This window comes from Lacinutrix sp. Hel_I_90, assembly GCF_000934685.1.
Lineage (GTDB): Bacteria > Bacteroidota > Bacteroidia > Flavobacteriales > Flavobacteriaceae > Lacinutrix.
In genome coordinates this window covers 1,734,557-1,965,242 of sequence record NZ_JYNQ01000001.1, presented here as the reverse complement: position 1 = coordinate 1,965,242, position 230,686 = coordinate 1,734,557, and the positions used below count along the sequence as shown (strand labels likewise).

The 230,686-nt window shown below is 35.0% G+C and carries 183 protein-coding genes, 2 tRNA genes and 1 pseudogene (1 of these 186 only partly in view); 79 read left to right on the top strand and 107 right to left on the bottom strand.

What is annotated here, in order from left to right:
- The 3 genes from GQ46_RS08710 to GQ46_RS08700 form a co-directional block, all read left to right on the top strand.
- Positions 1 to 1,037, top strand: the 3' end of a protein-coding gene (locus GQ46_RS08710; RefSeq protein ID WP_044400637.1) for a carboxypeptidase regulatory-like domain-containing protein. The gene continues 1,789 nt to the left of window position 1, outside the view; the window shows 1,037 of its 2,826 coding nt (coding positions 1,790-2,826); its start codon lies off the left edge, out of view; the stop codon is at positions 1,035 to 1,037.
- A 38-nt stretch (positions 1,038 to 1,075) separates the two neighbouring features.
- Entirely contained in the window at positions 1,076 to 2,524 is a 1,449-nt protein-coding gene (locus tag GQ46_RS08705) for a DUF5689 domain-containing protein (protein WP_044400635.1), read from the top strand.
- A 66-nt stretch (positions 2,525 to 2,590) separates the two neighbouring features.
- Positions 2,591 to 2,968 carry a hypothetical protein gene (locus GQ46_RS08700; RefSeq protein WP_044400632.1) on the top strand — a complete coding sequence of 126 codons (378 nt, stop codon included), beginning with the start codon at positions 2,591 to 2,593 and terminating at the stop codon, positions 2,966 to 2,968.
- Between the two features lie 722 nt (positions 2,969 to 3,690).
- Here GQ46_RS08700 and GQ46_RS08695 read toward each other — a convergent pair.
- From GQ46_RS08695 to metG, 6 genes are all read right to left on the bottom strand, one after another.
- The gene (locus GQ46_RS08695; RefSeq protein ID WP_044400628.1) at positions 3,691 to 4,596 is read right to left on the bottom strand and encodes a histone deacetylase; all 906 of its coding nucleotides are present in this window, start codon (positions 4,594 to 4,596) and stop codon (positions 3,691 to 3,693) included.
- Entirely contained in the window at positions 4,597 to 6,717 is a 2,121-nt protein-coding gene (locus tag GQ46_RS08690; RefSeq protein ID WP_044400625.1) for a Tex family protein, read from the bottom strand. It lies immediately after the preceding gene.
- A gap of 84 nt (positions 6,718 to 6,801) precedes the next feature.
- Positions 6,802 to 7,509, bottom strand: a complete 708-nt coding sequence (locus GQ46_RS08685; protein WP_044400622.1) for an OmpA family protein — start codon at positions 7,507 to 7,509, stop codon at positions 6,802 to 6,804.
- A gap of 4 nt (positions 7,510 to 7,513) precedes the next feature.
- The gene (locus GQ46_RS08680) at positions 7,514 to 7,984 is read right to left on the bottom strand and encodes a lipocalin family protein (RefSeq protein ID WP_044400619.1); all 471 of its coding nucleotides are present in this window, start codon (positions 7,982 to 7,984) and stop codon (positions 7,514 to 7,516) included.
- A 252-nt stretch (positions 7,985 to 8,236) separates the two neighbouring features.
- On the bottom strand, positions 8,237 to 9,652 hold the full coding sequence (locus GQ46_RS08675; protein ID WP_156133131.1) for a hypothetical protein: 1,416 nt from the start codon (positions 9,650 to 9,652) through the stop codon (positions 8,237 to 8,239).
- A 1-nt stretch (position 9,653) separates the two neighbouring features.
- Positions 9,654 to 11,714 carry a methionine--tRNA ligase gene (metG, locus tag GQ46_RS08670; RefSeq protein WP_044400612.1) on the bottom strand — a complete coding sequence of 687 codons (2,061 nt, stop codon included), beginning with the start codon at positions 11,712 to 11,714 and terminating at the stop codon, positions 9,654 to 9,656.
- Between the two features lie 256 nt (positions 11,715 to 11,970).
- Here metG and GQ46_RS08665 point away from each other — a divergent pair, with 256 nt between their 5' ends.
- Entirely contained in the window at positions 11,971 to 12,987 is a 1,017-nt protein-coding gene (locus GQ46_RS08665; RefSeq protein WP_082041731.1) for an LD-carboxypeptidase, read from the top strand.
- Positions 12,988 to 13,044: 57 nt separating this feature from the next.
- Entirely contained in the window at positions 13,045 to 13,404 is a 360-nt protein-coding gene (locus tag GQ46_RS08660; RefSeq protein WP_044404777.1) for a YraN family protein, read from the top strand.
- Positions 13,405 to 13,528: 124 nt separating this feature from the next.
- On the opposite strand, the gene GQ46_RS08655 is transcribed toward GQ46_RS08660, so the two are convergent.
- The 4 genes from GQ46_RS08655 to GQ46_RS08640 all read right to left on the bottom strand — a co-directional run bounded on the left by GQ46_RS08655 (position 13,529) and on the right by GQ46_RS08640 (position 19,232).
- Positions 13,529 to 13,933: a hypothetical protein gene (locus GQ46_RS08655; RefSeq protein ID WP_044400609.1), complete on the bottom strand. Its 405-nt coding sequence runs from the start codon at positions 13,931 to 13,933 to the stop codon at positions 13,529 to 13,531.
- An 18-nt stretch (positions 13,934 to 13,951) separates the two neighbouring features.
- Positions 13,952 to 15,307 carry a TlpA disulfide reductase family protein gene (locus tag GQ46_RS08650; RefSeq protein WP_044400606.1) on the bottom strand — a complete coding sequence of 452 codons (1,356 nt, stop codon included), beginning with the start codon at positions 15,305 to 15,307 and terminating at the stop codon, positions 13,952 to 13,954.
- 32 nt (positions 15,308 to 15,339) lie between these two features.
- Positions 15,340 to 18,678: a transcription-repair coupling factor gene (gene mfd, locus GQ46_RS08645; protein WP_044400604.1), complete on the bottom strand. Its 3,339-nt coding sequence runs from the start codon at positions 18,676 to 18,678 to the stop codon at positions 15,340 to 15,342.
- Positions 18,679 to 18,812: 134 nt separating this feature from the next.
- On the bottom strand, positions 18,813 to 19,232 hold the full coding sequence (locus tag GQ46_RS08640) for a hotdog fold thioesterase (protein WP_044400602.1): 420 nt from the start codon (positions 19,230 to 19,232) through the stop codon (positions 18,813 to 18,815).
- Positions 19,233 to 19,561: 329 nt separating this feature from the next.
- On the opposite strand from GQ46_RS08640, the gene GQ46_RS08635 reads away from it, so the two are divergent.
- Entirely contained in the window at positions 19,562 to 19,993 is a 432-nt protein-coding gene (locus GQ46_RS08635; RefSeq protein ID WP_044400600.1) for a fructose 1,6-bisphosphatase, read from the top strand.
- A gap of 149 nt (positions 19,994 to 20,142) precedes the next feature.
- On the opposite strand, the gene fbp is transcribed toward GQ46_RS08635, so the two are convergent.
- Complete coding sequence (gene fbp / locus GQ46_RS08630; RefSeq protein ID WP_044400598.1) at positions 20,143 to 21,147, bottom strand: class 1 fructose-bisphosphatase; 1,005 nt, start codon at positions 21,145 to 21,147, stop codon at positions 20,143 to 20,145.
- A 119-nt stretch (positions 21,148 to 21,266) separates the two neighbouring features.
- Between fbp and GQ46_RS08625 the strand changes: the two genes are divergently transcribed.
- From GQ46_RS08625 to GQ46_RS08610, 4 genes are read left to right on the top strand one after another with little or no spacing between them, the layout of a single operon-like run.
- A complete protein-coding gene (locus tag GQ46_RS08625; protein WP_044400596.1) occupies positions 21,267 to 21,746 on the top strand; it encodes a GNAT family N-acetyltransferase in 480 nt (159 codons plus the stop codon).
- The gene (locus tag GQ46_RS08620; RefSeq protein WP_044400593.1) at positions 21,746 to 22,996 is read left to right on the top strand and encodes an aspartate kinase; all 1,251 of its coding nucleotides are present in this window, start codon (positions 21,746 to 21,748) and stop codon (positions 22,994 to 22,996) included. Before GQ46_RS08625 ends, GQ46_RS08620 begins: the two co-directional genes overlap by 1 nt.
- Before the next feature lie 40 nt (positions 22,997 to 23,036).
- The gene (locus GQ46_RS08615) at positions 23,037 to 24,857 is read left to right on the top strand and encodes a lysophospholipid acyltransferase family protein (RefSeq protein ID WP_044400590.1); all 1,821 of its coding nucleotides are present in this window, start codon (positions 23,037 to 23,039) and stop codon (positions 24,855 to 24,857) included.
- A 26-nt stretch (positions 24,858 to 24,883) separates the two neighbouring features.
- Positions 24,884 to 25,909, top strand: coding sequence for a carboxypeptidase-like regulatory domain-containing protein (locus GQ46_RS08610; RefSeq protein ID WP_044400587.1), 1,026 nt, complete (start codon positions 24,884 to 24,886; stop codon positions 25,907 to 25,909).
- Between the two features lie 181 nt (positions 25,910 to 26,090).
- On the opposite strand, the gene GQ46_RS08605 is transcribed toward GQ46_RS08610, so the two are convergent.
- The 12 genes from GQ46_RS08605 to GQ46_RS08545 all read right to left on the bottom strand — a co-directional run bounded on the left by GQ46_RS08605 (position 26,091) and on the right by GQ46_RS08545 (position 37,800).
- Positions 26,091 to 26,504 (bottom strand): TM2 domain-containing protein, encoded by a 414-nt coding sequence (locus GQ46_RS08605; protein WP_044400582.1) that lies wholly within the window; start codon positions 26,502 to 26,504, stop codon positions 26,091 to 26,093.
- Between the two features lie 56 nt (positions 26,505 to 26,560).
- Entirely contained in the window at positions 26,561 to 26,947 is a 387-nt protein-coding gene (locus tag GQ46_RS08600) for a VOC family protein (RefSeq protein WP_044400579.1), read from the bottom strand.
- A 37-nt stretch (positions 26,948 to 26,984) separates the two neighbouring features.
- Entirely contained in the window at positions 26,985 to 27,443 is a 459-nt protein-coding gene (locus GQ46_RS08595) for a DUF1801 domain-containing protein (RefSeq protein ID WP_044400576.1), read from the bottom strand.
- Positions 27,444 to 27,472: 29 nt separating this feature from the next.
- Positions 27,473 to 28,411, bottom strand: a complete 939-nt coding sequence (locus GQ46_RS08590; protein ID WP_044400573.1) for a 2-hydroxyacid dehydrogenase — start codon at positions 28,409 to 28,411, stop codon at positions 27,473 to 27,475.
- Positions 28,412 to 28,635: 224 nt separating this feature from the next.
- Positions 28,636 to 28,854 (bottom strand): hypothetical protein, encoded by a 219-nt coding sequence (locus GQ46_RS18130; protein ID WP_369793434.1) that lies wholly within the window; start codon positions 28,852 to 28,854, stop codon positions 28,636 to 28,638.
- 202 nt (positions 28,855 to 29,056) lie between these two features.
- Positions 29,057 to 30,427: a magnesium transporter gene (mgtE, locus tag GQ46_RS08580; protein WP_044400569.1), complete on the bottom strand. Its 1,371-nt coding sequence runs from the start codon at positions 30,425 to 30,427 to the stop codon at positions 29,057 to 29,059.
- Positions 30,428 to 30,434: 7 nt separating this feature from the next.
- Positions 30,435 to 31,235, bottom strand: coding sequence for a 16S rRNA (adenine(1518)-N(6)/adenine(1519)-N(6))-dimethyltransferase RsmA (rsmA, locus tag GQ46_RS08575; protein WP_044400566.1), 801 nt, complete (start codon positions 31,233 to 31,235; stop codon positions 30,435 to 30,437).
- 94 nt (positions 31,236 to 31,329) lie between these two features.
- Positions 31,330 to 31,659 (bottom strand): DUF4286 family protein, encoded by a 330-nt coding sequence (locus GQ46_RS08570; RefSeq protein WP_044400563.1) that lies wholly within the window; start codon positions 31,657 to 31,659, stop codon positions 31,330 to 31,332.
- A 109-nt stretch (positions 31,660 to 31,768) separates the two neighbouring features.
- Positions 31,769 to 33,547 carry a tetratricopeptide repeat protein gene (locus GQ46_RS08565; protein ID WP_044400560.1) on the bottom strand — a complete coding sequence of 593 codons (1,779 nt, stop codon included), beginning with the start codon at positions 33,545 to 33,547 and terminating at the stop codon, positions 31,769 to 31,771.
- A 577-nt stretch (positions 33,548 to 34,124) separates the two neighbouring features.
- Positions 34,125 to 35,396: a serine--tRNA ligase gene (serS, locus tag GQ46_RS08555; RefSeq protein WP_044400556.1), complete on the bottom strand. Its 1,272-nt coding sequence runs from the start codon at positions 35,394 to 35,396 to the stop codon at positions 34,125 to 34,127.
- Between the two features lie 183 nt (positions 35,397 to 35,579).
- Entirely contained in the window at positions 35,580 to 36,890 is a 1,311-nt protein-coding gene (locus GQ46_RS08550; RefSeq protein ID WP_044400554.1) for an HTTM domain-containing protein, read from the bottom strand.
- Positions 36,883 to 37,800 (bottom strand): bifunctional riboflavin kinase/FAD synthetase, encoded by a 918-nt coding sequence (locus GQ46_RS08545; RefSeq protein WP_044400552.1) that lies wholly within the window; start codon positions 37,798 to 37,800, stop codon positions 36,883 to 36,885. The genes GQ46_RS08550 and GQ46_RS08545 overlap by 8 nt, the downstream gene beginning before the upstream one ends.
- A gap of 523 nt (positions 37,801 to 38,323) precedes the next feature.
- On the opposite strand from GQ46_RS08545, the gene GQ46_RS08540 reads away from it, so the two are divergent.
- Positions 38,324 to 41,659 carry a reprolysin-like metallopeptidase gene (locus GQ46_RS08540; RefSeq protein WP_052503436.1) on the top strand — a complete coding sequence of 1,112 codons (3,336 nt, stop codon included), beginning with the start codon at positions 38,324 to 38,326 and terminating at the stop codon, positions 41,657 to 41,659.
- 56 nt (positions 41,660 to 41,715) lie between these two features.
- Here the strand turns inward: GQ46_RS08540 and pth are convergent, their stop codons facing one another.
- The 3 genes from pth to GQ46_RS08525 form a co-directional block, all read right to left on the bottom strand.
- Positions 41,716 to 42,282, bottom strand: coding sequence for an aminoacyl-tRNA hydrolase (pth, locus tag GQ46_RS08535; protein ID WP_231567373.1), 567 nt, complete (start codon positions 42,280 to 42,282; stop codon positions 41,716 to 41,718).
- Between the two features lie 149 nt (positions 42,283 to 42,431).
- Positions 42,432 to 43,079 (bottom strand): 50S ribosomal protein L25/general stress protein Ctc, encoded by a 648-nt coding sequence (locus GQ46_RS08530; RefSeq protein ID WP_044400548.1) that lies wholly within the window; start codon positions 43,077 to 43,079, stop codon positions 42,432 to 42,434.
- A gap of 84 nt (positions 43,080 to 43,163) precedes the next feature.
- Positions 43,164 to 44,105, bottom strand: coding sequence for a ribose-phosphate pyrophosphokinase (locus GQ46_RS08525; RefSeq protein WP_044400546.1), 942 nt, complete (start codon positions 44,103 to 44,105; stop codon positions 43,164 to 43,166).
- A 143-nt stretch (positions 44,106 to 44,248) separates the two neighbouring features.
- Here GQ46_RS08525 and GQ46_RS08520 point away from each other — a divergent pair.
- The 4 genes from GQ46_RS08520 to GQ46_RS08505 all read left to right on the top strand — a co-directional run bounded on the left by GQ46_RS08520 (position 44,249) and on the right by GQ46_RS08505 (position 47,218).
- A tRNA-Leu gene (locus GQ46_RS08520) sits at positions 44,249 to 44,328 on the top strand.
- A gap of 72 nt (positions 44,329 to 44,400) precedes the next feature.
- Complete coding sequence (locus GQ46_RS08515; RefSeq protein ID WP_044404771.1) at positions 44,401 to 44,988, top strand: HupE/UreJ family protein; 588 nt, start codon at positions 44,401 to 44,403, stop codon at positions 44,986 to 44,988.
- Positions 44,989 to 45,190: 202 nt separating this feature from the next.
- Positions 45,191 to 45,622 (top strand): dCMP deaminase family protein, encoded by a 432-nt coding sequence (locus GQ46_RS08510; RefSeq protein ID WP_044400543.1) that lies wholly within the window; start codon positions 45,191 to 45,193, stop codon positions 45,620 to 45,622.
- 3 nt (positions 45,623 to 45,625) lie between these two features.
- On the top strand, positions 45,626 to 47,218 hold the full coding sequence (locus tag GQ46_RS08505) for a S41 family peptidase (RefSeq protein ID WP_044400540.1): 1,593 nt from the start codon (positions 45,626 to 45,628) through the stop codon (positions 47,216 to 47,218).
- 268 nt (positions 47,219 to 47,486) lie between these two features.
- Here the strand turns inward: GQ46_RS08505 and GQ46_RS08495 are convergent, their stop codons facing one another.
- Genes GQ46_RS08495 through GQ46_RS08485 form a run of 3 tightly spaced genes read right to left on the bottom strand, consistent with a single transcriptional unit; the run spans position 47,487 to position 48,880 of the window.
- Positions 47,487 to 48,089: an FAD-dependent oxidoreductase gene (locus GQ46_RS08495; RefSeq protein WP_044404768.1), complete on the bottom strand. Its 603-nt coding sequence runs from the start codon at positions 48,087 to 48,089 to the stop codon at positions 47,487 to 47,489.
- Positions 48,089 to 48,289: a hypothetical protein gene (locus tag GQ46_RS08490; protein WP_044400534.1), complete on the bottom strand. Its 201-nt coding sequence runs from the start codon at positions 48,287 to 48,289 to the stop codon at positions 48,089 to 48,091. The genes GQ46_RS08495 and GQ46_RS08490 overlap by 1 nt, the downstream gene beginning before the upstream one ends.
- Before the next feature lie 9 nt (positions 48,290 to 48,298).
- Positions 48,299 to 48,880 (bottom strand): MarC family protein, encoded by a 582-nt coding sequence (locus tag GQ46_RS08485; protein ID WP_044400531.1) that lies wholly within the window; start codon positions 48,878 to 48,880, stop codon positions 48,299 to 48,301.
- A 134-nt stretch (positions 48,881 to 49,014) separates the two neighbouring features.
- On the opposite strand from GQ46_RS08485, the gene GQ46_RS08480 reads away from it, so the two are divergent.
- The 5 genes from GQ46_RS08480 to GQ46_RS08460 all read left to right on the top strand — a co-directional run bounded on the left by GQ46_RS08480 (position 49,015) and on the right by GQ46_RS08460 (position 55,554).
- Entirely contained in the window at positions 49,015 to 49,581 is a 567-nt protein-coding gene (locus GQ46_RS08480) for a DUF3109 family protein (protein ID WP_044400528.1), read from the top strand.
- Between the two features lie 802 nt (positions 49,582 to 50,383).
- Positions 50,384 to 51,364, top strand: a complete 981-nt coding sequence (locus GQ46_RS08475) for a ribonucleotide-diphosphate reductase subunit beta (protein ID WP_044400525.1) — start codon at positions 50,384 to 50,386, stop codon at positions 51,362 to 51,364.
- A 218-nt stretch (positions 51,365 to 51,582) separates the two neighbouring features.
- Positions 51,583 to 54,060, top strand: coding sequence for a ribonucleoside-diphosphate reductase subunit alpha (locus tag GQ46_RS08470; RefSeq protein WP_044400522.1), 2,478 nt, complete (start codon positions 51,583 to 51,585; stop codon positions 54,058 to 54,060).
- A 196-nt stretch (positions 54,061 to 54,256) separates the two neighbouring features.
- Entirely contained in the window at positions 54,257 to 54,805 is a 549-nt protein-coding gene (locus GQ46_RS08465; RefSeq protein ID WP_044400519.1) for a zinc ribbon domain-containing protein, read from the top strand.
- Complete coding sequence (locus GQ46_RS08460) at positions 54,802 to 55,554, top strand: CPBP family intramembrane glutamic endopeptidase (RefSeq protein ID WP_044400516.1); 753 nt, start codon at positions 54,802 to 54,804, stop codon at positions 55,552 to 55,554. Before GQ46_RS08465 ends, GQ46_RS08460 begins: the two co-directional genes overlap by 4 nt.
- A 51-nt stretch (positions 55,555 to 55,605) precedes the next feature.
- Here the strand turns inward: GQ46_RS08460 and GQ46_RS08455 are convergent, their stop codons facing one another.
- On the bottom strand, positions 55,606 to 56,472 hold the full coding sequence (locus tag GQ46_RS08455; protein WP_044404766.1) for an OmpA family protein: 867 nt from the start codon (positions 56,470 to 56,472) through the stop codon (positions 55,606 to 55,608).
- 129 nt (positions 56,473 to 56,601) lie between these two features.
- On the opposite strand from GQ46_RS08455, the gene chrA reads away from it, so the two are divergent.
- The gene (chrA, locus tag GQ46_RS08450; protein ID WP_044400513.1) at positions 56,602 to 57,729 is read left to right on the top strand and encodes a chromate efflux transporter; all 1,128 of its coding nucleotides are present in this window, start codon (positions 56,602 to 56,604) and stop codon (positions 57,727 to 57,729) included.
- Positions 57,730 to 57,890: 161 nt separating this feature from the next.
- Here the strand turns inward: chrA and GQ46_RS08445 are convergent, their stop codons facing one another.
- Both GQ46_RS08445 and GQ46_RS08440 read right to left on the bottom strand, forming a co-directional pair.
- The gene (locus GQ46_RS08445; protein WP_044400510.1) at positions 57,891 to 60,164 is read right to left on the bottom strand and encodes an inorganic phosphate transporter; all 2,274 of its coding nucleotides are present in this window, start codon (positions 60,162 to 60,164) and stop codon (positions 57,891 to 57,893) included.
- A 79-nt stretch (positions 60,165 to 60,243) separates the two neighbouring features.
- Complete coding sequence (locus GQ46_RS08440) at positions 60,244 to 61,473, bottom strand: porin (RefSeq protein ID WP_044400508.1); 1,230 nt, start codon at positions 61,471 to 61,473, stop codon at positions 60,244 to 60,246.
- A 392-nt stretch (positions 61,474 to 61,865) separates the two neighbouring features.
- Between GQ46_RS08440 and GQ46_RS08435 the strand changes: the two genes are divergently transcribed.
- The gene (locus GQ46_RS08435) at positions 61,866 to 62,225 is read left to right on the top strand and encodes a toxin-antitoxin system YwqK family antitoxin (protein WP_044404765.1); all 360 of its coding nucleotides are present in this window, start codon (positions 61,866 to 61,868) and stop codon (positions 62,223 to 62,225) included.
- 77 nt (positions 62,226 to 62,302) lie between these two features.
- On the opposite strand, the gene GQ46_RS08430 is transcribed toward GQ46_RS08435, so the two are convergent.
- Positions 62,303 to 63,463: a hypothetical protein gene (locus GQ46_RS08430; protein WP_044400505.1), complete on the bottom strand. Its 1,161-nt coding sequence runs from the start codon at positions 63,461 to 63,463 to the stop codon at positions 62,303 to 62,305.
- A gap of 38 nt (positions 63,464 to 63,501) precedes the next feature.
- Positions 63,502 to 66,327: a TonB-dependent receptor gene (locus GQ46_RS08425; protein ID WP_044400502.1), complete on the bottom strand. Its 2,826-nt coding sequence runs from the start codon at positions 66,325 to 66,327 to the stop codon at positions 63,502 to 63,504.
- 182 nt (positions 66,328 to 66,509) lie between these two features.
- Between GQ46_RS08425 and GQ46_RS08420 the strand changes: the two genes are divergently transcribed.
- Positions 66,510 to 67,850 carry a deoxyguanosinetriphosphate triphosphohydrolase gene (locus GQ46_RS08420; RefSeq protein WP_044400499.1) on the top strand — a complete coding sequence of 447 codons (1,341 nt, stop codon included), beginning with the start codon at positions 66,510 to 66,512 and terminating at the stop codon, positions 67,848 to 67,850.
- Here GQ46_RS08420 and dxs read toward each other — a convergent pair.
- Positions 67,847 to 69,619, bottom strand: coding sequence for a 1-deoxy-D-xylulose-5-phosphate synthase (dxs, locus tag GQ46_RS08415; RefSeq protein ID WP_044400495.1), 1,773 nt, complete (start codon positions 69,617 to 69,619; stop codon positions 67,847 to 67,849). The two genes, GQ46_RS08420 and dxs, sit on opposite strands and share 4 nt — an antisense overlap.
- Before the next feature lie 149 nt (positions 69,620 to 69,768).
- Between dxs and GQ46_RS08410 the strand changes: the two genes are divergently transcribed.
- Entirely contained in the window at positions 69,769 to 72,405 is a 2,637-nt protein-coding gene (locus tag GQ46_RS08410) for a T9SS-dependent M36 family metallopeptidase (RefSeq protein ID WP_044400492.1), read from the top strand.
- Positions 72,406 to 72,472: 67 nt separating this feature from the next.
- A complete protein-coding gene (locus GQ46_RS08405) occupies positions 72,473 to 72,922 on the top strand; it encodes a nucleoside deaminase (protein ID WP_044400489.1) in 450 nt (149 codons plus the stop codon).
- Between the two features lie 3 nt (positions 72,923 to 72,925).
- On the opposite strand, the gene GQ46_RS08400 is transcribed toward GQ46_RS08405, so the two are convergent.
- The 9 genes from GQ46_RS08400 to GQ46_RS08365 form a co-directional block, all read right to left on the bottom strand.
- Positions 72,926 to 73,165: a hypothetical protein gene (locus GQ46_RS08400; RefSeq protein ID WP_044400486.1), complete on the bottom strand. Its 240-nt coding sequence runs from the start codon at positions 73,163 to 73,165 to the stop codon at positions 72,926 to 72,928.
- 111 nt (positions 73,166 to 73,276) lie between these two features.
- A complete protein-coding gene (locus tag GQ46_RS08395; protein ID WP_044400483.1) occupies positions 73,277 to 75,055 on the bottom strand; it encodes a chloride channel protein in 1,779 nt (592 codons plus the stop codon).
- A gap of 73 nt (positions 75,056 to 75,128) precedes the next feature.
- Positions 75,129 to 75,932: a tetratricopeptide repeat protein gene (locus GQ46_RS08390; RefSeq protein ID WP_044400481.1), complete on the bottom strand. Its 804-nt coding sequence runs from the start codon at positions 75,930 to 75,932 to the stop codon at positions 75,129 to 75,131.
- Positions 75,904 to 76,458, bottom strand: a complete 555-nt coding sequence (locus GQ46_RS17600) for a hypothetical protein (RefSeq protein WP_156133129.1) — start codon at positions 76,456 to 76,458, stop codon at positions 75,904 to 75,906. The genes GQ46_RS08390 and GQ46_RS17600 overlap by 29 nt, the downstream gene beginning before the upstream one ends.
- Before the next feature lie 45 nt (positions 76,459 to 76,503).
- Positions 76,504 to 78,258: an aspartate--tRNA ligase gene (gene aspS, locus GQ46_RS08385; RefSeq protein ID WP_044400478.1), complete on the bottom strand. Its 1,755-nt coding sequence runs from the start codon at positions 78,256 to 78,258 to the stop codon at positions 76,504 to 76,506.
- Between the two features lie 70 nt (positions 78,259 to 78,328).
- Positions 78,329 to 81,874 carry an efflux RND transporter permease subunit gene (locus tag GQ46_RS08380; protein WP_044400475.1) on the bottom strand — a complete coding sequence of 1,182 codons (3,546 nt, stop codon included), beginning with the start codon at positions 81,872 to 81,874 and terminating at the stop codon, positions 78,329 to 78,331.
- Positions 81,874 to 83,052: an efflux RND transporter periplasmic adaptor subunit gene (locus GQ46_RS08375; RefSeq protein ID WP_044400472.1), complete on the bottom strand. Its 1,179-nt coding sequence runs from the start codon at positions 83,050 to 83,052 to the stop codon at positions 81,874 to 81,876. The genes GQ46_RS08380 and GQ46_RS08375 overlap by 1 nt, the downstream gene beginning before the upstream one ends.
- Positions 83,053 to 83,074: 22 nt before the next feature.
- A complete protein-coding gene (locus tag GQ46_RS08370) occupies positions 83,075 to 84,418 on the bottom strand; it encodes a TolC family protein (RefSeq protein WP_044400469.1) in 1,344 nt (447 codons plus the stop codon).
- Between the two features lie 5 nt (positions 84,419 to 84,423).
- Entirely contained in the window at positions 84,424 to 85,029 is a 606-nt protein-coding gene (locus tag GQ46_RS08365) for a TetR/AcrR family transcriptional regulator (protein ID WP_044404763.1), read from the bottom strand.
- Positions 85,030 to 85,156: 127 nt separating this feature from the next.
- On the opposite strand from GQ46_RS08365, the gene GQ46_RS08360 reads away from it, so the two are divergent.
- Together GQ46_RS08360 and GQ46_RS08355 are read left to right on the top strand one after the other, a co-directional pair.
- Entirely contained in the window at positions 85,157 to 86,131 is a 975-nt protein-coding gene (locus GQ46_RS08360; RefSeq protein WP_044400466.1) for a polyprenyl synthetase family protein, read from the top strand.
- 18 nt (positions 86,132 to 86,149) lie between these two features.
- The gene (locus tag GQ46_RS08355) at positions 86,150 to 86,503 is read left to right on the top strand and encodes a hypothetical protein (protein ID WP_044404760.1); all 354 of its coding nucleotides are present in this window, start codon (positions 86,150 to 86,152) and stop codon (positions 86,501 to 86,503) included.
- Positions 86,504 to 86,547: 44 nt separating this feature from the next.
- Here GQ46_RS08355 and GQ46_RS08350 read toward each other — a convergent pair whose 3' ends face one another.
- On the bottom strand, positions 86,548 to 87,087 hold the full coding sequence (locus tag GQ46_RS08350) for a hypothetical protein (protein WP_044400463.1): 540 nt from the start codon (positions 87,085 to 87,087) through the stop codon (positions 86,548 to 86,550).
- A 117-nt stretch (positions 87,088 to 87,204) separates the two neighbouring features.
- Here GQ46_RS08350 and GQ46_RS08345 point away from each other — a divergent pair, with 117 nt between their 5' ends.
- Entirely contained in the window at positions 87,205 to 89,964 is a 2,760-nt protein-coding gene (locus GQ46_RS08345) for a 2-oxoglutarate dehydrogenase E1 component (RefSeq protein ID WP_044400460.1), read from the top strand.
- 127 nt (positions 89,965 to 90,091) lie between these two features.
- Positions 90,092 to 91,345: a 2-oxoglutarate dehydrogenase complex dihydrolipoyllysine-residue succinyltransferase gene (odhB, locus tag GQ46_RS08340; protein WP_044400457.1), complete on the top strand. Its 1,254-nt coding sequence runs from the start codon at positions 90,092 to 90,094 to the stop codon at positions 91,343 to 91,345.
- 1,028 nt (positions 91,346 to 92,373) lie between these two features.
- Here odhB and GQ46_RS08335 read toward each other — a convergent pair.
- The 7 genes from GQ46_RS08335 to GQ46_RS08305 form a co-directional block, all read right to left on the bottom strand.
- Positions 92,374 to 93,015 carry a response regulator transcription factor gene (locus tag GQ46_RS08335; RefSeq protein ID WP_044400454.1) on the bottom strand — a complete coding sequence of 214 codons (642 nt, stop codon included), beginning with the start codon at positions 93,013 to 93,015 and terminating at the stop codon, positions 92,374 to 92,376.
- 46 nt (positions 93,016 to 93,061) lie between these two features.
- On the bottom strand, positions 93,062 to 93,511 hold the full coding sequence (locus GQ46_RS08330) for a retropepsin-like aspartic protease (protein WP_044400451.1): 450 nt from the start codon (positions 93,509 to 93,511) through the stop codon (positions 93,062 to 93,064).
- Positions 93,501 to 96,065: a CHAT domain-containing protein gene (locus GQ46_RS08325; protein WP_044400449.1), complete on the bottom strand. Its 2,565-nt coding sequence runs from the start codon at positions 96,063 to 96,065 to the stop codon at positions 93,501 to 93,503. Before GQ46_RS08325 ends, GQ46_RS08330 begins: the two co-directional genes overlap by 11 nt.
- A gap of 58 nt (positions 96,066 to 96,123) precedes the next feature.
- Complete coding sequence (locus tag GQ46_RS08320) at positions 96,124 to 98,082, bottom strand: PKD domain-containing protein (RefSeq protein WP_044400447.1); 1,959 nt, start codon at positions 98,080 to 98,082, stop codon at positions 96,124 to 96,126.
- Between the two features lie 393 nt (positions 98,083 to 98,475).
- Entirely contained in the window at positions 98,476 to 99,504 is a 1,029-nt protein-coding gene (locus GQ46_RS08315) for a hypothetical protein (protein WP_044400445.1), read from the bottom strand.
- 76 nt (positions 99,505 to 99,580) lie between these two features.
- The gene (locus tag GQ46_RS08310) at positions 99,581 to 100,600 is read right to left on the bottom strand and encodes a hypothetical protein (RefSeq protein WP_044400443.1); all 1,020 of its coding nucleotides are present in this window, start codon (positions 100,598 to 100,600) and stop codon (positions 99,581 to 99,583) included.
- Positions 100,601 to 100,675: 75 nt separating this feature from the next.
- Positions 100,676 to 102,538, bottom strand: coding sequence for a T9SS type A sorting domain-containing protein (locus GQ46_RS08305; protein WP_082041730.1), 1,863 nt, complete (start codon positions 102,536 to 102,538; stop codon positions 100,676 to 100,678).
- A gap of 150 nt (positions 102,539 to 102,688) precedes the next feature.
- Here GQ46_RS08305 and GQ46_RS08300 point away from each other — a divergent pair, with 150 nt between their 5' ends.
- The 9 genes from GQ46_RS08300 (at position 102,689) to GQ46_RS08260 (ending at position 109,327) form a co-directional block, all read left to right on the top strand.
- Positions 102,689 to 103,270, top strand: coding sequence for an RNA polymerase sigma factor (locus tag GQ46_RS08300; RefSeq protein ID WP_044400439.1), 582 nt, complete (start codon positions 102,689 to 102,691; stop codon positions 103,268 to 103,270).
- Between the two features lie 4 nt (positions 103,271 to 103,274).
- Complete coding sequence (locus GQ46_RS08295; protein ID WP_044400437.1) at positions 103,275 to 104,021, top strand: hypothetical protein; 747 nt, start codon at positions 103,275 to 103,277, stop codon at positions 104,019 to 104,021.
- 98 nt (positions 104,022 to 104,119) lie between these two features.
- Entirely contained in the window at positions 104,120 to 104,887 is a 768-nt protein-coding gene (locus GQ46_RS08290; protein WP_044400435.1) for a TatD family hydrolase, read from the top strand.
- 31 nt (positions 104,888 to 104,918) lie between these two features.
- On the top strand, positions 104,919 to 105,950 hold the full coding sequence (locus tag GQ46_RS08285; RefSeq protein ID WP_044400432.1) for an asparaginase: 1,032 nt from the start codon (positions 104,919 to 104,921) through the stop codon (positions 105,948 to 105,950).
- Between the two features lie 179 nt (positions 105,951 to 106,129).
- A complete protein-coding gene (locus tag GQ46_RS08280) occupies positions 106,130 to 106,909 on the top strand; it encodes a MotA/TolQ/ExbB proton channel family protein (RefSeq protein ID WP_044400430.1) in 780 nt (259 codons plus the stop codon).
- Positions 106,910 to 106,939: 30 nt separating this feature from the next.
- Positions 106,940 to 107,383, top strand: coding sequence for a membrane protein (locus GQ46_RS08275; protein ID WP_044400427.1), 444 nt, complete (start codon positions 106,940 to 106,942; stop codon positions 107,381 to 107,383).
- 2 nt (positions 107,384 to 107,385) lie between these two features.
- Entirely contained in the window at positions 107,386 to 108,018 is a 633-nt protein-coding gene (locus GQ46_RS08270) for a biopolymer transporter ExbD (RefSeq protein ID WP_044400424.1), read from the top strand.
- Between the two features lie 25 nt (positions 108,019 to 108,043).
- Entirely contained in the window at positions 108,044 to 108,529 is a 486-nt protein-coding gene (locus GQ46_RS08265; RefSeq protein ID WP_044400421.1) for a biopolymer transporter ExbD, read from the top strand.
- Positions 108,530 to 108,673: 144 nt separating this feature from the next.
- The gene (locus tag GQ46_RS08260) at positions 108,674 to 109,327 is read left to right on the top strand and encodes a porin family protein (RefSeq protein ID WP_231567339.1); all 654 of its coding nucleotides are present in this window, start codon (positions 108,674 to 108,676) and stop codon (positions 109,325 to 109,327) included.
- Positions 109,328 to 109,452: 125 nt separating this feature from the next.
- Here the strand turns inward: GQ46_RS08260 and GQ46_RS08255 are convergent, their stop codons facing one another.
- From GQ46_RS08255 to rplM, 12 genes are all read right to left on the bottom strand, one after another.
- Entirely contained in the window at positions 109,453 to 110,058 is a 606-nt protein-coding gene (locus GQ46_RS08255; protein WP_044400415.1) for a hypothetical protein, read from the bottom strand.
- Entirely contained in the window at positions 110,058 to 111,515 is a 1,458-nt protein-coding gene (rpoN, locus tag GQ46_RS08250) for an RNA polymerase factor sigma-54 (RefSeq protein WP_044400413.1), read from the bottom strand. The genes GQ46_RS08255 and rpoN overlap by 1 nt, the downstream gene beginning before the upstream one ends.
- A gap of 83 nt (positions 111,516 to 111,598) precedes the next feature.
- Complete coding sequence (gene asnS / locus GQ46_RS08245; protein ID WP_044400410.1) at positions 111,599 to 113,029, bottom strand: asparagine--tRNA ligase; 1,431 nt, start codon at positions 113,027 to 113,029, stop codon at positions 111,599 to 111,601.
- A 36-nt stretch (positions 113,030 to 113,065) separates the two neighbouring features.
- On the bottom strand, positions 113,066 to 115,483 hold the full coding sequence (locus GQ46_RS08240) for an RND family transporter (RefSeq protein ID WP_044400407.1): 2,418 nt from the start codon (positions 115,481 to 115,483) through the stop codon (positions 113,066 to 113,068).
- A 64-nt stretch (positions 115,484 to 115,547) separates the two neighbouring features.
- Positions 115,548 to 116,807, bottom strand: a complete 1,260-nt coding sequence (locus GQ46_RS08235; RefSeq protein ID WP_044400403.1) for a DUF5686 family protein — start codon at positions 116,805 to 116,807, stop codon at positions 115,548 to 115,550.
- A 1-nt stretch (position 116,808) separates the two neighbouring features.
- Positions 116,809 to 117,567, bottom strand: coding sequence for a peroxiredoxin (locus GQ46_RS17130; RefSeq protein WP_052503435.1), 759 nt, complete (start codon positions 117,565 to 117,567; stop codon positions 116,809 to 116,811).
- A 53-nt stretch (positions 117,568 to 117,620) separates the two neighbouring features.
- A complete protein-coding gene (gene frr / locus GQ46_RS08225; protein ID WP_044400400.1) occupies positions 117,621 to 118,178 on the bottom strand; it encodes a ribosome recycling factor in 558 nt (185 codons plus the stop codon).
- A gap of 282 nt (positions 118,179 to 118,460) precedes the next feature.
- A complete protein-coding gene (gene pyrH, locus GQ46_RS08220) occupies positions 118,461 to 119,168 on the bottom strand; it encodes a UMP kinase (RefSeq protein WP_044400396.1) in 708 nt (235 codons plus the stop codon).
- Positions 119,169 to 119,355: 187 nt separating this feature from the next.
- Entirely contained in the window at positions 119,356 to 120,315 is a 960-nt protein-coding gene (gene tsf, locus GQ46_RS08215; protein WP_044400393.1) for a translation elongation factor Ts, read from the bottom strand.
- 82 nt (positions 120,316 to 120,397) lie between these two features.
- Complete coding sequence (gene rpsB, locus GQ46_RS08210; RefSeq protein ID WP_044400390.1) at positions 120,398 to 121,213, bottom strand: 30S ribosomal protein S2; 816 nt, start codon at positions 121,211 to 121,213, stop codon at positions 120,398 to 120,400.
- Between the two features lie 190 nt (positions 121,214 to 121,403).
- Complete coding sequence (gene rpsI, locus GQ46_RS08205; RefSeq protein WP_044400387.1) at positions 121,404 to 121,790, bottom strand: 30S ribosomal protein S9; 387 nt, start codon at positions 121,788 to 121,790, stop codon at positions 121,404 to 121,406.
- Complete coding sequence (gene rplM, locus GQ46_RS08200) at positions 121,790 to 122,245, bottom strand: 50S ribosomal protein L13 (RefSeq protein WP_044400384.1); 456 nt, start codon at positions 122,243 to 122,245, stop codon at positions 121,790 to 121,792. The genes rpsI and rplM overlap by 1 nt, the downstream gene beginning before the upstream one ends.
- A gap of 380 nt (positions 122,246 to 122,625) precedes the next feature.
- Between rplM and GQ46_RS08195 the strand changes: the two genes are divergently transcribed.
- The 5 genes from GQ46_RS08195 (at position 122,626) to GQ46_RS08180 (ending at position 127,979) form a co-directional block, all read left to right on the top strand.
- On the top strand, positions 122,626 to 124,578 hold the full coding sequence (locus GQ46_RS08195) for a YgiQ family radical SAM protein (RefSeq protein ID WP_044400380.1): 1,953 nt from the start codon (positions 122,626 to 122,628) through the stop codon (positions 124,576 to 124,578).
- Positions 124,579 to 124,652: 74 nt separating this feature from the next.
- Positions 124,653 to 126,404, top strand: a complete 1,752-nt coding sequence (locus GQ46_RS08190; protein WP_044400377.1) for a carbamoyltransferase — start codon at positions 124,653 to 124,655, stop codon at positions 126,402 to 126,404.
- Entirely contained in the window at positions 126,391 to 126,801 is a 411-nt protein-coding gene (locus GQ46_RS08185; RefSeq protein WP_044400374.1) for a hypothetical protein, read from the top strand. The genes GQ46_RS08190 and GQ46_RS08185 overlap by 14 nt, the downstream gene beginning before the upstream one ends.
- Before the next feature lie 2 nt (positions 126,802 to 126,803).
- Entirely contained in the window at positions 126,804 to 126,962 is a 159-nt protein-coding gene (locus GQ46_RS17870; protein ID WP_197077346.1) for a DUF5989 family protein, read from the top strand.
- A gap of 18 nt (positions 126,963 to 126,980) precedes the next feature.
- Positions 126,981 to 127,979: a hypothetical protein gene (locus tag GQ46_RS08180; protein WP_156133128.1), complete on the top strand. Its 999-nt coding sequence runs from the start codon at positions 126,981 to 126,983 to the stop codon at positions 127,977 to 127,979.
- 13 nt (positions 127,980 to 127,992) lie between these two features.
- On the opposite strand, the gene GQ46_RS08175 is transcribed toward GQ46_RS08180, so the two are convergent.
- The 5 genes from GQ46_RS08175 to GQ46_RS08155 are packed head-to-tail and all read right to left on the bottom strand — an operon-like array spanning position 127,993 to position 133,326.
- On the bottom strand, positions 127,993 to 129,180 hold the full coding sequence (locus GQ46_RS08175) for an SGNH/GDSL hydrolase family protein (protein ID WP_044400366.1): 1,188 nt from the start codon (positions 129,178 to 129,180) through the stop codon (positions 127,993 to 127,995).
- Between the two features lie 12 nt (positions 129,181 to 129,192).
- Entirely contained in the window at positions 129,193 to 130,158 is a 966-nt protein-coding gene (locus tag GQ46_RS08170) for an acyltransferase family protein (protein WP_082041729.1), read from the bottom strand.
- A 5-nt stretch (positions 130,159 to 130,163) separates the two neighbouring features.
- Positions 130,164 to 130,820, bottom strand: a complete 657-nt coding sequence (locus GQ46_RS08165) for a methyltransferase (protein WP_044400360.1) — start codon at positions 130,818 to 130,820, stop codon at positions 130,164 to 130,166.
- Positions 130,821 to 130,831: 11 nt separating this feature from the next.
- On the bottom strand, positions 130,832 to 132,352 hold the full coding sequence (locus GQ46_RS08160; protein WP_044400357.1) for a B12-binding domain-containing radical SAM protein: 1,521 nt from the start codon (positions 132,350 to 132,352) through the stop codon (positions 130,832 to 130,834).
- 2 nt (positions 132,353 to 132,354) lie between these two features.
- Positions 132,355 to 133,326 (bottom strand): SGNH/GDSL hydrolase family protein, encoded by a 972-nt coding sequence (locus GQ46_RS08155; protein WP_044400354.1) that lies wholly within the window; start codon positions 133,324 to 133,326, stop codon positions 132,355 to 132,357.
- A gap of 131 nt (positions 133,327 to 133,457) precedes the next feature.
- Between GQ46_RS08155 and GQ46_RS08150 the strand changes: the two genes are divergently transcribed.
- Together GQ46_RS08150 and GQ46_RS08145 are read left to right on the top strand one after the other, a co-directional pair.
- A complete protein-coding gene (locus tag GQ46_RS08150; RefSeq protein ID WP_156133127.1) occupies positions 133,458 to 134,579 on the top strand; it encodes a hypothetical protein in 1,122 nt (373 codons plus the stop codon).
- Positions 134,576 to 136,198, top strand: a complete 1,623-nt coding sequence (locus tag GQ46_RS08145; RefSeq protein ID WP_044400348.1) for a glycosyltransferase family 39 protein — start codon at positions 134,576 to 134,578, stop codon at positions 136,196 to 136,198. The genes GQ46_RS08150 and GQ46_RS08145 overlap by 4 nt, the downstream gene beginning before the upstream one ends.
- 85 nt (positions 136,199 to 136,283) lie before the next feature.
- On the opposite strand, the gene GQ46_RS08140 is transcribed toward GQ46_RS08145, so the two are convergent.
- Positions 136,284 to 137,288, bottom strand: a complete 1,005-nt coding sequence (locus tag GQ46_RS08140; protein WP_044400345.1) for an SGNH/GDSL hydrolase family protein — start codon at positions 137,286 to 137,288, stop codon at positions 136,284 to 136,286.
- Positions 137,289 to 137,508: 220 nt separating this feature from the next.
- Between GQ46_RS08140 and GQ46_RS08135 the strand changes: the two genes are divergently transcribed.
- On the top strand, positions 137,509 to 138,342 hold the full coding sequence (locus tag GQ46_RS08135) for a 2OG-Fe(II) oxygenase (RefSeq protein ID WP_044400342.1): 834 nt from the start codon (positions 137,509 to 137,511) through the stop codon (positions 138,340 to 138,342).
- 54 nt (positions 138,343 to 138,396) lie between these two features.
- Here the strand turns inward: GQ46_RS08135 and GQ46_RS08130 are convergent, their stop codons facing one another.
- From GQ46_RS08130 to GQ46_RS08105, 6 genes and pseudogenes are all read right to left on the bottom strand, one after another.
- Positions 138,397 to 139,560 carry a lipopolysaccharide biosynthesis protein gene (locus tag GQ46_RS08130; RefSeq protein ID WP_044400339.1) on the bottom strand — a complete coding sequence of 388 codons (1,164 nt, stop codon included), beginning with the start codon at positions 139,558 to 139,560 and terminating at the stop codon, positions 138,397 to 138,399.
- A pseudogene (locus GQ46_RS18125) lies at positions 139,553 to 140,083 on the bottom strand (glycosyltransferase); the annotation flags it as partial. The gene GQ46_RS08130 and the pseudogene GQ46_RS18125, both read right to left, overlap by 8 nt.
- A gap of 609 nt (positions 140,084 to 140,692) precedes the next feature.
- Positions 140,693 to 141,538: an FkbM family methyltransferase gene (locus GQ46_RS08120; RefSeq protein ID WP_052503434.1), complete on the bottom strand. Its 846-nt coding sequence runs from the start codon at positions 141,536 to 141,538 to the stop codon at positions 140,693 to 140,695.
- A gap of 2 nt (positions 141,539 to 141,540) precedes the next feature.
- Complete coding sequence (locus GQ46_RS08115; RefSeq protein ID WP_044400333.1) at positions 141,541 to 142,467, bottom strand: GNAT family N-acetyltransferase; 927 nt, start codon at positions 142,465 to 142,467, stop codon at positions 141,541 to 141,543.
- 3 nt (positions 142,468 to 142,470) lie between these two features.
- Positions 142,471 to 143,484, bottom strand: coding sequence for a polysaccharide deacetylase family protein (locus GQ46_RS08110; protein WP_044400330.1), 1,014 nt, complete (start codon positions 143,482 to 143,484; stop codon positions 142,471 to 142,473).
- Positions 143,460 to 144,884 (bottom strand): glycosyltransferase family 39 protein, encoded by a 1,425-nt coding sequence (locus tag GQ46_RS08105; protein ID WP_156133126.1) that lies wholly within the window; start codon positions 144,882 to 144,884, stop codon positions 143,460 to 143,462. Before GQ46_RS08105 ends, GQ46_RS08110 begins: the two co-directional genes overlap by 25 nt.
- Positions 144,885 to 144,983: 99 nt before the next feature.
- Here GQ46_RS08105 and GQ46_RS08100 point away from each other — a divergent pair, with 99 nt between their 5' ends.
- Positions 144,984 to 145,724, top strand: coding sequence for a glycosyltransferase family 2 protein (locus GQ46_RS08100; RefSeq protein ID WP_044400325.1), 741 nt, complete (start codon positions 144,984 to 144,986; stop codon positions 145,722 to 145,724).
- Positions 145,725 to 145,752: 28 nt separating this feature from the next.
- Entirely contained in the window at positions 145,753 to 147,171 is a 1,419-nt protein-coding gene (locus tag GQ46_RS08095) for a B12-binding domain-containing radical SAM protein (RefSeq protein WP_044400322.1), read from the top strand.
- A 36-nt stretch (positions 147,172 to 147,207) separates the two neighbouring features.
- Here the strand turns inward: GQ46_RS08095 and GQ46_RS08090 are convergent, their stop codons facing one another.
- The 14 genes from GQ46_RS08090 to GQ46_RS08035 form a co-directional block, all read right to left on the bottom strand.
- Positions 147,208 to 148,326, bottom strand: a complete 1,119-nt coding sequence (locus GQ46_RS08090) for an SGNH/GDSL hydrolase family protein (RefSeq protein ID WP_044400319.1) — start codon at positions 148,324 to 148,326, stop codon at positions 147,208 to 147,210.
- Positions 148,319 to 149,428: a GDSL-type esterase/lipase family protein gene (locus tag GQ46_RS08085; protein ID WP_044400316.1), complete on the bottom strand. Its 1,110-nt coding sequence runs from the start codon at positions 149,426 to 149,428 to the stop codon at positions 148,319 to 148,321. The genes GQ46_RS08090 and GQ46_RS08085 overlap by 8 nt, the downstream gene beginning before the upstream one ends.
- A 28-nt stretch (positions 149,429 to 149,456) precedes the next feature.
- Positions 149,457 to 150,200: a bifunctional 2-polyprenyl-6-hydroxyphenol methylase/3-demethylubiquinol 3-O-methyltransferase UbiG gene (locus tag GQ46_RS08080; RefSeq protein WP_052503433.1), complete on the bottom strand. Its 744-nt coding sequence runs from the start codon at positions 150,198 to 150,200 to the stop codon at positions 149,457 to 149,459.
- Positions 150,200 to 151,588: a radical SAM protein gene (locus GQ46_RS08075; RefSeq protein ID WP_044400313.1), complete on the bottom strand. Its 1,389-nt coding sequence runs from the start codon at positions 151,586 to 151,588 to the stop codon at positions 150,200 to 150,202. Before GQ46_RS08075 ends, GQ46_RS08080 begins: the two co-directional genes overlap by 1 nt.
- 39 nt (positions 151,589 to 151,627) lie before the next feature.
- Entirely contained in the window at positions 151,628 to 152,413 is a 786-nt protein-coding gene (locus GQ46_RS08070) for a bifunctional 2-polyprenyl-6-hydroxyphenol methylase/3-demethylubiquinol 3-O-methyltransferase UbiG (RefSeq protein ID WP_044400310.1), read from the bottom strand.
- A complete protein-coding gene (locus GQ46_RS08065) occupies positions 152,414 to 153,355 on the bottom strand; it encodes a hypothetical protein (RefSeq protein WP_044400307.1) in 942 nt (313 codons plus the stop codon).
- A gap of 7 nt (positions 153,356 to 153,362) precedes the next feature.
- The gene (locus GQ46_RS08060; protein ID WP_044400304.1) at positions 153,363 to 154,796 is read right to left on the bottom strand and encodes a radical SAM protein; all 1,434 of its coding nucleotides are present in this window, start codon (positions 154,794 to 154,796) and stop codon (positions 153,363 to 153,365) included.
- A gap of 1 nt (position 154,797) precedes the next feature.
- Positions 154,798 to 155,691 (bottom strand): hypothetical protein, encoded by an 894-nt coding sequence (locus GQ46_RS08055; RefSeq protein ID WP_044400301.1) that lies wholly within the window; start codon positions 155,689 to 155,691, stop codon positions 154,798 to 154,800.
- 141 nt (positions 155,692 to 155,832) lie between these two features.
- A complete protein-coding gene (locus tag GQ46_RS17595; RefSeq protein WP_156133125.1) occupies positions 155,833 to 155,991 on the bottom strand; it encodes a hypothetical protein in 159 nt (52 codons plus the stop codon).
- 139 nt (positions 155,992 to 156,130) lie between these two features.
- Positions 156,131 to 156,280 (bottom strand): hypothetical protein, encoded by a 150-nt coding sequence (locus tag GQ46_RS17590; protein ID WP_156133124.1) that lies wholly within the window; start codon positions 156,278 to 156,280, stop codon positions 156,131 to 156,133.
- 242 nt (positions 156,281 to 156,522) lie between these two features.
- Positions 156,523 to 157,968, bottom strand: coding sequence for a transporter substrate-binding domain-containing protein (locus tag GQ46_RS08050; RefSeq protein WP_044400297.1), 1,446 nt, complete (start codon positions 157,966 to 157,968; stop codon positions 156,523 to 156,525).
- Between the two features lie 237 nt (positions 157,969 to 158,205).
- Positions 158,206 to 158,604 carry a (deoxy)nucleoside triphosphate pyrophosphohydrolase gene (locus GQ46_RS08045; protein ID WP_044404748.1) on the bottom strand — a complete coding sequence of 133 codons (399 nt, stop codon included), beginning with the start codon at positions 158,602 to 158,604 and terminating at the stop codon, positions 158,206 to 158,208.
- Positions 158,605 to 158,612: 8 nt separating this feature from the next.
- The gene (gene polA / locus GQ46_RS08040; protein WP_044400294.1) at positions 158,613 to 161,468 is read right to left on the bottom strand and encodes a DNA polymerase I; all 2,856 of its coding nucleotides are present in this window, start codon (positions 161,466 to 161,468) and stop codon (positions 158,613 to 158,615) included.
- A gap of 170 nt (positions 161,469 to 161,638) precedes the next feature.
- Positions 161,639 to 162,646 carry an isoaspartyl peptidase/L-asparaginase family protein gene (locus GQ46_RS08035; RefSeq protein WP_044400291.1) on the bottom strand — a complete coding sequence of 336 codons (1,008 nt, stop codon included), beginning with the start codon at positions 162,644 to 162,646 and terminating at the stop codon, positions 161,639 to 161,641.
- Between the two features lie 276 nt (positions 162,647 to 162,922).
- Between GQ46_RS08035 and GQ46_RS08030 the strand changes: the two genes are divergently transcribed.
- Complete coding sequence (locus GQ46_RS08030) at positions 162,923 to 163,270, top strand: hypothetical protein (RefSeq protein ID WP_044400288.1); 348 nt, start codon at positions 162,923 to 162,925, stop codon at positions 163,268 to 163,270.
- A gap of 543 nt (positions 163,271 to 163,813) precedes the next feature.
- On the opposite strand, the gene GQ46_RS08025 is transcribed toward GQ46_RS08030, so the two are convergent.
- From GQ46_RS08025 to GQ46_RS08000, 6 genes are all read right to left on the bottom strand, one after another.
- Positions 163,814 to 164,455, bottom strand: coding sequence for a response regulator transcription factor (locus tag GQ46_RS08025; RefSeq protein WP_044400285.1), 642 nt, complete (start codon positions 164,453 to 164,455; stop codon positions 163,814 to 163,816).
- Positions 164,452 to 165,231 carry a sensor histidine kinase gene (locus GQ46_RS08020; protein ID WP_044400282.1) on the bottom strand — a complete coding sequence of 260 codons (780 nt, stop codon included), beginning with the start codon at positions 165,229 to 165,231 and terminating at the stop codon, positions 164,452 to 164,454. The genes GQ46_RS08025 and GQ46_RS08020 overlap by 4 nt, the downstream gene beginning before the upstream one ends.
- A complete protein-coding gene (locus GQ46_RS08015; protein ID WP_156133123.1) occupies positions 165,210 to 165,680 on the bottom strand; it encodes a hypothetical protein in 471 nt (156 codons plus the stop codon). Before GQ46_RS08015 ends, GQ46_RS08020 begins: the two co-directional genes overlap by 22 nt.
- Positions 165,681 to 165,882: 202 nt before the next feature.
- Positions 165,883 to 166,434: a hypothetical protein gene (locus GQ46_RS08010; protein WP_156133122.1), complete on the bottom strand. Its 552-nt coding sequence runs from the start codon at positions 166,432 to 166,434 to the stop codon at positions 165,883 to 165,885.
- A gap of 302 nt (positions 166,435 to 166,736) precedes the next feature.
- Positions 166,737 to 168,404, bottom strand: a complete 1,668-nt coding sequence (locus GQ46_RS08005; protein ID WP_044400273.1) for an MFS transporter — start codon at positions 168,402 to 168,404, stop codon at positions 166,737 to 166,739.
- Between the two features lie 86 nt (positions 168,405 to 168,490).
- Positions 168,491 to 171,421, bottom strand: coding sequence for a GH92 family glycosyl hydrolase (locus GQ46_RS08000; RefSeq protein ID WP_044400270.1), 2,931 nt, complete (start codon positions 171,419 to 171,421; stop codon positions 168,491 to 168,493).
- A gap of 42 nt (positions 171,422 to 171,463) precedes the next feature.
- Between GQ46_RS08000 and GQ46_RS07995 the strand changes: the two genes are divergently transcribed.
- The 5 genes from GQ46_RS07995 to GQ46_RS07975 all read left to right on the top strand — a co-directional run bounded on the left by GQ46_RS07995 (position 171,464) and on the right by GQ46_RS07975 (position 178,664).
- Complete coding sequence (locus GQ46_RS07995; protein ID WP_044400267.1) at positions 171,464 to 173,737, top strand: family 20 glycosylhydrolase; 2,274 nt, start codon at positions 171,464 to 171,466, stop codon at positions 173,735 to 173,737.
- Between the two features lie 94 nt (positions 173,738 to 173,831).
- Complete coding sequence (locus GQ46_RS07990) at positions 173,832 to 174,560, top strand: copper homeostasis protein CutC (protein WP_044400264.1); 729 nt, start codon at positions 173,832 to 173,834, stop codon at positions 174,558 to 174,560.
- On the top strand, positions 174,553 to 177,021 hold the full coding sequence (locus tag GQ46_RS07985; protein ID WP_044400261.1) for a glycoside hydrolase family 2 protein: 2,469 nt from the start codon (positions 174,553 to 174,555) through the stop codon (positions 177,019 to 177,021). The genes GQ46_RS07990 and GQ46_RS07985 overlap by 8 nt, the downstream gene beginning before the upstream one ends.
- Positions 177,022 to 177,062: 41 nt before the next feature.
- Positions 177,063 to 178,292, top strand: coding sequence for a metallophosphoesterase (locus GQ46_RS07980; RefSeq protein WP_044400258.1), 1,230 nt, complete (start codon positions 177,063 to 177,065; stop codon positions 178,290 to 178,292).
- Between the two features lie 75 nt (positions 178,293 to 178,367).
- Positions 178,368 to 178,664, top strand: coding sequence for a co-chaperone YbbN (locus GQ46_RS07975; RefSeq protein WP_044400255.1), 297 nt, complete (start codon positions 178,368 to 178,370; stop codon positions 178,662 to 178,664).
- Here the strand turns inward: GQ46_RS07975 and GQ46_RS07970 are convergent.
- The gene (locus GQ46_RS07970) at positions 178,661 to 179,311 is read right to left on the bottom strand and encodes a polysaccharide deacetylase family protein (protein WP_044400252.1); all 651 of its coding nucleotides are present in this window, start codon (positions 179,309 to 179,311) and stop codon (positions 178,661 to 178,663) included. The two genes, GQ46_RS07975 and GQ46_RS07970, sit on opposite strands and share 4 nt — an antisense overlap.
- Positions 179,312 to 179,314: 3 nt before the next feature.
- Positions 179,315 to 182,839: a protein O-mannosyl-transferase family gene (locus GQ46_RS07965; RefSeq protein WP_044400249.1), complete on the bottom strand. Its 3,525-nt coding sequence runs from the start codon at positions 182,837 to 182,839 to the stop codon at positions 179,315 to 179,317.
- A gap of 209 nt (positions 182,840 to 183,048) precedes the next feature.
- On the opposite strand from GQ46_RS07965, the gene GQ46_RS07960 reads away from it, so the two are divergent.
- Positions 183,049 to 183,121, top strand: a tRNA-Gln gene (locus GQ46_RS07960).
- Between the two features lie 416 nt (positions 183,122 to 183,537).
- Here GQ46_RS07960 and GQ46_RS07955 read toward each other — a convergent pair.
- Positions 183,538 to 184,362 carry a universal stress protein gene (locus GQ46_RS07955; protein WP_044400246.1) on the bottom strand — a complete coding sequence of 275 codons (825 nt, stop codon included), beginning with the start codon at positions 184,360 to 184,362 and terminating at the stop codon, positions 183,538 to 183,540.
- A gap of 148 nt (positions 184,363 to 184,510) precedes the next feature.
- On the opposite strand from GQ46_RS07955, the gene rimP reads away from it, so the two are divergent.
- From rimP to infB, 3 genes are read left to right on the top strand one after another with little or no spacing between them, the layout of a single operon-like run.
- A complete protein-coding gene (gene rimP, locus GQ46_RS07950; RefSeq protein WP_044400243.1) occupies positions 184,511 to 184,972 on the top strand; it encodes a ribosome assembly cofactor RimP in 462 nt (153 codons plus the stop codon).
- Between the two features lie 12 nt (positions 184,973 to 184,984).
- Complete coding sequence (gene nusA / locus GQ46_RS07945) at positions 184,985 to 186,217, top strand: transcription termination factor NusA (protein WP_044400240.1); 1,233 nt, start codon at positions 184,985 to 184,987, stop codon at positions 186,215 to 186,217.
- A gap of 38 nt (positions 186,218 to 186,255) precedes the next feature.
- Complete coding sequence (infB, locus tag GQ46_RS07940; RefSeq protein WP_044400237.1) at positions 186,256 to 189,042, top strand: translation initiation factor IF-2; 2,787 nt, start codon at positions 186,256 to 186,258, stop codon at positions 189,040 to 189,042.
- Positions 189,043 to 189,130: 88 nt separating this feature from the next.
- On the opposite strand, the gene GQ46_RS07935 is transcribed toward infB, so the two are convergent.
- A complete protein-coding gene (locus GQ46_RS07935) occupies positions 189,131 to 189,511 on the bottom strand; it encodes a hypothetical protein (protein WP_044400236.1) in 381 nt (126 codons plus the stop codon).
- A gap of 168 nt (positions 189,512 to 189,679) precedes the next feature.
- Between GQ46_RS07935 and GQ46_RS07930 the strand changes: the two genes are divergently transcribed.
- The 14 genes from GQ46_RS07930 to queG all read left to right on the top strand — a co-directional run bounded on the left by GQ46_RS07930 (position 189,680) and on the right by queG (position 213,103).
- On the top strand, positions 189,680 to 191,041 hold the full coding sequence (locus tag GQ46_RS07930) for a c-type cytochrome (RefSeq protein ID WP_369793432.1): 1,362 nt from the start codon (positions 189,680 to 189,682) through the stop codon (positions 191,039 to 191,041).
- An 87-nt stretch (positions 191,042 to 191,128) separates the two neighbouring features.
- Positions 191,129 to 194,227: a TAT-variant-translocated molybdopterin oxidoreductase gene (locus tag GQ46_RS07925; protein ID WP_044400235.1), complete on the top strand. Its 3,099-nt coding sequence runs from the start codon at positions 191,129 to 191,131 to the stop codon at positions 194,225 to 194,227.
- Positions 194,228 to 194,260: 33 nt separating this feature from the next.
- Complete coding sequence (nrfD, locus tag GQ46_RS07920) at positions 194,261 to 195,991, top strand: NrfD/PsrC family molybdoenzyme membrane anchor subunit (RefSeq protein WP_082041727.1); 1,731 nt, start codon at positions 194,261 to 194,263, stop codon at positions 195,989 to 195,991.
- 9 nt (positions 195,992 to 196,000) lie between these two features.
- Positions 196,001 to 196,531, top strand: coding sequence for a DUF3341 domain-containing protein (locus GQ46_RS07915; RefSeq protein WP_044400233.1), 531 nt, complete (start codon positions 196,001 to 196,003; stop codon positions 196,529 to 196,531).
- A 9-nt stretch (positions 196,532 to 196,540) separates the two neighbouring features.
- Positions 196,541 to 197,098, top strand: coding sequence for a cytochrome c (locus GQ46_RS07910; RefSeq protein ID WP_044400230.1), 558 nt, complete (start codon positions 196,541 to 196,543; stop codon positions 197,096 to 197,098).
- A 26-nt stretch (positions 197,099 to 197,124) separates the two neighbouring features.
- A complete protein-coding gene (locus tag GQ46_RS07905; RefSeq protein WP_044400227.1) occupies positions 197,125 to 198,516 on the top strand; it encodes a quinol:cytochrome C oxidoreductase in 1,392 nt (463 codons plus the stop codon).
- Between the two features lie 39 nt (positions 198,517 to 198,555).
- Complete coding sequence (locus GQ46_RS07900) at positions 198,556 to 199,749, top strand: cytochrome c oxidase subunit II (protein ID WP_082041726.1); 1,194 nt, start codon at positions 198,556 to 198,558, stop codon at positions 199,747 to 199,749.
- A 74-nt stretch (positions 199,750 to 199,823) separates the two neighbouring features.
- Positions 199,824 to 201,614 carry a cbb3-type cytochrome c oxidase subunit I gene (locus GQ46_RS07895; protein ID WP_044400224.1) on the top strand — a complete coding sequence of 597 codons (1,791 nt, stop codon included), beginning with the start codon at positions 199,824 to 199,826 and terminating at the stop codon, positions 201,612 to 201,614.
- A gap of 242 nt (positions 201,615 to 201,856) precedes the next feature.
- Positions 201,857 to 206,578 (top strand): gliding motility-associated C-terminal domain-containing protein, encoded by a 4,722-nt coding sequence (locus GQ46_RS07890; RefSeq protein ID WP_197077345.1) that lies wholly within the window; start codon positions 201,857 to 201,859, stop codon positions 206,576 to 206,578.
- A gap of 27 nt (positions 206,579 to 206,605) precedes the next feature.
- Entirely contained in the window at positions 206,606 to 207,562 is a 957-nt protein-coding gene (locus GQ46_RS07885; RefSeq protein ID WP_044400218.1) for a type IX secretion system membrane protein PorP/SprF, read from the top strand.
- Positions 207,563 to 207,582: 20 nt separating this feature from the next.
- Positions 207,583 to 209,472: an OmpA family protein gene (locus GQ46_RS07880; RefSeq protein WP_044400215.1), complete on the top strand. Its 1,890-nt coding sequence runs from the start codon at positions 207,583 to 207,585 to the stop codon at positions 209,470 to 209,472.
- A gap of 253 nt (positions 209,473 to 209,725) precedes the next feature.
- Positions 209,726 to 210,748, top strand: coding sequence for a Holliday junction branch migration DNA helicase RuvB (gene ruvB, locus GQ46_RS07875; protein WP_044400212.1), 1,023 nt, complete (start codon positions 209,726 to 209,728; stop codon positions 210,746 to 210,748).
- A 103-nt stretch (positions 210,749 to 210,851) separates the two neighbouring features.
- Positions 210,852 to 212,183 (top strand): cytochrome P450, encoded by a 1,332-nt coding sequence (locus tag GQ46_RS07870; RefSeq protein ID WP_044400209.1) that lies wholly within the window; start codon positions 210,852 to 210,854, stop codon positions 212,181 to 212,183.
- The gene (gene queG / locus GQ46_RS07865; RefSeq protein WP_044400206.1) at positions 212,180 to 213,103 is read left to right on the top strand and encodes a tRNA epoxyqueuosine(34) reductase QueG; all 924 of its coding nucleotides are present in this window, start codon (positions 212,180 to 212,182) and stop codon (positions 213,101 to 213,103) included. Before GQ46_RS07870 ends, queG begins: the two co-directional genes overlap by 4 nt.
- Before the next feature lie 518 nt (positions 213,104 to 213,621).
- Here the strand turns inward: queG and GQ46_RS07860 are convergent.
- The 4 genes from GQ46_RS07860 to GQ46_RS07845 all read right to left on the bottom strand — a co-directional run bounded on the left by GQ46_RS07860 (position 213,622) and on the right by GQ46_RS07845 (position 218,815).
- Complete coding sequence (locus tag GQ46_RS07860; protein ID WP_044400203.1) at positions 213,622 to 215,418, bottom strand: T9SS type A sorting domain-containing protein; 1,797 nt, start codon at positions 215,416 to 215,418, stop codon at positions 213,622 to 213,624.
- Between the two features lie 654 nt (positions 215,419 to 216,072).
- The gene (locus GQ46_RS07855) at positions 216,073 to 216,348 is read right to left on the bottom strand and encodes a hypothetical protein (protein ID WP_044400200.1); all 276 of its coding nucleotides are present in this window, start codon (positions 216,346 to 216,348) and stop codon (positions 216,073 to 216,075) included.
- A 188-nt stretch (positions 216,349 to 216,536) separates the two neighbouring features.
- A complete protein-coding gene (locus tag GQ46_RS07850; RefSeq protein ID WP_044400197.1) occupies positions 216,537 to 217,844 on the bottom strand; it encodes a sulfatase-like hydrolase/transferase in 1,308 nt (435 codons plus the stop codon).
- A 20-nt stretch (positions 217,845 to 217,864) separates the two neighbouring features.
- Positions 217,865 to 218,815 carry a YHYH protein gene (locus tag GQ46_RS07845; RefSeq protein ID WP_052503432.1) on the bottom strand — a complete coding sequence of 317 codons (951 nt, stop codon included), beginning with the start codon at positions 218,813 to 218,815 and terminating at the stop codon, positions 217,865 to 217,867.
- Positions 218,816 to 219,080: 265 nt separating this feature from the next.
- Here GQ46_RS07845 and GQ46_RS07840 point away from each other — a divergent pair, with 265 nt between their 5' ends.
- The 4 genes from GQ46_RS07840 to GQ46_RS07825 all read left to right on the top strand — a co-directional run bounded on the left by GQ46_RS07840 (position 219,081) and on the right by GQ46_RS07825 (position 225,252).
- Positions 219,081 to 223,586, top strand: coding sequence for an ATP-binding cassette domain-containing protein (locus GQ46_RS07840; RefSeq protein ID WP_044400194.1), 4,506 nt, complete (start codon positions 219,081 to 219,083; stop codon positions 223,584 to 223,586).
- 333 nt (positions 223,587 to 223,919) lie between these two features.
- On the top strand, positions 223,920 to 224,396 hold the full coding sequence (locus GQ46_RS07835; RefSeq protein WP_082041724.1) for an Hsp20/alpha crystallin family protein: 477 nt from the start codon (positions 223,920 to 223,922) through the stop codon (positions 224,394 to 224,396).
- 107 nt (positions 224,397 to 224,503) lie between these two features.
- Complete coding sequence (locus tag GQ46_RS07830; protein ID WP_044400190.1) at positions 224,504 to 224,764, top strand: hypothetical protein; 261 nt, start codon at positions 224,504 to 224,506, stop codon at positions 224,762 to 224,764.
- An 11-nt stretch (positions 224,765 to 224,775) separates the two neighbouring features.
- Positions 224,776 to 225,252 (top strand): hypothetical protein, encoded by a 477-nt coding sequence (locus GQ46_RS07825; RefSeq protein ID WP_044400186.1) that lies wholly within the window; start codon positions 224,776 to 224,778, stop codon positions 225,250 to 225,252.
- Between the two features lie 326 nt (positions 225,253 to 225,578).
- On the opposite strand, the gene GQ46_RS07820 is transcribed toward GQ46_RS07825, so the two are convergent.
- The 3 genes from GQ46_RS07820 to GQ46_RS17400 all read right to left on the bottom strand — a co-directional run bounded on the left by GQ46_RS07820 (position 225,579) and on the right by GQ46_RS17400 (position 227,125).
- On the bottom strand, positions 225,579 to 225,983 hold the full coding sequence (locus GQ46_RS07820) for an OsmC family protein (RefSeq protein WP_044400185.1): 405 nt from the start codon (positions 225,981 to 225,983) through the stop codon (positions 225,579 to 225,581).
- Positions 225,984 to 225,985: 2 nt separating this feature from the next.
- Positions 225,986 to 226,876, bottom strand: a complete 891-nt coding sequence (locus tag GQ46_RS07815; protein ID WP_044400180.1) for a CPBP family intramembrane glutamic endopeptidase — start codon at positions 226,874 to 226,876, stop codon at positions 225,986 to 225,988.
- Between the two features lie 105 nt (positions 226,877 to 226,981).
- The gene (locus GQ46_RS17400; protein WP_082041723.1) at positions 226,982 to 227,125 is read right to left on the bottom strand and encodes an integrase core domain-containing protein; all 144 of its coding nucleotides are present in this window, start codon (positions 227,123 to 227,125) and stop codon (positions 226,982 to 226,984) included.
- A 155-nt stretch (positions 227,126 to 227,280) separates the two neighbouring features.
- Between GQ46_RS17400 and GQ46_RS07810 the strand changes: the two genes are divergently transcribed.
- From GQ46_RS07810 to GQ46_RS07800, 3 genes are all read left to right on the top strand, one after another.
- Positions 227,281 to 228,063 carry an HAD domain-containing protein gene (locus GQ46_RS07810; protein ID WP_156133120.1) on the top strand — a complete coding sequence of 261 codons (783 nt, stop codon included), beginning with the start codon at positions 227,281 to 227,283 and terminating at the stop codon, positions 228,061 to 228,063.
- 190 nt (positions 228,064 to 228,253) lie between these two features.
- Positions 228,254 to 229,027 carry a hypothetical protein gene (locus tag GQ46_RS07805; protein WP_044400173.1) on the top strand — a complete coding sequence of 258 codons (774 nt, stop codon included), beginning with the start codon at positions 228,254 to 228,256 and terminating at the stop codon, positions 229,025 to 229,027.
- A 386-nt stretch (positions 229,028 to 229,413) separates the two neighbouring features.
- Entirely contained in the window at positions 229,414 to 229,989 is a 576-nt protein-coding gene (locus GQ46_RS07800; protein WP_044400169.1) for a hypothetical protein, read from the top strand.
- The last annotated feature ends 697 nt before the right edge of the window (positions 229,990 to 230,686 follow it).

Below are 230,686 nucleotides of genomic sequence, written 5' to 3'. Positions count from 1 at the left end.
AATTGGAGTTCACAGGGATAGGTGCTAAGGCAGGATTTACATATAAAATTTCTGGAAAACATTTAATAGATGTTGATGCAGGATATTTAACTGAAGCACCAACACTGAGAAACACCTATACAAACTCTAGAGAAGCGCAAGATTATGTAGGTAAGTTCTTTGGTAATACTATTGAAGGTGTTGATTTAACTGAAGAAAAAACAACTTCGCTAGACGTGAGTTATATTTTTCGTTCTCCAATAGTAAAAGCCAGATTAACGGGTTTCTATACTAAAATTGAAGATGCAAATGAGGTGTCATTTTTCTTTACTCAAGGTTCAACAACAGGTTTTATACAAGAAACCTTAGCCAATACTGATAAGAAACACATAGGTGCAGAATTAGGAATTGAAGCGCAAGTAACACCAACAATTAAATTAAAGGCGGCAGCTTCTTTAGGTCAATATACTTATGACAATAACCCACTAGTCTATTTTACATCCACCTCAGAAGATTTCTTAGGCGTAGATGAAAATCAAAACGAAGAGGTAAGATCAGGTGCAGTTTACCAAACGTCACTTAAAGATTACAGAGTAGCAGGCGGACCACAAGGGGCTTATTCTGTAGGTTTCGAATATCGTGATCCCGATTATTGGTGGTTTGGTGCAACGGCTAACTACTTTACAAATACGTATGTAGACATTAGTCCGTTAGCGCGTTCTACACGGTTTTATCAAGATACAGACGGTTTGCCATACACAGACTATGATCCTGAATTTGCAAGAGAATTGTTGAAGCAGGAAAAATTTGACGACTACATGGTTGTAAATTTAGTAGGTGGAAAATCTTGGAAAATTGGTGATAAGTTCGTAGGTTTCTTTGCTAGTGTTGGTAATATTCTGGATAAAGTATACAGAACAGGTGGTTACGAGCAAGGGCGTACAGCAGACTACAGAGCGATAAAAGAAGATGCTCAAAACCCTAAACAAGTATTCGGTTCTAGATATTTTTATGGACGAGGTGCTAATTACTTTGTAAACGTATATTACAGATTTTAAAAAAAGAAAAAGAAAATATTATATTAAAACATAAAATTATGAAAACAAATAAATTTTTTGCATTAATACTAGGTTTAGTAGCTATGCTTTTTATAACATCTTGTGTAGAAAATGACGATTATGCTACACCAGAAGTATTAGTGCCAGCAGTAGATGTTTCTAGTTTAGGAACAAAAACTACTTTTGCAGCAGTAATAGCAAGATATAATGATGCCGTTGCTGATGGAGATCAAGTAGGTGTATTCTCAACTGAATTTGATGCACCGCTATATATTGAAGGCTATGTGGTGTCTAGTGACGCAACAGGGAATTTCTTCGAAGAAGTAATCATTCAAAATTCAACTGATGAGAATGATGCTAACGGAGATGAAAGACGTGGTTTAAAAATAGAAATTAACGAAAGAGATTTAGCTAACTATTATAACTTTGGAAGAAAAGTGTACGTGAAGCTAAACGGTTTAGCTATCGGTTTATCTAACGGCGTTTTTTCTATTGGGAAAGCAGATGGAAATGGTTTAGATCAGCTGGAGCCATTTGAATATAAAGATTTTGTTATTAGAGATCAAGAAGTTGCTACTATAATACCTAAAGAAGTTACTATTAATGATTTTACTACAGAAGATTTAAATACGTTTATTAAATTAAACGACATGCAAATTAATAGAACAGAGTTGGACTTAACTTATGCAGGAGAAGTGTCTGATCAATTTGACGGTTTTAGAACATTAGAAAACTGTGAGACGAATGCTACTATTTTAATACAAACAAGTACTTTCGCAGATTTTAAATCGCAGCCAGTTCCGCAATTAAGAGGTTCAATTGAAGGGATTTTGAGCAGAGATTTTGGAGACGACTTTAATGTGATTGTTATTAATAGTACAGATGATGTGAATTTTAATAATCCAGAACGTTGCGATCCTATAGAATTAGATTGTGGTATAGCTGCAGTAACAGGAACTACAAATTTGTTTAATGACGATTTTGAATCGCAAACCAATAATACATTAATCACTGGCAACGGTTGGACTAACTTTATTGAAGCAGGTACAGAAGGATGGGAAGCGTATACACAAACTGGAACTAATTCTTCATTAGGACGTTCTGCTAGAGTTGGATCCTTCAATTCTAATGACGCGAGTTCAATAGCTTGGTTAATTACTCCTGCTGTGGATTTAGATGCCAATAGTGGTGTAACAATTAACTTTAAGACTTCAAATAGTTTTGCAGATGGTAGTGAGATGGAATTATTATTCTCAACAGACTGGGACGGTACCGAGGCTAATATAGCATCTGCTACTTGGGGTATTTTACCAGCAGCTTACATTGTACAAGACTCAGATTTTTTTGGAGCTTGGTTTGATTCTGAGAACGTAGACCTTTCTTGTGGTTCTGGAATCATTCATATTGCTTTTAAATATACAGGTAGTGGCCAATCAGGATTTGATGGAACGTATGAGTTAGATGAAATAAGCATTGACGCACAATAAAACAATACAAAAATTATATTCGAAAAAACCTGCTAGTTATTCTAGCAGGTTTTTTACTTTTAAGCCATGACAGTATTCGATAAAATATACCTCTTTATTTTCGGGCATTATAAAGGGCGCTTTAAGCAAAAAGCAAACACTATAGCTTTAGTTTATACTTCTGTGCTTCAAATAAGCTTATTGTTTCTCTTAGGTTGTTTTTTTGCGGCATTTGCAAGTCAGATGTATGTAGATACCCTATCTAGTGGTAAAGCATGGTTTCTATTTGTTTTACTTTCTATAGGGGTTCATTATAAAAACTGGATGGGTTACAGCGGACAAACCAGAAAGGTGATGAACGCGAAGTTTAATAAAATAAAAACACCACAATATAATCTGGTTTTCCTTTATGCACTCCCTTTTCTAGCAATTGCGATGGGGCTGCTTTTTATGCAAGCCTTATAAATAAATGTACAAAATCAAAAAACCACTTGAGGGGTGTCAAGTGGTTTTTATCGCTATTAATCAACTAAACTATAATCAGTTTTAGGGATTCACTAATTATTTATTATACCATAAGTAGTAGTATGCTGTAATGTCTTGTTTAAAAGCAAAGGTATTATCGTTTTGCTTAGTCAAATATACGACGAAGTGCTTCTTTTTCAAGATGAAATGTAATAATCGGGCGAAATAGCGTATGGTTGGATCATTATTCTAATTTTGAGTGGTCTATAGGCTAAGTGAAACGTATGTGCTGATTTCTTTATGTGAAACTTGTAACACTTGCCTTAGTAAGCATCAGAGTCATGCGCAAGCATCGAAGCATTCGACTAATAATATTGAATTTTTCCAACATACATTTGACCACAATTTTGGATAACCATCGCTTTTAGGAATAATCTGTTTTTATGCAAGTTATGCAAGCTATATAGATAAATGAACAAAACTAAAAAACCACTTGAGGGGTGTCAAGTGGTTTTTATCGCTATTAATCAACTAAACTATAATCAGTTTTAGGGATTCACTAATTATTTATTATACCATAAGTAGTAGTATGCTGTAATGTCTTATTTAAAAGCAAAGGTATTATCGTTTTACTTAGTCAAATATACGACGAAGTGCTTCTTTTTCAAGATGAAATGTAATAATCGGGCGAAATAGCGTATAGTTGGATAATTGATGCGATTTTAAAAAAAGAGGTCTTGCGCTAAACGAAAGGTATTGGCATGTGCCTCAACAATGGTTTTAATATCTGGAGAATAACCGCCACCCATACTACACATCACTGGAATGTTTTCAGTTTTACAAAGGTGTAAAACAAATTCATCTCTGGCTTTACAACCAGCGACAGTTAAACCCAATTTGCCTAATTTATCGGTATTAATAACATCGACACCGCATAAGTAGTAGATGAAATCTGGTTTTATATCTCGTATTAATTTTGGAAGTGTTTCTCGTAATATAGAGAGGTAGGCGTCATCATCCATATTATTTTCTAGAGCAATGTCTAAATCGCTCTGTTCCTTTTTAAAGGGGTAATTATTTTTCCCATGCATTGAAAAAGTATAAACAGATAAATCATTGGTAAAGATTTCGGCAGTCCCATTCCCTTGATGCACATCTAAATCCACAATTAAAATTTGTTGGGCTAACCCTTTATTTTGAAGATATCTCGCACCAATGGCTTGGTCATTAAGCATACAGAACGCTTCTCCTCTATTGGTAAAGGCATGGTGAGTGCCACCGGCAATATTCATGGCTATACCATGTTCTAAGGCAAATTCACTCGCTTTAATCGTGCCATCGGCAATAGTGATTTCACGTGCTACCAAATCTTCACTTAAAGGAAACCCAATTTTTCGCGCCACTTTTTTATCTAAAGTAATATTGAGTAAATCGTAAAAATACTCTGACGTATGAACGGCTAAAATTGGCGTTTCATTACGCATGTATTCTGGTTCGAAAAAGTTGTCATCTGTACAGGTGCCTTCACGAATGAGTTGCTGTGGGAGCAATTCGTATTTTAACATTGGAAAGCGATGTCCTTTTGGTAGAGGATGAGCGTACGCAGGATGATAAGCGATCTTTAGCATCTATTGCTCCAACTTTAATTGAATGCGTTTTCTAGGCACATCGACCTCCAACACTTTTACAAGTATTTGTTGTTGTAAGCTTACATGTTCGTTTACATCTTTAACAAAACTATCAGAAAGATTAGAGACATGAATTAAGCCACTTTCTTTGATGCCAATATCAACAAAACAGCCAAAATTAGTAATATTATTCACGATGCCAGGCAGTAATTGTCCCGTATGTAAGTCGGTGATGGTTTTTATGTTTTGATCAAAGGCAAATACTTTGGCTGCTTCACGAATATCTAAACCTGGTTTTTCAAGTTCTTTGATGATGTCTTCTAATGTTAGTAAACCAACGGTAGCTGTACTGTATTTTTTTAAATCAATCTTTTGAAGAATGGTTTTATTTCCAATCAAATCAGAAACCGAAACGCCTTCATCTTTAGCCATTTTTTCCACGATCTTATAACTTTCAGGATGCACAGCAGAATCATCTAATGGATTTTTAGCCTCTTTTATTCTCATAAAAGCGGCCCCTTGCTCGAAGGCTTTTCCGCCTAAGCGGGATACTTTTTTAATATCGTTTCTAGATTTGAAACTCCCATTTTCGTTGCGATAATTAAAGATGTTTTCGGCCAGTTTTGGCCCAATACCAGAGACATAACTCAAAAGAGAGGTACTCGCTGTATTAATATTTACACCCACTGCATTCACACAATTCTCAACGACGACATCTAGTGATTTTTGTAATTTCGTCTGGTCAACATCGTGTTGGTATTGTCCAACACCAATAGATTTGGCATCAATTTTAACCAATTCTGCTAATGGATCTTGTAAACGACGACCAATAGACACCGAGCCGCGAACGGTTACATCGTAATTAGGAAACTCATCGCGTGCTATTTTTGATGCCGAATAAATACTTGCGCCGGCTTCACTAACTATAAACACTTGAACCTCATTTTTAAACGGTACTTTTTTAACGATTGCCTCGGTTTCACGAGAAGCCGTGCCGTTTCCTATAGCAATGGCTTCTATTTTATAGGCCTCACACAAAGACGCGAGTTTTTTAATAGCACCAATACTGTCGCTTTTTGGTGGGTGCGGATAAATGGTTTCGTTATGTAATAGTGCGCCTTGTGCATCTAAACAAACCACTTTACAGCCTGTTCTAAAGCCAGGGTCGATGGCCAATATGCGCTTTTCACCTAAAGGAGAACCTAAAAGCAACTGTTTTAAATTTTTAGAAAATACGGTTATCGCAGAGGCATCTGCTTTTTCTTTTGCATTTTGTAAGGCTTCATTACTTAAAGAAGGAAACAATAAACGTTTGTAAGCATCACTAATAGCCAGTTCTAATTGATCTGCACAGGCATTATTAGAATTAATGATTTTTCGGTCTATATTTTCTAAAGCCTTAATGTCATCAATTTCAATTTTCACCCTAATGAACCCTTCGTTTTCAGCTCTTAAAATGGCTAATAATCTATGAGAAGGTATTCTACTTAGGCTTTCGGTCCAATCAAAATAATCTCTAAATTTTTGAGCTTTTTCGTCTTCAGCTTTTGTTTTAACAACTTTAGTTGTTATTTGCGCATGCCGTTCTAATTGATTTCTAAGGTTGTTTCTAATATCTGTACGCTCGTTAATCCACTCTGCAATAATATGTCTTGCACCTTCTAATGCGTCATCCGTTGTTGTTACTTCTCCTTTTATATATTTAAAGCTTATAGACTCGAGGTCATTAGTATTTTGCGAGAGGATTAGTTTCGCTAAAGGTTCTAACCCATTTTTACGAGCCGTTTCGGCTTTCGTTTTTCGTTTCTTTTTAAAGGGTAGGTAGAGATCTTCAAGCGTCGTTAAATCAGCGGCCGATTCAATGTTGCTTTTTAGTGCTTCAGTTATATCACCTTGATCTTCTAAAGCTTTTAAAATAGTAGCTTTACGTTTTTCCAGCACCTCAAACTGTTCTTTGTATTTAACGATATCTCCAACTTGTACTTCATCTAGATTGCCTGTCGCTTCTTTTCTATAGCGCGAAATAAAGGGGATGGTGCAATCTTCGTTTAATAAAGCAACGGTATTTTTAATCGAAGTATCAGATAATTGGGTGTGTAATTGTATGTATTTTAAAAGCATAAAAAAAGACCTTATTTTTAACTTAATAAGGTCTTGTAATATATTTAACTCTGTTTAATTTTCCGAAGAAAAACTAAAAGATTTCTAATTTTCTCCAGACTGCGCTTTGGCATCTTCAATCATTTTTTCATTTGGCAAAATAGCCACGTTTACACGTCTGTTTTTTGCGCGACCTTCAGCTGTGCTGTTGTCATGCATTGGCTGAGATTCTCCAAACCAATTCGTAGTAAATCTTGAAGCACTTAAGCCTTTGTTTGTAAGATAGCTTGTAACGGCATAGGCTCTGTTTTTAGATAAGGTCATGTTTGCTTCGTCTGAACCAACGCTATCTGTATGTCCTACAACTAAAATGTTAGTGTCAGGGTACTCTTTAAAAATACCTACCAATTTGTTAAGTGATTCCTGTGAAGCAGCATTAACATTATACTTAGCAGTGTCAAAAAACACACCACTGTTTTCATCAAAAGTAATAACGATGGCATCATCTATACGTTCAACTTGAGCTCCAGGGATTTCTTCTTCAATTTTTTGAGCTTGTTTGTCCATTTTTGCACCAATTAATACACCAGCACCTCCACCTACTACACCGCCAATAACAGCACCTAATTCGCCATTACCACCTTTGCCTACATTATTACCTATGATGGCTCCTAAAACGGCTCCACCAGTCGCACCAATTACGGCACCTTTTTGTTTGTTGTTTGCGTTTTTTATTGCGGTACAACTCGACATGCTAACTATTAAAAGTAAAGCAGATAAAGCTATGATTGATTTTTTTATTATTAATTTCATGTTTTTATAGTTTTGAAAAGTTCATATTAATTGTAAATGGTTTTCCATCTACAGATACAGTTTGTTGCCACTGCATACTCATCTCTGAAAGTTGAGATAGTTTTAATCTAAAACCTTGATTGGTTTCACTATTGCCTTTAGCATCGGTTGGTTTTAATAAGAAATGATACAAGCCTGTAGTTTCGTCTATCTCTTGAATAGTGAAATTAAAATTTCTATCTCCAGTTGTACAATTTGTGTTTGCAATGCTGTATATCCCTGTGTTATTATTTGGGATAAATTGCCATTTACTTTGCTCAAAGCATTGCTTTGAAGCATCATTGAATATGGTGACGTTGTAAGTACCCGCTTCACTGTAATTGATGGCGTTGAGTACCCATTGTCCTTTAATGGTGTTTTTTGACTGTCTTACTGTCTTTGAAGCACCACAGCTAAACAGCAGTGCAACCACTAAAATGGTTATTATTTTTTTCATGATTTTGAATTAATGTTATATTAGTTTAGTTAAAAGTACAGTCTTTAAACTGAGGTTTTATTAAATAAAATCCAATTACCAAAACTTTAACTAAGTGTGTGTTATACGACGTCTATATGTGCTCAATAGCATCAGGAAAACACTAAGCCATTATAAAAAATTGATATTTAATGCATTAAGATAATAACAATTAGGTTAATTACCTGTCTGCGACTTATATTAAGGGAGTACTGGAGGCTTTTTGAAATAATCTTATTTAAATCTATAAAGCGTGTAAACACCCGTCTTTTTGCTAAAACCACCCCATATGTAGTTGTCATTGTGAATAAAAACAGATTGCAATGGAGCGTCTTGTAGTTTTTTTTCTTCAATAAAATGGTTAATTATATCAAAAGAATTTAAAGGAATATTACCAGGTATGTGCTCAAAATCTGAAGTAAATAAACAATTAATTCGTGTAGATTTAGTAGTGGAATAGGAGTCGAATGCTGAAAGTAGAATACCAACTCCTATTCCGCCTATAAGGGTGCCAATTATTATTTTATTGGACTGTCTTTTCTCACTAGCGCCAAGAGTAACAATTAAAGCGTTATCATTTTCGTACGCCGTGATGCCTATCTTAGAACCAGAAATTTTTCTTAAGAATTTAGATGTTTTTTCTAGTTCTCGATAACTATCAAACTCACCACCTTCTTGAATTATTGGAGTATTTTTAAATGCAATGGGTTGGTCTTTGTCGATTTCATAAGATTTAATTAGTGCTTTTGAGCTTAAATTATAAACATTGAAATTTAATTTCTTATTATTAGAATAGATATTGAAAAAATAATCTTTGAAGATATAAGAATTAGAATTTGCCCCATAGAACTTTTCGTTATAGTCGTCATTTTCAAATACGTCTAATGAATGGGAAGCCTCTTTTAAATTGAGATTAATAATGTAAGTGTATTTATTAAAAAGGTTGTTAGTTAACTTCAATTGTCCCTTTTTGTAATATATTTTCGTGAAAGCATTGGTTTTTTCAAGAGCATTTGGAACCCCGTTTTCAATAGTTTTCACACTTGAGAAATTAGGGTTTCCAAAGATGAGGTCAGCTATATTATACTCCCAACCTTTATCACTCATAATTTTTTCGTGAGATAAATCGAATGTCTGAGAACCTACATAACCATCAGTATTTAATTGATAGGTTTTTAATATTGAACTCTTTTTAGTGGCCGTTAAAATGTTTATTTCGTTGTCATCAACAAGGAAGTCTATAACTTTTTCCTTTTTTAAATCAAGGCCTATGCGTTCTATAGTTTTAAAATTTTTAGTTTTAAAATTTATCGTAACAAGACTAAATTTTGTTTTGGATGTATTGCTAAAGTATAAAGAATACGTGTCATCTTTATAGATTGTTCCTATTAGAAAATCTGCTTTTTTAGGAATTGCTATAGAACTAATCGTTTGTTTTAATCTGTTTTGATCATCATATAAATAGCCAAATATATATTTTCTATTTTTGAAAATAAGAGCGAATTCGTTTGTCGTTTTGTTTGCAATGGGTAATACTTCGTTGGGTGTAAACTGGGTGGTTTGCGAATTAATATCACAGCCAATCCATACCTCTTGCGAAGTGGCTTCAAAACTTACGATGAAAACAAACACTAGTAAGAGGCGTTTCATATTAGCTAATATGTAATCCATTAGTAACATTAGCATCATCTGGGTTTACAAATACCAATTTGCCTTCTGCAGTCTCGGTCATTAAAATCATGCCTTGGCTTTCTACGCCACGTAGTGCTCTTGGTGCCAAATTCACTAATACAGTTACTTTTTTACCGACTACTTCTTCTGGTGAAAAGCTTTCAGCAATACCAGACACAATGGTGCGTACATCAATACCTGTGTCTACTTTTAACACTAAAAGTTTTTTGGTTTTTGGCATTTTTTCAGCTTCCAGAATAGTACCTACACGCAGATCTAGTTTTGTAAAATCATCAAAAGTAATCGTCTCTTTTTGAGGTTCTAGTACTTTATTGGCGGCTTCATTTGCTAATTTACTGGCTTCTAATTTATCCAGTTGTGTTTGTATTTGCTCGTCTTCAATTTTACTAAAGAGGAGTTCGCCTTGACCTATTTTGTGACCAGCAGGTAACAGGACTTGTTTTGTAGCAAGATCTTCCCAAGTCGCTTCTGCATCCAGTGCCGCATGACAAAGCATGTTTTTTAACTTATTAGAGGTAAAGGGTAAAAACGGCTCGCTTAAGGTTGCCAAAGCAGAGGCTATTTGAAGCGCAACATACATAATGGTTTGTGTACGCGCTTCATCTGTTTTTACTAATTTCCATGGTTCTTCGTCTGCCAAATACTTGTTTCCAAGTCTTGCTAAATTCATTAATTCCTGAGACGCTTCTCTAAAACGGTAACGTTCTAGGGAGCTTTCAATAACAGAAGGGTAGGCTTTAACTGCCGCCAGAGTTTCTTCATCTATTGATGAGTAGGTGGAGGGTTCAGGAACATGACCTTCATAATATTTGTTAGTTAACACAACAACACGATTAATAAAGTTTCCAAAAATGGCCACCAACTCATTATTATTTCTCGCCTGAAAATCTTTCCAAGTAAAGTCGTTATCCTTAGTTTCTGGAGCATTTGCCGTTAGTGCATAACGCAAGACATCTTGTTGATTTGGAAAATCTATAAGGTATTCTGGTAACCAAACGGCCCAATTTTTAGAGGTTGATAATTTATTGCCTTCTAGATTTAAAAATTCATTTGCAGGCACATTATCTGGTAGAATATAGGATCCCTCAGCTTTTAACATCGCTGGGAAAATAATACAGTGAAATACAATATTATCTTTACCTATAAAGTGTACTAGCTTCGTGTTTTCATCTTTCCAATAGGGTTTCCAATCTTTACCAACACGCGCAGCCCATTCTTTAGTTGCTGAGATGTAACCAATAGGCGCATCAAACCAAACATACAACACTTTGCCTTCGCCACCTGGTACAGGTACGGGGATGCCCCAATCTAAATCACGTGTTACCGCTCTGGGTCTTAAACCATCATCGATCCATGATTTTACTTGTCCGTAGACATTAGATTTCCAATCTTTCTTATGACCTTTAAGAATCCAATCTTTTAAAAACTGCTCATGCTTATTTAATGGCAAAAACCAGTGTTTTGTTTCTTTTAATGTTGGCACATTTCCTGTGATTGCCGATTTAGGATTAATTAAATCCATTGCATTGTGGCTCGTTCCACATTTTTCACATTGATCACCATAACTTTCTTCATTCCCGCACTTAGGGCAGGTGCCAACGACAAAGCGATCTGCTAAAAACTGATTGGCCTGAGCATCATACAATTGTTCTGAGACCTCTTCAATAAATTCGCCCTTGTCGTATAAGGTTTTAAAAAATTCTGAAGCCGTGTCATGATGAATTTTTGCAGAGGTACGCGAATAATTATCAAAAGTAATTCCGAAGTCAACAAAAGAATCCTTTATAATCTTATGGTAGCGGTCTACGATCACTTGAGGCGTTACTCCTTCCTTTTTAGCTTTAATAGTAATAGGAACGCCGTGTTCATCACTTCCACAAATGAAAGCCACATCGTTTCCTGTTAATCTTTTATAGCGTGCGTAAATATCTGCAGGCACGTAAACACCTGCCAAATGGCCAATATGTATTGGTCCGTTGGTGTATGGTAAGGCAGCAGTAATCGTATATCTTTTCGACATTATATGAATCTTTTGAAGTCGTAAAATTAAGGATTTTATACCAATTCTATTATCTCTTTAGGCTAAAAGCTTTAATAGGTGATTTAATTATTAACGATCTCATAATTATCGGTTTATTAGCGTATAAGTAACCTGTTGAGATACGATCTATTTACTGTTTTTTATTTAGCCGCCTTTTAGCGGCTTCTTACTTTGGTTTTTAAATCGAATAATAATGATATTATTATCCGTTTAATAAAATGTGTATTTTTACGGTATGATTAAAAATGCAGTTTCTATTTATTTGTTTTGTCTGGTTTTTTTCTTCGGAAGAAACTTGGCATTGGCTCAAGAATTTAATTCACAAAAAAACACTACGACTTTGATACAACCTCCATATTTAAAAGCGGGTGATACCGTAGCTATTGTTGCACCTTCAGGTATTTTAAAAAACCGAAATGATGAGGTTTTAAGAGCTAAAAAATTATTGGAAAGTTGGGATTTAAAGGTGGTAGTTGGACCACACATCTTTAGTAAAGCCGATCATTTTGCTGGTACCGATGCCGAACGTTGTGAAGATTTCCAAAACGCATTAGACAATCCAAATATAAAAGCCATTTGGAGCGCCCGTGGTGGTTATGGTACGGTTAGAATTTTAGACAAATTAGACTACTCAAAATTTTTGCAAAATCCGAAATGGATTATCGGGTATAGTGATATTACAGCCTTACACAATCAAGTGCATACTAAAGGTGTTGAATCGTTACACGCCATAATGTGTGTGAGTTTAACGGACGATTTATCGGATATTAAAGAAAGTGTTGCGACCTTTAAATCGGCAATTTTTGGAATCCCGTTGCGCTATACGTTGACGGGTTCAACCTATAACAGAGAAGGAAACACTAGAGGACAGTTAGTAGGCGGTAATTTAACGATGTTACATACAATGTTGGGCTCAGACACGAGTATTAATTTGGATGGTAAAATCCTGTTTATTGAAGAAATAGGGGAATACAAATACCATATCGACCGGATGTTACAAAGCTTGAAACGCGCTGGCTATTTTAAAAACTGTAAAGGTGTTCTTGTTGGTGATATGACAAAACTAAGAAAGAATACCACACTTTGGGGCACCAGCGTCGAGCAACTTGTTTTAGATGCTTTAGCGGAATATGATTTTCCAATCGCTTTTAATATGCCTGCAGGTCATGAAGACGATAATCGTGCCATGATTTTGGGGCGAACCATTACGTTGAAGGTTGAAAAGGAAAAGACTAGTATTGTTTTTGAATAATAGAAAGACATTGAAATAAGAGAGTGTAGGATGAGGTTCCTGCATCTGCAGGAATTTATGGCAAAACACAACGAACTGGGTAAAAAAGGAGAGCAACTCGCCGTCGATTTTTTAATTAAAAATGGCTACGAGATTATGGCACGTAATTATCGTTTTGATAAAGCAGAGGTTGATATTATCGCGCAGATAGAAGGTATACTAGCTATTGTAGAAGTTAAAACACGGTCAACGATAGACTTCGGTAATCCACAAGATTTTGTAAAACCAAAACAAATGCAACGCTTGGTAAAAGCTGTTGATGAATATGTTAACGTAAATGGTTTAGATGTTGAGGTGCGTTTTGATATTATTGCCATTGTTAAGGAAGGCAAAAAGTACACGATTGAGCATTTAGAGAATGCATTTTATCATTTTTAAAACAGGTACAAACCCAAGGTTAAGAGGTGAATGGGTGGCGTATCTTGCGATTTTAATTTTTTATATCTAACATTTTTCCATAAAAAAAGCGCCGGTCAACGGCGCTTTTTTTGTGCTAATTATTTTAATCTTTAGGAAGAATACCGTCTTTATTAAACATTTCAGACTCCTTAAAACGTAAGGTTTTCCAAGAGGTGCCTTTAAGTCCGTTTAAAACAAATTCTTTGTTATCTATCGCAACTGTAAATTGAAAGTCTGTTAAGTTTTTATCTACCGCCTTAGGTGCGGCGTTTGCACTAACCATGCCATATTCATCTACACTTTGGACGCTTTTATTATATGTTGTTGCATTAAATTCTAAATCTGTCCAGGCGCAACCCGTAACGCATTTAAGTTTTATATTCTGTCCTGCTTTACTAATACTAATAACAAAGTCATCGGAATTAGATTGAGCAGAAGCAACTGTTGTTGTTAGCATGATCATTATTAAACCTAAAACAGGCAGTACTAAATTTGAAATTTTTTTCATGATATCTAAATTTTGAAATTAATTTTCTTTGTTTGATTTTAATAAGTTCTCAAAATAAGGCTTGAATTCAGTAAAATCATAAGGTTTAGCTACTATCGTTTTATCTTTATCTAAAATAAAATAGCTTGGTGTACCTTGGGCATTATATCTATTTCCTATTTCATTTTCCCATTTTCCTTCACCAAAAACATGGTAAAAATCAGGGTAGTCGTAGGTCATATTTCTCCAGCGCTCCGAATCTGTATCTAGTGCCACTGCAACAACCTGAAGTTGGCCTTCTTCCAATGTTTTAGTGTAGTCTCTTAATTTAGGCATTTCGTCTAAACAGTGCGAACACGTTGTATTCCAGAAAATCACTAAATAGTGTGATGCAGTATCTAATTCACTTAATTTTTTAAGAGCGACCTTATTTTCCTTGTCTTTTATTTCAATAGCGAAATCTGGAGCAGTCTTACCTAAAGAAGCCATTTCAAAATAGATGAGATTGTCTGCTAATTCTTTATCAGCTGTTGCCTTGGCAATAGCTAATAAATAGTTAGAAGCAACATAATTGGCTAAGGTTTCATTTTTAGCATTGACAAACTTATTCCATAAAATCTTTAAAATGGTTTTCTTAACCTTTGGGTTATTTCCTATTTCTTTAACCACTGTATCTACATTTTCCATGTAAGATGCCTCTTTACTATTTTCATTAACAAACCCAAAGACATAATTAACAGCGTTACTAATTAAAAAATTAGAATTTTGAAGTTGTTTGTTGCTGAAATCAATATTCTTAAAGTAATTCGCTTTTACATTATTTGAAAACGTTGATACATCTTCATGTTTTGAAGGTATATAGGGTTTACAAGCTTTAATAAAATTTTGAACAATCATCCCTTCAGATGCTTTTTCAAACTCTTGTTGTGTGCGTTTTAGAATATCAAAAATATCTTTAAACCCTTTCTTATCTTCTTTTTGAGAACCATAATAATTACGGATGCTTCTATTCACTAAGGCGATACTTCTGTTATACGATTTATATAATTTATTTTCCTGAGATTTAACAAAAGTGACTCCTTTTTCTAAATCAAATTGAAGTTCAACATCTTCTTTTCCGTTTAAAATGAGATCAAAATTATAGTCCTCTTGCGGTTGCGCATAAACTATGCGATAGGTGCCAGGAATAACAGCTTTAGTGGAATCTAATTTTAGTTCAAACGCCCCTTTTTCATTCACTTCGGCATTAGTAACAAAAAGAGACGTTTCTGCTGTTACACGATATAAAAAAGCAAAGTTAAACTGCTCTGCTGGTGTAAAGGTGCCTTTTACGCTATGTTGGGCTAATAACATGGCTGGTAAAATAGCGAATAGGAAAAGTAATCTTTTAGTCATCATTACTGGTTTTTGTTCTGCTTAGACAAAAATTAAGCCAAAATAGGCTGTAGGGCTTTTAAGGCTTGTTTTACTGTTTTTATATGTTCAAAGGTAAGTAATAATCGTAAACCATTTCTGGTTTGCTTTTCTTTCATCTTACCCAAAGTTGGATTTTTTTGTATGTATTGTAGGAGTTTAGTAAAGTTTGTGCTTTGATAAAAACCACTTTTTTGGTCGTTAATGAAGTAACCTACGAGCTTTCCTTTTTTCATGATTACTTTTTCCAGACCCAATTTTGTGGCTACCCATTTAAGACGTACGCTATTTAATAAATCTTCTACTGGAACTGGTAATTCGCCAAAACGATCAATAAGTTCTGTTTCAAATTTCTCAAGTTCAGCTTCGGTTTTAAAATTGTTAAGTTGTGTGTATAGGTTAAGTCTTTCGGTAATGTTATTGACATAATCGTCTGGAAATAGTAATTCGAAATCAGTATCGATGGTCATGTCTTTTACATACTCTTTTGTTTCAATATCTTCAGGATATAAATCTTTAAACTCAGATTCTTTAAGCTCTTCAATGGCTTCATTTAAAATTTTCTGATAGGTATCAAAACCTATTTCATTAATGAAACCACTTTGCTCTCCACCCAATAAATCACCAGCACCACGAATTTCTAAATCTTTCATGGCGATATTGAAACCACTCCCTAATGCTGTAAACTGCTCTAATGCCTGAATACGTTTCCTGGCGTCGTTAGTCATTGCAGAATATTCTGGTGTAATAAAATAACAAAAGGCTTTTTTATTGCTTCGGCCTACACGACCACGCATTTGGTGCAAATCACTCAAGCCAAAATTATTTGCATTATTTATGAAAATAGTATTTGCATTTGGTACATCAAGTCCGCTTTCAATAATAGTAGTACTCACCAAAACGTCAAAAGCACCTTCCATAAAAGATAACATGAGTTCTTCTAATTTTTTTCCATCTAGTTGCCCATGCCCAATCCCGATTTTTGCATCTGGTACTAATCGTTGAATCATACCAGCGACTTCTTTAATGTTTTCAATACGGTTATGGATGAAAAATATCTGCCCGCCGCGCGCTATCTCATAGCTTACCGCATCCCGAATGGTTTCTTCACTAAAACGAATCACATGACTTTCTATAGGATAACGATTTGGTGGTGCTGTGGTAATCACCGATAAATCTCTTGCAGCCATTAAACTAAACTGAAGTGTTCTTGGAATAGGCGTCGCTGTTAAGGTCAAAACGTCTACATTGTCTTTTAGTGTTTTGAGTTTCTCTTTTACGGCAACTCCAAATTTTTGTTCTTCATCAACAATAAGCAATCCTAAGTCATTAAATTTTACATTTTTATTAACTAGTTGATGCGTCCCAATAATAATATCAACATGTCCTTTTTCTAACTTCTCTAAGGTTTCTCGTTTTTCTTTCGCCGTACGAAAACGATTCACATAATCTACAGTTACCGGAAACTCCTTTAGTCGCTCACTAAACGTTTTATGGTGCTGAAACGCTAAAATGGTTGTGGGTACTAAAACGGCGACCTGCTTACCATTATCGACAGCTTTAAAAGCGGCACGTATAGCAACTTCTGTTTTGCCAAAACCAACATCACCACAAATTAAGCGATCCATAGGACGCTCACTTTCCATGTCTGTTTTAATATCTGCAGTTGCTGTAATTTGATCTGGTGTGTCTTCGTAAATAAAAGAAGCTTCTAATTCGTGTTGTAAATACGTGTCTTGCTTGTATTGGTAGCCTTTTTCAAGCTTACGTTTCGCGTAAAGTTTTATTAAGTTAAAAGCAATGTGCTTGACTCTTGACTTTGTTTTTTCTTTAAGGACTTTCCATGCTTTACTACCTAGTTTATAAATTTTAGGCGGCTTACCGTCTTTACCATTAAACTTGGTGATTTTATGTAGTGAATGAATACTTAAATACAACACATCACGTTCACCATAAACAAGCTTAATAGCTTCTTGTTTTTTGCCTTCTACATCTATTTTTTGCAGGCCGCCAAACCGACCAATACCATGATCGATGTGTGTAACATAGTCCCCAATGTCTAAATTTGTAAGTTCTTTTAAAGTTATGGCTTGCTTTTTTGCATAGCCATTTTTTAAATGAAATTTATGGTAGCGTTCAAAGATTTGATGGTCTGTGTAACACACCAATTTATAATCGTGATCTATAAAACCTTGAAATAGCGAAATGATGATGGTTTCATAATGCACGTCTTGCTCTACATCATCAAAAATATCATGAAACCGTTTGGCTTGTTGTTCGCTAATACAAGCAATATAGTTTTTATAACCCTTATTATGATTCCTATTTAAATCATCAATTAATAAGTCAAATTGCTTATTAAAGGAAGGTTGAGGTGTGGTATTGAAGCTAATGTTTTCTTTTGAGCTCAGCCAGGCTTCACTACCAAACTCAACGACATTAAAATCTAATAATTGTTTTTTTAGTAAGGTTGTATTACAAAATAATTCAATGGGCTCAGCATGTTTCACCTCGGTTGAAAGGCTTTTAAAGGCCTGTTCCGCTTTTTCAAAAAAGTCATCGATTCTGGAAAAGAGTAAATCGATGTTTTTAGTGAAAACAACTGTTTTCGATGCAATATATTTTAGGAAACTGGCACGTGATTCTTCAAGAAATTTATTTTCTACATTAGGAATAATCCCGATTTTCTTTATTTGCTCGTTTGAGAGCTGTGTTTCAACATCGAAGGTTCTAATACTATCCACTTCATCGCCAAAAAACTCGATACGGTAAGGCTCATCGTGTGAGAAAGAAAAGACATCAACAATACCACCACGTACTGAAAATTCCCCAGGTTCTGTAACGAAATCAACACGTTTAAATTTGTACTCGAATAAAATTTCGTTAACAAAATCGATACTTAGGTTATCACCAACATTTATTTTTAGCGTATTCCTTTCCAGTTCTTTTCTGGTGACTACTTTCTCAAATAACGCATCTGGATACGTCACTATAATTGCGGGTTTTTTTTGGGAGTTGATTCGGTTTAAAACCTCGGCGCGCAACAAGACATTGGCGTTGTCTGTTTCTTCTATTTGGTAAGGTCTGCGGTAACTTCCAGGATAGAACAGGACATCCTTTGTATTGAGGAGTTGTTCTAAATCGTTGAGGTAAAAGGCCGCTTCTTCTTTGTCGTTAAAAACAAGCAAAAATGGTTTTTGGGCATTTTTAAAACTCTCGGCGATGACAAAGGATAATGCAGAGCCAACCAGACCTTTTACATGCGATTTTGTTTCCGTTTGGGTAATAGCAGTCTGCAGTTTTTGCAGTTGCAAAGACTTTAAATAAGTTTGCGAGATTAGTGTTTTGCTCACGTATTTTGTATTGAATAGCAAATATAAGTGTTATACCAATCAAACTAAAAAAAATCAAGCATTTGATGTGTGTTCAACAGTGTTATTTAATTCTTTAATGCCCCTGTTGTGGGGTGCAAGCTAAAAACAACAACTTACGACCGAAGAAAATTATAAACGCCTTTGCCTTCAGCAACTAAAACACCTTGTTGAAATGCTTTCATTTTTGTCACCATAATGCGATTACCCATTCGCACTAACTTGCCCTCGAAAATAAGGTCTTCGCCCTCAGCAAACCGCAGATAGTCTATTCGCAAATCAATAGTTGAAAGCTTATCATCGGGTGATTCAAAATTGGCAATCCCAATAGCACCACCAACAGAGTCCATAATTGTGGCCATAATACCACCGTGCCAACGATTCGTGCGAATATCGCCAACAAAGTCTTTGCGAAAGGGAACTTTAATTCGAATGAACTCTTTTTCAATAAGCTCTACTTTTAAACCAAAATATTTATGAATTGGAATGTCTTCTTCGGCTAACCGAATTAATCTTTCTTTAGTTGCTTTATCCATAAAAGTAAATTTACAAAATTTCTCATTGAGCAGGATAGCCATCGGAAAGAATATAATTTACAGACGTTATAAAAGAGGGCAAATATGGTCTTCTCTACGAGTTCCTGTTTTGGTCTCTACAACACCTCTAGAATTTAAGTAGTAACCAGAGGAGTAGATGCTTTAGTGGTTGGAGCATTGTTGAAGGGCCTCGCAAAGAGCGACTGCGGATAAGGCGGTATTTTACACCTCTTTGAAAGAAGTAAAAGGAATGCCCAAAAAAAGAAACTTTTAATTTTAAAAGATTTGAAGTTTAACTATCTTTGCGCCACTTAAAAATTAAAAAATATATGTCATTTTCAGATTTATTTGATAGCGGATTTAAAAAGCGTAATGAAGATCATTTTGCTTCAATTGTTAGAGTTGCCATGGATGATGGAATTATTAGCGAAGAGGAAAAAAAGTTTTTAGACCGTTTGGCACGTAATTTAGATATTAGTGAGGGCGATTATAAGATTATTTTAAAGGATTACCAATCACACCCTATTAATCCTCCAACGTCTTACGATAGCCGTTTAGAGCGCTTATATGACTTAGCGCGTATGGTTTATGTAGACCATATTAAAGGCAATCAAGAGGAGGTTTTATTAAGAAAAATTGGTGTTGGTCTGGGCTTTAACCCAGAGAATGTAAAGTACGTTGTTGATAAAGCATTAATTTTAGTAGGTAACGGTGTTGATTTAGAGACGTTTACAGAAGAAATTAAACAAATGAATAGATAATTTCCTATTAGAGTATATAAAAAAAGCAAGCGTAATCGCTTGCTTTTTTTATATGTATGTTTTTGCTTTTTTTAGAGCTGCACTTTAATAAGTGGTTATGCGGTCGTGTGAGCGTCACGAAAAAAGAGCAAATCGTATTGTAAACGATTTTAAGCTTTTTGCATAAATTCTTCAGCTTTCAGTACCATATTTTTACTTCCGCAGAAAAATGGAACACGTTGATGTAGTTCTGTAGGGTCAATATCTAAAATTCGAGTAAAACCGTCACTTGCTTTACCATTAGCTTGTTCTGCAATAAACGCCATAGGGTTACATTCATATAACAAACGCAATTTCCCATCAGAATTTTTAGAGCTTTTAGGATACATATAAATCCCTCCTTTTATCATGTTTCTATGAAAATCTGACACTAAACTGCCAATGTACCTTGACGTATAAGGCCGGTCTTCTTCCTCTTTTTGGCAATATTTAATATAGTCTTTTACACCTTGTGGAAAGTGGTTGTAATTGCCTTCGTTTACTGAATAAATGTTGCCATCTTCAGGAAATCGCATCTTTGGGTGCGATAAATAAAAAGTACCTAAAGCCGGATTTAAAGTAAAACCGTTAACGCCATAACCTGTAGTGTATACGAGCATGGTAGACGTGCCGTAGACCACATAGCCTGCAGCAACTTGTTGATTTCCTTTTTGTAAAAAATCTTCTAAAGTTACTGGTGTTCCTACTGGAGTTACCCGTCTGTAAATTGAAAAAATGGTACCCACAGACACATTAACATCAATGTTAGAGGAGCCATCTAATGGGTCGATTAAAACCACATATTTATTTTGGTTATTTTTATCCTGACTGTTTATTGAAATAAAGTTGTCCTCTTCTTCACTGGCAATACCACAAACTATATTTCTATTGGTTAAGGTTTGAATGAATTTGTCATTAGCGTAAACATCTAGTTTTTGCTGGTCTTCACCTTGAATATTGGTGTCTCCTGCAGTGCCAATAATATCTACTAAACCTGCTTTATTCACTTCGTGATTTACTACTTTTGCTGCGAGGCGAATGGAGTTGATTAATCGTGATAGTTCTCCGGAAGTATATTTAAAAGACGATTGATTTTCAATGATAAATTCTCCTAAAGTTTGGTTTTTTCTTGACATAAAAATGAGACTTATTTTTTGCAAATATCTGACTTTTTTAGCGACCTACAACGTTTTCGTTAATTATTAAAACTGAAACTATTGAAGTTTAAACTATATTTGAAACTAAATTTAAATGTATGCCTTTTACTATTCGTTTAGCTAATGCAGCAGATATGCAAAGTGTTCATGATCTAATTGTGGAGCTTGCAGTCTATGAAAAAGAACCAGAAGCCGTGGCTATTTCTGTTGAAGATTTAAAACGGGATGGCTTTGGTGCGTTGCCAAAATTTACTTGTTTTGTAGCCGAAAAAGAACAGGCAATTGTTGGAATCGCCCTAGTATACAAACGCTATTCTACTTGGAAAGGAGAGGTTTTACATCTTGAAGATTTAATAGTGAGTCATAAAATGCGAGGCAGTGGTTTGGGTACTGCGTTGCTTGATGAAGTTGTAAAATACGGACAGGCATTAGGCGTTAAACGTATTTCTTGGGAAGTGATAGACTGGAACGAATCGGCCATTACTTTTTACGAAAAAAAAGGAGCGAATGTGATGCGTGATTGGGATGTTGTACAATTAAATGAAGCCGGTATAATAAATTATTTGAACAATATTTAATGAGAGTATTCAAGTTTGGTGGTGCCTCTGTAAAAGATGCATATGGGGTGAAAAACGTTATTCGTGTACTAGAAAAAGTAGGGTATAAAGATACGCTTATCGTTGTTTCAGCAATGGGAAAAACCACGAATGCACTAGAACTTGTTATTGATAAATATTTAAATGACAAAGAAAATCTGGCTCACGAATTACTCGAGGTTAAAACTTATCATACTACTATTATAAATGACCTGTTTGAAACCGACCAACATCCCGTTTATCAAGCCGTAGCATTGCTTTTTGAAGAACTACAGCTGTTTTTAAATAGTAATAAATCGCCAGATTATAACTTTATTTATGATCAAGTGATTGGTTGTGGCGAGTTAGTATCATCTACAATAATTAGTCACTATTTAAATGAAATGCATTTAAAAAATAACTGGTTAGACGTTAGAAAATGTATTAAAACCGACAATTATTATCGACGAGCGAATGTAGATTGGGAAGCTACGCAAGCACATATTTCAAAAGCAGTAGCGCCCGCAACATTATATATAACACAAGGGTTTTTAGCAAGTGACAGTAATAACTTTACGACCACTTTAGGGCGGGAAGGCAGTGATTATACCGCTGCTATTTTTGCATACTGTTTAAATGCTGAAAGTGTTACGATATGGAAAGACGTTCCTGGTGTTTTAAATGGAGATCCGCGACATTTTAGTAATGCGAAGTTATTAAATACTATTTCCTATACTGAAGCGATTGAATTAGCCTTTTATGGGGCTTCTGTTATTCACCCGAAAACATTACAACCGTTGCAGCGCAAGGAAATCCCGTTGCACGTAAAATCATTTTTAAATCCAGAAGATAGAGGAACAACAGTTAATAAAACAAAAGGGATTGAGCCAAAAGTACCTTGTTTTATTTTAAAACAAAATCAAGTGTTGTTATCCTTATCCACTTTGGATTTTTCATATATCGTTGAAGAAAATATTAGCGAGATTTTCACTTTATTAGCCTTGTATAAAATGAAAGTAGATGTGATTCAAAATTCTGCCATTAGTTTTTCGGTGTGTTTTGAAAATGCTTACAATAATTTGGAGCCTTTGTTGTTACATTTAAAAGCAAAGTTTAAAGTAACTTGCCAGAATAATGTTTCCTTATATACCATCAGGCATTTTGATGACCTATCGATTAAAACATTACAACAGGGTAAAACGGTTTTATTAAAACAATTATTTCAAGAAACAGTTCAAATTGTAACTGAATAATCTATTGCTTACATTTGTAGCAACTAACTAAAAATAAACTATGGGATTAGTAACAGCAAAAGAGGTTTCGAAGGCAATACACCTTGATAAATATGGTGTTTTTGGAACTTTTGCTGGATGGTTATTGATGAAAGTCTTAAAAATTTCTAAACTCAATGAAATTTACAATCGCAATAAGCACTTAAGCGAAATAGAATTTCTTGATGCTATTTTAGAGGAGTTTCAAATAAAGTTCGAAATTCCTGAAGAAGACTTAAAACGCTTACCAAAAGAAGGGGCTTACATAACGGTTTCTAATCATCCTTTGGGTGGTATTGATGGGATTTTGTTATTGAAATTAATGCTGGAACAGCGTCCGGATTTTAAAATCATTGCTAATTTTTTGTTGCATCGTATAGAGCCGATGAAGCCATTTATTATGCCTGTTAACCCGTTTGAAGATCGTAAAGATGCGAAGTCGAGTGTGCTTGGTTTTAAAAATGCAATTTTACATATTCGCGAAGGGCATCCACTCGGTATTTTTCCTGCAGGTGAGGTTTCAACCTACAAAGACGGCAAATTAATGGTCGATAAGCCTTGGGAAGAAGCGGCTATGAAATTGGCTCAAAAAGCAAATGTACCTATTGTTCCTATTTATTTTCATGCTAAAAACAGTAATCTGTTTTATAAGCTTTCAAAAATTAACGATACGTTTAGAACCGCCAAATTACCTTCAGAGTTGTTAACACAAAAGCGCAGAACTATTAAGGTTAGAGTAGGAAAGGCTATTTCGGTTAATGATCAAGACGAGCATAAGACACTGGAAGAGTTTTCTGATTTTATTAGAAGAAAAACCTACATGTTATCTAATGCTTTTGAACCTAAAGAGAAAAGAATTAGCAGTATTTCTTCTAGTCTAAAGGCTTATAAAATTCCCAAGAAAATTGTGACGCCCGTAGACTCTAAAATCATGATTAATGAGGTAAAAGCACTTCTAAAAAATGACCGTCGTTTATTAATAAGTAAAAATTATGAAGTCTATTTAGCACCAGCAAAAGAAATCCCTAACATTCTTCGTGAAATAGGAAGATTACGTGAAATTACGTTTAGAGAAGTTGGAGAAGGCACTAATGAAGCTATAGACTTAGATACTTTTGACACGTACTATTACCATATGTTTTTATGGGATAATGAAAAAAAATTGATTGCTGGAGCTTATAGAATGGGACTAGGGTCTAAGATTTTTGAAGCTTTTGGAATTGATGGATTTTATCTTCAGGATTTATTCCGTTTTGAGCCAGAGTTGCATAAAATGATGAGCGAATCTATAGAGCTTGGTCGTGCATTTATTATTAAAGAATACCAGCAAAAACCAATGCCTTTATTTTTACTTTGGAAAGGCATTGTACATACTACTTTGCGTCATCCAGAGCATAAGTTTTTAATTGGTGGTGTAAGTATAAGCAATCAGTTTTCAAATTTCTCAAAATCTTTAATGATTGAGTTTATGAAATCTCATTATTACGATCCTTATATTGCGCAATATGTGCGTCCTAAAAAAGAATTTAAGGTAAAACTTAAAGATGCCGATAAAGACTTCGTTTTTGATGCTACAGAAGCCGATTTGAATAAGTTCGATAAAATTATCGATGAAATAGAACCTGGTGCATTAAGACTTCCGGTATTGTTGAAAAAATATATCAAACAGAATGCACGATTAGTCGCATTTAATGTGGATCCTTTATTTAATAATGCGGTTGATGGCTTAATGTATATTAAAATCGCAGATTTACCAGAGAGTACAGTACGTCCGGTAATGGAAGAGTTTCAAGCCGAATTTGAAAGTAAAGATCCTAATGCTAATGGTGTTATTGAAGATTGATTTTTAAAAAATGCCACTTGATTCCTATGAGGTTAAAAAAAAGGCTATTACAGGCCATCTTATTTCTTAGCTTGAATGTCGTCTTCTCTCAAACATTAACCGGGAAATTAAAAGACAGAAATACGAACGAACCGATTGTAGGGGCTTCAGTATATTTTGATAACACCTCGTATGGAACAACCACTAATTTTGATGGTGAATTTTCGTTATCCTTAAAGAATGAAATAAGGTCTCCATTGGTGATTTCTTTTGTGGGCTATGAAAGCATTATATTTAATACTATAGATTTTGACAAGGTTTATAATTTATCATTAAAACCAGATGTAAACGCTTTAGAAGAGGTTGTATTAGATAGTAAAGATGAATGGTCCCGACCATTTAAATTAATTCAATTTAAGCGAGAATTTTTAGGACGGTCAGAATTTGGACAAGCCTGTACTATTTTAAATGAAGACGTACTTGTATTAAATTTTGACAGGGACACCAAACAACTTGTGGCTTCATCAAAAGCACCATTAGTGATTAATAATACAGCTTTAGATTATAAAGTTAGATACGATTTAAATAATTTTAGTATCGTGTATAATATGGATACTGAATCTACTTTAGACCTTGAAAAGACCTATAAAACTGTTGCTTCTGTTTCCTACTCAGGCACTACTTTTTTTGAAGATTTACCTTCTAATAAGCATAGGAAAGCTTTAAAAAACAGAAAAGAAGCATTTACAGGGTCTGCATTGCACTTTATGCGTGCGGTAGCAAATAACAGGTTAAAGGAAGAAAAATTTAAAATTTTTAAAGGGGCTTATCAAATTAAGCCTGAATCTCAAATAAGAGTATTTAAAAGTGATAGCTCTGAAATTACTGAAGTAGAAATTCCGATAAAATTAAATATTCTTTGTAAAGGCAGACAATCTGCAATAGAAAGTGAAGTCAAACGCTTTCAAATTGATGTCTTTGGGAACCATGCACCTGTTGATAAAGTGTTGTTTGGTGGTTTTATGGGAAATCAGCGTATGGGTGATGCCCTGCCACTTAATTATGGTTTATAAGATTAAGGAATGAAAAGCGACTTAGTCTTTAAACCAATCCACTTAATTTTTAACAAAAACAGCATTAACTGCAGGATTGGATGCATTTAGTAGATCCTGATTAGTAGTATAAACAAGGTTTTGACTTTGATGGTTTATTTTAAAAAAGTCCAGATAAACTGTTATCTGGACTTCTAAGATTTTAGAACCAAGGTTTACGGCCAACTTGATAGGTGTTGTAAAATTCTGCGTCCGTTTTTGTGAGATACATAATACCTTCAACAAGTCCGATTACAGAAACTAAGGCTGTTGGAATACCACACAAGAACCAACCCAAAACACCAATTGCTGCCATTATGATGCCTTCCTTTTGATAGCCCAAAATAAATTTATGAACACCAAGCCAGCCTAATAATATGGCTGTAATTCCAGCTAATATCTTTTTGTTTTCTGCTGAGTTGCCAAAGGTTTCTTTAGCACTATTTGAAAACTCATTTGCTGTTTTTTTTGCATCATCAGCAAATTCTCCTGCTTTATCAGCCGCTTTTTTTGCGCCTTCTTTAGCGTCACCTAACATATCGTCAAGATTATCATTTAAGTTTTTTTCGTCAGACATTTTTAATTTTTGTTTTTATTGGTTGAGGGATAAAGTTAATAAAATTTTGATTCCTTTTACAAAAAAGCTTGGTCTACTGGCTCCCAAAGTTCAATTTTGTTACCATCATTGTCTAAAATCCAACCAAATTTTCCATAATCATATACTTCCATTTCGCCTACAATAGTAACGCCTTCCTCTTGTAATACCGCTAATAATTCTTTAAGATTTTCCACACGATAGTTAAACATAAAATCTTTTTTAGAAGGGGCATAATATTCTGTGTCTTCTTTAAAGGGTGACCACTGGGTGGAGCAATCCTTACCGTCTTTGTCTTTCCACCAAAAGGTACAACCGTAATCATCGGTATTAAATCCTAAATGCTTGTTATACCATTCTTTTGTTTGTTTTGGGTCTTTGGTTTTAAAGAATAATCCACCAATACCTGTGACACGTTTTTTCATATAAAATGTTTTTTTTCATTTCCCTGAAGACGGAAAGCTATTTATTAAGTTTCGTTTTTTTATAAAGTGTTATCCATTCTTCAACACTCATTTTACAAAGTAATGCTTCAATTAATTCGTACGGTATTGCCTCTGTTTTCTTAAAGCGAACGCAGCTCTTCCCCATGTCTAACTTGTATTTAGAGTGTTTTGGGTATTCTGCTACAAACCAATCGTAGAGCTCTTTTTTAGCATACAAGCCAGAATGGTATAATGCAATAAAGTTTTTTTGTGAGGCTACATTTATAAAGGGTAAAGGTGGATACGGTTTGCAATGGTATCCTTCTGGGTATATAGCTTTTGGGACATAATAGGCTAACATGCCATAAGCCATTCCGGACTCTAATCCATTTGGCATGTTCTTTTTTATAACCTCATGCAGCTTTGAAACCGGTGCTTTTCTGTCTTCAGGAAGTTGAGAAATATATTCTTCTGGAGTTTTGGCGTTTGAAGTCATAACTGTTAGAATTTATAGATGCTATAAAGTTAGCAAAATTTTGCTTTAACTTTATCGACGATAGTTTGTGCTAATTTTGCTTTACTTTCAACGGTCCAGCCTGCAACGTGTGGTGTTAATATAACGTTTTCTGAATGTATTAAATATTGTAAAGCGTCAGGCAGGGTTTCACCACTGAACAAATTTTCAAAGGATGCTTTTTCATATTCTAAAACATCGAGTCCTGCGCCTAAAATTTTACCTGATTTTAGGGCTAAAACTAAGTCTGAAGTGATCACACTTTTACCACGGGCGGTATTTATTAACCAAAACGGGTTTTTAAAGGCGTTGATGAAATTGGTATTTACCATACCAACACTATTTGGTGTTTCTGGCGTATGCAAACTCAACACTTCTGCTTTTTGCTGTAGCTCTTGTAAGGTCACTTGCTTCGCGTTTTCGTCACTAACATTGGGTTTTATATCATAACATAACACTTGAACATCAAAGCCGCGTAATTTTTTAGCAAAGGCTTTTCCCATATTTCCGTAACCAATGAGTCCTACCGTTTTTCCATCGAGTTCCTGTCCGCGGTTGGCTTCGCGGAGCCATTTACCTTGTCTGACCTCACGGTCTGCTTTGTTCAACTTATTAAATAATGAGAGTAACAAGGCTAAACTATGTTCGCCAACAGCATTGCGATTACCTTCTGGGGCTGCAATTAACGTGATGCCTTTTTGTTCTGCATATGCACAATCTATATTCTCTAAGCCTGCACCAACACGTCCAATAAATTTTAGTGTTTTTGCTGCATCTATAAAGTCTACATCAATACTGAAACGACTACGGATGATAAAACCATCATAGTCATGAATAATACTTTGAACCGCTTCTTTTGAATCTGAATAATTCTCGTGATTTTCGAAGCCTAAAGCACTAAGCTGATCTATTAGTAGTGGGTGGTTTGTATCTAAGTGTAATATTTTCATGTGTACGTTTTGCGAATATGGGATTGTTTATTAATTGGACCTCACCGGTTTTTAAAACCTGAGAGGTCTTAAAATAATTAAATTTGGAGATATTTGCTTTGTGTTTTTTCGTTTTTTTGGTGTCCAGTATATGCTGTTGTTAGTTTTTCGATTAAGAGATTATGTTCTTCCTCCTCATTTTTGGTCATAGGATTATGTGCTACACCTTTTGGTACGACAATAGTTTAACCTTCTTTAACTATTTTTGTTCGGTCTCGAAACTGCATGTAAAGCGTCTCTTTTAGAACTTGAAATAATTCATCTTCATTGGAAGGACTATACCAAACAAACGCGCCTAGTAGTTTTGCTATAAGCACCTGCATGTTATCTACTGTTGCAATGCGATGGGGATGCCACTGTTTTGTAAACCCGGCATGCTTTTCTTGTAAATTAATCGCTTTCATAATAAAAATGGCCAAAGCTGAAAGTTACGAAGTTTTGCGTTAGTGATGGAAGTGGTATCCGTTTTTTGTTGCCCTATAGTTAGAGTTAAAAGTGCTAACAGACGGCAGGAATTTTGCAATCCTGTCCTGAAGCTTTGTGATGAATACTTTTTAGGTCTGCGTAAAAGACAGGCTGTTTGCCGACAAGCAAGTAGCCCAAAAATTAAATACCTATAATAAGTTTAGCGATCCAGAAGTAAATTAAAATTCCAAAAATATCGTTACTGGTGGTAATAAAAGGTCCGGTGGCAATTGCTGGGTCTATTCCTTTTTTGTCTAAAAATAACGGCACAAATGTGCCTATGAGTCCTGCAACGATAATAACAGCAACTAAAGACACCGAAATGGCGAGTGCGGTTAAAAATTCACCTTTTACAACCCATACAAAAACGAATAAAAATAGTGCTAAAATAGTACCGTTTAAAGCCGCTAAAAGCATTTCTTTAATTAAGCGGCCATTGATGCTTCCTTTAACATCGTCATTAGCTAAGCCTTGAACAATAATGGCGCTAGATTGCACGCCAACATTTCCAGCCATTGCTGCAATTAACGGGGTAAAAAAGAATAAAAGGGCATAAGAATCAAAGGCTTCCTGAAAACCCTCCATAATTAAAAAGGCACCAATACCACCAATTAAGCCTAAAAAGAGCCAAGGTAAACGCGCTCTCGTTAACTGTAAGATACTATCATCTGCCTCCACACCCTTGGTGATACCTGCTGCGAGTTGGTAATCTTTTTCTGCTTCTTCTTTTATAACGTCTACAATATCATCTATGGTAATTCGCCCCACTAATGTTTTATACTCATCCACTACAGGTATCGCTTCCAAATCGTATTTCTGCATTACTTTAGCGACGTCTACTACATCTTCATCAACAGTAACATAATCTACTTTTGGGATGTAAACGGTAGATATATGAGCTCTTGGTGAGGCCATGAGCAAGTCTTTTAACGAGAGACGACCAATGAGCTTTTCGTCATCATCGACCACATAAATTGAATGTACTCTGGTGACGTTTTCAGCTTGTGCGCGCATTTCTTTTACACACTCGGTTACGGTCCAGTTTTCATTAACTCTTACGAGTTCTTTTGCCATTAGTCCACCAGCGGTATCTTCATCGTAGGCTAGTAATTCCTGAATTTCTGCTTTGTGATCTTGATCTTCAATTTGAGCAATAACAGCTGCTTGTCTTTCTTCGGAAAGCTCAGAGATCATATCTGCCGCATCATCGGTATCAAGCTCTTCAATTTCTTCTGCAATCTCTTTTATAGATAATAAATCGAGGATTTTTTCACGATCATCTTCATCCATTTCCATAAGGATTTCAGACGTTTTTCCACTGTCTAAAAGCTTAATGATGTACGTGGACTGCTCTGGATTTAAATCTTCTAGAATTTCAGCAATATCAGCATGATGGTATTCATTTAGTAATTCTATGATCGCATTATTGTTTTTAGAATTTACTAATTCTTCTACTTGATCAATAAGTGCATCGCTTATTGTAAATTTAATATTTTCGTTCTGTTCTTCCACCTAAAATCTAATTTTTACTATCGTTTTCTATTGCGGTTGTGAGCGCTATAAACGCCTGAACATCTAGTTGCTCTGGCCGTTTGTCAAAGATAACATTTGCTTTTAAATTATCACTCAAATCGAATGTTTTTAAGCTGTTACGCAAGGTTTTTCTGCGCTGCTGGAAGGCCGCTTTTACAACTTTGAAAAAGAGTTTTTCATCGCATGGCAAGCTATAATCTGCTTTACGGGTGAGTCTTAATACACCTGAATCTACTTTTGGCGGCGGATTGAAAACGGTTGGCGGGACCGTAAAGAGATACTCAGCCTCATAAAACGCTTGGGTTAAAACTGATAAAATGCCATAGACTTTACTGCCTTCTTTTGAACAGATACGAGCCGCTACTTCTTTTTGAAACATCCCAGAAAATTCTGGAATCTGATCGCGCAATTCTAGTGTTTTAAAGACAATTTGTGTTGAAATATTATAAGGAAAATTACCTATAATAGCAAAAGGCTCGTCCTTAAACGTCTCGCTTAAATCGTATTTTAAAAAATCTTTTTCAATTATTCTTGGTGCGAGATTTAAGTAATTGCTTTTAAGATAGGTAACACTTTCAGTATCAATTTCAATAACGTAAGTTGTTATCGGTTTTTTAAGTAAATATTTAGTGAGAACACCCATTCCTGGACCAATTTCTAATATATTTTCATAGCCTTTTAAACTTAAAGTATCTGCAATTTGCTCTGCGATGGTTTCATCTTCTAAAAAGTGCTGTCCTAAGAATTTTTTTGCTTTAACTTCTGGTTTGTTCTTGTATTTACTCATAATAGTGTGGTCTTTTTAGAAATTTCTGAATTTTGAACGTTCCTAGATTTTAAAGCTATCTTTTTTTGAATTATTAGCTGAATATTAAATTAGGTTAGTGCTGTTTAAAATCTACCAAATATTCATCAATGACTTCAAGCTCGGTTCTAAAAGCGAGCATTTTATCTGCGAACTTTTTGAGTCCGTCGCCACGCAGTCTTTCAGCATCTTCTTTATAATAAGCCTCTAAAGTTTCCCGAGAATGTGCTCTGTACTGAATGGAGTAGGTTTGACCACCTAAATCTTCATCTACTAAAACTTTAGTCAATTTTGCTTCTTTAAACTTGCCTGTGGCGAGTACTTTTGGAATGTGTTCTTTAATCCAAAGTAACCACGCATCGTGTACACTATCGTCTATATTTACGGTAACGTTATATATAATCATATTTTAAAATAGAAGGTTAACATTTAAGTTATAAATTGGTTTGTCGACTAGTTACAAAGGTAAGTTTTTGCTTTCAGAATGACTGTAAACTAAAGAATGAAACTGTTTACTAATTCAACGCATCACCGCGTAAGGCTCTAAATTTCTTTCGCGCTTCAACAAAATAAATACTGTCTGCATACTCAAAAAGTATGGTTTCGTAGAGCGGTTTTGCTTTTTCAGGAAGCCCTAATTTATTGGTATAGATTTCGGCTAAGGCATACAATGCATCGTCCATTAAAATACTGTCTTTAAAATCTCGAATGAGTAACTCGTAGTTGTCCTTAGCTTTGTTGTATGCTCCTTTTTCTTCTAATAGCTGCGCTTGTTTTAATAAGGTTTGCGGCACAATAACTTCGGTTTTATAGGCTTTTAAAATGGTAGAAAGCAAGGTGATGGCTTCTTCTTTTTTATTTTGAAAAGCTAATAAATCGGCTTTCGCATAAATTTTAAGTGCCGTTTGTAAAGAGTCTTCAGCCTTATTATCACTAATTAATAGTTTTAAATCTAAAGCATCATTGGCAGTAAGTTGCGAGGTTGATTTTTTTAATACTTTTAATTGTGACTCTGCCCATTTAAAATCGCCTTTATAATAACTTGTTTTTGCCACTTTAAAGCGTGCTAATTGAGAGATGGTACTATTTTTTAAGCTATGTTGAATTTGTGTGTAGTAAATTAAGGCCTCGTTAAACTTTTCTTCTAAGACTAGAATATCACCAAGTTCTAGTTTTACTTGTGCCAGTTGAAAATCACTAAGACCAAGAGGTAAACTCTCTTTCAAAAAAGTAATGGCTTCTTCTATTCTATTAAGATTGAAGGCCAAAAAATGAGCATAAGCAATTTGTAAATCTAAGGTACGTCTGTTTCTGCCATAAAGATCCAGAAGACTTAAATATTTTTCATTGAGTGCCACATAGTCCTTAGTTGTTGCTTTTTTAGTTTCAATAGTTATAATATTGTAATGCGCCCGAATTTTATCGTCGATGTCTTGAGTGTTTTCGATTATGAATTGAAAAACAGAGGTTGCAATGTCATTTTGATTTTGGTTATAGGCTATGTTTGCTAGTTCTTCAATACGATCCAGACTTTCTAACTGACGTTTAAAAATGGCTTTTTCCTGAACAAATGCTTTTTTGTAGTCTTTTTGCTGTATAAAAAGCCAACTTAGTAATTCATTCCATAATAGATTAGGAGCCGTTTGAATTTTCTTAAGCAGCATTTTTCTTAAAATAGCATTGTTTTCATTTTCGTCACTCTCGCCAATAAAAGTACTAAACTCACGTTTTATGGTATTAATGTAGGACTCATTGCTTTCAGAAAATTCCAAATAGCTATTAAACATATTTTCTACATCACCTTTCTCACCATAAATACGCGCTAAACGCATATTAAAATTGAGCTCAGGGTTTAAACGCATCGCTTTTTCATAGGTTGTAATCGCTTGATCGAGCAATGATAAGTTTTCAAAAGCAATACCAACCGCATAGGCGAAATTTGGTTTTTCATCTATAAAATCAATGGCTTTATCATAGTTTATTTTTGCAGAGATTGTATCTTTTTGTACGGCATAGTTATACCCTAATTCAATATATAGTGGTGGATAGGGATAACGTGCTAATTCTTCCTCCAATAAAAGTTGTGCCTCGGCATACTGTTCTAATTGCTGATGCGTTTTAACGAGTTGTAACAGGTAATTACGGTTTTTACTATTTTTAGAGTAGAGCTTTTTATAAAGGACTAAAGCTTTTTCAAAGGCACCATTTTGAAAATATTCTTTCGCTACAAAATCATCGTCCTGAGCAAACGAAGTAAAGCTGAATAGAATGAAAAACAGTAATAAAAAACGCATCTTTATCATAAGTGTAAATATAGCAAATGTCATACCACTTAACAATTAAGTGGACAGTAATAAAACGCTCTTTTTTGCTATCTATTTCATCGAAATAGAACGAGTAATGATGCTAATCTCTTGTTTTTAGTTGTTGTTTTAGAATAAAAGCACCTCATTTTTCTTACGAAATAAAAATAGAAAATTCAAAAAAAATGCCTGAAAATAAATTCAGGCACTAGCCAATCTAAATAAATGTGCTATTAATCATAATATTTAAAATGATTCAATTACTCGATTAAGGCTTATCTTTAAACTAAAGTCGTATTATTCGTGATTTACTAAAACTATGGTATTATTTTCTGCTTTAAAGGCTTTGAAGTCAGACTCAAAAACAACTATTGCAATAATAATAAGGGTAGCAAGTAGGAATAGGCGTTTAATGTTTTTCATGGTTATGTATTTTAAAACTTGGGGATTTAAAAGTGAGAATAAATAACCAAATAACAAAAGAAAACAATAAAAAATCGTCAAACAACGTGTTTTTTTAACACTTTATCGATGAAAACCAATAATTTGAGCAAAATTCAGTAGAAAATTAGTCAATTATTGAAAAGCCCGTATAGGGTACTAAAACCTCTGGAATAACAATTCCTTTTTCTGTTTGGTAGTTTTCTAAAATACCGGCAAGTACACGAGGTAAGGCAAGCGAGCTACCATTTAAGGTATGCGCGAGTTCATTTTTACCGGCGCTATTTTTAAAACGTAAGCGCAAGCGATTGGCTTGGTAAGATTCAAAATTCGACACGCTAGAAATTTCCAGCCAGCGATCTTGAGCTGTAGAAAACACTTCGAAATCATAGGTCATAGCAGAAGGAAAACCGGTATCTCCACCACATAAACGTAAAATGCGATAGGGCAGTTTTAATTCGCGTAAAATCCCTTTTACATGTTCAATCATGCCATCAAACGCTTCATAAGAATTCTCAGGATGCTCAACACGAATAATTTCAACTTTATCAAATTGATGAAGTCTGTTTAAGCCACGAACGTGTGCGCCATAACTTCCGGCTTCACGCCTAAAACAAGGCGTATAGCCAGTGATGCTAATGGGGAAATCACTTTCAGCCAGTAGTACATCTCTAAAAACGTTGGTTCCAGGGACTTCAGCAGTAGGAATTAAATATAAATCGTCACGAGAGTCATGATACATTTGTCCTTCTTTATCTGGTAGTTGGCCTGTGCCATAGCAAGAAGCTTCATTTACTAAAAGTGGTAACTGGTATTCCGTATAGCCAGCAGCTGTATTCTTATCTAAAAAATAAGCGATTAAAGCCCGCTGTAAACGAGCGCCCTTACCTTTATAAACAGGGAAACCAGCACCAGAAATTTTATTACCCAATTCAAAATCAATAATATCATATTTTTTTGCCAGTTCCCAATGCGGTTCAGCACCTTCATAAAGTTTAGGCACTTCTCCTTCATTAAAAATCTCCTCGTTGTCTGCCTCGTTATTTCCAGCAGGAACAGAGGGGTGCGGTACGTTGGGTATTTTATATAATAATTGTTTCAAATCGTCTTCCTTGACTTGCAATTGTTCTTTTAAAACTTTATCACTGTCTTTTAAAGCAGTTGTCTTTTCTTTTAAGGCATTGGCCTCCTGGGCTTTTCCAGCTTTATACAAGTCACCTATTTCTTTAGAGAGCGCGTTCAATTCTGCTTTGGTGTTGTCTAAGTCAGTTTGCAGTGTGCGACGCGAGTCGTCTACTACTAGCACTTCGTTTACAATGGTGGTAGCATCAAAATTTCTTCTAGCCAAACCAGCGATTACTGCGGCTTTGTTTTCTCTAATAAAGGGTACTTGTAACATAAATTTTATTTTGTGCGCTAACTAAAGGTCAGGTTATATGCTGTATCTTTTTATGGAAAAAGAAAAAAAGATAAGCTTGTACTGAACACAGTCGAAGGACTTCTATCCTTAGCGCAAACTGAAACTTCGATTTTAAGTGGTAAAAGTAGTAAGATTTCGTATGCTTTAAAATAAAAAACATGTCTATTTTGAAGGGCGTATCCAATCGTTGTGTTTAAAAACGTTCCATTCTACATTTGCCAGGTCTACTTTGGGATCAATAAGTTGGTGATGAGGTTTATTATTAACACTCACGTTGGCATTAACAAACACCTGTATATCCTTATCTTTCTTTTTAAAGTCTTCCTTTAAATACTGAGCAAATTGCCAAATAACATCGGGCTTTGTACTAGCTAGTCTTATTTGTTTTCTGGTTAAATAATGTTCTAAATTTATAGGTATTATTTCCCCTGTTGCTTTATCGACCACTTTGTAACTGGTATAACTACTTTTAGAACGCAACATCATACGCCAAGAGAGTCTGTGGCCTTCTTCGGTCCAGAGGACATCATCGGGAATAAAGTGATGGCGTATGGGTAATAACACTTGAATAACAAAATAAATACTAGCAAAAACTAATAAAGGGGTTTTGTAGTTAGGAACGATAACTTCACCTTCTGTATATAATGATTTGCGTTTTAAAAAGAGGTTTCTAATGGTTTTAGGTTCAAAAAAGAATAGCGAAAAAGCTAAAGATAAGTAAGGAAACACACCAACTTGAAACACAATTGAGTTAAACATGTGAAAGAAAATGGAAACAATAAAAGCATATTTTCTAGTACGTTTAAATAGGAGTAAGGGTATAATTAAACCATCAAATAAAATGCCGCCATAAGCGACCAAATAGGGCATAAACTCATGCTGTAAAAAGTCACCTATAAAAGGTAAGTTAGCTTTGCTTTTCATCAATAACTTGGGTACGCTTAGGTCTAACCAATCGGGATATAGTTTGGCGATAGATGCGTAGGTGTAAAGAATTAGCAACTGTAAGACAAAAACCCACCTACACCATTGTGGCATAGAGAAACGCTTAATACTTGGTCTTAATTTAGCATCAATGGAAGCATACTTGCTTGCCGGTAGAAAAGCCATAATTAAACACAATAACATTAAAAAATAATAATGATTGTTATACGACGCTTTTTGCATTAAATACACCGAAGCCCACATCAAACCAAACGCAATAATGCTAAATCTGTATTTGTAACCAACCATAATTAAGAGCCCAAACATCCCCATGATTACATAATATACATACATCCAGTTTCCCGGTAAGGGTTGTAAAAACTCAAAACCAATAAAGGAAAAGGTGAATTTAGGTTGTACTAATGTGCGTGAAACCCATCCAGTGAAAATAGCACCAACAGATTCTAAAAAACAGAGCAAACCAAAAACAATTCTAAAGACGATTAATCCACTATTGTCTATTTGTTTAAAAAGGAACTTATTAAGCATGCGTTTCAATAAATTTTAAAGCATTCAGTTGGTCTTGCTGTAGTTGTTGTTTTAGGGCATCTACAGAGTTAAATTTATGTTCATCTCTTAGTCTGTGGAGTAATTCAACTTTTAAAGGTTTACCATAAAGAGAGGCGTCAAAATTAAAGAAATGCACTTCTACTGTTTCTTCAATACCATTTACGGTTGGGTTATTTCCAATATTCATCATTCCAAAAACAAGTATACCGTTAATTATTGATTTCACAATATAAACACCTTGTTTCGGGATGAGTTTATAGGCTTCTTCAATCTGTAAATTAGCAGTAGGGAAGCTTAAGGTGCGCCCTAAGCCTTTGCCTTTTACAACTAATCCAGTAAGAAAAAAAGCATAGCCTAAAAAGCTATTAGCTGTGGCAATATCGCCCTGAGCTAATGCTTTTCTTATTTTAGTAGAACTCACAGCAACTTCATCGATATCTTGAGCGCTTATGGCTTCGACTTCAAAGCCATAGTGTTTTCCAAAAGTGATTAAATCATCAATATTAGCTGAACGATTTCTGCCAAAATGATGGTCGTAACCTATAATAATGTGTTTTGCTTTGAGTTGATTGACTAAAATGGTCGCTACAAACTCTTCTGCGGTTAAGCGCGAAAATTCCTGAGTAAATTTTTTAATCACCAAGTTCTCTAGCCCAAAACCCTTAAGTATCGTTTCTTTCTCGGCTATAGTATTGATGAGCTTAATATTGGCATCTTTCTGTAATACCATTCGTGGATGTGGAAAAAACGTCAAGATTGTGGGCTCCAAATCTTTGGTTTTACCAACCTGAATGAGACGTTCTATTATTTTCTGGTGTCCAATATGTACGCCATCAAAAGTACCAATGGTGACAACTGTATGCTTTTTTTTAGACGCTGTTGATTCCAAATATTAAAAGTTTAGATACAAAAATAAAAAAAGCCAACTGAATTAAACTGAATTGGCTTTCAAATATAACATTTAGTTTTTTATTCTTTAAAAAGCAGGGTTGTATTGCTTCTATATAAAATTTGCAAAAAAACTGATGGTTAAAATATTTAAATCTGATTTTTTAAGTTGTATGTTTTTTACATCACTATTTGACCTATAGTCACAGCAGACTTGTTAATCCAATTATGATTTGTAGTAGTTAATAGTAAAATTGTAAAGGCAGTATTCTTTATTGCTTTAAAATAAATTGGCTTTTTTGTTTTTTGAGGTGTAGTTAGACAAAATTAAATCTGCACTATGCAAATAAATAAGACTAAACGCATAATTTTTCGATTAAAAGACAGTGTGGGCTATATTCTTTAAACCGTCTTATCCTGTTGGTTTTATAGGTTTTTCACAGCAGCTAGTTTTTTGACTTATTTCTATGTTTTTATGAAATTTATTAGTTATTTTGAATTTAATTAATCAATTACCTAGATATATGAAACTAAAATTACATTACTTACTCTTAAGTATTTTTATTTTTTCTATTAATGCCTATAGTCAAAATGAGTTATGGAGTACCACTTCTTTTCAAGAAGGAAAAGCTGGTGTTTCTCTAAAAAATTTAGATGCTGACAATTCAGAAATTCTTCAATTGAATATTCAAAGTCTTAAACAACAATTGTTTGGTGCACCGTTACGATCAAATTCAAATGGAAAATCAAATACCATTGTTAATTTCCCTAATGTTGATGGAAAATTACAACAATTTAGAATTGTTGAGACTTCAATATTCTCATCTAATGATAACGAACACCCAGAAATTAAAACGTATTTGGGCTCAAGAACCGATGGCTCTGGAACACGAATTAGATTTAGTATCACACCATTAGGTTTAAAAGCTATGATTTCTGAGCCAGGTAAAGAAACTGTTTTTATTCAACCGGTAACCAAAGTGTCAAATGATCAGTATTTAATTTATAACCGGACAGCCCAATTAAATTCATCTGAAACTTTTGAATGTCTAACAGACGATGTAGATATTTCTAAAAGAAAAGGAAGTCTTTCCACTTCAAGAGATGCTAATGATCAATTATTAAGAACCTTTAGAATAGCCATCTCTGTTACTCAAGAATATACTAATTTTTGGGATGATGGCAATGCAGGAAATGGTGATAATAGAGCAGATGCTTTAGCTCAAGTGGTTTCTACTTTAAATAGAATGAATGAGGTCTTTGAAGTGGATATGGCCATTACTTTTGTTTTGGTTGATACCCTTGATGATCCAGCAATAGACTTAATTTACTCCCCTTCAGTTCCTGATCCTTATGGAACCGATTTGAATGGTGATTTACAAGCAAACCTTACCGCTACTGTTGGAGCAGCAGATTATGACATAGGGCACTTATTCGCTTTTGCAAGTAATAATGGTAACGCTGGTTGTATTGGCTGTGTTTGTGCAAGTGGTAAAGGTAGTGGTTTTTCAGCACACGAATTTACGGATAATAATGGCGGGCCTTATATGTCTGACTTTTTTGATATTGACTATGTGCCTCACGAGGTAGGTCACCAAATGGGTGCGAACCATACCTTCTCTTTTAATTCTGAAGGAACTGGAGTGAATGCAGAACCAGGAAGTGGAACAACCATTATGGGTTATGCTGGTATTACAGGAGGAAATGATGTTCAAGATCATAGTGATCCTTATTTTCATTATCACAGTATCGATCAAATTTTAACTAATGTAGCTACGTCGCCAAATAACTGTGCTGTAACCACAAACATTACAAACAATCCGCCAGTAGCCAATGCAGGTTCTAATTATACTATTCCAAATGGTACAGCCTTTATTTTAAAGGCCTCTGCGACCGATGCGGATGGGGGAGATGTGTTAACGTATTGCTGGGAACAAATAGATGATGGTGTTACTACGAATGGAAATTTTGGACCTACTAAAACGACAGGTGCTTTATGGCGTTCTAGACCACCAAGTACGTCACCAAACAGATACATGCCTATATTAGATAGAGTGTTAAACGGGCAACTAACAGAAATTACCCCCGTGGAAACGCTGGATAATTCATCATGGGAAACTGTGTCGACTGTGGGAAGAGATTTAAATTTCGCACTAACGGTTAGAGATCGTTCTGAAGCTGGAGGCGTTGGACAAACACCACAATCTGATTTTGATGAAATGTTAGTTACGGTAGATGGTGCATCAGGACCGTTCACAGTGACCTCTCAAACGACTAACGTCACTTGGGATGCTGGCTCTACACAAACCGTAACTTGGGATGTGGCAGGAACAGCTGGAGGTGCGGTGAATACACCAACAGTAAATATATTACTGTCTATTGACGGTGGTCTAACATTTCCGTTTACGATGGCTTCTGGTGTGCCTAATGATGGTACGCAGGATGTTACAGTGCCGCTTACTGGAGGAGACACTTCGTTGGCAAGAGTTATTGTTGAAGGGAATAATAATATTTTTTATTCGGTAAACGCTGCAAATTTCTCTATTCAAGAATCAGAATTTGTGATTACTGTTTCTAACCCAGTAATTGATGTGTGCCAACCAGCAGACGCTATTTATAATTTTACCTATAATACTTTTTTAGGCTTTAGTGATACCACAAACTTTTCTGTGGTTGGATTACCAACAGGGGCTACTGCAGTCATTAATCCGACCTCGGCTTCTGCAGATGGAACTTCAGGAACTGTCACGGTGTCTGGAACAGGAAGTTTAGCAGTAGGTTCATATGATTTTACTATTGAAGGAACCTCAGGAACTCTAACAAAATCTGCAGATGCTACTCTAAACGTTTTCAGTAGCACAATTAACACGGTGACCTTAATATCTCCTTCTAATGGTGCGATTGATATTTCTGCAGATGGTGATTTAATATGGAATGGTGATGTGAATGCGGAAGACTATTTTGTTGAGGTAGCAAGTGATGCAGGGTTTTCTACTATTGTTGAGTCGGCTACCGTTCAGACGACATCATATACGACAACATCACTTAACGCTAATTCACAATATTACTGGAGAGTAACTGCTTCAAATCAATGTGCAACGGCTAGCCCATCAAGTGCGTTTAGTTTTACAACAGCAAATTTAACCTGTAGTACATTTTCTGCAACAGATCTTCCCGTTGCTATATCTGCTAGTGGTGCAGGAAATTCGTATACTTCAGTTATTAACGTGGCAGATAATTTTCCAGTTACAGATGTTAATGTGACTATAGATATTACACATACTTGGGATGCCGATTTAGATATTACTTTAACGAGTCCTAATGGAACGATAGTGGAGTTGACTTCAGATAATGGTGGAAATGGTGATAATTATACCGCAACTATTTTTGATCAGGAATCTACCGGAGGTCCTATTACTGGAGGGGTTGCTCCTTTTACAGGAAGTTATTTACCAGAAGGTGATCTATCATTATTATATGGTGAAATGTCTGGGGGTGATTGGATTTTAACCGTTGTTGATGATGCCGACGCAGATGGCGGAAATTGGAATAGCTTTGATTTAGAACTATGTGTTCAAGGTTCTTTATCTGTTGATGAGTTTGAGAGTACTATTTCAAATTTCAAACTATATCCAAATCCAAATAACGGTTCCTTTAATATACAATTAGCCAATACGTCTACTAACGGTATTCAAATTTCAGTTTTTGATATGAGAGGGCGTAGTGTTTATGATAAACGCTACGAGAATAATCCTGATTTTAATGAGACTATTAATTTAGGAGCTGTACAATCAGGACTCTATGTATTACAAGTTTCAGACGGAGTGAATAGTCAGACCAAAAAGATTATAGTAAACTAAACTGGTCACTATACCTCTAGTATAAATAAAAAAAGGAAGCGCTATGCGCTTCCTTTTTATTTTCCATTAAAGAGATTCATCGTGGTATTTATTCCTGCTAAACCAAAGGATTTTATTAACGCAACCGCCTGGTCTAATCTTTCGTTTAGTACCTTATCTTCCTCTGGTGTCCATTCACCCAACACATAATCCACTTGACTTCCCTTAGAAAAGGCGTCACTAATACCAAATCGAAACCGATTATAATTTGAAGTATTTAATTTGTCTTGAGTATCTTTTAAGCCATTATGACCGCCAGCACTACCTTTCGTTTTTACACGAATGCTGCCAAAGGGTAAGTTTAAATCGTCTGTAATGACAAGCATATTTTCTAATAGAATCTTTTCTTTAGTCATCCAGTATAAAATTGCTTTACCGCTCAAATTCATATAGGTATTTGGTTTGAGTAATATAAAGGTTCTTCCTTTAAATTTATACGTGGCTACCTCCCCAAGCTTTTGTGTTTCGAAGGTGAGTGTTTCTTTTTTGGCAAAATAATCTAAAATTTTAAAACCGATGTTATGGCGGGTGTTTTCGTACTTTTCGCCAATGTTTCCTAAGCCGATAATAAGAAATTTTTTCATGGGATCTTGTGCTTCTAAAAGGGGTTTTGTTTTGTTTTTTCTGAAAAGCTTAATAATAGATTTAAACATAAACGGAATCATTTTTCAGTAAAAATAAAAAAAGCATCCTGAATAAACAGAATGCTTTATAGTATTTAAAAAGGTGACCTTTATTCTTTTACTGCTGCTGCATCATCAGTTTCTGTTGCTGGAACATCTCCTGCTTCATCTTCATCTTCAGCTTCTTCATCTTCAATATCTTCAGTAATTGCTTGTCTAGAACGTCTTACTAAACATACCACTGTGTTATCAGGGTGTAAGAATGTGAAATCATCGCTTGCTAAAGAAGTGATGTATAGTTTGTTTCCAATTTTAAGCTCAGAAATTTCAGCATCAATATAATCTGGTAAATTTCCTGGCAAAGCTTTTACTCTTAAGCTACGTTTGTTTTTACGCAAAACACCACCATTTTTAACACCACGTGGATTTCCAATAAAGTTTACTGGAATAGTCATACTTACTGCTTTGTCTTCAAAGGTTTGGTAGAAGTCTACGTGTAAGATTCTGTCTGTTACTGGGTGAAATTGAATGTCTTGTAAAATAGCATTGAATGTTTCGCCGTTTGCTAATTCTATTACAACTGTATGCGCATTAGCTGTGTATACCAATTTAGAGAATGCTAATTCAGGTGCCGAGAAATGCACTGCTTTGTCTCCTCCGTATAATACGCAAGGAACCTGACCAGCATTACGTAAGGCTTTTGTTGCTTTGCCGCCCACGCTTTCTCTTTGAGATCCGTTGATTGTAATTGATTTCATTGTTTTTATTTATATTTAATTTATTTATATACTTGTTATTGATTGTCTGTAAATGGTCTTTCCTGTGTTAAGGTTATGCTACCACTACATTAAAAATTTAGAGCTAATCGATTTGTTGTAGTGCACATTATGCATCACTTCAGCAAATAAATCGGCACAGCTAATCACTTTAATTTTTTTACTTTCTTGTTTTAGAGGAATTGAATCTGTAACAATCAATTCTTCTAATTTAGAGTTTTCTAATTTTTCATAAGCATTACCAGATAAAATAGGGTGCGTACAAATCGCTCTTACACTTAGCGCACCGCGCTCCATCATTAAATCGGCAGCTTTTGTTAATGTACCAGCCGTATCTACCATATCGTCTACTAAAACCACATTTTTACCAGTAACGTCGCCAATAAGTTCCATATGAGAAATCACATTTGCTTTAGCACGCTGTTTATAACAAATCACTACATCGCTTTCAAGGGCTTTAGAATAGGCATAAGCTCTTTTGCTTCCTCCCATATCTGGAGAGGCAATCGTCAAATTGTTAAGGTTTAACGATTTTAAATACGGTAAAAACACAGTTGATGCAAATAAATGGTCTACTGGTTTTTCAAAAAAGCCTTGTATCTGGTCTGCATGCAAGTCCATAGTAATAATTCGAGTTGCACCCGCTGCTTCCAGCATTTTAGCTACTAATTTAGCAGCGATTGGGACTCTAGGTTTGTCTTTACGGTCTTGTCTCGCCCAACCAAAATAAGGCAATACTGCTGTAATATGTCTCGCAGAGGCACGTTTAGCAGCATCAATCATTAATAACATCTCCATTAAATTTTCTGAACTCGGATTGGTAGATCCAATAATGAAAATTCGTGTACCACGTATAGATTCTTCGTAAGAGGGTTGAAACTCTCCATCGCTATAAGTAGAGGTGATAACGTTACCTAAACTGGTGCCATAGGCAGCTGCGATTTTTTCAGCTAAAACTTTACTTTGAGTAATCGAAAAAATTTTAGCGTCTGGCTTAGTATTTGGCATCGTTAAAATGTTGTTTAGCAGTGTTTAACACCGCCTGATTTTTAATGAGGTGCAAATTTAGAATTTTTTTTCATCTATAAAGCATAATCACTACTATTTTTAAGGCATTTACAGAAAAAAGATATATTTTTGTACTCTCAATTGCTCAAGTGGCGGAATTGGTAGACGCGTCGGATTCAAAATCCGATTCTTCGGAGTGCGGGTTCGATTCCCGCCTTGAGTACAAAAAGCTTCAATTTATATTGGAGCTTTTCTCTTTTTTTATATATTTACCAACACCCAAAAATTATTACTTATGCTCCAAGAATTCTGGTTTGATGTAAAATATGGTATCGATCATGTTTTAGATATAAATGCTTACGATCACATTCTGTTTTTAATTGTTTTAACTGTACCTTATTTATTTAAAGATTGGAAACGGGTGTTTTTATTAGTAACGATGTTTACTGTTGGTCATACCCTATCTTTAGTATTAGCAACCTATGGTGCGGTAAGTATTAAAGCGAGTATAGTAGAGTTTTTAATACCCGTAACTATTTTAATCGTAGCGATTTTTAATGTTTTCACCTCGGGTAAAGGGGCTCAAAAAGAGAAGGTGGGGGTTTTGTTTATTTCTACATTGTTTTTCGGACTTATTCACGGCTTGGGTTTTGCAAGAGAACTTAAAATGCATCTCTCTGCAGGAGAAAATAAATTATGGCTGCTTTTAAAATTCGCATTGGGTATCGAGATTGCCCAAATTGTTATCGTCTTTATTGTCTTGTTTTTAGGCTATTTGATGCAGACCATATTTAGATTCTCTAAACGGGACTGGGTTATGGTAATCTCTGCTGTAGTGATAGGCTTAGTGATCCCGATGTTAATACGCAATAATATTTTTTAAGTGTTTACTTAAACTTTTCACAAATCTTTTTTATTTCATTGTAATTAAAATACTAACGACTTATCTTCGTTATCATTAGAGGTTGCGTGAAGGATTAAGGCATTTGTTGAAGCTCTTTTTTGTTTTTCTCAAAAAAAGCGACTGCCGCAAGCTTGGCTTTTGACTTTTTCCAGACAAAAGCACGCCCAACATATTATAAAACATGCCAAAAACAAAACAACTTAAATACGATAAAGCCTATTTACGAATCGCTAAAGAATGGGGGAAACTATCTCATTGTAATCGCAAACAAGTTGGCGCACTTATAGTTAAAGGGCGAATGATTATTTCTGATGGCTTTAATGGCACACCAACAGGGTTTGAAAACCCTTGTGAAGACGAAAATGGAGATACCAAATGGTATGTGCTTCATGCTGAGGCGAATGCAATTTCAAAAGTGGCGTCCTCTACACAGTCCTGTAAGGGTGCAACATTATACATTACGTTGTCACCATGTAAAGAGTGTAGTAAGTTAATTCATCAAGCTGGCATCATTCGTGTGGTATATAAAGACGGTTATAAGGATGATTCTGGTTTGCGTTTCTTAGAAAAAGCAGGCATAGAATTGCAACAAATTGACGATTTAAACGCTTAAAAAATGAACAAAAAATACTGGCCTTTGATTATGGGAGCTGCAATTGCGGTAGGTATTTTTATTGGTGGAAATCTTGATTTTAATGATACTTCAGATCGCCTGTTTACTTCAAATAGTAAAAAAGATAAACTTAATCGACTTATCGATTATATAGATCATGAATATGTTGAAGACGTGAATACGGATAGTATTGTTGATGTTACGGTCAACGGGATTCTGCATAATTTAGATCCGCATTCGGTGTATATTCCAAAAGACGAATTACAGGGTGTTACAGAAAATATGAAAGGCGATTTTGTTGGTATTGGCATTAGTTTTTATACCTATAAAGATACCATAACCGTTATTAGGACCATTGAAAAAGGGCCTAGCGAACGTGCTGGTTTAAAAGGGGGTGATCGTATTATCTCTGCTGATGGTGATTCGCTTTTTGGTCGTGATTTAAGTAATGGTGATTTGATTAAACGGTTAAAAGGCCCTAGAGATAGTAAGGTTATTTTAGAAGTCATTAGAAGAGGTGAAGCGAAGGCTTTAATATTTGAGGTTCAAAGAGAGGATATTCCCATTCGAAGTGTGGATGCCGGGTATATGCTAACCAAAACATTGGGGTACATAAAAATAAACCGTTTTGCCGAATCTACGTATAAAGAATTTAAGCGCGAATTAACCAAATTAGAAAAGAAAGGGGCCTGTTCATTAGCTTTAGATTTACGCAATAATCCTGGTGGGTTTTTAGGTATTGCTGAACAAATTGTAGACGAATTTTTGGAAAAAGATAAGCTTATTTTATTTACAAAAAATAAAAGAGGGGTCATAGAAAAAAGTTTTGCTACAAAAAGAGGTTCTTTTGAAGACGGGCACGTGTACGTTTTGATCGATGAAAATTCTGCCTCAGCCAGTGAGATTGTAGCAGGAGCTTTGCAAGACAATGATAAAGGGACCATTGTGGGTCGCCGTTCGTATGGTAAAGGCTTGGTGCAACGCGAAATGCAATTGGGCGATGGAAGTGCCGTGAGATTAACCGTTTCAAGATATTATACCCCAACAGGGCGCTCCATTCAACGGGCTTATGAAAAAGGCAGTAATGATTATTTTGATGATTTTTATGCGCGTTTAGATAGTGGTGAATTACTCGATCAAGAAAAAATAGAAGTGGATGACTCTCTAAAGTTTACTACTCCAAAAGGGAAAGTGGTTTATGGCGGTGGTGGCATCATTCCAGATGTTTTTGTGCCCTTAGATGAAGGGATGCAAAATGAAACAGTATCCTTTTTAAGACGCCGTGGTTACATTAGTAACTTCGCTTTTGAAATGCTGGAAAACGACCGTTCAGTCTTTAATGATTTGTCTCGGGAGGCGTTTATTTCAAATTATCAGGTAAGTAATGAAGCGATCGAAGCGTTTCAGGATTATTTGAATATAAAACGAAAAACGACGGTAGTTTTTGTCGCCTATAAAGAAGAGATTAAGCAATATCTAAAGGCTGCGTTAGCCAATCAACTTTATGGTTTTGGAGCTTATGAAGAAGTTTTAAACCAAAAAGATGCCATGGTTAAGGAGGTGATTAATTTAAGCAACGGCGAGTGTGAAGACTGATGAGTGCTTAATCGTTATTACTAGTGTTTTTTTATTGAGCGGAATACTCCTAAGACTTTTTGATACCAGTGCCTTAACTTTTCTTAATCGCGGTATTTTGGTAAACCATATCGTAGTAAAAACCGCAGACATCAAAAAGCAGTTAAAAATCACGAGGTCAAAAGTATTTAGGAGACAGCTTAAATGGTTTTTGTTTACAAAACAACTTCATAACTTTTGTTGGGTTGCCTTTGGGTCCAGTTATTTAATTTTCGTTCTGGTTAAGGTGTTATAACTTATCGTGAACTTTGGTCTGCTTGCCGTTGTTCCACAGCGTTAAAATATCTGTGGCAACATGAGCACCACTGCCTGAAGCGATAGCAAACTGACTGCGCCAACCAGCTAAAGTACCCGCAACATAGAGATTCTCTTTAATAAGATGATCGACGTTTTCTAGCCAAATGCGATTTTTTTCAAGTGCTGCTTTTGGATGTGGCTTAATATAGTTTTCTAAGCCTTTAATGCTTAGTAGATTCGTGTAACCTACTGCAATAACCACGCGTTTTGAAAGGTATTCCTTCTTGTTCGTCGTCACTAAAAAACCATCAGAGGTTTGAAGTATAGCAGTCGCCTTTTCTTTTTCAATTTGAAGAACCTCAGGATATAATTCTGCCAATTGTTCTTTACCACTCTCCAGTAAGTCTTTTCCTAATGTGCCAGGTTTTAAACCCAAAACATTATTAAATAACGCATTTTGTAAGTGAGACGTTTTTTGATGGCTGAGAATCGCTACTTTTTTGCCTTGTGCAAATGGTTTTTGTAAACCAGAGCCTAAAATTAAAGCGCATGATAAACCAGCGGCTCCACCTCCTATAATTAATGTGTCAAGCATCATTTGCCTTTGCTTTTCTTTTCAATTTTTTTTGAAATCCGTAAGATTTGAAGCAATAAAATAGCACAAAGTGACGCGAAAATGGTGATTAAAGCAACCACACTTTCGCCTTGAAAAAGCATATCAAAATTTATTTTAGTTGCGTTATATATAATTAATACAATCGCAATACCGCTTAAAATGAGTGTAAATAGTTTCATAATACAAAGTTAAGCAAAAAGAATTTTAATGTTAGCTGCAAATAATTTTACAGAGATGGCAAGTAAAACCACACCAAATACTTTTCTGATAATATTAATACCATTTTGGCCTATTAATTTTTCAATCCTGTTAGAGGTTTTTAAAACAATATAGATAACAATCACGTTCATTAATACTGCAGCAATAATATTTTCTGTAGCATATTCTGCTCTTAGTGAAAGTAAAGTGGTTAAACTTCCTGGACCAGCAATTAATGGAAATGCCAATGGAAATACAGAAGCAGTCATTGGGTTTGTAGCCTCTTCTTTATATAGCGTAATGCCTAAAATCATTTCTAAGGCTATAAAAAAGAGGATAAGAGAACCTGCAACGGCAAACGAGCTAACATCGATGCCAATAAGGTTTAAAATACTCTTACCTAAGAATAAAAACGCAATTAAAATAACACCAGCAATAACGGATGCTTTTTCACTTTGTATGTGCCCCGCTTTTTTGCGCAGGTCTATGATAATTGGAACATTTCCAATAATGTCAATAACAGCAAACAGCACCATAAATACTGTAAGAATTTCTTTAAAATTAAAGGTCATAACCGTAAGGTTTTAAATTTTCGGCAAAAGTACTTCTAAATAAGTGATTTACAAATAAATTTTATGAGTTTATTTGTGTTATAATTTTGAAAGTTTTCGACGTATATTTGCATCGAATTAGAGATGTAAAACCCATGTTTCAACTTGGAAAAACAATAGTTTCTGAAGCTATTATAGAAAACGATTTTTTGTGCAACCTTTCCGCATGCAAAGGAGCTTGTTGTATAGACGGTGACGCCGGTGCGCCTTTAACAGAAGAGGAGGCCGAAACGCTTGAAGCTATTTATCCCAAAGTAAAACCATATTTACGCAAGGCCGGTATTGCCGTGATTGAGGCTCAAGGCACGTCTATAAAAACGGCTTTTGGTGAGTTAGAAACACCGCTAATAAATGGAGCAGATTGTGCTTATGTCATTTACGATAAAAGAAAAACGGCACTTTGCGGTATAGAAGAGGCGTATAATCAAGGTCAGATTACCTGGAAAAAACCGATTTCTTGTCATTTATACCCTGTTCGTGTTAAAGAGTATAGTGAATTTTCAGCCGTGAATTATGACAAATGGGATATCTGTGATGATGCTTGTTCTTTAGGAAAAGAATTGCAAGTGCCCATTTATAAGTTTGTAAAAGAAGCACTTATTAGAAAATTTGGTGAAGATTGGTACAACGAATTGGAGAAAGTTGCAGAGACCATGAAATAATTAAGGTTTAAGCAGCCCGCAATTTAAAAATTTCTTTTTTTTTGAAAAAACAAGTGTCGTACGCGTGCCGATAATTATTTGTTTTTATACCAATAGGCGATAGATAGTTTATAATAATGGTGCTGCTATTTATGGTAGTCTGTATAAATTCATGATTTCTAATGCTTCTGCAACAGCAATTTCTTTTTCAGTAGAAATCATTAAAATTTCTGCAATCAATTGAGGTAATTCATAGGATTCAACTGCTCATTATTATTAAGGTAGCGTTTAATAGAATGTACTGCATTGGAACTAAAATGCGGAGTCATTGAACCGCCTTATAAATCATGCTTTAAAGGTTGTATTTTTTGCACACTTTTAAGTTGGCTATTGCTATAAAAAGAAAGAATAATCCTTTGGCAATAAACTAATAAACCAACAAATAGGGTTGGTGTTTTTTTTGTTGTCTTCTAATTTTAGAGCCAATTAAGACGCCTCTTTTTAAGTATATGTGATCGGTTAATAAATTTCTCATTTTTAAATAGTTATGTTATTTTTATAGCTATGGGTTGTTGTAAGAAGTGAATATCACAAGCAATCACATTTTTTATTTTAAAACTGTTTAAAAGGTTGTTAAAATATGAAAGCGCTATAACGGCAGTGAAACCGACTTGTAGGTGTACATTTCAACAATTGATGTTAAAAACTTTAAAAAGATTTAGGGTAAACCCCCTATTAAAATCATAGATTATTTCCAATCTTTGTTAGTCCCAAGAAAGAGCATTTTTTAGCCTAAATTAATTATAGAAAAACCCAAAAAATTATGTCGCAAGTAGTCGAGCCAATATTAGCAGAAAATAAAGATAGATTTGTAATATTTCCTATTCAACACCACGATTTGTGGGAATGGTATAAGAAATCGATGGCAAGTATCTGGACTGCTGAGGAAATTGATTTACACCAGGATATAACAGATTGGTCTAATAAGTTAACAGACGACGAACGCTATTTTATTAAACACGTTTTAGCCTTTTTTGCAGCGAGTGACGGTATTGTAAACGAGAATTTAGCTGAAAACTTTGTGAATGAAGTACAATACAGTGAGGCGAAATTTTTCTATGGTTTCCAGATTATGATGGAAAATGTGCATAGTGAGACTTACTCGTTGTTAATTGATACTTATGTAAAAGACGATAAAGAAAAAGACAACCTATTTAATGCGATTGAAACCTTCCCGGCAATTAAAAAGAAAGCAGATTGGGCACTTAAATGGATTGACTCTCCCAGCTTTTCAGAGCGTTTAATTGCTTTTGCAGCGGTAGAAGGTATTTTCTTTTCGGGATCGTTTTGCTCAATTTTCTGGTTAAAAAAACGTGGCTTAATGCCGGGATTAACATTCTCCAATGAGTTAATCTCTAGAGACGAAGGTATGCATTGTGATTTTGCAGTACACTTACATGAAAATCATTTAGTGAATAAAGTACCAAAAGAACGTATTAAAGAAATTATTGTTGATGCGCTTAATATAGAGCGTGAATTTATTACAGAGTCCTTACCAGTGAGCTTAATTGGAATGAACGCTAATTTAATGACGCAATATTTAGAATTTGTTACCGATTCTTTATTAGACGATTTAGGTTGTGAAAAAGTGTATAACACAACAAATCCTTTTGATTTTATGGATATGATTTCGCTTCAAGGTAAAACAAACTTCTTCGAAAAACGCGTAGGAGATTACCAAAAAGCAGGCGTGATGAATAAAGAAGTAGACGAGGATAAATACAATATGGATTTCGATTTTTAATATCGAAAGCAATTCGAGAAAAATAATAGTAGTATTGGCTTTATGTTTCCGGGAGCTCACCATAGCTTCAGATGAAACCTCTGTATCCAATTTTATATTCAATAAAAATAAACTAAACAATAATCTGCTGTTGATCAGGTTGTTATGTTTTAGAATAATCAACTAACCGCTTTTCTGATCGTGGGCTCAGCAAAGGATAAAAATTAAATGTGTAAAGTATGTATGTAATCAAAAGAGATGGGAGAAAAGAACAAATAATGTTCGATAAAATTACGGCACGTGTTCGTAAATTGTGCTACGGATTAAACGAATTAGTCGATCCCTTAAAAGTAGCCATGCGTGTTATTGAAGGACTCTACGATGGTGTAACAACCAGCGAATTAGATAATTTAGCAGCTGAAACGGCAGCGACTATGACAACAGCACACCCTGATTATGCACGATTAGCAGCGCGTATTTCGGTATCTAACTTACACAAGAACACAAAGAAAACATTTAGCGAAGTCATGCATGATTTGTATACTTACGTGAACCCTAGAACAGGAAAAGAAGCGCCTTTATTAAGTGATGAGGTGTACAGCGTTATACAGGAAAATAAAGAGGTTTTAGACTCTACCATTATTTATAACCGCGATTTTGGATACGATTATTTTGGGTTTAAAACCTTAGAACGTTCCTACCTTTTAAAACTAAACGGTCAAATCGCAGAGCGTCCACAACACATGTTAATGCGCGTTTCATTAGGAATTCATTTAAACGATTTAGAATCTGCTATTGAAACCTATGAGTTGATGTCCAAAAAATACTTTACACACGCGACACCAACCCTTTTTAATTCGGGAACACCTAAACCACAAATGTCATCTTGTTTTCTTTTAACAGTAAAAGATGATAGTATTGATGGAATATACGATACATTAAAACAAACCGCTAAGATTTCACAGTCTGCAGGAGGGATAGGTTTATCTATTCATAATGTGCGTGCGACTGGGAGTTATATTGCAGGTACAAATGGAACCTCTAATGGTATTGTACCCATGCTAAAAGTGTTTAATGATACGGCACGTTACGTAGATCAAGGTGGCGGAAAACGCAAAGGAAGTTTTGCAATGTATATTGAGCCTTGGCACGCAGATATTATGAGTTTCTTAGATTTAAAGAAAAATCATGGTGCTGAAGAACTACGTGCGCGTGATTTATTCTATGCGATGTGGATGCCAGATTTATTCATGAAACGCGTACAGGAAAATGCAGAATGGACTTTAATGTGCCCTAACGAATGCCCAGGATTATGCGACGTACACAGTGAAGAATTTGATGCCTTATACATTAAATACGAAACGGAAGGCAAAGGTAGAAAAACCATTAAAGCACGTGAGCTTTGGGAGAAAATTTTAGAATCTCAAATTGAAACGGGAACACCATATATGTTGTATAAAGATGCAGCAAACCGTAAGTCTAATCAGAAAAATTTAGGAACCATTCGTTCTTCAAATTTATGTACGGAGATTATGGAATATACCTCTCCAGATGAGGTCGCTGTTTGTAATCTAGCGTCTATTGCATTACCAATGTTTATAAAAAATGGTGAATTTGATCATAAAGAGTTATTCAGAATTACAAAACGAGTAACCAAGAATTTAAACAGAGTTATTGATAGAAATTACTACCCTGTAAAAGAAGCTGAAAACTCAAATATGCGCCACAGACCGGTTGGTATTGGGGTTCAAGGTTTAGCAGATGCCTTTATCAAATTGCGTTTACCATTTACTAGTGACGAAGCGAAAGCGTTAAATCAAGAGATTTTTGAAACTTTATATTTTGCTGCGGTTACAGCAAGTATGGAAGAAGCAAAAGCAGACGGGCCTTACGAAAGTTATAAAGGGTCGCCAATAAGCGAAGGGAAATTTCAGCATAACTTATGGAACATTCAAGAAGACACCTTAAGTGGTCGTTGGGATTGGGAGAAGTTAAGAAAAGAAGTTAAAAAGCATGGGGTACGTAACTCGTTATTAGTTGCACCAATGCCAACGGCTTCGACCTCTCAAATTTTAGGAAATAATGAATGTTTCGAGCCTTATACATCTAACATTTATACGCGTCGTGTATTGTCTGGCGAGTTTATTGTTGTGAACAAACATTTACTTGAAGATTTAATAGAATTAGACCTTTGGAATGAAGAGTTGAAAAACGAAATCATGAGAGCTAATGGCTCTATTCAAGCAGTAGATGGGATACCTGCAGATATTAAAGCGCTCTATAAAACAGTTTGGGAAATGAGCATGAAAGATATTATCGATATGTCTCGTCAGCGTGGTTATTTTATAGATCAATCGCAATCGCTTAATTTATTCTTAGAAGGCGCAACGATGGCAAAATTAACATCCATGCACTTTTATGCTTGGCAGAGTGGTTTAAAAACAGGGATGTATTATTTACGTACTAAGAGTGCCGTAGATGCTAAGAAAATGACATTAACTAAAGAAAGAAAAGCAGAACCAGTAGCTCGGGAAGCGACAGTAAATAATGACGGTATAGCACAAAAGCAACAAAAAGCTGCTAAAACAGCACAGACCTTTGCAAAGCAAAAACCAGAAAACCTTGAGGTGGAGCCCTTGAGTGCCGAAGAAATGAAAGCTTTAATCGCACAAGCAAAAGAAGCAGAAGGAGACGACTGTTTAATGTGCGGCAGCTAAATTCCTGCGACGGTAGAAATCTCATGAAAACTGATATAATCATGATTTTTTCTGTTAAGAAAACCAAGCCAAGCGAGAGTGAGGCAAATAAAAAACGCTTTAATTAAAGCGCTTAAATTAAGTGTTATTACCAAAAAGCATCCTTTTCAGGATGCTTTTTTATTTCTACAGGAGTATTACCTAAGAAAATACTATATTGAAATCCCAAATAGATAAAACCGAGTTTATGGAAATCCCTGCAGAACTACTATTAGAACCTACAACGCCAAAATGTACCCATTGCGAGCATGCGATTACGCAAGAAACAGCCTTTTGTCCAGAATGTGGATATCCCGAAAAAGGCACAGAGCAAGATGTCGCTAAATTTTATGCCAGACGCGCCATGGCTAAAAATCAAAATAGGGATGCAGCAGAAAAAATAAATTCTGCGAGAAACACACTTTTTGTAATTGCAGGTGTTGTTATGTTGTTTGGGTTTATAAGTTTTTTTCGATACGACGATTTTACCCTACTGATCGCCAACTTTATCGTATGTTCCATTTATATTTTATTGGGATTTTGGACGAAACAAAAGCCTTTAATAGCCTTGTTGTTAGGTTTGTTGCTTTATGTCACAACTGTCGTTATCTCGGCCATTATTGATCCGGTAACTTTGTTGGGAGGGATTCTTTGGAAAGTATTAATTATTGGTTATTTAGGTAAAGGCATCTATTCAGCATCATCAATCAAACAGGAACACGAATGATTGTGCAATGCAGAAATTGTAACACGACATTTGAAACTGCTGTAAAATTTTGTACTACCTGCGGGCAATCAGTTCTCAAAGGAGATAATGAAAAACGAATAAGTAACTTAAATCTTATTATAGGTTTTTATAGTGCCCATTTACTTTTCATTGCTTTTGTGTATTTTTTAACGAATGCCTATCCAGAAAACTTTGCGGTAGATCTCATTATTGAAATTGGTTTCGCACTATTAGTGTTGGGTTTTGTTGCTTTAGATTTTAAGAACATTCTAAAACTTTATAATTTTAAACATCTTAATTGGAAGCACTTAAGCGTTGCTATTGTTTTTCCAATCTTTTCAAGCAGTCTGGTTTACCTTTTAATAGAAGGATTTAATTTTTTGATTGATGATGGCGCTTCTACTAACTATTTTGAAAGCTATTTGTATCTAGAAAACCCCTTGTTTTGGTCTATTCTCTTTATCGCTATTACACCACCCATTTTTGAAGAACTCGCCTTTAGAGGCTTCCTATTTAATAAACTAAGAAAAGTTACGAGTGAAAAAATGACGATTATTGCAACCGCATTTCTGTTTGCACTAATTCACTTTTCGTTTATTTCCTTTTTATGGATTTTCCCTTTTGGATTATTATTAGGTTATTTAAGAAGTAAGTACAATACACTTTGGTTAGGAATTATTATTCACTTTTTTCATAATTTAATTGTACTGTTGTTGGATTACTATAATTATTATACTGTTTTAGAATAAAAAAAGCACCCTTAATAAGGATGCTTTTTCGATTATAATAAACTTTGATTATTAATCTGTAGTTGATACTTCATCATCCATTAAAGCAAAAAACTTGTTAATGTTTGGTAGAATGATAATGCGTGTTCTTCTATTTTTAGAACGACTCTCACGAGTATCGTTATCTGTTAGTGGTTGATAACTACTACGACCAGCAGCAATTAGTTTTGCAGGATCAACATTATATCGGTCTTGTAATTTTCTTACCACTGAAGTTGCTCTTAAGACACTTAAATCCCAGTTATCTTTTACTTTTTCAGTATTAATGGTTCTACTATCTGTGTGGCCCTCAACCATAACCTCTATTGAAGGCTCAGAGTTGATAACGTCTGCTAATTTTTGTAGAATATTATTCGCTTTATTACTAATGCGATAGCTACCACTGTTGAATAACATTTTATCTGAAATAGAAATCATTACCACTGTTTCTTCAATATTGATAGCAATATCATCAGTTTCATCTAAAGTAGAAGTATCTATGGTTTTTTTCAAGTTATAGGACACAGCCAAATTCATTGAGTCTTTAAGCGTTGTTGCTTGACTCACTAAAGAAGGGTCTACCTGCTTAAGCGTTTCACGCATTTTGCGTTTAGTTACGTTTGAAATTACAGCAGCATTACCAACAGCATCAAACTTAACGTCGTTTTCTTCAGTTAAAGTACCCACCTCATCGGTTAAAGAACTTATTGTTGAATTATACTGATCAACACGAGCTTCAATTTCAGCGAATTTTTCTTCTAACTCTTCTTTTTCAACTTTTGTTTTGGTAAGTTCACTAACGACTTCTCCTTTTTCTTGTTCTAGAGCCATGTATTTCTTTTTTGAAACACAGCTAGCTAATGTAATGATTGCAAATAATGCGATTGAAGTTTTTTTAATAGTCATAATTAAGTATTGGATTTGTATTTAGATACGGACATAAACTTTATATAGACGTTGGAAGGGTCAATTTTTAGAATACTTTAACATTAATATTAATTATCTTCAACCTTTAAAACTATAGCTGTAATGAATAAGGATAGGCTTAAAGAAGTCGCGTTAGTATTTTTTAAATTAGGCTGTTTTGCTTTTGGAGGTCCGGCAGCACACATCGCTATGATGGAAGAAGAGGTTGTCACCAAACGCAAATGGATGACAAGAGACTATTTTCTAGACCTTATTGGCGCAACAAATTTAATTCCTGGTCCTAATTCAACAGAAATGACAATGCATTGCGGCTATGAACGGGCAGGGAAAAAAGGACTTTTTGTTGCTGGGGTCGCCTTTATTTTTCCAGCGATTTTAATTACAGGGATTCTGGCTTATTTGTATATTAAATACGGAAGCTTACCCGAGGTCACCCCTTTTGTTTTTGGTATCAAACCAGCCGTTTTAGCGATTATAGCTTCTGCTGTTTTTAAATTGGGTAAAAAAGCCGTTAAAACGATGGAACTAGCAGCTTTGGGAGCTCTGGTCTTAATAGTGAGTCTGCTGGGTGTTAATGAAATTATAGCCTTATTGGCTGCAGGGATTTTTGGGATGGCCTATTTTTACATTAAAGAAAAAAGTAAAACTAAATTACAAAGTTTTTTACCCTTCACTTTGTTTGCAACTTCTGGGCTTTCCCTATTTAAAATAGGGACACTAAACGTTTTTTTAACCTTTTTAAAAGTTGGGGCTATTTTATACGGTAGCGGTTATGTGCTATTTGCTTATTTAGACGCCGAATTGGTGACCAAAGGCTGGTTAACAAGAGCAGAACTTATAGATGCTATAGCTGTTGGGCAATTTACACCTGGACCAGTATTGTCTACTTCTACCTTTATTGGCTATCAGTTATCTGGTTTTCCTGGTGCACTAGCAGCAACAGCAGGTATTTTTTTGCCTTCCTTTTTATTTGTTTTAGTATTGAACCCCTTGATTCCTAGAATGCAAAAATCTAAAGTGTTACGCTACTTTTTAGACAGTGTAAATGTGGCAGCAGTGGCGGTTATGCTCGCTGTTCTTATTATTATGGCAAAAGAAACCCTAGTAGATTGGAAAGCCATTGCTATCGCGCTTATTGCTGTTTATTTAACCTTTGGAACAAAAATAAGTCCGATTTGGAATATAATTATAGGCGCTGTTTTGGGCTTTTTACTCATTCGTTTTTTTTAAAATAAAAGAGGCTGTCTAAAAAGACGAGTTCATTGTCATATTGAGCCTGTCGAAATATTTTAACCTACTGGTAATCAATATTAGTTTCGACAAGCTCAACCTGACAAAGTAAATTTAAAAGTCTTTTTAGACAGCCTCTTTATATAAAATTACATTAAAATTTATTCCTCAATATTAAGGGTTGCTGGTGCAACTGAACTATCATGCGCATCATGATATTCCTGTAATAAATTCATGGTTGCTGTTAATAAATCTTTAGTCTCTAATAACAAGCTAAAGTAAAGTGTCGTGTTTTTCGGACTAGACTCTTCATTTCTTGTACGTGACACTTGTTTCCCTATTTTTGAGCTTACCAGATCAAACACTTCTTTTTTACTATTTAAAATAGCTCCAATATGCTCAAAAGATCTAGAATCGAATGCCTCTTTAATGTCAGTAAATAAAGTTTCTACGGCATCATCAACTTCTTTTAACTCCTTAACCTGACTGAATTTAAGGTTTTTATGGTTGTTATTGATGTGCTTATGACTGGTTTTAGAAATGTATTCTAAAGACTGTGTCATGTCTTGTAAGTACCCTAAAATATTAATATAGAAGTTACTCGCACTAACGCTTGATTCATCTAAATTTTTGATGAAATAGAAAATATTATCTCGTAAACTATCTACTTCGTCTGACAGTTTTTTTACTTGTTTTTTATTCTTTTTCAGTAATGATGAGTTTTGTTTAGCAAGTCCTTTTATAGCAATACTGTATATCTTATTACTACGTTTAACAACACTTGAGATATTTTTAGCACTCTCATGGATAACACCTTGTACAGAACTAATATCGGAAGTTGTTAAACTGTCTTCTTCTATCGTTTTATTTGTGCTTTTTTTATGTGTTGTATAATTTCTATACAATAAAATTACGGTTGCAAATAATAGAATTGGCGTCATAACCATAGGGTTCCAATTGATTAAGAACACCACGATTCCTGAGGCTACAAAAGCACCAATTGCAGTACCAAACCATCCGCCAATAACATTTAAAACACCTGCTACTCTATAAACAGCACTCTCTCTTCCCCAGGCGCGATCTGCAAATGAGGTTCCCATGGCAACCATAAAAGTCACATAAGTTGTAGACAAAGGCAATTTCATCGAGGTTGCTATTGCGATTAATACACCTGCAACCATTAAATTTACTGATGCTCTAATCATATCAAAAGCAGGCGCATCTGCTCTAACCGCTTTACTTGAAGATTCACTTGGTTTTTCAAAACTCAAGCTAATCTTATCTTGAATAGTCTTTGGAACAATAGAATCTATCGCAACAGATAAAAAAGAGGTTCCTTTTACCACAGCTCTCGATAAAGCATTAGGTTCAAACTTCTCATTAGTATCCCCTTGACTAGAAAGTTTAATCTCGGTTTCTGCCACTGTTTGTGCTTTTTTAGAGAACCATAAGGTTAATACCATAATACCCCCAGAGATGAATAATAGCATGGGTTCTGCTGGTACTTTTTTAGAAAGCACCCCCATTGAAAATTCTCCAGCTGCTGTACCAGAAACAACCCAAGCTTCATAAGAATGGTAAGCTGCCATTGGCACACCAATAAAGTTTACCAAATCGTTACCTGAAAAGGCTAATGCCAAACCAAAAGTACCGACAGCAATTACAATTATTAAAATGCTTTTATTTGTGATTTTTTGAAAAGCATAAGAAAACAACGTCCAAAACACAAAGCTACCAATTAATATAATAGCTTCTTTACCTTCAATAACACCTTGCATTTCCTTGTAGTACGGTGTGCCTTTTAAACCTTTTAAAAAGATAAAGTAAGTAATGGCGGCTAAAGCAAAGCCACCAAAGAGTGCTCCAAAATTTTTAATTTTATTTTCGTAGTGAAAGGTGAAGACTAATCTGGATACCCATTGTACTAAAGCGCCTATTGTAAAGGCTATGAATACAGACATGAGTATGCCGGTAATAATTTCTATGGCTTTTGCGGTATTAATATAGTTCCCTAAGTCGGCAATCGAATGTTCATCAGATCCACTAATTTTAATTAAAGACATAACCACTGCAGCCCCCAATAAATTGAATACAATAGAAACCGTTGTTGAGGTTGGAAGGCCTAGCGTGTTGAAAAAATCTAAAAGTAAGATGTCAGTAATCATTACTGCCATAAAGATGTACATGATTTCATCAAAGTAAAATTGCCCAGGGACAAAGATACCTTTACGCGCTACCTCCATCATGCCGCTAGAAAATACGGCGCCAATAAAAATACCTAAACTAGCAACTATCATTATAGTGCGCATAGAAATGGCTTTAGAACCTATCGCCGAATTTAAGAAGTTAATCGCGTCATTACTCACACCAACAACAATATCAGCAACAGCTAAAATGGTGATGGCAATCAACATAAATAAATAAATATTATCCATAATTTTTAATTAAAATAAGTTTGCAAATATCTCGAGTGTTTTCGATTGTTGTGTTACCTCAATGTTATCTTTTAAATTTTTAAAAATGAATATCAAATCCAAGTCTAAAGGTAATATTATCTTCCATACCATCAACAGTTGTATGGCTTAAATCACTTTGTACTTTTAGTTTGTGTCCCACAATATATTTTGACACCCCTAAAGTATATTGTTTTTGTGGAAGATTTCCTGTAATAGCCTCGTAATTAACAGTGGTATAACGACCAGCAATTTCATAATTGGTTTTAAATAAATACCCCGCTTGTAGGTTAAGAGCATCACCAGTTAAAACAATGCTTTCAGTTAGTTCTCCACCAGAACCTGTTGCAAGCGTGCCATCTGAATTTTTAGCAATTGGGTTATTTGCATTACGTTGCGCATATTCTCCCATAAAAGAGAAGCCTTTGTGTTTGAACATGGCATCAACAAAGATGGTTTCAATATCTGTTTCATATAAAGAAGTGCCCGCATCATTAAACATATAATCTCCTAAACCATTTCTTTCTCTAACCGCATCTTGGTTAAAGTTATAAGTCGCAGCTAGCATTAATTTTGGTGTTGCTTCGCGTTTTAAATCGGCTTGGACATAATCGCCTTTAGATTGAAATTCACCAAAAGGCAAAAACTCTAAACGGCCTGTATATTGTAGTCCACCTCTATTTCCTTCAGAGGTATTACGTCCTTCGCCTTGAGAAATAGCGAATTTCTCTCGCATTAAAAAGTGGTTACCTAAATTTGTTTTATGTCTTAATTGTATGCCTAAATCACGATCAATATTAAAGCGACTGTTTAATAAAGAACGGTCTATTAATTGAAGGTTTGCAGAAGATACCACACGCTCTACGTTACCGGGTAATTTAGTTTGTCCTGCCCAAAGCTCAAAATTTTCGGCAAAGTTCCACATGATTACAGCATCAAGGATGATATTAGGCGTGTCTCTATTAAAGTCATTCGCTCCAGAGACATCTCTGTTAGATAAGCCCAACTCTAGTTTGTATTTTAGTTTAGGGCTATAGGCAAAACCATCAAATTTTAAACGCGCACGACGCACAATAAAAGTGTGTTCTGGGCTTCCATATTGATTGCCGTCATGATTCCATGAGGATTCTGAACGCACTTGAAAACGCGGGGCAAATTTGATGCTAAAAGAACTGTCTTTTGCTGTGAAGTTGATTAAACCTTTACCGAAAGAGGTATCGCTAATTTCTTGTGAGTTTGTAGAAATGTAAGCGCAAAGCAAAAATGCTGTAAACGTAATTTTAAGTCTCATTGTAATCTTTAGTTTTTTGTCGCTGCAAATAACTGACTCTAATGTTAACTCAATGTTTCCTAATGATTATTATTTTTGATTAAATTATATAAAAAAAGACTGCCTTGGCCTAGGGCAGTCTCATTAGAAATCATAATAATGTAGTCGACAAAAACTAATAGATTATATGAAATACTAATTGTTTGTCTATAGACAGTACAAATATCTAGTATTGAAGTCATGTTATTGTAACCTTAATATTACCAAATTATTAATTCGCTATGTTAAATTTTAATTATTAAAATGCTGATAATCAATTTTTTAGGGTTTCAATGTTAATTTAATGTTACCAAATAGTTGCTTAAATGTTAATTAAGGTTTATATTTGATATATAATGTTAAAACCCATAATTATGAAGAAATCAATTTTATTTTCAATTGCCTTTTTAATTGCTGTGGTATCTTATGCTCAACAAGAGCGAGATTTAAAACTTAATAAAGACACTAATTTAATTGAAGTTGTTTATTATCATGACAATGGAGTTGTAAGTCAAACAGGAACTTACACTACAGATGGTAAATTGCAAGGTGAGTGGCTTCGTTTTGACACAGAAGGCAAGAAACAAGTTTCTGCGAATTATGATAATGGTAAAAAAGTCGGCAAGTGGTTTTTTTGGAACGAGACCACTCTTAAAGAAGTAGATTATAACAATAATGTGATTGCTAATATTAGTGAATGGGAAGTGAAAGCTCCAGTTGCGGTTAGGAATTAAATTAGAGATAATAAAAAAATAAAAAAGCATCTTCGTAAAGAAGATGCTTTTTTATTTAATAGTGTTTTATACTTTTATTAAAAAGTCCAACCTGCTCCCCAAGTTGCATAGTCTGTTCCAGTTGCAGTCCCTTCACCTGTGTAAAAATCGGCGTCTGTAAATGTAATAGTAGTGTCATTTTTTACAAAGTCAATAACATCAACAAAAGTGACTCCTGTTACTTGTAAATCATCACTCACAACCCCGTTACCTGTGTCTAAATCGTCTAAATCAAAACCTTCAGCATAACCAGTGATCATAATGTTGTTAAATATACCTTGGGTACCAGCTCTTAGTCTTACCGCTTCTGAAGAGTTAGCAGAGCCTTCTCCAATAATAGTCACGTTGTTTACTGTTGGTTTAGAGAACATCCCTGTGGCATTGCTAAAATCGGTATTGTATCCGTCTGCTTCAATCGCTTTATCATCTGTAGCTCTATTAGAGATGTAAACATGGTTTAAAGTTCCGGAAAAACCTTCTGTCCAATCTACAGAGTCATCTTCAGCATTAATTACTGAAATGTAGCTCGCGTTTACTGTACCTCCAAAAAATTCAATACCGTCATCTTTTCCAGCGTAAGCTTGAATATAATTTACAATAGTACCACTTCCTACACCGTAGAATGAAAAACCGTTGTTTTCTGATTGCCCATCAGCTGCACCACCAGAGTACTCTACTCTTACATAGTTTAAAGATCCAGAATTGTCATTTGCCACATTTCCACCATAAGGTAAGTTAGCAATTTCTGAAGTTGCCGTAGCCGTTCCAGTTACTGAGTTTATAGGCGCCTGTCCTAATAAAATTAATCCTCCCCAATCTCCAGGTTGTGGATTTGAAGCATCTGAAGTCAATACAATCGGACAATTTGCAGTACCATTGGCTACAATTTTAGCACCCTGAGAAATAGCCACATATACGTTTGCTCCAGAAGCTAACGCTTCAATAGTCATACAAGCAGGTATTGTTAATGTGGTGCCACTCGCCATAATTAATGAACCATTGATTTTGTAAGTGTTGTTTGCATCCAGTGTTAAATCTTCAGTGTAAGTACCAGATAAGAAAATAGTTTGAGGATCTGTTGTACCGCCACCTGTCGTGTTGTTTGTTGTCGAGTTAATTACTATATCAGAAGTATCGTCTGTTGTACAAGACACTACTGAAGCTAATATAGCTAAACCTAAAATTAATTGTTTTTTCATTGTGTTTTTTTTTAATTTATTTTTAATGAATAGTTGTGTTAAAAGTTGTATTTGAATTGGAGGCTTAAGTTCATGCCGCGTTTGTAATCGGTAACCCCTTTTCCGTTCGCAGAAGTCACAAATATGTCTCCTTGGTTTTGGTCTTCTCTAACGTATTGAATGGTAGGGTTTAATATGTTTTTTGCACTAAAATTGATTTCAAAATCTTTTTTAATCGTGTTTTTCCAGATAAAATCTAAAGTAGGGACACTTTTTTCTACGATGTTTCCTAGATCTCCAGAGCCTAAGGCATCAATGCGGTCAGAGAAATAAGAGAATACTAGGTTAGCTACTGGTTTGTAATTTTCAAAAGAAGGAGAATAACTAAGGTCTGCATTCAATAAAAGAGGAGACGCACCTTGTAGCTCATCTTCAGATTTCTTGAAAGATAAATCGAAAGTGCCATCTATACTTGGGTATAAATCTTGTTTAGTTTTCATATATGTAGCGTTGATACCGAATGATAAATTAGTGTCGTTAGCGTCGTTTACAATTAAGTTTTTTCTTAACTCTACTTCTATACCATACACAGTAGCCTTATCACCAGTTCTAACATAACGTTGCGTTCCAGTGGCATCACCAACCACAACAAGATTAATAGGGTTGTCTATTTGTTTACCAAAAGCACCTAAAGAAAAGATTTCACTTCTACTAAAAAACCACTCGTATTTTAAATCGGCATTAACTATTTTAGAATAACCTAAAACATCTGGGTTACCTCCAATTCTCGTTGATACATCTTCATAAACAAAAGGAGCCACTTCTTTAAATTCTGGTACAGAAACCGTTTGGCTGGCAGAGAAACGTAAGTTTTGATCCTCGTTTAGCGCATATTTTATATTTAAAGTAGGTAGAACAAAAGTTTCTTTAAAAGCCCGTTCGCTTTTTCCTTGATTTCCTAAGTTAATGACATCGTATGTAATAGACTGGTCAAAAGATTCCAGTCTTACCCCTGGTACAAACAACCATTTTTCACCAGCTTTAATTTCTGCATCCACATAGCCTGCAGCAATACTTAATTTTCCTGAGTACGTGTTTTCAGGTAAGCCTGGTAAATTGGTATTTCCTAAGGTTTGGTTTGGGTCGGTCGCGCTAAGGGGAATACCATTAATTACTGTGATATCATAACCTGTATCGTTGTTGTCAAAACTAATATTTGATAAGTTGAAGAAGCTATCAAAGTTATTCACGTCTGTTACAGCATAGTCATTGTCCTGAATGTCATAACCGTAACGGATATTATCGAATTGCCGTGTTTTGTACCTTCCGTTGTACCCAAAATTTAATTTAACGTTCTCATTGGCTTCATAAGCTAAATTAACTCTTCCATTATATTCATCGTCTTCAATATTTTGAAAATAACGCTGGTTATCAAAATCTACATTACTATAAAAACTCGGATTGGTAGAAGGATCATTATCAAATGCTAAATGATAGTTTTCTAAACTAATACGCTTTCTGTCTGGTTGATTAGCATAGACTTTATTATAACCAAACCCCCAATCTAATTCGTAGTTTTCCGACTTGTGATTTCCTAATAATTGGTTAACAAACATTCTGGTTTGATCAAACTGAACGTTCATTTGGTAAAAACCTTCATCTGTATTTAAAATAGCATCTCTATTTTTTCCTTTTCCATCAATACCAAAATAACCCACTTCGTCTGAAGAACTATTAATAAAAACAGAGTTAAATTTTATACTGTTATCATCATTTATTCTGTAGTTTATGTTAGTCATTCCCGTTGTCGTCGTACTATATTCGTACTCTTCCGCAGCATCAAAACGCTTTTTTTCTACCGTTGAAAAATCGACTGCTTTTCCAAATCTGTATTGGTAATTGTTTTCAAAAGAAGCCGTAGCAAAGACACTTAAACGAGAATCGTCATTAAAATTAAAGGTATTCCCAACAGAAGCACCATAGTTAATATTAATAGGAGTGCTCACATTTTCTGGGTCTATACCATGTGATAAAATAACAGCGAATGGATTGTGCTCATATCTGCCATAATAGCCAAAATAGCCGGTACCTTCACTTCTTACAAAACTTTTATCTATAGCATTGGTATTAAAACCAGATCCAGTAAACACTTCAAAAAACAAATCACCTTTATGCTCTTTTGATGTAATGTCTACATTACCAGCAGAAAAATCTCCATAAAATCTTGAAGAATAGGCCTTACTTATAGATACATTTTGAATAACGTCTGATGAGAAGAGATTTAAGTCAATGTTTTTCTTGTTAACATCATTAGAAGGTAAAGACAAACCATTCATAGTCGTATTTAAGTAACGATCCCCTAATCCACGAACATACACGTTACTTGAACCTTCTTGTTTAGATACACCAGAAATTTTAGCAACAGCACCGGCAGCATCACTAACACCTTTGCGGGATAACTCGTCTGCACCAATACTTTGCTTAATTTCTACGGCCTTTTTCTGGTTTAATAATAAGGCAGTTTCACTTTCTCGCTTTGTAGTTGTTTGAAGTACAACTTCTTCTAGTTTTGCTGTACTTGCGGCTAGGCTAACATTAATTTCCTTCTTTTCTCCAGGGCTAATTTGAACTGGAATATTTTGTGTTTCGTAACCTATAAAGCTGAATTCTAAAGTATAGCTTCCAGGTGCTAAATTAGCAATAGAATATAAACCATCAAAATCTGTAGTTTCCCCTTTCGAAGTCCCTTTAATGGCAACATTACACTGAGGTAATGCTTCGTCGTTATAGTCTTTGTCAGAAACTTTTCCATAAACAGAACCCGTTTCTTGAGCGAAAGTGACTAATGACGTTAGTAGTGTAATAATTAGCAAAAATTGTTTCATTTTTAATTTTAGTTTTGTCGTTGCAAAGAAACCTCGGTTCTATGAATCGAAGGTTAAGTAGGCGTTAAAACTCAGTCATCAAAAGGTTATCGCAAGGTTACCAAGAGTGGGGGGTGTTTTTAATTTGGAAACATTAATTTAACATTGAATTTTTCTATCTTGCCAACACTTAAAAACCAACTATGAACTGGGAACAATTACTCTCTTTAAAGCGCTTTGGAGATACCAATAAACGATTGCGAAAAGAACAGGACGAAACACGATTAGGCTTTGAGGTGGATTACGACCGTGTTATTTTTTCTTCGGCATTTAGAAGTCTGCAAGACAAAACACAAGTGATTCCCTTATCGCAAACCGATTTTGTACATACTCGTTTAACCCATAGTCTAGAGGTAAGTGTTGTAGGGCGTTCGTTAGGGAGACGCGTGGGTTTGAAAGTCTTAGAAAAACATCCCCATTTGCAAAATATTCACGGGTATCAGGCCCATGATTTTGGCGCTATAGTAGCTGCTGCTGCATTAGCTCATGATATTGGGAATCCGCCGTTTGGGCATTCTGGTGAAAAAGCAATTGGAGAGTTTTTTAAATCTGGAAAAGGAAGTCAATACAAAAAAGAGCTGACTGAAAAAGAGTATCAAGATTTATGTGATTTTGAAGGCAATGCGAACGGATTCAAAATCGTAACACAAAGTAGAGATGGGCGTGAAGGTGGCTTAAGATTGAGTTACGCGACACTTGGGGCCTTTACTAAATATCCTAAAGAATCACTTCCCAAAAAACCAACCCAGCATATTGCCGATAAGAAATACGGGTTTTTTCAAAGTGAACAAGAAGCTTTTGTTGAGGTGGCAAATGAATTAGGCTTACAAAGCCGGAATGATAAAGCAGTGAGTTTCTCGCGTCATCCATTGGCCTTTTTAGTTGAAGCCGCAGACGATATTTGTTATACAATTATAGATTTCGAAGATGGTATTAACTTAGGATTAATACAAGAAGAGTTTGCTTTAGAGTATCTCATTAACTTAGTGCGTAATAAAATTAACACGAATAAGTATCACGAGTTGAAAAACACAGAAGACCGTGTGAGCTATTTAAGAGCCTTAGCTATTGGTGCATTAATTGACGAAGCCGTTGCTATTTTTATGAAAAACGAAGACGCTATTTTAAATGGTGAATTTGATCAGGCTTTATTGGATAAGAGTCAGTACGAAGCTCAAATTAATGACATTATTAAACTGAGCGTTGAAAAAATTTACCAATCAACAGAAGTGGTAGATAAAGAAATTGCAGGTTATGGCGTATTAAGTACTTTACTCGAAAGCTATGTCAAAGCTGTAAATAACAGCTACGAAAACAGAGCCTCTAACTATGATACCTTAATCTTAAAAGGATTGCCAAAAACAATTAAAGTGAATCAAGACAGTCTATATGAGCGCTTATTGAGTGTGTGCCACTATATTTCTTTGCTCTCTGATAGTCAGGCAATCATTCAATACAAAAAAATTAAGGGGTTTAGTTTTTAAATTAGTTTTGCTGAAATATACTCCGAAAGCCCTTTAGCATCTAGGCCAATGGATTGTTGTAATTCATCAACAGTACCATGTTCTATAAAAATATCTGGAATACCTTTTATATAAATTTCGTTTTTATAGTGATGTTCTGCAGCAAATTCTAAAATGGCTGAACCAAATCCGCCTTTTACAGAAGCATCTTCAGCCGTAATAATAGTGTCATGTGTCTTGAAAATAGTATGAAGTAATGCCTCATCTAATGGTTTTATAAAACGCATATCGCAATGAGAGATCGTTTGAAGTGATTCAGATAATTCTATAGCTTTTGAAATATTTTCAGCAATACTTCCAATAGATAAAACAGCTAATTTTTTTCCTTTTTTGAGTACTTCTGCTTTTCCTATTTCAAGGGTAGAAAAAGGTTGTTTCCAGTCAATGGTACTGCCGCGGCCTCTAGGATAACGTATGGCTATAGGGTGTTTTAAGCCCAATTGAGCGGTGTACATTATATTGCGCAATTCAATTTCATTACGCGGCGCAAACACTATTACATTAGGAATACAGCGTAAATAACTTAAATCGTATACACCATGGTGTGTTGCACCATCTTCACCTACCAGGCCAGCACGATCTAAGCAGAAAATAACAGGTAAATTCTGTATGGCTACATCGTGAATAACTTGGTCATAGGCACGCTGTAAAAAAGTAGAGTATATGTTGCAGAAAGGAATTAAGCCTTGTGTTGCCATACCCGCAGCAAGCGTAACAGCATGTTGTTCTGCAATACCAACATCAAAGGCACGGTCAGGAATTTCTTCCATCATAAATTTGAGAGAACTCCCTGTTGGCATAGCAGGAGTAATACCTACAATGTTTTTGTTTAATTTGGCTAATTCAACTAATGTATGTCCAAAAACATCTTGAAATTTGGGTGCTTCAATAACTTTTTCCTTCACATACAAGTCACCTGTTTTGGCATCAAATTTTCCTGGGGCATGATAGGTAACTTGGTTTTCCTCGGCTTGACGTAAGCCCTTACCTTTAGTAGTAATAACATGTAAAAACTTCGGACCTTTCACGGTTTTTAAACGTTGTAATTCTGTAATCAATTGTGGTAAATCATGACCATTAGTTGGGCCAGAGTAATCAAAATTTAAGGCCTCAAAAATATTATCTTGTTTTTGAGTTCCTTTTTTAACATTAGTTAAATATTGTTTCAGTGCACCTACGCTGGGATCTATTCCAATGGCATTATCATTTAAAATGACTAATAGGTTGCAATTAGTAACGCCCGCATGGTTTAAGCCTTCGAAAGCCATACCGCTCGCAATAGAAGCATCTCCAATAACGGCAATGTGCTGTTTCTCAAGGTCGCCTTTTAATTGCGAGGCGATGGCCATGCCTAAAGCTGCTGAAATGGATGTAGAGGAATGACCAACACCAAAACTATCAAATTCGCTTTCACTTCGTTTTGGAAATCCGCTAACACCGTTGAATTGTCTGTTTGTATCGAAAGTGTCTTTTCTTCCAGTTAATATTTTATGTCCGTAAGCTTGATGTCCTACATCCCAAATAAGTTCATCTTTGGGTGTATTGAAAACATAATGGATGGCGATCGTTAATTCAACAACACCTAAACTTGCACCTAAATGTCCCGCTTTTGTTGCAACAGTTTCGATAATGAAGTTACGAAGTTCTAATGCTAAACCAAGAAGTGCTGTATTATCGAGCTTACGTAATACTTTAATGGTTTTGATGGTGTTTAAAATTGGCGTGGCCATAATAGAATTAAATTGGCTGTAAAATTATCAAAATGAGTAGTATAAAGTGTTAATTATTGAAGATAATTTATTGAATACTGTAATATTTGTGAGTTGGTTCTTATATTTGGGACTTATTGTAAAAAAATCTCAACAAACTAAACCTAATTATGAAGAAAAATTACATTTTACAGCTCTTTGTTTTAGCTTTCCTATTTGCTTTTCAAATGGGAACCTCACAAAGCAGTTTAGCAAATAATGAATTTGGTTCAACCATTCAAAACTGGTTAAATCAACATAAAGATAAATATCAATTATCTGAAAATGATCTTTCAAGCTTATTAGTAAGTGATGCTTACTATTCTAAAAAGACAAAAATTAATCATGTGTACGTTAATCAGGCCTATCAAGGTATTAAAATTCACAATGCTATTTCAACTGTTGCGGTAAGGAATAGCGTCATATTTCATTATGGTAATGGATTACTTTCTGATATTGCTTCAAAAGTAAATACAACGACTCCATTAATTGATGCTCAAACGGCTATTAACTCGGTCGTTACGACTTATAATTTAGGAGCTGTTTCAAATTTACAGGTCCTTGAATCTTCTGAAGGAAAACATCTTTTTTCTAATGGCGGTGTTTCGAAAAGAGACATTCCTGTGCAATTAGTATATCAAACGACTCGAGATGGTTCATTAAGATTAGCTTGGGATTTAAGTATTTATACGTTAAACGGAAAAAATTGGTATAGTGTTAGAGTAGATGCTGTTTCTGGGACACCTTTAGAGACTAATGATTGGATTGTAACTTGTAATTTTGGAGATAACAATCATAGTAATCACACGCACACAAGCCACAGTCAAGATGATACGGTAGATTTATTTAAATCTACAAATGCCATGCCAGACGGATCATCTTATAATGTTTTCCCTATACCTGTTGAAAGTCCAAGTCATGGTCCGATTCAATTAGTATTAGACCCTTCAAATGTAGTTGCTTCTCCTTTTGGATGGCATGATATTGATGGCGCTGCAGGGCCAGAATACACGATAACCAGAGGGAATAATGTTTGGGCGCAAGATGATATAGATGGAAATGATGATGACATGGGTATTTCACCAGATGGTGGCGCTTCACTAACGTTTAACTTTCCTTTTGATGACAACCAAGAAGCAGTAAATTATTTAAATGCCTCGTTAACGAACTTATTTTATATGAATAACATCATGCATGATGTTTGGTATCAATATGGGTTTGATGAAGCAAGTGGGAATTTTCAAGAAAATAACTACGGAAATGGTGGTGTAGGTGGTGATTTTGTTTTTGCAGATGGACAAGATGGTAGTGGAATAAATAATGCCACATTTGGTACTCCGGCCGAGGGAGGAAACCCAGGAATGACTATGTTTTTATGGTCAGCGAGAGTAAATCCTTTAGTGGTTAATGGCGGTACACTTGATGGAAGTTATCCAATAGCAACAGCTAGTTTTGGTGGAACATTAGGTAGCCCAATAACCGGAACTTTAGGATTAGTTGTTGATGATAATGCAAGTGCTTCAACAGATGCAAATGATGCCTGCGATGCGATTACTAATGGTGGAAACATTTCTGGAAAAATAGCAATACTAAGAAGAGGATCATGCGAATTTGGAGTTAAAGTTGTCGCGGCAGAGAATCAAGGAGCTATAGCAGTTGTTGTGGTTAATAATATTGCAGGTGTACCAACGCCTATGGGACCAGGTGCCGTTGGAGATACCGCAACTATTCCTTCGGTTATGGTTAGTCAGGCAGACGGAGAAGCATTAATAAGTGCGATAAATAATGGCGAAACTATTAGTGTGACTTTATCTGGTGGTTACCAAAGAGATGGTAGTCTTGATAACAGTATCGTAGCACATGAATATGGACATGGTATTTCTTCAAGATTAGCTGGTGGGCCTTCAAGTCCTAACTGTTTGGGTAACGCAGAACAAATGGGTGAAGGTTGGTCAGATTGGTTTGCATTAATGTTGACCATGAAAGCATCAGATTTACCTGAAACAGGTAGAGGTATTGCAACGTATTCAAACAGTCAACCAATTGATGGACAGGGCATCAGGCCATTTAGATATAGTCCAGATACAGCTATAAATCCATTAACATATGCAGACACCAATGATGCGACTAATATTTCTCAGCCTCATGGAATTGGATCTATTTGGGCAACAATGCTTTGGGATTTAACTTGGAAGTATATTGAAAAATATGGATTTGATCCAGATGTTTACAACGGAACAGGTGGAAACAATAAGATTATGCAACTTGTAATTGACGGTTTAAAATTACAAAATTGTAATGCAGGATTTGTTGGAGGTAGATCAGGTCTTTTAGCCGCAGATATGGCGCTTACAAATGGTGAAGATCAGTGTATGATTTGGGAAGTCTTCGCTGCAAGAGGGCTGGGATTAAATGCGTCTCAAGGGACTGCACAATCCAGAACAGATCAGGTAGAGGATTTTAATGAGCCCCCTGCAAGTAATCCAACACTGCAAAACTGTACTAGTTTAAGTGTAGATGAATTTAAAGCTTCTAACTATTCTATTTACCCTAATCCAACCAATGATATATTAAATATTAAGGTTAAAAAGAGCTTTGGTGAAGTGAAGATTACACTGTCTGATATTAATGGACGCGTTGTATTAAAAACAACTAAAACATTAAATGATAATGCCACCTTAAATATTGGTAAATTACAATCAGGACTGTATATTTTAACGATTAAAGGAGAAGCGATTAACACGAATGATAAGATTCTTAAGAAATAAGAGTCATTTAAAATAAATAAAAAAAAGACAGCTATTTAATTAGCTGTTTTTTTTATTTTTATAGGATATGATAAACGTATACGACGATAATTATTTTATGCAAAAAGCACTTCAGGAAGCTGAGGCTGCATATGAAAAAGGAGAGATTCCAGTGGGTGCTGTTATCGTTATTGAAGACCGTATTATTGCGCGAGCACATAATTTAACAGAACTGTTAAATGATGTCACAGCACATGCTGAAATGCAGGCTATAACAGCTGCAGCCAATTTTTTAGGTGGAAAATATCTTCATAATTGTACCTTATACGTTACATTAGAGCCTTGCCAAATGTGCGCAGGCGCCTTGTATTGGAGTCAGATTTCAAAAATTGTATATGCTGCAAGAGATAAAGAACGTGGTTGCATTAATCTAAATACGAAGTTGCACCCTAAAACAAAGCTAAAAGGTGGCGTTTTAGAAGAAGAAGCTTCAAAATTATTAAAGCGTTTCTTTATAGAAAAACGCAATTTGAATTGACCCTTATAACTTTCGTTTATCACCTTCTTTTTTACGCATGTCTTCAATTTTTTCCTTGGTTAACATGTATTCTTTAATATCTCTACCTTTCCATCTGTGATAGGTGAATAAAGGTATGACAATAAAAAAGAAACTTAAAACACCAAATCCAATGAGTTTTTGAGTGTAAGGAACATCTAAAATATAACCGCATATAACCGAGGCTACTGAAGCAATAAAGAAAAACCAAATAATATATTTCATTTTTAAATTGTATTAATTTTTATATAAAAAATCTCAAAGGATTAATTTTACCAAGGCTTTTGAAGCCTTTACAATCGATCGGTCCTATTACAAAATTAAGCAATTTTTAAGCTAAGAGCTTACATTAATTAATTCTCTGCGATACGCTGTCAATAATTTAGATTTTGAAACAAAACCTGCATACTTTCCATTGTCTATTACAGGTAGATTCCAGGCAGCAGAATCTTGAAATTTCTGCATTACTTTTTGCATCGAATCTTTTTTGTAATAAATTTTGTCTGGTGGGTTGTGCATAATATCTTGAACTAAAGTCGCATCGTATAAGGCACGATCAAACATAATGTCACGTATGTCATCTAATAAAATGATGCCAACAAGTTGCTGTTTTTTATTAACCACAGGAAATAAGTTTCTAGCAGATTTGGCAACACCTTCATGAAGCATTTGGCCCAAGGTCATTGTCGGTTCTAAGACTATAAAATTGGTCTCAATGATGCCATCAAGCGTCATTAATGTTAATACGCTTTGGTCTTTGTTATGGGTTAGTAGCTGCCCTTTTTCTGCTAATTCTCTGGTATATATTGTATAATCAATCGCGCTTTTTTTAACGCTGAAAGAGATACCAACAGCGATCATTAAAGGAATAAATAATTCATAACCGCCAGTAATTTCAGCAATTAAGAAAATAGCGGTTAAAGGCGCATGAAGCACGCCTGCAATCAATCCAGCCATACCAATAAGTGTAAAATTAGTTTCTGAAACATTAAAACCTAAACCAATATTGTTAATTACTTTAGCGACCACATTACCCAAGGCACTTCCCATAACTAGTGTTGGAATAAATATACCACCCACACCACCGGCTGCAAAAGTTGTTGTCATGGCTACTGCCTTAAAAACAGTGATGCCAAATAACAATGCGATTACGACCCAAATATTATCATTAAACGCATCAAAAGGCGTTTTGCCTAAAGCCTGTAAATGATTTCCAGCCAATAAATTATTAATAAAACCAAAACCTTCACCATACAAAGGCGGAATAAAATAGAGCATGACACCAATGGTTAACCCACCAATGATTAATCGCTGAAAAGCGGATTTAAATCGTTCGAAAAATTTCAGAATGAAGAAGTACATTTTTGTGAAATAGATAGAAGCCAGACCAGTACCAATGCCCAAAACGGCATAAAAGAGAATGTCTTTTAGTTCAAATTTATCTGAAAAGTTAAAATTGAAAAGTAAATCGTCTCCTAAAAAGAAATAAGAAGTAATTACTGAAGATACCGAAGCAATAAGTAAGGGCAGTAGTGAAACAAAAGTTAAATCCAGACTAAAAACTTCTACTGCAAAAATGATTGCTGCAATAGGCGATTTAAATATAGAAGAAATTGCCCCTGCAGCAGCACAACCAATTAATAGTGTTCTTGTTTTTCTATTGATGTGAAAAAGCTTACCCAGATTTGAACTCAGGGCAGCGCCTGATGAAATAGCGGGTCCTAATAATCCTACCGAACCACCAAAACCTACCGTTAGGGGCGCAGCTATTAAAGGGAAATATATTTTACTGCGTTGGAGAATGCCACTTTTTTTTGCTAAAGAATAGAGTACAGAAGGAATAGCATGTTCTAAGGGTTTTTTTGAAACATATTTAACAAATAAGTAGACTAATAATAAGCCAATAACAGGTAAAATGAAATAGAGTTGATTGTTTGAGAACGCAATACTCTTTGATAATAAAGATTCTATTGTAAAGGTGAGGTTCTTTAATGTAACAGCAATTAAACCAGCTAATAAGCCTACAAGTGCACTTAAAATAAAAACAAAGTTTTTTTCTGAAAGATGTTTGTATCTCCAGATTAAAAAGCGTCTAAAAGGTGATTTTTTTGGCATAAGTTTAGTCTAGACTAAAAGTAACAAAAAATCCTGCGTGAAGCAGAGTTATTTGTTCAATTGTGGGTGGTAATTATAATGTTTTTTTGAACTCCTCTAAATCTTCTGGATATATTTGGCGTAAGGTTTCTACATAGGGCCGTTTATTATTATAACCTAAATTATAATCTGCAATAGATTGATTTATAGTTGTTTTTGATAGTTTTAAAAGGTTTTGGGCTTTAAATATTTGTGCTTTATAATATTTAGCATCTGCACTCAGGTTGCGGGAATACGCTAACTGTTTGTCAAAATTGGCTAAGGCTTTTTCATAGTTTCCTGCTTCAAAATAAGAAATTCCATTATATAAGAAAGCAGTAACATCTACATAATCTTCTCCGAAATCTTTAATCTCTTTGGCGATATGTTTTTCAAAATAGGCATTAGATTTTTTATAATCTTTCAATCCTAAATAGGCGACTCCTCGCCAATAATCTACACTATGGCCTTGTGGTGCATCAATAAAATCTGGAGTGAGTGTATCTGAAGCGTCAAAATCTGCAATAGCTTTTCTGTAATCTCTATAAAACCACAAATATAGGTAGCCACGCCAAGGAATTCGAGTAGCAGCATCTAATTTAACAGCTTTATTGTATTGTGGAAGCCATTCGTGTGGGAGCCCTCGTTTTAAGTATGCGACAGACAATTCGTAAACGGCTTGCTCATAAGTAGAGTCCACTTCTGTGGCTCTTTTTATCCCATTAATGCTCATCCTTGAGCCTTGTGGGTATTGAATCGCTCTTTTGTAAATTGCTTCGGCTTTCTCTCTTTTTGTACTACAAGAGAAGAGTAATAAAAGGCAAGCAATACTAAGGGATAATTTCAGTAATCTCTCCATTTTCTATGCGGTATGAAATGTACATGTAGGCATCTCTCTTTTTGTTGTAGAGATACACGGGAAGCCATTGCTTAACATTTGTAGTTAAATTAGTAAGTTGTTTTTTTAAATCTGAATTAAAAGATTGAGGCTCGAGATCGAGGTTGTTTTCATGTATAGTAAACCGTCCCGCTTGTCCTTCACAATTAATAATAAAGCGAATGTTGAAATATCCAGAATCTGAATAATTTCTATTCTTGTACGCTTTATTTATATAGTCTCTAAAGCCATTTTTTCCATTGAAATAAGGTAGGGTTTGTGATTGATTGTAATACTGATAAATATTGTTTTCATTACAAACCTTAAAGTTTTCATTTAAAATAGAAGTCTCCGGATTTATATAATGGGCATCATGTTCGAATTCACCTTCATTAGGTAATAAACTATAATGCATCATATAATACAGATAGGCGACTAAAAACCCAACTATAAGCAAGAGAACACCTAAGATGCCTCCTATTATTTTGAAAATCTTTTTTACTTTCATTTTTCTAAACTAACAAAAAATCCTGCGTGAAGCAGGATTTTTAAATTATGATTTTAAGTTTAGTTTTAAACTTAATTCTTTTAATTGTTCATCGTCAATTGGTGCAGGTGCATCAATCATCACATCCCGACCTGAATTGTTTTTTGGGAAGGCAATAAAATCACGAATGGTTTCTTGTCCGCCAAGAATGGCAACCAATCTATCTAATCCAAAGGCTAAGCCACCATGAGGAGGCGCGCCGTATTCAAAAGCATCCATAAGGAAACCAAACTGTGCTTTTGCCTCTGCATCAGAGAATCCTAAATGCTTTAGCATAATGGCTTGGGTGGCTTTATCGTGAATACGTATTGATCCGCCACCAATTTCATTGCCATTCAAAACCAAATCATAAGCATTCGCTTTTACGTCACCTGGGTTTGTGTCTAATAATTCAATTTGGCCTGGTTTTGGTGAGGTAAAAGGGTGATGCATGGCATGATAATGCCCCGTTTCTTCATCTAGCTCCAATAAAGGAAAATCAATAACCCATAAAGGGGCAAATACTTTTGGGTCACGCAAACCTAAACGAGTTGCCAGTTCCATACGCAAGGCACTTAATTGTGCTCGTACTTTATTAATCTCTCCTGAAAGCACACAGATTAAATCGCCGGGTTTTGCACCGGTAGTTTCTGCCCATTTTGCCAAATCCTCTTGATCGTAAAATTTATCTACTGAAGATTTAAAGCTGCCGTCATCATTGCAACGTGCGTAAACCATCCCTAAAGCACCAACTTGCGGACGCTTTACCCAATCAATTAATTTGTCTATTTCCTTTCTTGTATAAGTGTTTCCTCCAGGAACAGCAATACCAACCACTAATTCGGCACTGTTAAATACACCAAAATCTTTGTGTTGTGCTACCGCATTTAATTCGCCAAATTCCATCCCAAAACGAATGTCTGGTTTGTCGTTTCCGTATAAACGCATGGCGTCATCGTATAATAGTCGTGGGAATTTTTCAATTTCAACACCGTTCACTTCTTTAAGTAAGTGGCGGGTTAAGCCCTCGAAAACGTTTAAAATGTCTTCTTGCTCAACAAAGGCCATTTCACAGTCAATTTGTGTGAATTCGGGTTGTCTGTCTGCACGTAAATCTTCATCTCTAAAACACTTTACGATTTGGAAATACTTGTCCATGCCACCAACCATAAGTAGTTGTTTAAAGGTTTGTGGTGATTGTGGCAGCGCGTAAAACTCACCCGCATTCATACGTGAAGGCACAACAAAATCACGAGCACCTTCTGGTGTCGATTTTATTAAATACGGTGTTTCTACTTCTATAAAACCATCATTAGATAAATAGTTTCTCACCTCCTGAGTTACCTTCGCTCTAAAAATCAGGTTGTTTTTTACAGGATTACGTCTAATATCTAAGTAGCGATATTTCATGCGAATATCTTCACCACCATCTGTTTTATCCTCTATAGTAAACGGAGGTAAAAGCGCTTGGTTTAATATAGTTAATTCCGAAACTAAAATCTCAATGGCACCTGTTGGCAGATTTGGGTTCTTGGAATCCCGCTCAACGACCTTACCTTTAACTTGGATGACGAATTCACGACCTAATTTTTGAGCGCGTTCCAGTAATTCTTTCGAAGTACGTTCTTCATCAAACACCAATTGCGTAATCCCGTAACGGTCTCGTAAATCTACCCAAATAATGAATCCTTTGTCTCTTGATTTTTGAACCCAACCAGATAAGGTAACTTCTGTATTGATATGCGATGCATTTAATTCACCACAGTTATGACTTCTGTACATAATAATTTATTAGAGTGCAAAAATAAAAAATCCGAAGTAAAGACTTCGGATTTTGTTAAATCATTTTAGACTATTTATCTAAGGCTAAACTGGTGCTGTTTTCTAGTGCTTCGGTTTGTTCTTGATATTCGACTATCTCATTTATTTCTTCGGAAGTCGTTTTTCTCCTAAACCACATTTTGAAACGCATTGATAAATAGAATAATATGGGTACAACAATTAATGTTAAAAACGTTGCCACGATCAGACCATAGATTACAGTCCAGGCTAGTGGCCCCCAGAAAATTACATTATCACCACCAAAATATATTTTAGGATCGAAAGAGCTAAACAAAGAAAAGAAATCAATATTTAATCCTATAGCTAAGGGGATTAAACCTAAAATGGTCGTAATGGCTGTTAGTAACACCGGACGCAAACGCGCTTTCCCTGCAAGAATAATAGCATCTAATAAATCTTGCTTGTTCAAATACTTATGGTCCTCTAAGTCTAAGGCGTTCTTTTTTCTATCAATTAATAATTGGGTGTAGTCAAGCAGAACAACACCGTTGTTTACTACGATTCCAGCGAGAGAGATAATACCCATCATGGTCATCATAATAACAAAAGGCGACCCCGAAATAACAATACCGCCAAACACGCCTATTAAACTTAGGAAGATGGCTATCATAATGATGGCTGGTTTTGAAACCGAATTAAATTGGAAAATTAAGATTAAGAAAATTAAGCCCAAACCTGTGAAAAAGGCGCCCATTAAAAAGGACATTTGCTTATTTTGCTCTTCAATTTGACCGGTATAATCGATATTTATATCCTCAGGAAGATTATTGAAGTTTTTCATTTCTTCTCGAATCTGTCCAACTGCAGCTGCAGCATCAGTAAAGCCCGGTGCTAGTGCAGAATATACGGTGACCACACGTTTAGTATCCCGATGTTTAATCGCACTAAAGCCAGAACTGTTTTTTTGCTTAGCTACTGTAGAGATTGGAATCTCTTTAATTTGACCAGACGCCATGTCCCTAAAAATTATTTTCTGGTTAAATATCGCACTTGTATTGTAACGATTTGTTTCGTTAAAACGGACGTAGATATCATAATCTTCACCATCTTCTTTGTAAATCCCCGCTTTAGCACCAAAAATAGAATTACGTAATTGTTGTCCTACCTGTCCTGAACTGACGCCCAATTCGCCAGCCTTTTCACGATCGACAACCACCTGCATAGCAGGTTTGTCTTTATTGACATCAATTTTTAATTCGTCGATGGCCTCAATGTTTTTAGAGTTAATGAATTCACGCATCAGCTCTGCTGTATTGATGAGGGTATTATAATCATCACCTTCCAATTCAATATTAATTGGAGCACCGGCAGGAGGACCATTGGCATCTTTTTCTACTGATATTAAAACACCAGGATAAATACCTACTAGAGATTCTTGTATTTTTTTAAGTAATTCTTGACTGTCTGCCCCATCCCGATATTTATACTCGCGCATGGAAACCGTAATTTTTCCTTTATGCGGCATTTCGGCAGCAGAACCACCATCTGTTTGCGGGTTTCCAGCGCCTTCACCCACTTGAGAAACCGCACTTTCTACTAGTAAGTTTTTACCATCTTGAATGTATTCAGGAGCATTTATCATCTTGTACACCTTCTCTTCTATCTCTTTTGTGATGGAATTCGTTCTATCAATATCTGTTCCTTGAGGGTATTCGATGTAAACAATAATTTGGTTTGGCTTGTTCTCTGGGAAGAATTCAATTTTTGTACGGTTAGTGGCTACAGAACCTCCAAACGCCATAAAAGCACCAATAAGCAAAACAAAAGTTAAAATCGTGATAATAACCGGTCGTTTCCCTTTTAATGCAGCAGAAATTTGTTTTTCATACCAGTTTTCAAGTTTGACCAAAGTTTTATTTTGAAAACGATTGGCCATACCTCTTAAAACCAAGCGGTATACCCAAAGCATAATAGCTGTAAAGAGCATGACTGATCCTAAAGCTCTATAGGTTCCTCCAAACAGTAAAATGATTAAGCCTATTCCTCCTATTATAGCAGAAATTCTAATTATTTTATTAATTGGCATTTCTTTATCTTCAATGGTCATAAACTGAGAGACCAATACCGAATTAAAGAATATAGCCACGATTAAAGAAGAGCCTAAAACAACAGATAATGTGATTGGGAAATACACCATGAATTCACCCATCACCCCTGGCCATAACCCCAAGGGAATAAAGGCCGCTACGGTGGTTGCTGTCGAGATGATAATAGGAAAAGCAATTTCTCCAATTCCCTTTTTAGCAGCTTCAATGCGAGACATCCCTTCGTCTTCCATTAAACGGTACACGTTCTCGACCACGACAATACCATTATCTACAAGCATACCGAGCCCCATGATCAACCCGAATAGAATCATGGTGTTCATCGTATAGCCTAAGTAATTTAATATCATTAAAGACATAAACATAGACATTGGAATCGCAAAACCAACAAATAAGGCGTTTTTAAAGCCTAAAAAGAACATTAAAACCGTCACCACTAAGATGATTCCAAAAATGATATTATTTACTAAATCGTCAACCTGGCCAATAGTTTTAGAGGACTGATCATTAGCGATAGTTACGCTTAAGTTTGATGGAAAAACATCGGTTTTAGCTTGAGCTACAATTACTTCTATTTGTTCTGCGGCTGCAACCATGTTTTTGCCGGCACGTTTTTTAACATCCAACATGACCACACGATCTCCAAATTCTCGAGCGAAAGTGGTCCTGTCTTTTTCTTTAAAAGTAACAGTAGCCACATCTTTTAAATAAATGGGATTGTTGTTTTCAACTTTTACAACGAAGTCATTTAAATCAGATGGATTTTCAATTTCACCAATAATTCTAATGGTGCGTCGTTGGCCGCTGGTCTTTAAATTACCTGCAGACATGGTCATGTTTCCATTTCCTACTGCCCCAATAATGTCGTCAAAACTAACTTTTGAAGCCATCATTTTGTAGGTGTCTACTGCAATTTCAACCTCTTTTTCCTGTGCTCCCCGAATATCAACTTTTTTAATTTCATCCAGATCTTCAATTTCATCCTGAAGATATTCACCAAATTCTTTGAGTTTTGCTACAGGATAATCACCAGAAATATTAATGTTAAGAATGGGTATTTCTTCACTCATACTCAATTCAAAAACATTAGGTTCTACTTTGGCGCCATTAAAAGTAGGCCAGTCTTCACCAGAAGTTTCAGAATCTATTTCGTCTTTTACTTTTTGTTTCGCTTGTTCTACAGAGATGTTTTCGTCAAATTCTACAATCACCATGGAATAATCTTCTTGTGATGTTGAGGTGATTTCTACAACATTACTTACTGTTTTTAGCTTGTCTTCTAAAGGGTCTGTAATGAGTTTTTCTATATCTTCAGCAGTGTTTCCTGGAAATAAAGAACTAACATAAATCTTAGTTTCCTTAATTTCTGGAAAACTTTCACGCGGCATACTAAAATAGGCTGAAATGCCTAAGAATAGAATAAGGGCCATTGCCATGTACATGGTCGTTTTATTCTTTATGGCCCATGACGATAGGATAAACTCCTTATCTACATTTTTTTTCTTTTTCATTATGCCTCAGTATTTTGATTAATAATTTGAACTTTCTGACCATCCTTTACACTTCTTGCGCCTTCTTTAATAATTTCGGCATTGTCTTCAATACCTTTTAAGACTTCAATAACATCCCCTTGTGTTTTTCCGGTTTCGATAATCACTTTTTCCGCAATCGCTGTATCACCATCTTTCTCTTTTAACACATAGATGTATTGTTCCCCTTCAGCGTTTTCAGAAATGATGTTTTGTGGGACTAGTAATGCCTTTTCGTTAGTATAATCGTTAATCTTTAGCTTAGCGGTTAAGTTGGGTTTAATCGTTCCTTTTTTATTTGGTACTGCAATTTCAATATTAAACGTCCGATTCGCGGGATTTATAAAATTTCCGGTTTGGCGGACTTTTGAATTTAATGTTTCGCCTAAAACAGGAAAATTAACTTCAACAGCTTTATTCTTTGTAACGTCTGAAACGTAACGCTCTGGCACATCTACAGAAATATACATGTCGTTTAAATTAACAACGCGCATTAAAGGTGTCTGTCCAGCAGCCACGACACTACCTTGTTCCGTAATAATGTCATCAATAACACCAGAAAATGGTGCGCGAACAGCTGTTTTTGCTAACTGGCTTTTTAATTGTTTTACGGCTTCTACCTGACCCTCATAAGCCGATTTGGCTTGTAAGTATTGAATTTCACTACCAATTTTCTGATCCCAAAGACGTTTTTGACGCTCAAAAGTTGTTTTTGCTAAATCGGCTTGAATTTGAAATTGTGCGATTTGCTGGCTCATGCCACCATCGTCAATGCGTGCTAATAGTTGGCCTTTTGAAACACGTTGTCCTTCTTTAACAATAACACTTTTTAAAATACCGCTCATTTCTGGCGTAATGACCAAATTCTGTTTTGTAGCTACATTACCTTGAAGTTCTAAAAAATGTTCGAATTTTTCTGATTTTGCAGTGAAGGTCGTAATTAAGGGTAATTTTTTTTCAGGCGTTAACGCATCGATTTTCATATCGATTGTTTTTAACTTGACACTTATTTCCTGTTGTTGAGCAATGAGTTTGTCACGCTCCGATTTTATAGCGTTAACATCTGTGCTTGATGAAATATCGATCGTTTTATTTGAATTACCTCCACCGCAAGCCGTTAATAACAGGGTAAGAAATAATATGGCATATATGTTTTTCATTATAATGGATTTTTAAGATTGATTAATTTTGTGGCATTTCATTTAAAACGGTTTCTAATGCTGCTTTTTTGGTTATAACGTCAAGCATGGCCTGCAGCAGTTCATTTTGAGCTTGGTATAATTGCGTTTGCGCTTGTCTAAGCTCAAAACTTGAAGCAATACCTTCAAAAAATTTCGTTTGGTTCTTTTGTTCTATGCGTTCTGCCAATGCTAAGTTGTCTCTTTTATTATCATAGTCTTCGATGGCAAACTGGTAATCGCTTTTGGCTGTGGCAATTTGCAGTTTGATTTTTTGCTCGGTCTCAATCAAATCGGTGGTTGATTTGTCAAGATTAATTTGTGCACGCTGTGTTGCTGCGCTCCTCATACCTGAACTAAATATTGGAATACTCAAATTAACCCCAAATAAGGAAGAACCAAACCAGTTTTGATCACTACTTACAAAGGTAAACTCATCACTAAATGCAGAATAGCCTCCATTCAAAAAAGCATTCAACTTTGGTAATGCTTTACTTTTTTCGAGCTTTACCATTAATGATTTTGCTTCAGTATCATTTTCAGCGATTTGGTAGTCAATAGTGCTTTTAGGATTGGCATCCATTTCTAAAAGACTTAAGGACATGTTTTGAGCCGTTAATGCTTCTAAGTCATCCGTCAAAATTAAAGGCTTATCGATAGCCATACCTAACACAATATTAAGCATCTGATACGCTAAAGTTTTTAATCTATTAGTATTATTTAAATTGCTTTCTATACCAGATAATGTGATTTTTAATTGCTCTACACTTTCTTCTTCACCTAAACCATTTTCATAAATTTTTGTAGTTTCAAAAAGGTTTTTTTCTAACACACTAATATTACGTTCTAAAATCTGCGCGCTTTCTTGGGTTAATAGTACATTGCCGTAGGCATTAATCACGGCTTTTCTAACTTCAAGGTCAGTTTTTGTTTTGGCGTTTTTAGAGATTTGTAGAAACACTTTGGCAGACTGTAGCGCTACTAAATAAGAACCGTCAAATAGTTTCTGGTTTAGCGTGGCAAAAGCGGTAGCACTTTGCTTGGTACCAAAAGTGACCTCTGCGAATTCTCCGGGATTTCCACCAAAAAATTCTGCTGGTATTACTTGAACCTGTTGTTTTAAGAAATTTTGGTAGTCAATACTGGCGCTTATTTGCGGTAATCCGGTAGCCGTAGTTTCCCATTTTTGCTTTTTTGCGGCTTCAATATCTAAAGCGGCGTTTTGTGCGGTACGGTTATTTTCTAAGGCGTAATCAATAGCTTCCTGTAAGGTGAAGCTCGTTTTTTCTTCTTGAGAAAATCCGATAGAAAAAGCAAAGAAGAATAATAGTATATGAAGGTGTTTCATCTGATTTATTGGTGGGTTTTTGTAATAAAATTATTTAATATATTGAATCCTTTTTCAGTAACTATGGCGCGCAAATGGTATTCTAAATAGCTTTCCATTAAATAGTCCATAGTATAGGTTTCAGGAGGAAAAAACATACTGTCTTTAATACCGGTCATCCCAGTAAAATACATTCTTGATATAAAATCTATGTCTATATTGTGGCGAAATACACCTGTTTCTACGCCTTTTGCAAGACTCTCATGGACAGAGTCGTGCATCTTTTCAAATTGTTTGAATTTTAATATTTCATGAATTTCGGGATAGTATTTTTTTAGCTGAAATTGAGGAGATGTTTTTTCATTTTTTAAATGATGCATCACATACATCTTAATCTCATACAATTCTTCAATTGGATTAGGCGAGGCGTCGCAAATACCATCAATACCATTGCAGATGACATCAAAAAGGTGGAAAGCGACAGCTTCAACTAACTTCGTTTTATTCGCAAAATGAACATAAATAGTCTTTTTGCTCATGCCTATTTCATTGGCAATATCATCCATGGTTACACTCTTAAATCCTAGATTTAAAAAGAGTTCACTTGCCTTATTTATAATTTGTTCTTTTATCATAATGGCTGCAAATATACGTCAGGAAACTTTAAAAACATTAAAAGTTTCCTAAGTTTTAATAATTTCTAAACATTAGGAGGGTTTTGGCTTCTGTTAATTTAGGATTTTACATTATTTTTGCCGGATGCAGACAACTACGACCTACCAAAAGGAATTTATAACCTATTTAGAGGCTTTTTCTAAAGAAAGAGAGCCTAAAAACCTATACGAACCTATAAACTATATCCTTAAATTAGGAGGTAAGCGTTTGCGGCCAGTGCTCACGTTAATGTCTGCTGAAATATTTAATTGTGATTATAAAAAGGCTTTAGATGCGGCTTTGAGTATTGAGGTGTTTCATAACTTTTCGTTGATTCATGATGATATTATGGATGATGCGCCAATACGACGTGGGAAGCCAACGGTTCATGAAAAGTGGGACTTGAATACGGGTATTTTATCTGGTGATGCCATGCTTATTATGGCGTATCGGTTATTTGAAAATTATGACCCAGAAACGTTTCAGGCTTTAGCAAAATTATTTAGTAAAACAGCCTTGGAGGTTTGCGAAGGCCAGCAATACGACGTGGATTTTGAAATACGTGATGATGTTACCATTCCTGAATATTTAAAAATGATTGAATATAAAACAGCGGTGTTAGTTGGAGCGGCAATGAAAATGGGGGCTATAATCGCTAAGGCCTCAGAAAAAGATCAAAATAGTATTTACGAATTTGGAAGGTTATTAGGAATTGCTTTTCAGCTACAAGATGATTATTTAGATGCTTTTGGTGATCCAGAAACTTTTGGGAAACAAGTTGGTGGTGATATTATTGAAAATAAAAAGACGTATTTGTATTTGAAAGCAAATGCGTTTTTAAGTGCTTCAGAAAGCATACAATTACAACAATTATATAGCGTAAACTTAGATGATAACGAAGAGAAGATTAATACGGTAAAAGCGTTTTTTATCTCAAGTGGTTCAGCCGAAACCACAAAAAAAGAAATTGCAAACTACACCAGTAAAGCCTTTTCCGTTTTGAATGCCTTGAGTATTTCTGATGAAAAGAAAACACTTTTACAACAATTTGGTAACACATTAATGACGCGTAAGGTCTAAATTGTGCAAATGAAAACAATGAAATTACCAACAACTTTTGAAGATTTAATAGAAGAAGCAACCGCTTTAGAGTTATACAAGGCTTTAGTTCTTCAGTTAAATAAAGATTTTTTATATGCTAATATTGATTTAGATTTTGATGTCGCTATTCTACCATCACATTTAAAATCGCTATTACATGATACGGTATATAAGCTCATTCAAAATAAGTTTACAGAATATCTTAATTTACTCTATATTATCGATGTTTCAGAACCTGCAATTAAAGCATTAAATGGAGATGATATGGTTGAGCTGGCTGGCCAGGTATCCTTTTTGATCTTAAAAAGAGAATGGCAAAAAGTTTGGTTTAGAAATAAGTATTCACAATAATGAGCTTTAGTTCGCTTTTCTTAGCGCGGAAGCTAGCGTAAAATTTAAAAATAGAACCTAACAAATGGGCCCCAAGGGTTAGCGTAAATACTTTTATTTTCATTATATAGCACATCATAACGCAGACCAATAGTTACGTGTTGCGTCCTGTAACCAGCGCCAATAAATAAAGCGGGAACCCAGTACTCATTATCTTGAAAAGCTATATTATTAAAGTTTTGACTGACGTGGTTTTGTTCAAATTCACCAGATAACTGAATCTCCTGAATGGGGTTGAATAAGCTAATAACACTGCCACCTAATATTGTTGATTTAAAAACATTTTTTTGACTGTAATAGGTGCTATTTAGTCCAACACCTAATGAAAATTGGTTATTAAAATCGTAAATAGCACTCGGTGCGAGGGTTCCGCTAAAAACAGCGTTTCCGATAGTTAGCCCAATGCCACCACCAAATCTAACATGTTGCCAAAAAGCACTTTTTTCTTCAGGTAAATTATCTTGTGAAAATGCAAGAGTGATAAAAATAAATGAAAATACTGAGAAAAGAATATATTTTAAGCTTTTGGGCAGGCTATCTTTCATAATCTTAAATTAAGTAAAGTTTAGAGTGTTATAAATATACTAAAAGCATCTCTAATTTTAGAGAAAGTTGTATTTTTGGTAAAATTTTGTTGAAGCGAACACGTCTTAAAGAAAATAATGGATAAATATTCCTTTTTAAACGCAGCACATACAGCATACTTTGCTGATTTATACGAACAATACCAGATAAACCCGGATTCTATAGAACCAAGTTGGAGAGCCTTTTTTCAAGGTTACGATTTTGGAAGCGAATCTTATGGAGAGAATGGAGAAGTAGTAGTAGAAAATACTTCTACTCAAATTCCAGGTCAAGTACAGAAAGAGTTTCAGGTGGTAAAACTAATAGATGGCTATAGAAATCGTGGGCACTTATTTACGCAAACGAATCCTGTTCGTGACCGTCGTAAATACGCACCAACCCTAGCGATTGAAAACTTCGGTTTAACGGAGCAAGATTTAGGGACCACCTTTAATGCTGGTGAAATTATAGGTATTGGTAAGCAAACGCTTAAAGAAATAGTTACTCATTTAGAAAGTATTTATTGTAAATCTATTGGGGTTGAGTACATGTATATTCGTAAACCTGAAGAAATACAATGGATTCAAGATAAACTGAATATCAACGATAATCAGCCGAATTTTTCTTCAGAACAGAAAAAACACATTCTTAAAAAACTAAATGAAGCCGTTTCTTTTGAGAGTTTTCTACACACAAAGTATGTGGGTCAGAAACGTTTTTCTCTTGAAGGCGGTGAGGCATTAATTCCTGCTTTAGATGCGATGATTGAAAAAGCAGCAGAATACGGTGTGCAGGAATTTGTGATGGGAATGGCACACAGAGGTCGTTTGAGTACGTTAACTAATATCTTCGGAAAATCTGCGAAGGATATTTTTAGTGAATTTGACGGTAAAGATTATGAAGAAGAGGTTTTTGATGGAGATGTAAAGTACCACCTAGGGTGGACTAGCAAACGTAAAACAGCCTCTGGAAAAGCAATTAAATTAAGTATAGCGCCTAACCCTTCACACTTAGAAACTGTTGGGGCCGTTGTAGAAGGTATTGTAAGAGCTAAACAGGATAAAGAGTATAGTGATAATTTTAGTAAAGTATTGCCAATTATAGTTCACGGTGATGCAGCTATTGCAGGTCAAGGCATCGTTTATGAACTGGTGCAAATGGCTCAGCTTGATGGTTATAAAACCAACGGTACAATTCACATTGTGGTAAATAACCAAGTTGGTTTTACTACAAACTACCTAGATGCGCGATCAAGTACCTATTGTACAGATGTGGGTAAAGTTACCTTATCACCAGTACTGCATGTTAATGCAGATGATGCTGAAGCAGTTGTACATGCTACGTTATTTGCGTTAGATTTTAGAATGCAATTTAAACGTGATGTTTTCATTGATATGTTAGGCTATAGAAAATATGGTCATAACGAAGGCGATGAACCACGTTTTACGCAGCCTAAACTCTATAAGGCGATTGCTAAACATGCAAACCCTAGAGATTTATACGCTCAAAAGTTATTGGCTGACGGTGTTATTGGTAAGGATCACGTTAAGGAATTAGAAAAACAGTACAAAGATAGTCTAGAGGAAAAATTAGAAGATTCAAGAAAAGAAGATAAAACGGTCATCACAGCATTTATGGAATCTGCGTGGAAAGATTTTACACGTGTAGATGAATTTGAGATGATGAAAGATGTTGATACCAAAACATCCAAAAAGAAATTAACCGAAATTACCAAAGTAATTTCAAACCTTCCTAAAGGCAAGAAATTCATCCGAAAAATTGAACGTTTAATCAATGACCGCCAAACGATGTTTGATGAAAATCGATTAGACTGGTCAATGGCTGAGCATTTAGCTTATGGAACTTTATTAGATGAAGGTTATGATGTGCGTATTTCTGGTCAAGATGTAGAGCGTGGCACATTTTCACATAGGCATGCCGTGGTTAAAGTAGAAGACAGTGAAGAAGAAATCTTGCTTTTAAATCATTTGAGTGATAACCAAGGAGACTTTTACATTTATAATTCTTTACTTTCAGAATATGGTGTAGTTGGTTTCGATTATGGTTACGCCATGGCGAGCCCAAAAACATTAGTTATTTGGGAAGCACAATTTGGAGATTTTAGTAATGGTGCACAAATTATGTTGGATCAATACATCTCTGCTGGAGAAGATAAATGGAAAACCCAAAACGGGTTAGTTATGTTGTTGCCTCATGGTTATGAAGGCCAAGGAGCAGAGCATTCTTCAGCAAGAATGGAACGTTATTTACAGTTATGTGCAAAAGATAACATGTATGTTACAGATTGTACCACGCCAGCCAATATGTTCCATTTGTTAAGACGACAAATGAAATCTAATTTTAGAAAGCCTTTAATTGTATTTACTCCAAAGAGTTTATTACGCCACCCAAAATGCGTCTCTACTGTTGAAGACTTTGCAAACGGAAGTTTTAAAACGCTTATTGACGACGATCAAGTGACCACAAGTAAAGTGAAAACCTTAGTGTTTCTGACTGGGAAGTTTTATTATGATTTAGATGAGAAACGTGAGGAATTAAAACGGGACGATGTGGCTTTAGTAAGAATAGAACAATTGTTCCCATTACCTGCCGAAGAAATACGTAAGGTCATAAAAAAATATAAAAAAGCAGAAGATATCGTTTGGGCTCAGGAAGAACCTAGAAACATGGGGGCTTACAGTCATATGTTAATGCATTTAGACGAAGCCAAAACCTTTAGAGCAGTTTCAAGACGCCCTTACGGCGCACCAGCTGCAGGGAGCTCAACGCGATCTAAAAAACGACATCAAGAAGTTATAGATTACGTGTTTGATAAAACTAAAAACAATCAACGATAAGCTTATAGCTTAGACATGATTTCTAAATAAGGGTCTTTGATGTTTTTTGTATACGATTAAACTATAAAATACAGGGTTCTAAATGGTGCCCCCAAAATAAATAACAACAGAATAAAATTATATTACGATGATTTTAGAAATGAAAGTGCCTTCACCAGGCGAGTCTATTACAGAAGTTGAAATTGCAGAATGGTTAGTAAAAGATGGAGATTATGTAGAAAAAGACCAGGCCATTGCAGAAGTTGATAGTGACAAAGCAACTTTAGAATTACCAGCAGAAGCGAGTGGTACTATCACACTTAAAGCTGAAGAAGGAGATGCTGTTGCGGTCGGGCAAGTGGTTTGCTTAATAGACACAGAAGCTAAAGCACCTGAAACATCTACTTATGAAGGGGGTGATGAAGGAGGAAATGATGATGTAGAAGAAAAATTAGCTAAAGATCAAAAATCGGTTGCTAATACTCAAAAGCATGATAAAGCACCAAATCCAGCAAAAGATACCTACGCATCTGGTATAGCAAGTCCTGCAGCCAAAAAGATTTTGGCTGAAAAAGGGATGGCGTCATCAGCTGTTACTGGTACAGGAAAAGATGGACGTATTACTAAAGACGATGCTGTAAATGCAGTGCCGTCTATGGGAACTCCAACGGGTGGAAGTCGTGGTACTTCAAGAAGTAAAATGTCTATGTTACGACGTAAAGTGGCAGAACGTTTGGTGGAAGCTAAAAATACTACCGCGATGTTAACGACGTTTAATGAAGTTGATATGTCACCTATTTTTGCTTTAAGAAATGAATACAAAGAAACATTTAAAAGTAAGCATGGTGTTGGATTAGGTTTTATGTCTTTCTTCACATTAGCGGTTGTTAGAGCATTAAAAATGTATCCGGCAGTTAATTCTATGATCGATGGTAAGGAAATGTTGTCTTACGATTTTGTTGATGTTAGTATTGCTGTATCTGGGCCAAAAGGTCTCATGGTACCTGTGATTAGAAATGCCGAACACCTCTCTTTCAGAGGGGTAGAAGCGGAGGTGAAACGTTTAGCTATACGTGCGCGTGATGGTCAAATAACAGTGGATGAAATGACTGGAGGAACATTTACCATCTCTAATGGAGGTGTCTTTGGTTCGATGTTGTCTACACCAATTATCAATCCGCCTCAAAGTGGTATTTTAGGAATGCATAATATTGTAGAACGTCCTGTTGCGATTGACGGCCACGTAGAAATTAGACCTATAATGTATGTTGCATTATCTTACGATCACAGAATAATCGATGGTAAAGAAAGTGTTGGTTTCTTGGTTGCTGTTAAAGAGGCCTTAGAAAACCCAACTGAATTGTTAATGGATAATGATGTAAAAAGAGCTTTAGAGCTTTAAAAATAAGCTACTTTAGTACAAATACTAGCGCAACTTAATAAATAAGTTGCGCTTTTTTTATTTGATAGCTTTTTTTAAAAAAAAGCAGAAATAATATTAATTGAAATTACAATTACCGCGACAACGATAATGCTAATAACAAACGTTTTATTCAATGTTGTTTCTTCCATACTTTTTGGTTTAATTAAAAATGCTGGGCAGTTACTCCTCAGAATTTTATAATGGGTTCTTCCTAAGAACTAATTAATAACACTGTAAAGGTAGATTACATGGATGAATTATGAAATACGTTGAATTACGTATTTTTTTTCAGAAGAGTAGAGTTTATAAAATAGAAAAGCTCCACATTATCTCCCAGTAATGTGGAGGCTGATCTCTTTGGTAATAGATTAATTACACTGTAAAGGTAGACTAGATTGATGAATTATAAAATACGTTGAATTACGTATTTTTTTCAGAATAGTTAGGTTTATAAAATAGAGAAGCTCCACATTATCTCCCAGTAATGTGGGGGCTGATCTCTTTGGTAATAGATTAATAGCACTGTAAAGGTAGACTAGATTGATGAATTATAAAATACGTTGAATTACGTATTTTTTTCAGAATAGTTAGGTTTATAAAATAGAGAAGCTCCACATTATCTCCCAGTAATGTGGAGGCTGATCTCTTTGGTAATAGATTAATAGCACTGTAAAGGTAGACTAGATTGATGAATTATAAAATACGTTGAATTACGTATTTTTTTTGGGAATAAAGTAGTTTGTAAAATAGAGAAGCTCCAGTAGTATCCCTTAATACCATGGAGCTTGAAATCTCTGTTTAATTAATTAATAGCACTGTAAAGGTAAAGTGAATTTTAGTATTAGAAACACGTAGAATTACCTGTTTTTAAATAACGAAGTGAATGTAGTTAAAAAAAGAGAAGCTCCATAGTATCCCTTAATACTATGGAGCTTGAAATCTCTGTCATACTTGATTAATAGCATTGTAAAGATAAAAGGAATTTTACTTTTAAAAAATACGTTGAATTACGTATTTTTTAAAAACTCTTTATTCATGTTCGCCCAGAGTACTAGGGCATTATGAGATTTTTCTAATTTTAGCTTCTTTACAATATTACTTCTGTGTTTCTCTATGGTTCTAATCGAGCTGTTTAAAATGTCTGCAATTTCTGTATTCGTCTTACTGTCAGCCAAAAACTGCGCCACCTTCATTTCCGTTTTAGTTAATAATTCAGTTAAGCCAGAATTGGTATATTTAATTTTAGAATTTAAGTAAGAAGCAATTTCTTCACTAAAATAAGGCTCACCACGTGTTACATGCTCAATACAGTGCTCAATTTCTTCAATAGCGAATTCTTTTAAAATATAGCCATAAACATTAAACGCTTTCGCTTTGTCAAAAAGTTGCTCTTCATTATCGAAGGTGATTAAAATAATTTTAGTCTCTAAATCGTTCTTTTGGCAATGCTCAGCGACATCAAGCCCAGTGAGATAGGGCATTCTAATGTCTAGAATAGCAATGTCTGGTTTATGCTTTATAATAAGATTGTATGCGGCTTGACCATCTTCTGCTCGACCAAGAATCGTATAGCCCTTAGATTCTATAAAATCACTAAGACCTCTTAACATTAATGGATGATCATCTGCGATTACGATGCTGGTTTTCATGAGGGTTTGAATAGATTAATAAGCATATAAAAGTAATAAAAATAGGCTATTTCAAGGGTTTTAAATAGAGATATTTTTTATCGTAGTCTATAATTGCTTTTCCTTTTTTGAGAATATCGGCACCAATAATGCCATGGACAGGTGCAGCATTGTGAGCAACTAGCGCGGTGTTGACGTGAACTAAATCAAATAAAACAAGCTTTAGTTTCTTTGTTTTCCAACGCCCTATTTTAAGCGTGTTGCTGTTAGATATTTGAGTAAGCATATTAGTTGCGCCAGCACCTGCGGCTTTAATCTCCGAGTCTTTTACTTTTAAATTAAAGAATGTGGTGTCTGCAAAACCAATGCAACTACTTGAAGCTCCCGTATCTAAAATAAACAACCCTTTTACGCCATTTAAAGTGGCCTTGACTTCTAAATGATTGGTTTTTGTGAGTTTTAATTTTATTTTTTTATACGAATTTTTAAGTAGAAAGTCTTTTAGTTTATTTTCCATATTTAAATTTATAAAACACTAGTAAAAGTAGTGCTATTCCTGCTAAAACTAAAAGGATGATGATTAAATTTGTAGTCTCTTCTTTGGGCTTAGTTAATGCGCCATGGTATGTAAAAGCACTCCAAAAATACGGTGATTTTTTTGTGTTTTTTATTTCAGAATCATTAAGATAAGCCAGTTTTGAAAAATGATTGGCTTCAAAAGCAGAACCGCAATCCTTATATTTTTCATAAAATAAAGTCATGACTTGTGAGGTCGAAAAATCACTAATTTGCCAAAGGGAGAATACTACGTTTTTCGCGCCAGCATATTGAAACCCGCGAGCGACACTCATAACACCTTCGCCACGTTGTGAAACACCAACGCCAGTTTCACAAGCACTTAGAACCACTAAATCGGCTTTTAAATTTAGACCATACAACTCGTTTAAGTAAAGTTTAGAATTTCTAAATTCTATATAGGCAGGTTCTATAAAATCGCCACTACTGGCGTGAGTGGATAAATGTAAAATATCGAAAATTTCAGCTTGCGCTAAAAATGCTTTCTTTGTTGCTTTGTCATTCATTAACAAAGTTACATCCATTTCCTTTGCTAAACTTTTTGCTTCGTCTATAGAGTATTTTAATTCTTGATTCTCGTTTTCAAATACAGGAAAAACACCTAAAGTCTTATGTGAGTTACTAGGTTGGTAAGACTTTAAATACAAATCAACATTAGAAACATACGCTAGTTTATGCGATTTTACAACAAAAGGCATGTTCTCAAATTTAAGAGCATTTGTTCTTTCTGTAAGTAAAGCATCAAATGGCACAAAATTTAAAAACCCATCTGGAATAATGATGAGGTTTTGCTTGTCTTTTACTTGCTGTAATTGAAGTAACTGATATAAATTAAAAGCAGCATTAGTATATTTTGGAACGTTATTATTTATAGCTGAAGGCGTATTAAAATAGTCAATAAAAGTTGAAATGCTTTTTCGGGTGTTATCAGATAAAGGAATTTTCGTAAGCTTTGCTGTGGTGTCTGAAATGATAAACTGATAGATATTTGTTTTTCCGAAGAAATACTCAATTAAAGTAGCTTCGTCTTCCTTTAATTTTTCTCCAATGGCTTCAAAAGATGTAGTTGTTTCTTTTGTAGGGTATTTTTTTTCTATAGTGGCAGACACCTCTTTTAAAGCTAAAGAAAGGGTATGTATACTATCTCGTAAGTTGTTAATTTTAAGTGCTGATTCTGCAGTATAAGGTCTGGTTAGTAATTTAAACCGTAACGCTTCTTGAATTTGAGAAAGTTGCTTTTGCTTTAGTAATAGACTATCATTAGGATGGTTTTCTAAAAGTGACTTTTTCTTAATTTCACTTTTTAAAATGGCCGCTTTATGTCGTTCTGCAAAAGAAAAGGCACGGGCAATTGGCTTTGTATTATCGCTTGATTTTGATAATTCGTATAAGGTTGAAATACAACGTTCACTGCGATTTCTGTTTTTCATTAAATTAATAAGCTTGCCTTGTTGATCTGTGATGTTTTTTTCTAGGAGTTCAGAAACATAAAAACTTAATTCGTAGCAAGCTATTGTATTTTCTGGATTGGTTTGTAATTCAGCTAAGAGATCAAAAATATCAATAAATGTATTTTCAGCAAAGAGTAGGTGTTTTGGAGGTAATCCATTTGAGAGATTGACATTGGTAATTAAAATTTTTAGAGCCTCTTGTAATTGTTCTGCACTTTTATTTTTGTCGTCAAGCAAAAAATAAAGTTGCGCTTCTTCAAATTTAAATTTAGCCAGATCCACAATGGACTGATTTTTTGTTTTTCGAGAGGATTTTAAACGCTTAAAATAGTCTAAGGCTTGATCATAATCTCCCTTTTGCTTGGCTAAAAGATACGCTGTTTCGTAGGTTAATAGTGTACTATTATTTGTTAAAAGTCCAGGGTTTGGTGAAGGTTTTAGGCTTTTAAGTGAAATTTCACTTTGTGTTTTGAGGAGGTTCAGTTCTTGACGTTTACTTGGGCTAATGCCTTTAGTTTTTAAAGCGTTATTAATAATGGTAATTGCAGATTGATGCTTACCCAATTTCTGGTAAAGATTCGCCAGATTTTTTGCGCCTTTAATTTGCTGTGAGACGTTTTTGTTTTTCTCAGCGATAAAAAGATACTGTTTTATAATGTTTTCAGCATTGGTATAATTGTTTGTTCTGTGATAGAGAATGCCTAAATTGATTAAGCAATACTCGACAATATCGAATTCCAGAATGCTCTGTTTTTTATATAATGAATAGGCTTTTTCGTAAGTTTGAATGGCTTCATTTAATTGGTTGTTTTGGTTTAAATAATACGCTTTATTAACCAGTAAATAAATAAATTCATAGTACTCATTTTTTGAAGTAAGCTGCGTTTCAAAAACAGCGATTTGTTCGTTTAAAACGTGTAGACCTTCCTTACTGGAGTTATTTATAAACCCATCAGTGGCGGCAATAATTTGCTGTTCTAAGTCTTGTGCTTCAGTAAAACTGAAGGTAAAAAATAAGAGGAATAGAATATAACTATTTTTCATACAGCATAAGACCTAAGGATACTTCATAAAAGAATAAATACACAAAAGAAATCAAGGCTCAAAATTTCCAAATGGCGTAAAATTGCAGATAACTAAACTCCTCTTTAAAACTGAAGACATAACGTGCGCCAAGACTAGGGCCAATACGCGCAAAGCCGGCTGTGGCTTCTACTAATAAACCACTTCTAAAATTAGAGAAAGAGTCACTGGTTTCTTGAGAACTGTCGTTTGTGAAAAGGAGTGCTCCAGGTTGCGTATTTATATTTTCGAAGCTTTCGATTAAGACCTGTTCTGTTCGTTTTTCACTAAGGGATACCATGCCTTGTAATCCAGCTCCTAATCCAATATAATTATTAATATTATAGCGCGCTAAAACAGGTAGTTCCCAAGCTATACTTTTATAGGTGTTATTTCTTGTCGTACGCTCATAACGCGGTTCTCCAGCTCCAGAATCTGTTAATCCTTCTGTAATAAATGTGTCACTTTCATAGTTATGAAAACTGTTTAATAATTCTACTTGCCAATACCACTTATAGGATTTGTAAGGTGAAATGGTGGCTCCAATAAAATAACTTTCAGATTTTTTTAAATCGTTAAATGCGTTATAACCGGCTTTTACACCAACAGAAACACCAGGTAAAAAACGAGTGGTTGAATAATTGGTTATGATGGGCTCATTCTTGTCAAAAATAATAGCGGTTCGCGATTTTGTTTTTGTCTTATGAAAATCTTTAGCAAATTTTAAACTGTATTTAACAAAGCCTTTAGTTGAGTCGTAATCTTTAACGTTTTTTTGCTCGCTTCCAGGTAAGTAGATGTTTTTAAAAGTGAAAATTGCTTGAGTCGCCGTAAATGTCGTATCCAAACAGCTGTATTGGACGTCTTGTTTGGGGCAAATTTTACATTTAGGATACATAGCTTCCACCCGAATGGTTTTTTTATCAAACATATCGGGAACATCTGTTTCTAACCGAATGGTTCGTGCAGGACCTTCGCCATTATTTTGAAATCTAATTTTAAACTGAGGACGCTTAAAACGGACAAGACGGTAATTTAAAAAGGTTGCGTTTGATGACATTTTATTAGGATCATGAGAGGTTACAATTTCCATTTCCATGTCTTTTACTTTGTGAGTCTTGTAAGCATCATCTGGAATATAAATACTTCTAACCGAAATAATGGCGCTGGTGTCCTTAAGCATTTCTGGGGTGGTTTTAAAAGTAAAAAACACATGACGCTCTTCATTTGGCTTCATGTTATTAAATTCTAGTGCTCTTGCGTTTTTATAAGTGGTTTCAGCTTCAGCTTTTGTTAACTCCAGATCTTCTCTTTCGGTTGTATCTACAGTTCTTGCTTTTAAATTTTGGATTGTACTTTCTACGGAAGCATAAAAACGCGTGTCGTCATTTTTTTCATTAGAAAAAACGAAACCATCCGTAGTCGTGCTTTTTTCATTGTTATAGGTTCTCGTGTTTACCAACTCAAAATTATCTGCCTTATATTTTTCTTCATTAAAATAAAGCAGAAGTTTTCCATTAGTCGCATAATCTTTACTGTTTTTATAACTCATAACAAGAACCATATCTTCACTAGGCATAGGTTCACGGTTTTTTATAAGCATTAAGTCTTCAGTCATAGATGCTTCTGCTTCATAAGCCGAATCTACAGTGTCAATTTCTATTTTTTTAGGTCGTGTTGTTGGTGGTTTTCCAGTATCATACATATTGGTGGCCCAATATTTTACTTCGTATTCGCCTTCTTTTTTGTATTTTTTTGTGGGTTGTTCTTCTTTGCTATAGTCACCATCGCCAAATTCCCAGAAATGATTATAAAATGCTTTAGGTGCGCCTGCAATTTGATTTAAAGGAGGGGTAAGCGGTGAAAAATTAACCGTGTTGCCGTTAATTTCATATTCAATGCTAGCACTACGCGTAATGGTGTCATTGACGATGCTTTCCTGAGCAAGAAGGTTAAATGAAAAGCTAAAAAGCAAAAATGTTATAGAGAAAATCTTCATGGTTGAATGAATTAGTAGCATTTAAAGATACAAAAACTAAAAAACGTTAACGTGGTGTTTTTCTGAATATCATTTTAAGTTTCGTGATGCTATATTAATTTATGTTTTAAAGGATACGGTCTAATAAGTAATAAATGGTGTCAGTTTGAACGCAGTCCAAAACCTTTTTGTTTTTATTTCAGTACGGTTTAATATTAGCATTTTAAGTATAATAAGATTTCACTTGCTCTTGAATTACTGTTGTGTTAGCTACTGTTTTTATAATTTTGAACACTATTGTTTACGTCCTTATATAAAGGCAAAGATTATTTTGTTACCTGTTAATCTAGATTTTTTTCAAAAAGAAAAGCCGAAAACAATACGTTTTCGACTTTTTAAAGTAGGTATTAGTGATTATGGTAGCGCATTAATGATGTTTATAAATTCTGCTTCTGTAGCCAATGCTGTTTCACTAAAATCAAAAGTGATAATGTCATCTGCGATAATAGTTACTGCTTTTACGGTGTATCTCCATAACCCATTGTCTTCTGTTGCGAAAATAACATGACACTCTAAACCAATAGGAATTTGCCCATAATGTTCGCTAAATAAATTCAATGTTCCATCGTAAGTATCTAAAGACGCTAACCCACTGTCTTCACCATCGTATGATAAATAGATAGCACTGTTTGTAAAATTGTAACCTACTGGCGCTTGTGCTTTAATCAATGTTTTTGGTCTTGGATCGTTATAAAAACGATCAATATTTGACCATCCAAATTGTCCTAAGAAAGCATAATATTCTCCGCCTTCTACAAATACACCACCTTGTCCTGCGGCATCGCCAACCCGGTCCCAATCTAAATTATCATCAGCATCTATAGTGCCTTCCCAAAGGGTCATCGCTGCGTCTGCTCCGCCAGTTAAACTGGTAGGCACCACCAATTGTATGTCACAACTTGTTTCTAAGGCGGTTCCATTTTGTGAAGCTTCTAAAAAGAATTCACCACCAGATAATAACAGCGCTTTGTCTCCATTAGGTAAAACACCCATGGTAGGCTTGTTTGTGGTCAACATGTTTCCTTTTTCAAATAATTCAACATACTCTAAATCGATGGTTCCTGTTACGACATTTCCATTGCGTGTTAAGCAGGTGGTGTTAATATTAATTTGAACACCGTGATCTGAGGTTAGTGTGATGTTTCCGTCATTACCATCAAATTGGAAGGTTTGTGTTTGGTTTTCTAAAGCTTGTGCTTTAATGTTTGAAAATTCCTGAGCAGTAGCGACTTGTTGTAGTACTTCTAAATCTGCATCATCGCTGGTTTCACAACTTGTGAATAATACTGCGCTCAATACTAAGGCTCCGAATATTCGTTTTAAATTTTTACTCACGTTCTTCTTAGTGTTAAAGTGTTCGTGATTTGTTTTTGAAAAGTTCATAATTTCTATGTTTTAATTGTTCTACATCTTTATATAAACAGGGCAACACTATTGTTACCCTGTTTTGATGTTTTTTTTAATCTAATAGGCTTAAAGCATCTAGTATTTCTTGAGTTGATTTCGCTTCAAAGTTTAGGGTCAATTCTTCTTCATCGGCAATAATCACCTCTTCTACAGCTAAATATTGCTGATTGTTTTCTACAGTAATTGCGATATAAGTCACTGCTAAACCTTCAGGTAGCATGTCTACATAACTTTGCAGACCATTGGCGTAAGGCGTACTAAATTTCACTACTGCAGGAAGGTTGTTCTCTTCAAATACTAAGAATATAGCAGTTTCTGGGGTATTTGGACTATTGGATAAATTGATGTAGTTGGTCGTTTTGGTTCCTGGATAGTTATAAAACTTATCACAATTAGACCAGCCAGTATCAAAAACGTCATAGATGTAAGAGGCTGGTGCAGCAACATACTGCATAGAGTTTCCGTTTATGCCTACATCACTAGTAGCATTCCAAACAATTCCTTCGGCAGGTGTTGCTGTTCCAGAAAATGGTAACATTTCTGGGTCTAAACCTCCTGCCGAGGGTACTGATATTTGATAGTTACTACCATCGGCTATTAGCAAATCGTTTCCGTTTTGAGAAATTTTAACTTCTGTTTCACCTTCAGATAAGAGGAAGGTATTTTCACTAGAAAAGTTAATCGCATTTGTGGGTGTATTTGATAAGATCATCTGACTTGGTTTAAAAATTTCTTTTATCGCCACGTCTACCATTCCCGTTACTGGGTTGTTGTTCCCGTCTACAAAAGCATTTGGTGGAAAGATGACCACTGTTCCGTCTTCACCAGTTACACTTCCTCCAGCTGAGGCATCTATTGAAAAGGTTTGGTCTTGTACACCATTTGCTTCAAAAAAGCCTTGAATGTCATTGTAGCTCAACACTTCTCCCGTGTCAATAGGAGCCGTATCATCATTTGCTTCACAGCTAAAAAACACGGCGGTTATTAATAGCGCTCCGAATACGCGTTTTAAATTTTTACTCACCCCATTCTTAGTGTTTAAGTGTTTGTTATTTTTTTTTGAATAGTTCATAATTTCTATGTTTTAAAAGTTTATTATTTACTATTATATAAATGGGGGTAACATTTTGTTACCCCCATTTTTTAATTATTTTTTAATTATTTTTTTACTGAAGGATTCTCCATCAATTTGTGCAATACAGATATACAGCCCTGTTGGCCACTTACTGGTATTTATAGTGGTTTTTTTAGTAGTGATTTCTTTTGAAAATACTCGAGTTCCACTTTGTGTTGTTATTTGTACAGGGATAGCTGAATCACTTTTAAAGGCTGAGAAATCCAAAGTCAATTCATCGTTTACAGGATTTGGATGTGCAACAATCTGATTCGGTTTTACATCAGGATTATCTTCTTGTATAATAGGGTTGTTAACTGGAAGCCCTATTTCTATTTCCTGATCTTCTTCATAAACTATTATTCTACGTTTACAGCAGCTTACTTCGAAGAAAATATCAACAGCATCCCAAGGCAAACCAACAGCCAAACGGAATTTATATATTTTCCCCGGTCGTAAATGGTAACCAGAGGGTAAAAAATCGACAATATTAATATTGTTAGGTGCTTGGGTTAAGGGGTATACCCATCCAGAATGTAATACTGAAGTGTCGGTCCAGGTCATTGGGTTGAATTCTGAAAGACCAACAAAATAGCGATTCTCGCAACTGCTTAAAGAGCCATCAACCAGCAAATTATCTACTAAACATAATTCTGTTACGTCTAAAGGACCGTATTTTGATGGTACTTGATTTACGGCATAAGGATATCTAAATTTAGCTACTGCTGTCGCGCCCATGTTAGGTCGGCAATCTTTACAGTTAAACACCTGGTGAAAACTTTCATATGAATAACTTAATGGATTGCCACCAAGCTTGCGATCGATTCCAGTTACTAAAAATTCACAGTCATAGATGGCGATACTCGATAAATGATTTTTAATTTTTGAGCTTAAATCATATTCATGTAGTAGCGCATCAGCATCTGAAAATAATTGCACTTTATTATTTTCCGAAGCAAGAGTACCATAGTTTTTTGAAATAATAAGTCTGTTGTTAATATCAACGTCAACCTTCGCATTGCCAGTTTGAAAAACAGAAGGCATGCTTCCAGGAATTAGTTTTTTTGTCTTATATACTATGTTTGGCGGATTACCTTCACTTGTTACATAAAAAATATCTCCGTTTGTTCTTAATGCAATTTGGTTATTAGTACCATTAAAACGTGTTCCCGTTTCTGTTAGACTAGAATTTAAGGTAGAGAGGTTAAGGTTAGATCCAAAAAGAAAGTTGGGTACGTAGGTGTAGTGTTTTATTTTTAATGGAGAGCTATAGCCTTTAGAGTATCCAACAACAAACTTATTGTCTTTCATATCCATTTGTAATACAAAAGGTTGACTTGTGTTTACGTTTTCTAGAGGTATAAAGCCTTTATAATTCATATTTCTATATATTTTAATTCTAGCATTCGAACCTTCTACGCAACCAATGAGGACGTCGCCATTTGGCGCAACTTCTATGTCTGACCCTAGCGTGGTATTGGCAACTTGAATTCGACCGCCTATTTGAGTTCCAGAACTGTTGTATTTTTTTAAATACGTTCTAAACGTCGTGCTTCCTGTGCTGGTTCGGTCTTTATACAATACGTAGACATTATTATTTTGGTCTAGTCTAATTCTCGTAAAAGCGTGATACGTTGAAATAAGCACTTGTGGTGAAGTGGCAGCAAACGTGGTTCCATTGTATACCTTCAAATAATTTCCACAATCTACACCGCCAACCCAATAGGCCGAAGCATGAAATTGTTTGTTTTTATCTGAGGTTGATTGTACCCAATGACTAGTGGAAGACGTTAAATTACTCGTTTGTACTCCTGGTGTTAATTGACCTTGAGCATGTGTCATTGAAGCATTTGTACTGAAAAGTACAAAAAGGATGAGGGTGATCATTTTTTTCATGATTTCTAAATGTTTATGGATTAATAAATTATTAATTGTTTAGCCATTTTGGCTTTTACAACCTTATATGGAAAGCATTTAAAAATTGTTACCCTTATTTTGTGAAGTTTTTTTAAATTCGTTAGAAACTAATAAGGAAATAAGGCTTCTATGAGTGAAAAAAAAATCCACGAAGACCAAAAATATATTGATGGCTTATTGCAAAATAACTCCTTTATAATTCAAGCCATTTATGATAAGTTTGTGCCTAAAGTCGTCAACTATATAAAGCAGAATAGCGGAGATGCAGATCAGGCTCAAGACGTTATTCAAGACACTATTGTCACTATTTACAATCAGAGCAAAGAAAAAGGATTGCAACTCACTTGTCCTTTTGATGCTTATTTCTTCTTGCTCTGTAAACGCAGATGGTTAAACGAACTCAAAAAAAGTAATAATAAAGAGGTAACAATTAATGAACAGGTCTTATCTAAAGATGACGACGCACATGAACTTGCTTTTGAAACGGCATTGTTTGGAGAAAAACAAGCCTTGTTTAACGAGATGTTTCAAAAGTTAGGGTCGGCATGTAAAGATTTAATAAAAGCCACCTTTAAAATAAAATCAATGGAAGATGTGGCAAAAAGTTTAGGCGTTACCTATGCGTATGCACGTAAAAAAAAATCTTTATGTATTGGAAAACTAACAAAGCTGGTTCAGGAGTCACCTAAATTTAACCAACTTAATAATTAATGTTATGGATGATCAAGATTACATAGAATTCGACCAATACTTGCAAGGTGAATTAGCTGTTGAAGAATTAATTGCTTTTGAAGCACGCCTTAGGAATGAACCTGCATTTGAAAAAGAATTCCGTCTTTATAAAGAGGTGCATGCGCACTTACAATATAAATTTGAAAATGAAACTGAAACCAATGCTTTTAAAGAAAACTTGGGACATATTTCGAGCACCCATTTTAATAAAACGAAAGCCCTTGAAGAAACGCCAAAGAAATCTAAAGTGTTTAGACTTGGCCAATTAGCAATAGCCGCAAGTGTGGTCATTTTTATAGGTGTTTTTGCGTTTAATCAATTTTCAAACCCAGCCTATAGCGATTATAATTCACATGATCCAATGACTGTTGTAAGAGGGGTGGATGACATTGAAAATTTAATTGTAGCGACCAAAGCATTTAACAAGGAGGACTATATAAAAGCGAACGCTTTATTAGGAATGGCACATGAAAAGAATTCTGAAAATAAAGAGTTACAATTATACTACGCAATAACTCATTTAGAATTGGATAATTTTAAAGCAGCTGACGCTCTTTTGACTAATTTGGCGCAAGGCAATTCAGCATACAAATACAAAGCGACTTGGTATGCTGCGTTAAGTCAGCTAAAACAAAAAAATACTCCCGCATCTATTGCATTACTTAAACAGATTCCGGAACACGCCGATGATTACAAACAAGCAAAAAAGCTTTTAAATAAATTGGAGTAAATGAAAGATATACCTTCTAGATTTCTAAAACCGGACAGATCTTAAAATATCTCTTATAAAAGTCATCAATAACCAGATGACTTTTTTATTTTTACAGCATGATTATTACAGATACGCATACCCACTTATACAGTGAGTCTTTTGATGAAGATAGAACCGAAATGATGCAACGTGCTTTAAACGCAAACGTAAAACGCTTGTTCGTGCCAGCGATAGACTCTACGTATACAGCTGCTATGTTGCAATTGGAAAAAGACTATCCGGAACACGTTTTTTTAATGATGGGATTACATCCAACACATGTAAAAGAAAATTATAAGGAAGAGTTAGCACACGTGGAAGAGCTGTTACAGCAGCACAAATTCTATGCTGTTGGAGAAATCGGGATTGATTTGTATTGGGATAAGAGCACTTTGGGAATGCAGCAAGACGCCTTTAGGCATCAAATTAAATTAGCAAAACAACACCAATTACCAATCGTCATTCATTGTCGTGAGGCCTTTGATGAAATCTTTGAAATCTTAGAAGAAGAGAAAAGCGATGATTTATTTGGAATCTTTCATTGCTTTACGGGTACAATAGAACAAGCACATCAAGCATTATCCTATAATATGAAATTAGGGATTGGTGGTGTAGCGACGTTTAAAAACGGAAAAATAGATCAGTTTTTAAAAGAAATCGACCTAGAACATATTGTTTTGGAAACCGATGCGCCTTATTTAGCACCAAAGCCTTTCCGCGGTAAGCGAAACGAGAGTAGCTATATCCTAAAGGTTGTAGAAAAACTATCTGAAATCTATACTATTTCCGAAGAAAAAATAGTCGATATTACAACCGAGAATTCAAAAGCTGTTTTTGGAGTTTAAGAAACGAAAACCAAAAAGCTAAAGCTAGAACATGACTAAAACCATTCCAAACATACTCCTTATATATACAGGTGGAACCATAGGTATGATTAAAGATCCTGAAACAGGAGCCTTACGTGCCTTTGATTTCACGAACTTGTTAGACCGCATACCCGAGCTAAAGCTATTAGACTGTAATATTACGACTACCAGTTTTGATCAGCCTATAGACTCCAGCAATATGGAACCAAAATATTGGGTTGCTATTGCAGAGATTATTGAAAAAAACTATAGTACTTGCGATGGGTTTGTTGTGTTGCATGGAAGTGATACGATGAGTTATACAGCTTCAGCCTTGAGTTTTATGCTGGAACATTTGGCAAAACCAGTAGTGTTTACGGGTTCGCAACTACCTATAGGTGATTTGAGAACAGATGCTAAAGAGAATTTAATTACGTCTATTCAAGTGGCATCACTTCAACATTATAATAAACCTGTAATAAAGGAAGTCTGCTTATATTTTGAATATAAATTATACCGTGCAAATAGAACAACTAAAATAAATGCTGAGCATTTTGAAGCCTTTGCCTCATTAAATTATCCTGACTTAGCAGAATCTGGTGTGCATTTAAAGGTTAATAGTGAACGTTTGTTTAAACCAAATGCAAGAAAAGAATTGGTCGTTCACAAGTGTTTAGACGAGAATATAGCCCTGGTTAAGTTGTTTCCTGGTATTTCAGAACGATTACTAGGTTGTATTTTTAACACACCAGGCTTAAAAGGTGTTATCTTAGAAACCTATGGTGCCGGTAATTGTACGACTGAAAAATGGTTTGTAGACTTATTAAAAGAAACCATTACTAGGGGTATACCTATTATAAATGTAACACAATGTTCTGGTGGAAGTGTGATGATGGGACAGTATGAAACAAGTGAAAAACTTAAACGAATTGGATTAATTTCTGGAAAAGACATCACAACTGAGGCTGCTATTTGTAAATTAATGTATTTATTAGGTCAAAATATTGCGCCTAATTTGTTCAAAACCATTTATGAAACGGCATTAAGAGGAGAAATGAGTTAAAATTAACGGTGAAAATTTGAACCTTCGCTTTTTTTTGTTTTTATTTGATGCCAGAATTACCAGTGCTAAAGATTAATTTATAATTAAGATTTTAAATCGATTAATCTAATTTGTATTTTTAATTCCAATTTTTATATCTTTAACACTTTAACTAATTAATAAAACTAAGATCAAAACAAATGAAAAGATTTTTTTCTATCCTAGCCATAGTATTTCTAATGGCATTTGGTACAGCTAATGCAACTACTAATGCAGCAACAGTTGCAACTGCAGTTGTAACAATTCAAAATGATGCAGATGATACAACAGAAGCAGATGCAGTCGAAGACAAAAGTTTTCACCAAGAATTAAAACAACGTTTTATTGAAGGTGGCCCAGGATTCATGGGGATTGTATTATTGTGTTTAATTCTAGGTCTAGCAATTGCTATTGAGAGAATTATCTTTTTAAACCTTTCTACAACGAACACAAAAAAATTAACACAAAATGTAGAAGATGCATTAGAATCAGGAGGAATTGAAGCTGCAAAAGAGGTATGTAGAAATACAAAAGGACCTGTTGCTTCTATTTTTTATCAAGGTTTAGATCGTGCAGATGAAAGTTTAGAATCTGCTGAAAAAGCGGTTGTTGCTTACGGTGGCGTACAAATGGGACAATTGGAGAAAAACGTATCTTGGATTTCTTTATTTATCGCATTAGCACCAATGCTTGGGTTCATGGGTACTGTAATTGGTATGATTCAGGCGTTCGATAAAATTCAATCGGCAGGTGGTATGGATGCAACCTTAGTAGCAGGTGGTATTAAAGTAGCCTTATTAACAACCGTATTCGGACTTATTGTAGCGATTATACTTCAAATTTTTTATAATTATATTATTGCAAAAATTGATAGTATCGTAAATGACATGGAAGATTCTTCTATCACTTTAATGGATATGTTAGCGAGATACAAAAAATAAGGAATTAACTAATTTTAAAAAAAAAAGATTATGCATAAGTTTTTAAAAATAGTTGTAGCCTTACTAAGTTTAGTAGGTATTGTTTCATTATTCCGTATTATCGCGGAGGGTAATGACGGAATGAAAAAGGCATTTGCATCAGGAGACACGACTTTATTTGAGCCAATGGCTTGGGTAGCTTATATAACATTAGCGTTAACATTGGTATTAGTAATATTCTTTGTTTTAAAAGGGTTGTTTACGCATACTGCAACATTAAAGAGCACTTTAATAGGTGTGGGAGTATTCTTAGCTATTTTAGCAATAGCTTATTTAGTGTCTGGTGGTGATGAAAGAGAATATGTTTACAACAATATTAAGGCAACACCAAATGAGTCACAGCTTGTGGGAAGCGGATTAATTGCTTTTTATATTTTAGCTGTTATTGCAGTTTTATCAATGGTATTCACAGGAATTAAAAAAATGATTAAGTAATTATGGCAAGAAGATCAGCACCAGAAGTTAATGCAGGCTCTATGGCTGACATTGCCTTCTTATTACTAATATTCTTTTTAGTAACAACAGATATAGCAACCGATTCTGGTTTAAACAGAAAGTTACCACCTTGGGAGGAAGATACTCCAGAGGAACCAGTAGTTATAAAAGAACGTAATATCTTTACTATTAATGTGAATAGTGCAGATAAGATATTATTGACTCAAAAAGGAGATTCAGAACCTATAGACATAGATAATTTGCGGGCAGAAGCTGTTAAGTTTTTAGATAATGGAGGCGGTAGAGGTGCGGATGCTTGTAAGTACTGTCAAGGTAAAAAAGATCCTAATTCTTCAGATAATTTTGAAAAAGCGGTAATTTCGTTAAGTAATAATCGTTTAACAAAGTACAAAACTTATATTGCTGTACAAAACGAAATTATTGCAGCTTATAACGAGATTAGAAATAGAGAATTCATAAGAGAATATCCTGGTGAAGGCATCAATTTTGTACAAGCGAATGATGAGTATTTAGATCCAGCAACGCAACCTAACAGAAGAGAAAATTTAAAAACAAAACTTGAGGCTATTAAAGAACGTGTGCCTCAAAAATTCTCTGAAGCAGAAACAAAGTAAAGTTTAATTAGATAAAAATAATTTTATGTCTAAATTTAAAAAGAAAAAAGATGGAGGTATACCTCCTATTTCAACAGCATCTTTACCAGATATTGTATTCATGCTTCTGTTTTTCTTCATGGTTGCTACCGTGATTAAAGAAGATAACTTAAAAATCCAAAATAATTTGCCACAGGCAAACCAGATTGAAAAGCTTGATAAAAGAAAGCCTATTAGTTACATCTATATTGGAAAACCTAGTCGTAACTATGTAGATACTTATGGTACGGAAGATAGAATACAGTTAAATGATGCTTTAACGAGCCCTGATGCTGTTCAATCTTTTATTGCAGCCGAAAGAAACGCATTGCCAGAAGAACTAGTGCCGCTTTTAATCGTATCTTTAAAAGTAGACAGAGATGCTAAAATGGGTGCTTTGACAGACGTAAAACAAGAATTGCGTAAAACAAATGCACTTAAAATTAATTATACTACAAAGAAAGGTGATGCGGTTTCAACAAGTCGTAATTAATCTTAAATCTTAATTTTATAGCTTAAAGCGTTTTGTTTTTCAAAACGCTTTTTGTTTTTTTATAACGGAACTTCTTAACGGTATTAGGTTAATATGAAATATGCTTTTCTCTTTGTTTTTTTAATCGTACTCACGCCGAACCTTATGGCACAAGAAACGAATTTAATAAATGATAAGGCTGTAGATTCGTTGTATAAAGAAGATCAATTTTATATTGGGGTTACCTATAACCTCTTAGGAAAAAAGCCTTCTGGGCTATCTCAAAATGGATTTTCAAGCGGGTTTCACTTTGGTTTTATTAAAGACATGCCTTTTAACGAAAGAAGAAATAACGCAATAGGGGTTGGTTTAGGCTTGTCTTTTAATTCCTTTAATCAAAATCTTTTAATTAGTGAGTCTGAAGATAAAATTGAAGACTTTCAAATGATAGATGACGGTGATATTAAGTTTTCAAAAAATAAGTTCTCAATGTATATGTTAGAACTACCAATTGAATACCGATGGAGAACCTCTACACCTTCAGAATATAAATTTTGGCGCATTTATACTGGATTACGAATTGGGTATGTCTTTGCTAGTAGTAGTAAGTTTGAAGGTACGCCCGAGAATGTTAAGTTGTCGAACATTAATGCCTTGAATTCATTACAGTATGGCGCTTCTATTAGTGCTGGCTATAACACGTGGAATTTTTATGTCTATTATGGTTTGAATGCAATCTTTAAAAGCCAAGCGAAAGTAAATACAGAAACGATAGAAGTTAACGCTATTAAAGTAGGTTTGATGTTTTATATCCTTTAAAGCTTAAGTTCAATAAACAAATTTAGTAAAAAATACTAGGTTAGCCGTAGCCACGATTGGTTTTGAAAAAATGTAAATCAAAAAGAACCGATTTATATGCGATAGTACGTCTGTAATGGTTATCACTACATCCAATAGGGCAACAAGAGTAATTGAGGAAAAAAACCAATACAAAAACCAAAGACTAATTCTACGCCAGTGTGTGCTTTTAGATGCAACCTTGAGGTTCCAATAGCACCAGCAATTAAAGCGAATAAGGCTAATGAACCATTTATATTTTTGCTAAAGTGTAATGAAAAACCAATAGCAAACATGAAGACACCAGCAATGGCAATCATGTGAATACTGGCTTTAAATTTTAAAAAGGCCAAAACTAAACAGACTATTGTTGAAATAAGTATGCCTACAAAGAAATAATACAGTTCGATAATTTGGTTTGAAGGCAATACCCGAAGAATAATAAGTACGGTTATGATTAAATTTAGTATTAGCGGAATAATACGTTCTTTAGTTGTTTTTAAATAGATGGAATGTGTTCTCCCTAAAGTTTTTAAGAGAAAGTAAATAAGTATAGGTAACAAAATAGTTAAAATAAATAAAGAAACAAGCTTCGCATTTTCCAATTCTTTAGGAAAGTATCTGGGTGTTTTAGAAAAGTAGAAAATAACACCTAACAAAGGCATAATGATAGGATGAAAAACGAACGAAATACTTTTAAGAAACCAGTTCATTAGAGTTCTTTGCGTAGTCTGGCTACAGGGATGTCTAATTGCTCACGATATTTTGCAACAGTTCTGCGGGCAATAGGGTAGCCTTTTTCTTTTAAAATTTTTGCTAAAGCTTCATCGGTTAACGGTTTCTTTTTACTTTCATCTTCGATAACGGTTTCTAAAATTTTCTTGATCTCTCGGGTAGAGACCTCTTCGCCTTGATCATTGGTCATCGATTCGCTAAAGAACTCTTTAATTAGTTTTGTGCCATAAGGCGTATCAACATATTTACTATTGGCTACACGCGAAACAGTAGAAACATCCATTTCAATTTCATCCGCAATATCTTTTAAAATCATTGGTCTTAGCTTGCGCTCATCACCAGACAAAAAGTATTCTTTTTGATAATGCATGATAGAACTCATGGTAACAAATAAGGTTTGCTGTCGTTGTTTTATAGCCTCTATAAACCATTTTGCAGCATCCAGTTTTTGTTTAATAAACATAACGGCATCTTTTTGGGCTTTTGATTTTTCTTTAGATTCTTTATAGCCTTTTAGCATATTGTTATACTCTCGGGAGACATGCAATTCTGGAGCATTACGACCATTAAGCGTTAATTCTAACTCATTGTCAACGATATTAATAGCAAAATCGGGTACAACATGTTCAACCATTCTCGTGTTTCCTGAGTAGCTTCCACCAGGTTTGGGATTGAGTCTTTCAATTTCGTGAACAGCATCTTTAAGTTGGTCTTCAGTCACATCAAATTTTTGCATCAACTTTTTATAATGCTTTTTGGTGAATTGATCAAAAGCTTTATTGATTATATCTGAGGCTAATGCGATATCTGGATTCTGCTCTTTTCTTTCTAATTGAATACTTAAACATTCCTGCAAATTACGTGCACCAACGCCAGACGGATCTAAATGATGTACTATTTTAAGTACTTTCTCAATTTTATCCTCGGTGGTATAAACGTTTTGAGTAAACGCTAAATCGTCCATAATGTCACTTAATTCACGACGGATATAACCACTTTCGTCAACGCTACCGACTAAAAACTCTGCAATATCACGCTCTTCATCATTTAATCTGTAGGTGTTTAACTGGCTAATTAAATGTTGTGTAAAAGACGTGCCAGAGGCATAAGGAATACTTTTTTCATCATCATCTGCACTGTAGTTATTGACACTGGTTCTGTAGTCTGGAATGTCATCGTCGCTCAGATAATCATCAACATTAATTTCATCGTTTCCTATAGATTCGCTGTCGTCAAAGTCGTCATGGGTATTATCCATGTCTTCATATTCATCAACTTTTTCTTCTTTTCCGGTATCTAGTGCAGGGTTTTCTTCTAATTCTTGCTTTAAACGTTGTTCAAAAGCTTGTGTCGGCAACTGTATCAATTTCATCAATTGAATTTGCTGCGGAGACAATTTCTGCGATAATTTGAACTGTAAGTATTGTTTAAGCATGAATAATTTTTGATTTCATTAAATGTAGTAAAACTATTTAAAAAAACCTCATAGGTTTTTAAAACGAATGAGGTTTATTAATTTTAAAATTCTGCGTTTTGTGGCGTACGCGGATAAGGTATTACATCACGAATGTTGCCCATGCCTGTGGTAAACATCACTAAGCGTTCAAATCCTAGGCCAAAACCAGAATGTACTGCAGTTCCATACTTACGTAAATCTAAATACCACCATAATTCTTCTTCAGGAATATCTAAAACGGCCATCTTCTCTTTTAATACCTCTAAACGTTCTTCACGCTGAGACCCGCCAACAATCTCTCCAATGCCAGGAAATAAAATATCCATGGCCCGAACGGTTTTTCCATCTTCATTTAAACGCATATAAAAGGCTTTAATATTTGCAGGATAGTCAAATAATATTACCGGACATTTAAAATGTTTTTCTACTAGAAAACGTTCATGCTCAGATTGTAAGTCGGCACCCCATTCTTCAATAATATAATTAAATTTCTTTTTCTTGTTTGGTTTTGAATTTCTTAGAATATCTATAGCTTCTGTATAGCTTACGCGCTTGAAGTTGTTTTCGGTAACAAATTTTAGTTTTTCAATTAAACGCATTTCACTGCGCTCTGCCTGAGGTTTTACTTTTTCTTCGTCGAATAAGCGTTGGTCTAAAAATTCTAAATCTTCAGCATTATTTTCAAGGATGTAGGTAATAACAGATTTCATGAAATCTTCAGCTAGATCCATATTTCCTGCTAAATCCATAAACGCAACTTCTGGTTCAATCATCCAGAATTCAGAGAGGTGACGAGAGGTATTTGAATTTTCGGCTCTAAATGTAGGCCCAAAAGTATACACTTTACCTAAAGACATGGCATAGGTTTCGGCTTCTAACTGCCCAGAAACCGTTAGGTTTGTCTCTTTTCCAAAAAAATCTTCCTTATAGTTTACTTCACCATCTTCATTTAAAGGAGGAGTCTTAGCGTCTAAGTTTGTTAAACGAAACATTTCGCCTGCACCTTCTGCATCACTACCCGTAATAATTGGGGTGTGCATATAATAAAAACCGTTTTCGTTAAAGTATTTATGAATGGCAAAGGATAGTGAAGAGCGTAAACGCATAACCGCACTAAAAGTACTGGTTCGGGTACGTAAATGGGCGTTCTCACGCAAAAATTCAAAGGAGTGTTTTTTGGGTTGAATGGGGTAGGTCTCAGGATCACTATCGCCTAAAATTTCAATAGAGCCGACTGCGATTTCTACACTTTGACCTTTACCTTGACTTTCAATTAATTCACCTTTAATATGAACTGCAGCACCCGTTGTAATGCGCTTTAATGTGCCTTCATCTGTGTTTTCAAAATCAACGACACACTGAATATTATTAATTGTAGAACCGTCATTCAAAGCAATAAAACGATTGGCTCTAAATGTTCTCACCCACCCCTTAATATCTACTTCCTGTAGTTTTGTCTCTTTTAATAATTGTGCAACTGTTTTTGTCATCATTTTAATGCTTGTTTTATGGCAAATATAATTAGTTTTTTATTCCGAATCACTTGAAACTTCATCCTCATCTTCATCACCTTCAATTGGAATAATGTTGATAGCTGGTTTTTTTAGAATTTCCTTGTTAGCTATGTTTCGCTCTAATGATAGTAATAAAGACGGTAGGAGTAGTAAGTTTGATAGCATAGCGAATAGTAACGTTACAGAAACTAATGCGCCAAGTGCCACAGTACCACCAAAACTTGAGATGGTAAAGACACTGAAACCAAAGAATAATACGATAGAAGTATAAAACATACTTACGCCAGTTTCACGCAAAGCAGCGTAAACAGATTTTTTAATTTTCCATTTATTGGCTTGTAATTCTTGTCTGTATTTTGCTAAAAAATGGATAGTATCATCTACTGAAATACCAAAGGCAATACTAAACACTAAAATCGTTGATGGCTTTATGGGTACACCTAGATAGCCCATTAAACCAGCAGTAACCACTAAGGGTAATAAATTTGGAATTAATGACACCACAATCATTCTAAACGAACGGAACATATACGCCATAAACAGGGATATAAGCACAATCGCAAGGGTTAGCGATAAGGCGAGGTTTTTAACCAAGTAGGTGGTTCCTTTTTGAAAAACTAAAGCCTTACCAGTCATGGTAACTGCATATTTTTCTTCAGGAAATACCTTGGCAATTTTTTGATTTAAATTTTCTTCAATACGCTCCATTCTATCCGTACCAATATCTTTCATAAAGGTGGTAATACGTGCGTATTGACCTGTAGAGTCTACAAAATTTTGTAGTAGGTCGACCTCACCAGAACTTGAATTTTTAGCAAATGGTAAAATAAAGGCCTCCTCTTGTTTTGTTGGTAATTGGTAGTATTTTGGATTGCCATTATAATAGGCTTGCTTTGAGTATTTAACTAAACTCACAACAGAAATGGGTCTGGAAAGTTCTGGTGTTTCAAGAATTAAATCTTCCAGCTCGTTCATGCGTTTAAGTGTGGTCGCTCGCATCACACCTTTTTTTCTTTTGGTGTCTATCATGATTTCTAATGGCATAATCCCATTAAATTCTTCTTCAAAAAAGCGGATATCACTAAAGAACTCTTCGTTTTTAGGCATGTCTTCAATGAGACTTCCCGAAATTTTAATTTTGTAAATGCCAATCATACATACCACTAAAAGGGCTAGTGCCGTAATGTAAATAGCAATACGTTTGCCACGCACCATGCGCTCGGTCCAATCTACAAAACCACCAATCCAGCGTTTGTTTAAATGCTCTAAATGCCGGTCTTTCGGATAGGGTAAAAAGGTGTAGATTATAGGTATAATTAATAAACATAGTATAAAAATAGCCAGAATACTCAATGAGGCTACAACACCAAACTCTTTTAATAATGTGCTTTCTGTAAAAATAAAAGTGGCAAAGCCAGAAGCCGTAGTGACATTAGTCATTAGAGTTGCATTACCCACCTTAGTAATGACACGCTGCAAAGATTTTACTTTATTCCCATGAGATTTTACCTCATGTTGGTATTTGTTGATGAGAAAAATACAATTTGGGATACCTATAACAATTATTAGTGGTGGGATTAAAGCAGTTAATACGGTGATTTCATATTTTAATAATCCTAAGATACCTAAGGTCCACATCACACCGACACAAACCACAATTAGTGATATAAAAGTGGCACGAAGGGATCTAAAAAATAAGAAGAAAATAAGTGAAGTAACTAACAACGCAGCTCCAACAAATAAGCCAATTTCATCGACAATATTTTGCGCATTTAGCGTTCTAATATAAGGCATTCCAGAAACACGAACGTCCAGGTCGTATTGCGCTTCAAAGGCTGTTATTTTGTCTACCAGATTATTAAAAACAAAATCTTTTCGAGCAGGTGTATTAACGATTTCTTTTTTTAAATAAATAGCCGTTCGTACTGTTTTGGTCTCTTTATTAAAAAGAAAATTGTCATAGAAAGGATACTGTTTAAAAAGCTCATCTTGTAACCTGTCAATTTGCGTCATTGACGTAATTGAATCTTTAATAAAAGGCTCTAAATCAAATTTTTGCGCCTCATTATTTTTAACAAGTTTTTGTAAGTCTTTTATGGAAACAACGGCTTCTACTTCTTTATAATTTCTAAAACTTTCAGAAAGTGCGTTCCAGGCGTTTAACTTCTCTACAGTAAAAAGCGTGCTGTCTTTTACACCAAATACAATTAAATTACCTTCTTCTCCAAAAATGTCTAGAAACTTATTGTATTCAATATTAACTTCATGATCATCAGGTAAAAGATTAGCTTCAGTGTAAGTGAAACGCATGTGTTTCCATTGCGTACTGAATAAAACCGTAATGATAATAAGGCTTAAGAGTATGCCTATTTTATTTCGCAAGATAAGTCTTGCAACGACATCCCAAAATTTAGATTTTTTCTGTTTTGACATTGGCCTTTTAAAGTAGGGGGTAAAGGTATGTAAAACCTATAAAATTACGCTATTAATTTTAAATTTATAATGATATATTAAAGGTGAATTTAAAGGCAATATTATCTTCTTCGCGAGATAAATGGTAGGGACCATATCTGTAGGTTAAACTCAACCCAAAACCGAGAAGTAACTTATTAATTTCAAAACCACTTTCTGTATAGCCTTGTTTTAGGGTGCTAAAACTCACATTTTGATGTCGGCTAACGTTATTCATATTCCCAATAGCGTAACGGGAGATGAGTACTAATTGCGGATTGAATTTTTTTGTAATATGAAACGGTTTAATATAGTGTTTGAAGACAAGGGTGGCGTATCTGTCTGAAAAGAATTCATTAAAATACATGGTCTCAAAGCTGTTGATGCCTGCCACAGAGAAACGCTGTAAAATCGTTTCTTTTCTAATATTATTAGGGTAGGCGTGATATAAATGTGTTAAAGGGGTATCGCCATGGGCAAGTCCAGCTGAAAATGTAGCCACAGAGTAAGAGTCTTCATTATAAATTATTTTATGAATGGTTCTAAAATCTAATTTTGAAAAATTAAAATCGGCACTCAGAACATTCCTAAAACTTTTAGAATATTGAAGAGTAAACTTTGGGTAACCGTCTTTAAGCTCTTTTGTGGTTCCCTCAGCAGTAATTTCATAAGCGCTAAACGGGTTCCATTGTAAGGATGCTTTGGCAGTCGTGGTTTCAAAGGCACCATAAGAGCGATTGTCTAAGACATAATTATAGTCATAGGTCGGCCGGATGTTGCTTACCGCAAATTCTGTTTCAGCCAATAATTTTGGATTGAACTCATGCTCAATGTTTATGGCTGATGTAATGTGTTTATGGAACAAATCAATATTTAATAAGCGCGGTTCAAAGAAGGAGAAAAAACGGCCGTCCGTTAAAAACTCTGAGCTTCCTGTTTCCTGTAAATCATCTTTATAAGACAAGTTTATCCAGGTGTTTGTTTCTGGATGCACTCTAAATCCACCACCTATTTTGTATTTAAACCTGTGGTCTACAAAACCATAAACGAGATACGAATCTATGCGGTACTTTTCTGAAAAATTATCATTAGTAACTCCACCTAATCCCGTTCTAAAACCTTCATATTGATTAAATTTCACAAGGTAGCGTAAATCGAAATTCCATACTTTGGTAGGAAAAAAACCATTACCTATTTGTTTTAATAACACATCGGACTTTGTGCTGTCTTTTTCAGTTTCAGGCGTTTGTGAAATTGTTGATAACGAAAAAAGAAAGAGTACAGTTAAGAGCAGGTGTTTTCGCATATTATTTTGTTAGTTGCGATTTAATAGATTGCGAAAGCACCTCTTGTATATTGGTTCTATACCCTAATTCTTTGAGCACGATTTCCCCTTTTTTGTTAATCACCATACTTGTTGGGTAGCTTTGTACACCATAAATCGTAATGACATTGTTTGCATTAGCAGCAATAGAATAATCGAAAGTTTGTTCTTCTAAAAACTGTTCGACCAGCTCTTTTTTGTTGAAAGTTATGGCTAAAAAAACAACGGGGTCATCTTTAAATTCTTTAACTAAAGCATTTAAATCGGGCATTTCCTGTATGCAAGGCCCACATTTCGTGAACCAAAAATTAAGCACGACCACTTTTCCTTTTAATTCTGAAAGCTTAATAGTCTTATCTTTTAAATCTGAAACAATAAAATCTAAAGCTTTCTCATCTTTTGTGAATTTTGCTTCTGGGTTTTTCTTAACCAAGACCGGAAGATTACTTTTCTTTTTAAACACTACCGTTTTTATTTTGTTAGCGATGTCTACATAAAATAATGGTTTGTACTCTGGATTAGTCATCAATTTTATTTGCGACATTGGCAAAATTTCGCCCTGTTCATTAAAGAGTATCACATCTGTTGATATCATAATTTGCATGGTTTTAACCTGCTCATCAGACAGCAGCTGTTGATTTTCCGGAATGAATGTGTAGTCTTGAGCGTTGCTTATAAATGAAAATAAAAACGCACAATAAATACAGATGAATTTAAAATAGCACATAATATTATAAAACATAAAGCTAAGTGTTATTGATATAAAAAAAGCGACAATTAAGTCGCTTTTAACGTTTAAACCGTCATAATCTCTGCATCTTTATTTGCGAACAGCTCGTCGATACGTTTTACAGCTTTGTCTGTTAATTCCTGAACATCTGCTTCGGCATTTTTCTGAAGATCTTCAGAGGCATCCTCTAATTTTTTTATGTCATTATTGGCATCTTTTCTGGCATTACGCACACCTACCTTAGCGTCTTCAGCTTCTGCTTTTGCTTGTTTTGCTAACTGCAATCTGCGTTCTTCAGTTAAAGGCGGCACATTAATGATTAAAAGTTCGCCATTATTCATAGGATTAAAGCCTAAATTAGCAATTAAAATGGCTTTTTCTATAGGTTGAATCATGTTTTTTTCCCAAGGCTGTATAGTAATCGTTCTCCCGTCTGGAGTATTCACGTTTGCTATTTGGCTTAGTGGTGTTTGCGAACCGTAATAATCGACCATAACGCTTCCTAGCATTGCTGGACTGGCTTTACCCGCTCGAATGTTTACAAACTGTTTTTTTAGGTGCACGATAGCACTGTCCATGGCTTCTTTTGTACTGTCTATTATAAATTGAATGTCGTCGTTCATTATTGATTTTTTTTTTTATTACGAGTTAGCTTTATTCAAGAATTAAGCCAAAATTAAATCGAAGCAAACTAATGCTTAAAGCGGTTATGCCGGGCTCAGTCGCGATGTATTCTCTAATTTTAATACTAATTTAGTCAATTTTAAAAATTGAGCAAAATTTGTACTAATTTTAAATGCTATTTTGCTTTGCCATGCTAAGAGCAATGGAAACGCAACGATAGTTTTATTTTAATCTTTATTTGAATTTATAATTCCCAAGCTTCTTGCCTGTTTAGGAAGTGGTTACAAACTTACCTGAGTTCCAATATTTTCACCACAAACAACTTTCATTAAATTACCTCTGGTATTCATATCGAATACGATTATTGGCAATTCGTTTTCTTGACTCAGGGTAAAAGCAGTAGTGTCCATTACTTTTAATCCTTTTCTTAAGACATCATCAAAAGTGATATGCTCAAATTTTATAGCTTTGTCATCTTTTTCTGGGTCTACATTGTAAATACCATCCACTCGTGTTCCTTTTAAGATAACATCGGCTTGAATTTCTATTGCTCTTAAAACGGCTGCAGAATCAGTGGTGAAATAAGGGTTTCCTGTACCACCTCCAAAAATCACGACACGCCCTTTGGTTAAGTGACTCATCGCTTTTCTTCTAATAAAAGGCTCTGCCACTTCATTTATTTTAATAGCGCTTTGCAAGCGTGTTTTTACACCAGCATCTTCTAGTGCATTTTGTAAGGCTAAACCGTTAATAACTGTTGCGAGCATGCCCATATGGTCACCTTGAACACGGTCCATACCATTCATGGCACCGGCAACACCTCTAAAAATATTGCCACCACCAATCACGATAGCGACTTCAATACCTTTCTCGGTAACGGCCTTAATGTCTTCTGCATATTCAGATAAACGTTGGGGGTCGATACCATATTGGCGGTCTCCCATTAGGGCTTCACCAGATAGTTTTAGGAGAATTCTTTTGTATTTCATAGAAAATAAGCTGTAACAACGGTTCATAAGATTCCCGTTCTTATGGGAACTGGGAACAAAGGTTTTGCAAAACTAAGTGTTTTTCAGCATAAAAAAAACCACTAACTCTAAAAAGAGTATAGTGGTTTTGATGCATTTAATTTTTTTTTAAAATTTCCGTCTTCATGGAAATGAAAAAAATAATGTTCTATCCTAAAGACACACGTTTAAAAGCGGTTACTTCAACGTTCTTAGACGCTACGTAATCTGCAACAGTCATTTTATCATCTTTAATAAACTTCTGATCTAATAAACATTGTTCTTGATCTAAAGTTGTATTATCTGAAATAAAACGTTCCATTTTTCCTGGTAAAATTTTATCCCAAATTTGTTCTGGCTTACCTTCAGCTTTTAACTCTGCTTTGGCATCTGCTTCAGCTTGAGCGATAACTTCAGGTGTTAATTGTGCCATAGAAATGTATTTTGGTACATTCTTCAACGTTTTTCCTAAACGGCCTAACTCGATGTTATCTTTTTCAATAACAGCAATTCTTGCTTCCGTTTCATTAGCGATATAAGCAGCATCAAAATCTTTGTAAGACAAAGAGGTTGCTCCCATAGAAGCCACTTGCATTGCTACATCTTTAGCTACTGTTTCGTTTGCTTCAGTTAAACCTACTAAAGCGCCAATTTTATTAATGTGAACATAAGAACCAACATAAGGAGCTTCTAATTTTTCAAACGCGTTGATTTCTAATTTTTCACCTACAACACCAGTTTGCTCAACTAGTTTTTCGGCAACGGTTATACCGCCAAAATCAGACGCTAAGAAATCTTCTAGAGTATCATAGTTGATTGCTTTCTCAACAAATTCATTTGCTAAGGCAACAAAAGATTCGTTTTTACCAACGAAATCTGTTTCACAACCTAATACGATAGTAACACCAACGGTATTACTGTCGTTAATTTTTGCTACAGCAGCACCTTCGCTAGAATCACGATCGGCTCTTTTTTCTGCTACTTTTTGACCTTTTTTACGTAATACGTCGATTGCTTTGTCAAAATCACCTTCAGCCTCTACTAAAGCTTTTTTGCAATCCATCATACCTGCACCAGTCGCTTTTCTTAATTTGTTTACTTCTGCTGCTGAAATTTTTACTTCACTCATAGTAAATATAATTTAAAAAAGTCGTTCAATTAATTTCTGTTAAGAAAGAACCAAACGACTTTAATTGTAATTGTTTTATGTTTTATTCTTCTTCGTTAGCTGCCTTTGCAGTTTTAGCTTCAGACTTTGCTGGTTTTTCAGCTTTGTCTTCGGTCTTATCTGCTTTTTTAGCTTTAGCTTCAGATTTGCCTTCAGACTTATCTGCTTTTTCAGCTTTACGCTCATTTAATCCACCAGTTATAGCTTCAGTAACGTGCGTTAAAATTTTATCGATTGATTTAGAAGCATCATCATTTGATGGAATTACGTAATCTACTTGACGTGGATCAGAGTTCGTATCGACCATTGCAAAAATAGGAATGTTTAATTTCTGTGCTTCTTTAATCGCGATATGCTCACGTTTAATATCTACAACAAACAAGGCTGCTGGAAGACGGGTCATGTCTACAATAGAACCTAAGTTCTTTTCTAGTTTCGCTCTTAAACGATCTACTTGTAAACGCTCTTTTTTAGATAAGGTTAAAAAAGTACCGTCTTTTTTCATTCTATCAATAGTAGCCATCTTTTTGATTGCTTTTCTAATAGTAACGAAGTTGGTTAACATTCCGCCTGGCCATCTTTCAGTAATGAAAGGCATGTTAATACCACCTGCTTTTTCAGCGACAATGTCTTTTGCTTGTTTTTTTGTAGCAACAAATAAGATTTTACGACCAGAGGCTGCGATTTTTGCTAACGCATCTCCAGCTTCTTCCATCTTAGCTGCTGTTTTGTATAGGTTTATAATATGGATGCCGTTACGCTCCATATATACGTAAGGCGCCATGTTTGGATCCCACTTACGTGTAAGGTGACCGAAGTGTACACCTGCTTCAAGTAATTCTTTTACTTCTACTGCCATTTTGTAATAGTTTACGTTCTGTTGAATTAGCAATAACTAAGTGGTCATTTTACAAATCGCCTTAATTATTTAGATGCTAGACTAAATCCTGTTTTTACACTAGGACAACAATAACTGTTTATTTTTTTGTTTTAGTAAGGAATTGAATGCTTCAACTGCAAAGAGCTTAACACCATTCCAAAACTTGGTATTAACGTTTCGAGAATTGGAATTTCTTACGCGCTTTCTTCTGTCCGAATTTCTTACGCTCCACCATTCTTGGATCTCTTGTTAATAATCCTTCTGGTTTAAGGATGCCTCTGTTTTCGTCATTTAACTCACACATTGCACGAGAAATTGCTAAACGTATAGCTTCTGCTTGACCAGTAATACCCCCTCCAAATACGTTTACAGTAATGTCAAAAGTTTCCTCGTTGCCAGTTAATACTAACGGTTGGTTCACTTTGTACTGTAACGTAGCTGTATCGAAGTAGTCTTTAATGTCTTTTTTGTTAATCGTGATGTTTCCTTTACCTTCTTTAAGGTAAACACGAGCAACAGCCGTTTTACGACGACCAATTTTATGTAATACTTCCATTACTTAAATTCGTTTAAGTTAATTGTTTTAGGCTTTTGAGCTTCGTGAGCGTGCTTAGTACCTGTAACAACAGTTAAATTTCTAAAAAGAGCTGCGCCTAATTTGTTCTTAGGTAACATGCCTTTTACAGATTTCTCTACTAATCTTGACGGATCTTTTCCGAACAATTCAGTAGCAGTTAGACTTCTTTGACCACCTGGGTAACCTGTGTGACGAATGTACGTTTTGTCGTTCCACTTGTTTCCTGATAAGTTGATTTTTTCTGAATTGATAACAATGACGTTATCTCCACAATCAACATGTGGTGTGAAGCTTGGCTTGTGCTTTCCTCTTAAAAGTTTTGCAACTTGAGTGCACATACGCCCTAATGTTTGACCATCAGCATCTATTAAAACCCACTGCTTATCAACAGTAGCTTTATTAGCCGAAATGGTTTTGTAGCTTAATGTATCCACGTTATTAAATAAATTTTTAACCTGTGTAGTACAGGTTGATTAAACATTCCTCTCTCAAAAAGAGTTTGCAAATTTACGACAATCTTCTTGATTACCAAATAGTATGCGGTATTTTATTTGATAACTTTGTTGATATGTTTTTAACGATTGTTAATGACGCCTGAAATTGAAAAATCAAGTGTTTATAAGGCTTATATTTTGTTCATTACGCAGCAAGATAAGTAAACAGAAGTGCTTTTGATACCCTCTTGATCTTAATTTACAGTTATAAAGGGAATGGCACTAATAGGTAAAAAGTAGTGTTCTTAGTTGTTAAAATATATGCTAAAGCCTTTAATAATAATGCTTAGGAGTCTTTTTTTGACTATTTTTGCGGCGTTATGGAAGAATTAAAATTATCAAGTTGGTTGCCTACCACTAATAAAGAGGTTAAAATACGAGGTTGGGAAGCACTGGACGTCATCCTTTTTAGTGGTGATGCTTATGTGGATCATCCTTCTTTTGGTCCTGCCGTTATTGGGCGGATATTAGAAAGTTATGGGTTACGCGTCGCTATTGTGCCGCAACCCAATGTGAATGATAATCTTCAGGATTTTGTTAAAATGGGTAATCCAAAATTATTTTTTGGAGTTACAGGGGGTTGCATGGATCCCATGCTTAGCAATTATAATGCGAATAAAAAAAGAAGAGATAAAGATGCGTATACGCCAAATGGAGACATTGGATTTAGACCAGATTACGCAACAACTGTTTACTCAAATATTTTAAAAGAAAAGTGGCCAGATACGCCAATTTTAATTGGTGGTATTGAAGCCTCATTGCGTCGTGTTACCCATTACGATTATTGGAGTGATAGGTTGATGCCTACCATTTTAGAAAGTTCTAAAGCCGATATGTTGGTTTATGGGATGGGAGAACAACCCTTGCGTGAAGTCGTACGTTTATTGCAAAAAGGCGTGCCTTTTTCTAGTATAACCACTGTTAAACAAACTGCCGTTTTAGTAAACAGCGATGCAAAAATACCTAAAAATAGTAATTGGGAAGATGTTGAAATCGCTTCGCATGAAGTCTGTTTAAAGGATAAGAAAAAATATGCTTCTAACTTTAAGGTCATTGAACAAGAATCTAATAAGTTAGCCGCAAGACGTATTTTTCAGAAAGTTGGCGATAAAACGCTAATGATAAATCCGCCGTATCCAACCATGACCGAAGACGAAATTGATGCGTCTTTCGAGTTGCCTTATACAAGACTACCACACCCAAAATATAATAAGCGTGGTCCAATTCCTGCTTATGAAATGATTAAGTTTTCTATAAATATCCATCGTGGGTGTTTTGGAGGCTGTAGTTTTTGTACCATATCTGCACATCAAGGTAAATTTATTGCCTCTCGTAGTCAAGAATCTATATTGCGTGAAGTCGATACTGTTGCAAATATGCCTGATTTTAAAGGCTATTTGTCAGATATTGGTGGCCCGAGTGCCAACATGTATAAAATGAAAGGAAAAGTACAATCTATATGCGATAAGTGTGTTGCGCCAAGTTGTATTTCACCGGTAATCTGTAGTAATTTAGATACCTCACATAAACCTTTAACCGATTTGTACCGGGCCGTTGACAGTCACCCAAAAGTAAAAAAATCTTTTATTGGTAGTGGTATTCGTCACGATATGTTAGTGCCAGAATTTAATAAAAATGCAGACCCTAAAGAGTTAGACGATTATACGGAAGAAGTGATGACGAAGCATGTGTCTGGCCGACTTAAAGTAGCGCCAGAACATACCAGTGATCCCGTTTTAAAACTCATGCGCAAGCCTTCGTTTACCTATTTCCATAAGTTTAAAGAACGGTTTGATAAAATTAATATAGCGAAAAATTTAAAGCTTCAATTAATACCCTACTTTATATCTAATCACCCAGCATGTGAGGTGGAAGACATGGCAAATTTAGCCGCTGAAACTAAAGATATGGGTTTCCAGTTGGAGCAAGTGCAGGGCTTTACACCAACACCAATGACGGTGGCAACTGTAATTTATTATAGTGGTTACCATCCGTATACCCTTAAAAAAGTAAATACGCCTATCACCCGAAAGGAAAAAGACGAACAACACCGTTTTTTCTTCTGGTATAAAGAGGAGAATAAAGAGTGGATTAAAAAAACCTTAAATAAATTAGGGCGTGAAGATCTTTTAAAAGTGCTGCTTCCAGAAAAAACCGAAAAGTGGCGTAAAAATAAGCCTAAAGGTGACACGAAGAATACGTACGATGATGCTATTCCTTTTAATAGAAGAAAAGATAAGGCTACTTTTAAAAGTAAAAAGAAAAGACGCTAATAGCTTATATTTATAAATCAGTTGTCAATTTGTAATTTACTTATTTTATATTCGCTTATTATTGATCCTTTTCTATGAATATTATTGGAATTTCTTGTTTTTATCATGATGCCGCAGCCTGTTTAATACAGAACGGTAAATTACTTTCTGCGGCACAAGAAGAACGGTTTTCTAGAATTAAGCACGATAAGTCTTTTCCTATTAAAACTATAGCGTTTTGCTTAGAGGCTAATAATCTTTCAATCTCAGATATTGATTTGATTGTATTTTATGAAAAACCATTTATTAAGTTTGACCGCATTATAAACACACTATTAAATCAAGCACCATTTACCTTTAGTCTATTTAGAAGCACATTAATGTCTTGGTTAAAAAGCAAGCTCTGGGTATCAAGTATTATAAAAGAAGAGTTAAATTATAATGGAGAGATCATTTATAGTGAACACCATGAAGCTCATGCAGCCGGGAGTTTTTTTACCTCTCCGTTTGAAGAAGCTGTAATTATAACTATTGATGGCGTAGGAGAAAAAGCGTGTACGTCTATTTCAATTGGAAAAGATAATAGAATAGACATTATAAAGGAACAACATTACCCGCACTCAATAGGACTACTGTACTCGGCATTTACTCAATATTGTGGTTTTAAAGTTAATTCGGGTGAGTATAAATTAATGGGATTAGCCCCTTACGGAAAGCCTATTTATAAGCAACTCATATTAGAGAAAATTGTTACTTATGATGACTCGGGTTTAGTTCATTTGGATTTAACTTATTTCTCTTTTGAAAAAGGAACATCTACAATAAACTCAAAATTTTGTAAACTTTTTGGAAGAAAACAAAGGGATTTAGATGATAAAATGGAAGATTTTTATTGTGACATTGCTTCTTCAATTCAAGCAGTTATTGAAGATATTATTTGCACAATATTAACGCACGCTAAAGCATTAACAGGCTTAAATAACCTATGTCTTTCTGGTGGTGTTGCCTTAAACTGTAAGGCAAACGGGTCACTTTTAGGGAAAGGTATATTCGAGAATATTTGGGTTCAGCCAGCCTCTGGTGATTCGGGGTGTTCTGTAGGAGCAGCATACATTGGCTGGAATCATTATTTAAAAAAAGAGCGAGTTTATTTAAAAAATTCTTTAATTGATCAAGCCTACTTAGGGTCTTCATACAACAATGAAGCTATAGAAAAGTGTTTGATTTCCTATAATCTAACTTATGTGAAATTAGATACTGTTATGCTTTGTGACACCGTTGCTTCTGCTTTACAACAAAAACAAATTGTAGGCTGGTTTCAAGATGAAATGGAATTTGGTCCAAGAGCTTTAGGACATAGAAGCATATTGGCGAGTCCTTTATTTGAAGACATGAAGAAACATGTTAATTTAAATATTAAATTTAGAGAGGGTTTTAGACCATTCGCTCCTATTGTACTTGAAGAAGATTGTAACGATTGGTTTGATATGAAAGAGATTCTTTCAAAATACATGTTGTTTACCGTTAAGAGTGATAAAAAAAATGAAATTCCATCGTGTATTCATGAAGATAATACGGCAAGAGTTCAGACTCTAAACAGAGAAGAAAATGTGCTGTTACATGAATTAATCACTAACTTTAAATCAAAAACAGGTTGTCCTGTTTTAATTAATACGTCGTTTAATGTAAGGGGAGAACCTATTGTTGAATCACCATTAGATGGTTTAAGATGTTTCTTTCACACAAAAATGGATCTATTGGTTTTAGGGAATTTTGTTTTAACAAAATCAGATAATGTGAAGGTAGATGAGCGATTAATTGTAAATCAAAGCTATGAGTTGGATTAAAACTACTTTAATAAAGACGCTAATAACCAGTAGGTTCTCAAATAAACAAAAGGAGTTTGGCTATTTGTTGTCCACGGTACTTTTTATTGCTTTAGGATTGTCAATTTATAAAAATGGTTTTCTATTAAATCAAACTCAAATTTTTATTACTAGTGGTCTCGTTTTAATTTTACTGTTTACTTTTACTATACGGCGCATTTTCTTACCCTTTTTGTTTTTATGGTTGTTAATTGGTGAATTTCTTGGTATTATCACGAGTTTCTTAGTTATGGCTGTTGTTTACTTTATGCTTTTTTCACCTATTGCTCTTATGATAAGATGTTTTAGAAGAGAAAAAACGTATCAAGCCGAATGGAAAATGGTGACTAGAAAAATAGATTACAAAAAATTAAGTTAATTATGAGTAAGTACGAAACATTAAAGCAGTTAGGTGCTTTTTTAATAGAACAAAAAAAGTTTTGGTTAATCCCAATTATCATCGTTTTAGTTCTTTTAACGGTATTGGTTCTTTTTGCTGAGAACTCTGTTATTGCGCCATTTGTGTATACACTCTTTTAATTAAGTTAAATGCTTTTTTTGAATAAAATCTGCAAATTGCTTTTTAAGATTGTAATTATCGCTTTTGTGACGTTATTTCTATTTGAAATTTGCTACAGACTTAATATAATAGATTTCTATAATGTTCAAAGCCAGGGCTTAAACACGAGTGAAGAGCTTGAGGATACGGCTATAGATCTTATGGTGTTTGGTGATTCGTTTTCAGCAACATCAAAAGAGATTAACTATGTGGATATGCTGCGAAAAAGCGCACTAGATTTTTCGGTTGTAAATTTTAGTGTTCCTGGTTTTGGTATTAGACAAGTAAATACATTCGCTCAAAAAAAAATAAAAAAGCACCATCCCAAAGCCATTTTATATCAAGTATATGTTGGAAATGATTTGATTGACGTTAATCATTTATGGAATTTAGAGGAATTTTCCATTGCCAGAAATTTATATTGGGAAGCTTCAGACCATTTTTTAAGTTTAGGCTATTTAAATCAACGCCTAGCCATTCTTAATGTTAAGAAAGAAATTAGGCTTCCAGGAATGTTAAAGAAAGAATTTGATACCGATTTTTACGACATTCGAACCAAACGTTTTCTAAAAAGTGATTGTTATTATTTAGACGATACATTGCTATTAAAAGGCGATTTTAAAAAGCGTTATTTCTCTTGGATAGGCCATATGAAAACGTTTTTAGATGCTGTTCCTGAAGATGTTACAGTCTATATCTTATGGATTCCTCATGCAGCACAAGTGAGCGATTATTATTTTGAAAACATGAAAACGCTGGGTGCCATGTTTCAAAATAAGACGGCTATTCAACACCAAGATTATCCGTTTTTTAGTGAAGCGAAAAAAGATTTAAGCACCTATAAAAATGTTAATCATCTTAATCCTTTACCCTTTTTTCAAGCAAAAGATTCATTGCATTCGAGATTGTATTTTGTTAATGATCCACATATTAATTTGAACGGAAATATTAGTTTGAGCATTTTTTTACACAATGAAATGTCATTAAATAATAATTAAGATTAATGTATTATTAGTCTTCTTTCCTGCGGTTTTCAGTTTTAAGTAACTTTACAGTATCTTCTGTTGTTGTTAATTCTGGTTTTAGATATTTGAAAATGCGTGCAGCAACCAGTTCATTACCCAATTCACTTGTATGGCAAAAGTCGCAATAAATTGTTTTGTTAGAAGTATCAAATACATCGCTAATGTCAATAAAAGTGCTGTCGCTTTTCATCAACGAATCTTTCCGAATCAATTCATAGGATAAGTCATAGAGGTTTTCATAATACTGATGGTCTTTAAAATAACCTTTTTCTACTTCTGTTAAATTATTTTTTGAATAAACTACCGGTTGTAAAAAATTAAAGACTTTAAACTTGTAAGTCTCTTCCAAACTTTTTGAAATTTTCACATAACCCAAATAGGTGCCTGCAATGTCTATAGCCAATGTATTTGAACGTGCACTTAATTGCTTATAGGGTGAATTGGTAGCTATTTTTAGTTGTAGCGTCGTAATCGCTCTATATAAATTGCTAGAGGTAATCATTAATTTTATGCGTCGCTTATAACTGTGTGCAATTTTAAATTCTTTCTTACGGTTATAGGCATTTGTTGGTAAACCTGCTTCATTATTTTGGTGTGCAGAAATGACTTCATTTACACCGTCGTAGAAAATGACAATATCGGGGATGTTATTTTTGGTGAGTTCACGTTGTAATTGAATATTCTCCGTAGCGCGTGTATAGCCATGACAGCCAAAATTGGTGATTTCTACATTTTGATTGGGAAAAGAAGTGTGTATCAATTTCGATAATTCTGATGGGATGGTGTGGGCATCCCTTGCGCCCGCACTATACATCGTAGAGCCACCAAAACAAAATATTTTCAAGGCTGTTGCAGAGTCTTTCAAGCTATAATTTACTGTTTTTCTATGCCCATTTTCATAAATCGTATTATGTTTGCCATTCATCGGTTTGAAGCGATAGTGCAAATACGGTTCCCATAGCATGTCTTGTTGACGAAGTTCTCTGTAAATTTCTTTGACAGTTGTATCATCCAAATCGCCAAATGCACCAGAAGCAATAAGGCGTTCAGTATTGGCGTCAATACCACTTTCATCATGATAACTGTAAAAAACACCTAGTCCAATTTCTATCAAAAGAAAAACGATTACTAAATTTCTGAATAAAATCGAAGCGAATTTGAGTTTACTTTTCACGAATAAAAGAGTTTATAAAATGTATTTTAACTTGGTATTCAGCTGAATCAAGAGATAACTTCCAATCACAGATAATATCGTTGTTGCTAAAGTTAACGCGGTCTCAGACAAAGTAACGACATTAAAAATTAGAAATATAATTAAAGGATGCACTAAATAAATAGCGACGGAATACGAAGATAATAATTTGCTATTTAGATTTGACGTAACCTTAAATGTAAACGCCGTAATTAACAATACAGGGCCTAATAGCAAAAAGGAAAGATTCATGTTCAGGATAAGATCCTGCGGTAAAAAATAATAATTAATCAAACTGTCTGCGACCAACAATAACAAGCTTATACTAAGTAGTATGAGTACGGTTTGTTTTTTGAGATTAGTGTGAAAGTTAGAGCGTCTAAGTACATAGCCCATACTTAAATAGGGTAATGCGTAAAATAAAAAATTGCGATGTAATGGTGGATAATTCACGAGTTTATTCAATAGTAGTTGTCCAGAAAACACCTGAAACACTCCCAGATATTGAACGGTGAGTCCAATTAAATATAGAAAAAGAGCACCTGTAATTAACACCGTGTTTGATGCATTACGAAGTTGATACAATACCAAACCACCAAAAAAAAGCGCCACTAAATACCATAAATGATTAAAACCAAACAGTAAAACAGGAATGATTTTTAGTGGATTAAAATTATTTAAATACACCCAAAAATAACTATAAATAAACATCCAGACGAGATATAAAATGCCAACACGTTTTGCCCAAATTTTAATGCGGTCACTTTTAAATGCATTGAATAAAAAGAAGCCGTTGACACAAAGGAATAGCGGTATGGCAATCTTAAAAATGCCATTTCCAAAAATTTGATACACAATGGCGTTCTTATCAGATAAAAAGCGGCAATGCAACGCAATTACGAATAGCGCGACAACGATTTTTAAAATGTCTAATAATATATTCCGGGAATTTGTCTGCAAATCATTTAGGCTTTTTGAATACTGAAGATATAGTTTTTCTCGTTTACAACACTTTTTTGTAGCATTAACTTAAAAGCCAATCCGTTCTTAGAAGCGAGCTGTTTGATGTGTTCAATCTCACAATCTTCTGATAAAATCATCCAAGTATTTAGTGCTAGATGTTCAAAAAGTTGTGCGAATAATTTTTTAAAATATTCAAAATCTTCTCCGCAAAACCAAGCACGTTCTTTGTCATTTTTTGGTGCTTTTGGGTAGTACGGCGGATTGATAATAATATATTCAAATGTTTGTTCTTCTAAATTATCAAACAAATCAGAATACACGACATGTAAATCAATTTCATTCTTTAAAGAAGCTTCTTTCAAAGCATCAATCGCAATTTGATTAATGTCGGAAGCAGTTACTTTTGCGCCTTTGGAGGCCGCGAACAGTGAAATAATACCTGAGCCGCAACCGAGTTCTAAAAAGGTTTTGTTTTTAAGATTAAGGGGTTTTAGATAATCGAGTAGAATTTTAGTGCTTATGGTAAAATGCGGAGGAAACACTTCGGCACAAATAGCAACTTCAATATCTTCGTACACATAGTTGCGTTCCCTTAAATGATAGGTGTTAAACACCAACTTTGCAAGCGGAAATATGATTTTTTTTAATTTCTTAAGCATATTTCTAGTGGTTATTCTGAATAGAAACCTTCAATTTCTGGCTGACGGTATTTCCAAATCTTATGTAATACTTTGATCTCGTATGGAAACTTGTACCAACCATATTTAAAACGATAACCAGAAACCAATTTAAGCACCCATTTTTTATAGCCTTTAATTCGGAAATCGGAAGCTGTTGGGTAATAGCCATTCAACACGGTTTCAAAATTTTGAATCTTATCTACCATATAAGGTTTTAACCATGGCGTTAGTGGGTTTTTTCGTAAATCGAACTTTTCCCAGCTTGGTTGAATCCATTCTTCTAATTCCTCTGGAAAGGAAAAACCGGCCTCTGTAATTTGCTTGTACAACTCAGAACCTTCTGTTGGCACAGGACTATAAAGATAAATAATAATCTCTGCATCTGGGTTGATCACTTTGATCTCTCGAATAAAATTAATGTCCCACAAAATTTGCTCATATACCTTTTTTTCGTTTGGTCCAGGCAAACCTAATACAAACGATAATTCAGGAATAATATCCACAGCTTTCATGCGCTTTACAAAACTTTTAATCATTTTACCGGTCTGTGTCCCGCCCTTATTCATTTGCTTTAACACCTCGTCGTTTCCAGTTTCTGCACCCAGAAATATCATACGGCAACCAGCCTTTCGCATCAAATGCAATTCTTCGTCCGAGTATTTATTAATGGTATCAATACGACCTTCGCCCCACCATTCTATATTATCATCTATAACAAGCTTGGAAAATTCCATCACCCGTTTTTTCGATGTAAAAAAATTATTATCATGAAATTCCACCGCGTCGATATTGTATTTTTCCTTAAAATATTTTAAATCTTTATAGATAGTCGGTGCTGCTTTTGCCTTCCATTTTGCATTATAAATGGGAACAACAGCACAAAAAGAACAGGTAAAGGGACAGCCCATACTGGAATGATAGGCAAACGTTCTACGTCCCATAAATGTCTTTGCCAAATAGTTCTCCAAAGGATAAAAGGTATTAAAATATTCGTATGGATATGGTGGTAATGTATCTTGGTTAAGTAACGCTTCTTTTACCGTTTGGATAATTTTGCCTTCTTCATTTTTAAAAATAAGATTTCGAATAAGCATTAGCTTTTCGTCACTTTTACCTTCTAAAACGTCTAACAGCTTGGGGAAAGTATTATCGCCGGGGCCGCTAATTATATAGTCAATATACCCAGAGTTCATACACGCTTGATACTGATTCGACGCAAAATAACCACCCCAAATATTGATGGCACTGGGATGCAATTCTTTTATCTTTTTGGCGTACGGAATTGCTTGCTTTAATTGTGGCCCAGGCATCACGGTCAAACAAAAATATTTGTACTCACCTGTGGCAAAATATCCTGAAATGGTTTCCCATGGATCGGTTTCCATATTTCCATCTACAAAAATATAATCATATTTTCCATGAATCGCAGCGCCAACTTGAATAATAGTATTAGGTAAGCGATGCTTTGCATTGGCACTTCTTGGATTGAATATAATGATTTTATTTCTCATGGTTAGTTGAATATGTGGTTTCTATTCGCTAAAATATAACTTGAAAGCTTTTCTGCAAAGATTTGGTTCGCTTTTCCGTTTGGATGCGGATCTAATTCGTTCACAATGTACTGAAATAGATTTTTATCCCGAAAAAACCCGGAAGCATCAACGAATCCTAATTTATTTTTTTTAGCTAAAGCTTGAATATGCTCAACGCGAACTGGATCATAAACCAAATCCATATAAAAAATGATGCCCTCGCTATTGTTTTTAGTTAAAATATTTTTAAAGTTTTGAAACTGTTCGTCTATATGCTGTATATGTTTAGTTTCGTATACAACAGGCGATAGTTCTTTTGGTTTGAGTTTGATACTGAGCATTTTTTTTAAATACCAATCCCAGAATACATTTTTTTTAGGTTTAATGGTGAAATCGTCCAACGAAAAATCTTTTCCTGGTTTATAATGATCGTTAGAAGCGCAAAACCCAATCACCACTAAATTTGGATGATACCTTAACACATTTCGTTCTAAAATGAATCTATAATTTGTAAGCGCATAGCCAGAAACGCCAAAATTAAAAACTTCATAGGTGGTATTTGAATCTTGTTCATTCAAAATTTTTTCTGTTTGCGTCACATACATTTCATCTTGCGAAACACCCGTTCCCATAGTAAACGAATCGCCCAAAATGGCTATTTTAGTAGTCTTCGAATTCATTTCATGATTCCGATCGCGGAAACCTTCCGCATTGGTATGAAAATCGGCAAGTTTGTATTTAGTGTCTAAATTTGGTAGTAATTCATATTTTAACTCGTCAGCATCAGAATATTTTAATAGACCAGAATTGTCTAAAATACCAAATGAATTTGTTCGCGAATATGAAAATGCAGCACCTCCAAAAAAGTAGATTCTGGCAATAATTTCTCCTAGAAAAACACTAAGAAAAAGGCCCAATACGAGGGCGAAAATTTTAAATTTTAACTGTCTCATTCATGTGTCAAATTCGCAATAAAGATACATGAAGTATCAAGAAATTCTAATTTTTTTTGAGGTGAATAAAGAATCTCATTGTAGAGACTGTATATTTGTTTTCAAACTATCAAATTTTTAATAGAAACATTTTGCTCAAAAAGTATATTTTAAAACCTATCAAACATGTAATATTACTATTTGGTATTACATTCATTCTACTCGAAATTGTGTTAGCTATTTACATTCGAATCGCTGAAATCAAGATAGAACTGCCAACTTATACCTTTCAAAATACGCAAAATTTTTGGTTTGATCTAGACGAAAATTTTGGCACATTGCATTTGCCTAATGATACGTATCGACAGAAAAAATACTGTTTTGATGTGTTGTATAGGTCTAATTCTCAGGGGTTTCGTGATCAAGAGCGCGTAATAAACGCAGAAACGAAAAGAGTGGTCGCATTAGGCGATTCTTTTACCGAAGGCATTGGTGTACAACTGGAAGATCGCTTGACGAATTTACTCGAAAAGGAAACTGATATTCCACATTTGAATTATGGAATGGCAGGGAATTTTGGTCCAACCCAATATATGATGTTGTACAAAACGCTAGCACGAAAATATTCACATGAAGCCGTCTTGGTGAGCATTTTACCTTCAAACGATTTTATTGACGACGATTACGAAATTAATTTGCGTGTTGGCGGTGATAGATACCAACCTTTTTTAGACGGAAACTATCCAGATTATGCTTTGGTATATTATGCAGATAGTATTCAAAAATCGAAAGCACGACCGGGAAAGCAACATCTTATCAATAAATTATTAAAGAATTTCACGCATTCCTACATCATGTATCGCTATGTACGCGCCATGAAAAACGTGCAAGCGATTCCTAAGGATAAGTTGTTAGCAGCTTCTCAAGTACCAAGTTATTTTAATTACTCCGAAAAGCAATTTAATCGTATGCGCTATGCGTTAGAAGCTATTAAAGAACACGCTGGAGATCGTCCTGTAATGGTTTATAGCATTCCCATATTCAAGGAAATTAAAGCCTTTCGGGAACATGGTAAGAATCCGTTAGGAAAACAACTCAAAGCTGTTTGTGACAGTATAGGGGTAGGCTATTTAGACTTGTTACCACGAACCGAAAATCTTTCCGAGGATGAATATGAAGCCTTATTTTTATCATGCGACGGACATTGGAGCGAAGCTGGGAATGCCTTTGCTAAGGCGCAAATTGAATCCTATTTTAGCTACTATAAAAAATGATTAGATTTTTTAAAAAACACCAAGACCAACTCGGCTTGCTGCTCTTATGGTTGTTGGTGATTGTCATTATAAATCCGATTGGCGATTTTCCATTAAACGACGATTGGTGTTATGGGAAATCTGTTAAAACACTTCTTGAAGAAGGGTATTTAAAACTCTACAATTGGGGGGAAATGACCTTGGTAAGCCATGTCTATTGGGGGTATTTCTTTACAAAGCTATTTGGTTTTTCGTTTACGGTTTTGCGTTGGTCAACGCTGTTGATGGGATTTGCAACGATTCTCGGCATTTACGAACTCTTTAAACTTGCTCGTGTGACGCGTTGGATGAACTTATTTGGAACGGTTCTATGCATGATGAATCCAATATTTTTATCCTTGTCGTTTTCGTTTATGACCGATGTTCCTTTCTATTGCATGACTGTTTGGTGTTTTTATTTTTATGCTAAAGCCATAAACACAGAGAATTTGCAGTCTATATTTTGGGCTGTTTTCTTTTGTTGTTGGGCCTTTTTAATTCGTCAATTGGCCTGGGTTTTTCCAGTAGTTTGGTTGATTACTGTACTCTTAACGGAAAAACGAACATTTAAAAACATGGCCAAAGCCATTTTACCTTTGTTCGCACTCATTATTTTTGCGATGCTTTTTTCATATTTCATGGAGTCCAATGATTTGTTGCAAGAGCGGTATAACTCTAAGTTTAATTTATTACTTGAAAACATTAGAAATATAGATAAAAAATTAATTATTTTAATTTTATCCTATTTTTTTCGATGCTTGGCTTATATCGGGTTCTTATTGACACCTATTTTAATTTTTTACATCGGTCGATATACGTTTAAAGGATATAAAATTTGGGCTGTTCTTTGGACGGTGCTTATTACTGGCATTTTAATTAAAATAGGGAAAGTGTTACCAAGTTTAGATAATATTTGGATTGATTTTGGAGTGGGTCCTACCACACTCTATGATCATGCTGGAAATTTTACGACGAGTCCAGCACCACGTGCACCCGAATTGTTTTGGCAAATCGTGACTGCAATTGGGGTGTTTTCAAGTGTAGCACTCCTTTTTCACATCAGAGTCATGGTGGTTTCTGTATTTAATAAAACAGTAGTTTCTCCAATCGTATTATTGTCGTTTGTGTTTTTTACCGTGTACCTAACACCATTTTTGTTGGTAGGTGTGTACGATCGCTATTTGCTACCGTTATTTCCCATTGCCATTGTTTTTCTAGCTGCGAATTCTAATAAAATCCCAAAACAAAGGTATCAATATGTGGCATTTGCTTTTTTAGGTGCCCTTACTTGGTTCTCTGTTTGTGCGACACATGATTATTTATCTTGGAATCGGGTACGTTGGGACGCGCTGAATGAACTTATGGCTTCTGGAATTTCAGAAAATCATATCAATGGAGGTGTCGAATTTGTTACAACCTATCACTTTTCTGAAGAACAAGAAAAATGGTGGGAAAATGTAACACCTATTTATAGTTTAGTTTTCAAACCTAACAAAGTAGATCAAGTTATTAAAGCTTATGAATATTCACGTTGGTTACCTGGTAAAGGCGAAATGTATTTAATGTTCAATGAAGGCTTAGCCAAGAAAGTTGTGAAATAAATTTTTCTTGTTTTCCTTTTTTAGGACCTATTTAACTCTGGAATGATGAGTTTTTCACTTACGCTTAAGCCTTTGTAAAAAAGAATTATTTTACGTGAGTTAACGGTGATATTTCTTCATATAATAGTTCGCCAATAATACGGTGTGCATTGGCATTGATATGTAAATCTTGATCAAGATATAGTTTTTCACTTGACTTTTGTAAAGCTGGTTTTAAATTGATGTATTCAATATTTTGTTTGGCTAACCAATTTTCTAAGGTTTTAGAAAGTTGTTCATTGATGGCCATTGTTTCCGAGCCTAAATTGAATAATTGCTGCATTTCATTTCTAAATGCAGGATTTACATCTAATTTTGAAGGCAATAAAGTGACAATCAATCGGATGTTTTCATGTGTACACAAGGCTTTAATTTTTAAAAGATAGTATTGTGCCAGTTGCAAAGAGCGCGCTTTCTCTCTTGGGAAATATTTAAAGAAATGTAATTGATCTAATCCTTGGTTACGAGGCACCTTTTTCTGCGCTTGAGAATGAAATTTTCTTTGTAAACGCATCCAAACACTTCTGTATACATTAGGAATACTAGTGCGATCGTCTTCAAAAACAGTAGCTTCCCGAAAGTCATTTCCTGTAAATACATTGATAAGATAAATATCAGGATGTAAATCTTTATGCTTCTTCAAAAAACCATAGTAATTACGAAAAGTGTAATAACCCACGCCACCATTTAAACAATTATAAAATATAGTTGTATCTCGCGTGTTTAATTTTTCTTCCCAAACATTGATGAATGACTCTGAATTATATCTTACGATGCCATCTGTATGAGAATCTCCCGTGACTAATATCCTATATTCATTTTCTTTTTTAGAGAAGACATCAGTGTCTTCCTTAAAACCAAGATTATTCGTCCTTTTTTCTGTCGTTATCCGTTGTTCTGGCGTTCCCCAATTTTCATGAATCCTTACATTATATTTATGAACGAACATCGCTGTAGAATCTGGTTGCATAAATTCGGCTTGTTTGGTCCCGATAAATGTGAAAAAAGTTTTTATTCGGTTGGCTTCCACAAAATAAGCTATGATACTCATAATTAGCAAAAGTCCAGATAAAACTAAAAAATTAGTCAATAACAACCGCAGGTATTTCATAAGAAGGATTTGGAACAAAGGAACTACAAAAATCTTACAATCAAAAAAAGCAGACACTTGTATTTTGTAAAAGATAAAAATTCTAGAAGGATTCAACATTACGTAAAACGAATCCTATATTTTCTTACATTTAGATCCTAAATATTAAGGAAACTGCCCTATGATTTTTGATTATTCTAAATGGAATATAACCTTAGAAACGGATACTAAAAATTATCAAAAAGCGTTGCCCTATCCACATCTGGTTCTTGATAATTTTTTAGAAATAGAAGCCGCAGAAAAAGCGTTGGACGTTTTTCCTAAGATTGAAGATGCGGGTTGGATTCATTATGTACATGTCAACGAAAAAAAACATGGACTCAATAAACTAGAGTTGATTCCTGCGTTTATTCGTGACGGAATAATTAAGGAATTAAACTCACCCCAATTTATTAGGCATCTAGAAAACCTAACAGGAATTCCTAATTTATTGGCTGATAAAACGATTGAAGGAGGTGGGATTCATCAAAGTGAACGGGGTGGTTATTTGAATATTCATGCAGATTTTACCGTGCACCCGCATAAAAAAACATGGAAACGTCGTGTAAATTTGTTAGTTTATTTAAACAAAGATTGGCCCACTTCATATGGAGGTGCTTTGGAACTTTGGGAAAAAGACATGTCTAAATGTGCAGTAAAGATTGAGCCTGTTTTTAATAGAATTGTTGTATTTAATACGGATGAGGATTCGTATCATGGCTTTCCAGATCCCATACAATGTCCAGCGGGTATTACTCGAAAATCGATTGCCTTGTATTATTTTACAAAAGAAAAAAAAGGGTCATTCAAACGGAGAGCTACCAATTACCGTGCACGTCCGAACGATGGTTTTAAAGCCGTTTTTATATGGGTTGATAAAAAAATGATTGCGATCTACACTTGGCTTAAAGGAAATTTGGGGATTAATGACGATTTTGTGAGTAAAGTGTTGAATTTCTTTCAAAAGAAGAAATAATTTTCCTAGGTAATTTCTTAAATAAATAATAACAGATATTTTAAAGTCATTATTTTACCTAGAATTCAAAATCATTTTTCGTGCAAACTTCCTATAAACCTTGTATGCGATGAGCACTATCCATTGTGTGATGCAGACGCTAATTAACACACCAAAAATTTCATAGGTTTCTATTAATAAGAATATTAAAGTAATATTTACAAAAAAACCAGCGATACTAATATAGATTATACTACGTTCTCTATGGTTTTTCATGAGTTCTATAATGTTTAAGGTATAGAAATAGCAAGGTAAGGCGAAGAGAGCGCCAACCAAATAATACACGTAGGATAGGTCTAGTTTTACAAAATATTCCATAATCAACCATATAGAGAATCCACCTAAAATGGTTAATGGAAGTGCTATGTAGTATAATTTATATTTAATCTTTTGCAAAATTTCATCCGATAAACGATAGACATGTTTAGTAAATGGAATAGTAATATAAGCAGCTAAAGCTTGCAGCATTAAAAAAGCAGTAATCAACAATTGATACTCGGCTAATTGTGATTTTTCTAGGTAGAAATCTACCATATAAATATCTACTTTGGACATCAACCAGCCACTGAGTCCAAGAATAAAAAAAGGAGAGCCAGCTCTGAATTCCTGGATGGAAATTTTAGCAGAAAAGGATTCTTCCCAAAAGTTCATTTGGGCGCTTAATACTATTAGCTTTGTGGCAATTGCTGTGGTATATACTTTTAAAAACGTTTCTAAGTTAAAGGATTTGAAATAAAAAATACACCCAAAAATAATTGTAAATGCTACAATTTCTGCCAATAATTGTGCACTAAATTTTTGATGATAAATGACCAACGTGCTTAATGAAGCATAGGTAAATGTAAGTATAACCAATAACATCGCCCAAAAAGCAATTGTAACAGGAAAAAACAGAAAAAATAATAATGAGAAAGGTAAAAGTAAGCTTCTTGACAAAAAATTACTAAAAAAAGCATGATACATTTTTCCTGGCTCCTCACTGTACTTTCGTAATAGGTGATCTCTGTTTCCCCAACCAAGGATAAATGTTACTAAGAATACCCATAGCATCACATTAATCAAACTAGCCCAATCCGTTTTTCCAAAGGTCTTAATACCAAAAACCACGATTAAAAAATTAAATGCAGGGTTAGCAAATCCTTGAATGGTATTTACTCCTATTAGTTTTAATCTACGCATGGTACAAATTAAGATAAGCGTTTATAGTAGCTGTTTCAGACCCTAATAGAATTCGGTCTTTAGTTTGTATTGGTATTGCCAGTAATTTTTTTAAAGTTTCAATTAGTTGCACTTTATTTTCACAAATATTCCAATGTTGAGATGCTTTTGCCAGTCCTACGTTATACGTAGCCAGTTGCATTCCAGAATATAAAGCTTCTAAAAACACATAGCCAAACGATTCGTAATGACTTGTGTGTAATAGAATATTCGATCGCGCCATTTTCTCTAAAACTTCTGTTCTTGCTAGTTTACCTAGTAGTGTTATTGTATTTGTCAGGCCTAAATTTTGAATCTTTAGTTCTACGTCATTTTGCAAAGCACCATCACCAACGATACCAACGTTTAGGTCTTTATGCGTTTTAGAAATTGTTGAAATAATTTCTATAAAATCTGAATAATTCTTGATGGTGTTTAATGAGCCAACACCTAAAATGTCAATCGTCTTTTCTTGAATTTCTGGAAATAAGTCAATATCCAGATGCCATGGAATAATAGTAGAATCTAAGTTGTAGGTTTTTGATAATGCTGCTTGATGATTTCGCGAAAGCGTGACTATTTTTACATTAGAATTTAACAAACGTTTTGCATGAAAATTTACAACTGTTGCATCCTGCCCCATCACTGTAACAACATGATTAATTTTATGTTTTTTAGCAAATCGCTCTCCAATACTGGAACATTCGCCAATCCAAAAGCTGTGAATCGTTTCAATTTTTTCTTTTTGATGAATTTTTTTTAGTGTTTTCAACACGCTTTTCCATACCCAAAATTTCTTCAATTTTTTGCTTTGTCCATTGAGCGGAATGATTCTAATGTCATGCCAATAATATTCTTTTTTCGTATGTGGAAACTGAAAAGTAAGTAGTGTTAGTTTAGCCTCAGGTAAAGCCTTTCGTAACGATTTCAAGAATACTTGCAAGGCTGGAATATTGGTTGAATCTTCTTCAGACTTTGCAAAACCAGGTGTTAAAAAAACAATATGTTGACTTTTGTTTTCCATAATATTGCATTATGCATCATTGAGATTAAAAATAGATACTTATTGAAAATAACTAGTTTAGTTTCTGAAATGCTTTCGCAAAACATTTTGCTATTCTTTTTTAGGGTTCCACTTTGTATTGGTAAACACCAAATCTGTATTCTTTATCAATTCCGGCTTGTGCTTTAATTCTTTAAATGAAATCTCAGTTCCGTTCGTTTTATAAATGTACATATATGCTTTTAAATCGTTATACAAATTTGCGATCTCCTTTCGCATTCGATTCTTAAACAATGTAAAGCCAAAGGTATGTTCTAGTCGGATAAATACTTTGTTTAAAAAACCAAAAGGGACATGTCTGTAATAAAAATTTTCATTTAAAAAGCTATAATGAAAAGACACATACAACGTTGGATAGTTTATTTTCTTTAAAGCTTTGCCAAAGGTTGGTAAAATTTTAAACTCGGCACCTTCCACATCCATTTTGATAAAATTGACCTGTTGAATGTGCTCTTTTTCTAAAAAATCAAACAATGAAATCGTTTCGAGTTCAAACGAATGTTCTTTGTCTCGTTTTCGATTTAAAATACTACTAGACGATTGCCCATAGGCTTCTCTGGCCGACAAGTACAGCGTCTCTTTTTTATCTGAAATAGCTGTTTGATGCGTTTTAATTTTTCCAGAAATATCTAGATTCAAGGCAACATTTGTTTCCAATTCGCTAAAACATACAGGATCTGGGTCTAGGGCATGTACCTCTTTGGCCGTTTTTGCAGCATAGAGCGTTAATACACCACTCCAAGAACCAACGTCTAGAACTACTGATTTTTCATTTATGAAATAATCAAAAATAACAAATGAATGCGGTTCCCAATCTGTAGAATTTATATGTTTCCAAAAGTGCTTATTTTGTCCTGGATCAATTTGGAAACTGTGGTTTTTGAGCTGAATATGCATATTTAAAAGGTATCTAAATCTCCGTAGGTAAATATAAAGTGTTTTAAATCAATTTCTGGATCAAAATTGAAATAGCCAATCAACCATGATTCTTTTGCTACGACAAGGTTTTGTAGTTGTGAGGCTATCAGCGATTTTGGATCAACTTGAAATAGAATTTCGGTAATGCCTAGTAAAAATGCTTTTTGCTTTAGTTTTTTAATCGCTTTTTGTAATGCAACTTTAGATGGCGCATGTGAAAGTCCGACGTGCATTATTGCTTCAATTTTCACCCAGAACACACAATTTTCCAGCTCAATACAGTAATGGTTTTTTAAGCTATTTTTGTAGATAATAAATTTATCGTCGAGTACTTGTCTAAATTTATTATTGTTTTCTTTTTTTAGCTTTTGAATAGCGTCGTGGGATATTTTTTTATTGAAAAAGAACGAATATGAACCATTCCATTCAAGTTTATTTATCAGTTTTGCGATCGGAATTGCACGTGTTTTTATATGAAATCGTTCCATATTTAAATGTGAATGCCAGCCTAGTTTTTGATTGCTATAAAACGAATTTTCATTCAAAAATGCATACACGAGTGATACGTTTTGCTTTCGCATTACTTCATAAGAAAGTTTTGCCAACTGAAAATGTAACCCTTTTCCTTGATGACCCTCTAACGTTGCAGAATCACAAGCCTGTGCGACGATGATTTCTTGTTCGTTTTTTTTAAATCTTTGTAAAACTGCACCATAGAATGCTACTGGAATTTCATTTTTGTATGCTATTGTGCTAACACATTTCAATGCAACATGGGAAGCATCATATTTGTTTTTCAACTCTAAAATTGAACTCCTTTTATAAAATACTTTCCACAGTAATTCTCGTAATGCAGGAAAATCAAGGTCTTCAAGTTTCTTTAAACGATATGTGTTTTTGTAAAGCATGCGTTAGAAGTAGGAGCCTTTTAATAAATATGCTAATTGCTGTTCCAAAGAAATGTATGGATTCATTACAAACCGATTTTTCCAAGCTTCATTTTTGGTATCTTCTTTTGTGTTATAGTCCACTAATAGTAAGCGTTCAAAACCAATTTCCTTACAATACTCAGCAATTTCTTTATTATAAAAACCAAACGGGAATGCAAATTCAGTAATTGGTTGTTTGCAAATTGTTTCGAGTTTTTGTTTGCTGGCTAAAACTTCGCGTTTTGCTTCTTCGAAAGGAATATCTATTAGGCTTACGTGTGTTTCGCCATGCGCGCCAATGGTAAATAATGGATTCTTTGCAATTTCCATGATTTGTTCTTCTGTCATAAGTTTCCAATACTCTTTGTAGTCTTCTGGTGGTAAGGCATTCCAGTCGCTTTTAAAAACAGTATAAATCAATTTTAACACATCGTAAGGTAATACTTTAGCAGCATTTTTTAGAGAAACACCATTCCAAATAAACTCATTTTTTATACTTTTTTGATACAGATTTCTTTCAAAAACAACTTGTTCTTTCTCTGTATGAAATGAGACTAAATCTAGAAAATCCGGCCATAAATAGGGTGTTTTTTCATGAACTGTTGTAATATAAAAGGATGCATGAACATTATATTTTTCTAAAATAGGGATGGCGTAGACATAATTATTTAAATAGCCATCGTCAAACGTAAGTGCGACATTTAATATATTTTTTTTGAATTTTTTCTTATAGAAATCATCTAACGAAATAACATTGTAATGTGTCGTGATATATTTGATAAATTCCTCAAAGAAAGTTTTAGAGATAAAACGACTGTTATAGCGCGTTTCGCCAGTTTTATCAATCCCATGAAACAACAATATACGTTCGCCATAGCGATTCTTTAATAGCAACCGCCCAAAGCCAAGCTTGAATAAGCTAATTTTGTATAATAAACCTAAGCGGTATTTGATCCTGATCCAAATCATACCTATTGAATTTGATATAATATCCATCCTTCAGGATGCGTTTTCAATACTTTTAATTCATAATTTTTTTCAATGAATTCCCAGTTTAACATTGGGTTTTTATCCTTCCATTGTACTTTATAGCGAGACGGATCAAACAAAATAAAATCGTTTTTATTAAAATTTTGGTAACGTTCCCTATACATGTTTTTATACTCAAAATCTAAACCGCGACCTTGGAGTGCCAAGTCAACATCAAAACTATACAAAGTTTTGCCTTGATAGGGTTCAATCATGGTTGCAATTTCTTTTTCAATCATCGTACGTGAAAATATATGATGGAAAGTCATTGTGAAAAAAGCGAGTTGTAATCCTATGCAAACAATTGCTATTGGAATAAAAAAATGGTTAATCCATGTGATAGTCATTAGTTTTTTAAAAGCCGGAAATAATAAAATCAATACCAATGGAAATAATAGAGCGAGAATTCGCGGGTTTTGAAATGGAATTCCTGCCAAGAAGAAAATATACAAGGCACTGCAAATCATCAGCATTTTTTGATGAAAAGTAAAGAGCGATTTATAATCTTTTAAGGTCATGAGGCTTAAAACACTTCCAATAAAGATAAATCCAGGGTGAAAAAACAAATAAAAAGCATAGATTAAATTTGGAAACAGATAACCTTGTGTTCCATCTTCAGTTATATAATTTGATTTAAAATAATTCATAACTGACCAAACTTTTAGAAAGTAATTAGAAGACGCTTCAAATAATGCGTCCCATTGAAAAATTATAAAAGGAATTGAGGTAGTTATACTCAATAGAATTGCAATCACAAATTGGTTTATTTTCCTTCGTTTGAAAACCAAATACAAGGCATATGCTATAATAGGAAAGGTAATAAAGAGCGCTGCATATCTGGCCATTAAAGCACATGTAGCAAAGACGAAAACGAGCGTTAAACTTGTTTTTTGATAGTAGGATTTAAAAAAGAAATAAAACGATAACACTATAAAAACTAAGGCCAAGGCATCAGACATTACAATCAAGCCCATTTTTAATAGAAAAGGACTAAAAGTGCCAAAAATTAACACATAGAAAAATTTAAATTTAGAATCTGGATAAAGAAGCCGAATGGTTTTTAAAATATAAACACAGGCTATGGAAAGACTCAAGCCGCTTATTAATTGTAAAGCAAAAGCGCTTCCAAAAATAAAACCAAAGACACTTCCCAGCGTTGGATATAATACAGGCCAAAAATAATGTCCGGGATGTGCGCCACCTCCTATATAATCTTGAATGGCATTTGTATAGCGTAAATATTCATACGAATCTTGCCCATATAAACCATCAAATCCAAAAATTCTCAAGAAAAAAATAATGAGAAGCGGAATGCTAAATAGCGTTAAAGTTCTGTAAAAAGAGCTGTTGAATTTTTGTAACTTCAATGATGCTTTTGTTTTGCTTATATAAATATAGTTGTTAAATTGACCATCGTAAAAAAAACATGTCATTTTTTGCGTTTTAAGCGCAATTAGCCAAAAATCATGATTAACACTAAAAAAGTTATCGTTGTACTTCCTGCGTATAATGCTTCGGAGACACTACAAAAAACCTACGAAGAAATTCCGTTTGACATTGTCGATGAAGTTGTTTTAGTGGATGATAATAGTACCGATGAGACGCTTCAAGTCGCAAAAGCATTAGGGATTAAGCATGTTTTGATGCATGATGAAAACAAAGGGTATGGCGCTAATCAGAAAAGCTGTTACAAGAAGGCGCTGTCTCTTGGAGGTGATATAATTGTTATGTTACATCCCGATTACCAGTACACGCCAAAATTGATTCACTCCATGGCATATTTGATTGCAAATGACGTGTATCCAGTTGTCATGGGATCAAGAATTTTAGGGAAAGGTGCGTTGCGAGGAGGAATGCCACTCTATAAATATATTGCGAATCGTTTTTTAACCCTATTCCAAAACATTTTAATCGGTCAAAAATTATCTGAATACCATTCAGGCTTTAGGGCCTTTTCAGCAGAAGTATTCAATTCATTGAATTTAGAGTCTAATTCAAATGATTTTATATTTGATAATGAGATGTTATGTCAAATCTTTAATAAAGGTTTTGAAATTGCTGAAATTACTTGTCCGACCACCTATTCTAGTGAAAGCTCTTCTATTAATTTTAAACGCAGTATGACTTATGGCTTTGGTGTGTTGAGGGTTTCTGTTCAGTATTTTTTACACAAAAAGGAGCTTGTTTCGTTTGAAATTTTTAAATAGTAACTATATTAGCTAAAAAACACCAAATTTGAAAAGGCAAAAAATTCTTTTATATAATCCAGTAGCTGTTTTTTATGACATGCCATTAGCTTTGTTAGCCATTGGTTCTATTTTAGATCAAAAAAAATATGAAGTCATTATTGTTGATGGTCGTATTGAAGAAGATCCAATAGAAGTAATTAAAGAACATATTAATGAAGCGCTTTGTTTTGGTGTAACCTCGTTAACTGGTAGACCAATAAGAAACGCCTTAGATATAACACAGGGGGTTAGAAACCTAAGACAAGATATTCCAATTATTTGGGGAGGTTGGCATACCTCTTTATTTCCAGAACAAACATTAAAAGATGAATTGTGTATAGATGTTACAGTTCAGGGGCAAGGAGAAGATACTTTCAAGGAACTTGTTGAAACCTTTGAATCGGACAAAGATTTATCTAAGGTAAAAGGTATTTGCTATAGAAATAATACAGGTGATATAATAAAAAACCCACCAAGAACCATTGTTAAAATGGATGCCTTTGCTGAAGTTAATTATGACTTAATTGATGTAGAAAAATATTTTGAAAAAAAGGGACGACGACAACTTGATTATATATCATCTACAGGTTGCTTTTTTAGATGTAGTTTCTGTGCAGATCCATTCGTTTACAATAGAAAATGGACAGCTATTTCTCCCGAAATAATGGTAAACAAATTGGAGGAACTTTACAATAAATATAAATTTACAGATGTAAACCTACAAGATGAAACCTACTTTACCTACAGAGATAGAGTTATTGAAATCTCTCAATTAATTATTAAAAAGAAACTCAAGTTTACCTGGGCTGCAACTATGCGTGCAGATCAAGGCTCTAGATTAACTTTAGAAGACTTTAAGGTTTGTAAAGATTCTGGGTTACGTCGTTTACTAATTGGTGTAGAGTCTGGTTCGCAAGAAATGATGGATTGGTTAAAAAAGGACATAAAGCTAGAGCAAGTATTTATGTGTGCTGAGCGATGTAGGGATTTAGGTATTGCAGTTCAATTTCCTTTTATTGTTGGTTTTCCTGAAGAATCGGATAAGAGCATAGTAGAAACTGTTAAAGTAGCGCATCAATTAAATAGTATGCATCCTAATTTCCAAACACCAATATTTTATTTTAAACCTTATCCAGGTACTAAAATTACTGATGATGTTGTAAAAAAAGGGTATTTGCTCCCTCAAACCATTCAGGAGTGGGCAGATTTTGATTTTGTAGGATCAGTAGGACCATGGGTAAGTGATGAAAAATATGATTTCTTTGAAAAGTTTAAATTTTATATGAGATTAGGATATTCTAACCAGAAAGTCATTTATAAACCGTTGCAATTATTAGCAAGATGGCGTTGTAAATACAAATATTTCAATGTTCCTATTGAAAAGAAAATTGTAGATACCTTCTTTAAGAAACAACAATTAGCTTAGTTATACTATATTTTAAAAACGCTTTCTATCTTGAAATTAGTTATTCAAAACTTTTTTTAAATCACGAGCTATTTGATCTGATGCGAGTTGAGCTCCAGATTCGTTAAAATGAAAATCATCATAAAATGATGCGGTAGTTTTTGGGAGCTGCAAGTCTATATAAGAAACATGATGTTTATTGCACACTTCTTTTAACAGTGCATTGAAAGCTTCCATTCCTTGATAAAAAGCCTTGGTGCTATAGAACGCTTCATTATTAGCAAAGCCACTTGTAGTCATTAAGTCTTCGTACTTCTTGTCTAAATCAGGCTTCCACATCGTTGCTTGTGTCACAAAAACCAGATTGATTTTTTTTTCATCAGCAAGTTTTATGAGGTATTCAGTATTTTTTTTATAATGATTCAAACCTTCTGTTAAATCTGGTAATTCATCAACTATTTTGGCTTGCTTTTTTAAAGTTTTGATGTCTTGCACCACTTTTGTCAAATAGTCTTTATGTTTGAAATGAAAAATGATATTTTGTTTTGCTCTTCTCGCCAACTTATACAACGTTAATTTTTTGTAAAACGGGATATCACCATCTGGAACATGTTGAAAAGCAATGCGTTTTAGTTTTTGCTGTGGAGTGTTTAGATATTGCTCTGATGAGATTAAATAGCCAACAAAATCATTAACACCTTGCATGATGACCACGGTTTTTACATCACTTAATTCTTCTTTTTTGAGAATGTGTTCAAATTGTAAAATATGATGGTTGCTACTATTTCCAGGTCTTCCAAAATTTCCTACCCAATAGGCATCACCTAATTTTTTCTCTAGTAATGCAGGCCAGGTTTTTAATTGTGTTAAGGCAAAACAAGCGGTTGTGCTTCCTCCAAAAAGAACTATTTTATGTTCTTTATCTTGATAGTTTGAAATTGATCTGGCACCCAATTCGTCAAAGGAAACTTCAGAATCCTGATTAATTCCTGTAATTTCTTCAGAATTTATTTTCCATATAAAACCAGAATTGGGAGTCATAGTAAAATAATTATTTGGAAAAATTTGAAATGTTGAAAGTGTAATTTCAGCCAGGATTAAAATAATAAAAGTTACTATTCCAGAAATGGTAATTTTTTTAAAAACGGTTCTATTTTTTTTTATTTCTTTATTCATTAGTTTCTAAATGATTGTTTAGTTTTAAAAAACTATGGACTTTTGCTGCTACCACTTCAGCACCAGACTCATTAAAATGCATATCGTCATAATATATAGTTTCATTTTTTGGTAATTGTAAATCAATGACAGGCACATTATACTTATTACAAACGTTTATTAATCGTTTGTTAAAAATAGTCATAATTTCATTTAAAGCTTCGCCTGTATATAATGGAGTTTTATTATAATATGATCTTGCAGCAAGTAATGTTTGATATTTATCTGACAAGTTTTTTTGCCAAAGTGTTGGCTGCGCTATGAAAATTATTGAGATATTTCGTTTTTGTGCTTCTTTTATAATTTTTTTCAAATTATGTTCATAATGATTTAAACCATCTGTTAAATCCGGAAGTTTAGTAATGGGTTTTATTTGGCGCTCATACGTTTCTAAATAATCAATAGGTCTTCTAGGTTGAGAATAAAAGTGAATTCTCTGTTTTGCTTGTTTTGCAAGTTTAAATAAGGTCTGTCTTTTTAAAAAAGGTAATTCAGAATTTGGAATATGCTTAAAGGCTCTTTTCTTAACATCTATATCTGGCATGTGCATATACTTATCTGGAGAGATTAAGTATCCTCGACAATCATTTACCCCAACTAGCATTAATACTATTTTAGTGTCTTTTAATTCAGGTTTATCAAGAATATGTTGAAATTGAAAGACATGGTGATTGCTACTATTTCCACTTCTAGCAAAATTACCAACCCAATAAGAGTCTCCTAATTTTTTATCAAGTAAAGCAGTCCAAGTTTTTTCTTGGGTCAATACAGCGCAAATTGTTGTACTTCCTCCAATAGCAATAATCTTATGAGTTGCTTTTGAGTAATCTGAAACAGATCGCGAACCTAGAGAATCGTATGCTATCTCATAAGTGCCTGAAATACCATCTATTTTACTTGGGTTTTCTCTAAACTTATGGCTAGTATTGGGGGTGTTGGTATAATAATTATCAGGGAATATTTTTAGACAAGAAAGTATTACTTCGGCTAAAATTAATAACACAATAAAGAAAATTGCTGAGAAGGCTATTTTTTTTAGGAATAGTGGTTTTAAATATTTCATGTTACGAATTACTATTTTCAATGCAATTTTATTTGGTATAGCGATACCAAGAAAAAGGAGAGTCTTTCTTCCTTAAAACTTTATTAATAATTTTATTCTTGTATTTATATAAAACCTCAAATTCTTTTATTTCAGAAATTGAATGATGAAAGTAATTTGCAGCCATTTCTGGAACACCAAGTTTTGTGTAATAGGCTTTTGTGCGTTCTTTCGCCATAGATATTTCAGAAGCTTTATAAAATGGACTATCAATGATATGAATTTCACCTTTTGGCTTTAAGAATGATTTTAAAACACTCATTAACACATCAAAGTTTTCAAAATATTGTATACTACCATTTAATGTAATGATATCAAACTGTGCTTTAAAAAACTCTGAAATCTTAAAAATATCGGCGTAGACAAAATACAAGTTTGTTTTATGGAAGATTCTAGCAGCTTGTTCCAATTCTTCACGATTTACATCTAAACCAATAACTTCATTACCATCAGATACTTCTACAATTTTATTTGAAAACCAGCCATTCCCACAGCCAATATCTAAAATTTTGAGGGCAGTATTTTTAGAAGCAATATAGTTTGCAAAACGTTCTGTAGATTTTTTACGAAGCCGCCATTCATACAAGTTTAGATGAGGGAGTTTTTTAACTTGTGCATCAGTCAAAACACGTTGTTCTTTGTCGCGAACAATGAGATAAAGCCTTGAAAAAGTATTGTTTTCCGCTGTTAAATAATAAACATTTTGCTTTGGTGTGAAGGGACTAAAATCCATTATCTTTTATATAATTTCATCCCCGTTTGTGCTAAAACAGATTTTGTTTTCAATTTTAAAGTATTCACCAGATTTAGCTCTTTTCCTTTGAGTAGTTCTTTAGTATAATTCACTTCATTGACAATGTGTCTTACGGCATAATCATAAAATTTTTTAGGATAGGTTCTGGTGAAATCAATGTCTCGGTCTGTAGAGGTATCCCAATTCGGTTTAATGGTAATTTGGTCTTCTATTTCGTTGTATAGCGATGTGCCTTTTATGGGATAAGCTATCGTGATGGTAAAGTGTGTGGGATTTGCGGCTTTGAGATAAGTTATCGTTTCTTTAATATCCTTTTCGTCTTCACCGGGATAACCAACCATGATAAAAGTTCCTGTTTCGATACCTAAAGCATTCGTCTTTTGAATAGCGGTTTTTACCACCTCGACGTCAACGCGACGATCCATGGCATCTATTATTTTTTGAGAACCACTTTCGGCTCCAATCCAAATTCGGAAACAACCTGCTTCTTTTAAGAGTTGTAAAATGTCATCATTCAGACGTTCGGCACGTGTAATGCATTCAAACGGAATAATAGCCTTTTGCTTTATTACCTCTTCATGAAAACTTTCAATCCATTTAAAGCTTACGCTAAAGACATCGTCCACAAACCAAATACTATCGGGGTTATAGGTGTCTTTTAGTATTTTCAATTCGGCTGCGACCATATTTGGTGGCCGCCTGCGATAGCTTTGGCCATAAACTGCGGTACTACACCATTTACAGGTGTATGGACAGCCACGTTGCGTACTAACTGTCATGGAGCTTTGTCCATGATGTACTTTCCAGGCTTCTAAATATTTTTCTACTGGAATGCTGGCCCGATTTGGTAATGGCAATTCTTGAAGACTTTTCATGTGCATTCGTGGCGGTGTTTTTTTTACTTCACCGTTTTCTAAATAAGCAATGCCACAAATTTCGCTATAATCTTCACCATTAGCAATGGCCTGATACAACTCGAGCGTGGTTTGTTCGCCTTCGCCAATAATTAAAAAATCGACACCAGTATTGAGATAATTTTCTAAGTTGTACGTAATGTCTGGTCCGCCAAGAATAATCTTTGGGAAACCATACGTTTCGTCAGTATTTAAAATTTTAACCAATTTAATTACGTTAATTTTTGTCATCAAATTAACATAAATCGCAATCGCTTTTGGCTGCTTTTCTTTTATAAAATGAAGTTGATCCAGTTTAGAATAAAAAGTAGAATCATACACATGATTTTCAATCTTATTTTCATTTAAATATGATGAAATGTACAACAACCCTAATGGTGCATAAGGTCGCATGATGCTTTGCTCTTTTTCATCTTCAAAAAGATAGTAGGAATGTGTAAGTACTATACTCATTATCTTGTGTTTCTCTCTTTTTTTTTGCTAGTTCCCAAATTATGATTTTTTTATGAGTTCAATTAAAAAATGATCGGCATATTTTGCCCAAAATTTCCCAGTAACCCTATTATCAATACTTTTAAAAAGGGATAGTAGTGGTTTTTTAGCCAAAATAGATTTTTCAAAATAGGAAGGAGGAATAGTTAAACCAATGGGTTTCAACTTTTCCAAAGTATACAAATCGCTTGTTAATGATATGATGTCTTTAGGATTGTAATACCAAGTTTCTACATGAATTCCTTCTACATTGGCTAGCACACTTTTAGTTGTGTTTCTTCTTTTTGCTTTTTTAAAATTTCTTTTTAACGAAAAATAGAGGTATTCCCAAAGACAGTTTTTAGGCATTATTACTAGAATCAATTTGCCTTTTGGCTTGAGTAAAAGGGAGGATTCTTTTAAGAAGCTTTGTAATTGTTGTTGTGACAAACAGTTTAATCCACCAAAATTTGAAAAAATTAAATCAAATGTCTTGTTAAAAGTAGTCGCAGTAAGGGTGTTTATGTCTTGCAGCTGAAAGGATACATTTTCGGGATGTGGTTTGGCGGTGGCTGTAGTTATCATGCCATCCGAAATGTCTGTTGCAATAACCGAGTGCCCTAGTTGACCAAACTGTATAGCATCTGCACCTGTACCACAATTCAATTCTAAAATCGAAAGTTTTTTCCCTTGTTTTAAGAATGGGTTTATATACTTGAATACACGGTTGCGTTGCGCTTTTCCAATATTGGAAAACGTAAAAACAGTATCGTACGCACGAGATGCTATGTCGAAATCAGCTTTCATTTATGGGTTTGAAATTATTAAGGTACCGCGCTGGTATCGCGTTAAATCTTCAATATTAATTTTTGAACTATATTTTTTTAAAATATCAGCATGGATTAATTGCGGGCTTAATTCTTTTCTTGGTCTATAATTTTCACCAATGAAATTTATGATTTTTAAATCATATTTTTCACATAATTCAAGATAATACCTGTAAGATAGTCTATTGGTATAGGCTATCGAATTTCCTGCCCAAAATTTCCAAGAACGATTGGAATATTTTAAAAAATTAAATTCAGAGATTGATTTGTCTTGGAAAAAGCCTGGATTGGCAAAATGGTCTATAAAATTAATAGTGTGTATGCAAAACTGTTCCTTATGTATCGCATGCTTTGTGAATTTAAATAGTTTGTTTAGGGTTTCAGGAGACATATGTTCTAATACGACCTGGGAGGAGATATAGTCAAAGGTTTTGGACTGTTTAAAAAGTTTTTTGAAGGTATATGGCGCGACATAAGTAATATTTAATAAGTCTAAAAGCGCTTCTAAGGTGTCTGCTTTTTTGATTTGATTTATTTTGTCTTTTAGTTCCTGTTCCGAAAAAATACTTTTTGAAGCGATTAAATTTATGATTTTGGAATGGTCTAAAAATTTTTCTTGTTTTTTGTAGGTAGAAAATTGAAGGTCTCTTGTGATGTCAACAGTAACGATTTTTTGAAAACCTAGAAGTGCTAAAACAACAGAAGAAATCAAAGAGTATCCTGTACCAATTTCTAAAGCAGTTTTGCTTGAAGAAAGCTCTAGGTTACAATAGCTAAATTTGCGAACACATTCATGTGTTTGGTATAAAGTAACATGCTTATTGTAATTTTTGTTCAAAGTCGCCGGAATATGATTTAAATAATCACCCAGTTTCGTAGTTGATAAAACTTTTTGAAGTATCGCTTTTACTTTCCAGTTCATGACACTTTTATTTCGCTAACTTTTTTAAAAGCAGTTTGTCATAGAAGGCACTTGGTAAATAGTACGTTAATTTAAGTATCGATTTGAATTGGCTAATATTGAACTGCTTTAAATTATGAATCCCTTGACTTTTGCGATATTCTTTATGAACGTAACGTTGCAATTTCCTGTAGAACTCAGCGCTAAAAGTGCCTTTAAATAACATGGCTAAGTCATCAGAATCCGTCCAATTGGCTTTTAATTGTAAATCGTCTTTTACTTTATCATAAAATTTAGTACCAGGTAAAGGATAAGAAACGGAGATACCAATATTATCAGGAATTAGTTCTTTAATCATTTGTATGGTTTGGTCTATATCTTCTTTGGTTTCCTCTAAATATCCAAATTGAATAAAGAACGCGACACGTATATTTTTCTCTTTTAGTAAATGGGTAGCTTCGTAAATTTGCGCTACAGAAGTTTCTTTGTCCATAGCATCTAAAACCGCTTGAGAACCACTTTCGGCACCCACCCAAACTTCTTTTAGACCACTTTCTGCTAAGGCATCAATGGTGTCTTCTTTTAACAACAAATCGACGCGACTCTGAATATAATAGGAAATTGAAAGTTTTTCTTTTTTGAGTTCAGCATTAAAATGTTGAACCCAATTCGGTTTTAATCCAAAAATATCATCACACATCCAAAAACGGCTTACACCGTAGGTTTCTTTTAAGTGTTTCAGGTGTTTAGTAATGTATTCTGGCGAGTGAGAATTATATCTATTTCCATAAATTGGTTTTGCACACCAGTTGCATTTAAACGGACAACCACGTGTTGTGGCGATGTTTAAAGTAAATTCATTTCCGCCACTTGTCCAAACCTTCCTGTATGAATTGATATCTATTAAGTCCCAGGCAGGCATCGGGAGTTCATCTAAATCGCGTAATACAGGATGTTTTTGATTTTTAATAATTTCACCATCTTTTTCAAAAACGAGCCCTTTTATAGCTGTTGGATCCTCATCGTTAGTTAGCGTATCAATTAATTCTTTCAAACTAATTTCACCTTCGCCTTGAATAATAAAATCGGCTCCGGCAGCTAGATATTTTTCATAATGATCTGTAGAATCGGAACTGCATACAATAACAGTACACTCTAAATTTTTAGCAATTTTAATCATCTCAAACGCAGCATCACGCATGGTGGTTAAACACATTTTCGTGAGATAATTAAAGCCATCATCATACAGCACGAAAAAGCGCGGCTTTTTCTGCTTTAATATCTCTAAAACATGTTGTGGGTCGTCTAAAAGTGCTGTGTCATGTAACGCAACAGAATACTGGTGCGCTCTTAAATAAGCAGCTGCATAAATGGTGCCTAATGGCGGAAAAGGCATTTTGTTGGCCCATTGCTTTTTATCAAATTTATAAAAATAAGAATGTGAAAAAAGAACATCTACCATTTTAATTGCATTTTATGTTATGTTTCGCTTCAAACTCTTGACATTTTTGTTCGTAGGCTTCAATAACTTTTTTTTGAAAATTTTGAGGATGATGTTTACTCACTGATTTTGTAGATTTTAAAGCAATTTCAAATTGCTCTTTTTCTAAATTGCTAAATTTAGAGGTCCAGCGTTTAAGTGTCATTTTTCTACAATAATGGTCTACAAAATTCCCTAAACTTGAATTAAACACAGCTTCCAGAAGCTTTGAGACCATAAAAGGTTTCACGTCTTTAATATTATCTACTTTTCTGAAATTCATGTTAGGGAAATGTTTTTTTACCCAAGTGTTGTTTGCTAAAAAATCAGTGTATGTTTTTTTTCCAGTTACAGGAATTAGCGTGGCCAACTCCGTTGCCGTGAACAAATTTTGTTCAGAAATCTCCAAATGATTTGTGCTAATAAAATAATTGACACAAAAATATTTTTTAGAGTTTAGTAGGAATATTTTTTTATAAAGAATAAGAGACGTTCGCGCTACCCATAAACGGTTGGGTGTTGTGATTATAAAAAAGTCTATATCCCCCTCGTCGTCATAGGCTCCTTTAGACAATGCTCCAGAAATACTAACACTTTTAACATAGGGGAACTTGGAAATAAAGTGCGCTCTTTTTAATGCTTTAGGCATAATTAGTTTTGCGTTTCTATTACTAGCTAGCCTGCGTTCTGCAATTTTAAAATCGTTATTATAAATATAAAAGCCATTGTGCTCTTTTAAGGATTCTATTTTTTGAAGCACTTTAATTTCATTCTCTATTAACGCTCTATTTTGAGATTGGGAGTAAAGAAAAATTTCCTCTTTTGTTAAAGGGTGATTAAAAATAGAATAATAGAGTATAGGTTTTAAGGCTTTCAAGTTATACTGGAAATTGATTCAATCAATCAAATTTACAATAATTGAACAGGAAATAAAGCTTTTAATTTAAATAGTTATAGTGTTTTTTGTTAGAGCGCCTTAAGCTCAATAAAGTTCCGTCTCTTTAATTAAAACCCATAACTAATTATAGTCTTCTAAATCAATTGTATTATTTTCTTCTGCCTCGGCTTCTTCCAGAGCATATAATAGAACAGCTATTTCTAGAAGTAAAATTATAATGGTAATGGCTTTGCTTTTAGTTAAAGTGCCATTTAAAGTTAATAGTTTTGTTAGGATCATAATTTCATTTTATAGGGTGCAAATAAGAAACATACTCAGTAATATTTACTGGTGTATCCAATTACAAGCGTACTAAATATTTTAAAACAGGAGTGCTTTTGCTCCTGGCGCTAGTGTCGTTTTATTTAAAGTATAATGCTTATTCCTGAAGCCGTTTGTTTCTTTGTTCTTTTTTACTTTGACCAATAGCGTATAGCAACACACCGATTTCAAAAGTTAGAATAGCTATTTTAATTTTTTTACTCTTTGTTAATAGTGTTGACAATCCTAATAGTTTTGTAGCAATCATAATGTTAATTTATAAGATACAAATTACACTATAAATCAGACCTGTATTAGCTTAAATAATTATATGATGTGCTTATTTCGTTTAATCTCGTCCATTTTTTAGGTTATCCTATCTTAATAGTTAACCAGTTATTGGCAGGTGGGTTATATACCGTCTAGTTAATGCTATAGGTTTTTCGATGCTTTCTTGTTCTCTGGTAATAACAGTATATTTAGAGCGTTGTCTCTTTTGCTTTCAAATTATTACTCCGCAATAAATTGGGTGTAATGCGCATAGCGTTCAAAAATTTGATTGACGTAATTATAGGGTTCTGCACCTCTCACATAACCATACTTTATAATTGGGTTATTATAGTTCTTGGGATGACTTAAGGCCAGGATCATATCTTCCACATTATTATCCCAAACGGTGGCGTCTAGACCTCTTTCGGTTGCGAGATTTTGAGCATCTTTAACGTGGTAGAGCCCACAATTATAAGCGGCCATCGTAAATTTGGTACGTTGAATAGTGTCTTTAACGGTTTCGAAATTTCCCCAAATCTGGTTAAGGTATTTGGTGCCGCCTCTAATACTTTCTTGTGGATCACTGCGATCTTGAACACCGAGTTCTGCGGCCGTTTGAGGCATTAATTGCATCAAGCCTTTAGCATTGGCCCAAGAGCTGTTGTCCGGGTCAAATCTGGATTCTTGATAAATTAGGGAGGCCACAAGTCGCCAATCCCAATCAATTTTTTTAGCGTGTTTTTGAATAAGCGTATCGTAAGGACTAATTTCTTCATTGTTTAAACTGTAGAAGTCACTTTTTATACGGCGTCTAAAATCCTTTTTATTTTTAAAGTATTTGTTATAAATCACATTGTAGTCTACTTGCTTTTTAATGTCCTCTAGCCATAAGTTTGTGGTTTGTAGTAATTTAGGCGAGTTTTTGCGCGTTGCCCATCCAATGCGTTGTGAAAAACTGACAGGCACGTCAATATCTAAAATAGGATAATAGGAAGCCATTATTTTGGCAATATTATTATCTGCAACGGTATATTTAATATTTCCTTTTGCAACCTCCCTAATAATTTCGTCTGTAGCCATTTCTCCCGAGAGTTGATTTATAGTAATGCGGCCGCCGAGTTCCTCGCTAAGATTTGCAATACGCTCACTGTAGGAAGAACCCTTACGAATGGATACCGTGTCTTGTAATAGTTCTATAGCATCTTGTATTAGTGCATTTTCCAATGTGTGCCAATGCATGGTGCGCCAGTGGTCTGGTTTTTTTTGAACCAAGACCTGTTTCGTGAGATACAAATAGTTTGTAAAGGCTACCGCTGTTTTACGGTTTGCCGTAATAGCGAGTCCGTGAGCCAATATATCACCTTCTCCTTCATTGAGTTTGGTAATTAATTCATCCAGGTCTTTAACCACAACCATCTCCAATTCGAGGTCTAAATGTTTAGCAAACCGTTTAAGTAATTCGTACTCATAGCCCATGGGTTGCCCCCTATATAGAAAATAGCTGGTAGCGCTATAAACGGTAAGGGCTTTAAGTTTGCCGTCTTTTTTAATAGCCTCTAAATCACGAAGAACTCTGGGCTGTTCATTAGAAATAGAGGTCATGTCTTTTTTAGCTTGCTCACAATTAAACAGAATCAGAACTAATAACACATAGGGTACTTTAAACAATGGAGATTTGATTAGCATATCTAAAAGGAGCTTTAAAGTTCTTTGTAAAATACTAAAAATATGGGACTTGCTAAAAAAGGTCTTTATATTAAGGACGATGATTGGCCTATCAAGTTTAAGCGATTACGGGTCATTTTTTAGTTTGTGTATCGTTGTTCTTGTGTGCATAAATGCACTAGCTATTTCATATCTTAAATAGATTAGTTTTTAAATTTAAAATATCATTCCGAAATTATTAGGGGCTAATTTAATGATTTACTCATTCTTAATTAATCTATTAACTATAGGAATATCTGCAGCTGCCCAATCAAGTTTGATTAGGTTTTTTAAAGTTAACCATTTATAAGAAGTATGTTCATTCAATTGAATGTTTTTGGTTTCAGAATAGCATTTAAAACTATGCATTGTTAATTCAAAGTCAGGATATTCATGAACAACAGTTAAAAACAGATCATCAATTTTAGTAGGAATAAAATTTAATTCCTCGATAAGCTCTCTTTTTAAAGCTTCTTCTTTTGACTCTCCTTTTTCAATCTTTCCTCCAGGAAATTCAAATTTTTCTGAAATATAACTTCGCTTATTTGTAGGTCTTTGAACACAAAAAATTTCGTCATTAAAATATATTATAGCCGCTACAACTTCAATCTTTTTCATACCTAAATTTAATGCGCCTCCAGCCAATTCAAACCGGTATCGACTTCAACATCTAATGGCACCTCCATTTTAAAAGCATTTTCCATTTCGGTTTTAATGAGTGTTTTCATGGTCTCTAACTCTGGTTTGTATACATCAAATACCAGTTCATCATGCACTTGTAAGAGCATTTTAGTTTTGTAATTCCCTGCTTCTAACTTATTGAAGATATTAATCATGGCGATTTTAATAATATCGGCAGCACTCCCTTGAATGGGTGCGTTTACGGCATTACGTTCTGCAGCACCGCGCACCACAGCATTTCGTGAATTAATATCTTTTAAATAACGACGGCGACCTAAAACCGTTTGCACATAGCCATTGTCGCGGGCAAAATCGACTTGCTCAGCCATATAAGCTCTTAGTTTTGGGTAGGTTTCGTAATAGGTGTCTATGAGTTCTTTGGCTTCACCGCGCGATAAATCGGTTTGATTACTCAATCCAAAAGCAGACACGCCATAGATAATCCCGAAGTTTACTGTTTTAGCATTACTACGTTGCTCGCGGGTCACCTCTTGTAAAGGCACACCAAATACTTTCGCGGCGGTACTAGCGTGAATGTCTTCGCCATTTTTAAAGGCTTCTATCATGGTTTCCTCTTTACTTAGTGCGGCGATAATACGCAGTTCTATTTGCGAGTAATCGGCAGCCAGTAAAAGATAGTTTTCGTCTCGTGGAACAAACGCTTTACGCACCTGTCGCCCACGCTCGGTACGAATAGGAATGTTTTGCAAATTCGGGTTGTTACTGCTTAAGCGCCCTGTAGCCGCAACGGTTTGCATGTAATCGGTGTGTACACGACCTGTTAAAGGTTCAACTTGTGTTGGTAAAGCATCTACATAGGTGCTTTTTAGTTTGGCAAGCCCACGATATTCTAAAATATCCCGAATAATGGTATGGTCTTTTGCGAGATAGGATAAGATATCTTCGCCTGTGGCATATTGACCCGTTTTGGTCTTTTTAGGTTTAGCTACTAGTTTTAATTTTTCAAATAAAATAATCCCCAATTGTTTTGGAGAAGCAATATTGAATTCCTCACCAGCAACGTCATAAATCTTAGTTTCTAAGGATTTAATATCGTTGTTGAGGGCTTCAGATAAAGAATTTAAAAAGGCTTCATCTAAATTAATCCCTTCTAATTCCATGGCTGCTAAAACCCGTAGTAAAGGGACCTCGATGTCATCAAAGAGTTTTTGTGTGTTGGCCTCCCCTAATTCATTGGTAAAATGTTCTTTTAACTGTAAAGTAATATCGGCATCTTCAACCGCATATTCGGTTTGTTTTTCTAAAGGCACCTCGCGCATCGATAATTGATTTTTGCCTTTTTTGCCAATGAGTTCGGTAATAGACACCGGGGTGTAATTTAAATAGGTTTCTGCCAGAATATCCATATTGTGGCGCATGTCTGGATTGATTAAATAATGCGCTAACATGGTGTCAAATAATTTGCCTTTAACAACAATGTTGTATTTGTGTAATACTTTAATATCGTATTTTAAATTTTGTCCTATTTTCTCAATGTTCTCGGCTTCAAAAAACGGACGTAAGTCTTCTATAATCGCTTGAGCTTCGTCTTGATCTTCTGGAAATGGCAGATAAAAACCTTTCCCAACTTCCCATGAAAAGGCGATACCAACGAGTGTTGCTGTTAATGAATTTAAGCCTGTGGTTTCTGTGTCAAAACACACACTGGTTTGATTCATGAGGTTTTTGATAAATAATTTTGTGGCCATACCTGGCGCGATACTCTGGTAAAAATGTGAGGTAGTCGCTAGCGTTTTTCTGTCGTAGGTATTTTCTGTTGTAGCCTCTGCGGAAGGACTTTCACCTCCAAACAAACTAAATTGTCCGGCACCGGCACCAGCGGTTTCTTTAGGTGTCGCTTTTGGGCTGTCACCTGTAGCTTTAGCATTGGTTGCTTGTGTTGAAGTCGCCTCATTGCCTGAGGTGAAGGTTTTTATGAAATTATCAGTCAAGCGCCTAAACTCCAATTCCTGAAAAATGGCCGTTACTTTTTCTATGTCTGGTGGGTCTAATTCAAAATCTTTAGCATGAAATTCCACCGGAACATCGAGCATAATAGTGGCTAATTTTTTAGAGAGTAATCCGAGTTCACCATTGGCTTCAATTTTTTCTTTCATTTTCCCTTTAAGCTTATCGGTATTTGCTAAAAGGTTTTCCATACTGCCAAATTCGGCTATAAATTTCTTTGCGGTTTTCTCGCCCACTCCGGGTAGTCCTGGGATATTATCAGACGCATCACCCATCATGCCTAAGAAGTCAATGACCTGCAAGGGGTCTGTAACCTCAAATTTTTTCTGTACTTCTGGGATGCCCCAAGTTTCATAACCACCACCAAAAACAGGGCGATACATAAAAATATTCTCGCTCACTAACTGTGCGAAATCCTTATCTGGGGTTACCATAAAGGTTTGGAAGCCTTCTTTTTCCGCTTGTTTTGCTAAGGTGCCGATAACATCATCGGCTTCAAAACCGTCTTTTACCATAATGGGAATATGCATGGCCTTTAAAATATCCATAATGTATGGAATGGCTGTCTTGATACCTTCTGGTGTTTCATCTCTATTGGCTTTATAAGCTTCGAATAGCTCTACACGATCACTACTGCCACCTTTATCGAAACAAACGGCTAGAAGATTAGGTCTCTCGCGTTTAATAACATCTAAAAGTGAGTTCATAAAGCCCATTATGGCTGAGGTATCCTGACCCTTAGAATTAATTCTCGGGTTCTTTATAAAGGCATAATAGCCGCGGAAAATTAAGGCGTAGGCATCAACTAAAAAGACGCGTTTGTTGTCTGACATTTTTGAAATTTAAATATTAATAGCGTCCCTTTAAGTACTCTTGAAGAGTCTAATTTTATAAAGCTATAGCTTCTTAATAGTGCTCGAACGGACGGCATGCAAATTACAATATCTTTAAAAACTAAAGAACCATGAATTAAAGAAAGTTATTAAAAAAACGCATTGTTTTTTTAGCTTTTATGGTAAAAATCTGAAGGTATGTTTTCATTCTTCCCATCCTGAAACTTCATATAGGTAAAGCCTTCATGGATACAATAGGCACCCGTTTCGCCAGCTTTATTCATGGCGATATAGGCGATCTGGAAATCTTTATACCGGTCATTTTTAGAAACGATACGATTTACAGCTTCTTCACAAGCGGCTTGTGGAGACATCCCATTGCGCATGAGTTCAACAATTAAAAAACTACCAACTGTTTTCATTACCTCTTCGCCCATGCCTGTTGCCGTTGCGCCGCCAATAGTATTGTCTATAAACAAGCCTGAACCTATAATTGGCGAATCGCCTACGCGGCCTTTCATTTTATAAGACAAACCAGAAGTTGTACAGGTACCGGCAATATCGCCATTGTTATCCATGGTGAGCATGCCAATGGTATCATGGTTTTCTATATTTATTATGGGCTTATACTCGGGTGATTTTAACCAAGCTTCCCAAGCTTTCTTAGAGGCTTCGGTAAGCAGTTTTTCTTTTTTAAACCCTTGTGAATAGGCAAATGCTTCAGCGCCTTCTCCAGCGAGCATAACATGTGGTGTTTCTGTCATAACCTGCTTTGCTAAGGCAGCAACATTAGTAATGTTTTCAACACAAACGACTGCGCCACAATCACCATTACTATCCATTACACAAGCATCTAAAGTCACATTGCCTTCTCGGTCTGGTGCACCACCTTTACCAACAGTTGTATTTTTTATGTTTTCTTCTTCAATGGCAACGCCTTCAATAGCAGCGTCTAAAGCTGTAATGCCTTTGGATAGAGCTTCTCCTGCTTTTGCATTAGCAGCTACAAATCCCCAGGTACAAATAGCAATGGGTTTTTTGTTCATAGTCATGGGTGGTTTTTCTTCAGAAATTTTAGATTTGGTTGTAGCGGCATCAGTACACCCCGTTAAGGTGCTTCCAACGGCTAGGCCAACACTTGTAAGTGATGCGTTTTTAAGAAAATGTCTGCGTTTCATAAAAAGTGGTTTTTTATTTCTTTTGCCCGAAATTTTACGAGCATAAATCTTATTCTAGTGTCTCGTTCAACAAGATATACTTTTCAATTCAAATTCTTACAAAAGTAGACTTATAGAAACCAATGTTACTCTCAATACGTTAAACAACCTAGGTGTTTAAGGTTTTGTTTTTTCCTTTTTAGCGTTAAACGACTGTGGTTGTATCAGCCTTATTTGTAGACTTTTGTCTCAGTATTTCGAAGTACACTATTAATTAATAATTTAAAATTTAAAACAATGGATTTAAACAATCAAATTTACCAAGTAAAAGAAAGATTAGAAACTTTAAAAAACGAGTACGTGACAGAAGTGAACAAATTAGTAGACTCACCAAAATGCTTTATCACTAATAATTTAAAGCTGACTACAATAGAAGAAAAATGTCTAGACAAATATCCAGATTCTTTTCTAAAAAGTTTAGCACAGACAGTAAAAACGGCTATTGATAATGAGTGGAAAGTAAATGTTGATGTAGACGATGAAGGTGCTACGGCAAAAGGTAAGCCGCCAAAATCAATTAGCTATACTGTTAAGCATGACTGGGATGATAAGGTAACCAGTGTAGGTGTTACTAAAACATTTTAAGAATCATTAGAATAAAAAAAAAGACGCATTAGAAATGAGGCGTCTTTTTTTTTGTTCTGAATTACAAAAAACTGGGGCAAAAAACCTGTAAAAAGAAATTGTTATACGCTGTTATGGGTCTTCCTAATCTTTATCTAGATCAAGATTGTGGTTACGGCTGGATGGGATGTAAGTAGGGTGCTGAAACGCTAAGCGATGGGCTTACTGAAAGGGGCAAGGCAAAACAATATAATTAAAAGTAATCAAAATTGTCTAGACCCTTTTATAGAGCGCTGCGAATTAAGCGCAATAAACACAGATCGAGAAGATGTTATACCTTGCTTTTCTTTTCATTAGGGAGACGGTGTAAATGACGAGATAGAAGAGCACGATACAGCAGTTTTTTTCCTTAGCGTGTGCAATATGTTTAAAGGGTTGACGATTGTGAAAGTAGAATTTCCTTTAGGGATTATTGAAGATTAAATGTAAAGAATCAAAAAGGCCATTTAGACTGGTTTTTAGAGGGTCTTTTTAATTTAAAAGGTTTACTTAAAAAGAGTATGGTTATTCTGAATAGCCATTTTTTAGAGCATATACAGCTAAGCCTACTCTAGTTTTTAGTTCGAGTTTTTCAAATAAACTGTCTCTATAGTTTTCAACAGTTCTAGGACTACAAAACATTTTTTCTGATATTTCTTTATAGGTCATTTCGCTAGTGGTGTACTTAAGAAATTCAATCTCACGGTCAGATATTTTCAGTTTCAATTTTGCATCGATATTGTCATCATTCATGCTTGTAAAAATTTTACTTGCGGCCCATTCAGGAAAGTAATGTCCCTTTTGAACAACACTATTAAGTGCATTTTCTAGTTCTTTAGGATGTACGTTTTTTAGCATATAACCTTTTGCCCCGTTTTTAATCATTTTAATTAAGCTTTGCTCATCATCTTGCATACTTAAAGCCATTATTAAAATATTAGGATGGGTTTCTTTTAACCACTTTGCTGTTTCAAAACCATTCATAACAGGCATACTAACATCTAATAATACAATATCGGGAATGGCTTTTGTTTTTAATTTTTCTTGAAAATCGTTTCCGTTTTCACAGACATATAAGACTTCAAATTGACTAAAATTTGAAATAATGCTGCTTAATGCATTTGCTATTAAAACATGGTCATCAACAATTACAATAGTACGTTTCATTTATGAGGGATATCTATAGTTAATTTGGTTCCTTTAAGGTTTTCGCTCTCTAATTTAAATGTTCCACCTATTAACTCTGTTCTTTTTTTCATGTTTTTTAAACCAATGCCATTAGCATGTAAAGTATCCATATTAAATCCTTTTCCGTCATCTTTAAGCACTAATTGGATGGTTTTATCTGTATTTTCTAATGAAACAAAAATATTTTTACAATGAGCATGTTTAATGCTGTTCTGTAAAAACTCCTGAGTTATTCTAAAGACGATACTTTTTATTTGATAGGATTTGATATTAACTTTTGTGTTATTTGAAAAATGAGCGTCACACTGTTTTATCGCGTTAATCTTTTTGCATTCACGAACTATCAATTCAGAAATGGTAAGTGTTTCAATAGTGTTATCGGTTAAAGATTTAGAAAGTTGTCTAAGCTCAGTCAGAGACTCATTTATAATGTCACCAATATTTTCTATATTTTTATTAACCTGTGGGGCTTTGTTTTCAAACGCTAATTGTTGGGTGTATAAACTAGCTAGTGTCAGTTTTTGGCCAATATTATCGTGTATTTCTTGCCCAATGTATTGCATGGTTTGGGTCTGTATTTCTACTTGTGTTTCTAGCAGTTCCCGTTTATGCGTTTCGTCTATGGTATGTATTTCTTTAACATGTGCTTTCTTTTTTATACGGTATTCTCGTATAAAAATGATAATTCCAGCGATAAAGGCTAGAAAAAATATATTAAATAAAATTAATGAAATTATGATTGTGTTTTCCCCCATATGAATGATGCTGAAAATAATAAATACATGGTGCAATTGGTTATAAGGAAATAAATATAGTAAACATTCCAAACGTCATTGTAATTTTCGTATAGTTCTCGGCTAAATACATGATAAGGATAGCTGCCTACATAAAATAACACTAAGCCTACATTAACATAGAACATTTTATTTTCTTTAAACTTAAGAATATCATCAGTTTTTATTTGCTTTATAAATTCTAATATCAGTAAGCCTATAAGAATTGTTGAACCAATATTAATACTTAAAGAAGGTAATTCATTTAACTCTTTAATAAATGTAAAGCCAACTAGGGTTGTTACGTAGATGGAAACAGATATAATAAATAGCGTTTTCTTTTTAAGCGATTTAAAAGCATAAAGCCAATACAAGAATATGAATTCGAGAGGTATACCTACAAAAATGTAATATGCTTGACGATATTTCATATCAATATCAGCATTATTTTTCCAGAAAAACTCTTGAAAAAATATGATTATTAGATAGATAGAAAACCATTTCCAATAACTTTTCTTGAGTTTTAATAGATAAATAATGCTTATTAATACTGATAAAAAATGAGTGGCTAATAATAAGTTGTTTAAAAATGAATGAATTTCTTTCATCTTATATTAAAAATTAAACTCACGATTAAGAGTGTGGTGGGTATAATCCTCCATGATTTTGAGACCCAGTAGATCCACTAGAATCATTGCCTTTGGCGTTTATTCCTCCAAAAGAAGGCACTGTAGTTGTAGACGGTGTACCAGGGTAATCAAAAGGCATTCCGTTAGCATATGTGGTGGTGTCTAGAGGGTTGAAATTTACATTTTTACCGTCTTTACGTTTTATAGTTGGTATAATAACGAGTGTATGGCGTTCTCCATATTGTTTCCCTAAAGGGTCCTGTGCTAAATCATTTAAATCGCTGTGGTCTTTCCAAGTTTTAAATTCAGGATAGCGCGAATAGTGAATGCGAAGCCCTAATTTAGGCTTGGCTATAACATTAGTATTTTGCTTCGTTTGGTATTCTACGTGATAGATAAACGCTTTAAGTGTTTCTAAGTCAAACCAGATAGAGTGTGCATCATCCAAATTACTAGCAGAATCGATATATCGTTTTTGATAGTCTTTATAACCACTTATCATGTTGCGTACTAAATCGACCTCTAACTGGTTCATATTAACGTTAGAGTAGTCCATACAAATAGTATTGTTAGATGTTAGAGCTGCGGATTTAGGTGGATATTTGTAAATGTAGAGCCCGAATAAAACTAAAATAATAATTAATAAAATGGTTGAAAGCATAATGTTTATAAATGTTAATTGAAAAATTAAAAATAGTTTTTATTTCTAGAGCAAAGAAACAATTCCTTTAAGATTATGTCTAAAGCGGTATGACCTTAATTTTTAGGGTTAAATGACCCAAAAGTTAATCAGTGCTAAACAAAAAGACTCGCTTTTAAGCGAGTCTTTTTGTTTATAATCGTGTAATTATTTTAAAACTAATAGAGTACACCCTGCTTGTCTAAAACGGTTTTGGTTCTAAAGGAATAGAATAATAAATAAACAAAGCACATAACAGCAACCCAATACGACGATTGAATACTAAAGATGTCTGCAATTTTACCTTGTAACGGAGGTATAATAGCCCCGCCAAGAATCATCATAATTAAAAAGGCTGAACCTTGGGAGGTGTATTTTCCCAAACCAGCAATACTTAAAGTAAAAATACATGGCCACATGATTGAGCAAAACAAGCCACCAGATAAAAAGGCGAATAACGCTAAATTCCCTGAAGTAAATAAGCCAATTAACATACCCAAAACACCTAAAAAAGCAAATATTTTAAGCGTTTTTACAGGATTATCTTTCGCTAAAAAGAAACCTGCAATCTGTATAGCAACGCAAACGCAGAACAGTAAAATTTCGTTTGTAGAGTACTTTCCAAAATTCACCAATAAAATAACACCAAAAGCAACGTATGGAACAATAATTAATAGTGCTTTTTTCAATCCTTTGCTGGGATTAAAAACGGTAATAGCGCCAACCCAGCGTCCAATCATCAATCCACCCCAATACAATGAAATGTAAGGTGCTATTTTGGCATCATCGAGAACAGGTAAACCCAGCGGATTTAAATTAGCAGCTTTATCTGCCACTTGCTTTAGAAGTTCCCCCAGATTACTTTGTATAGTAACCTCTACACCAACGTAGCAAAAAATAGCCAACATCCCTAAAACCAATTGCGGGTATTTCATGGCGCCCCAACCAACATTGTTTTTTTTGGCGTTAGTATTTGCTATAATAACAGAGGCTACAACAGCAAAAAGAGAAATAAATAGTAATACTAAACGCGTATTTTCTACTTTCTCATCATTTATTGCTTCGCCTGCATAAGTACTAAAAATATAACCAAAACATCCAATGACTACAATTGCTAAAAGAATTAATAAATTACGAGCTTTATTAGCAGGTTCAAAAGGTGTATCGTTTTTTAGTGCAGGGAGTTTTTTTGAAAAATGAAATAAGGCTGCAGCCAATAAAAATAAAATACCAACACCTAAATATAAGGCTTGAATAGTGGTTAATTTAATTTCGTTATTCTTTATCATCGCAGTTAATTCATCACCAGACAAAGGTGTTGAACCAAAAATAACCAAAGCTACTACAATTGGACCTATTGTAGTACCAAATGAATTTATACCACCAGCTAAATTTAATCGATGCGAGCCTGTTTTTGGGTCGCCTAAAGCTACAGCAAAAGGATTTGCGGCTGTTTGTTGTAATGAAAAACCAAGACCGACAACAAATAGAGCAATTAATACATAATAGAATATATGTGTTTGACCTTGTTCTGCACCTGCTATTGCAGGATACATAGCTAATGCGCCTAAAGCTGAAATTAAAAGGCCGTAAATAATTCCTTTTTTATAACCTATGGTATTTAAAATGTCTTTTTTTATTGAACTTGACGAGATAAATAAAAATAGAGCACCTAGAAAGTAGGCGAAATAAAAAGCGAAATCAACCAGTTGCGATTGAAATTGATCGATTTCAAAATACGTTTTACAAAAAGGAATGAATACGCCATTGGAAGCGGCTATAAATCCCCAGAAAAAGAATACCGTAACTAAAGTTGTTAAGGCCGATTTGTTGTTTTGATTTGACATTGTTTTGTTAATTAGTTGCACTAAATGTAATTAAAAAATGCGTTAGTAGATCATTAATTGTCTAATGTATAGTTATTGTATGGTTTTTATTTTATACTGATTTCATCAACAAATAACCAACTTCTCCCCTCATGCTTATGTCCTAAGTGCCATTCTGGGAGGGTGCCTAATTTTTTCGCAATTATCTTAACGTAGCGATATGGTATTGGTGATTGCTTAAATTCAATGGTTTTAATGGCAATAGTTTCTGAAGGTTTTACAGTGTCAATTTTAATTTTGCTTTCTAAAGTTTTAAAATTTTTACCGTCTTTTGAAACTAAGCACAAGACTTCTGTGGGATAGAAAATCCATGAGCGTTGATCTTGTAAAAAACGCACTGAAACACTACTCACTGGTTTTAAACTGCCTAAATCAACCGTCGCTATAAGATCTTGATCTGAATACCCTTGCCAGGTACCTGTTCTAAAATCTCGGGTACCAAGAATACCATCAATTAAAGCATCATTCCCACCAGCATTGTATTGATTGGCATATTTTGTTTCTAAAGTGATTGATAGATTTGGATCAATTTTGAAAAAATCTGTAGTTATGGTCTTGCTTTTAGCGCCTTTTTTTTCTGAATAAACAGAGAGTGTCGTAGCATGGTCAATGCTAAAAGCGTTTTCATACTTTTTGAATTCACCTTTATCGCCTAATCTGTAAAAAATCGAAGCGTCCTTATCGGCATTGTCTAAAACAATTTCAGTTTCTACTTTAAATGCAACATCACCTTTTGCAATAAAAGGAGAAGAGACAATTAAATGTTCAGTTATTTCGGTTGTTGGTGCGCTACCTAAATTTGTTGCCCAATCTGAAGGAGAATTAGTCATTTTAAAATGAAGTGTTCCGCCTTCCATAATAGCGTTATGAGAAATATAAGACTGGTTAAGCGCTTGCCCATTTAAAGTCGCTGAGGCAATATATTTGTTGGAGTCGCTGAGGTTGTCAGTTGAAACAGTAAACTGTTTTCCATTTTCTAAATGTATAGTAGCCCTATCAAATAAGGGCGTGCCAATAATATAAGTATTACTTGCTGGTGTGACTGGATAAAAACCAAGAGCGCTAAAAATATACCAAGCGCTCATTTGTCCGCAATCTTCATTTCCAGAAATACCATCCGGTGAATTAGTATAAAGCTCCGTTAAAATTTGATGTACTTTTTCCTGTGTTTTATGCGGTTTGTTTACGAAATTATACAAATAAGCCATGTGATGACTAGGTTCATTACCATGTGCATATTGCCCAATTAACCCGGTAATATCTGCCTGATCTCTACCAGAAGTTGTGGCCTGGGCGGTAAACAATGCGTCTAACTTTGATTCGAGTTTTTGTTTTCCTCCAAGTAAATTAATAAATCCAGAAAGGTCTTGTGGCACATAAAAACTGTATTGCCAGGCATTGGCTTCGGTATAATTAAAATTCACTTCGTAGGGGTCAAAAGGCTTAAACCAGGTATTGCGAAAACGACCGCGCATAAATTGGGTTTCCGGATCAAAAATATTTTTATAATTCTGAGCGCGTTTTGAGTAGGTTTCATAAACAGTCTCTTGCTTCATAGCTTTTGCCATTTGTGCAATGGTCCAATCATCATAAGCATATTCCAATGTTTTAGAAACCGATTCACTTTCTTCTTCCACAGGAATAAAACCAAGTGTTTTATAGCTTTGTAAACCTAATTTATTCTGTGTGGCTGAGTGCGTCATTGCTTTTAGAGCCTTTTCGGCATCATAACCGCGAATCCCTTTTAAATACGCATCGGCAATCACGGGTACGGCGTGATAACCAATCATACATCCCGTATAATTGGCGCTTAAATCCCAAATGGGCATGATGCCACCTTCATCGTGTTTTGCCAAAAAGGTATTGATGAAATCGTTGGTTCTGTCTTGTTCAATAATGGTATATAAAGGATGTGCAGCGCGATAGGTATCCCAAAGTGAAAACACGGTGTAATACTCGAAATTTGTTGTTTTGTGGATTTCTAAATCCATACCGCGATACCGTCCATCAACGTCTTGATATAGGTTCGGAGCAATTGACACGTGATATAAAGACGTATAGAAATTGGTTTTGTAGTCTTCGTTATTACTTTCCACTACTATTTTTGCGAGTTGCTTTTCCCAAATGTTTTGTGCTTCTTCTTTTACTTCTTCAAAGGTTTTGTTGCCTATTTCTTGGGTTACGTTTTTCCGAGCGCCTGCTTCATCTACTGCAGAGATACCTATTTTAATAAAAACTGGCTCGTTGTTAGGATTATTGAATTTAAAATATGCCTTTTCTTTGTGAGCTGCTTTTCCAAAGCCCTCTTCGTTTACTAAAGGATGAGAAAATTGAATGTTAAAAAATAGCATTTGATTGATGGCCCAGGCTTTAGAATGACGATGACCTTTAATTTCTGTAGTTGATACCCTTTCAATATTAGCAGATAATAATTGATCTCTATGTTCCAAATCCAAAATCACGATTTGATTTTCTGCCGAGGGAAATTCATATTTATGAATGCCACTGCGCTTTAAAACCGTCAATTCTACGTCAATTTCTGTCGCATCTAAATGCACTTTATAGTAACCTGGTTCTGCAATTTCATTATCGTGTGAAAAATGTGAGCGGTATCCTTTTTTGCCATCAGCGCCATTATTAAAAAAAGTGTCGTTTGTTGGCATTAAAAGAATATCACCATAATCGCTAACGCCTGTACCACTTAGATGCGTATGTGAAAACCCGTAAATATAGGTGTCACTGTAATGATAGCCAGAGCAGCCATCCCATCCCTCCAAACGCGTGTCTGGACTCAACTGCATCATCCCAAAAGGCAGCGTCGCACCAGGATAGGTGTGACCATGTCCACCAGTGCCAATAAACGGATTGACATAAGAAATCAAGGCTTTGTCTTTTAAAGCCGGAGTGTTTTCTACTTTATTTTTACAAGAATGGAAAACTATAAATAAACTAAAAAGGATTAGGGTTTTAAGTCTCATTAAGAAATAGATTACTAAATTTAATGCCTCTAATATACTTAAATGCAATTCGCTAAACTGGTAACTGTTTTTATAATTATAAGTTCAATTTTAAGTTGTTCTAAAGAAGTGGTTAAACCTCGTGTTCCTCAAATAATTCCAGCACCCTTACGTCTGGATATTACTGAAGGTCAATTTATTTTAAATGCTAACACAGAAATAGAGTCTAATAGCGAATTTAGTGTTGCCGTTAATTTCCTTAAAGACTTTATAAATCCCATTATAAAGGGTGGAAGCGGACCATCGAATAAAATTCGTTTTATAAAAGATAAAGCGATTAAGAATAAAGAAGGCTATGTACTTCAAATTACACCTAAATGTATTGCGATAAGAACCAATAGTGATAAAGGTGCCTTTTATGCAGTGCAGTCTTTGAGGCAATTATTACCTGTAACTTTTGAAAACAAAAGCACTAAAAAAAAACAATTCGCTATTCTGTGTTTAAAAATTGAAGATGCACCGAGGTTTCAATACCGTGGGATGCACTTAGATGTCTCACGACATAGGTTTCCTGTGTCATTTATTAAAAAATACATTGCTGCCTTGGCAATGTTAAAAATGAATACTTTTCACTGGCATTTAACGGATGATCAAGGCTGGAGAATCGAAATTAAAAAGTACCCAAAACTTAATACGATTGCCGCTTTTAGAGACGAAACCTTAGTCGGGCACTATAGTGATCAACCGCATCGATTTGATGGTGAAAAATATGGCGGTGTTTACACGCAGGAAGAGGTTAAAGATATTGTAAACTTTGCAAAATCAAGACAGATTACGGTGATTCCAGAAATAGAAATGCCTGGACATTCGCAGGCCGCTATAGCAGCCTATCCAGAATTAGGTTGTTCTGGAGAACCAATAGAAGTGGCTAAGCTTTGGGGCGTTTTTGAGGATATTTATTGTACAAAAGAAGAAACCTTCACTTTTTTAGAATCTGTTTTGGATGAGGTTTTAGAGTTGTTTCCAAGTAAATATATTCACATTGGTGGTGATGAAGCACCTAAAACACAATGGAAGTCATGTAAGGTGTGTCAACAACGAATTAAAACCGAAGGATTAAAAAACGAACAGGAGTTACAAAGCTATTTTATTTCAAGAATGGAGACCTATTTGAATGCTAAAGACAGACAAATTATAGGTTGGGATGAAATTTTGGAAGGTGGTCTAGCACCCAACGCGACAGTAATGTCCTGGCGAGGAAACGAAAACGCAATTAAGGCAGCCAAAGAAAAGCATCATGTAATTATGAGTCCGACATCACATAGCTATTTTGATTACTACCAATCTATAAACAACAATGAACCAATGGCTATTGGTGGCTTTTTGCCATTAGAGACCGTGTATTATTTTAATCCAGTCCCAGAAGGATTAACTAAAGAAGAGGCAAAATATATTATTGGTGCTCAAGGCAATGTTTGGACAGAATACATGCAAACAGAAGGGCAAGTGGAGTATATGGTTTTTCCACGTATTTTGGCCATGAGCGAAGTCGTTTGGTCTGGAAATGAAAATAAGGATTATGATGATTTTGTATCTCGTGTTGAGAATTTTAATAAAAGATTGCAGGCGTTGGATGTTAATTATGCCAATCATTTGTATGACATTGAAGGCGCATTAATGTCTACTAAAAACGCTTTAAGTTATGCTTTAAAAACACGATTAAAAGAGAAGAGTATTCGGTATACTTTGGATGGCAGTGTGCCAGATGTAAATTCAAAACGCTACGAAGGGCCCCTTCCTATTACTGAAACTACGACAATTAAAGCAGCGGTATTTGATGCTAAAAAACAACTAGGTACCAACTTTTCTGAAACTATTAATTTTCATAAAGCCGTTGGAAAGAAAATTACCATAGATAAAACGCCGCATACCGCTTATTCTGGGAGTGGCGCAAACGGCTTAATTAACGGTATTCAAGGGAGTGATACGCGTTTTGGAGATAAAGAATGGGTGGGGTTTTGGGGAGACACTATAGAAATTGTAATTGATTTAGGCGAGTTAACTGAAATAGAATCCATAGAAACACGTTTCTATAATGGTAATGGACAGTGGATTTATGCGCCAGAATATGTTGCTATTTACTTTGATATTGAAACGGGGATCAATGAAACGATCCTATTAAATTCTAAAGAAACTATTGTTCAAGCTAAATTAAATAGGGCTATTAAAACTAGATTTATCAAATTAGTCATCCCAAATTACGGTATAATTGCAGAAGGATTGCAAGGTGCAGGAAACAAAGCATGGACTTTTATTGATGAGATTATAGTGAAATAAATTATAGTTGTGTCATTCTGCACCGGACGAAACATCTACTTGGGAAGACGAAAACTAATTAAATAGAGGTCCGTCTTTACGGAAATATAAAAGAATGAAATTAGAAATTTGTGCCAACTCATACCAGTCGGCAAAAAACGCTCAAGAAGCAGGTGCTCATCGTATAGAATTATGTTGCGAATTAGCCATTGGTGGCATCACACCAAGTTATGGTTTACTTAAAAAAGTGATAGAAACCTTGACTATTGAAACTGGGGTTTTAATTCGGCCAAGAAGTGGAAATTTCACGTATTCTGAGGATGAATTTGAGATTATGAAAACCAATATCGAACTCTCCAAAACATTGGGCGTTTCTGGTATTGTTTCAGGCGTTTTGAATGCAGATAATACCATAGATTTAAAAAGAACAGAAGAATTAATAGCACTTTCAGAACCTTTAACATTCACTTTTCATCGCGCTTTCGATTGGGTACCGAATCCAGAAGAAGCCATGATGCAATTAATAGCTCTTGGAGCTCAGCGGATACTTACCTCAGGGCAAAATAGTTCAGCTGAAAAAGGATTGCTTCAACTTAAAAAACTAAAAGAAAAAGCAAAGGGCAGAATAAGTATTCTCCCTGGCGGAGGTATTTCTGTAGAAAACGCAATGCTATTTAAAAAGGCAGGATTTAAGGAGATTCATGCGTCTTTAACGCAACTTGAAAAAGTAAATAATGAACCACAAATCTCAATGAATAGCCCCTCCCATTTTAATGAAACACATCGTGCGCTTTCAGATACAAAAAAAATAAAACAACTTTTAAGTCAACTTATAAATGAATAGAATTTTGGTGTTTGTATTGCTTCTTGTTTGCTTTTCTTGCAAAAGAGGGAATACTCCAATAACTGTAGAACTTTCTAAAGACTGGACTTTTAAAAACGTCAAAGACACCTCTTGGTTAACGGCCGAAGTGCCAGGAGAAGTTCATATGGATTTGTTTAGAAATAAAATTATTGAAGCCCCCTTCGTTGGTAATAATGAGTTAGACTTACAGTGGGTTTCTAAAGAAGACTGGGCGTATAAAACCACTTTTAGTGTTACCGACAAAATTCTGTTAAAAAAACATTTAGAACTTAATTTTAAAGGATTAGATACCTATGCCAGTGTTTATTTAAACGATAGTTTAATTTTAGAAACTAAGAATGCTTTTAGAGGTTATAAAGTAGATGTAAAGTCATTTTTAAAAGACGAAAATGAGTTAAGAGTGGTTTTTAAAAGCACTTCAATTGCTGAAGAAAAAGAGAAGGCAAGATTGTCCTATGAGTTGCCAGAAGGAAACCGCGTATTTACTAGAAAACCTCAGTTTCAATACGGTTGGGATTGGGGACCGCAATTTAATACGATGGGAATTTCTGAGCCTATTGAATTGATTGCTTGGGATGATTATAAAATAGAAAATTTTTACGTAGAACAATCCGTTTTAAATGATTCCGTTGCTGATTTGATTTTTCGGATAAGCTATAAAACAGTAATTGAAGACCGATTAACCTATGAGTTTTACATAAACGACACCTTAGAATTAATACAATATGATGAGGCTAAAGACAAGTCTACTAGATTTCCTTTCCAAATTAAAAACCCAAAAAAATGGTGGCCACATAACATTGGAGCACCTTATTTATACGATGTAAAATGTGTCGTCAAAAAAGGAAATCAAATTTTAGACAGCATTAGTGTAAAAAAGGGATTGCGAACCATTGAATTAGTTACCGAAAAAGACAGTATTGGTGCCTCGTTTTATTTTAAAGTGAATGAGGTTCCCGTTTATGCAAAAGGCGCTAATTATATTCCGCAAAACAGTTTTCAAAATCAAGTAAAAAAGGACCATTATGAAACCCTATTAAGCGCTGTTGTAGAAGCCAATATGAATATGCTTCGTGTTTGGGGTGGTGGCATTTATGAACGTGATATTTTTTATGATTTATGTGACGAAAAAGGCATTTTAGTTTGGCAAGATTTTATGTTCGCCTGTGCTATGTATCCTGGTGATGAAGCGTTTTTAGAAAACGTAAAAATAGAAGCCGAGCAACAAGTAAAACGTTTACGAAACCACGCCAGTATCGCCTTGTGGTGTGGTAATAATGAAAGCAGTGAAGGTTGGAGGCGTTGGGGATGGCAAAGTAATAGGGGGGAAGAAGAGAGAGCAGAAATATGGAATAATTACTTAAAGTTATTTGATAGTATATTACCTGAAATAGTCGCTAGCAATACAAGTACGCCGTATTGGGAAAGTTCTCCAAGTTATGGTCGGGGGAATCCGAAATACAAAACGGAAGGTGATGCGCACGACTGGGGCATCTGGCATGACGAATACCCCTTTGAACATTTACAGGATAATGTGCCGCGTTTTATGAGTGAGTTTGGGTTTCAATCCTTCCCTAGTTACGAGGCGATAAAGTTTATTAATGCTAATGACAGTATTTCGATTGCCTCTCCGGCATTTTCAACACACCAAAAACATGCGCGTGGCTTTTCAATTATTGAAAATTATATGGCACGTGATTTCCCAGTACCAACTAACGATGAAGATTATGTTTATGTGAGTCAATTATTGCAAGCGCACGGCATCACTATGGGTATTGAGGCGCAAAGAAGAGCAAAACCATACACTATGGGAACGCTCTATTGGCAGTTGAACGATTGTTGGCCGGTAGCGTCATGGTCAAGTATCGATTTTATGGGTAACTGGAAAGCACTACATTATAAAGCAAAACATAGTTTTGACAATGTTTTGGTCTCGTTAAGAGTGCAAAACGATATTTTAAAAACCTATGTTGTAAATGATAATTTAAAACCAGAAAACGGAACTTTAAAAACTAGAATTTTAGATTTTAAGGGAAATGAACTGTATGCCTTTTCAAAAGTTATAGGTGTTAAGCCATTAGTAAGTGCATTGCAAACTGAAATAAATTTAAAAGCACTGAATTTAAAGGCCTCAGAAGTTGTTGTGGTTTCAGAATTTCAAAATAAAAAGCGTCTGTTTTACCTGGTAAAACCAAAAGATTTAAAATTATCTAAAGCTGACATTCAGCAAAAAATAACGAAGACTACAGATGGTTTTTCTATTGAATTGTACTCAAAAGCACTTCAAAAAGACGTGTTTTTAATATCAGAATCTAAAGGTCATTTTAGTGATAATTTTTTCGACTTACTTCCAAATGAAACTAAGGTGATTTATTTTAAAACAAAAGCCCTCCAGCTCAAATATTTAAAAATCAAAACGTTTAACAAATTACTAAGATAAGTTCGTGAGAACAATCAATACCTTTGTATAAAAAAGTACCCATGCTACGTTGGACTATTTTTAGTGCGTTTTATATTTTGTTTACGGTTTACGGCTTTCAAGCTATAAAAACCATAGGCAAGTCTATTTGGTTAAATTATATTTTTGTAATTCTAGCAGTGATTGTTGCGGGTAATTTTATTTACCAGTTTTCAATAGCTTCAGAAGGTCGTGTCATTACAGGAGTAAAAAGTTATGCGTTTGGCGTTTTGTTGGCTTTTGTAGCACTAAATATTGTTATAACTCTTATTTTATTTGCTGAAGATATCCTTCGTTTTGTAATGGGGGCTTATTATAAGTTTTTTAGTACTGAAAAAGACTTCTACCTACCCTCAAGAAGAAAGTTTATAAGTACTGTAGCACTAGGCTTAGCGGCGCTTCCTTTTGGCTCACTTTTATACGGGATGATTCAAGGACGCTATAATTTTAAAGTATTGAAGTATACCTTACATTTTGAAGATTTGCCAGAAGCATTCGATGGTTATAAAATAACGCAGTTGAGTGATATTCATTCGGGTAGTTTTGATAATAAAAAGAAGATTGAATATGCTGTAGACTTGGTAAATGAACAAGAAAGTGATGCTATTTTATTTACAGGAGATCTGGTGAATAATTTTGCAGCAGAAATGATTCCTTGGAAAGAAACGTTTACTAAGTTAAAGGCTAAGGATGGCATTTTTTCTGTTTTAGGAAATCACGATTATGGGGATTATGTAAATTGGGATTCAGATGCTTTAAAACAAAAAAATCTTGAAGAATTATATAGTATTCAAAAAGAAATAGGTTTCGATTTAATGCTCAATGAAAGCCGCTTTATTGAAAAAGACGGACAAAGAATAGCCATAGTTGGTGTCGAGAATTGGGGAAAAGGAGGCTTTAAAAAAGCGGGAGATCTCCGTAAAGCTACTGAAAACATAAAGGCAGACGATTTTAAAATACTCTTGAGTCATGATCCATCACATTGGGAGGCAGAAGTTATTGATGACCAATACCATTATCATTTAACGTTAAGCGGCCATACCCATGGGATGCAGTTTGGTATTGAGATTCCAGGTTGGATTAAATGGAGCCCTGTAGAATGGCGTTATAAACATTGGGCAGGAATTTATGAAGAAAAAGGACAGTATATTAATGTTAATCGTGGGTTTGGCTACTTAGCGTACCCTGGAAGAGTGGGTATTTGGCCAGAAATAACCGTAATAGAACTTAAAAAAGGATCTAAAGAAGCTTAAAATGAAGCGGATAAACCGTAAGTTGTTAAAAAATTGTAGATTTACATTAACAAGTTTGAATAAATACTTTAAATAATGTCAAAATTTGGTGAATTAATTGATGTTAATATTCCTGTTCTGCTAGACTTTTTTACCGAATGGAATGAACAATCTACAGCAATGCATCCCGTACTCCGTGATGTTGCTGCTGCACTTGGCGATAAGGCTAAAGTGATTAAAATTGATGTTGATAAGAATAAAGAATTATGTGAAGCGCTAAGAGTTAAAGGCCTTCCAACACTCATTATCTATAAAAATGGAGAGATGAAATGGCGCCAAAGTGGCGAACAAGATGCCAATACTTTAATTGGCATCGTAAAACAATTTATTTAAGCTTCAATAGCTTTAAAACGATACCCTTTTTTACTAAAATAGTCCAAGAACTTAGGTAGCGTGTACATCATATTTTTTGAGGCTTTAATGCTGTCGTGAAAGACGACGATATCTCCTTTTTCAGTTTTTGAAATCGCGTTTTTAAGACATTGCGCCTTGGTTATTTCCTGTTCCCAGTCGAATGTAATTACACTCCACATGATTATTGTATACCCTAGTTTTAGTAAAGCATCCCCTTGGCTGCTTTTTATTTGTCCAAAAGGTGGTCTGAATAAGCGAAGCTCGATTTGGCTATTTTCTAATTGGGTTGTGATGATATCATGCGCTAGCTTGACATTCTCCAGATAGACTTCTGTTGTAGTCTTCCAACCTTTTAAATGGTCGCAAGTGTGGTTACCAATACTGTGATTATCTGCTAAAATAGCTTTAAATAGTTCAGGGTGTTTTTTTACATTATTACCTATGCAAAAAAAAGTAGCTTTCGCATTGTATTTTTTAAGTGTGTTTAAAGTCCATAGTGTGATTTCCGGAGTCGGGCCATCATCAAAGGTAAGATAAATCACCTTGTCTTTAGACGAAAAATCCCAAACATAGTTTGGGAAAATTCGTTTTACAAGTTGTGGTATTTTAACAGGAGCAAACCGCATACTTTAGTCTTCAATAATATCTACAGGAACTATACTGTCCTGAATACTGTCTTTTATATTTTCTTTAATAATTTCTTCCACGGCACGCTCCAAATCCTTGTCTTGCTGTTTGGGCGCTTCTGCTTCACCACCAAAAAGTGATAAGAACATTTTCTGATAATTATTAAAGGTCATAAACTCCTTTTCGGCGAACTCTTCATCATATCTTGCAAGCACCATGATTAATGCTTTGTACTGCTCAATATCATTATAGATTTCTTGTCCGTATTTCATTTGGTTTACTTCAGTTAAACCGTGATAATATTTTAGTTTTTCTTGGTATTTAACAGAAACCTTCTTAAATAATTGTCTTGCTTTATCCTTTGCGCCAGTTTCGTAATAGGCACTAATATAAGGCTCTAATAAAGTATAATATCCAAACTTATCTACAGGCATGTTTTCCATGGCAATATCTGCGATCTCTTCAGCTTTGTCCAGTTTCTTCTCGTTGATTAAGGTTTCTATTAATCGCGCTAAATTGCCTCTGTAACTGATCGCATTTTTACGGGTTTCTGGATCGTGATAAATAGCGTCACTACCGCTATTTCCCCAATCCCAGTTTTTTACTTTATTATACATCAACTCACTATCTACGCGTCCCATATCAAAAGGGTTGGCGCGATCGGTTGGTGTTCTTATAGGGACTAGTTTGTAGGTCATTCCATCTAATTGAAGGTAATCTTTCATCCAGATATAATCGTCGTCACCAAAGGCACCACCAGTAAAATAAATTGGACGTATCCAATCGTTGTTTGCGACAATATCAAGCATTAATAAACGCTGTTTATAAATGGCATTTTCTTTAATTTTTATATCAATATGCTCTACGATTTTATCTGCGTCTTCAGGCTTTACTAGACCATATTTTAAAGCATTTTCTTTATTAACAGGAATGCGAATGTTTTCCACAGGAAAATAGTTGGTATTCTGTAATTGTGTTGGATACCTGTCTGGGTCCTCATCTTGTAATTTTAAAATATATTTAAATTTCGTTTTTGGATTGTCGCTAGATACAAAATCCATAAAGTCACTTATGAGTAAGGTATCTCTAGGAAAAGTAGGTTTTGGCTCTTCCGTTTTTGGATCCATATAGTAGGTACGTTTCATAATATAATCTCGCGTACCAAACTTGTATTGATCATGAGTTAATTGTGATGGTATTGGGTCGCTTTCATAAGCCTTCCGTTTCATTTGATCGATATACCAATCGGTTTGAAACAAGCTTGTGTTTACCACACGCACATCTGTACGATAGCCTTCTATTTCCTGAGCATACCATAATGCAAAGGTGTCGTTATCACCAATAGAAAATAAAATGGCGTTTTCTGCACAGGAATCAAGATATTTTTTCGCCATAGACCTGGCAGTATATTTACCAGAGCGGTCATGGTCGTCCCAATTGTTTACGGCTAAAATTAGTGGCGCAATCAATAAACAAACCAAAGTAATTGCTGTTGGCAGTAAAGGTGTTTTTATCTTATTCTTCATCAAGTCAAAAATAGCATAGACACTAAACCCAATCCAAATGGCAAAGACATAAAACGAACCAACGACTGAGTAGTCACGTTCGCGAGGTTCAAAAGGTCTGACGTTAGTATACACTTGAATAGCGACTCCTGTAAACAAGAAGAACACCAGCAACACCCAAAATGTTTTTTTGTCTTTATTGAATAGAAAGAATAAGCCAATAAGGCCTAAAATAAGCGGAAAGAAATAATAAGTATTCCGCGCTTTATTGTTTTTTACATCACTAGGTAAATTGTTTTGGGTTTGCCCTAAATGCATTTCATCAATAAATGGTATCCCACTAATCCAGTTACCGTGATTATTGTATTCACCTTGAATATCATCTTGTCTTCCAGTAAAGTTCCACATAAAATAACGCCAGTACATATAACCTAGCTGATACTGGAACATGTAAACGATGTTACTTGCTAATGAGGGTTTTTCAACGTCTAAGTATTCTTGTCCGTAGCGTTTTAAGAAGTTGTGATAGCCTTCATAATCTACATTACCTTGGGCAACTTCATTTTTATATTGGTTAATAAAGGCGATGTCTTTTTGAACACTTTCGCTTAAATACGTGTTTAATTTATCACCATACTCCGCCATAAAACGATCGTACTCGTTTTCGCTTAATTCGCTGTTCTGGTATTTGGAGATAAACGTTGCTATTTTCTTTTCTGTAAAAGGATCAATAATAAATTCCTCTCGTAAATTATAATCTAAAAAGCCTGAAAACATCATGTATTTTTCAGCATTTTCACGACTCCACATTCTTGGTAAAATAGCTTTATGATCGTTATTTGCGTTTTGTCGCGCATTCTTATAATCGTTAACCACTATATATTTACCAGACTTCTCATCTTTTTCATATTTGGGTTTGTCGTCAATATAAGCTTCTTCTTTATCAGCATTTAAAGGGGCATAGTCATCTGTAAATAAGGCACCGTAAAAGAGATGCGTTTCTGGATATTGCTCTAGATTATAGTAGGCTAGTAGCTCTCTCGCACTAGAAGGATTGTTTTCATTAATAACGACATTGGCGTTCGCACGAATAGGCAGCATAATCCATGTCGAAAAGCCAATAATCACAAAAGTTAAACATAAGATACCAGTATTAATATGCTTATAGCCTTTGTCTTTGGTGTATTTCAAACTGAAGTATATAAGCGCCACCAACAAAATACCAGCGATAATAGATCCTGAATTAAAAGGCAAGCCAATACTATTGACAAAGAAAATCTCTAAGGCACTAAAAAATCTCAGAATATTAGGGGCTAATAATTTAAAAACAAATAATAAAACAGCAACTGAAACAATATTTGCTACGATGAAGTTTAGGACGGTAACTTGTTTATAATGTTTAAAATAATAGATTAGTCCAATGGCAGGAATGGTTAATAACCCCATAAAGTGAACACCAAATGAGAGGCCTATAACGAAGGCAATTAAAATTAACCAACGGTTGCCACGTGGTAAATGCATCTCGCGTTCCCAACGTAATCCCAGATAGAAAAGAATAGCCATAATAAGTGTGGCCATGGCGTATACTTCGGTCTCTACGGCGTTAAACCAGAAAGAATCGGTAAAGGTAAAGGCTAAGCTCCCAACCAATGCACTGCCTAAAATAGCCTGAGCTTTAGCTCCAGTATAAGTTTCATCTCCAATAACTTTTTGAAGTAATAATGAAATACTCCAAAACATAAATAAAATAGCAAAGGCACTACAAACAGCACTTACCATATTTAACATTAAACCAACATATTGTGATTCTATGGCAAAAGTTGAAAAGAAGGCACCTAGCATTTGAAACAATGGCGCTCCAGGAGGGTGTCCCACTTGAAGCTTTGCGGAGGTGAGTATGTATTCGCCAGAATCCCAATAACTTACGGTTGGCTCTACAGTTAAACTATAGGTGATTAAAGCAATTAAAAAAGCGAACCAACCTAAGAGGTTATTCCATTTTTTAAAGTTGAATGATGTCATAAAGTAGTGTGTTTATTACAATGGCGAATTTACTAATTATTATCAAAAGAGCATATTAAAGTTTTATTAACAGCTTTTATTCTCTTAAGCACTGATTTTCTTATGATTAAAAATCTTTTTTTGAAAACGTTTTTTTTTATTCATTATTTTATGCAAAAATAGTTGCGAAAATAAAACTTTGTTTTAAATTTGCACTCTGTTAGAAACACTGGCCCATGGTGTAACTGGCAACACGTCGGTTTTTGGTACCGAAGAGTCTAGGTTCGAGCCCTAGTGGGCCAACAAACAAATCCTGAAACTTAATTGTTTTGGGATTTTTTTGTTTTAGCACGGTTTTAAGCGAGAAGTTTATGCTGAGAGCAGTCGAAGCAAGCCCTAGTGGGCCAACAAACAAATCCTGAAACTTAATTGTTTTGGGATTTTTTTGTTTTAGCACGGTTTTAAGCGAGAAGTTTATGCTGAGAGCAGTCGAAGCAAGCCCTAGTGGGCCAACAAACAAATCCTGAAACTTAATTGTTTTGGGATTTTTTGTTTTAGCACGGTTTTAAGCGAGAAGTTTATGCTGAGCATTACTGAAATGAAAATATATTTTCATGGAAAGTACCTCATGTAATGAGTCGAAGTAAGCCCTACTGAGCCAATAAAAAAGTCTTCCAATTCTGGAAGACTTTTTTATTTCAACTCTTTCAACTTTTTTGTTATATTTTAAAGGTGATTACAGGTCTATTGGCGTGATTTACAAGATCTTCGCTTAAACTACCGTTTAGAAAATGCGCAATACCTTGTCTGCCATGAGTGCTAATACCAATTAAATCCGCATTAATAATGTGTGAAAAATTGAGTATGCCTTTTTCTACTGAATCATCATTGTAGATGTTTATCGTGTAATTAGTGAAATTAGTTCCCGCAATAAACTCCTGAATTTTAACTTTTGCTGATGCTGTTGTGGTAAAATTAGAAACTGTATTTACCATGAGAAGATGAATTTTAGCATTAAAAGTCTCAGCTAATTTAGTGGCTTGTATAAAAGTTTCACGATTGTCATTTTCAAAATCTGAAGCAAATACAAATTCTTCAATATTAAAGTTTATATGTTCATTTTTAATAACCAGTACGGGTATTTCAGAAGTTCTTACAACTTTTTCAGCATTTGAGCCAATAAACATTTCTTTTAATCCAGTTGCCCCGTGTGAGCCCATCACAATTAAATCGATGTTATGTTTCTTGCTAACCTCCAAAACGCCAGTGTTAATATCATGAAAATCCACCATTTCAGTTACCGTTACTTTTTCCAAATAGGGCTTGGTCATAATTTCTTTAAACTGTTTGTGTGCAAGTTTCATAAAGTAAACCGCTTCAGGTAGATCGGTAGGAGTGCTGCCAGCATTTAGTTGCATTAATGGCAGGTCTAGCATATGTAGTAAAATGAGTTCATAGTTGTGTTTTTCGGCTAATTGAGCAGCTACTTTTATAGCGTTTTCTGCTTCATTTGAAAAGTCTGTAGGAACAAGAATTTTTTTCATTGATTATTTTTTTTATAGTTCTATAAAATTAACTAAAAAAACGGACTTTTAAAAATTATGAAAATCAATAAAAATGTGTATATTTGCACCGTTGTAAGAAATTAAGAATGTGAGGGGACGATAAAGTCCCCTCTTTTTATACTTTGAAATGTTTAATACTACAGTTAAAAACTTGCTTAATGATGCTCTGGAAGAAAGAACCGATTTGTTTTTAATCGATTTGACTATTGGAGGTGATAACGCTATAAATGTCATCATTGATGGTGATAAAGGAGTTACCGTAGAAGATTGCATGTTTATTAGTAGAGCTATTGAGAATAATCTTGACAGAGAAGAAGTGGATTTTTCTTTAGAAGTAGCATCGGCGGGTGCGGCTGCCCCTTTAACGTTGCCAAGACAATTTAAAAAGAATGTTGGCCGAACTATAGCGGTAAAAACACAAGCAGAAACTATAGAAGCAGATTTAATTGATGCAAACGAGGAAAGTATAAATTTAGAATGGAAAGTAAGAACGCCTAAGCCTGTAGGAAAAGGTAAAGTAACTGTTCAAAAAAAAGCAACTGTTGCTTACAACGATATTGTAGAAGCAAAAGTGATGATAAAATTTTAATTCAATAGAGTTATGGAAAATTTAGCCTTAATTGATTCTTTTTCAGAATTTAAAGACGACAAACTAATTGATCGTGTAACGTTAATGGCGATACTGGAAGATGTTTTTAGAAGCGCATTAAAAAAGAAGTTTGGAGATGACGATAACTTCGATATTATTATAAATCCAGATAAAGGCGATTTAGAAATTTGGAGAAATAGAGTGGTGGTTGCAGATGGTGAAGTAGAAGAGCCAAACCAAGAGATTTCTTTATCGGCAGCACGTAAGATTGAGCCTGATTTTGAGGTTGGAGAGGATGTTTCTCAAGAGGTAAAGTTAATAGATTTAGGGCGTCGCGCTATTTTAGCATTACGTCAGAATTTGATTTCAAAAATACACGAGCATGATAATACGAATATCTTTAAGCAATTTAAAGATTTAGAAGGCGATTTATATACCGCTGAAGTACACCATATTCGTCACAGAGCTGTCATTTTATTAGATGATGAAGGTAATGAAATCATTTTACCAAAAGACAAACAGATTCCTTCAGATTTTTTCCGTAAAGGAGATAATGTAAGAGGCATTATTGATAGTGTAGAATTAAAAGGAAATAAGCCAACGATTATCATGTCGCGTACGTCTCCTAAATTCTTAGAAAAATTATTTGAAGCTGAAATTCCAGAGGTGTTTGATGGACTAATTACCATTAAAAACGTGGTTAGAATTCCAGGTGAAAAAGCTAAAGTAGCAGTAGATTCTTATGATGACAGAATTGACCCTGTTGGTGCTTGTGTTGGTGTGAAAGGGTCTAGAATTCATGGCATTGTTCGTGAATTAGGAAACGAAAATATCGACGTTATAAATTACACCAGCAATCTTCAGTTATACATCACCAGGGCTTTAAGTCCAGCGCGGGTGACGTCAATTAAAATTGATGAAGAGAATAAGCGTGCCGAAGCCATTTTAAAGCCAGAAGAGGTTAGTAAAGCAATTGGTAGAGGGGGGCATAATATTCGTTTAGCTGGTCAATTAACCGGTTATGAAATTGATGTGTTTAGAGAGGGAGCAGAAGAAGATGTAGAATTAAGAGAATTCTCTGATGAAATCGAAGATTGGGTTATCGCAGAATTTAGTAAAGCTGGTTTAGATACTGCAAAGAGTATTTTAGAGCAGGACGTTGAAGATTTAGTAAAAAGAACAGACCTAGAAGAGGAAACAATTTTAGATGTTCTTAGAATTCTTAAGGAAGAGTTCGAAGATTAACATATATTTGGGAAAAATTAAAGAGTAAGGCAACATTTATGGCTGAAACGATTAGATTAAATAAAGTACTACGTGAGCTTAACATCTCTCTGGATCGTGCTGTAGAATTTTTAGATTCTAAAGGTGTCGATATCGAGAAGCGTCCGACGACGAAAATATCTGAAGAAACCTATAAGGTGCTTTCAGATGAGTTCGAGACCGATGCAAACAAAAAAGTCAAGTCGCAAGCAGTAAGTGAAGCAAAGCTTAAAGAAAAGGAAGATTTAAGACTTCAACGTGAAAAAGAGTTAGAGGCAAAACAAAAAGCAGATGAGGCAAGAGAAGCCGCTAAAGCTGAAGTTGTCAAGGCTACTAAAACTTTGTCAGGACCTAAGCAAGTGGGTAAAATAGATTTAGAAGGTGATAAGAAGCCGGCTAAAACAGAACCCAAAGCCCCAGAGCCTAAAACTCCAGAGCCTAAAGCTGAAGTTAAGGCTGAGGCTGAAACTGCAAAAGAAGCGGTGAAAACTGAGGCGAAAACTGAAGTAAAAGCGGAAGAGAAAGAAACGCCTAAAGCGAAAACTGAGACGCCTAAGGAAGCAGCTAAAACTGCTGAAAAAGAGACTCCGAAAAAAGCCGAAGAAGCAACTGGGGTACCTGAAGAGAATGCACCAGAAACGGTTCAGACTAAATATCAAAAATTATCAGGGCCTAAAATTGCAGGTGATAAAATTGATTTATCACAATTCAATAAGCCTAAGAAAAAACCAGTAGAGCGAAAAGAAGACCCTAACAAGAGAAAGCGTCGTCGTATTTCTAAACCAGGCGATAATAAGCCAGGGGCTGCAGGAGGAAATAACAGAGCAGGCGGAAATGACCGCTTTAAAGGTAAAAAACCGGCGCCAGGTCAAGGCCGTCGTAATATAGTAAAAGAAGAGCCTAGTGAGGAAGATGTAAAAAAACAAGTAAGAGAAACACTTGAAAAATTACAGGGGAAATCAAGCAAGGGAAAAGGCGCTAAATATAGAAGAGATAAAAGAGATCAACACAGAGAACAAACTGAAATTGATCAACAAATAGAAGCAGCAGAAAGCAAAATCCTTAAAGTAACAGAGTTTGTTACAGCAAGTGAAGTTGCAACGATGATGGATGTTAGTGTAACTAAAATTATCTCGGCCTGTATGTCTTTAGGTATGATGGTAACAATGAATCAGCGTTTAGATGCGGAGACACTAACCATTGTAGCAGAAGAATTTGGTTATAAAGTAGAATTTGTTACGGCAGATATTAAAGAATCAATAGCTGTTGTAGAAGATAAGCCTGAAGATTTAGTAGATCGTGCGCCTATAGTAACAGTAATGGGACATGTAGATCACGGTAAAACATCGCTCTTAGATTACATTCGTAAAGAAAATGTAATTGCTGGAGAATCAGGAGGTATTACACAGCACATAGGGGCTTATGGTGTGGAGCTGGATGGCGGACAAAAAATTGCTTTCCTAGATACACCAGGTCACGAGGCTTTTACAGCCATGCGTGCTCGTGGTGCTCAAGTCACTGATATTGCTATTATTGTAGCAGCAGCAGATGACGATATCATGCCGCAAACAAAAGAAGCTATTGCTCATGCACAAGCTGCAGGTGTGCCTATTATTTTTGCAATCAATAAGATTGATAAGCCAGATGCTAATCCAGAAAAAATTAAAGAAGGGTTAGCGCAAATGAATTTATTAGTTGAAGATTGGGGTGGGAAAATTCAGTCTCATGACATATCGGCGAAAGTAGGTACGGGCGTAAAAGAATTATTAGAAAAAGTATTGTTGGAAGCTGAATTATTAGAGCTGAAAGCAAATCCAAATAAAGCTGCAACAGGAACCGTAGTAGAAGCCTTTTTAGATAAAGGTCGTGGCTATGTTTCGACAATATTAGTGCAGGCGGGAACATTAAAAGTGGGTGATTATGTTTTAGCTGGTAAAAACAGTGGAAAAATAAAAGCCATGCACGATGAGCGTGGAAATGATGTTGCTGAAGCCGGCCCGTCAACACCAGTCTCTATTTTAGGTTTAGATGGTGCGCCTCAGGCAGGTGATAAATTTAATGTCTTTGCCGATGAGCGCGAAGCGAAACAAATCGCTACTAAACGGGCACAATTACAACGTGAACAATCGGTAAGAACACAACGTCATATCACATTAGATGAGATTGGTCGTCGTATTGCTTTAGGGGACTTCCAGGAATTAAATATCATCCTTAAAGGGGATGTTGATGGTTCTGTTGAAGCATTAACAGATTCGTTCCAGAAATTATCTACCGAAGAAATTCATGTCAATATCATTCATAAAGGTGTTGGTGCAATTACAGAAAGTGATGTGTTGCTAGCAACAGCATCTGATGCGATTATTATTGGATTTAATGTACGTCCGGTTGGAAATGCCAGACAGGTTGCAGATACCGAAGAAATCGACATTAGAACTTACTCAATTATCTACGATGCCATAAACGAGCTTAAAGACGCTATGGAAGGCATGTTGTCTCCAGAACTGAAAGAAGAAATTACGGGTACTGCAGAAATTAGAGAAATCTTTAAAGTAACTAAGATAGGTAGTATTGCTGGTTGTATGGTAATGAACGGTAAAATCTATAGAAACTCTCAAATACGTTTAATTAGAGACGGCGTGGTGGTCTATACAGGAGTATTAGACTCTTTAAAACGTTTTAAAGACGATGTAAAAGAGGTTGGAAAAGGATACGATTGTGGTATGCAAATTAAAAACTACAATGACATTAAAGAAGGCGATGTAATTGAAGCATTCCATGAGGTTGAAGTTAAAAAGAAATTAAAATAATTTAGTTTTATATAGCGATAAAAAAAGCGACTTTCATTAATTTGAAAGTCGCTTTTTTTTGGTGTTTTAAGTTTAGTATTACCGCGTATTAATATTTAAATGAAAAAGCATTAGGGAACTTCTTTTTTATGTCTCTTAACGCGCGATCGCGTTCTAATGTATTTCTAAAATTTCCGACATACACTTTATAATTAGGCGGTTCATATTCCATTATTGAAGGCCAGGCGCTAAAAACATTGTTGTACCCATTTTGAGCGTTTTCAGCACTGCTACGACTACCAGAAAAGATGCTTATTTTATAGCGATCACCATCCGGTTCATTAGCATTTATTTCTTTTTTTAGTTTCAATAAATTTGAAATTTCAGGGTCCTGCTTGACTTTTACGTGGCCTTCTTGTGTATGGCCTACTAAGCCAAAAAGTAGTAAAGCGCCTGATATAGAGAGTGTTTTAAAGGATGTGCTTTTCATATTGATGATGTGTTTGTTACAAATGTAAAAGTAAATAACGAAACTTCATGGTGTTTTCTTATTTAGAATTTATCTAAATTAGGAATTAAGACTTCTTTAAGATTTCTAAAATGGAGTTTAAGTATTACTTTTGCTTAAGTTTTTTAAAACTGTATTTTCAAAGTATAGATGAAAAAATCATACCAAAGTTTAGAAGTAAATTCAATATATAATATGAAACAGGTGATTCACCGCAAATTAGGCGTTACTATTCTTCATTTAAGCTTAATTTTTTTATTAGCGTTTTCTACTTCTCTTTCAGCTCAGGAAGGCGATGCCGTATTAGGTAAAGCTTTATTCAATACCAATTGTGCATCTTGTCATAAATTAAATAAAAAAATGACAGGTCCTGCATTAGCAAATGTTGAGACGCGTTTATCGGAAGAGGAAGGTTTAGATAGAGAATGGATCTACAAATGGATTAAGAATAGTAAAGGAATGGTAGATTCTGGAGATTCTTATGCCGTAAAGATTTATAATGAGTACGATGGTACTGCAATGACTGCGTTTCCGCAGCTTTCAGATACTGATATTGATAATATCTTAGCGTATACCGCTGCTGCTCCACCTGTGGATCCTTGTATTGCTGACCCAAAGCCAGGGTGTCCAAATTATAATGATGGAACAAATCCTTCTGGAGGAGGTGACAGCGCTTCAAATACCTTAATTCTAGGTGCGTTAGCATTATTATTTGCATTGTTAGCTGGTGCTTTAGTTTTAGTAAACAAAACACTGCGTCGATTTGCAGATGAAAAAGGGGTTGATATTGTTGAAAAGTCAAAAGGCACTCCAATTTGGAAAGCCTTTGCGCAAAACCAATTCTTAGTTTTGGTAACGGCTATATTTTTCTTATTAGCAGCAGGTTACTTTGTATATGGCTACTTTATGCAAGTTGGAGTAAATCAAGGCTACGAACCTGTACAGGAAATTCACTACTCGCATAGAATTCATGCTGGAGATAATGGTATAGATTGTAAATACTGTCACTCTTCTGCACGGGTATCAAAACACTCAGGAATTCCGTCACTAAATATCTGTATGAATTGTCATAAGTCAATTTATGAGGTAGCAGAGTCAACAGCTACGCCAGAATACAGTAAAGCGTTTTATGACGGTGAGATTAAGAAATTATATGCAGCCGTTGGTTGGGATGATGCAGAGCAGAAATACACAGGAAATACAAAGCCGGTTAAATGGACAAGAATTCATAACTTACCTGACTTTGCATATTTTAATCACTCACAACACGTTACTGTTGCAGGTGTTGAATGTCAAACCTGTCATGGTCCGGTAGAGGAAATGGAAGTGATGTATCAATATGCGCCATTAACAATGGGTTGGTGTATTAACTGTCACCGTGAAACAAATGTAAAAGTTAAAGACAACGCATACTACACTAAAATTCACGAGCAATTATCTAAGAAATATGGTGTTGAGGAATTAACAGCAGCTCAGATGGGTGGATTAGAATGTGGTAAGTGTCATTACTAAAAACTAGTTTTTTAGTACTTTCCATGACCATGGGGATCTCATTAAGGGAAAATAAAAATAAATTAAGAAGTAATTCAATTATATAATATGTCATCAAACAAGAAATACTGGAAAAGTGTTGAGGAGCTAAAAGATAGTTCTATTGTTGAGACGCTAAAACAAAACGAGTTTGTTAACGAAATTCCAACGGATGAGTTCTTAGGTAATAAGGAGACATTAGAGGGCTCGTCAACAACACGTCGTGATTTCTTAAAGTACGTTGGTTTTAGTACTGCCGCGGCGTCATTAGCGGCATGTGAAGGGCCAGTTATTAAGTCAATTCCATACGTAGTTCAGCCAGATCGTATTATTCCTGGTGTTGCAAATTACTATGCAACAACAATTGCAGATGGTTTTGATTTTGGAAGTGTTTTAGTAAAAACTCGAGAAGGTCGTCCAATTAAAATTGAAAACAATGCGTTAGCAGCAACAGACGGTGGAGCCAATGCAAGAATGAATGCTTCAGTTTTAGGCTTGTATGATAGTACAAGAGTTCAAGAACCAGTAAAAGGTGAAACAGCCATTTCTTGGGAACAGTTTTACAGAGAAACAGGTGAGCAATTAAAAACCTATAGTGCTGATGGTAGGCAAATTGTGTTATTAACACAAACATTTGCAAGTCCATCGACCAATAAATTGATTGCAGAATTCAAAGAAAAATATCCAAGTGTAAATCATGTCGCGTATGATGCTGTTTCAGAATCTGCGGCATTAGATGCATTTCAGGCAAAATATGGTGAACGCGGATTAGCGGATTACGAATTTTCAAAAGCCTCTACTATAGTTGCTTTTGGAGCTGATTTCTTAGGGGATTGGCAAGGTGGTGGTTTTGATACTGGGTATTCACAAGGGCGTATTCCTACAAATGGAAAAATGTCGCGTCACATCCAGTTCGAATCAAATATGTCTTTAGCTGGAGCCAATGCAGACAAGCGTGTGCCTATTACACCAAGTCAGCAAAAATTAGCCTTAGCAAAATTACATAGCTTAATTGTTGGTAGTGCTTTTTCAGGAAGTTTACCAGCAGCCATTAGTAAAGCAGTACAAGATGCCGCTTCAGAGCTTGATAAAGCAGGAAGTAATGGCGTTGTGGTTACTGGACTTCAGGATGTGAATGCTCAAACAGTTGTTTTAGAGATTAATGAAAAGCTAGAGAGTAAAGCTTTCAATACTAAAAAACCTATAAAAACAAGACAAGGTAGTGACAAGGCAGTCATGACTTTAGTTGAAGATATGAAAGCAGGTAATGTTGGTGCTGTTATTATGGCTGGCGTTAATCCTTTATATACCTTACCAAATGCTTCAGATTTCGCTGAAGGATTGAAAAAAACAGGATTGTCTATTGCCTTCTCAATGAAAGCAGATGAGACGGCTTCAGCGGCACAGTATATTGCAGCTGCACCTCATTATTTAGAATCTTGGGGAGATGTTGAATTGAAAAAAGGCCACTTCGGCTTAATTCAGCCTACTATTCGCCCTTTATTTAATACACAACAATTTCAAGATGCTTTATTAAAGTGGACTGAAAATGATACAAAATATTCAGATTATATCAAGGCCCTTTGGAATGAGTCTATTCTTGAAGGACAGTCTTTCAACCAGGCGTTGCATGATGGTTCTTTTACAACGACTACAACAGTAGCCTTAGTTGAAGAAGAAGCCCCTGTTGAAGAAAATGTTGAAACACCTTCTGGAAATGCTGCAAGAGCTTTAGCGGCTAGTGCAACTTCAAAAGGGATGGAATTAACGCTCTATACTAAAGTAGGTATGGGTGATGGACAACAAGCCAACAACCCATGGTTACAAGAATTTCCAGATCCAATTACTAGAACGTCTTGGGATAATTATTTAACCGTTTCTGCAGCTGATGCTAAAGCGTTAGAGTTAATAAACGAACACGAGGCAACAGGTGCTTTAAATGGTAGTTATGCAGATATTACTGTAAACGGTAAAACAGTTACAGTTCCAGTAATTATTCAACCAGGTCAGGCAAAAGGATCTGTTGGATTAGCGCTAGGGTTTGGTAGAACTGCAGGATTAAAAGACGAGATGAAAACTGGTGTTAATGGGTATCCATTATATCAGAATTTTAATACAATACAAAATGTAACGGTTAAGAAAGCAGCTGGATTACACGAGTTTGCCTGTGTACAGTTACAAAATACATTAATGGGTCGTGGAGACATCATTAAGGAAACAACATTAGAGGTCTTCAATACTAAAGATAGAACGGTTTGGAATGCAGTTCCAACCGTATCTTTAAACCACGAAGAGGTGGCGGTCACTTCTCCGGAAGTTGATTTATGGGATGAATTTGATCGTTCAATAGGACATCACTTTAACTTATCAATAGACTTAAATGCTTGTACAGGTTGTGGCGCATGTGTTATTGCGTGTCACGCTGAAAACAATGTGCCTGTCGTTGGTAAAGAAGAGATTCGTCGTAGCCGTGATATGCACTGGTTACGTATTGATAGATACTATTCTTCTGAAGACACGTTTACAGAAGATGATGAGAAAAAAGAAGGATTCTCAGGCTTATTTGGAGACAATGGGTCTTTAGGAGGATTTGGAGAAATGGAAATTGCTGCAGATAATCCGCAGGTCGCTTTTCAGCCAGTTATGTGTCAACATTGTAACCACGCACCATGTGAAACAGTTTGTCCAGTTGCGGCAACATCACACGGTCGTCAAGGTCAAAACCATATGGCATATAACCGTTGTGTAGGTACTAGATATTGTGCCAACAACTGTCCTTATAAAGTGAGACGTTTCAACTGGTTCTTATATAATGGGAATGATGAGTTTGATTACTATATGAACGATGATTTAGGGCGTATGGTGATCAATCCAGATGTAACGGTACGTTCTCGTGGTGTGATGGAAAAATGTTCTATGTGTATTCAAAAAACACAAAAAACAATTTTAGATGCCAAACGCGATGGTCGTGAAATTAAAGATGGTGAATTTGAAACCGCATGTTCTTCTGCTTGTAGCAATGGCGCAATGAGTTTTGGAGATATTAACGATAAAGAAAGTAAAGTTGCAAAACTTTTAAAAGACGATCGTATGTATCACTTATTAGAAAGTGTTGGTACTAAACCTAATGTTCAGTATCATACTAAAGTGAGAAACACGAAAGCATAAAAGAATTAATTAACGAACAATTATAAAAGGATTATGGCGTCTCATTACGAAGCACCTATTAGAAGACCTTTAGTTACAGGCGAAAAGTCGTATCACGATGTTACCGTAGATATCGCAGCACCTGTTGAAGGAAAAGCCAACAAACATTGGTGGATTGTTTTTTCAATCGCATTGCTTGCTTTTCTTTGGGGAATTGGTTGTATTATTTATACAGTATCTACTGGTATTGGAACTTGGGGATTGAACAAGACCGTTGGTTGGGCTTGGGATATTACTAACTTCGTTTGGTGGGTTGGTATTGGTCACGCAGGGACACTTATCTCTGCCGTACTATTACTTTTCCGTCAAAAATGGAGAATGGCGATTAACCGTTCTGCAGAAGCAATGACTATTTTCTCAGTAGTACAAGCGGGATTATTTCCAATTATTCACATGGGTCGTCCATGGTTAGCGTATTGGGTATTGCCCATTCCAAACCAATTTGGATCGCTGTGGGTAAACTTTAACTCGCCATTACTTTGGGATGTATTCGCAATTTCAACGTATTTATCTGTATCATTAGTATTCTGGTGGACAGGTTTATTGCCAGATTTTGCAATGCTTAGAGATCGAGCGATTAAACCGTTTCAAAAGAAAATTTATAGCTTACTTAGCTTTGGTTGGACAGGTCGTGCTAAAGATTGGCAGCGTTTTGAAGAAGTCTCATTGGTACTTGCCGGATTGGCAACACCATTAGTGCTTTCGGTACACACGATTGTATCTTTCGATTTCGCAACGTCAGTTATACCAGGATGGCATACAACAATATTCCCACCATATTTTGTGGCAGGTGCAGTATTTTCAGGTTTTGCTATGGTAAACACGCTGCTTATTATTATGAGAAAAGTGTGTAGTCTTGAAGATTATATTACAGTACAGCATATCGAGCTAATGAACATCGTTATCATGATTACAGGTTCTATAGTAGGTGTGGCTTATATCACTGAGTTATTCGTAGCCTGGTATTCTGGGGTAGAATATGAGCAATATGCATTCTTAAACAGAGCAACAGGGCCTTACTGGTGGGCATATTGGGCGATGATGTCTTGTAACGTGTTCTCACCACAATTTATGTGGTTTAAAAAATTACGTACAAGTATTATGTTCTCATTCGCTATTTCTATTGTAGTAAACATTGGGATGTGGTTTGAACGTTTTGTAATTATCGTAACCTCATTACACAGAGATTATTTACCATCTTCATGGACGATGTTCTCGCCAACGTTTGTTGATATTGGAATTTTTATTGGAACCATAGGATTCTTCTTTGTATTATTCTTATTATACTCAAGAACATTCCCGGTCATTGCGCAAGCAGAGGTTAAAACAATTTTAAAATCTTCAGGACAGCGTTATAAGAATATTCGTGAAAGAGGTGAGAGTTTAGTGGGCACAGGAACAGATAGTAGAACGTCTGTTTATCAATTAAAAGAAGAGACCACATTAACGCCTAATTTTGCAAAAGACGATACAAAAGTTAGTAACTTACTGGAAAGTGTAGGTACTTTTGATCCAGCGGTGCAAACAGCTGATGATCTTAAGAAAATTGATGGTATCGATTCAGAAATGGAAGAGACCCTTAATAGTATCGGTATCTTTACTTTCGCACAGGTAAGTAAAATGACTAATAGAGAATATACATTGTTAGAGGAAATCACAGGTTCTGTTCCTGGAAGAGCAGAGGGTGATGATTGGTCTGGACAAGCTAAAAAATTAATAAACTAAAAGTAGCATATGGAAGCTTCAAAAGTAATTCACGCTATTTATAACGATGATGATGTCTTAATGGCTGCCGTTAAAAAGGTAAAAGCTGAAAGATTTCACATTGAAGAAATATATACACCATTTCCAGTTCACGGACTAGATAAGGCAATGGGATTAGCGCCAACACGTATTGCAATCGCATCATTTATGTATGGTTGTGTAGGTTTAGCTGTAGCCGTTTTAATGATGGATTTCATTATGATTGAAGACTGGCCGCAAAACATTGGTGGTAAACCAAGTTTTAGCTATTTAGAAAACATGCCAGCCTTTGTGCCTATCATGTTTGAACTAACGGTGTTTTTTGCAGCCCACTTAATGGTAATCACGTTTTACTTACGCAGTAGAATGTGGCCCTTTAAAAAAGCTGAAAATCCAGATCCAAGAACAACAGATGATCATTTTTTAATGGAAATCTCAATTCATGGAAACGAAAAAGAATTGCACGATTTATTGTCACAAACTGGTGCAGTGGAAATAAACGTAGTAGATAATACCCATTAATTATACACAATGAAAAGTATTTTTAACATAACAATATTAGCTGTAGTACTTATCTCTTTTGCATCTTGTAAAAAAGATTCAAGACCTAATTACGAATACATGCCTAACATGTACAAGTCTGTGGCTTATGAGGCTTATCAAGAAGTTGAATTTTTGCCAAATGATATGGAAGCTAAACTACCTGCTGAAGGCGCGATACCTAGAGGTTACACACCTTTTGATATTGCAAATACCACAGAAGGCTATAATGAAGCTAAAGAAGCATTGAAGAGCACCTTAGATTCTACTCAAGTAGATTATGAAAGAGGCGGACCATTATATACCATCTATTGTGCAATATGTCATGGTAATAAAGGTAAAGGTCAAGGTAAATTAGTGCAAAGAGAAAAAATACTTGGTGTGCCAGGTTATGATGATGCTGGTCGTGCGATTACAGAAGGGTCAGTGTATCATACTATTTATTATGGTAAGAACGCTATGGGGTCATACGCAAATCAACTAAGTGAAGAAGAACGTTGGCAGGTAGTTGCTTATGTGATGAAGTTGAAAGCAGAGTTAGAAAAATAAGATTTAGATAAAGTTTATATATAGATATGTATACAATTTCAAACAGACTAAGATTAACTGCTATCGTTTTAATGCTTGTTGGAGCATTAGGTGTCGGCTATGGTTTTATATCCTCTAATAAAACGTTAGAAGAAGTAAAAACAATGCTTGCTGAAGGAGATGCGCATGGTGGTCATGCTCAAGCGTCTCATGCAGAAGAAACTCATAAAATGGAAACAGAAGCACATGTTGTTGCTGATGATGCTGAGCATTCTGATAATGCACATGATACTAATACACATGGAGCGACAGAAGCGGTTCATCATGGAGATGCCCATGCAGAACATGTCATGCATGCCATGCATAACAGACCTTGGTCTGCCTTTTACATCGCGGCGTTCTTTTTCTTTATGATTTCTTTAGGTGTTTTGGCATTCTATGCTATCCAATACGCTTCACAGGCAGGTTGGTCACCGTTGTTATTAAGAGTTATGGAAGGGATAACAGCTTACGTGTTGCCTGGGGGTTTAATTGTATTATTAATTGCAGCATTATCTAACTTTATTGGTCATTATAACATTTTTGTTTGGATGGATCCAGAAGTTGTAGCTCACGATAAATTAATCCAAGGTAAAACAGGTTGGTTAAATGTTTCTGGCTTCATTATTAGAGGTTTAATCTTTATCGCGGGTTGGAGTTTATACAGATACTTTGCAAGAAAGTTTTCTCTAGCTCAAGATAAAGCAGAGGACAACAAAAACTTTAAAAAAACCTTTCGTATTTCTGCAGCATTCTTGGTGTTCTTTATATATACTGAGTCTATAATGTCATGGGATTGGATTATGAGTGTAGATCCACACTGGTTCTCAACGTTATTCGGTTGGTACGTTTTAGCAGGGATGTTGGTTTGTGGAATAACAGTAATTGCACTAATCACAATATATTTAAAAAGTAAAGGATTACTACCTAAGGTGAATGATAGTCATTTACATGATTTAGCAAAATTCATGTTTGGCTTTAGTATTTTCTGGACCTATTTATGGTTCTCTCAATTCATGTTAATTTGGTATTCAAACATTCCAGAAGAAGTAACCTATTTCGTAACACGTATTGAAGATTATAAATTACCATTCTTCGGAATGGTTGTAATGAACTTTATCTTTCCATTTTTAATTTTAATGAATAGCGATTATAAGCGTGTACCTTGGTTCGTTGTAATGGCAGGTATCGTAATTTTAGCTGGTCACTATGTGGATGTGTTTAATATGATTATGCCAGCGACGGTTGGTGACCAATGGTATATAGGGATACCAGAAATTTGTTCAATGTTATTCTTTATCGGATTATTTATTTTTATTGTCTTTACAGCACTTACTAAAGCGCCATTAGAGCCAACACGTAATCCTTTTATAAAAGAAAGTGAACATTTTCATTATTAGTATTAGTAAGAAACAAATCAATAAAGAAGAACGACAACAATGACGGCTTTATTATCAATTATAGTTTTAGTATTCATATTAGTTGCCATATGGCAAATGGTAAAGATATTCGATTTAACGCAAGGCAAAACAGCTGAGAGTAATAATCAAGTAGCAAACGACCAAGACAACAAGATTAATGGTTATTTAATGTTAGGTTTTTTAATCTTCATTTATGTCATTACAATCCTGTGTTTTGTTATGTTCGGCGATTTTCCTTTAATGTCTAATTCAGCTTCAGAACATGGACCAGGAATAGATAATTTAATGATTATCTCAATGATTGTTATTTTCTTTGTTCAGACGGTAACACAATTTCTATTGCATTACTTCGCTTTTAAGTACAGAGGAGAGAAAGGTAAAAAAGCCTTGTTCTATGCAGATAATAACAAATTAGAAGCCATCTGGACCATCATTCCAGTGATTGTATTAGCGGGATTAATTATTCAAGGGTTATTTACCTGGACGACGATTATGAACGTAAGTACAGAAAATGATCCATTAGTTGTAGAATTATATGCACAGCAATTCAACTGGAAAGCGAGATATGGAGGGGAAGATAATACCCTAGGAGAAGCAAACGTTAGATTAATCGATATTAATCGCGCAAACATTTTAGGTTTAAATGAATCTGATCCTAATGCACAGGACGATGTGATTACTACAGAATTACATTTACCTGTTGGGCGTCCAGTATTATTTAAAATGCGTTCACAAGATGTATTGCACTCGGCATACATGCCACACTTTAGAGCACAAATGAACTGTGTTCCGGGTATGATTACGCAATTTGGTTTTACGCCTACTGTAACCACTTTCGATATGCGTGAAACACCTGAAATGCTTGACAAAGTTCAAAATATTAATGACATAAGAATAGAAAAGAGTAAAGCTTTAGTCGCCAAAGGAGAAGAAGGTTTAGAGCGTTACGAATTTGATTACTTATTATTATGTAATAAGATTTGTGGTAAATCACACTACAACATGCAAATGAAGATCATCGTGGAAACACAGGAAGAATATGATGCTTGGATGAAAACACAGAAAGTGTTTAAAGATTCGTTAATCGAGGATGAACCAGTGATGGATGAAACAGCTAGTGATGATGCGATTAAAAATGAAAACGAATTGGCTAATGAAGAAACGGGTTTAGCTAATGATACAGTTAGCGAGGACGAGGCCGCATCCAATTAAGAGATTGTGGATAAATAAAAGTCCATTACTTATTACCAAAGAATACTAAAAGATTAAAAAAAGATATTAAGATTATGTCAGCACACGTAGAAGCACATGCAAACGACGATCATGGTCACCATCATAAAGAAACTTTCGTAACTAAATACATATTTAGTCAAGATCACAAAATGATTGCTAAGCAGTACCTAATTACAGGTACTATTATGGGAGTTGTTGGGGTGATGATGTCTCTTATGATGCGTATGCAAATTGCATGGCCAGAGCAACCAAATGTTATTTTTCAAGCATTACTTGGAAAATGGGCACCAGAAGGCGTAATGGATGCCGATATTTATTTGGCATTAGTGACCATTCATGGTACTATTATGGTATTCTTTGTACTAACAGCAGGGTTAAGTGGTACATTTAGTAATTTATTAATCCCGTTGCAAATTGGTGCACGAGATATGGCCTCAGGATTCTTAAACATGATTTCTTACTGGTTATTTTTTATCTCTAGTGTTATTATGGTTTTGTCTTTCTTTGTTGAAGCTGGACCAGCAGCAGCAGGATGGACAATTTATCCGCCATTAAGTGCGTTGCCAATGGCTCAAGGGGGCTCAGGTGCAGGAATGACGATGTGGTTAGCTTCTATGGCTATTTTTATTGCCTCTTCATTATTAGGATCTCTTAATTACATTGTGACCGTAATAAACTTACGTACAAAAGGGATGTCGATGACAAGATTGCCATTAACAATATGGGCCTTTTTTGTAACCGCAATTATTGGTGTTATTTCATTCCCAGTATTATTATCTGCAGCATTATTATTAATAATGGATAGAAGTTTTGGTACTTCGTTCTTCTTATCAGATATTTTTATTCAAGGGGATGTATTACATTACCAAGGGGGGTCACCAGTATTATTTGAACATTTATTTTGGTTCTTAGGACACCCAGAGGTATATATTGTATTACTACCAGCATTAGGGATTACTTCAGAAATTATAGCAACGAACTCACGTAAACCTATTTTTGGTTACCGTGCCATGATTGCTTCAATTTTAGCCATCGCCTTTTTATCAACAATCGTTTGGGGTCACCACATGTTTATCTCAGGAATGAATCCATTCTTAGGATCTGTATTTACCTTCACAACATTACTTATTGCAATACCATCTGCGGTAAAAGCGTTTAATTATATTACTACGCTTTGGAAAGGAAACCTTCAAATGAATCCAGCCATGCTGTTTTCTATAGGATTAGTTTCTACTTTTATTACTGGAGGTTTAACAGGTATTATTCTTGGTGATAGTGCCTTAGATATAAACGTACACGATACTTATTTTGTAGTGGCACACTTTCACTTAGTGATGGGGATTTCAGCCTTATATGGTATGTTTGCAGGAATTTACCATTGGTTCCCAAAAATGTTTGGTCGTATGCTGAATAAGAATTTAGGATATGTTCACTTTTGGGTAACGGCAGTTTGTGCCTATGGCGTATTCTTCCCAATGCACTTCATCGGAATGGCAGGGCTACCAAGACGTTACTATACAAATAGTAACTTCCCGTTATTTGATGATTTACAAGATGTAAACGTTGTTATTACAATTTTTGCTTTAATTGGAGGAGCGTTTCAAATTGTATTTTTATATAACTTCTTTAGTAGTATTTTCTTTGGAAAGAAAGCAGTACAAAATCCATGGCGTTCAAATACCTTAGAATGGACAACTCCTGTAGAGCATATTCATGGTAACTGGCCAGGAGAAATTCCTCATGTACACCGTTGGGCATATGACTACAGTAAACCTGGGCATGATGAAGACTTTGTGTCGCAAATCGTTCCACTTAAAGAGGGTGAAGAAGAATTACAACATTAAAAATTTTCTTTTTAAACACATATTGAAAAGCGTATTCTGCATAGAATACGCTTTTTTATTTTGGCGGATTTCGAGCGATTATTTTGATAAACGCAAAAAAAAAGGAATATTTTCGATGAAATACAATAAAATCAGTTAAATTGTATTTATAAATTATTTTTGTCAGAAAATTTACGCTAAATTAATGAATGATTAAATTTGGCAGTTTTCGGCGATTGCTATTAACTAAACGAACCAATATTATGAAAATAAAATCCTTATTTAGGAGATCAGTAATCACTCTGTCCTACATTATGGTTTTCCTGAGCAGTAGTTATTTTATGTATGCTCAATGCCCTACGGTAAACAATCCTAATCCAATAATTTGTGATGCATCTGGTTTTACATTCAATGACTTGAATGCGTTTGCCACAGATAATGGTGATGGAATTCTATGGTACAGCGCAGCAACAGGCGGTAGCGCATTTACTTCAACACAACTTGTTCAAGAAGGCACTTATTATGCGGAAAGTAACTCGGGAAGTTGTGCGCCAAGACCCTCTATAATGGTTGACTTTGTTGTTAATCCATCTGGTCAAATCTTTGATGGCTTTTATTGTTCTAATGAAAATCCTACCATTCAAACATTTATCAATAATGATATACAACCTTTTATTTCAGGAGGTCTATCTGTAGCTATTTTTTATGACCCAGACTTAACGATACTTGCCAATGCTACAGATGCTTTATCTAGCTCTCCTACTAATTATTATATTGTTTTAGTAGATGGAGGAGGATGTGAGAGTCAGGTAGAAGTTGGTTTTGCAGTGGTATTCGATTCGCCAACAGATCCAACACCTGTTACACCACAAGAATTTTGTTCGGATACTAATCCAACTGTGGCAGATTTGGATACGGGAACAACAAATAATTTTAATTGGTTTGCCAGTGTTGATGGTTTAGGAAACCCAATTCCACCAGCATTGAATCCAGCGACAGCTTTAAGTGATGGCGAGAATTATTTTATACGTGCCTATGAAGGCACGTGTACTAGTAGTACAATAGAGGTCACTGTAAATATTTTTGATCCGGCAAACGCAGGAACACCCGGAACAATAGAGTATTGTGATGATAACGTTCCCACCGCGGATTTTGATTTATTCCCAGCATTGGTTGGAATGCCAGATGCAACTGGTACATGGACTGGACCATCACCAATAACCGCAAATCCGCAAGGAACTACTAATATATCTGGATTTGGTGCAGGTATTTATATATATACTTATACAGTGCCAGCCAATGGCGCTTGTCCCGAAGATATCGCTACAGTTACAATTACTATATCCGAAACATTTACTTCAGGGATACCATCTACACTAAATCCTGTAACGTTTTGTGAAGCTGCATTACCCGTGGCATTTGATCTATCAACACTATTAGATAATGAAGATCCAAACGGACAATGGACACAAGGAACTACAAGTACAGATCCAGTGGTGACTTCTCCAATTGATCTATCAGGTTTCACACCTGCTACTTATAATTTTACTTATACACAAAACGTTTCACCTAATCTGTGTCCGGAAGAGTCTACTACAGTGCAAGTAGTCGTTTTACAAGACCCTAATGCGGGAATTGCGGTTAATGCTGTTTTCTGTGAAAATGAATTAACCACGAATTCTCCATATGATTTATTTAATGCTTTAGATGGTTCACAAGACAATAATAGTGGAACTTGGACAGATATTTCAAGCAATACAGTTGCTAGCCCAATAGATATTACAGCATATACCGTTGCTGGTAGCCCATACCTATACACCTATACTATAGATAATGGAACCTGCAGTGATTCAGAACAAATAACAATCACAATAGAACCGGCACCAGAATCGGGAACGATAAATGGAACAATCGAGTTTTGTGAAGGTGCAGCGCCTGTAAGTTATAATTTATTCGATTTATTAGATAATGAAGATCAAACAGGAACCTGGTACATAGGTGCAGACAATACAGGAACTGCTATTGCTAATCCAGTTGATTTATCAGCATATACTGCAGCGACTTACGATTTTACTTTTGATGTGGATGCCATAGGAATTTGTGATGATGAACTGGTAACCGTTCAAGTCGTTATAAATCCACTACCGAATACGGGCATACCAAATAATCCTGCTCCGTATTGTGAAAACGATCCAGTACTTAATAATACAGCTTTTGATTTATTCACTTTATTAGGACCGCCTGTGGATGCAGGTGGTACCTGGACAGATGATAACGCAACAGGTGCATTAAGTGGAAATAGTTTAGACCTATCTCAATTAGTAATTGGTACTTTTAACTTTACATATGGTATAACAGATGCTAATGGATGTTCAAATAGTACCACGGTAACCATTGTTATTGATGATGCTCCGGAATCTGGAACAGTAAATGGAACGACCGAATTTTGTGAAGGTGCAGCGCCTGTAACTTTTAATTTATTCGATTTATTAGATAACGAAGATCAAACAGGAACCTGGTACATAGGTACAGACAATACAGGAACAGCAATTGCTAATCCTGTTGATTTATCAGGGTATACGGCAGCAACTTATGATTTTACTTTTGATGTAGATGCCATAGGAATTTGTGATGATGAACTAGTAACCGTTCAAGTCACTATAAATCCATTACCAAATACAGGAACTGCCACACCAAGATTATTCTGTGAAAATGATTTAGCAGCGAATTCACCTTTTGATCTATTCGGTCAATTAGCTGGAAACGATGCGGGTGGAACCTGGACAGATGATGATGCAACAGGAGCCTTAACTGGAAATAGTGTAGATTTAACACTATTGGCCATTGGGTCTTATAATTTCACTTATAACATTACAGATGCTAATATGTGTTCAAACAGTTCAACGGTAGTACTAACTGTTGAAGATGCACCTAGTGGAGGAACAGTGAATGCGTCGCCTGAATTTTGTCTGTCTGAAATCACAACAGGACAAACCATAAATTTATTCGATTTTCTTGATAATGAAGATCAACCAGGTATTTGGAATGACGATACACCTTCTGGTCAATTAGCAGGAAGTGTTGTGACGTTAGATGGTTTAGCAGCCGGAACGTATAGCTTTACTTACGATGTGGATGCAATTGGGACTTGTGATGATCCTAATACGCCAACGGTGACGGTTATAATTAATGATACACCAGCACCAGCAGGCGCTGCTGCGCAAGCATTTTGTGATGCAGCTACAATAGCAGATTTATCAGCAACAGGTACTACAATACAGTGGTATGACGAAGCTATTGGCGGAACTGCTTTACTAGCAACAACTGCTTTAGGTGATGGAGAAACCTATTATGCGACTCAAACAGATGCCACTACAGGTTGTGAGTCTGCAACGCGATTAGAAGTGACTGTAACTATTAATCAAACACCAAATGCAGGAGCACTAGCAGCCATGCCTATTATTGCATGTAATAATACCACTGTAAACTTAAATACAGGTTTAGATGGTTCTCAAGATGCAACTGGTACTTGGATGGATGACGATGGAACCGGAGCAGTAACAGGAAACACTTTTGATACAAACGGAATCGTACCAGGCACCTATAATTTCACTTATTTAGTAATAGCTGCAGCACCTTGTTTAGACGACAGTACAACCATAACGGTTACGGTTGAAGCACCACTAAGTGCCGGAACAGCTAATGGAGATTTATCGTTCTGTAGTACAGATGCCACTTATAACTTATTCGATAATATTACAGGAGTAGATATTGGCGGAACGTGGTCATTCAATTCAAACACGGTTTCAAATAGTTTTGATCCTAGTGCTGAAAATGTATCTGGAACTTATACTTACTTTATTGCAAATGCTTGTGGTAATGATTCCGTAAGTTTTGATGTTAATGTAAGTCAGGCAGCAGATGCAGGAACAGATGGTACTTTTATAATTTGTATAGTAAATATTGATGCATCAAATAGTGCATTAAATGTATTATCGGTATTAAATGGTACACCAAACACTTCAGGAACATTTACAAACGACGATGCTGCGGTAGGTTTTTCCGGAACTACCTTAGATTTAACACAAGTCACAGCGGGAACCTATAATTTTACTTATACAGTAACTGCCGTGGCGCCTTGTACAATGGATGCTACAGCGGTTGCAACAGTAACAGTTAACGATTCTGCTAGTGCAACGGTAAACAACGCAACACCTCAGTTTTGTGCTTCGGAGAATCCTACAGTTGCAGATTTAGAGGCTTCGGTATCTGGAACGGCAATTCTATGGTATGCAGAACCAACAACGACAACACCTTTAGATACTACTGAAGCTTTAATTAATGGTGAGGATTATTACGCGACACAAACAGACACAGCCACTAGTTGTGAGTCCTCAATAAGAGTATCAGTTACAGTAACAGTAGGTAATGCCCCAACGCCAACACTTATAGAGGCTGATCAAGAATTATGTATTAATGATGCACCAACAATAGCAGAGTTAACCGATAATATTTCTGAATACAATGCAACAACAAGTAATGTATTATGGTATGATGCTGTAACCAATGGTAGTGTTATTAGTAGCTCAACTGAACTTACCCCAGATACCACTTATTATGCTGTTTTAATTGATCCTGTTACAGGATGTGAAAGCAGCATACGTTTAGCCGTTAATCCAGACGTAACGCGTTGCGGAATATTAGTGGTTCCAGACGGGTTTTCACCTAATGGAGATGGAGTAAACGACACATTTTATGTAGACAACTTAGACATATTGTACCCAAAATTCGAAATGGAGATTTATAATCGCTATGGGAATATCGTGTATAAAGGAAATGCTTCTACACCAGCATTTGATGGTAAATCTAACCAATCAAGATCCATTGGAAGTGGTGACTTGCCAGTTGGTGTTTATTATTACATTTTCAACTTCAATGATGGCGTAAACAAACCCGAACAAGGGCGTTTATACTTAAACAGATAATTTTTGGATAATACAATTTTAGAAAAGATGAAAAATTTAAATAGATATTACAAAATAGCTGTCATTGTTGGTTTGACTTTACTGTCATTTCAAAGTCATGCACAGCAAGACCCGCAATTCACGCAATACATGTACAATATGAGTGTTGTTAATCCGGCGTATGCAACTGCAGACGAAGGCATGTTGAATCTGGGCGGGTTATACAGAACACAATGGGTAGGCTTAGAAGGCGCACCCAAAACAGGAAGCTTCTTTGCGCACACCCCTTTAAACGAGAAAATTGAAATTGGTTTGTCCTTTACTAATGATAATATAGGAGATGTCGTTAATGAAAATAACATTTATGGAGATTTTGCTTACGTACTTCCTGTGGGCTTAGAAAGCAAATTATCTTTCGGCTTAAAAGCGGGTGTTACGTTCTTTAATGCGAATTTTAGCGGATTCAATTTACAGTCTGGTGACCAATCATCAGATGTTGCGTTTAATGAAAACATAAGTAAAGCATTTCCAAATGTAGGCGTAGGTGCTTACTACTTTACAGACCACTATTATTTAGGCCTCTCGGCACCTAATATGTTATCAACAAAGCATATTGAGTCTGAAAACGGAATCAACGCAGAAGGCGTCCAAAACATTCACTACTTTTTTACAGGAGGTTATGTTTTTGAAATCAATAAAGACTTGAAATTTAAGCCTGCTTTTATGGCAAAATCAGTAAAAGGATCACCATTGGCTTTAGATCTCACAGCTAACGTATTATTTAATGACCGTTTAGAAGCAGGTTTAGGGTATAGGTTAGATGATGCGGTTAGTGCACTCGTTAACTTCAGAATTACACCAGAATTAAGAGTGGGTTATGCCTACGATTATACAACAACTAATTTAGGAGATTACAATTCAGGCTCACATGAAATATTTGTGTTGTTCGATATAGATGTCTTTGGCTTCAGAGGGGGCTACGACCGTTCACCAAGATTCTTCTAACCATTTAAATGACTACAATTATGAAAAAACAATTATACATACTTGCCTGCCTTTTATTTGTTAGCGGAATGGCTACAGCACAAAAAGGCAGTTTAAAGAGAGCAAACAAGCTTTTCGAAATGAGAGCTTATAAAGAAGCCGCGAACATTTATGAAACATCAGAAGACCGCTCTAAAGAAGTGCTTCAAAATTTAGCGGATAGTTATTACTATAACTATCAAATGCAAAAAGCGACTAAAACCTATCGCGAATTTTTTGTTACCTATAAAGATTCTATAGATATTGAATTCTATTTTAGATATGGTCAAGCGTTAAAAGGCGTAGAAGATTATAATGAAGCAGATAAATTTTTAAGTCTTTATTACGGCAAACCTGTAAATACAATGGCATTTGTTGAAGAAAACAGAAAAACAACACCACATAACTTTGAGTTGAAACAAATAGAAAACATAAACTCACAACAGGATTTTGGAATGACTTTCTACGGTGATGATAAAGTAGTTTTTGCTTCAGCAAGGAATGAAAATAATCCGTCGTATGCTTGGAACGAATTGCCATACTTAGATTTGTACAGCGCAACCTTAACGCAGTCAGGAGAATTAAAAGATGTGGTGCCATTTTCTGATGCTATTAATACAGACTCTCACGAAAGTAATGCGGTTTTTAGTAGTGATGGGAAAACCATGTATTTTAATCGTACAAACGCTTCAAAAACAAAAACAAAAGAAAACCGAGTAGCACAAATTAAAATCTTTAAAGCGACATTAGTAGATGGAGCATGGACAAATGTTACCGCATTACCATTCACTGCTAATGACTACAGTACAGAGCACCCAGCATTGAGTAAGGATGGTAAAACACTATATTTCGCAAGTGATATGGAAGGCGGTTTTGGTAGTTTTGATATTTACAAAGTAGCTGTTAATGAAGATGGCACCTACGGTGAACCAGAAAATTTGGGGGCTAAAATAAACACAAAACACAGAGAGCAATTTCCTTTTATTAGTGAAAACGATGTTTTGTATTTCGCCTCAATTGGTCACTTAGGTTTTGGTGGTTTAGATCTCTTTAGAAGTAATATGGTTAATGGAGATTTCGATAAACCAGTAAACTTAGGCGCTTCAATTAATAGTAATTTAGATGACTTTAGTTATGTTATTCGAGAAAATGAGAACAAAGGGTATGTCTCTACTAATCGTGGCGGTAAAGATAGAATCTTTACCGTTGATAGAATAGAAAACTATTTAACCAAGTACCAGGTGGAAGGCGTGGTAACCGATAAGAATTCTAAAGCATTACTAATCGGTTCCTTAGTTACTTTAATGGACGAAACCGGGACTGTAATTCACGATACTTTAGTAGGCGATGAGGCAAAATACTTATTTAAAATAGAACCAAATAAAAAATATAGAGTTCGGGGTACGCGCAAGGCTTATATTCCTCAGGATGTTGAGTTTTCTACAGATAGTAAAGGAAAAGTGCAGCATGATATTGAACTTATTTTAGAATCATATGCAGATGCTGAAGCACAAGTAGAAGAAACCGAAAAAGGCGATGTTCAGATTAAATTAGATAAGATTTTCTTTGATTTCGATAAATCTAAGATCCGCCCAGATGCAGCAAAAACATTAAATACATTAGTTGATTTAATGAAGAAATATCCTGAAATGGAAGTAGAAGTCTCCGCTCACACAGACGCCCGTGGCCCAGATCAATACAATTTAGACTTGTCTAAACGTCGTGCAGCATCTACGTTAGAATATGTAGTGAGTCAGGGTATTGAAAGAAACCGTTTACGAAGCATCGGTTATGGCGAATTACAACCCTTAAACCAATGTGATAAAGAAGGTATTTGTTCAGAAGAAGAATATGATATCAATAGACGTTGTGAATTTAAGATATTGAATTAATATTTTTTCATTTCCGTGAAGACGGAAATCTTGTAAAAGCCTTTCCGTTTTATTATTTAACTGAAAGGCTTTTTCTTTATATTTGAGGCATAAGATTTTTTCTTTTCCGCGAAGGCGTAAATCTTTCAATGTCGTATCTTTAGAAGACCTTTAGCTACTAAAATCAAGCCGTCTCATTGAAAGAGTATTGTGAAGCTAAAAGAAAGGGTTTTATAAAAACTAAATAAGATTACCGCTTTCGCGGAATGCAAGCATGAACGATAACTTAGATCCTACAAACGAAAACTTCTCACCAGAGGAATTAGACATTGAAAAAAACTTAAGACCCCTGTCTTTTGAAGATTTTACAGGGCAGGATCAGGTGTTGGAAAATTTAAAAATATTTGTTCAGGCGGCCAATAGAAGAGAAGAGGCTTTAGATCATACGTTATTTCACGGCCCCCCAGGATTAGGAAAAACAACATTAGCGAATATTCTGGCGAATGAATTAGAAGTGGGTATTAAAATCACTTCAGGACCAGTATTAGATAAACCAGGCGATTTAGCAGGATTGTTAACAAACCTGGAAGAAAGAGATGTCTTGTTTATTGATGAAATCCACAGGTTAAGCCCAATTGTTGAAGAATATTTGTATTCTGCGATGGAAGATTATAAGATCGATATCATGATTGAATCTGGACCTAATGCAAGAACGGTTCAAATTAATTTGAATCCGTTTACTTTAGTGGGAGCAACAACACGCTCTGGGTTATTAACAGCACCTATGCGCGCCCGTTTTGGGATTCAAAGCCGATTACAATATTACAATACCGAACTGCTCACTACCATCGTACAACGGAGTTCAACCATATTAAAAGTGCCAATCTCTATGGAAGCAGCAATAGAAATAGCTGGAAGAAGTCGTGGGACACCAAGAATCGCGAATGCATTATTGCGTCGGGTACGTGATTTTGCCGAGATTAAAGGCAATGGAAGCATTGATATTAAGATAGCGCAATTTGCCTTAGAGGCATTACATGTAGATGCCTACGGACTGGATGAAATGGATAACAAAATATTATCGACCATTATCGATAAATTTAAAGGTGGTCCAGTAGGTATTTCAACCATTGCCACCGCAGTGAGTGAAAGTACGGAAACCGTGGAAGAGGTGTATGAGCCGTTCTTAATTCAGCAAGGGTTTATTATGCGAACACCACGTGGACGGGAAGTCACAGAATTGGCCTATAAGCATTTAGGAAAAATTAAAGGCCCAACCCAAGGCGGACTGTTTTAGGTCCAGCCCGACTTTCCCAATGGGCAGCAGTGATAGTTGTAAAAACGTGCGCTAATTAGGATAGTTTCCTTTTGAAAGAATTAAGGATACCAAAATAACAACAATGAAGCGAGAAATACCAGAAGTTTCCTTATTGCAATTCATTAAGCATTCACTCGAAATTCTTAAAAACCCACTCCCTTTTCATCATAAGAACTTTACTAGAAAGGGAGATATTTTTAAATTGAATGTAGGCTTTAATACGAAAATTTTCTTTTGTCGTGATGCCGCATTCGCCCAATATGTCCTCCAGAAAAACCAAAAAAATTACGTCAAGTCTAAAATACAAACCGAGGATCTGGTAAAATATGTTGGCGAAGGATTGCTAACATCAGAAGGTGAAAAATGGAAAAAGCAACGTAAGATGATGCAGCCTGCTTTTCATAAGAAGCAACTTGAAAACCTGTTAAGCGGTATGCAGGACACTATAGCGCTGGAATACAAAAAAATAGCGCCTGAAAAAACCATAGATATTTTTCCGGTTCTCAATGATTTAGCCTTTCAAACCGTTGTAAAATCATTGTTTACCACTGCGGCCAGTGCTGAAGATATGGAACGCCTTCAGTTTATTACAGAGGCCAATCAACGTATGTTAGTGCGCGAATTACGTCAGCCCTATCTGGGGTGGTGGTTTAAAATAAGCGGAACTTTAGATCACTATTTAAAACTATCTCAAGAGGCGCGAGACATTTTAAAACGGATTGTAAACGCGCGTAAAACTTCTGGCAAGCGTTATGATGATTTGTTGGACATGTTACTCGAAACAAGGTATGATGACGGTAAAGGCATGACCGAAGAACAGCTCATAGATGAAATTCTCATTATCTTTACGGCAGGCCACGAAACGACCTCCAATGCATTAACTTTTACCTTTCAGTTGTTGGCAAAACATCCAGAATGGCAAGATAAAATAGTAGCTGAACATTTAAAAATAAAGTCGGAAGGTACTAATCTTATGACACTTGTTTCTACGTCTAAAGTGTGTCAACAAGTTTTAGAAGAGGCCATGCGATTGTATCCGCCAGCCTATTTTATAGACCGTGTGAATGTAGAAGCCGATGATTTTAATGGAATGGCATTTGAGCCTGGTTGTAATTTATTGTTTTCGGTTTATGAAATGCACCGCCACCCTGAGTTGTGGGAGCAGCCAGACGCTTTCAAACCAGAACGGTTTGTAGACGGTGGTATCCCTTATTCGGCACAATATTTTCCCTTTGGTGCTGGACCACGTAAATGTATCGGCAATAATTTTGCAATGTTTGAAATGATTATAGCCGTCACAGAATTGGTAAATACCTATAAAATTCATCCCAAATTTGATGCCATAGAAATTACACCTTTAATTACTTTAAAGCCTAAAAACGCATTTTTAAGTTTTGAAAAGCGCGTATCATGATTGAGAACAAGTTTAAAGACACACAAAAAATAAAAGCCGAAGCCAAACGCTTGGGTTTTCTCTCTTGTGGTATTAGCAAAGCTGAATTTTTAGAGGTTGAAGCACCACGACTTGAAAAGTGGCTGAATAATAATATGAATGGCGACATGCACTACATGGAAAACCATTTTGATAAGCGTCTTGATCCTACAAAACTTGTGGAAGACTCTAAAAGTGTCATCTCATTATTACTCAATTATTATCCAGAAGACACCCAAAAGGAAAACACTTTTAAGATTTCCAAGTACGCCTATGGTAACGACTACCACCATGTTATTAAATCAAAATTAAAAGCACTCACCCATTTTATTCAGGAAGAAATTGGCGAAGTCTCTGGTCGTGCGTTTGTAGATTCTGCACCTGTGTTGGATAAAGCGTGGGCCGCAAAATCGGGTTTAGGTTGGATAGGCAAACACAGTAATTTGTTAACACAACAAGTGGGCTCTTTTTATTTTATAGCAGAACTCATTATAGACTTAGACTTAGAATACGATAGTATTACTACCGACCACTGTGGTACTTGCACCGCTTGTATCGACGCTTGCCCAACACAGGCCATTGTAGAGCCCTACGTGGTTGATGGCAGTAAATGCATTAGTTATTTTACGATTGAATTAAAAGACCAGCTACCAAACGCCATGAAAGGTCAGTTTGACGACTGGATCTTTGGTTGCGATGTTTGCCAGGATGTATGCCCGTGGAATAAATTCTCCAAACCGCATAATGAACCGCTTTTTAATCCGCATCCAGAATTATTAGACATGACCAAAAAGGACTGGGAAGAAATTACTGAAGATGTTTTTAAAAAAGTATTTCAAAAAAGCGCCGTGAAGCGAACCAAGTTTTCAGGCTTGACACGTAATATTGATTTTTTGAAGTGATTTATAAAAGTCTTATTTCCCATAATGATAGCGACAAACGCCCGTTTTAATAAACGGCCATTATCATATTTGTATACTAATTTATGTTCACAGGTCATGCCCCTGATCATCTTATAAAGTCCGGTTTCCCTATGCCCCCAAAAGATGTTCGCACGTAACTTTTAATTAATGCGCTTACTCGTTTAATGAGTGATAGTCATCTAAAGATAGTAATACGAGGTCGTTTCTGTTTTTACGCTTAATAAAGAGGTACACCTCATAACTACTTTATCTAGTCAATGTTTTAGATTCGAACGAAACGCGGCATAATTTACTGTTTGCATAATACAGAGATACAAATAAGTACTTAAAAGAGCACTTGTTATTTTAGCACCTTATTTTTTCAAAAGCAATGGCAAAGCACAGCTGTTCATAACAGTGCTTATGGTTTCAAGCTATGGCTATGGCGTTTTCGAAAACTCGGAGTTAATCACACCAATTTTTTAGGATTACAGTCTAATATTAAGTTTTTGAATTAATTATTTCTTTATAATTTTAAAGCTCTTTCTTAAATTATCTTTTTCTACAGTTATAATATATAAGCCTTTCGCTAAGTTAATAACACCGCTTTTTATTAGAAAAAGACGATTGTTCTCAGTTAAATCTTCTTCTATTAGTTTTTCCCCATTAAGATTGTAAACCGCAATTCTAATTTTTTCAATGCTGTTCGTTGAGGTGTTTATCAATTCAATTTTGTCTTTTATGACATTATACTTTAAAGCAATTTCAATTTCTTTACTATCAGATTTAACAATGTCATCATTTACTTGCTTAATAGATAGAGAACCTACTGTAAAACCAGAGACGATAGAACGTACAAATTCTGAATGTTTACCGGTAATGTAAAGACTATAGACCCCTTCATCAAAATTAGAGGTGTCTAGACTAAAACTGTTAGAACCAGAATTATAAGTTAGTGGATAAACGAATGACTCGTTTTTTAATTTTTCACCATAAAGATTTGATGTTTTACTAATAATAGCATCAACTTCAATTTCTTCATTAGGGATTTTAGTATTTTCAAATGAGATAGTAATAGTTTCATTCTCTTTTTGCGCTTTATAATTCATTTTTGGTCCTTCTGTAAAATGAACAAAAGCAGCAAACCGAGAGTTTCCGTTTAATGAAAAGGAACCGTTTGTATTATTTATTGTGTAACTACTATTATATTGCGGTAGATGAGAAGATTTACTCGTTTTAATTAACTTGTTGTTGCCTGAAAGTAAGATGAATTCTGCATCCTTTTTTTCATGAAAGACTTCTATTTTAATAGTCTCTAAAGGCTTATTTAAAACAACTTTGTCGTAACTGTTATCAGAATTTATTATTTGGTAATTACTTGAAATTTCGTTTTCAAGTTTAGTATTCACTTTTTGAAATTGCGTTTTATTTATGGTCCCCTCTAAATAAGGCTTTATATGCGGCCACACATATTGACCGAAAGCTAGGTCTGCATGATCTAGTCGGGCTTCTCCTTTATTAAATAAATAATAACCTTCTGGTCTTAATGAACTGCGATATGACGTAACACCATCATTTGTGCCTTGAGTTAAATACAATATAGAGCCACTAGTAAACATTAAAGGCGCTATAATAGTGTGACCATGTTTAAAACCAGAAGCACCTAGGATAAAAAATTTTTCTGGCTGATTAGTATTAAGGTTATCGAAATAGGGTCTAACAACATCACGACAATAGTAAGTAGTTGAAGTTGCGGCACCTTCATTTAAACCCGTTTGGTTCCATATCCAATTAAACCACCATTGTTGTGAGATATCAGCTAAATAAGTACCCCAAAAAGGGGTGCCTAAAGCAAATACTTTTTTAACCTTATCTTTTTTGTTATAAGTAAACATAGCAACCTCTGCTGCTTTTCCGCCATTACTATGCGCAATAATGGTAAGCGCGTTTACAGTATATTTTTTGGTAATGATATCAATAGATTCTGCCAATAATTTACCGTTTGCCCAAAGACCTTCTCCTCTCGTAGTTCCAACAAAAACAACATGATAACCTGCGTTATAAGCTTCTTTGTAAAAGGTATTGCCAGTAAAAAACAATTGATTTAAATCGATATAACCATGATTGAATAATAGTACTTCGCCATTAAAGTTTGATGGTTTTTCGCCGTAATGGATAGTCGATGTTAATAAAGAACCAATGAAGAAGCTGCTAAGATTATTGGGTGAAGGAAGCTGTTTTTCAATAAAATTTTGAGCGTTTATGGTAAGTATCATTAATAATAATAAAAAAGTGAGGGTAGCTTTTAATTTCATATTCTTAATATTTGGTATTTTTTTCTAAATATATCTAAAAAATTAACATTAAAATTTAAAAAACAGCAAAAAGATTGTTTTTAGTCTGTTTATAACCACAGGTTGTAATGTATTTATTTAGGAATCTGTCACCTAGTCTTTTTCAGGAACACAAACGAATAGTCTAAAGACAAACTTATTAAGTTATGGTTATCAATACTTTTCTCATTTTTTGTTTGAGGAGCAACAAAATTCAGTTTAGCCTTACTAGTAAGAATATGCGAGTATTTATTAAAGGAATTTGGCTTCTTATTTTTTTTTATTTAGAAGAAGAAAAGTATCTAACAGCGTTGTTAACTGGTTTCTTTATAATAAAAGTCCAGATTTTAAGGCGTCAATTAGAACTAGTGGTTTTACTATAGACATTGAAAATTGAAAGAGGTTCAATGAGAACAGGTATTTGGAAAGTCTTCCAAGACCTAAGTTTTGGGAGCTAAGGTTTTAGAGTTAAGAGGGCATATTAATACTTTTGAAGTATTAATTTTTTTCGTCTTTTTTTAATTGATAAGCCAGATGTGTGGTTGTCCATAATATAAGAGTAAAAATGGTAATCCACGCTAGACAAGGTTTTAGATGTTTGTTATAACCCTCAGAACCAGAATTAAAAGCAACATTTTATTCGTTTTCGCTTTCGTTTTTTGTCTTATTGTATTTGGTATGGGCTACGTTTTTCTGTTCCAAAATAGCATAAAATTTACGAGGCGAAATTCTTAGGTCTTTAGTTATTTCGCTTACTTTTTTCTTTCTTTTTTTATAAAGTTTAAGATTTTTGGTTACTTCTTTATTGAAATAATATGCTTTTAGTTTGTCAATAATTTGTAATTCCGTTAAATTAGATTCAACGGCGTAAGTTTCTAATTCTGATTTGATTTTGGCTAAATTATTTTCCATAATACTGATTTTTAGCGTTTTGAAGTGGTGTCTTGTCCTGAAACAAGGTTGCAGGTCATATTTATTGAACCGCTAATTTAGTAAAATTATACTGAATAGAAAATTCGTAAGGATTTTCGAAAGCAGGTAAGTTCTTGTAATTATTTTTATACGGCTTATATAATGCTTAGTTCTTGTAGCCCGTTATTTTAATTCCTGATGGCTGTTAATTCAGCTTCTAATTCCGATTTTGCGCTTTGCTCACTTGTTGATAGGTTTCCATTTGTTAAATTATTGTTTTCATAAGGATCATTAACTAAATGATATAGTTCTTCAATTCCGTTTGCATTAACAATGAGCTTATATTCTCTGTTTCTAACAGTCCACGCATCGGTTATTCCATCATTCATTTCAGAATATTGGTAATCTCTAATTGAAATATCATTGCTTGTGAATAGAGATTTAAAGCTTTTACTGTCATATATTTCGTTTGTATTACTTCCCGCAATTTCAGCTATTGTAGCAAACAAATCTGTACTGGTAATTAAGTTATCATCTGTACCCAAACGCGAAATGGGATTACCAGAAATAAACATCGGTACATTAATACCCCCTTGATATAAAGTGTTTTTTACTGTAGTCCCTGAATACGGACTTTGGGCAACTTGGTTTGGGGTGCCATTATCTCCAATGAAGATAATTATGGTATTTTCTTTTTCATCAACGGGAATGTTTTCTAATAATCGGCCAATTTGGAAGTCCATTGCTTCTATTGCTGCCATATAGTAAGGCATTGGGTCCAATCCATTAACATAGCCTGGTAAGCTACCTTGATTATGCATATTACTTGGCGGTACATGAAATGGCGTATGTGGGGCATTATAAGCCAACCACATAAACCATGGTTTCGATTGTTCATTAATCCAATCAATTGATAAATCGGTAAACTTTTCGGAGGTATAGCTAGTTTGCACGCTGCTAAGGCCGTCTTCGAAAAATTGCCATTCATAGTAATCATCTACCACACCGCGAATAAGGCCAGCGTAATAATCAATCCCAAAAGATTCAGGATTTACATCTAAACCGTTGCCAGATAAATGCCATTTACCTACTATGGCAGAAGCATATTTATTGTTGGTATTATCACTAATATACTTTTGTAAAGTAACTTCAGATTGCCCTAAAACATCACCAGCACCTTTTACGTTAGTGCGATAGCCATATTTCCCTGTAATTATAGAAGATCGTGTGGGTGTGCACGTTGGGTTCGTCCAAAAATTGCTAAAAGACAGTCCGTTATTTCTAATAGCATCTATATTTGGTGTGTTTGGTTTAATGCTACCTTCTGTAAATCCGTTGATGGCATCTTTACCTAAATCATCGGCTATAATAAAAAGAATGTTTGGCGATGCGAGACTTGGCGATTCGACATCTGATGCTGTACTCTCCAAATTTTTGGAACATGATGAGAGCGCAGTAATTAAAAAAATTGTTGTTATAAACGGAGTGAATTTCATGTTTTTTTTATTTTATAACTTTATTGTGGGGTTCCTTTATAACAACCAATATTATAAGGAAAGTCATTAGTCCAGTGATAATGGTATAAGTCAATAATCTCACCATCCCAAAGTACGGGATGTGTATGACCATGACATTCATCTAAATCTGCAGACCACAATAGTTCTCCATTTTCTCCATAAGGGCCATAAATACCAAATCCATCTAACATATAACCCATAAGTGCTGAGTGACCAGATTCATGGGGGTGAATGTGATCTTGAAGATCTTGAGCTGGAAAATGATAGTGATATCTTTCAGTACCGTCTGTATGACCACCAAATCTATCAAAAATTTCATGAGCTGCGGCATCATTACCAAGCGTAGATGCTCCATGGTATATTGCACTACCAGTAAGAGAAATACCGGCAGGTCCAAATCCAACACAGCTTTCTTCTAAGGCTATTTCGGGTACTGCTGGTAAAAAGTATGATACCTGATGTTCAGTAATTATATTTGGGTTTCCGTCGTATTGATAGGCGATACTGCCGGGCGTTATAGGGAAAATGCCAGTTGGATGGTCTGGTAATGCATTTCCTGTTATAACCCTATTGCCACTACCATCTAGCGAAACATTAAATTCGCTCATCCAAGTAATATTTCCTTCAACCTGTGGTTTTCTGGTATAATCCCACGTTCCATCAGGATTTGTCCAATCGCTGGCATCGGCGTTGCCAGCCCCATTGGCGGGAAGACCGCAAAGCCACAAGGATAAAAAATCGGGTTGAACATCACCTTGATTTCTTATCAAGATATTAGTCGGATCTAAGCCTCCAAAAGGTAAATGTGTAAGGTCAATAGTTGCATTTACTATTGGGGCTTCACTATCAGAACCAGAATCGTCACTTTGGCAGCTAACAACGATTAAAAAAGTAATAAGGATTAAGCTCAACTGAAATAATTTCATAAATTGGTTTGGTTTGCTTTTCATATTTAGATGTGATTATGTTTATTTCTCTGACTAATTTTAAGTCAAAAGGTTTAATCATAATTGTTTTGTTTTTTCTGAGGATTAACTTTTTTAATTGTTACAAGGGGCTTGTATGGGTAACAGGAATCACGACTAATTAATTTTTAAGGTTTAAATTTAATTAACGAATAGGTTATTTAATAGTCGTTAAGGAATACGACTTTGCTGAATAGCGCTTATATTCTTTATACCTTTGAGTCTTTAAAGTAAAAAAGCGTTTCACAGTATGAAAATAACCAATGCCCATCAAAATAACCTCAAGAACATCGATTTAAGCATTCCTGAAAATCGTTTAATCGTGGTTACTGGGTTGTCAGGTTCTGGAAAATCCTCCTTGGCCATGGGCGTGATTGCTAATGAAGGGTATCGCTATTACCTAGAAAGTTTACCGGCTTACAACCAACAAAACGGACAAATGATTCCGACTGCTGAGGTTGATGATATCCAAGATTTGCCACCAGTCATCAAGGTTGAGCAGTCAAAACGCTTCCAGTCCATCAATGCTACTTTCGGGACGCTCTCTGAGCTAGCGGCGGTGTTCAGAATTATTTTTGCCCGCTACTCTGGAGATGAAACCATGAGCAAGTCATTATTTTCTTTTAATCATCCAAAAGGGGCTTGTGAGGTATGTCGTGGCATTGGCGAAGCCGAGTATATTGATCTTAATAAACTGGTTGGTGATAAAAATAAAACGCTCAGGGAAGGCGCTATAACCACCACTTTGCCTAACGGCTATATCGTGTATTCACAAATTACCGTTGAGGAATTAAATAAGGTCTGTAAGGCACACGGTTTTAATGTGGATATTCCATGGAAAGAACTTTCGGCCGAACAAAAAGAGGTGGTCTTAAACGGCAGTGACCGCCTTAAAGTATTTTATGGAAAACACGGTTTAGAATCTCGATTAAGATGGCAAGGGATTAAAGCCAAGCCTCGTGAAGAAGGCTATTACAAAGGCATGCTTCCCATTATGCAAGACATTTTAAAACGGGATAGAAATCCAAACATCCTAAAATTTTCTAGTGCCAAAGTATGCCCAAGCTGTAAAGGGGGGCGCATCAAAAAGGAACAGCTCACTTACCAATGGAAAGGATTGAATTTCCAAGCCTGGATGGAGTACTCTTTAAACGATTTATACTCTGAGCTAAATAAGCTAGAGTTAAATGCTGGGGAAAAGCTATTGGTAGATAAAATTTCTACTAAATTACGGGACTTGATACGCTTGGGTATGGGACATTATGAGCTGAGCACGCCAAGCACGACTATTTCCTCTGGAGATGGACAACGCATCAAGCTCATCAATCAAGTGAACAGTAATCTGCAAGGTATTTTATATGTGTTTGATGAGCCCTCCATTGGTTTGTCGGCAAATTACCAACGCTATTTGCTCCATATTTTGGATCGATTGATTAAGCGCGGCAACACTGTGATGGTGGTGGAGCACGATTTGGATTTTATACAAGCGGCAGATTGGATTGTAGAATTAGGACCAGAAGCAGGCATTCATGGAGGAGAAGTTGTTTTTAACGGTTCTATTAAGGATTTTTTAAAGGCTAAACATGTAAATAGTCCTACCTTATCCGCTCTCAAAATGGTTAATGCGCAAACGATTTCTAAATCTAAAAAGAAGACTAAAATAGAGTCTGTTAAAAGCTTTCAGCCCCAAGCCAATAAGCTTTCGGTAGTGAGCAGGAAAACCCCAGAGCTTCTGGAAGGCATTACCAATTATTGTAAACAAGAACATTTAAACCGTATTACCGTCAACGATCAGCCTATTGGTAAAACCCCACGCAGTAACCCTGCAACTTATACGGGCTTAGCAGACAAAATTCGTGATTTGCTTGCGAAAACACCTGAAGCCAAATCCTTAAATCTGGGTAAAAGTGCTTTTTCATTTAATAATAAAAAAGGCAGATGCGAGGCTTGCGAAGGCGCTGGCGTTATCACACTCTCCATGAGTGTGATGGGCAGTATCAACCAAGTTTGCCCGATTTGTAATGGTAAGCGATTTAAAGCTGATGTACTGCGCGTGCATTGGAAAGATAAAAACAGTGCTGCTATTTATAACCTCAGTATTCAAGACGCTTATGACTTCTTTTCTGGGGAAAAAAAGATTACTGAAATTCTGTCTTTAATGATTCAATTGGGCTTGGGATATATCAAGCTTGGGCAACCCTCTAACACCTTATCGGGTGGAGAAGCACAACGCATTAAACTCACCAAACACTTCGCCAAGAAATCCAAACAGACGCTTTTAGTGTTGGAAGAACCCAGCATTGGATTACATCAACAAAATGTAGTGCAGTTGCTAGAGGCTCTTAACCAACTGAAGCATCAAACGGCAGGCATACTTTGCTTTGAAAACCATCCGCTTTTTCATTTGGCCTGTGATATCTGGGTGGATAATGCACTGGAGTTTCAGTCGATTGAGATAAAAGAAGAGACGCCACAGCAACGAGAGCACATTGCCATTCGGGGCGCACGAACACACGCACTCAAAGACTTAGATTTAGACTTTCCCAAGCATCAATTATCCGTGGTTACTGGTCTATCAGGTTCGGGTAAATCTTCTTTGGTTATCGATACCTTACACGGTTATGGGCTGCAAGAAATGACCAAACAATTTTCGGGGTATCAGCGGTCGCGAGTCGGAGTGAATTTTCAGTTTGAAGTGGATGCTATTGAAGGGCTCACGCCTAGTATTTGCATCACGCGTAAACAAAAAAACGATTCTCAGCGCTCAGATATTGCTAAGCAAACGGGGATTGACAAGATCTTGCGTTTCGCCTTTTCCCGAAAGGCGCAATATGAAGGTAAAGCATTGTCAGCTAGTCATTTTTCAAATAACCACGAATTAGGAAAATGTGCAGTATGTGAAGGTATTGGGCAAGAGTTACTTCCTGATCTTAACAAGCTGGTATTGGATCAAGATAAAAGTATTGCCAGTGGTTTATTCGCTCATAACAAAGCCATTGGCTATTATGGTGATCCTGCAGGGCAGCATATGGCAATTTTTAAGGCTGTGGGCGTTGAGAATGGGTTTACCTTGGAAACCCCATTTAGGGCGCTCACCTCAAAACAAAAAGAAATGCTATGGCATGGCACGGGGGACAAAGTTTGGGTAGCAGACTGGGTGTATCAAACGAAAACTAGGGAAGGCACGCAAGCGTTAAGCATGCTGTGGGAAGGTCTTTTTCAATACCTGCAACAGGAGTATTTTAAGACCCGAAAAAACAAAAACATTAGTCCTCTCACTGCGCTCTTTTCTCACCGGCAATGCAGCCATTGTGAAGGCAGTGGTTTAAAGCCTGAGCGCCTGGAGTTTCGTATTGCTGGCAAATCTATCCATGCTATAAAAGCAATGGATTTTAAAGTGTTAGGTGAGTGGCTAGCTAAAAGTGCCAGTCCCACCAACGGTATTGATGAAAAACTCCTTTCTAAAATTGCGCCACACCTCCACAATACTATTACCAGGGCAAAAGAATTGCATATTGATCACCTGCAACTCAACCGAAAAACACCCACACTTTCTGGCGGAGAAAACCAACGCGTTGCCTTAATCAAGCAGTTGAACAGTCCGCTCAAAGGGGTGACTTATGTGTTGGATGAACCGTCAGCAGGTTTATCGCAGGAGAATATTCCTGATCTCATTCGCATTTTGAAAGAGCTTATAGCTAAAGGAAATACCGTGATTGTAATTGAACACGACAAATCAATCATTCTTGCGGCAGATTATATACTAAAAATGGGGCCCAAAGCGCGGAAATTGGGCGGTCATATAATGTATCAAGGCAGTGCAGAAGACTTCCTTAAACAAGCCAATTGCCATCCTTTTTTGAAGACTTCTAGCAAAGCAGTGCAACTTCAAGAAGGAAAGACTCATATTCACATCCTAAAGCTTGCTAAACATACACTAGAGAAAGACGCATTAGCCTTGCCTATTGGCGGCATTACGGCGCTCACAGGGAAATCAGGCATTGGAAAAACGACTTTAGTGAAAGACATCCTGATCCCGAGTATTAATACTAATCAGCCTGTAAATTGTGGTGCATTGGACTTACCCAAAACCTATGCAGGAGCACATTATTTTGAACCCAAAAAGTTAAGGACACATGCCAATACCTTATTGGTGTCTTATTTGGATTTGTTGAAAGATATTAGCAGTGTATTTGCCAACGAAACCGGCCTTAAGCCGAAAGACTTCTCTTATAAAAATAAAAAAAGCCAATGCCCAAATTGTAAAGGCAGCGGTTTTGTTGAAACCAGCTTGGACATTGCCGCCAATGCTATTGAAACCTGTGAAGACTGCAACGGGCAGCGCTATCAAAAACAGCTTTTAGGGCATGACGTGCAATCGAAAAACATTGCTGAGGTTCTGGCCATGACTATCACAGAATTGAAAGCATGGTTTACCGGTTTTAAAGTGTCTGCAGACCGCTTGGAATTTATTGAAAGTCTAGAAGACATTGGCTTGGCGCATTTAAGTTTAGAGCAAACGGTACAGTCGCTTTCTTCGGGTGAAAAGCAACGGATATTGCTCTTGAATTGGCTACAAGATAAACCCAAAAACGAACTCTTTGTTTTAGATGAACCTAGCACGGGCTTGCACTATGCAGATATTGATTTGCTTTATGACATCTTAGAAAAACTGAGCACCAACAATGATATTCTGGTAATTGAACATAATCCGTATTTATTGGAGAAAATAGGAGTGGGCTTGGTTTTGACGTAAGTATAGGAGAGCGAATCACTTTAGAGTTTTAATCAACGGCTATCGCCTAGCTTATAACCGTTAGGTTTGGTGATAGCATATTTTAGACGAGCACTAACAGTTGATCTTAGAGAAAATCTCAAGTATTTAACTAAAAAAATAATGTAAATATGTCATTTATTTATGCATAAACATGACAATTATTCATAATTATGTCAATATTACAGCTAATATAGCAAAGTAATTATATAAAAATGCACTTTATTAATTTTGGTATTTTATTTGAGTAAGTAATTAATGAAGTCGTAAAAGATTTCAAATTTGAAATAATGTTTAATTTAAAATTTTGTAATTATGAGCAATTTAGTTAGTGTTCCTAAAAACCGAAGTTTAGCGAACAGCAATTCAAATCAAAACTTCCCAACTTTGTCAAATTGGTTAGATGATATATTTAATCGAGACTTACCATCAGTATTTACCTCAAATTTCAATACTGGAATTACTTTACCAAAAGTAAACATCAAAGAAACTGCCGATGCTTTTATGGTAGAAATGGCCGTTCCAGGTCTTAAAAAATCAGATTTCCAAATTGACATTGATAATCAAGTATTATCAATCTCGACAGAGGCAAAGGAAGAAAAGGAACATAAAGAAGAAAATTATACTCGTAGAGAGTTTGGTTACTCTTCGTTCAAAAGAACTTTTACTCTGCCTGAAAGTGTAAATGATGAAAAAATTAATGCGAGCTATAACGAAGGCATTTTGAGTATTCTCTTGCCGAAAAAAGAAGAGGCTAAACAAAAGCCTACCAGAAGCATTAAGATTTCATAACTGATTCACTAAATTTTTTGATTGAAGTATGAAGTATATAGAAGGGGACCGAGTAATCGGTCTCCTCTATACTTCTAAAAATGTTTAATCTTTAAAATGATAATATTATGCCAAAAAAATTTAAACCTGGGGATTGGGTAAAAGTTAAAGGGAAACTTACCGCTCCAAAAATGCAAGTTCTCAAATATGTCCTAAAAAAAGATGTAATACTTGGTTTGGTTGATCATGAAAATTATTTGGAATGTGTTTGGTATAAAAATGGGGAACGCAAATCAGAAGTGTTCCACCAAAATAGATTATTTAAAATGATAGAAACTGGGGGTTTGTGCAAAACATTTTTGACCAACCCTAAATTAAGTTTCACTTAAAATCTAAAGTAATGAAAAGATATATTTTATTATTTATGGTGGGCTTGTTAAGTTTTAGTTGCAACGGACAAAAGAATAAAACAAAAAAAGCAGAAACAGAAGAAAGTGAAGGGAATGTCGTTGAACAACCCAAAGGGTCATGGAAAGTTGACAAAGAATTTGACAAAAACGGGAATTTGATTAGATATGACAGTATTTATTCTTGGTCATCTAATGGCAGATTCGATAATCTTTCATCGTTAGATAGAGATAGCCTGCTACAAACTTTAAATTCAAGATTCTATACAAATTATTCACAATTTAAAAATGAAGGATTTGAAACTGTTTTTTCTCAAGATTCACTTTTTAGCAAGCATTTTTTTGATGATGACTTTTTTGGAAGTGATTTTGGTAAAGACTTTATGGATATTGACAAAATAAGACAAAAAATGATTGCAAGGCAGAAGAAATTTTTAGAAAAATATCAGTCAGAGTTTCTCAAACCTTAGAGGCTGTCTAAAAAGACTTTTAAATTTACTTTGTCACGTTGAGCTTGTCGAAACTAATATTGATTACCAGTAGGTTAAAATATTTCGACAGGCTCAATATGACAATGAACTCGTCTTTTTAGACAGCCACTTTATTTTTGAATGAGACTGCAACTAGGCAATTAATTTTAGAAGGTGTCTCGTCCTGAAATATAACTACAGGTTAACATTGAATTTACGCTTTTAATTTGCACACCCTATTTGATGTGTTAAACTCTAAAGATAACTGTAATCGTATTGGGTTGTATAAATTAATGAATTTTTAAAGGCTTTAATCAGTTCTGTTTTTATTCAGGTATTTTTTTAATTTCACCAGAAACAGAGCAGGAGGCCTTAACGGTATTAAATATCGTCCCAAACTTTTCGATATTCTTTTTGAGTAAATTAATATTTAAATTACTGTCTTGACTATAAATTTTTAATTCATAATTTATTTCATCCATCCTTGGCGGTTTTTCAAGACGTGTTGCATTAACTGTTATTTCAGCATTTGAGTATTCAAAATTCATTAAAACAGAGAAGCGTTCAACATTTTTAAGAAGACAAGCTGAAAATGATCCTAAAAATAATTCGGCTGGGTTTGGCAAATTATCAGCGGATTCAGGAGTAGTACCAAAAATAATTTTCGATTCCTTAATGTTTATTGAAGCATTATTTTTTGAAGAAGAACTGGCTTTACTAAAATACTTCATAATTACTGGTTTTTTAGTGGTTCGTTAAGGGACATGGTTTTTAATTCATTCCTTTCGCTCCAATAGTATATTGCAAAACCAATTACGACAATTGGCAGTACAATTCCAAATTCGTCCACATAATAAGCTGTATTTCCTGTATCTTCTGTTAAAGGGGTAAAAATACTTTGAATAAACAGATTATGACTTCCATGAAGTATTACAGCCGTCCATAAGCTTCCAGATTTTATGCGAAACCATGTGTATACAAAACTTATACTGATTATCATTACCATGAAGCATGGCATTGCAAACCAAGATGGTGTTCCACTATTATAATCTGCAAACAATAAAATTGGTAAATGCCACACCCCCCAAATAAGTCCAGTAATCAAGGAAGTTTTTGAAAAACCCTGACTTTTATAGAGCTCTGGCACCAAAAATCCGCGCCAACCAATTTCCTCTCCTAATGCGGATGACATACTACCGATTATACCAAAAACGCCAACAAAAAGGAAGTATAATACTATGCTAAATGCATCGCTAATTTCGCCAAGTCCAAATGATTTTGTTATCCAACTTACCGTTTCATCATTGTAAAATTTTCCCCAACCAAAACTCCAAATAATTATATAGGCAATAAAAGCATAGAGTAATGGAATCAAATAACTTTTAATCTGATATTTTGTCTTTCCCCACTTCCAACCTAGGTCAGAAATGTTTCTTTTCAAGATTTTCATCGTAATCAAGGCAGAAATCCCAGGGCACCACATAAGTCCCATTACATATTGGCCAGCGCCTCCGCCCAATTTTCCAGAATAGATAATGAGGAAGTAGAAAATTGCGCTTAAAGCAAAAGTGATTGAAAGAAATATTCCAATTGGCTTAAGTTTATTCTCGGTTTGATCTTTCATGATTATTTGGTTTATTTTAGGTCAATTGTCCCGTCCTGAAATATGGCTACAGTTTAAAATTAATTTACCCGCCTGCCTGACGGGTAGGTAACCCCTATTTGGTGTTTAAAAATCTAAAGATAAATGTAATCTTATTTCGTTGTATGAATTAATGGCGTTTTTTGTGGCTTTTTTCGCGTGGGCCATATTAGAAAAAGTGTAGTCGCGATAAAATGCGTCTTTAAGCATCCCGTTAACTTTTTCTGCCATTGCCTTTTGTTCATGATTTAGTATTTGGTTTTATAGGAATTCACGAATCTGCGCTTTGCTACGATTTCATAGCAATGATTTTCTTCTGTCAATACTAATTGTTTAAAATGATGTGGCCTTTATTTAGGACGGGTCATTTGAGACACAACAAACTTTTGATATTAGATTTAGATGGAGTTTTAATAACAAATCCATCGTGGAAAGCCGACCGAATTGACTCGGATGGATATTCTGAATTTAATGAATCTTGTGTTGAAAACTTAAACCAATTTCTCACTCTTACGGAATTTGACATTTGGTTAAGCTCAACTCGTCGAACCGTTAAAACTTTGACTGAATTCAATTTGATTTTTAAAAATCGTGGAATAAATAAAGAAATCGTCGGATTTTTGCCTGAATATGCAGATTGCAAAAACCGAAAAGAAGAAGTCCAAAAATTTATAGCGGAATATAAGCCATCTGATTTTCTGATTATCGATGATGACAAATCTCTAAACGGATTGGAAAATGGAATAAAAGAGAAACTAATTCTGACTGATTTAATAAAAGGGTTTGACTTAGAAAGGCTAAATGAAGCGACTGAAAAAATGAAAAATAGGAAAACAGTAGTTACGAATAGGTTTATTCTTGGAAATGGTAAAGATGGTATTTACTCTGATTTAACTATAGAGGTCGAATTATCAAACTCTGCAATATTAAAAAGAGGAAAAATCATTGAATTAAAAGACAATAAAGTTTTAAAGGATATTGAATCTGAAATTCAATCTTGGATAAATGATTATAAGGAAAAAGGCATAAAACTAAAAATAACAATTCTGAATGTTGGCATTGACTCTGAAGGTAGAAGGTATAAAATAATGAATTCTGTAAGAGGAGCTATGCACGATGCATTACCAAATATTGGAATTGAACCACCACAAATGTTTAGCATAGAATAGCAATTAATATTCTGAAAAACAAAAAACTGTAGCTAACAATGTGTAAATATAATTGCTTGGTCCTCTCTTACTCGGAAAATCCTGCGGATTTTCCTCTGGATCGTTCCATTTTTACTATTTTAGTGGCTTATAAACGCAACTATCCTTACACCAAACGTTACAAGCAAGCCAAGAAAAACATTCGTACTTAATGACCGAATTTACTGAATTATACCAAAAGCTGTCAAATAGCGAACTATTAAAAATTATTTCGGAATCGGAAAAATATAATCCAATTGCAGTCGAAACAGCCAAAACGGAAATTGCAAGCCGACAACTTACCGAGCAGGAATTAAATCAAGCTAAAGCCAAAATAACCGAAAAAGAAAACGCTAAAAAGCGTGAGATTGAGAAAAGAAAAGAGTTTGAGAAAAAAATCGGAAAGAACGCTTCTACTCTATTTGATACGATAAATCCGATACAAAATGGAATTCAAACACCAGAAAAAATTATAAGGCTAACAATTCTGATTTTTGGTGGTTTAGCAATTTATCGACTTTACCAACAGTTGGGAATGTTCCAAATAATATTTCACGAAGGAATTTCAGATTGGGATTTAAGTATGATAGAATATTTCTTCCCGATAATTATATTGCCAATAGCAGTAATTCTATATTGGAAAAGAAACAAAATTGGATGGATTTTGCTCTCAATATTTCTGACTTATTCTGGATTTAATGCAATTGTCCTTTTCTTTATGAATTTAGGAAGGCAACCTTCTGGAATACCTGCACTCGAAAATCTTTTCCCAACGGTTTCGCCAGCTGTTTATGTAATGACTTTGCTCTTTTTTGGAGGATTTCTATTTCTAAACTGTAAAGAGGCAGTTAGAAATATTTTAAAGATTTCTAAACAGACAATGCTTGCAACAATTGGATTTACATTAATTGTCAATTTGGTCTTCATTTACTCAATATTTGGATAATGAACTTGATTTTGAACATATTTAAATGGATTTTAATAATATTATTTTTTCCGTTGTCATTGATATTTGTTGCATATTATCGACAGAAAAAAACGAAAAAAGAATACTATAAAACTGGAAGAAAGGCCAGCTTGTAACAACGTATATAGCTCATATCTAATCAGTTGCTTAAACGAAGTTAAGGCATATTTGGAAAGTCGCCAAATTTTTAAATTTGACGACTTTCCAATAAAAAAGATAAATAGTAAAAATTAAAAATCCGGCTTGTGCTTAATCCGAAAATAATTTTCTAATTTACACGCTACGAGCCATATACAATCACGTTACCCAACATTTGAACGCAACCTTAAACGAAATTTTACATCTACAATAAAACCACTTTATTTATGAAAAAAATATTATTCTTAATTACAGTTACTTTACTATTTTATGGTTGTGGATGTGAAGATGAAATAGTTGAATCGTATAGATTAAATGAGTTTGAAAAATCTCTCATACCTTATGAATCATATCAAGAATTAAGCTTTATAGATGACGAAGGAAATACATTTATCGCCAACAGTCAACCGAAAGAAAACATAATTGATACGAACAGAGCTGGACCAGAAAGCTGTCGATTAACTGAATATGAGGAGGAAACAAATTTTTTAAACTTTCAATCTAAAGACATTCTAATCAAATTAGAATTAACTGCTGACAATTTCACTTACTTTTCTTTAGGAATAACAAGCGAAAATTCAGATAATAATGGGCTATTCGATTTAGCTTGTGAAGAACTATTTAACTTATCTATTCAAGAAAGATTAACTGATATATCAATTAATCAATTTGAATTTCAAAATGTATTAGTTTTTCAAAATTGTTCTGAATCCACTGAAATTGAAAGAATAGTTTATTCTAATATTAACGGAATTGAATTTATAGAGTTTTACGATGGAAAATGGCTTAAACTGAATGAATAAAAACGTTGGGTAACATCGTATAAAAATAATAGGGCAATTGTAGCAAAACCGAATGGTTCGTGCGCATTTGCAAGGTCGCCAAATTTTTAAATTTGGCTTATTGAACAAAAAGATAATAAGAAAAATTTAAAAATTAGGCTTGTGTTTCATCCGAATGGTTAGCGCACTTTTTCAGCCCTACTATTCTTATACACGACCGTTGTGTACAATGCCTCACTCGGCTCACAAAAAAGCAAATTCTCTTAAACCCAAATCAAAACGGCATTAATTTTTATCAAAAAAAATTAACGCGCAATTATTGCGCAAAATAAGGGCTTGTAAACGGATTAAAAAGCAAAACGGAGCAATACAACGGATTTACCACTCAATCCTTTTCTGACAAGTTAAATGCGCAACTGTTGCCGACTACTGCTCTACTCCAATTACGGCTAAAAAACAGGACTCTAAAACTGCTGCTTAAAGCAAATTGCAATGTTGCCAAAAGCTGACTTTCAGTGCGGTAAATGGAATAAAAAAATATAAAACACTGTACACAACAATGTGTAAATATAATTGCTTGGTCCTCTCTTACTCGGAAAATCCTGCGGATTTTCCTCTGGTTCGTTAATATTTACTATTTTAGTGGCTTATAAACGCAACTATCCTTACACCAAACGTTACCTGCAAGTGGAACTAAAATTAACAATTAGAACTAAAA

What these genes read in the sequence shown, in the direction of transcription:
- GQ46_RS08655 (WP_044400609.1), bottom strand. Translation starts at nt 13,933, where the DNA reads ATGAAAAAAATTTCAAATTTAGTACTGCCTGTTTTAGGTTTAATAATG.
- GQ46_RS08495 (WP_044404768.1), bottom strand. Translation starts at nt 48,089, where the DNA reads ATGCTTGACACATTAATTATAGGAGGTGGAGCCGCTGGTTTATCATGC.
- GQ46_RS08355 (WP_044404760.1), top strand. Translation starts at nt 86,150, where the DNA reads ATGAAATTACCAACAACTTTTGAAGATTTAATAGAAGAAGCAACCGCT.
- rpsB (WP_044400390.1), bottom strand. Translation starts at nt 121,213, where the DNA reads ATGGCAGTAGAAGTAAAAGAATTACTTGAAGCAGGTGTACACTTCGGT.
- GQ46_RS08025 (WP_044400285.1), bottom strand. Translation starts at nt 164,455, where the DNA reads ATGAAACGTACTATTGTAATTGTTGATGACCATGTTTTAATAGCAAAT.
- GQ46_RS08445 (WP_044400510.1), bottom strand. Translation starts at nt 60,164, where the DNA reads ATGGATAATATTTATTTATTTATGTTGATTGCCATCACCATTTTAGCT.
- GQ46_RS08395 (WP_044400483.1), bottom strand. Translation starts at nt 75,055, where the DNA reads ATGCCAAAAAAATCACCTTTTAGACGCTTTTTAATCTGGAGATACAAA.
- GQ46_RS08675 (WP_156133131.1), bottom strand. Translation starts at nt 9,652, where the DNA reads ATGAAACGCCTCTTACTAGTGTTTGTTTTCATCGTAAGTTTTGAAGCC.
- nusA (WP_044400240.1), top strand. Translation starts at nt 184,985, where the DNA reads ATGGAAAATTTAGCCTTAATTGATTCTTTTTCAGAATTTAAAGACGAC.
- GQ46_RS07975 (WP_044400255.1), top strand. Translation starts at nt 178,368, where the DNA reads ATGTCAAAATTTGGTGAATTAATTGATGTTAATATTCCTGTTCTGCTA.
- GQ46_RS08060 (WP_044400304.1), bottom strand. Translation starts at nt 154,796, where the DNA reads ATGGTAGATGTTCTTTTTTCACATTCTTATTTTTATAAATTTGATAAA.
- GQ46_RS08705 (WP_044400635.1), top strand. Translation starts at nt 1,076, where the DNA reads ATGAAAACAAATAAATTTTTTGCATTAATACTAGGTTTAGTAGCTATG.
- GQ46_RS07885 (WP_044400218.1), top strand. Translation starts at nt 206,606, where the DNA reads ATGAAAAATTTAAATAGATATTACAAAATAGCTGTCATTGTTGGTTTG.
- GQ46_RS07965 (WP_044400249.1), bottom strand. Translation starts at nt 182,839, where the DNA reads ATGACATCATTCAACTTTAAAAAATGGAATAACCTCTTAGGTTGGTTC.
- GQ46_RS08660 (WP_044404777.1), top strand. Translation starts at nt 13,045, where the DNA reads ATGGCAAAACACAACGAACTGGGTAAAAAAGGAGAGCAACTCGCCGTC.
- GQ46_RS17595 (WP_156133125.1), bottom strand. Translation starts at nt 155,991, where the DNA reads ATGATCCTAACAAAACTATTAACTTTAAATGGCACTTTAACTAAAAGC.
- odhB (WP_044400457.1), top strand. Translation starts at nt 90,092, where the DNA reads ATGATTTTAGAAATGAAAGTGCCTTCACCAGGCGAGTCTATTACAGAA.
- GQ46_RS08320 (WP_044400447.1), bottom strand. Translation starts at nt 98,082, where the DNA reads ATGAAGATTTTCTCTATAACATTTTTGCTTTTTAGCTTTTCATTTAAC.
- GQ46_RS07990 (WP_044400264.1), top strand. Translation starts at nt 173,832, where the DNA reads ATGAAATTAGAAATTTGTGCCAACTCATACCAGTCGGCAAAAAACGCT.
- GQ46_RS07855 (WP_044400200.1), bottom strand. Translation starts at nt 216,348, where the DNA reads ATGGAAAATAATTTAGCCAAAATCAAATCAGAATTAGAAACTTACGCC.
- GQ46_RS08030 (WP_044400288.1), top strand. Translation starts at nt 162,923, where the DNA reads ATGGATTTAAACAATCAAATTTACCAAGTAAAAGAAAGATTAGAAACT.
- GQ46_RS08685 (WP_044400622.1), bottom strand. Translation starts at nt 7,509, where the DNA reads ATGAAATTAATAATAAAAAAATCAATCATAGCTTTATCTGCTTTACTT.
- GQ46_RS07805 (WP_044400173.1), top strand. Translation starts at nt 228,254, where the DNA reads ATGACCGAATTTACTGAATTATACCAAAAGCTGTCAAATAGCGAACTA.
- GQ46_RS08295 (WP_044400437.1), top strand. Translation starts at nt 103,275, where the DNA reads ATGGATGATCAAGATTACATAGAATTCGACCAATACTTGCAAGGTGAA.
- GQ46_RS08405 (WP_044400489.1), top strand. Translation starts at nt 72,473, where the DNA reads ATGATAAACGTATACGACGATAATTATTTTATGCAAAAAGCACTTCAG.
- GQ46_RS07825 (WP_044400186.1), top strand. Translation starts at nt 224,776, where the DNA reads ATGAAAAGATATATTTTATTATTTATGGTGGGCTTGTTAAGTTTTAGT.
- GQ46_RS07980 (WP_044400258.1), top strand. Translation starts at nt 177,063, where the DNA reads ATGCTACGTTGGACTATTTTTAGTGCGTTTTATATTTTGTTTACGGTT.
- GQ46_RS08460 (WP_044400516.1), top strand. Translation starts at nt 54,802, where the DNA reads ATGATTGTGCAATGCAGAAATTGTAACACGACATTTGAAACTGCTGTA.
- rpsI (WP_044400387.1), bottom strand. Translation starts at nt 121,790, where the DNA reads ATGGAAGTATTACATAAAATTGGTCGTCGTAAAACGGCTGTTGCTCGT.
- GQ46_RS08510 (WP_044400543.1), top strand. Translation starts at nt 45,191, where the DNA reads ATGCCAAAAACAAAACAACTTAAATACGATAAAGCCTATTTACGAATC.
- GQ46_RS08260 (WP_231567339.1), top strand. Translation starts at nt 108,674, where the DNA reads ATGGCACAAGAAACGAATTTAATAAATGATAAGGCTGTAGATTCGTTG.
- GQ46_RS08050 (WP_044400297.1), bottom strand. Translation starts at nt 157,968, where the DNA reads ATGCTAATCAAATCTCCATTGTTTAAAGTACCCTATGTGTTATTAGTT.
- GQ46_RS08045 (WP_044404748.1), bottom strand. Translation starts at nt 158,604, where the DNA reads ATGAAAAAGATTGAAGTTGTAGCGGCTATAATATATTTTAATGACGAA.
- GQ46_RS08085 (WP_044400316.1), bottom strand. Translation starts at nt 149,428, where the DNA reads ATGAAATATTTAAAACCACTATTCCTAAAAAAAATAGCCTTCTCAGCA.
- GQ46_RS07820 (WP_044400185.1), bottom strand. Translation starts at nt 225,983, where the DNA reads ATGAAGTATTTTAGTAAAGCCAGTTCTTCTTCAAAAAATAATGCTTCA.
- GQ46_RS08485 (WP_044400531.1), bottom strand. Translation starts at nt 48,880, where the DNA reads ATGACCTTTAATTTTAAAGAAATTCTTACAGTATTTATGGTGCTGTTT.
- GQ46_RS08550 (WP_044400554.1), bottom strand. Translation starts at nt 36,890, where the DNA reads ATGCTTAATAAGTTCCTTTTTAAACAAATAGACAATAGTGGATTAATC.
- GQ46_RS08135 (WP_044400342.1), top strand. Translation starts at nt 137,509, where the DNA reads ATGATTTTTGATTATTCTAAATGGAATATAACCTTAGAAACGGATACT.
- nrfD (WP_082041727.1), top strand. Translation starts at nt 194,261, where the DNA reads ATGGCGTCTCATTACGAAGCACCTATTAGAAGACCTTTAGTTACAGGC.
- GQ46_RS08240 (WP_044400407.1), bottom strand. Translation starts at nt 115,483, where the DNA reads ATGTCAAAACAGAAAAAATCTAAATTTTGGGATGTCGTTGCAAGACTT.
- GQ46_RS08015 (WP_156133123.1), bottom strand. Translation starts at nt 165,680, where the DNA reads ATGAAATATCGTCAAGCATATTACATTTTTGTAGGTATACCTCTCGAA.
- GQ46_RS08390 (WP_044400481.1), bottom strand. Translation starts at nt 75,932, where the DNA reads ATGGAGAGATTACTGAAATTATCCCTTAGTATTGCTTGCCTTTTATTA.
- GQ46_RS08475 (WP_044400525.1), top strand. Translation starts at nt 50,384, where the DNA reads ATGTCGCAAGTAGTCGAGCCAATATTAGCAGAAAATAAAGATAGATTT.
- GQ46_RS07915 (WP_044400233.1), top strand. Translation starts at nt 196,001, where the DNA reads ATGGAAGCTTCAAAAGTAATTCACGCTATTTATAACGATGATGATGTC.
- GQ46_RS07935 (WP_044400236.1), bottom strand. Translation starts at nt 189,511, where the DNA reads ATGAAAAGCACATCCTTTAAAACACTCTCTATATCAGGCGCTTTACTA.
- GQ46_RS08690 (WP_044400625.1), bottom strand. Translation starts at nt 6,717, where the DNA reads ATGCTTTTAAAATACATACAATTACACACCCAATTATCTGATACTTCG.
- GQ46_RS07985 (WP_044400261.1), top strand. Translation starts at nt 174,553, where the DNA reads ATGAATAGAATTTTGGTGTTTGTATTGCTTCTTGTTTGCTTTTCTTGC.
- GQ46_RS07900 (WP_082041726.1), top strand. Translation starts at nt 198,556, where the DNA reads ATGACGGCTTTATTATCAATTATAGTTTTAGTATTCATATTAGTTGCC.
- GQ46_RS08540 (WP_052503436.1), top strand. Translation starts at nt 38,324, where the DNA reads ATGAAACTAAAATTACATTACTTACTCTTAAGTATTTTTATTTTTTCT.
- GQ46_RS08605 (WP_044400582.1), bottom strand. Translation starts at nt 26,504, where the DNA reads ATGTCTGACGAAAAAAACTTAAATGATAATCTTGACGATATGTTAGGT.
- GQ46_RS17590 (WP_156133124.1), bottom strand. Translation starts at nt 156,280, where the DNA reads ATGATTGCTACAAAACTATTAGGATTGTCAACACTATTAACAAAGAGT.
- GQ46_RS08310 (WP_044400443.1), bottom strand. Translation starts at nt 100,600, where the DNA reads ATGAACTATTCAAAAAAAAATAACAAACACTTAAACACTAAGAATGGG.
- GQ46_RS08325 (WP_044400449.1), bottom strand. Translation starts at nt 96,065, where the DNA reads ATGAAAAATAGTTATATTCTATTCCTCTTATTTTTTACCTTCAGTTTT.
- GQ46_RS08590 (WP_044400573.1), bottom strand. Translation starts at nt 28,411, where the DNA reads ATGAAAATATTACACTTAGATACAAACCACCCACTACTAATAGATCAG.
- GQ46_RS08195 (WP_044400380.1), top strand. Translation starts at nt 122,626, where the DNA reads ATGGAAGAATTAAAATTATCAAGTTGGTTGCCTACCACTAATAAAGAG.
- GQ46_RS08430 (WP_044400505.1), bottom strand. Translation starts at nt 63,463, where the DNA reads ATGAAAAAACAATTAATTTTAGGTTTAGCTATATTAGCTTCAGTAGTG.
- GQ46_RS08235 (WP_044400403.1), bottom strand. Translation starts at nt 116,807, where the DNA reads ATGCGAAAACACCTGCTCTTAACTGTACTCTTTCTTTTTTCGTTATCA.
- GQ46_RS07835 (WP_082041724.1), top strand. Translation starts at nt 223,920, where the DNA reads ATGAGCAATTTAGTTAGTGTTCCTAAAAACCGAAGTTTAGCGAACAGC.
- GQ46_RS08290 (WP_044400435.1), top strand. Translation starts at nt 104,120, where the DNA reads ATGATTATTACAGATACGCATACCCACTTATACAGTGAGTCTTTTGAT.
- GQ46_RS08640 (WP_044400602.1), bottom strand. Translation starts at nt 19,232, where the DNA reads ATGGATAAAGCAACTAAAGAAAGATTAATTCGGTTAGCCGAAGAAGAC.
- GQ46_RS08255 (WP_044400415.1), bottom strand. Translation starts at nt 110,058, where the DNA reads ATGAACTGGTTTCTTAAAAGTATTTCGTTCGTTTTTCATCCTATCATT.
- GQ46_RS08515 (WP_044404771.1), top strand. Translation starts at nt 44,401, where the DNA reads ATGCTCCAAGAATTCTGGTTTGATGTAAAATATGGTATCGATCATGTT.
- GQ46_RS08435 (WP_044404765.1), top strand. Translation starts at nt 61,866, where the DNA reads ATGAAGAAATCAATTTTATTTTCAATTGCCTTTTTAATTGCTGTGGTA.
- GQ46_RS08400 (WP_044400486.1), bottom strand. Translation starts at nt 73,165, where the DNA reads ATGAAATATATTATTTGGTTTTTCTTTATTGCTTCAGTAGCCTCGGTT.
- GQ46_RS08265 (WP_044400421.1), top strand. Translation starts at nt 108,044, where the DNA reads ATGTCTAAATTTAAAAAGAAAAAAGATGGAGGTATACCTCCTATTTCA.
- GQ46_RS07930 (WP_369793432.1), top strand. Translation starts at nt 189,680, where the DNA reads ATGAAAAAATCATACCAAAGTTTAGAAGTAAATTCAATATATAATATG.
- GQ46_RS08650 (WP_044400606.1), bottom strand. Translation starts at nt 15,307, where the DNA reads ATGACTAAAAGATTACTTTTCCTATTCGCTATTTTACCAGCCATGTTA.
- GQ46_RS07815 (WP_044400180.1), bottom strand. Translation starts at nt 226,876, where the DNA reads ATGAAAGATCAAACCGAGAATAAACTTAAGCCAATTGGAATATTTCTT.
- GQ46_RS08010 (WP_156133122.1), bottom strand. Translation starts at nt 166,434, where the DNA reads ATGGACTACTCTAACGTTAATATGAACCAGTTAGAGGTCGATTTAGTA.
- GQ46_RS08005 (WP_044400273.1), bottom strand. Translation starts at nt 168,404, where the DNA reads ATGTCAAATCAAAACAACAAATCGGCCTTAACAACTTTAGTTACGGTA.
- GQ46_RS08165 (WP_044400360.1), bottom strand. Translation starts at nt 130,820, where the DNA reads ATGCTTAAGAAATTAAAAAAAATCATATTTCCGCTTGCAAAGTTGGTG.
- aspS (WP_044400478.1), bottom strand. Translation starts at nt 78,258, where the DNA reads ATGTACAGAAGTCATAACTGTGGTGAATTAAATGCATCGCATATCAAT.
- asnS (WP_044400410.1), bottom strand. Translation starts at nt 113,029, where the DNA reads ATGATGACAAAAACAGTTGCACAATTATTAAAAGAGACAAAACTACAG.
- GQ46_RS08600 (WP_044400579.1), bottom strand. Translation starts at nt 26,947, where the DNA reads ATGAAAAAACGTGTCACAGGTATTGGTGGATTATTCTTTAAAACCAAA.
- GQ46_RS08140 (WP_044400345.1), bottom strand. Translation starts at nt 137,288, where the DNA reads ATGAGTATCATAGCTTATTTTGTGGAAGCCAACCGAATAAAAACTTTT.
- GQ46_RS07880 (WP_044400215.1), top strand. Translation starts at nt 207,583, where the DNA reads ATGAAAAAACAATTATACATACTTGCCTGCCTTTTATTTGTTAGCGGA.
- GQ46_RS07895 (WP_044400224.1), top strand. Translation starts at nt 199,824, where the DNA reads ATGTCAGCACACGTAGAAGCACATGCAAACGACGATCATGGTCACCAT.
- GQ46_RS08440 (WP_044400508.1), bottom strand. Translation starts at nt 61,473, where the DNA reads ATGAGACTTAAAATTACGTTTACAGCATTTTTGCTTTGCGCTTACATT.
- GQ46_RS08350 (WP_044400463.1), bottom strand. Translation starts at nt 87,087, where the DNA reads ATGAAAGATAGCCTGCCCAAAAGCTTAAAATATATTCTTTTCTCAGTA.
- GQ46_RS08410 (WP_044400492.1), top strand. Translation starts at nt 69,769, where the DNA reads ATGAAGAAAAATTACATTTTACAGCTCTTTGTTTTAGCTTTCCTATTT.
- GQ46_RS08155 (WP_044400354.1), bottom strand. Translation starts at nt 133,326, where the DNA reads ATGAGACAGTTAAAATTTAAAATTTTCGCCCTCGTATTGGGCCTTTTT.
- GQ46_RS07860 (WP_044400203.1), bottom strand. Translation starts at nt 215,418, where the DNA reads ATGAAATTAAAAGCTACCCTCACTTTTTTATTATTATTAATGATACTT.
- GQ46_RS08000 (WP_044400270.1), bottom strand. Translation starts at nt 171,421, where the DNA reads ATGAGACTTAAAACCCTAATCCTTTTTAGTTTATTTATAGTTTTCCAT.
- ruvB (WP_044400212.1), top strand. Translation starts at nt 209,726, where the DNA reads ATGAACGATAACTTAGATCCTACAAACGAAAACTTCTCACCAGAGGAA.
- GQ46_RS08100 (WP_044400325.1), top strand. Translation starts at nt 144,984, where the DNA reads ATGATTAACACTAAAAAAGTTATCGTTGTACTTCCTGCGTATAATGCT.
- GQ46_RS08305 (WP_082041730.1), bottom strand. Translation starts at nt 102,538, where the DNA reads ATGAAAAAAATGATCACCCTCATCCTTTTTGTACTTTTCAGTACAAAT.
- GQ46_RS08490 (WP_044400534.1), bottom strand. Translation starts at nt 48,289, where the DNA reads ATGAAACTATTTACACTCATTTTAAGCGGTATTGCGATTGTATTAATT.
- GQ46_RS07955 (WP_044400246.1), bottom strand. Translation starts at nt 184,362, where the DNA reads ATGAAAAAAATTCTTGTTCCTACAGACTTTTCAAATGAAGCAGAAAAC.
- GQ46_RS08090 (WP_044400319.1), bottom strand. Translation starts at nt 148,326, where the DNA reads ATGAATAAAGAAATAAAAAAAAATAGAACCGTTTTTAAAAAAATTACC.
- GQ46_RS08185 (WP_044400374.1), top strand. Translation starts at nt 126,391, where the DNA reads ATGAGTTGGATTAAAACTACTTTAATAAAGACGCTAATAACCAGTAGG.
- GQ46_RS08525 (WP_044400546.1), bottom strand. Translation starts at nt 44,105, where the DNA reads ATGCCAAATACTAAGCCAGACGCTAAAATTTTTTCGATTACTCAAAGT.
- pth (WP_231567373.1), bottom strand. Translation starts at nt 42,282, where the DNA reads ATGAAAAAATTTCTTATTATCGGCTTAGGAAACATTGGCGAAAAGTAC.
- GQ46_RS08285 (WP_044400432.1), top strand. Translation starts at nt 104,919, where the DNA reads ATGACTAAAACCATTCCAAACATACTCCTTATATATACAGGTGGAACC.
- GQ46_RS08275 (WP_044400427.1), top strand. Translation starts at nt 106,940, where the DNA reads ATGCATAAGTTTTTAAAAATAGTTGTAGCCTTACTAAGTTTAGTAGGT.
- GQ46_RS08425 (WP_044400502.1), bottom strand. Translation starts at nt 66,327, where the DNA reads ATGAAACAATTTTTGCTAATTATTACACTACTAACGTCATTAGTCACT.
- GQ46_RS08065 (WP_044400307.1), bottom strand. Translation starts at nt 153,355, where the DNA reads ATGAACTGGAAAGTAAAAGCGATACTTCAAAAAGTTTTATCAACTACG.
- rpoN (WP_044400413.1), bottom strand. Translation starts at nt 111,515, where the DNA reads ATGCTTAAACAATACTTACAGTTCAAATTATCGCAGAAATTGTCTCCG.
- GQ46_RS18130 (WP_369793434.1), bottom strand. Translation starts at nt 28,854, where the DNA reads ATGAAAGCGATTAATTTACAAGAAAAGCATGCCGGGTTTACAAAACAG.
- infB (WP_044400237.1), top strand. Translation starts at nt 186,256, where the DNA reads ATGGCTGAAACGATTAGATTAAATAAAGTACTACGTGAGCTTAACATC.
- GQ46_RS07995 (WP_044400267.1), top strand. Translation starts at nt 171,464, where the DNA reads ATGCAATTCGCTAAACTGGTAACTGTTTTTATAATTATAAGTTCAATT.
- GQ46_RS07870 (WP_044400209.1), top strand. Translation starts at nt 210,852, where the DNA reads ATGAAGCGAGAAATACCAGAAGTTTCCTTATTGCAATTCATTAAGCAT.
- fbp (WP_044400598.1), bottom strand. Translation starts at nt 21,147, where the DNA reads ATGTCAAGAAAAAACCAAACTTTAGGAGAATTTATCATTGAAAATCAA.
- GQ46_RS08120 (WP_052503434.1), bottom strand. Translation starts at nt 141,538, where the DNA reads ATGCATATTCAGCTCAAAAACCACAGTTTCCAAATTGATCCAGGACAA.
- GQ46_RS08620 (WP_044400593.1), top strand. Translation starts at nt 21,746, where the DNA reads ATGAGAGTATTCAAGTTTGGTGGTGCCTCTGTAAAAGATGCATATGGG.
- GQ46_RS07890 (WP_197077345.1), top strand. Translation starts at nt 201,857, where the DNA reads ATGAAAATAAAATCCTTATTTAGGAGATCAGTAATCACTCTGTCCTAC.
- GQ46_RS08505 (WP_044400540.1), top strand. Translation starts at nt 45,626, where the DNA reads ATGAACAAAAAATACTGGCCTTTGATTATGGGAGCTGCAATTGCGGTA.
- GQ46_RS08110 (WP_044400330.1), bottom strand. Translation starts at nt 143,484, where the DNA reads ATGGATATTATATCAAATTCAATAGGTATGATTTGGATCAGGATCAAA.
- GQ46_RS08335 (WP_044400454.1), bottom strand. Translation starts at nt 93,015, where the DNA reads ATGAAAACCAGCATCGTAATCGCAGATGATCATCCATTAATGTTAAGA.
- GQ46_RS08470 (WP_044400522.1), top strand. Translation starts at nt 51,583, where the DNA reads ATGTATGTAATCAAAAGAGATGGGAGAAAAGAACAAATAATGTTCGAT.
- GQ46_RS08360 (WP_044400466.1), top strand. Translation starts at nt 85,157, where the DNA reads ATGCAGACAACTACGACCTACCAAAAGGAATTTATAACCTATTTAGAG.
- GQ46_RS08070 (WP_044400310.1), bottom strand. Translation starts at nt 152,413, where the DNA reads ATGAAAGCTGATTTCGACATAGCATCTCGTGCGTACGATACTGTTTTT.
- GQ46_RS08380 (WP_044400475.1), bottom strand. Translation starts at nt 81,874, where the DNA reads ATGAAAAAGAAAAAAAATGTAGATAAGGAGTTTATCCTATCGTCATGG.
- GQ46_RS07830 (WP_044400190.1), top strand. Translation starts at nt 224,504, where the DNA reads ATGCCAAAAAAATTTAAACCTGGGGATTGGGTAAAAGTTAAAGGGAAA.
- GQ46_RS08080 (WP_052503433.1), bottom strand. Translation starts at nt 150,200, where the DNA reads ATGGATTTTAGTCCCTTCACACCAAAGCAAAATGTTTATTATTTAACA.
- GQ46_RS08610 (WP_044400587.1), top strand. Translation starts at nt 24,884, where the DNA reads ATGAGGTTAAAAAAAAGGCTATTACAGGCCATCTTATTTCTTAGCTTG.
- GQ46_RS17600 (WP_156133129.1), bottom strand. Translation starts at nt 76,458, where the DNA reads ATGAAAGTAAAAAAGATTTTCAAAATAATAGGAGGCATCTTAGGTGTT.
- GQ46_RS08635 (WP_044400600.1), top strand. Translation starts at nt 19,562, where the DNA reads ATGTCATTTTCAGATTTATTTGATAGCGGATTTAAAAAGCGTAATGAA.
- GQ46_RS08420 (WP_044400499.1), top strand. Translation starts at nt 66,510, where the DNA reads ATGAACTGGGAACAATTACTCTCTTTAAAGCGCTTTGGAGATACCAAT.
- GQ46_RS08115 (WP_044400333.1), bottom strand. Translation starts at nt 142,467, where the DNA reads ATGCTTTACAAAAACACATATCGTTTAAAGAAACTTGAAGACCTTGAT.
- GQ46_RS07845 (WP_052503432.1), bottom strand. Translation starts at nt 218,815, where the DNA reads ATGAAAAGCAAACCAAACCAATTTATGAAATTATTTCAGTTGAGCTTA.
- GQ46_RS08480 (WP_044400528.1), top strand. Translation starts at nt 49,015, where the DNA reads ATGTTTCAACTTGGAAAAACAATAGTTTCTGAAGCTATTATAGAAAAC.
- GQ46_RS08330 (WP_044400451.1), bottom strand. Translation starts at nt 93,511, where the DNA reads ATGGAAAATAAACTAAAAGACTTTCTACTTAAAAATTCGTATAAAAAA.
- GQ46_RS07905 (WP_044400227.1), top strand. Translation starts at nt 197,125, where the DNA reads ATGTATACAATTTCAAACAGACTAAGATTAACTGCTATCGTTTTAATG.
- GQ46_RS08020 (WP_044400282.1), bottom strand. Translation starts at nt 165,231, where the DNA reads ATGGGGGAAAACACAATCATAATTTCATTAATTTTATTTAATATATTT.
- tsf (WP_044400393.1), bottom strand. Translation starts at nt 120,315, where the DNA reads ATGAGTGAAGTAAAAATTTCAGCAGCAGAAGTAAACAAATTAAGAAAA.
- GQ46_RS08530 (WP_044400548.1), bottom strand. Translation starts at nt 43,079, where the DNA reads ATGAAATCAATTACAATCAACGGATCTCAAAGAGAAAGCGTGGGCGGC.
- GQ46_RS07850 (WP_044400197.1), bottom strand. Translation starts at nt 217,844, where the DNA reads ATGAAATTCACTCCGTTTATAACAACAATTTTTTTAATTACTGCGCTC.
- chrA (WP_044400513.1), top strand. Translation starts at nt 56,602, where the DNA reads ATGAATAAGGATAGGCTTAAAGAAGTCGCGTTAGTATTTTTTAAATTA.
- GQ46_RS08700 (WP_044400632.1), top strand. Translation starts at nt 2,591, where the DNA reads ATGACAGTATTCGATAAAATATACCTCTTTATTTTCGGGCATTATAAA.
- queG (WP_044400206.1), top strand. Translation starts at nt 212,180, where the DNA reads ATGATTGAGAACAAGTTTAAAGACACACAAAAAATAAAAGCCGAAGCC.
- GQ46_RS08280 (WP_044400430.1), top strand. Translation starts at nt 106,130, where the DNA reads ATGAAAAGATTTTTTTCTATCCTAGCCATAGTATTTCTAATGGCATTT.
- GQ46_RS07910 (WP_044400230.1), top strand. Translation starts at nt 196,541, where the DNA reads ATGAAAAGTATTTTTAACATAACAATATTAGCTGTAGTACTTATCTCT.
- pyrH (WP_044400396.1), bottom strand. Translation starts at nt 119,168, where the DNA reads ATGAAATACAAAAGAATTCTCCTAAAACTATCTGGTGAAGCCCTAATG.
- GQ46_RS08565 (WP_044400560.1), bottom strand. Translation starts at nt 33,547, where the DNA reads ATGCGTTTTTTATTACTGTTTTTCATTCTATTCAGCTTTACTTCGTTT.
- GQ46_RS08595 (WP_044400576.1), bottom strand. Translation starts at nt 27,443, where the DNA reads ATGACTTCAAACGCCAAAACTCCAGAAGAATATATTTCTCAACTTCCT.
- GQ46_RS07800 (WP_044400169.1), top strand. Translation starts at nt 229,414, where the DNA reads ATGAAAAAAATATTATTCTTAATTACAGTTACTTTACTATTTTATGGT.
- GQ46_RS08315 (WP_044400445.1), bottom strand. Translation starts at nt 99,504, where the DNA reads ATGAACTTTTCAAAAACAAATCACGAACACTTTAACACTAAGAAGAAC.
- frr (WP_044400400.1), bottom strand. Translation starts at nt 118,178, where the DNA reads ATGAACGACGACATTCAATTTATAATAGACAGTACAAAAGAAGCCATG.
- GQ46_RS07970 (WP_044400252.1), bottom strand. Translation starts at nt 179,311, where the DNA reads ATGCGGTTTGCTCCTGTTAAAATACCACAACTTGTAAAACGAATTTTC.
- polA (WP_044400294.1), bottom strand. Translation starts at nt 161,468, where the DNA reads ATGTCAGACAACAAACGCGTCTTTTTAGTTGATGCCTACGCCTTAATT.
- GQ46_RS17130 (WP_052503435.1), bottom strand. Translation starts at nt 117,567, where the DNA reads ATGTTTTATAATATTATGTGCTATTTTAAATTCATCTGTATTTATTGT.
- GQ46_RS08570 (WP_044400563.1), bottom strand. Translation starts at nt 31,659, where the DNA reads ATGATTATATATAACGTTACCGTAAATATAGACGATAGTGTACACGAT.
- GQ46_RS17870 (WP_197077346.1), top strand. Translation starts at nt 126,804, where the DNA reads ATGAGTAAGTACGAAACATTAAAGCAGTTAGGTGCTTTTTTAATAGAA.
- GQ46_RS07925 (WP_044400235.1), top strand. Translation starts at nt 191,129, where the DNA reads ATGTCATCAAACAAGAAATACTGGAAAAGTGTTGAGGAGCTAAAAGAT.
- GQ46_RS08680 (WP_044400619.1), bottom strand. Translation starts at nt 7,984, where the DNA reads ATGAAAAAAATAATAACCATTTTAGTGGTTGCACTGCTGTTTAGCTGT.
- GQ46_RS08370 (WP_044400469.1), bottom strand. Translation starts at nt 84,418, where the DNA reads ATGAAACACCTTCATATACTATTATTCTTCTTTGCTTTTTCTATCGGA.
- serS (WP_044400556.1), bottom strand. Translation starts at nt 35,396, where the DNA reads ATGTTACAAGTACCCTTTATTAGAGAAAACAAAGCCGCAGTAATCGCT.
- rsmA (WP_044400566.1), bottom strand. Translation starts at nt 31,235, where the DNA reads ATGAGTAAATACAAGAACAAACCAGAAGTTAAAGCAAAAAAATTCTTA.
- GQ46_RS08345 (WP_044400460.1), top strand. Translation starts at nt 87,205, where the DNA reads ATGGATAAATATTCCTTTTTAAACGCAGCACATACAGCATACTTTGCT.
- GQ46_RS08270 (WP_044400424.1), top strand. Translation starts at nt 107,386, where the DNA reads ATGGCAAGAAGATCAGCACCAGAAGTTAATGCAGGCTCTATGGCTGAC.
- GQ46_RS08695 (WP_044400628.1), bottom strand. Translation starts at nt 4,596, where the DNA reads ATGCTAAAGATCGCTTATCATCCTGCGTACGCTCATCCTCTACCAAAA.
- GQ46_RS08625 (WP_044400596.1), top strand. Translation starts at nt 21,267, where the DNA reads ATGCCTTTTACTATTCGTTTAGCTAATGCAGCAGATATGCAAAGTGTT.
- GQ46_RS08665 (WP_082041731.1), top strand. Translation starts at nt 11,971, where the DNA reads ATGATTAAAAATGCAGTTTCTATTTATTTGTTTTGTCTGGTTTTTTTC.
- GQ46_RS17400 (WP_082041723.1), bottom strand. Translation starts at nt 227,125, where the DNA reads ATGGCAGAAAAAGTTAACGGGATGCTTAAAGACGCATTTTATCGCGAC.
- GQ46_RS08035 (WP_044400291.1), bottom strand. Translation starts at nt 162,646, where the DNA reads ATGAAACGCAGACATTTTCTTAAAAACGCATCACTTACAAGTGTTGGC.
- GQ46_RS08190 (WP_044400377.1), top strand. Translation starts at nt 124,653, where the DNA reads ATGAATATTATTGGAATTTCTTGTTTTTATCATGATGCCGCAGCCTGT.
- dxs (WP_044400495.1), bottom strand. Translation starts at nt 69,619, where the DNA reads ATGGCCACGCCAATTTTAAACACCATCAAAACCATTAAAGTATTACGT.
- GQ46_RS08075 (WP_044400313.1), bottom strand. Translation starts at nt 151,588, where the DNA reads ATGAGTATAGTACTTACACATTCCTACTATCTTTTTGAAGATGAAAAA.
- metG (WP_044400612.1), bottom strand. Translation starts at nt 11,714, where the DNA reads ATGTCGAAAAGATATACGATTACTGCTGCCTTACCATACACCAACGGA.
- GQ46_RS08145 (WP_044400348.1), top strand. Translation starts at nt 134,576, where the DNA reads ATGATTAGATTTTTTAAAAAACACCAAGACCAACTCGGCTTGCTGCTC.
- GQ46_RS07840 (WP_044400194.1), top strand. Translation starts at nt 219,081, where the DNA reads ATGAAAATAACCAATGCCCATCAAAATAACCTCAAGAACATCGATTTA.
- GQ46_RS08160 (WP_044400357.1), bottom strand. Translation starts at nt 132,352, where the DNA reads ATGAGAAATAAAATCATTATATTCAATCCAAGAAGTGCCAATGCAAAG.
- GQ46_RS08300 (WP_044400439.1), top strand. Translation starts at nt 102,689, where the DNA reads ATGAGTGAAAAAAAAATCCACGAAGACCAAAAATATATTGATGGCTTA.
- GQ46_RS08615 (WP_044400590.1), top strand. Translation starts at nt 23,037, where the DNA reads ATGGGATTAGTAACAGCAAAAGAGGTTTCGAAGGCAATACACCTTGAT.
- GQ46_RS08130 (WP_044400339.1), bottom strand. Translation starts at nt 139,560, where the DNA reads ATGCGTAGATTAAAACTAATAGGAGTAAATACCATTCAAGGATTTGCT.
- rimP (WP_044400243.1), top strand. Translation starts at nt 184,511, where the DNA reads ATGTTTAATACTACAGTTAAAAACTTGCTTAATGATGCTCTGGAAGAA.
- GQ46_RS08375 (WP_044400472.1), bottom strand. Translation starts at nt 83,052, where the DNA reads ATGAAAAACATATATGCCATATTATTTCTTACCCTGTTATTAACGGCT.